The 166,871-nt window shown below is 50.1% G+C and carries 138 protein-coding genes (1 of these 138 running past the window's edge); 65 read left to right on the forward strand and 73 right to left on the reverse strand.

Annotated elements, in window-relative coordinates; genetic code table 11:
* The 4 genes from ACYVBJ_RS21125 to ACYVBJ_RS21140 all read right to left on the reverse strand — a co-directional run.
* Positions 1-466, reverse strand: the 5' portion of a protein-coding gene (locus tag ACYVBJ_RS21125; RefSeq protein ID WP_460984289.1) for an alpha/beta hydrolase. 410 nt of this gene lie to the left of the window's left edge; only the first 466 of its 876 coding nucleotides appear in the window; it begins with the start codon at positions 464-466; the stop codon falls past the left edge of the window.
* A gap of 176 nt (positions 467-642) precedes the next feature.
* Positions 643-1,848, reverse strand: coding sequence for an MFS transporter (locus ACYVBJ_RS21130; RefSeq protein ID WP_460984290.1), 1,206 nt, complete (start codon positions 1,846-1,848; stop codon positions 643-645).
* Positions 1,849-1,948: 100 nt separating this feature from the next.
* Positions 1,949-2,692: a DNA alkylation repair protein gene (locus ACYVBJ_RS21135; protein ID WP_460984291.1), complete on the reverse strand. Its 744-nt coding sequence runs from the start codon at positions 2,690-2,692 to the stop codon at positions 1,949-1,951.
* A 149-nt stretch (positions 2,693-2,841) separates the two neighbouring features.
* A complete protein-coding gene (locus ACYVBJ_RS21140) occupies positions 2,842-3,189 on the reverse strand; it encodes a DoxX family protein (RefSeq protein WP_460984292.1) in 348 nt (115 codons plus the stop codon).
* A gap of 141 nt (positions 3,190-3,330) precedes the next feature.
* On the opposite strand from ACYVBJ_RS21140, the gene ACYVBJ_RS21145 reads away from it, so the two are divergent.
* Complete coding sequence (locus ACYVBJ_RS21145; RefSeq protein WP_460984293.1) at positions 3,331-3,627, forward strand: hypothetical protein; 297 nt, start codon at positions 3,331-3,333, stop codon at positions 3,625-3,627.
* Between the two features lie 67 nt (positions 3,628-3,694).
* On the opposite strand, the gene ACYVBJ_RS21150 is transcribed toward ACYVBJ_RS21145, so the two are convergent.
* On the reverse strand, positions 3,695-4,867 hold the full coding sequence (locus tag ACYVBJ_RS21150; protein ID WP_460984294.1) for a glutathionylspermidine synthase family protein: 1,173 nt from the start codon (positions 4,865-4,867) through the stop codon (positions 3,695-3,697).
* Positions 4,868-4,924: 57 nt separating this feature from the next.
* Here ACYVBJ_RS21150 and ACYVBJ_RS21155 point away from each other — a divergent pair, with 57 nt between their 5' ends.
* Complete coding sequence (locus ACYVBJ_RS21155) at positions 4,925-5,929, forward strand: nucleoside hydrolase (RefSeq protein ID WP_460984295.1); 1,005 nt, start codon at positions 4,925-4,927, stop codon at positions 5,927-5,929.
* A gap of 36 nt (positions 5,930-5,965) precedes the next feature.
* Complete coding sequence (locus tag ACYVBJ_RS21160; protein WP_460984296.1) at positions 5,966-6,376, forward strand: thiol-disulfide oxidoreductase DCC family protein; 411 nt, start codon at positions 5,966-5,968, stop codon at positions 6,374-6,376.
* Here the strand turns inward: ACYVBJ_RS21160 and ACYVBJ_RS21165 are convergent, their stop codons facing one another.
* The 5 genes from ACYVBJ_RS21165 to treS all read right to left on the reverse strand — a co-directional run bounded on the left by ACYVBJ_RS21165 (position 6,377) and on the right by treS (position 14,830).
* Entirely contained in the window at positions 6,377-8,032 is a 1,656-nt protein-coding gene (locus tag ACYVBJ_RS21165; protein WP_460984297.1) for a glycerol-3-phosphate dehydrogenase/oxidase, read from the reverse strand.
* Between the two features lie 125 nt (positions 8,033-8,157).
* Positions 8,158-8,772, reverse strand: a complete 615-nt coding sequence (locus ACYVBJ_RS21170) for a hypothetical protein (RefSeq protein WP_460984298.1) — start codon at positions 8,770-8,772, stop codon at positions 8,158-8,160.
* A 97-nt stretch (positions 8,773-8,869) separates the two neighbouring features.
* Positions 8,870-9,622 carry a hypothetical protein gene (locus ACYVBJ_RS21175; protein WP_460984299.1) on the reverse strand — a complete coding sequence of 251 codons (753 nt, stop codon included), beginning with the start codon at positions 9,620-9,622 and terminating at the stop codon, positions 8,870-8,872.
* A 222-nt stretch (positions 9,623-9,844) separates the two neighbouring features.
* Positions 9,845-11,380 (reverse strand): alpha,alpha-trehalase TreF, encoded by a 1,536-nt coding sequence (gene treF / locus ACYVBJ_RS21180; RefSeq protein WP_460984300.1) that lies wholly within the window; start codon positions 11,378-11,380, stop codon positions 9,845-9,847.
* A gap of 126 nt (positions 11,381-11,506) precedes the next feature.
* The gene (gene treS / locus ACYVBJ_RS21185; RefSeq protein WP_460984301.1) at positions 11,507-14,830 is read right to left on the reverse strand and encodes a maltose alpha-D-glucosyltransferase; all 3,324 of its coding nucleotides are present in this window, start codon (positions 14,828-14,830) and stop codon (positions 11,507-11,509) included.
* A 268-nt stretch (positions 14,831-15,098) separates the two neighbouring features.
* On the opposite strand from treS, the gene ACYVBJ_RS21190 reads away from it, so the two are divergent.
* Positions 15,099-17,327: a bifunctional alpha,alpha-trehalose-phosphate synthase (UDP-forming)/trehalose-phosphatase gene (locus ACYVBJ_RS21190; protein ID WP_460984302.1), complete on the forward strand. Its 2,229-nt coding sequence runs from the start codon at positions 15,099-15,101 to the stop codon at positions 17,325-17,327.
* A 23-nt stretch (positions 17,328-17,350) separates the two neighbouring features.
* Here the strand turns inward: ACYVBJ_RS21190 and ACYVBJ_RS21195 are convergent, their stop codons facing one another.
* Positions 17,351-18,958 carry an N-acyl-D-amino-acid deacylase family protein gene (locus ACYVBJ_RS21195; RefSeq protein ID WP_460984303.1) on the reverse strand — a complete coding sequence of 536 codons (1,608 nt, stop codon included), beginning with the start codon at positions 18,956-18,958 and terminating at the stop codon, positions 17,351-17,353.
* Positions 18,959-19,144: 186 nt separating this feature from the next.
* On the opposite strand from ACYVBJ_RS21195, the gene ACYVBJ_RS21200 reads away from it, so the two are divergent.
* The 3 genes from ACYVBJ_RS21200 (at position 19,145) to ACYVBJ_RS21210 (ending at position 23,362) form a co-directional block, all read left to right on the forward strand.
* Positions 19,145-21,085 (forward strand): M1 family metallopeptidase, encoded by a 1,941-nt coding sequence (locus tag ACYVBJ_RS21200; protein WP_460984304.1) that lies wholly within the window; start codon positions 19,145-19,147, stop codon positions 21,083-21,085.
* A gap of 29 nt (positions 21,086-21,114) precedes the next feature.
* Complete coding sequence (locus ACYVBJ_RS21205; protein ID WP_460984305.1) at positions 21,115-21,621, forward strand: NADH-quinone oxidoreductase subunit C; 507 nt, start codon at positions 21,115-21,117, stop codon at positions 21,619-21,621.
* A 73-nt stretch (positions 21,622-21,694) separates the two neighbouring features.
* Positions 21,695-23,362: a hypothetical protein gene (locus ACYVBJ_RS21210; RefSeq protein ID WP_460984306.1), complete on the forward strand. Its 1,668-nt coding sequence runs from the start codon at positions 21,695-21,697 to the stop codon at positions 23,360-23,362.
* Here ACYVBJ_RS21210 and ACYVBJ_RS21215 read toward each other — a convergent pair whose 3' ends face one another.
* The 3 genes from ACYVBJ_RS21215 to lpdA all read right to left on the reverse strand — a co-directional run bounded on the left by ACYVBJ_RS21215 (position 23,363) and on the right by lpdA (position 27,315).
* Complete coding sequence (locus ACYVBJ_RS21215; RefSeq protein WP_460984307.1) at positions 23,363-24,727, reverse strand: M28 family peptidase; 1,365 nt, start codon at positions 24,725-24,727, stop codon at positions 23,363-23,365.
* A gap of 67 nt (positions 24,728-24,794) precedes the next feature.
* Positions 24,795-25,742 (reverse strand): carbon-nitrogen hydrolase family protein, encoded by a 948-nt coding sequence (locus ACYVBJ_RS21220; RefSeq protein WP_460984308.1) that lies wholly within the window; start codon positions 25,740-25,742, stop codon positions 24,795-24,797.
* Between the two features lie 157 nt (positions 25,743-25,899).
* A complete protein-coding gene (gene lpdA / locus ACYVBJ_RS21225) occupies positions 25,900-27,315 on the reverse strand; it encodes a dihydrolipoyl dehydrogenase (protein WP_460984309.1) in 1,416 nt (471 codons plus the stop codon).
* A gap of 224 nt (positions 27,316-27,539) precedes the next feature.
* Between lpdA and ACYVBJ_RS21230 the strand changes: the two genes are divergently transcribed.
* Positions 27,540-28,109, forward strand: a complete 570-nt coding sequence (locus tag ACYVBJ_RS21230) for a hypothetical protein (RefSeq protein WP_460984310.1) — start codon at positions 27,540-27,542, stop codon at positions 28,107-28,109.
* A 4-nt stretch (positions 28,110-28,113) separates the two neighbouring features.
* Here ACYVBJ_RS21230 and ACYVBJ_RS21235 read toward each other — a convergent pair whose 3' ends face one another.
* Positions 28,114-30,294, reverse strand: a complete 2,181-nt coding sequence (locus ACYVBJ_RS21235; RefSeq protein ID WP_460984311.1) for a tetratricopeptide repeat-containing sensor histidine kinase — start codon at positions 30,292-30,294, stop codon at positions 28,114-28,116.
* Positions 30,295-30,822: 528 nt separating this feature from the next.
* Here ACYVBJ_RS21235 and ACYVBJ_RS21240 point away from each other — a divergent pair.
* The 3 genes from ACYVBJ_RS21240 (at position 30,823) to nth (ending at position 32,389) form a co-directional block, all read left to right on the forward strand.
* Positions 30,823-31,422 (forward strand): RNA polymerase sigma factor, encoded by a 600-nt coding sequence (locus ACYVBJ_RS21240; RefSeq protein ID WP_460977362.1) that lies wholly within the window; start codon positions 30,823-30,825, stop codon positions 31,420-31,422.
* The gene (locus ACYVBJ_RS21245; RefSeq protein WP_460984312.1) at positions 31,397-31,648 is read left to right on the forward strand and encodes a hypothetical protein; all 252 of its coding nucleotides are present in this window, start codon (positions 31,397-31,399) and stop codon (positions 31,646-31,648) included. The genes ACYVBJ_RS21240 and ACYVBJ_RS21245 overlap by 26 nt, the downstream gene beginning before the upstream one ends.
* A gap of 81 nt (positions 31,649-31,729) precedes the next feature.
* A complete protein-coding gene (gene nth, locus ACYVBJ_RS21250) occupies positions 31,730-32,389 on the forward strand; it encodes an endonuclease III (protein WP_460984313.1) in 660 nt (219 codons plus the stop codon).
* A 39-nt stretch (positions 32,390-32,428) separates the two neighbouring features.
* Here the strand turns inward: nth and ACYVBJ_RS21255 are convergent, their stop codons facing one another.
* A complete protein-coding gene (locus ACYVBJ_RS21255) occupies positions 32,429-32,848 on the reverse strand; it encodes a nucleoside-diphosphate kinase (protein WP_460984314.1) in 420 nt (139 codons plus the stop codon).
* Positions 32,849-33,000: 152 nt separating this feature from the next.
* Between ACYVBJ_RS21255 and ACYVBJ_RS21260 the strand changes: the two genes are divergently transcribed.
* The 4 genes from ACYVBJ_RS21260 (at position 33,001) to rdgB (ending at position 36,850) form a co-directional block, all read left to right on the forward strand.
* Positions 33,001-34,032: a DHH family phosphoesterase gene (locus tag ACYVBJ_RS21260; RefSeq protein ID WP_460984315.1), complete on the forward strand. Its 1,032-nt coding sequence runs from the start codon at positions 33,001-33,003 to the stop codon at positions 34,030-34,032.
* A 115-nt stretch (positions 34,033-34,147) separates the two neighbouring features.
* Positions 34,148-35,059 (forward strand): FKBP-type peptidyl-prolyl cis-trans isomerase, encoded by a 912-nt coding sequence (locus tag ACYVBJ_RS21265; RefSeq protein WP_460977357.1) that lies wholly within the window; start codon positions 34,148-34,150, stop codon positions 35,057-35,059.
* 244 nt (positions 35,060-35,303) lie between these two features.
* On the forward strand, positions 35,304-36,212 hold the full coding sequence (locus ACYVBJ_RS21270; RefSeq protein WP_460984316.1) for an FKBP-type peptidyl-prolyl cis-trans isomerase: 909 nt from the start codon (positions 35,304-35,306) through the stop codon (positions 36,210-36,212).
* A 59-nt stretch (positions 36,213-36,271) separates the two neighbouring features.
* Positions 36,272-36,850, forward strand: coding sequence for an RdgB/HAM1 family non-canonical purine NTP pyrophosphatase (rdgB, locus tag ACYVBJ_RS21275; protein WP_460984317.1), 579 nt, complete (start codon positions 36,272-36,274; stop codon positions 36,848-36,850).
* 76 nt (positions 36,851-36,926) lie between these two features.
* Here rdgB and ACYVBJ_RS21280 read toward each other — a convergent pair whose 3' ends face one another.
* The 4 genes from ACYVBJ_RS21280 to ACYVBJ_RS21295 form a co-directional block, all read right to left on the reverse strand.
* A complete protein-coding gene (locus ACYVBJ_RS21280) occupies positions 36,927-39,047 on the reverse strand; it encodes a peptidylprolyl isomerase (protein WP_460984318.1) in 2,121 nt (706 codons plus the stop codon).
* A gap of 97 nt (positions 39,048-39,144) precedes the next feature.
* Entirely contained in the window at positions 39,145-39,864 is a 720-nt protein-coding gene (locus tag ACYVBJ_RS21285; RefSeq protein WP_460984319.1) for a DUF3291 domain-containing protein, read from the reverse strand.
* Positions 39,865-40,200: 336 nt separating this feature from the next.
* The gene (locus tag ACYVBJ_RS21290) at positions 40,201-40,758 is read right to left on the reverse strand and encodes a sll1863 family stress response protein (protein ID WP_460984420.1); all 558 of its coding nucleotides are present in this window, start codon (positions 40,756-40,758) and stop codon (positions 40,201-40,203) included.
* Positions 40,759-40,857: 99 nt separating this feature from the next.
* Entirely contained in the window at positions 40,858-41,481 is a 624-nt protein-coding gene (locus ACYVBJ_RS21295) for a thioredoxin family protein (protein ID WP_460984320.1), read from the reverse strand.
* A 213-nt stretch (positions 41,482-41,694) separates the two neighbouring features.
* Between ACYVBJ_RS21295 and ACYVBJ_RS21300 the strand changes: the two genes are divergently transcribed.
* The 4 genes from ACYVBJ_RS21300 to ACYVBJ_RS21315 are packed head-to-tail and all read left to right on the forward strand — an operon-like array spanning position 41,695 to position 47,938.
* Complete coding sequence (locus ACYVBJ_RS21300; RefSeq protein WP_460984321.1) at positions 41,695-42,306, forward strand: TetR/AcrR family transcriptional regulator; 612 nt, start codon at positions 41,695-41,697, stop codon at positions 42,304-42,306.
* Between the two features lie 42 nt (positions 42,307-42,348).
* Complete coding sequence (locus tag ACYVBJ_RS21305) at positions 42,349-43,734, forward strand: TolC family protein (RefSeq protein ID WP_460984322.1); 1,386 nt, start codon at positions 42,349-42,351, stop codon at positions 43,732-43,734.
* 31 nt (positions 43,735-43,765) lie between these two features.
* Positions 43,766-44,821, forward strand: coding sequence for an efflux RND transporter periplasmic adaptor subunit (locus ACYVBJ_RS21310; protein WP_460984323.1), 1,056 nt, complete (start codon positions 43,766-43,768; stop codon positions 44,819-44,821).
* A gap of 36 nt (positions 44,822-44,857) precedes the next feature.
* Positions 44,858-47,938, forward strand: a complete 3,081-nt coding sequence (locus ACYVBJ_RS21315; RefSeq protein ID WP_460984324.1) for an efflux RND transporter permease subunit — start codon at positions 44,858-44,860, stop codon at positions 47,936-47,938.
* A gap of 54 nt (positions 47,939-47,992) precedes the next feature.
* On the opposite strand, the gene ACYVBJ_RS21320 is transcribed toward ACYVBJ_RS21315, so the two are convergent.
* The 3 genes from ACYVBJ_RS21320 to ACYVBJ_RS21330 form a co-directional block, all read right to left on the reverse strand.
* Entirely contained in the window at positions 47,993-49,273 is a 1,281-nt protein-coding gene (locus ACYVBJ_RS21320; protein ID WP_460984325.1) for a T9SS type A sorting domain-containing protein, read from the reverse strand.
* A 71-nt stretch (positions 49,274-49,344) separates the two neighbouring features.
* A complete protein-coding gene (locus ACYVBJ_RS21325; RefSeq protein WP_460984326.1) occupies positions 49,345-50,505 on the reverse strand; it encodes an AIR synthase related protein in 1,161 nt (386 codons plus the stop codon).
* Positions 50,506-50,625: 120 nt separating this feature from the next.
* Positions 50,626-51,591: a Gfo/Idh/MocA family protein gene (locus ACYVBJ_RS21330; protein ID WP_460984327.1), complete on the reverse strand. Its 966-nt coding sequence runs from the start codon at positions 51,589-51,591 to the stop codon at positions 50,626-50,628.
* A gap of 146 nt (positions 51,592-51,737) precedes the next feature.
* Here ACYVBJ_RS21330 and ACYVBJ_RS21335 point away from each other — a divergent pair, with 146 nt between their 5' ends.
* A complete protein-coding gene (locus ACYVBJ_RS21335; protein WP_460984328.1) occupies positions 51,738-52,544 on the forward strand; it encodes a DUF481 domain-containing protein in 807 nt (268 codons plus the stop codon).
* A 65-nt stretch (positions 52,545-52,609) separates the two neighbouring features.
* Here ACYVBJ_RS21335 and ACYVBJ_RS21340 read toward each other — a convergent pair whose 3' ends face one another.
* From ACYVBJ_RS21340 to ACYVBJ_RS21355, 4 genes are all read right to left on the reverse strand, one after another.
* Complete coding sequence (locus ACYVBJ_RS21340) at positions 52,610-53,455, reverse strand: LysM peptidoglycan-binding domain-containing protein (RefSeq protein ID WP_460984329.1); 846 nt, start codon at positions 53,453-53,455, stop codon at positions 52,610-52,612.
* 14 nt (positions 53,456-53,469) lie between these two features.
* Complete coding sequence (gene purE, locus ACYVBJ_RS21345; protein ID WP_460984330.1) at positions 53,470-53,952, reverse strand: 5-(carboxyamino)imidazole ribonucleotide mutase; 483 nt, start codon at positions 53,950-53,952, stop codon at positions 53,470-53,472.
* A 140-nt stretch (positions 53,953-54,092) separates the two neighbouring features.
* On the reverse strand, positions 54,093-55,295 hold the full coding sequence (locus ACYVBJ_RS21350; RefSeq protein ID WP_460984331.1) for a DUF1501 domain-containing protein: 1,203 nt from the start codon (positions 55,293-55,295) through the stop codon (positions 54,093-54,095).
* A gap of 81 nt (positions 55,296-55,376) precedes the next feature.
* Positions 55,377-56,840 (reverse strand): DUF1800 domain-containing protein, encoded by a 1,464-nt coding sequence (locus ACYVBJ_RS21355; protein WP_460984332.1) that lies wholly within the window; start codon positions 56,838-56,840, stop codon positions 55,377-55,379.
* A 177-nt stretch (positions 56,841-57,017) separates the two neighbouring features.
* On the opposite strand from ACYVBJ_RS21355, the gene ACYVBJ_RS21360 reads away from it, so the two are divergent.
* Positions 57,018-61,091 carry a S8 family serine peptidase gene (locus ACYVBJ_RS21360; protein ID WP_460984333.1) on the forward strand — a complete coding sequence of 1,358 codons (4,074 nt, stop codon included), beginning with the start codon at positions 57,018-57,020 and terminating at the stop codon, positions 61,089-61,091.
* 34 nt (positions 61,092-61,125) lie between these two features.
* Positions 61,126-63,939 (forward strand): S8 family serine peptidase, encoded by a 2,814-nt coding sequence (locus ACYVBJ_RS21365; RefSeq protein WP_460984334.1) that lies wholly within the window; start codon positions 61,126-61,128, stop codon positions 63,937-63,939.
* A gap of 55 nt (positions 63,940-63,994) precedes the next feature.
* Here the strand turns inward: ACYVBJ_RS21365 and ACYVBJ_RS21370 are convergent, their stop codons facing one another.
* The gene (locus ACYVBJ_RS21370) at positions 63,995-65,617 is read right to left on the reverse strand and encodes a S8 family peptidase (protein WP_460984335.1); all 1,623 of its coding nucleotides are present in this window, start codon (positions 65,615-65,617) and stop codon (positions 63,995-63,997) included.
* Positions 65,618-65,715: 98 nt separating this feature from the next.
* Entirely contained in the window at positions 65,716-66,852 is a 1,137-nt protein-coding gene (locus tag ACYVBJ_RS21375; protein WP_460984336.1) for a DUF3500 domain-containing protein, read from the reverse strand.
* A gap of 188 nt (positions 66,853-67,040) precedes the next feature.
* On the opposite strand from ACYVBJ_RS21375, the gene ACYVBJ_RS21380 reads away from it, so the two are divergent.
* On the forward strand, positions 67,041-68,150 hold the full coding sequence (locus ACYVBJ_RS21380) for an LBF_2804 family protein (protein ID WP_460984337.1): 1,110 nt from the start codon (positions 67,041-67,043) through the stop codon (positions 68,148-68,150).
* 42 nt (positions 68,151-68,192) lie between these two features.
* Here ACYVBJ_RS21380 and ACYVBJ_RS21385 read toward each other — a convergent pair whose 3' ends face one another.
* From ACYVBJ_RS21385 to mutY, 4 genes are all read right to left on the reverse strand, one after another.
* Positions 68,193-69,227 (reverse strand): phytanoyl-CoA dioxygenase family protein, encoded by a 1,035-nt coding sequence (locus tag ACYVBJ_RS21385; protein WP_460984338.1) that lies wholly within the window; start codon positions 69,225-69,227, stop codon positions 68,193-68,195.
* A gap of 83 nt (positions 69,228-69,310) precedes the next feature.
* The gene (gldE, locus tag ACYVBJ_RS21390; RefSeq protein ID WP_460984339.1) at positions 69,311-70,663 is read right to left on the reverse strand and encodes a gliding motility-associated protein GldE; all 1,353 of its coding nucleotides are present in this window, start codon (positions 70,661-70,663) and stop codon (positions 69,311-69,313) included.
* Positions 70,664-70,702: 39 nt separating this feature from the next.
* A complete protein-coding gene (locus ACYVBJ_RS21395) occupies positions 70,703-71,251 on the reverse strand; it encodes a single-stranded DNA-binding protein (protein ID WP_460984340.1) in 549 nt (182 codons plus the stop codon).
* Between the two features lie 74 nt (positions 71,252-71,325).
* Positions 71,326-72,417, reverse strand: coding sequence for an A/G-specific adenine glycosylase (mutY, locus tag ACYVBJ_RS21400; RefSeq protein WP_460984341.1), 1,092 nt, complete (start codon positions 72,415-72,417; stop codon positions 71,326-71,328).
* Between the two features lie 140 nt (positions 72,418-72,557).
* Here mutY and ACYVBJ_RS21405 point away from each other — a divergent pair, with 140 nt between their 5' ends.
* From ACYVBJ_RS21405 to ACYVBJ_RS21415, 3 genes are all read left to right on the forward strand, one after another.
* The gene (locus ACYVBJ_RS21405; protein WP_080237187.1) at positions 72,558-72,860 is read left to right on the forward strand and encodes an HU family DNA-binding protein; all 303 of its coding nucleotides are present in this window, start codon (positions 72,558-72,560) and stop codon (positions 72,858-72,860) included.
* 45 nt (positions 72,861-72,905) lie between these two features.
* Positions 72,906-73,745 (forward strand): tetratricopeptide repeat protein, encoded by an 840-nt coding sequence (locus ACYVBJ_RS21410; protein ID WP_460984342.1) that lies wholly within the window; start codon positions 72,906-72,908, stop codon positions 73,743-73,745.
* Between the two features lie 386 nt (positions 73,746-74,131).
* Positions 74,132-75,694: an Rne/Rng family ribonuclease gene (locus ACYVBJ_RS21415; RefSeq protein ID WP_460984343.1), complete on the forward strand. Its 1,563-nt coding sequence runs from the start codon at positions 74,132-74,134 to the stop codon at positions 75,692-75,694.
* Positions 75,695-75,775: 81 nt separating this feature from the next.
* On the opposite strand, the gene ACYVBJ_RS21420 is transcribed toward ACYVBJ_RS21415, so the two are convergent.
* Together ACYVBJ_RS21420 and ACYVBJ_RS21425 are read right to left on the reverse strand one after the other, a co-directional pair.
* Entirely contained in the window at positions 75,776-76,726 is a 951-nt protein-coding gene (locus ACYVBJ_RS21420) for a lysophospholipid acyltransferase family protein (protein WP_460984344.1), read from the reverse strand.
* A 179-nt stretch (positions 76,727-76,905) separates the two neighbouring features.
* Complete coding sequence (locus ACYVBJ_RS21425; RefSeq protein ID WP_460977325.1) at positions 76,906-77,076, reverse strand: hypothetical protein; 171 nt, start codon at positions 77,074-77,076, stop codon at positions 76,906-76,908.
* Positions 77,077-77,292: 216 nt separating this feature from the next.
* Between ACYVBJ_RS21425 and ACYVBJ_RS21430 the strand changes: the two genes are divergently transcribed.
* Positions 77,293-78,270, forward strand: coding sequence for a LytTR family DNA-binding domain-containing protein (locus tag ACYVBJ_RS21430; protein WP_460984345.1), 978 nt, complete (start codon positions 77,293-77,295; stop codon positions 78,268-78,270).
* Positions 78,271-78,276: 6 nt separating this feature from the next.
* Here the strand turns inward: ACYVBJ_RS21430 and ACYVBJ_RS21435 are convergent, their stop codons facing one another.
* Positions 78,277-78,972 carry a LuxR C-terminal-related transcriptional regulator gene (locus tag ACYVBJ_RS21435; RefSeq protein ID WP_460984346.1) on the reverse strand — a complete coding sequence of 232 codons (696 nt, stop codon included), beginning with the start codon at positions 78,970-78,972 and terminating at the stop codon, positions 78,277-78,279.
* A gap of 229 nt (positions 78,973-79,201) precedes the next feature.
* Here ACYVBJ_RS21435 and ACYVBJ_RS21440 point away from each other — a divergent pair, with 229 nt between their 5' ends.
* Positions 79,202-79,585, forward strand: a complete 384-nt coding sequence (locus ACYVBJ_RS21440) for a hypothetical protein (RefSeq protein WP_460984347.1) — start codon at positions 79,202-79,204, stop codon at positions 79,583-79,585.
* A 69-nt stretch (positions 79,586-79,654) separates the two neighbouring features.
* Here ACYVBJ_RS21440 and dnaG read toward each other — a convergent pair whose 3' ends face one another.
* Positions 79,655-81,709 (reverse strand): DNA primase, encoded by a 2,055-nt coding sequence (gene dnaG, locus ACYVBJ_RS21445; RefSeq protein WP_460984348.1) that lies wholly within the window; start codon positions 81,707-81,709, stop codon positions 79,655-79,657.
* 296 nt (positions 81,710-82,005) lie between these two features.
* On the opposite strand from dnaG, the gene ACYVBJ_RS21450 reads away from it, so the two are divergent.
* Positions 82,006-83,307 carry a vanadium-dependent haloperoxidase gene (locus ACYVBJ_RS21450; RefSeq protein WP_460984349.1) on the forward strand — a complete coding sequence of 434 codons (1,302 nt, stop codon included), beginning with the start codon at positions 82,006-82,008 and terminating at the stop codon, positions 83,305-83,307.
* Between the two features lie 68 nt (positions 83,308-83,375).
* Here ACYVBJ_RS21450 and ACYVBJ_RS21455 read toward each other — a convergent pair whose 3' ends face one another.
* From ACYVBJ_RS21455 to ACYVBJ_RS21465, 3 genes are all read right to left on the reverse strand, one after another.
* The gene (locus ACYVBJ_RS21455) at positions 83,376-85,268 is read right to left on the reverse strand and encodes an amidophosphoribosyltransferase (RefSeq protein WP_460984350.1); all 1,893 of its coding nucleotides are present in this window, start codon (positions 85,266-85,268) and stop codon (positions 83,376-83,378) included.
* 102 nt (positions 85,269-85,370) lie between these two features.
* On the reverse strand, positions 85,371-86,012 hold the full coding sequence (locus ACYVBJ_RS21460) for a phosphatase PAP2 family protein (protein WP_460984351.1): 642 nt from the start codon (positions 86,010-86,012) through the stop codon (positions 85,371-85,373).
* A 6-nt stretch (positions 86,013-86,018) separates the two neighbouring features.
* Positions 86,019-86,495, reverse strand: coding sequence for a gliding motility lipoprotein GldH (locus ACYVBJ_RS21465; protein WP_460984352.1), 477 nt, complete (start codon positions 86,493-86,495; stop codon positions 86,019-86,021).
* Positions 86,496-86,603: 108 nt separating this feature from the next.
* Between ACYVBJ_RS21465 and ACYVBJ_RS21470 the strand changes: the two genes are divergently transcribed.
* Positions 86,604-86,963, forward strand: coding sequence for a BlaI/MecI/CopY family transcriptional regulator (locus ACYVBJ_RS21470; RefSeq protein WP_460984353.1), 360 nt, complete (start codon positions 86,604-86,606; stop codon positions 86,961-86,963).
* Between the two features lie 46 nt (positions 86,964-87,009).
* Entirely contained in the window at positions 87,010-88,740 is a 1,731-nt protein-coding gene (locus ACYVBJ_RS21475; protein ID WP_460984354.1) for a M56 family metallopeptidase, read from the forward strand.
* A gap of 78 nt (positions 88,741-88,818) precedes the next feature.
* Here the strand turns inward: ACYVBJ_RS21475 and ACYVBJ_RS21480 are convergent, their stop codons facing one another.
* Positions 88,819-88,962, reverse strand: coding sequence for a hypothetical protein (locus ACYVBJ_RS21480; protein ID WP_460984355.1), 144 nt, complete (start codon positions 88,960-88,962; stop codon positions 88,819-88,821).
* A 4-nt stretch (positions 88,963-88,966) separates the two neighbouring features.
* Between ACYVBJ_RS21480 and ACYVBJ_RS21485 the strand changes: the two genes are divergently transcribed.
* Complete coding sequence (locus ACYVBJ_RS21485) at positions 88,967-89,254, forward strand: hypothetical protein (protein WP_460984356.1); 288 nt, start codon at positions 88,967-88,969, stop codon at positions 89,252-89,254.
* Positions 89,255-89,296: 42 nt separating this feature from the next.
* On the opposite strand, the gene ACYVBJ_RS21490 is transcribed toward ACYVBJ_RS21485, so the two are convergent.
* The 3 genes from ACYVBJ_RS21490 to recQ all read right to left on the reverse strand — a co-directional run bounded on the left by ACYVBJ_RS21490 (position 89,297) and on the right by recQ (position 94,186).
* Positions 89,297-90,517 (reverse strand): PSP1 domain-containing protein, encoded by a 1,221-nt coding sequence (locus ACYVBJ_RS21490; protein ID WP_460984357.1) that lies wholly within the window; start codon positions 90,515-90,517, stop codon positions 89,297-89,299.
* Between the two features lie 95 nt (positions 90,518-90,612).
* Positions 90,613-91,899: a phosphoribosylamine--glycine ligase gene (gene purD / locus ACYVBJ_RS21495; protein ID WP_460984358.1), complete on the reverse strand. Its 1,287-nt coding sequence runs from the start codon at positions 91,897-91,899 to the stop codon at positions 90,613-90,615.
* A gap of 79 nt (positions 91,900-91,978) precedes the next feature.
* Entirely contained in the window at positions 91,979-94,186 is a 2,208-nt protein-coding gene (recQ, locus tag ACYVBJ_RS21500) for a DNA helicase RecQ (RefSeq protein ID WP_460984359.1), read from the reverse strand.
* 107 nt (positions 94,187-94,293) lie between these two features.
* On the opposite strand from recQ, the gene ACYVBJ_RS21505 reads away from it, so the two are divergent.
* From ACYVBJ_RS21505 to proC, 7 genes are all read left to right on the forward strand, one after another.
* Positions 94,294-95,262 carry a KpsF/GutQ family sugar-phosphate isomerase gene (locus ACYVBJ_RS21505; protein WP_460984360.1) on the forward strand — a complete coding sequence of 323 codons (969 nt, stop codon included), beginning with the start codon at positions 94,294-94,296 and terminating at the stop codon, positions 95,260-95,262.
* Between the two features lie 373 nt (positions 95,263-95,635).
* Positions 95,636-96,151 (forward strand): RNA polymerase sigma factor, encoded by a 516-nt coding sequence (locus ACYVBJ_RS21510; protein ID WP_077919373.1) that lies wholly within the window; start codon positions 95,636-95,638, stop codon positions 96,149-96,151.
* Between the two features lie 215 nt (positions 96,152-96,366).
* On the forward strand, positions 96,367-97,839 hold the full coding sequence (locus ACYVBJ_RS21515; RefSeq protein WP_460984361.1) for a phytoene desaturase family protein: 1,473 nt from the start codon (positions 96,367-96,369) through the stop codon (positions 97,837-97,839).
* A 33-nt stretch (positions 97,840-97,872) separates the two neighbouring features.
* Positions 97,873-98,709: a phytoene/squalene synthase family protein gene (locus ACYVBJ_RS21520; protein WP_460984362.1), complete on the forward strand. Its 837-nt coding sequence runs from the start codon at positions 97,873-97,875 to the stop codon at positions 98,707-98,709.
* A 56-nt stretch (positions 98,710-98,765) separates the two neighbouring features.
* A complete protein-coding gene (gene gatB, locus ACYVBJ_RS21525) occupies positions 98,766-100,256 on the forward strand; it encodes an Asp-tRNA(Asn)/Glu-tRNA(Gln) amidotransferase subunit GatB (protein ID WP_460984363.1) in 1,491 nt (496 codons plus the stop codon).
* Positions 100,253-101,389 carry a redoxin domain-containing protein gene (locus tag ACYVBJ_RS21530; protein ID WP_460984364.1) on the forward strand — a complete coding sequence of 379 codons (1,137 nt, stop codon included), beginning with the start codon at positions 100,253-100,255 and terminating at the stop codon, positions 101,387-101,389. Before gatB ends, ACYVBJ_RS21530 begins: the two co-directional genes overlap by 4 nt.
* A gap of 133 nt (positions 101,390-101,522) precedes the next feature.
* Positions 101,523-102,326, forward strand: coding sequence for a pyrroline-5-carboxylate reductase (gene proC, locus ACYVBJ_RS21535; protein WP_460984365.1), 804 nt, complete (start codon positions 101,523-101,525; stop codon positions 102,324-102,326).
* Positions 102,327-102,416: 90 nt separating this feature from the next.
* Here proC and purB read toward each other — a convergent pair whose 3' ends face one another.
* Complete coding sequence (gene purB / locus ACYVBJ_RS21540; RefSeq protein WP_460984366.1) at positions 102,417-103,757, reverse strand: adenylosuccinate lyase; 1,341 nt, start codon at positions 103,755-103,757, stop codon at positions 102,417-102,419.
* A 156-nt stretch (positions 103,758-103,913) separates the two neighbouring features.
* Here purB and ACYVBJ_RS21545 point away from each other — a divergent pair, with 156 nt between their 5' ends.
* Positions 103,914-104,930 (forward strand): zinc-binding alcohol dehydrogenase family protein, encoded by a 1,017-nt coding sequence (locus ACYVBJ_RS21545; protein ID WP_460984367.1) that lies wholly within the window; start codon positions 103,914-103,916, stop codon positions 104,928-104,930.
* Here the strand turns inward: ACYVBJ_RS21545 and ACYVBJ_RS21550 are convergent.
* The 17 genes from ACYVBJ_RS21550 to ACYVBJ_RS21630 all read right to left on the reverse strand — a co-directional run bounded on the left by ACYVBJ_RS21550 (position 104,927) and on the right by ACYVBJ_RS21630 (position 125,364).
* Positions 104,927-106,321, reverse strand: a complete 1,395-nt coding sequence (locus ACYVBJ_RS21550; RefSeq protein ID WP_460984368.1) for a DUF1207 domain-containing protein — start codon at positions 106,319-106,321, stop codon at positions 104,927-104,929. The two genes, ACYVBJ_RS21545 and ACYVBJ_RS21550, sit on opposite strands and share 4 nt — an antisense overlap.
* 48 nt (positions 106,322-106,369) lie before the next feature.
* Positions 106,370-107,731 (reverse strand): dipeptidase, encoded by a 1,362-nt coding sequence (locus ACYVBJ_RS21555; RefSeq protein WP_460984369.1) that lies wholly within the window; start codon positions 107,729-107,731, stop codon positions 106,370-106,372.
* Between the two features lie 127 nt (positions 107,732-107,858).
* Positions 107,859-108,515, reverse strand: a complete 657-nt coding sequence (gene plsY, locus ACYVBJ_RS21560; RefSeq protein ID WP_460984370.1) for a glycerol-3-phosphate 1-O-acyltransferase PlsY — start codon at positions 108,513-108,515, stop codon at positions 107,859-107,861.
* 162 nt (positions 108,516-108,677) lie between these two features.
* Positions 108,678-109,958, reverse strand: coding sequence for a M16 family metallopeptidase (locus ACYVBJ_RS21565; protein ID WP_460984371.1), 1,281 nt, complete (start codon positions 109,956-109,958; stop codon positions 108,678-108,680).
* Between the two features lie 99 nt (positions 109,959-110,057).
* On the reverse strand, positions 110,058-111,266 hold the full coding sequence (gene porV, locus ACYVBJ_RS21570) for a type IX secretion system outer membrane channel protein PorV (RefSeq protein ID WP_460984372.1): 1,209 nt from the start codon (positions 111,264-111,266) through the stop codon (positions 110,058-110,060).
* A 114-nt stretch (positions 111,267-111,380) separates the two neighbouring features.
* Positions 111,381-114,851 (reverse strand): type IX secretion system sortase PorU, encoded by a 3,471-nt coding sequence (gene porU / locus ACYVBJ_RS21575; RefSeq protein ID WP_460984373.1) that lies wholly within the window; start codon positions 114,849-114,851, stop codon positions 111,381-111,383.
* Positions 114,829-115,437 (reverse strand): sprT domain-containing protein, encoded by a 609-nt coding sequence (locus ACYVBJ_RS21580; RefSeq protein ID WP_460984374.1) that lies wholly within the window; start codon positions 115,435-115,437, stop codon positions 114,829-114,831. The genes porU and ACYVBJ_RS21580 overlap by 23 nt, the downstream gene beginning before the upstream one ends.
* A 64-nt stretch (positions 115,438-115,501) precedes the next feature.
* Positions 115,502-115,699: a hypothetical protein gene (locus tag ACYVBJ_RS21585; RefSeq protein ID WP_460984375.1), complete on the reverse strand. Its 198-nt coding sequence runs from the start codon at positions 115,697-115,699 to the stop codon at positions 115,502-115,504.
* Between the two features lie 130 nt (positions 115,700-115,829).
* Positions 115,830-116,342, reverse strand: coding sequence for a GtrA family protein (locus ACYVBJ_RS21590; protein ID WP_460984376.1), 513 nt, complete (start codon positions 116,340-116,342; stop codon positions 115,830-115,832).
* A 117-nt stretch (positions 116,343-116,459) separates the two neighbouring features.
* Positions 116,460-117,866 carry an NADH-quinone oxidoreductase subunit N gene (locus ACYVBJ_RS21595; RefSeq protein WP_460984377.1) on the reverse strand — a complete coding sequence of 469 codons (1,407 nt, stop codon included), beginning with the start codon at positions 117,864-117,866 and terminating at the stop codon, positions 116,460-116,462.
* 89 nt (positions 117,867-117,955) lie between these two features.
* Complete coding sequence (locus ACYVBJ_RS21600; protein ID WP_460984378.1) at positions 117,956-119,434, reverse strand: complex I subunit 4 family protein; 1,479 nt, start codon at positions 119,432-119,434, stop codon at positions 117,956-117,958.
* Positions 119,435-119,458: 24 nt separating this feature from the next.
* Complete coding sequence (gene nuoL / locus ACYVBJ_RS21605) at positions 119,459-121,387, reverse strand: NADH-quinone oxidoreductase subunit L (protein WP_460984379.1); 1,929 nt, start codon at positions 121,385-121,387, stop codon at positions 119,459-119,461.
* 81 nt (positions 121,388-121,468) lie between these two features.
* Positions 121,469-121,813: an NADH-quinone oxidoreductase subunit NuoK gene (gene nuoK, locus ACYVBJ_RS21610; protein ID WP_460984380.1), complete on the reverse strand. Its 345-nt coding sequence runs from the start codon at positions 121,811-121,813 to the stop codon at positions 121,469-121,471.
* Positions 121,814-121,956: 143 nt separating this feature from the next.
* On the reverse strand, positions 121,957-122,778 hold the full coding sequence (locus tag ACYVBJ_RS21615) for an exonuclease domain-containing protein (RefSeq protein ID WP_460984381.1): 822 nt from the start codon (positions 122,776-122,778) through the stop codon (positions 121,957-121,959).
* Between the two features lie 303 nt (positions 122,779-123,081).
* The gene (locus ACYVBJ_RS21620) at positions 123,082-123,474 is read right to left on the reverse strand and encodes an ExbD/TolR family protein (protein ID WP_460984382.1); all 393 of its coding nucleotides are present in this window, start codon (positions 123,472-123,474) and stop codon (positions 123,082-123,084) included.
* Between the two features lie 66 nt (positions 123,475-123,540).
* Positions 123,541-124,254 carry a MotA/TolQ/ExbB proton channel family protein gene (locus tag ACYVBJ_RS21625; protein ID WP_460984383.1) on the reverse strand — a complete coding sequence of 238 codons (714 nt, stop codon included), beginning with the start codon at positions 124,252-124,254 and terminating at the stop codon, positions 123,541-123,543.
* Positions 124,255-124,392: 138 nt separating this feature from the next.
* Positions 124,393-125,364, reverse strand: a complete 972-nt coding sequence (locus ACYVBJ_RS21630; protein ID WP_460984384.1) for a zinc-dependent alcohol dehydrogenase family protein — start codon at positions 125,362-125,364, stop codon at positions 124,393-124,395.
* 159 nt (positions 125,365-125,523) lie between these two features.
* On the opposite strand from ACYVBJ_RS21630, the gene ACYVBJ_RS21635 reads away from it, so the two are divergent.
* Positions 125,524-126,249: an MIP/aquaporin family protein gene (locus ACYVBJ_RS21635; RefSeq protein WP_460984385.1), complete on the forward strand. Its 726-nt coding sequence runs from the start codon at positions 125,524-125,526 to the stop codon at positions 126,247-126,249.
* A gap of 48 nt (positions 126,250-126,297) precedes the next feature.
* On the forward strand, positions 126,298-127,800 hold the full coding sequence (gene glpK / locus ACYVBJ_RS21640) for a glycerol kinase GlpK (protein ID WP_460984386.1): 1,503 nt from the start codon (positions 126,298-126,300) through the stop codon (positions 127,798-127,800).
* Between the two features lie 72 nt (positions 127,801-127,872).
* Here the strand turns inward: glpK and ACYVBJ_RS21645 are convergent, their stop codons facing one another.
* The 9 genes from ACYVBJ_RS21645 to ACYVBJ_RS21685 all read right to left on the reverse strand — a co-directional run bounded on the left by ACYVBJ_RS21645 (position 127,873) and on the right by ACYVBJ_RS21685 (position 139,937).
* Positions 127,873-128,994, reverse strand: coding sequence for a mechanosensitive ion channel family protein (locus tag ACYVBJ_RS21645; protein ID WP_460984387.1), 1,122 nt, complete (start codon positions 128,992-128,994; stop codon positions 127,873-127,875).
* A gap of 119 nt (positions 128,995-129,113) precedes the next feature.
* On the reverse strand, positions 129,114-130,562 hold the full coding sequence (locus ACYVBJ_RS21650; RefSeq protein ID WP_460984388.1) for a DUF1501 domain-containing protein: 1,449 nt from the start codon (positions 130,560-130,562) through the stop codon (positions 129,114-129,116).
* 64 nt (positions 130,563-130,626) lie between these two features.
* On the reverse strand, positions 130,627-134,064 hold the full coding sequence (locus ACYVBJ_RS21655) for a DUF1553 domain-containing protein (protein WP_460984389.1): 3,438 nt from the start codon (positions 134,062-134,064) through the stop codon (positions 130,627-130,629).
* A gap of 188 nt (positions 134,065-134,252) precedes the next feature.
* Positions 134,253-135,779, reverse strand: coding sequence for a c-type cytochrome domain-containing protein (locus ACYVBJ_RS21660; RefSeq protein WP_460984390.1), 1,527 nt, complete (start codon positions 135,777-135,779; stop codon positions 134,253-134,255).
* 14 nt (positions 135,780-135,793) lie between these two features.
* Positions 135,794-136,864 (reverse strand): NHL repeat-containing protein, encoded by a 1,071-nt coding sequence (locus tag ACYVBJ_RS21665; RefSeq protein ID WP_460984391.1) that lies wholly within the window; start codon positions 136,862-136,864, stop codon positions 135,794-135,796.
* A 60-nt stretch (positions 136,865-136,924) separates the two neighbouring features.
* On the reverse strand, positions 136,925-137,410 hold the full coding sequence (locus ACYVBJ_RS21670) for a GAF domain-containing protein (RefSeq protein WP_460984392.1): 486 nt from the start codon (positions 137,408-137,410) through the stop codon (positions 136,925-136,927).
* A 1-nt stretch (position 137,411) separates the two neighbouring features.
* A complete protein-coding gene (locus ACYVBJ_RS21675) occupies positions 137,412-137,918 on the reverse strand; it encodes a hypothetical protein (protein WP_460984393.1) in 507 nt (168 codons plus the stop codon).
* Between the two features lie 69 nt (positions 137,919-137,987).
* Positions 137,988-138,824, reverse strand: coding sequence for a rod shape-determining protein MreC (mreC, locus tag ACYVBJ_RS21680; protein ID WP_460984394.1), 837 nt, complete (start codon positions 138,822-138,824; stop codon positions 137,988-137,990).
* Between the two features lie 87 nt (positions 138,825-138,911).
* Complete coding sequence (locus ACYVBJ_RS21685) at positions 138,912-139,937, reverse strand: rod shape-determining protein (RefSeq protein ID WP_012930377.1); 1,026 nt, start codon at positions 139,935-139,937, stop codon at positions 138,912-138,914.
* A 231-nt stretch (positions 139,938-140,168) separates the two neighbouring features.
* Here ACYVBJ_RS21685 and ACYVBJ_RS21690 point away from each other — a divergent pair, with 231 nt between their 5' ends.
* From ACYVBJ_RS21690 to ACYVBJ_RS21725, 8 genes are all read left to right on the forward strand, one after another.
* Positions 140,169-141,671, forward strand: a complete 1,503-nt coding sequence (locus ACYVBJ_RS21690; RefSeq protein ID WP_460984395.1) for a GH3 auxin-responsive promoter family protein — start codon at positions 140,169-140,171, stop codon at positions 141,669-141,671.
* 3 nt (positions 141,672-141,674) lie between these two features.
* Positions 141,675-141,836: a nucleotidyltransferase family protein gene (locus tag ACYVBJ_RS21695; protein WP_460984396.1), complete on the forward strand. Its 162-nt coding sequence runs from the start codon at positions 141,675-141,677 to the stop codon at positions 141,834-141,836.
* A gap of 181 nt (positions 141,837-142,017) precedes the next feature.
* Positions 142,018-142,413: a HepT-like ribonuclease domain-containing protein gene (locus ACYVBJ_RS21700; RefSeq protein ID WP_460984397.1), complete on the forward strand. Its 396-nt coding sequence runs from the start codon at positions 142,018-142,020 to the stop codon at positions 142,411-142,413.
* Entirely contained in the window at positions 142,406-143,575 is a 1,170-nt protein-coding gene (locus ACYVBJ_RS21705; protein WP_460984398.1) for a 1-deoxy-D-xylulose-5-phosphate reductoisomerase, read from the forward strand. The genes ACYVBJ_RS21700 and ACYVBJ_RS21705 overlap by 8 nt, the downstream gene beginning before the upstream one ends.
* A gap of 172 nt (positions 143,576-143,747) precedes the next feature.
* Positions 143,748-145,067 carry an RIP metalloprotease RseP gene (gene rseP / locus ACYVBJ_RS21710; RefSeq protein WP_460984399.1) on the forward strand — a complete coding sequence of 440 codons (1,320 nt, stop codon included), beginning with the start codon at positions 143,748-143,750 and terminating at the stop codon, positions 145,065-145,067.
* Positions 145,068-145,070: 3 nt separating this feature from the next.
* Entirely contained in the window at positions 145,071-145,601 is a 531-nt protein-coding gene (locus ACYVBJ_RS21715) for a DUF6702 family protein (RefSeq protein ID WP_460984400.1), read from the forward strand.
* A gap of 182 nt (positions 145,602-145,783) precedes the next feature.
* Positions 145,784-148,288, forward strand: coding sequence for an endopeptidase La (lon, locus tag ACYVBJ_RS21720; protein WP_460984401.1), 2,505 nt, complete (start codon positions 145,784-145,786; stop codon positions 148,286-148,288).
* Positions 148,289-148,358: 70 nt separating this feature from the next.
* The gene (locus ACYVBJ_RS21725; RefSeq protein ID WP_460984402.1) at positions 148,359-149,561 is read left to right on the forward strand and encodes an AGE family epimerase/isomerase; all 1,203 of its coding nucleotides are present in this window, start codon (positions 148,359-148,361) and stop codon (positions 149,559-149,561) included.
* A 14-nt stretch (positions 149,562-149,575) separates the two neighbouring features.
* Here ACYVBJ_RS21725 and ACYVBJ_RS21730 read toward each other — a convergent pair whose 3' ends face one another.
* Positions 149,576-150,145, reverse strand: a complete 570-nt coding sequence (locus tag ACYVBJ_RS21730; protein WP_460984403.1) for a hypothetical protein — start codon at positions 150,143-150,145, stop codon at positions 149,576-149,578.
* 60 nt (positions 150,146-150,205) lie between these two features.
* Positions 150,206-151,015: an N-acetylmuramic acid 6-phosphate etherase gene (gene murQ, locus ACYVBJ_RS21735; protein WP_460984404.1), complete on the reverse strand. Its 810-nt coding sequence runs from the start codon at positions 151,013-151,015 to the stop codon at positions 150,206-150,208.
* Positions 151,016-151,140: 125 nt separating this feature from the next.
* Between murQ and ilvD the strand changes: the two genes are divergently transcribed.
* From ilvD to ACYVBJ_RS21810, 15 genes are all read left to right on the forward strand, one after another.
* Positions 151,141-152,841, forward strand: a complete 1,701-nt coding sequence (gene ilvD / locus ACYVBJ_RS21740; RefSeq protein WP_460984405.1) for a dihydroxy-acid dehydratase — start codon at positions 151,141-151,143, stop codon at positions 152,839-152,841.
* Between the two features lie 52 nt (positions 152,842-152,893).
* On the forward strand, positions 152,894-154,639 hold the full coding sequence (ilvB, locus tag ACYVBJ_RS21745) for a biosynthetic-type acetolactate synthase large subunit (RefSeq protein WP_460984406.1): 1,746 nt from the start codon (positions 152,894-152,896) through the stop codon (positions 154,637-154,639).
* Positions 154,640-154,725: 86 nt separating this feature from the next.
* Positions 154,726-155,259, forward strand: a complete 534-nt coding sequence (gene ilvN, locus ACYVBJ_RS21750; RefSeq protein ID WP_460984407.1) for an acetolactate synthase small subunit — start codon at positions 154,726-154,728, stop codon at positions 155,257-155,259.
* A gap of 40 nt (positions 155,260-155,299) precedes the next feature.
* Positions 155,300-156,343 (forward strand): ketol-acid reductoisomerase, encoded by a 1,044-nt coding sequence (ilvC, locus tag ACYVBJ_RS21755; RefSeq protein ID WP_460984408.1) that lies wholly within the window; start codon positions 155,300-155,302, stop codon positions 156,341-156,343.
* A 63-nt stretch (positions 156,344-156,406) separates the two neighbouring features.
* Positions 156,407-156,982, forward strand: coding sequence for an O-methyltransferase (locus tag ACYVBJ_RS21760; RefSeq protein WP_460984409.1), 576 nt, complete (start codon positions 156,407-156,409; stop codon positions 156,980-156,982).
* Between the two features lie 41 nt (positions 156,983-157,023).
* Positions 157,024-158,298: a threonine ammonia-lyase IlvA gene (gene ilvA / locus ACYVBJ_RS21765; RefSeq protein ID WP_460984410.1), complete on the forward strand. Its 1,275-nt coding sequence runs from the start codon at positions 157,024-157,026 to the stop codon at positions 158,296-158,298.
* A 10-nt stretch (positions 158,299-158,308) separates the two neighbouring features.
* Complete coding sequence (locus tag ACYVBJ_RS21770) at positions 158,309-158,527, forward strand: nucleotidyltransferase family protein (RefSeq protein ID WP_460984411.1); 219 nt, start codon at positions 158,309-158,311, stop codon at positions 158,525-158,527.
* A gap of 78 nt (positions 158,528-158,605) precedes the next feature.
* A complete protein-coding gene (locus ACYVBJ_RS21775) occupies positions 158,606-158,956 on the forward strand; it encodes a HepT-like ribonuclease domain-containing protein (RefSeq protein WP_460984412.1) in 351 nt (116 codons plus the stop codon).
* 7 nt (positions 158,957-158,963) lie between these two features.
* Positions 158,964-159,824, forward strand: coding sequence for a helix-turn-helix transcriptional regulator (locus ACYVBJ_RS21780; protein WP_460984413.1), 861 nt, complete (start codon positions 158,964-158,966; stop codon positions 159,822-159,824).
* 129 nt (positions 159,825-159,953) lie between these two features.
* Complete coding sequence (gene leuC / locus ACYVBJ_RS21785) at positions 159,954-161,357, forward strand: 3-isopropylmalate dehydratase large subunit (protein ID WP_460984414.1); 1,404 nt, start codon at positions 159,954-159,956, stop codon at positions 161,355-161,357.
* Between the two features lie 119 nt (positions 161,358-161,476).
* Positions 161,477-162,073: a 3-isopropylmalate dehydratase small subunit gene (gene leuD, locus ACYVBJ_RS21790; RefSeq protein WP_460984415.1), complete on the forward strand. Its 597-nt coding sequence runs from the start codon at positions 161,477-161,479 to the stop codon at positions 162,071-162,073.
* Between the two features lie 65 nt (positions 162,074-162,138).
* Positions 162,139-163,659, forward strand: coding sequence for an alpha-isopropylmalate synthase regulatory domain-containing protein (locus ACYVBJ_RS21795; protein ID WP_460984416.1), 1,521 nt, complete (start codon positions 162,139-162,141; stop codon positions 163,657-163,659).
* A 1-nt stretch (position 163,660) separates the two neighbouring features.
* The gene (gene leuB, locus ACYVBJ_RS21800; RefSeq protein ID WP_460984417.1) at positions 163,661-164,740 is read left to right on the forward strand and encodes a 3-isopropylmalate dehydrogenase; all 1,080 of its coding nucleotides are present in this window, start codon (positions 163,661-163,663) and stop codon (positions 164,738-164,740) included.
* A gap of 249 nt (positions 164,741-164,989) precedes the next feature.
* Positions 164,990-166,129: a 2-isopropylmalate synthase gene (locus ACYVBJ_RS21805; protein WP_460984418.1), complete on the forward strand. Its 1,140-nt coding sequence runs from the start codon at positions 164,990-164,992 to the stop codon at positions 166,127-166,129.
* Between the two features lie 116 nt (positions 166,130-166,245).
* Positions 166,246-166,713: a hypothetical protein gene (locus ACYVBJ_RS21810; RefSeq protein WP_460984419.1), complete on the forward strand. Its 468-nt coding sequence runs from the start codon at positions 166,246-166,248 to the stop codon at positions 166,711-166,713.
* Positions 166,714-166,871 lie beyond the last annotated feature (158 nt).

The following is a 166,871-nucleotide window of genomic DNA, read 5'->3' on the forward strand; positions in this document are numbered from 1 at the left end:
AGGGTATTACTTCTTGCTCTATAAATTGCAGGAATTTAGGCCCACCGCCACCGCCACTTGACCCCCACTTAGTTGTAAATGCGGTTGGCGTATAATCGCGATCACGTTTGTTTCCCGGCTTGCCAATCATTGCTCCATCAGAAATGCCAATCAATATGGGTTCCTGATAGTTTTTTTCGCACTCTCCATGCAAAATACCTAAACAACTAATAGCCATAGGAAAAGCATCAAGCCCATCCAGGACATACAAGACATCGTATCGTTTAGTGGTATCATATTGATCCGGAAAGTGAACGAGTAACTGATACGTTTCTCCGTTGAGGACACGGGAGCGAACTGTTTGTATCTCGGTGTCGGGTAATGATACAGGCTGGTTAACTTGTGCTCTGACCGTTTCATTAGTACCTACCCAAGTCGTTACTAGGATAATTAAATTGAAAATTGATTTAGCAGATATGTTTCTCATAGACTTGAAGAGCTTTTGAAATCAACGTTGAGCTCCATCAAGCGTAATCAATATGTATACCACAAAAATAACAAATTCATTATCAATACTTTAACTTTAAAGCTCAACTTATAATGTCCATTTGCGGACTAATCTTGTCCGGACGCGCCCCTACAGATATGGGTACGAGCTTGACGTCAAGCTTGAAGCGCTTTTCCTTTCATTCCATATGCCAGCGCGACGAACACCAGCAGTAAGCTTACAGCGACGAAAGCCATGGATAGCGAGAAATGGTAAGCGATAAAGCCCAGCAAAGCCGGGCCGGTCAGTAGTCCCGTATAGCCAATTGTCGTAATAGCGGGGATACTCACCGTAGGGGATACACCGGGTAGTCTGCCCGCTTCGCTGAAAAATACGGGCACTACATTAGCCGCCCCCAGGCCCAGCAGCACAAAGCCTATTAGTACGCCAACTACCCCTGGACTTAAGACCGAAAGGGTCAATCCGGCGGCACCGATCAGGCTTCCACCAACGACCACCGTTTTCTCATTCAGGCGAGCGATTAGTTTGTCACCAGCTAATCGCATCGTCGCCATCGCAATTGAAAAGGCGGCATAGCCTACTCCGGCAAATTCAGGAGCGGCTCCTTTTGTCTCCCGCAGAAAGATAGCACTCCAGTCCAGGATCGCTCCTTCGGCCAGAAAAATAGCAAAGCACATTAAGCCCAGGAATAAGACACGGCCATTCAGCCAGCTCAACCGCTGATTGGCACTAGCTGGCTTTTGGTCCGTCGCCGAGAATTTGGCGATGGCCTGTTCTTCTATTTCCAACGGAAACAAATTTCTGTACTGGGTTAGGGTGATGAGAACCATCAAAGCGGCAATGCTGACAATGGCATAGACCGGGTTAAGCCCCAACTTTATCAGGAAGCCTAATCCCAGGGAGCCGAACAGGCACCCTACGCTAAACAGGCCGTGTAAGGACGACATAATAGGCCTTCCGTACAGATTCTGCACCTGTACCCCATGCGCATTCATAGCCACATCGATTGTACCAATGCAGGAACCGAACAGAAAGAGTGCTACAGCCATAGTTACGGTGGAAGAAAGAACAAGCAGAAGTGGCAGCACAAGCGCCATCAGCAGTGCTGCGCCAGCCATGACTATGCGGCTACCATAGCGACCCACCAGCCAACCTGAGGCTGGCATCATCAGCATGGACCCGCCACCCAATAAGAGCAGTAAGAGACCCAGATCGGCATCGTTCAAGGCCAGACGGTCTTTAGCCAGGGGAATCATCGGTGCCCAGCTCGACATGCCCAAACCACAAACCAGAAAAATCAATTGAGTGGCGGTGCGCGCTTTTATTACCTGCCCGGCTGCCATTGGTACTGCTAGATTCATATAGGAACGTATTAACTTTCAAGCCTGTCAGCGCAAGTTAGCCTTACCTGGCTGTCTTGTCGGCAAGTTACGGCTTGTCCATAAATGAGTTAATATCTATCTACAATTCCAAATAATACCGCTTCTTGGCCGGGGTCAGACTGTAAATGGCGTTACGTAGTGCTGGGCGGGGTAGCTGTCGGATGTGGTCATGCAGAAATTCTTCTAAGGCATCAAGATTGCGCTTGCCGACCTCCCGAAGCATCCAGCCCACAGCTTTGTCCACAAGGTCGTGCCGTTTGCGCTGCATAAACTGCTCGGCCAAGGCAAAGGTGTCGCCGAACTGTCTTTCGCGAATAAACGCCAGCGTAGCCACCATCGCCATGCGCTGTGTCCAGAAGTGGTCTTCTTCAGCTAATTCGTAAAGTATCGAGCGGTCGGTGTGCAGCAGATGCTCCCCTAAAATAGCCGGGCTGGACGAGTCCACAAGATCCCAGTTGTTAACGTAGCGCCGGTTGGCTACGTACCGGTCGGCCAGTTCCGCCCGACCAGGATTGGTGCGAATCGTCACGCCAGACCGGGTCACGCCAGACCGGGTCACGCCAGACCGGGCCTGATACACCCAGATTAACAGGCCTGTCATGCGACATTCGTGGTATGGGTCACGGACTAACTGCTCGGTTTCCTCAGGTGGCAGGTAGAGATATTGTTTGGCAACGGCATGCTGCTGCGGCATGGATAGGCCCAAGAACTGGTCGCCTTCCCCGTAATGACCGGGTTTAACCTGAAAAAAACGGGCTGCAAACGATGCCCGTTCGGGTTGCTCCAGCGAGAGCAACAGGTTCTTTACGTCGAGATAGGTCACGATATTTGTTCTACATGCATTGGGGGCGGTATGGGCCGTTCGGGCATAACACGTAACGTAAACTCATACGTAGGGAAACCATCGCCCAGTTTATGGTACGTGGCGCTGGGGTCAGTTCAAACGCAACCCGCTTTTGGTGAGCTTTGCTTTTACGTAAATTGATACGCCCACCAGATCAGTACGCCCTGCAAGGGTAACCGGGCCCAGCGCAACCAGACCGGAAATTTTCGAAACCGGCTGGACGTAGCCATGTACAAATTGGCCGGAAAAACGGCAATCAGTAACAAAATCAACCCCCAGGCCGATAATGAACGCGTGGCTGGAAACAGCAATCCAATTCCCAATGCAACCTCAGCGATACCACTTAACGTCACCATCAGGCTGTGCGCCGGTACATAGGGCGGCATAATTGCCAGGTACATTTTAGGGTTCAGAAAATGATTAATTCCGGCAGCCATGTAAACAATGGCTTGCAGATAAAGGCTCAGATTAGTCATAACCAGCGTTTGGTTGGCTACCTGTATCTGGCATAATCACTCGCTGCACAGATAGGCTACATGAATGAACCAAAAACGTATGTACATTGATTAAACCTTTGCTCTCTTCCGGTATCCAACAGCCATAAATTGATAAACCCTATGAGAGCGAACCGGGTGCTGATGGTCGTCATGACCTTATTTATATCCGCTGGGGCGTATGCCCAAACGCAGGGACCTGCCGGGAGACCCAAACCAACGCCAGAGCAACGCGAAGCACGCAAAGCCGAACGTCAGGCTAGACTGGCGCAGATGACACCCGCCGAACGGAAAGCGTTTAAACAATCCCACCGCGAACGGCTACAGGCCCGTCTGAACGGTATGACGCCCGAACAACGTACGCAGTTCATGGAGCGCAAACGGCAGCGGAAAGCGCTGAAGTCACAAGAAGGAAACTAAGTTAGTTGCGTTTGCCATTATCCTGCCGTAGCTACCCTGTGGCCTACAAAGTTGTAGGCCACTTTTTTTATTGAATTATGTGCCCAACAAACCCGGCTCCATTATCGAGGATGAGGCCACCCCGCCGAAATCCAAGTCCGCACCCGTCACCGGCGTAGAACACACCCGCCTGATACGTATTGCCTGCCGAATCCTGAAGGAACTCAACGTATTCCTGGTAAATTTTGGGGTACGCGCTGTATTCACCATCCACGGCCTGCCGCTCGCTGCCGTCAGCGTTCAGGATACGGACGTTGGCCCCTTCCCGACCGAACAGCACTTTCTCTACGCACGGCTTTCCGGCCAGCGGCTGTAAAGCCGTTTCGAGCAGAAGCGGATGATTTGGGTACAGTTCCCACAGGATTTTCAGGATATACTTCGACTGAAAAAGCAACGTGTAAGCCGGATTAAGCACAACGGCTAACCGCTTCCGTACGATTTCGGCCAGTATCTGCGTGAGTTCCGGTTCGTCTTCGGCGATCGACTCCCAGGGAACCAGCTTAAACCAGAAATCAAGTTTCTCGAACTGACCATTTTTGGAATTCTGCCAGAAAATACCCTCTTCCGCTGAAAACTCTACGTTATCAATAAAATCAAATTCTACCTCAAAACCAGCTTCCCGCGCGGCTTCGCCCAGTAATGCTACGTTCGCATCGTCCTCCGGGAAGTCGCGTATGGCCGATAAGAGTAAGGTCGGCTGCAAATCCGGGTTTACGGCCAGCAGTTCCTCAAACTGACTCGTCAGTGTTTCAAAGACGGCGTTAAACTGGTGACCTTCATCCAGCCCATTTGCCCGCAGGTGCGCGTACTGTACTACGGCGGTTTCGGGCAGGCAGGTTGCCGTATCGGCATTAAATTCGATCAATTTTATCGGTTTGCCGTTCAAGCCGCCTGCCAGATCGAATCGCCCGTATAGGTGAATGTGCCGGTCGTCGTCCCACGATTGCTTGATCAGTTCGACCAGATTGGTGGGTATGCCCAGTTCGGCAAAGCGATTTTGGTCGATCACGTGCTGCCCGGCGGCTACCAGCATTTCGTACAACTCGTTGGCCGCTTCGTAATATGCATCGGCTTCGGCCGGGCTGACGATCACCACTTCATTAGCCAGATAAGGCAGGGTATCCTGACCGAGCATCCAATCCCAGCCGAGATTCCGAAGTTGGGTATCAGGTGAGGTTGTAAGGGTTTTGAGCGAAATCATGTGGAAAAGAAAGTAGAGAGCGAGCGTTCGTATTCTTTTTGCAAAACAACTCTGCTTATGACCCGTATCACGTCTGTTTTGTTTGGACTGCTGTTTCTGCTGATAGCCGGTAAAACCGAGGCCCAATCGGCTCGCAATACCGCGCCTGTCCCTGTAATTTTTGATACGGACATGGGTCCCGACTACGATGATGTAGGAGCCATTACGTTGCTGCACGCCTTTGCCGACAGCGGGCGGGCGCAGATCCTGGCGACCATCGCCAGCACAAACTACCCGAACGTAACGCCGGTCCTGAGCGTGCTGAATACGTATTTTGGGCGGCCAAACTTACCCATCGGCGTACCAAAAGGCCCGGCCGTTTCCGACAAAGATGTGCAGCACTGGTCCGATACACTCGTAGCGCGGTATCCGCACAAGATTAAAGCGAACGATGACGTACCCGATGCCGTTGCCCTATACCGCCAGATTCTGGCCAGACAGCCCGATCGCAGCGTAACAGTCATAACGGTCGGGTTTATGACCAACCTGGCGAATCTGCTGGCATCTAAGCCCGATCAATATTCGAAGCTGTCGGGCAGAGACCTGGTCCGGCAGAAAGTAAAAAATCTGGTCAGCATGGCCGGAAAATTCCCGAATGGTCGGGAATATAACGTCTTCAAAGACACGCCTGCTTCCAAAGTTGTTTTCGCCGAATGGCCAACGCCGGTTGTCCTCAGCGGCTTCGAAATCGGCGAGAAGATTCACAGCGGTTTGCCTCTGACGCGAAATGCATCCATTCAGAACAGCCCGGTTAAGGATGTGTTTCGCATCTGCCTGCCCATGGCTGACGAAGATAAAGAGGGACGCATGAGCTGGGATCAAACGGCGGTACTCGTTGGCGTGAAAGGCTACGCACCGTATTATACGGTTAAATCGGGTCGGTTAACGCTGAACGCCGATGGCTCGAACGGTTGGGACGATGCGGGTAAAGGGCACCAGCATCTGGTGGTGAAGATGCCCATCACTCACGTTGAGCAGGAGATTAACGAGTTGATGCAGCACCAGCCCACAAAGCGAAAGTAGCACGTATTGCCCTTGTTTTGTGTTACGTAGGCAACCATGTCTACGCAACCGACCCAGCCCCTGATTTTATTCGACGGTGTCTGTAACCTCTGCAATGCTGCGGTTACGTTTGTTATTGAACGCGACCCAACGGCGTATTTTCGGTTCGCTTCCCTGCAATCGGACTTAGGTCAGGACGTATTACGTGGGCTCGGCCGATCAACCGGTGAGTTTGCTTCCTTTGTCGTCTGGGAAAATGGCCGCTTCTACGAGCAATCGACGGCTGCGTTACGGGTGGCCCGCCACTTGTCAGGAGCCTGGCCTTTTCTCTATGGATTTATCGTTATTCCCAAACCCATTCGGGACGCTTTATACAGCTTTATTGCCCATAACCGCTACCGCTGGTTCGGTAAACGCGATGCCTGCATGCTACCCACGCCAGAGTTGAAGACCCGTTTTCTGGCTTAATCAGACCGTAGCCATTTCCGGCTGGCCAGGCGCTAAACCGGCTTGCTTTACAAACGATGCCAGCAGCGCCTGATACGACGCGACCTGTTCCTGACTATACGAATCGGTCCAGCCCAGTTCGTTGGCCATCAACTCGACGACCTGGGGAGCGACCTGCGCCGTTAATCGCCAGTCAGCCAGTTCGAGCCGCCAGCGCCGGGCCAGTACGTCGCGAAGCATAACGGCCATCTCTTCGCGCACCTGATAGACGACTTCTGCGTTCAGAAATGGTTGATCAGCCGTTAGCCGCTGCGCCAATGCGGGTTGTTTCTGCGTTAGTTGCGCGACTCGCTCGGCACGACTGCCGTAGGTTCGCATGAGGTGCTGACAAACATCAGTGGGTAAGCCATAGCGATTTTGCAGCAGTAGCCAATCGTCAAACCGATACCCTTCGCCCCCAACCAGGTAGTGCTGTTCCGTGGAGCTTGGTACGTCGGTATCGAGTAAGTCCCCAGCCTGGTCAATTGCATCCTGGGCCATCAGTCGGTACGTTGTCCATTTACCGCCCAGTAAACTCAGCAAGCCGGAGGAAGGGTCATGTTCAACCTCATGGTCACGTAACAGCGTTTTGGTATTGGCCCGGCTACTCACAATTAACGGCCGAATGCCCCCAAAACCAGCCTGAATTTCGGTCCGAGTTGGCATTTTGGCCAGATAAGGCTGTAGGGTTTCGAGCAGATAATCGACCTCAGTGGGTTCCAGCATAGGTTCGCGTTTTAGATCGGCATAGTCGTCGTCGGTTGTTCCCACGAATACGTTATCCTCGAATGGGATGGCGAATACAACTCGTCCATCGGCGGTTTTCGGGATCAGTATGGCGCAGTCACTTTTCAGCGTTTCGCGCGGCAATACAATGTGAACGCCTTTGCTGGGCCGGATACGTCGCTCAAGTGTCGGGTTAGCCAGTAGTCGAATGTCATCCGCAAATGGTCCCGTACAGTTCAGAAACAGCTTGGCCCCAATGGAAAATGTCTCACCCGTAAGTTGATCCGCTGCGATGGCCCTTGTAAGCTTACCATTTGTCTGCTCAAATCCTTTTACGGTCAAATAGTTAACCACCGCAGTTCCGGCTTCATCGGCCGAATGAGCCAAAGCCAGGGCGTAACGAGCGTCGTTGAACTGACCATCGTAATATAGCACGGCACTGTGCATGCGGGTAGTCAGCGTCGGCATTTTGGCGAGGGCCTGCGCTTTACTGAGCCAGCGCCCCTTCGGAAATGCATCCTGACCCGCGAAGAATCCGTATAAGGTCAGGCCGATAGACATGTATAGGCCCTCAAAAGCGCTGAATACGGGGGTCAGTAGGGCCAGCGGATGCGCTAAGTGGGGAGCATTACGAATCACCGTCCGGCGCTCGGCCAGCCCGTGGCGTACCTGCCGAAGCTGAGCCAGATCCAGCTTTTTAATCGCCTGTTCGAGGTACCGCACCCCGCCGTGAATCAGCTTCGTTGATCGGGAAGACGTTTCTCCGGCGATATCACCCCGGTCAATCAGCGCCACCCGATACCCACGTAAGGTTGCATCTAAAGCCGCTCCGGCACCGCTCGCTCCGGCGCCTATTACACAAATGTCGAATTCCTCCTGCCGCAGCCGCTCCTGATTTTTTTCACGATTCATACACGAAGTTAAAGGTATTTTTTGTGCGGCACACACGGCAATATAACAGGGCCATCTCAATCGTACTGATTTGTGGATCAGGCCGGTTGACCTACCGCCCAGCTTAACGGTACGTATCGACCAACTTAGCCCGAGAAGCTGCGGCTACGGCCACCGAAGAACCCGCTTCGTCCGCTCGACGGACGAACGGTACGGGTTACGCGGGAAGACCGGACATTTTCCCGAACCTGGCTCGACCGCTCGTACAGACCTGAGTTTGCGTAAACGCCCGATCCATACCGGCGCTCGTAATCACGATACTGTGGAGCTGTCGACCGACCGATCATATAGCCCAGTCCACCCCACAGTAACGCATTAGCCAATCCGTTGTGATGATGAGAGCCGTACGCAGCCGGATTATCGAGATAGGTCCGGGTCGATTGGTCCGTCTCAACGAGTCGTTTGGCGGCTTCAACACTCAACGTATCCCGGTGGCCATCAAAGTAGCTAACAATCGCCCCCGCCTTATCAGGCTCGGCCTCGACTTCATCGGTAATCTTGAAATTGCCGGGCGCGGTTTCGGTGATATAAGTCCGAACACCCCGCTTGAACTGCGTTTCGGTCTGTTCGGCTTCCTCCCCGGAGTTGTTACTGCAACTCTGAAGTATAGCCGCGCCGTTAAGCAAAGCCAGGCTTAAGGTAGTACTGAGCGTAATGTCTTTAACGCGTCGGAGGACGGCGTGTCGGCGAAGCGGTGTCATAGTCTGAATCAACGATAGTTAACTACTAAACTACGCGGTTGCCGGAAGGGTTGCAAACAGAAGCGGATGAGTTGTCGCCCGAGCCAGTGAGCGGTTGCTAGAATGGACGGTTACCGTTACCGAATAAAATGGATACGCCCGCCGACACACCGAGAACGCTAACAATGCGGTCGCTGCTGTACTGCGAACTTTCGGAACGCCCGTTGCTGCTCCAAGCCGTAGAGGTCAAGTTACTGAACTGAAATTGCGAACGGGTATAATCGCTGTTCAGATGCAGGGAGAAACTCCGGCCCAATCGGTAGCGAACAGCCAGCCCCCCCCCGAACGCCGTCGCCGTACTTTGCGATCCGGTGGTTTTAACCCCCATCTCAACCCGACCAAAATTACCGTTCATCGCCGTATTTGGCAGCACCGCCGTAGCCTGACCAGCCAGTAGGCGGGCATCGACCGTAAACCGGCCAAAGGGCAGGCTCATATACGGCCCGCCCATAAATGTAGTAACCGACCAGTTATCCGCTTTCGCCGTCCAGACATCCGTCTCGCTTCGGTATAGGTTATCTACCATACGCTGGGTTTGCACCGTATTCTGATGCTGCTCGGCCCTGACCATCAAGCCTACCGGCCCCACGAGCCGGTAACCGGCTGCCAGACTCAGAACGATACCCCGGCCAGCCATACCCGCCTGCTCGTCCGTTGGTGAAGAACTCGCAAATCGGCCAACCGGTACACTAGCTCCAGCCGAAACGGCAAAGAATCCTTTTTTATCCTGATGGGACAAAATGAATGTCTTTTGGCAATACGAAGCGGTCGTCATACCAGCCGCCAGCACGGTTACGAGGAGCTTTTTCATGGCGTACTTGATTGTTGCTTAACGCGAATAAGGTTACAGCCCTACGCAATCAAATACGATGCCATGATTACTTTTAATGAGCAGATTTACGAAAAAGTAAATTAGTGATTAACATATACAAGCATATCAAACCCCGTTTTCGTGGACAAACTCGTAAGAGTAGTTAATCGTTAATAACCTAATCACCAACTACTTAGATCACGTAATGATGGTTCTTGAAACTCACTCTTTCGCTCTTTGCCCATCCAACGCCAGATAAACGCCGTTGGTCCATCCGAAGCCATCCTGATTGGTGTAACTGCCCCCACCGGCTTTCAGCGACGCGTCGACAACGTTATATTTCTCAGTCATTTTACCGGTAGCCTTAAACACTTTATCGTTCAGCGCCAGCCAGCGATCACGGCCTTCATGGGCGGTTTCGACAAAACCATAGCTCATCAGGCCTTTGTAAACGATCCATTGCAAAGGCGCCCAGCCATTCGGCCAGTCCCACTGCTGTCCTGAGTCAACCAGCGTCGTGACCCACCCGCCCGTTTGCAAAAAATCGGCCTTAAGTCGGTCGTGAACGCGGCTGGCCTGCTCGGGCGTAGCCAGTTGGAAGAACAGCGGAAACACGCCCGCCAGCGTTACATTGTCGGTTTGTCGTTTCGCGATGGCATCGTAATCATGAAAGAAACCGGTCTCTTCATTCCAGAAGGTCTTTTGAATACGTTCTTTTCGGACTTCAGCGGCTGTAGCAAACAGACCATTACGTTCCTCAGACTCTGCGGTAATCTGGTATATATCCCGGAGCGTTGTTTCCAGTGAATACAGCACACAATTCAAATCGACCGGGATAATGTCGGCGGTATGCGTAGATACCATGGCGGGCGAGTGATTGAGCCACCACCGGCTGCTAAAATCCCAGCCCGATTCGCAGGCAGCCCGAAGGTGGTGATGTAAGGCTTCGGTATCTATTTCCTGTTCAACAGCCTTTAGGGCCAGTTTATATTCGGCCCGGAAAGCCTCCGGCCGGGGTGTTATCCGGTCGTCCCAGTAGCGGTTCAGCACGCTTTCGTCGGGCAGCAGGGCGACTCGTCTGGCTATTGACTGAACGGGAGTTAGTTCCTCCTGCCCCGCCATCCAGAAGTCATATTCCCGTTGTAGCTGCGGCAGGTAAGTCGTCAAGGTATCAGGCCCCTCTATATCGGCGAGCAGTTTCACCATCAGCGCAAAAAAAGGTGGTTGCGACCGGCTCAAGAAATAGGTTCGGTTGCCATTCGGGATAAAGCCATATTCGTCGATCAGGTACGCAAAATTGTCGATCATGTTGCGGATCAGGTTTACCCGCCCAGCTTCTTTCAGACCAAGCATGGTAAAGTAGCTATCCCAGTAGAAGATCTCGCGGAAGCGACCGCCCGGCACAATGTACGGATGCGGCAGGGACAGGCGGGAACTGCCCGCTACGTGTGGATCGGCGGGTCGGGTAAGTTGATCCCAAAGCCCGTTGATATGCGCCTGGGTACTTACAGTGGTGTCACTGACGTAGTCACCCGCGGGTTGGCTGGGCAACATAAAATACTTGTCGACAAAGGCCTTGAGGCTGAAATCAGGCTTTGTTTTTTCCGAGTTATACAGGGCGACAATGTCGGCTGGTGCCAGCTTCGGAATGCAATCGACGAAGGTTTTGGAATCTGGAAAAACGTTGCCCAGTTGAACATCCTGGAACAGTTCGCCAAAGAGTTCGTCGGGCGATTGTATAGGCGTGTAGTCTACCAAAATGCACGGGTTTGAAGGCCTTTGACTGTCAAGTCAAGTATGTATTTTAATAACTTACTTATCATTCCTACGTACCGATGTTCGTTTTAAAATGAACATCGGTACGTAGGAATGATAAAAACATGTTTACTGATTAATTACAGATTTGATCAACTGCAAAGGCACCCGTACCCAGTTGGGCCGATGGCTAAGCTCATAGCTTAAGTCGGCTACTGCCCGTTCGAGCAGGTAAGTTTCGATCATCATCTGCAAATCTTTGGATTGATTTGGGATAAATGAGCTGTTTTCGACCGCCGTGAGGTAGGCTTTCAGGAAGAATCCGCTCATAGAGTGCGCCCAGAAATCAGCGAACGGCAGAAGCTGAACGGTATCTTCGGGCGGTACGTGCGCATTGTTCAGAAAGCCTTCGTATGCTACGTAGTAAAACGAACGGATTAAGGTGGCTACATCCCGCAATGGCGAGCGTTTCAGCCGTCGTTCGCTGTAACTCCGGCTCGGATCACCCCCAAAATCCTGAATGGCTACATCTTTACCCGTCAACAGGATGTTTTCGAGTTGCAGATTACCGTGAATGCGGATTTTGGTGGCTTCCAGCTTTTTGGCGTAGATTCGTTTCAGCACCCGCAGCACTTCTTCTTTCCGACCCAGAATGGCCTGCACTTCCGGCTGAATATCGTCGGGTATACGTTTCAGATTACGTTGCTGAGCCTGGTAACTTTCGCGTACCAATGACTGCATTCCGGAGAAAAGAGAACGCTGATAGTGCAGCGAGAAGGCTTCGGGCGAAAACTCCTTGAGGCTGGTACCCGCAGCCAGGGCCAGGTGCATCTCCCCTACCCGCTTACCCATGAGCCGGGCCTGTTCGGATGCATGTTCACCCAGCAGTTCGCGTACGTCCGCCGGCAGCTCGTCCATCGCCACGGGTTCGGCAAATGTTCCCCGCTGGTTCAGCGGGGCCATTTCACTACGTTCCCGGGCCAGGATCCGCTCGATGAAGTTGTTAATCCGTTCCAGCATAAAGCTGTGGCCATCGCCGTGGTTGGCAACCATCACCTCCATCATACCCAGCATCACCGGCTCACGCTCACCTTCGTCGCGCAGTTCGATGGTTCCCGAGAAAGCAGGGACGTATTCAAAACCCGCCGTTTCGGACAGATAGCTGTTTATCTCAGCATCCGGATTAACTGATCCATCGATCTTCCGGTACATCTTCAGCAAATAGCAGTTGTCGTAGCTGATGGCTGTATAGTTTGGCCCACTGGTCACGAGCTTGCTTTTAATGTCGGTCCGCTCGCCAGCGAAGGAATTTAAAGCACCCGTGCTGTGGAAGACAATGTTATGATCAGTACCCGTATTAGGCTGATTATTTACCATTTGGGCGATGAGTGCCTGCTGCAACTCGGAGGTGTATAGCCCGTCGCACAGCACGCCTTTCTCTTCGCCTATCTGTACGTTGGCCAGCACTGCCTGCGGACAGTTAGCGGTGATGTTGTCAGCCCGGTCATCGCCCACAAAACTCAGCGCCAGCTGATAGGTTTCGGGTAATCCCCGCTCATACGTCACTTCAATCATGACGATGTACGATCGGGTGTCGTCGTGGTAAATCCGTCCGTAATTCGTAATGGTCAGGCCATATAATTTCTGGCCTTTTCCATTGAACCAATCCATTCGGTCCAGATAGGCGGGCAAGACGCGGGTTTCCAGCAGTTCGCGGGTACGCTTATTGGTTAAATCGTTGATTGTTTTAACCGTAATCGTTGGCAATGCGGCCCGTTCGAGCGCATCCGGACGTACTTTCTCCAGCACAAACCACTGGTAATCGTGCGGAGCCAGGGTAAAGAAGTACGTCCCCGTCTCTGAAATGACCGGGAATTGGTTACGGCTGAATGCTTCGACCGGTGTAAATCCTTTGTAGTCGATCAGGTCAATTTCGGCGGGCTGCGAATATTTCGACAGGTTGACCACAATCAGCAGCGTCTCATCTTCGTAGGTACGGGTAAAGGCCAGCACCTTCGGGTTCTCGACATTCACGAATTTCAGGTCGCCCCGCCCGAACGCCTTGTACTTTTTGCGCAGGTTGATCATCCGTTTGGTGAACCAGAACAGCGACGACGTATTCCGGCGCTGGGTTTCCACATTGACGGATTCGTAGTGGTATTCAGGATCGAGAATGGTAGGCAGATACAGCTTCTGCGGATTCGTATTCGAGAAGCCCGCGTTCCGGTCAGGTGACCATTGCATGGGTGTTCGCACACCGTCGCGGTCGCCCAGATATACGTTATCCCCCATACCTATCTCGTCGCCGTAGTACAAAACGGGCGTTCCTGGCAGAGAGAACAGAAGGCTGTTGAGCAGCTCGATTCGCTTGCGGTTGTTGCCCATCAGCGGAGCCAGCCGGTGCCGGATGCCGAGGTTAATCTTAGCCTTGGGGTCTTTGGCGTACGTCTTGTACATGTAATCCCGCTCTTCGTCGGTCACCATTTCGAGGGTAAGCTCGTCGTGGTTGCGCAGGAAAATGGCCCATTGGCAGGTAGCAGGGATATCGGGGGTCTGGTCGAAAATGTCGGTAATCGGGTACCGGTCTTCCATCTGCAACGCCATGAACATGCGCGGCATGACCGGAAAATGGTAGTTCATGTGACACTCGTCGCCATCACCGAAATACGACGCGGAGTCTTCGGGCCACATATTCGCTTCGGCCAGAAACACGACGCCCGGAAAATGATCGTCGATGTGTTTGCGCAGTTTTTTGAGGAACGCGTGGGTTTCGGGCAGATTTTCGCCGTTGGTCCCTTCCCGCTCGAACAGGTACGGAACGGCATCGAGCCGGAAACCGTCAACGCCCATGTCGCACCAGTAATCGATCATCCGGAACACCTCTTCCTGCACCAGCGGGTTGTCGTAGTTCAGGTCGGGCTGATGATGAAAAAAGCGGTGCCAGTAATACTGCTGAGCCTCATGGTCCCAGGTCCAGTTGGACGCTTCAAAATCCTGGAAAATAATCCGGACATCTTTGTACTGCGTAGGATCGTCGGTCCAGACGTAGTAGTCGCGTTCGGGTGAGCCTTTGGGTGCTTTGCGGGCGCGCTGAAACCAGGGGTGCTGATCCGATGAGTGGTTGATTACCAGTTCCGTAATCACTTTCAGGTTCCGCTGGTGGGCTTCGTCCAGAAACTGTTTGAACTGCTGAATGGTGCCGTAGGACGGGTTAATGTTGTAGTAATCGGCAATGTCGTAGCCGTCGTCACGCAGGGGCGACGGATAGAACGGCAGGACCCAGATGGCCGTTACGCCCAGTTCCTGCAGGTAATCGAGTTTTTCGAGCAGGCCCTGAAAATCGCCGATCCCATCGCCATTGCCATCCCGAAAGGCTTTGATGTGTAACTCATATATGATTGCATCCTTGTACCAATGCAGGTTGTCGTCTAATTGGGTGCTGCTCTCTGCCATAATCTCGTGCTTAGTGCGTTTGCCTCACTATTACTGATGCTCTATCTAACTATGAGACTACCCCGGTAGTTTATGGAAACAACAGAAGCAGACTAAACGGGCACAGAGAATACCAGAAAGCGCAGGCCAGCAAACGGTGCTGAACATACGACAACACGACCAGCCAGGTATCGTTCTAAGGGCTTTCTAAGATTTGTTTAAGTCCCGTCTAAGTTGTGAGAACGAACTTTACATCCAGCCTTATTGCGTTATGGAAGGTTTATCCGATATGAGTGTTTCAAAACATAGCTACAATCGTTTAGTCATCGTTGCCTATCGTTTACCGTTTACTATCAAGCAGACTTTCGGTGGAATTGAATTGGTTCAGAACGCCGGTGGCCTGGTCTCGGCGGTACTGTCCATGGCTGAGCAGATGGGCCAGTCGCCCGACGGGACAACGCCCAAGATCCACTGGGTCGGTCAGGCAGACCCGTCTTTGAAAGAGGTTGATCGGTCATTGTTCGAGAACGAAAGCTTCGTAGCCCACCCGGTTTTCATCGACGAAGCCATCAACAAGGGGTTTTACGAAGGTTTTTCCAATGACCTTATCTGGCCTCTGTTTCATTACTTTCCGACCTACGCGTCGTTTCGAGACAGCGATTATGATTGCTACCAGCAGGCCAACACGCAGTTTCTGCAAGAGATTACGGCGGCACTCGAACCGGGCGATCTGGTCTGGATTCACGACTTTCAACTAATGCTGTTGCCCGATATGCTCCGTCAGGCCGTTCCTGACGCAACCATCGGCTACTTTTTTCATATTCCGTTTCCGACCTACGAGATTATCAAGCTGCTTCCCCGAACCTGGCGGCAGGCGCTCATCAGTGGCGTATTGGGGGCCGATGTTGTCGGCTTTCACACGGCCGACTATGCGCAGCATTTTATCAATAGCGTTTCGGAAGTGCTGGCCCTGCCTACCATAAACCAACGGGTGGTTCTACCCGATCGCTCCGTAACGGTTAAGGCGTTTCCGATCAGCGTTGACTTTAATAAGTTCAACGAAGGCGCTCAGACCAGCGAAGTTATTGACATCCGAAATCGGTATCAGGATTTGCTTCGGCAGAACCGGATCATTTTCTCTGTGGACCGGCTCGATTACACGAAAGGTATTATCTACCGACTACAGGGCTACGAACGCTTTCTGATCGAAAATCCAGAATGGCACAACCGCGTTACGTTTGTTATCACGGTGGTACCATCTCGGGATAAGATTGGCCATTATCAGGAACTGAAACGCGAGATTGACGAAACCATCGGACGTATTAACGGCTTGTTCGGCAGCATCGGCTGGCGGCCCATCGTTTATTCGTACATGTCCCTGCCGTTTCCCGAACTGCTGGCCCTGTATACAGCCTGCGACGTAGCGTTGATTACGCCCATCCGGGACGGTATGAACCTGGTTTGTAAAGAGTTTATCGCCAGCCGACAGGACAACCGGGGCGTATTGATTCTTAGCGAACTGGCGGGAGCTGCCCAGGAGCTAACCGACTCACTCATCATCAACCCAACGGACAGCCAGGAAGTATCCTCGGCGATCCGGCAGGCGCTGGACATGAGTCCGGCCGAGCAGGAACGACGGATGAAAATCATGCGGGAGTACCTGCAAAACCATAACGTATTCCGGTGGAGCCACGACTTCCTGAGCGCCGTTGATGCTACGCTGAACAACCAGCGCCAGGTAGAAACGGACCTTCCCCTGCCCTCATTCACGACTGAATTTGAGAACGCCCAACAGCGCCTGCTCTTATTCGATTTCGACGGTACGCTGGCCCCTATTGTCAATGACCCCGCCGAAGCTCGTCTCTCAGAAACCACCCGGCAGTCGCTGCTCCGGCTCGCCGAAAGCAGCGACATCGTGGTCATCAGCGGTCGGAACCGGGTGTTTCTGGAGCAAACCTTTGTCAACATTCCCATCCAGTTAGTCGCCGAACATGGTGCCTTTCTGAAAAGGCCGGATCAGGACTGGCAGCGGCTCGACCTATCGACCGATGACTGGGTCGAATCAGTACGTTCGCTGTTTAACCAGTACGTCGACCGTTTCCCCGACTCGTTTGTCGAAGCGAAGGAAACGGCGATTGCCTGGCACTACCGCCGGGTTCAAAGCGACGACGTTGAGGGGCAGTCCATTGAATTAGCCAATCAGTTGCGGGCTCTGTCTTCATCAACGCCCCTGACCGTTATTCAGGGCAGCAAAGTCATTGAAGTGAAGCCCGCCCTGCACAGCAAAGGCACCGTTACCAGCAGCCTCTACGAACAGGCCACGTACGATTTTATCGTCAGTATTGGCGACGATACCACCGACGAAGACATGTTCCGGCAGCTGCCGAACTCAGCCTACACGATCAAAGTGGGTCCCGGTACGTCGTTCGCGCGCTATCGACTTGCCCGCCAGCGCGACGTAGAAATTCTTTTGCAGCGCTTAAGCGAAGCGCTGGTCGAATCACCACGTATTGGATAACGCAGTTCAGCCCCAGTCGCCTGTTATTTGTTGCCAGCCAGGCTGGCAACGTAGCCCGGTCCCATCAGTAACTGGCCGGGACGCTGACCCGTGTGTTTGCCTTCTTCAATAACCGGTGTTCCGTTAACGAGCACCCACGAAATACCCGTTGTGTAGGCATGAGGCTGTTCGTAGGTCGCTTTGTCCGCAACGGTTTTTTCGTCGAAGAGGACAAGATCAGCCGCATAGCCCGGACGTAACAGCCCGCGGTCGGTCAGGTGAAATCGCTGAGCGGGTAGTGAAGTCATGCGCCGGATGGCCTCCTCCAGCGGAATTACCTTTCGCTCCCGAACGTAACGACCCAGCACCCTGGCGTTGGTACCATACGCACGCGGATGCGGCATACCCGACCCAAATTTGGCCACCCCCGCATCCGAAGCAATCATTGTATTCGGATACCGCAGGATGTTTTCAACGTCGGTTTCGGACATGGTATGGTACACCATCTGGATGCGTTTCATGTCGGCCCGCTCCATGAGTTCCATTACCAGATCAGCTTCGGCAGTTGCGGTATTTTTCCGGCCTAGTTTCTGGTTGATCTGCGTAATGCTCAACCCATTGAACGTAGTATCGGCCCGGTAGCTGGCCACCACCGCGTAGTCGTAGTTTTTGCGCAGATTTTTCTTGAGGCTTTCCAGCATCTCCGTCCGAATTTTGGTCCGCGTAGCCGGGTCACGAAAACGGGCCAGCACCGCCGAATCGCCATCGGCCAGCGCCCACGACGGAAGGATGCTGGCCAGCGACGTACTGGATGCCGTGTATGGGTACTGGTCTACCGTTACGTCCAGTCCTTCGCGCCGGGCCGCTTCGACCAACTCGATCGTCTCCGTACTGTTCCCCCATAAAAGCTTGCTGGCCACTTTGAAGTGAGAAATCTCGACTGGAATGTTGGCTTCGCGACTGATCTGAATGGCTTCTTCAATGGCCTGTTTCACTTCCTGTCCTTCGTTCCGAATGTGCGATGCATAAACACCCCCGTACCGGGACGCCACTTTCGCCAGATTCACAATCTCGGGCGTGCGGGCATACGTACCGGGCGTATAAATCAGCCCCGTCGACAATCCAACCGCTCCGTCCTGCATAGCCTGCTGTACGATCGTTTCCATGTCGGCCTGCTCACGGGCCGTTGGCTCACGAAATGCCGTTTTCATCACCTTCAGCCGCACCGAATTATGCCCGATCAGCGACCCTAGATTAATCGATATACCCTGGGCGCGTAACGTATCGAAATAGCGCCTAAAGTTGGTGCCCGAGCTGCCGCAATTACCGGTGATTAGGGTCGTTACGCCGTCGTGGGTAAAGTTAGGCGCACCCGGCTGCGTTTCCAGATCCCCCTCAACGTGCGCATGTACGTCGATGAAGCCGGGGGCCACAATCAATCCGTTGGCATCAATAATCCGCGTCGCGTCGGCCGAGCGCAGTTTTCCTATCTGAACGATACGTCCATTACGAATGGCGACGTCGGCCCGTACCCAGGGATTTCCAGTGCCATCTACTACACGCCCGTTCTTAATTATCAGGTCGTAAGGCTGGGCAGTTGCCAGAGCGGGCAAAAGTGAGCAAAAGAGCAGCAAACGGAGAGACTGTTTCATGATGTTCAGGTTGTCGAATAATAGGTAAATACCTGATCAATATGCCTGTTTTTCCGGTTAGAACAAAACGCCCGGCAGGAAGAGCGGTACCTGGCCCCTACGTTCAATCAGACCGGAGTGCGTGACCGAATAAGGTGTATCTTTGACTGACTGGCTGGCCAGCGGCCGGTTTCCGGGAAACTTACGATGAGACAACCACTGCTTTTTTTACTGTTCTTTAGTTTTGCCGTAAGGGGGCTTAGCCAGGCTCCAAAGTCGATCTTTCCGCAGCCACTTAGCCCCCGGCTGGCGAATTACCGGATAGACGTAACGCTCGACCCGATCACGAAAAAACTCACGGGCAAAGAGACGCTCACCTGGCGGAACCCCTCGAACGACGTAATTCAGGAGCTACAGTTTCACTTGTACCTCAACGCCTTCCGCGATGAGAAATCGACGTTTATGCGCGAATCGGGCGGGCAGCTCCGGGGTACCGAAATCGACCGTACTGCAAAAGACAATCCGTATGGCTCCATTGATGTTGTCTCCATGAAACAACGCAACGGCCAGGCGCTGGCGTACCAGTTTATCCAACCCGACGACGGCAATAAAAAAGATCGGACGGTGATCCGCGTACCGCTCGACAAGCCCGTCGGGCCGGGAGAGACCATTGTGCTCGACATTACGTTTCAGGCCAAACTGCCCAAGATTTTTGCCCGTACTGGCTTCAGCCGCGATTACTTTCTGGTCGGTCAGTGGTTTCCCAAGATTGGCGTGTATGAACCGGCCGGTACGCGGTACGCGAAAACCGGGCAGTGGAATTGTCATCAGTTTCACGCGCACTCCGAATTTTACGCTGACTACGGCGTATATGACGTAAATATCACCGCCCCAAAGGAATACTGGGTAAGCGCTACGGGCTTGTTCCAGTCGGAGAAGCTGCACGCGAACGGCACCAAAACGATTCTCTACCACGCCGAAGATGTCGTCGATTTCGCCTGGACAGCCTCACCTCATTTTCAGGTTGTTGACGACAACTGGAAACGCCCAGCAGGCGGGACAGTCAGCATCGAGCTTCTGATGCAGCCCGAACATCTGCACCAGGCCCAGCGTCACCTCGACGCGGCCAAAGCGGCTTTAACGTATTTTGATAAACACCTCGGCACGTACCCTTTCCCCAACCTGACCATCGTGGACCCACCGTTTCACGCGGACGGCTCAGCCGGCATGGAATACCCAACGTTCATCACCGCCGGAACCGTTTCGTTTTTGCCCGAAGGCGCTCGCTTTCCGGAGCAGGTAACGGTTCATGAATTTGGGCACCAGTATTTCATGCAGCTACTAGCCTCGAATGAATTTGAAGAAGCCTGGCTCGACGAAGGATTTAACCAGTATTACGAAGGCCGGATCATGGACGAAACCTACGGCGCTCGCTCGTCGCAGATCGACTTGTTTGGCTACCGAATGGGCGATCTGGAAAGCTCCCGCGATAGCTACGTTCATCAGGACAATCCCGCAATCGGTACGTCGTTCGGCAATACGTGGCAGCTCGCACCTGGCCAGTATGGGGTCTTGACCTACTCGAAAACTGCCACCTGGATGCGGACGCTGGAAGGGCTGGTCGGTCGGCGGGTAATGGACGAGATCATGCAGACCTACTTCATCCGCTGGCGGTTCAGGCACCCAAACGGTGAAAACTTTATCGCTATCGTCAACGAAATTGTGCCAAAGCGGCTCGGCGCTAAGTACGGCCCGAACATGAACTGGTTTTTCGACCAGGTGCTTTACGGCGATCAGGTTATCGATTACGCGTTAACATCTGTTCGCAATCGATCCGATCAAACGACGGTTACGGTGGAGCGCAGGGGCAACGGACAGATGCCGGTAGACGTGGTCGTACGTTTCGAGAATGGCAGCGAACAGACCCTGCACTGGGACGGGAAATCGCGGCAGCAAATGTTTACTATCAAAACGAAAGCCAAAGCCGTTTGGGCGCAGGTCGATCCGAAGCAGAAAATCTACATGGACGTTAACTTTAACAACAATAGCCTGACGTTACGTCCATCCTCGGTTCCAGCGGCTAAATTTGCGACGAAGTTTTTGTTCTGGGTCCAAACCTGGATGCAGTGGCTGGCCTGGTTAGCGTAAACTGCGGCTTACTATACCCGATAATTCAAATGACTTTTACCGAACTCCATACCGTACTCAACAATGAATTCGCGGTAGAGCTGCCAGCCAATACGCAGAATCCACAGCCGTACCTGACTGTTCCCACCGAGCACCTGGTCGCGATTTGCCAGTTCTTACGCGACGACGAACGGTTATTTTTTGATTTATTGGCGTGCGTTACAGCTATTGACAATGGCCCCAGCGGAGATTCGCCGAAAGCCAACACGATGGAGGTCGTCTATAACCTCACCTCAATTCCTTACGAGCACAACCTGATGATGAAAGTTGTGGTGTCCCGGAACACGGGAAGCGCTTCGCTCCCATCGGTTCCGAGCGTAGCCCACATCTGGCGAACAGCCGACTGGCATGAGCGCGAAGCCTTCGATTTAGTCGGCATTCAGTTCGAGGGGCACCCTGACCTTCGCCGGATTCTGCTGCCAACCGACTGGGTAGGGCATCCGTTACGTACCGATTATAAAGAGGAAGACCAATACCACGGCATCAAAACCAAGTAAGCCCCGCGCAGTTTGCCGTTAGCCGTTTTGTTGTTTCATTTGTTATGGCTTCAAGACCAACTGCCGCCTTTTCATGCACTGTCTGTTACGTACCTGTCTAATTTTATCCGTCCAACTCAGCCTGCTCACGGCTACGTATGCTCAAACTGACTCGGTTGTCGTTACGGGCCGAATCCGAAACCTGTCGGCCCGACTGTACCGCGAGTCACCGACGGTACTTATCAGCCGGAATAATATCCTGCAAGCCAGCCGCGAATTAGTACGTCCGGCCCCGTTAAACGTAGACGGTACGTTTCGGGTCGCTTTACCCTTGATTTATGCGCAGGAAGAAATGTATTTTAATTACGGGCGTATCTCAACGGCGTTTCTGGCCGCGCCGGGTACACTATGTATCGATCTGAACGCTGATTCGCTCTTTACGGCAGCTGTTCCTTTTCAGTTTAGCGGGGTCAATGCCCAGGTAAACCAGCAGTTTGCGCGTTACAAAGCATTCGAAGCTTCCTTTAAAGACAACCCCGACGGCAAAAAACTGACAAGCCTGGTTGAAGGCCGGAACAACGTGGATGCTTATCGGCTGTTGCTGACTGCCTATCAGAAACCGTTTCGGGCCTTTGCCGGTGTAGAGAAACCGTTTCCGCTGGTAACACGCTGGGTAGGCTCTACCAATCAATACGGAGCGGCTGCTTTTCTCTACGAAAAAGCGCTCTACGAAGACCAGAAATTACCTACTTCGCTCAACGATTCACTACGTCCGCCCAACGACCAGCTTCTGACCGCAGCGCGCGCTTCGGCCATGAACCAGTTTGCCAATTACGCTATCCAGTACAAATCCAGCACCCAGCAAAACTCGTCGAACGAAGGGGTGGCCGTGGACCGACTGGCGGCCTTACTGTTACGTTACGGCCGGAATCTGACGAGTACGGACCGGGCTCGACTAGAAGGGTTTGTCGAATCTAATAGCGCGAAAGGCTCCGATCTGCGGTTTTTTGAGGGACTAATACGGCGCTCGAACGATACGCTTCAGCGGCTGGTCAACTACGAAAATATCATTCGGCGCACCCGAACCAACTTTGGATCTGCCGCTACCCCTTACCTTACCGCCTATGTGTTAGCGAATACGTTACCCGGCTTAACGCTCGACTTTGCCAAGTTGCTGTACAACTACGCCCGACCCCAGGTGACCGACCCGGCCCTGGCTCAATCGTTGAATGAGCTGTACCGGCTGGAAGTAAAGGACAGTACACGTATCCGGGCAGCTACCGAAACGCTTAGAAAAGCAGGCAATACAGCATCAGCTCTGGAAATTTCGCCGGGTGTGTTTGTCACCCGCGACAATACGGACAGTGGGTCTGACCTGATCGATCAGGTCATTAATGCGAACCGGGGCAAAGTAATCTATCTGCTAATGACGCTACCGACGGAGGAAGGTGGCCGACAGGCGGCTCTTGATGCCCAACGACTACGCAACGCCTATAGCCCCCGTAATTTCGCGCTGGTGTATCTGCCCATGCCCGACACCGACAAGCTGTTATGGCCCGAAATCGCTACTCGTTACAATCTCTCAGGCGACCATCTGTTACTAACTACGGACCAGTTAAGCGATGCCATTCAACGATTACGTCCTGATACCGAAGTATCAGCCACCGTGGTCAACCGGGTTGGTAAGATTGTAAAACGAAACGCGCCCTTGCCGAGCGCGTTCGATGATGCAAAAAAGCTGATTGATAAAAATCTGTACTGATTACAACCCGTACTGATCTAACAGATACACCAACGCGGCCATAGAGGCTGCGCCCAGCTCAAGCTCACGCTGACTGACAGCCTCGAACCGATCAACAGCCGTGTGGTGATAATCGAAGTATCGTTGTGAGTCAGGTTTAAAGCCAAACAGAACCGTACCTAACGCAGCAAGTGGCCCGATGTCTGCGCCACCGCTGCCCGCGCCGATGTCAGTAAGTCCGTACGGAGCGAGCAGGGGCTTCCACGGCTCGACCTTCGACCGTTGAGCGGCTGTTCCCACGATGCCAAAACCACGGGGCGTAAACCCGCCTTCATCCGATTCAACCGCGGCAATGTGCTTTTCTCCGTTTGCCTTCGCCAGATCGGCATACTTTACACCACCCCGCAGGCCGTTCTCTTCATTCATGAACATCACGACCCGAATGGTACGCTTCGGCTTAATGCCTAACGTTTTCATGATACGTAATACTTCAATCGACTGAACGCAGCCTGAGCCATCGTCGTGCGCGCCCTCTGCCAAATCCCAGGAGTCTAAGTGTCCGCCAACGACAATGATTTCATCGGGTTTTTCACTACCCTTAATCTCGCCCACTACGTTATGGGATTTGGCATCGGGCAGGGTTTCGCAGTTCTGTTTGAAAAAGAAAGTCAGGTTTGGGTTCTCCTGCAACGACTTGCTGAGCAAATCAGCGCCGTTCGTACTGATAGCTGCTGCCGGAATCAGCGGAACGCCCGTTCCGTAGCGCATACCACCTGTGTGTGGATTGTCGTCGTGTACGTTCGTCATCGAGCGGACAATTACGCCAACCGCTCCGAGCTTAGCAGCCTCCGTTGCTCCATTGGCCCGCTGGTCTACGGCCCCACCGTACGCTTCGAACGTATTAAGCTTAGTCGGGTCCATCGGCCGGTTGAAAAAAACGATCTTACCCTTCACTTTCTCCGCACCCAGCGCCCGGAGTTCAGGGAAGTTTTTCACCTCGATCACGTCCGCTTCCACACCTTTCGCACTCGTCGCTACTGACCCACCCAGGGCGGCTATCGGCACCGTCATCTTTTGCTTGCCAACCCGAATAAACGCTTCTTCTTTAGCGCCCCGTACCCAATGCGGTACCATCACCTCCTGCAGAAATACGCGGTCAAACCCTTGCTGCTCCATCACCTGCTTAGTCCAGTCAACGGCTTTTTGCGCCCCCGTAGAGCCACTCAGTCGCGGCCCGATCTGCTTAGTGAGATAACGAAGCCATTCGTACGATTTGCCGTTGGCCAGCGCTTCGTTGTAAATTTTACGGATGGTGACTGAATCGGTATTCTGGGCGTAACTATAGCCTACGATCAGGCTAAAGAGAAAGGTAATTGTTTTCTTCATGATTGGCGGTTGTAGGCGTTAAGTGAGCAAGATAACCAAAATGTATTCCTGCGCTTACGTACACCGGTTAACCCCCACTTTTACCCAAAACTTTTTGAAGCGGTGGTTGCTTCGTTACGTTCAACTGGAATACGTCAGGTCGGGCGTAGTGTCCCACGGAATCGAAGTCCAGCTTACTTTTCGCCAATACGGCAAAATCCAACTCGGCGGTGAGCAAGCCCTCCTGACCCCAAAGGGGGCCAGCCAGGATTTCACCCATGGGCGATAGGATGACACTACCACCCCGACTCATAATTTCTGGCTCATCGGCCAGCTCAGCCTGATACCGCTCGGGATAATCGGATCTGCGAACAAACTGATTACTAGCCAGTACGTAACAGCGGCCCTCCAACGCAATATGCTGCATGGTGGCCTGCCAGGACTCTCTGGCATCGGCGGTAGGCGCCAGATAGATCTCAATGCCCTGCTGATACATCGCCGTTCGGGCTAAAGGCATGTAATTTTCCCAACAGATCAGGCCACCAATTTTACCTAAGTCCGAATCAAAGCTGAGCAACGTACTGCCATCACTTTCGCCCCAGATGAAGCGCTCTAATCCAGTTGGTTTCAGCTTCCGATGCTGACCTAAAAACCGTCCGTCAGGCGCAAAATAGAATAGTGAGCAGTAAAGCGTACCGCCAACGGGTTCCCGTTCGGTCACGCCTAGTGCAACGAACATGCGGGCCGCCCGAACCGCTTCGCTGATCCGTTCCGTATGAGCCGAATTGGCCTCGATACTATTCGCCCAATAATCCAGCCAGGTGTTACGTCCCCGTTCGGTACGACGCCCAACCACGGCATCAAAGCTTAACCCGCGAGGATAACACGGGATAAACGATTCTGGAAATAGAAGCAGCTGGCAGCCTTCGTTAGCCGCTTTCCGAATCCACTGGATGACCAGGTCAACACTTTTATCGATATCAAACAGCACTGGCGTTGCCTGCACCACGCCAACCTTACCTTTTTTGAACTCCATACGTTAAACGACCTTACGGGTAGAATTGCGACCGCGTGGCGGAGCTTAGCGGCAACAAAGCGCTGGCTAATATCAGCAATAAATGACTCCCAATAAACAAAAACCCGGCTACTGTTGAGTAGCCGGGACTATCATTCACTGTACGTTACGTTTTTTCCTACATATTAATCGCCCGATTGTCGGTAGCGGCTAAGCAGGCTTCTTTGAACGCTTCGGTATAAGTCGGGTGCGCATGCGACATCCGCGATACGTCTTCCGCCGACGCCCGGAACTCCATCGCCACAACGGCTTCGGCAATCATATCGGCCGCCCGTGGACCAATGATGTGAACACCCAGGATTTCGTCGGTTTCCTTGTGAGCCAACACCTTCACTAAACCATCAATGTCCATGCTGGCGCGGGCCCGTCCAAGTGCTTTGAAGGGGAACGAACCGGTCTTGTACGGAATGCCTTCCTGTTTCACTTCCTCTTCGGTATAACCCACAGCCGCAACTTCAGGCCAGGTGTACACAACGTTTGGAATGAGCCGGTAATGGATGTGTGGCTTTTGGCCCGCGATGGTTTCGGCAATGAACGTGCCTTCCTCTTCGGCTTTGTGCGCTAACATCGCCCCGCGGATTACGTCGCCTAATGCGTAGATGTGCGGAACGCTTGTACGCAGGTGGTTATCGACCTCAACCTTCCCGCGGTTGTCGGTTTTCAGGCCAGCCGCTTCCAGATTTAGCCCGTCAGTATACGGCCGACGCCCAACTGATACCAGGCAATAGTCACCGGTTAAGGTAATTTGTTTCGGTCCGTCGCCACGGCCATCGGGCGTATCGACGCTTACCTCTACCTCCTCGCCTTTGTTCTCAACTTTCGTGACTTTGTGGTTGAAGTAAAAATCAGCGCCTAGCTTTTTCACCGCCCGCTGAAGCTCTTTCCCCATCGTTTTATCCATGGTCGGAATCATCGAATCCGCAAACTCAACGAACGACACTTTGGCACCAAGACGAGCATAAACCGAACCCAGCTCAGCGCCGATAACACCAGCGCCGATAATGATCAGGTGTTTGGGTACCTCTTCGAGCTTAAGCGCTTCTGTAGACGTAATGACCCGCTTTTTATCAATCGGCATTGACGGAAACGATAGCGGCTTCGACCCAGTCGCAATGATGATATTCTTGCCGGTAATCGTTTGTTCAGAACCGTCGTCCTTTGCGATTTTGATCGTATGTGGGTCAACAAACGAACCGAACCCGTAGAACGTATCAATTTTGTTTTTCTTCATCAGAAACGCAATACCCTTTGTCGTCTGATCGACTACGTCCTGCTTCCGGGCAATCATCTGATGTAGATCAACCTGTAGGTCGTTGAGCCTGATGCCGTGTTGAGCGAAGGTGTGAGCTGCGTTGTAAAAATGCTCTGAGGAGTCGAGCAGCGCCTTTGAGGGAATACAGCCTACATTCAGACAGGTGCCGCCCAGCGCAGGGTATTTTTCAATAATTGCCGTTTTTAGTCCGAGTTGAGCACAGCGAATTGCGCCGGTATAGCCCCCTGGCCCCGAACCGATCATAATAACATCGTATTCCATTGCGTATGTTGGTTTTAGCCATGCAGGGTCATTAACGAATCATTAGTTGTCGCTTTACGCAATAAATGACAATCAATGACCACATACTGACCACTCAATGACTAGATGAATAGCGTTTCGGGTACAAATTTGGTTCAGAATTTGATTGACAAAACCGATTTCCAAAAATTCGTGTTGGTGGTTCAGAAAAGCTTCAGGTACAGGGAGCTGATTCACCTTACTTTATGCGCGCAATTTTTCCTCTTGGCCTTCTGATTACATGGGTTCTTATGGGTTGTGATAACCCCGTTCAGCAGAATCAGCCAAATGTTTATTATGACGTCGCTGGCTTTGTGAAAAAGCAAATTGCCGAGCTATCTGCCCAGAAACCCTTGGTTTCTAAAAGCGTTCTGATTAATGCGGAACAGAATCGGCAGGCGACCCGGGATGTGAACTGGAGCCGCGAACTGGAACTGTTTACCCAGGCGGATATCAACAAACCGGCTTTGCGCACGAGTTACCAGATTACGCGGCCCGACTCGCTAACCTATCAATATTTGTTGAAGAAGTCGGAAGAACGGCTAACGGTACGTTCCCTACGTGTCCAGTTAGACTCAGCCACTCGTCAGCCGCGCCGAATCGAAGCTGTTTTGCAAACAAAAAATCCGCTGTATTCGTCCGAACGGCATTTATTACTTGAGAGCGGACCCACCCAAGGGCAGCAATGGCGCATAGCACACTACAAGCTGTCCGGTTTCCAGCAGTTGCCTTATTTCGCCAAAAATGAGTTTATGGTAGAAGGCCGGGTTCAGTAATACGTCAGGCGGTCGCCAAATCTGACGATGTGGGCAGAATAAAAATAAACGTAGTGCCTTCGCCGACTTCGGAGTGAACTTCGTAACGCCCTTTGATGAGATCCATGCGGGCCTGAATATTACGTAGTCCCATGCCGGTAGCATCGGCGGGATTCATGCCACAGCCATTATCCTTTACGATCATATTCAGCTCACTGCCAAACCGCCGGAACAGAATGTCGGCCTCCGTCGCTTCGGAATGCCGCAGAATATTGCTGCATAACTCGATACAGATTGAATACAAATTGAACTCGGTTGTTTTATCCAGACGGGGCAATTCCTCGTTGTCAAGCCGGAATATGGTTTTTTGGGACAGGTTGAGCTTGTACACCAATCGGGTCAAAGCCTCCGACAACCCCTGTTTCTCCAGTTCATCGGGCTGTAAATTATGCGACAGGTAACGTACCTCCGCAAAGGCTTCCTTCGTCATACCGAGCAGATTCTGGTAAATCAGCTGCTCGCGCTCGGATAGACGGGCTGGATTCAAGGCCGATAAACTGGTTTTAATAGCCGCCAGCAAACCGCCGAGACTATCGTGCAGGTCAGCCGCCATTCGTTTCCGTTCGAGCGTCTGACCACGTAACAAAGCCTCTTCGATTTCCCGATTTTTCGCCCGTAACTGATCGTTCGCCAGCTTCAGCTCCGCTGTTCGGGCGATAACTTTATCTTCCAGCCCCCGGTTAAACGCTTCGATCTCCCGTTTTTGCCGGTAAATCAACTGACTCTTACGAAAATACACCGTAGCGAAAACCAGTAGCATCGCCAGTCCGCCAACCAGAAACGTCCGCATCAGGGCCTGTTGTTCGATATCGTGACTGAGTGTGTTTATACGGGCTCGGTGCTCCAGCTGGCTCTTTTGGGAATCAGCCCGTAACCGTTCGGTTTCGATCCGCTGCTGAAGCTGGCTCATCCGGGCCTCACCAGCTAGTTGCTCCCGCTCCGCCCGCGATCGGATACGCGCCAGTTCAGCCTGCCTGCGCATATCCAGTAACTGCTGCTGTTGAATCAACCGCTCTTTTTCTGCCTGAACTTTTACCTGACCTATATCATATTTCTTCTGCAAGGCCGATAACTCCTGAACCCGCTTCAACGCATTCAGACTATCACGTATCTGAATATGTTCTTCGTACATACTCAGCGCCTGACCTGGTTGATTGGCCAGCCGATACGCTTTATAGAGGGATTGCGTCACCATCTGGCGGATGCGAAGGAATCCTGACTGGCGGGCAATGGTTATGGCTTTTTCCCCATAGTCGATAGCCAGTTTTGGCTGATTCAACAGCGCATAACATTCTGACAGGCGCGCCCAGACCGAGGCCTGACCAACGCGGTCGTTGAGCTGCGTCCAGACAGCTAACCCTTCCTGAAAAAATTTGATGGCCTGATCCGGGTGGCCGCGATTGATCAAAAAGTCACCCAGCCGGTCATCGGCATAGGCCACATTCATTTGCGAGCGAGCATCCAGAGCGATTAGTCGACTTGCTTCGTACTGCTGGCGCGCCAAATCATATTTCCCCTGTATTTCATACACTTCGCCCATCTGGGCTGTAGCCTGCCCCGTCAGCAGTTTCCTGTGTTTAGGCGTTAGCGACGTATTGAAGCCGAGAAATGTTAACGAATTTCGGTAACTCGATAAAGCGTTATCATACTCCTTCATCAGCATGTATATGTCGCCCATATTCATCTGCACCTGCCACCGCGGAGAACTTTCACGGGGTAAACGGGCGCACATTTCCGAAGCTTGCTGGTTGATGCGGAGTGCTTCAGGATATTCGCCTTTCACAGTACGCAGGTAATGCTCCTGAAGCATCATGGCCCGTACAGCGTACAGGACATTGTGGTAGAGCACCGCCCGCTCTTTTAAAACACCCGCGTAGAAGTAACTGCTGTCACGGCTTTGCCCCCGCATTTGCTTGAACACAAGCGACATGAAGCGTAGTCCTTCCAAACGTAACGTATCATTGTGGGCAGTCCGGGGGAGCCGTTCGATGCTTTGGCGATACGTACGTCCAAGCGTCAGTAGGCTATCCATATAGGCGGCATCCGTTCGGCGATCGAAATTCAACTCTGGTAACGTAGGATACGCTTGCCCCCAGCAGGCAACGCCCCACATAAGCATAGCAAATCCAAGCCAAAACGATCTCATAGCTCAACTCCCGTCACCAAGTGCGAATACAAGGCTCTAAAGTAATCATTATATACAGACAATCAAGAGCTTACCCGAGAATTTATAAATTTAGCGGTCGTTTTCCGCATCATAACTCCAACGAAATCAGCCTATCCGGTTATTCCGCTACCAATACAATAACCTGATGGTAGCGTACAGAAATACATAATGGGTATACTTGCTGAAAGATTTTGCGAAAAATTTGTGTGTCATTTAAACGCTTGGCTCAAAAAGAGAATCCAAGCTATACTGTCAAACGTAAGTACAATAATTTCCAAGAATAAGCTAGAATTAAGGAAGTTTTTATTACTTTCGTTGTCCTAAAATAATTCAGCTATAATTGTATAAAAATATTAGCATTTTGGCAGATTTTTTGTGGCAACAGTTGCATATATGTAAATAATATTCTTATTTTTAAGGCTTAATTACCAAAAGTTACAAAAAACTTAATCCCCCGCACACACTATCGGAACACAGCTCTACGTTACCTAATTGTCTTACTGAAAAATGGAAAAAGCCCAGGTAAACGACAGTGAGCTGATTTCCCTGTATATCCGTGGTAATGAGAAGGCCTTTGCAAAATTAGTGCAACGGCATAAGTCGAAGATTTACACCACCATTTACTTAATTGTAAAAGACCAGTATGTGGCGGAGGATTTGATGCAAGATACGTTCATAAAGGCCGTAGACACGCTCAAATCTGGTAAATACAACGAGGAAGGCAAATTCTTACCTTGGATTATTCGGATCGCTCACAACTTGGCCATTGACTATTTCCGAAAAGATAAACGCTACCCCAGTGTGGTGTTTGAGGACGGAAGCAGTGTGTTCAACACGCTTGAGTTTGCGGAGGATTCGATAGAATCACTTCAGATCCGGCAGGAAACACACGAGCATTTGCGCGAATTGATTCAGCGGTTGCCGGAACAACAGCGTCAGGTGCTTATCATGCGGCACTACGAGGAAATGAGTTTCCAAGAGATTGCCGATGCGACCGGCGTCAGTATTAACACGGCTTTGGGACGTATGCGTTATGCGCTGATTAATCTGCGCAAACAACTGAGCAAACGTTCGCCAAGTTATGATAAAAACATTTACCCAAGATGATGTAATCCGGTACGTCTACGAAGAGACTTCCGCTGAGGAAAATCTGCTCATTGAAGACGCCATGATGTTTGAACCGGAACTGATGACCTTCTTTCTGGAAGCGCTCGAACTACGCGCTTTGATGAACAGGATTGAACGTCAGCCTCGTGAAAATACAGTTCAGACTATCCTTAATTACTCCAAACACCATCCGGCCAATCCACCCAAGCGATTACGACATACGTAACGGATGGGTGGATTAATGTTGCCTACTGTAGCACAGCAATTAAGCTTGACAGCCTGATTGCTGTGCTGCACCAGATTTGCCATGCAAAAGAAAGAGCGTTTTCGGCGTTTTATCGAGTATTTCACTCAACATTACCCGGAACCGAAAACCGAACTCCATTTCAGTAATCCGTATGAGTTACTGGTTGCGGTGATTTTGTCAGCGCAGTGTACCGACAAGCGGATCAATCAAATCTCCCCCGCCCTATTTGCCCGTTTCCCTGAACCTGAGTCATTAGCCGCAGCTTCGGTAGACGAAGTGTTTTCGTACATCCGCAGCGTTTCCTATCCGAACAATAAAGCGAAGCACCTGGTCGGCATGGCCAGAGCGTTGATGGAGCGATTTGGCGGAGAGATACCGGCAAGCGTCGAGGAGCTACAAACCTTACCGGGAGTTGGGCGCAAGACAGCGCATGTCATTTTGTCGATTGTGTACAACGAGCCGACAATGGCTGTGGACACGCACGTTTTCAGGGTATCTCACCGGCTGGGACTGGCCCCGTTGACAGCTACTACGCCATTGGCCGTTGAAAAAGCCTTAATGGCGCATGTACCCAAAGAGCACGTACCAAAGGCGCACCACTGGCTTATTCTGCACGGCCGTTACGTATGTATAGCCCGATCGCCTAAATGCGAGATTTGCGCCCTGAAAGAATTTTGTAAATATTACGAGAAGACAGGTCTTCGGGTAGTGATGCAGTGAGCAGCATAAGAAATGTTACGCTGCTCACTGTACTACGTTCTAGTACTGCTCGGTTGCTGCGAAGAAGAAATTGCCTTCTATATCAGCGTTCTCATCGGAGTCTGAACCGTGGATGGCGTTTGCTTCGATAGACTTGGCGTATAATTTCCGAATGGTGCCTTCTTCCGCCTGCGCCGGATTGGTTGCACCAATCAGCTTACGGAAATCGGCCACGGCGTTTTCTTTCTCAAGAATCATCGGCACAATAGCACCCGACGACATGTAGGTACGCAGATCATTATAGAATGGTCGTTCGCGGTGAACCGCGTAGAACTGACCAGCCCGTTCGGGGGTCAGCTGCGTTTTTTTGATTGCTACGATCCGGAAGCCCGCTTCCTCAATCTGTTTGATAATTGCTCCGGTATGGCCCGCTTCTACAGCATCGGGCTTAATCATGGTGAACGTTCGGTTCGTTGCCATTATAGGTTGTTGAATCCAAATTTTAATTGCCTACTCCAGGGCGGGCGCAAAGGTAAGGACTTTCGCCCGAAATGCCAGCCGGGTTTAAAAGCCTGCTGATATCCAAATTATTCGTACTTTTGAATTTCGTTTGTGGCTTCGGCCGTTTGTGTATGCAAGACATTGATGCAATTGGTCTGGTTATCGGGCAGCCCCTTAGCGGCCCCGCGCAAACCATACTGATTACAACTCACCAAAACCCCGATGCGGATGCCATGGGCTCATCGCTGGGTTTGGCGGGTTACCTCCGAAAAAAAGGTCATCACGTAACCGTTGTGACACCAACTGAGTATTCGCAAAACCTTCACTGGATGTCAGGTAACGAAGATGTGGTTGTGTTCGACGAAAAAGTACGCGTTACCGTTGCTCAGTTATTCGAAGCCGCCAATGTCATTTTCTGCCTTGATTTTTCGAGTCTTGACCGGATTCGTGAACTGGCACCTATGGTACGCCAGTCACGCGCGCGTAAGATTTTGATTGATCATCATCTGGAGCCGGAATCATTCGCAGACCTGGCCTTATGGGATCCCAGTGCTGCGGCTACTGCCGAACTCGTGTATCGACTGATTGTGGATCTGGGCGATAAAGACCAAATCGACAAGCCTATTGCCGAGTGTCTATATTCGGGGTTGATGACGGACACCGGATCATTTCGTCATTCGAACACGACAGGTAACGTTCATCGTATGGCCGCTGATCTGGTCGATCTCAAGATTGACATCAGCAGTATACACCGACGAATCTTTGATAACGTATCAATCGACAAATTCCGGTTGCTGGGCTACGTATTAAACGAAAAACTGAACGTTTTACCTGAGTTCAAATTTGCGTACATCACACTGACGGACGCTGAACTAAAGCGCTTTCGTTCTAAAACCGGCGACACAGAAGGCATGGTAAACTATGCATTAGCTGTGGAAGGCGTGGTGATGGCCGCAATTTTAATTGACCGGAATGAAGAAATCCGCCTGTCGTTCCGTTCTATTGGTGACTTCTCCGTGCGGGAGCTTGCCAGTACGCATTTTGGCGGAGGAGGGCATCGAAATGCAGCGGGGGGGCGCAGTAAGCTTTCCCTGGCAGAAACCGAGCAGAAATTGCTCGCCATATTACCCCAGTATCAGCAAGTATTGCTGGAAACAGTATAAATCGAGTTGTTTGCCTGGTGCGTTCACTTTATTACCTTAACCGATGCATCCACTGAACGTACTGCCACGAGCAACAACTGAAAACTTTATTCGTGTAAAAACTAGTTAACTTTTTATGTTCCTTAAAAATTTCGGGAAAGCCGCCTTGATCGTCGCTGTAGTAGCGGCTTGCGGTAAAAACCGCGTAGAGGTGACGCAGAACGGCCTGAAGTACCAAATCCATGAACAAACGGAAGGTGCCCGTAAAGGAAAGGTGGGCGATATTCTTACCCTGCACTTAACGCTGCTCAATAACAAAGATTCTGTGCTGCGCGATACGCACAAAGAAGGCGCTCCCTTCCAGATGCTGTTGCAGGTGCCACCGTTCAAAGGCTCGTACGAAGAGGGGCTGACGATGCTGGGCAAAGGCGATAGCGCTACCTTTTACGTAAATGCCGATTCGCTGTTCACCCGGGCGATGCAGCCATTACCTCCCGGCGTTCAGAAAGGAACTGATATTGGTATCGCCGTGAAAGTCCTGAACGTACAGACTGAGGATGAATACAAGAAAACGCAGGCGGCTGATTTTGAGAAGCAAAAAGGCGTTGATGCGAAGGTAATTGAGGGTTACGTTGCTAAAAACGGCTTAGCGGGTAAAGCGCAAAAGACGGAGTCGGGCGTTTACTACGTAGTAACGCAGGCGGGTAATGGCCCTACGCCTAACCGTGGCGATATGGTGCAGGTCCACTATACGGGTAAGTTGCTGGACGGTAAGGTCTTCGACAGCTCACGCTCTAATCCGCAGGCGGGTGGCAAACCCGTTCAGTTCCCGATTGGAGTTGGCCAGGTTATTCCTGGTTGGGAAGAGGGCGTTATGAAAATGCACAAAGGCGAGAAAGCAACGCTGATTATTCCTTCTGTATTGGCATACGGTCCTCGCGGCAATCAGGGCATTCCCCCAAATTCGGTATTGCTGTTCGACATTGAATTAGTCGATATTCAGAAGGGCCAGCCTGGCGGAATGGGTATGCCTCAGCCCGGACGCTAAGCTGTATACAGGCAACCGAAGTTCATGATCCGTATGAACCTGGTTGTTGATCATTGAACGGATTCTTTTGTAAGTCCCGTAGTAACGTCATCGAACAAGTGACGTTACTACGGGACTACCAGTAAAAGCGGTAAACACTTTGACAAACGCATTACTGTTTTTGAAGGCCGTAACGAACATAGACGACAACGTTTTACGTTCTATTACTAAACCGGCCTGCCTACTGGCCCGATTAGAACTAACTATGAAACTAAAAAGTACCCTTTCGCTTTGGGCATTTAGCCTGCTGGCTGCCGGTAGTTTATTATCAGCCTGTCAGGAACCTGGCGAAGCGTTGACCGATCGGAAGCGACGTGAAAACGAAGCGGAGATCGAGCAGTACATTAAACAGAATAACCTGGTAGCAACTAAGACGGACGAAGGTATTTATTTCGTTCAGACCAAGTCAGTGCCAACAGGCCAGGCACCTGTAGTAGGGGATGAGGTACGCTATCATTTTGTTGCCCAGCGTTTAGATGGTACGATTGTCGACAGCACGAATATGGCAGCTGATAATCCCGCTACGGTCGTTCTAGCTGGCAATCAAACCACCGGTATTACCCTCGGCAAGTACGCTGGTATACTTAAACTCCGGGCCGGTGAGGAAGGCTCCGTTTTAGTACCAGCGCAACTGGATGGCGGCCGGATTGGGTCACTGCTCCTACCCCAGTATTCACCGGTGCGCTACGACCTGCGCATTGTGAGCGTTAGAAATGAGAAGCAGCAAATTGACGATTACATTAGAACGAATAAGCTGACGGTAACGACGCTAACCACTGACAGTATACGGGTCATCAAAACGCTGGTACAACCCTCTGACTCAGTCGCGATCACGGCAGGAAAGAGCGTAACGGTAAATTATAAAGGTCGGCGTGCCAGCAATGGTAATTTGTTTGACTCCGGAACTGGCTATAAGGTTACCATTGGCGAGAAACGGAACGTACCCGGTTTCGAAAACGGACTCTCGAATCTGAGAGCTGGGGAAAAAGCAATTTTAATTTTCCCCTCAGCTTTGGGATATGGAGTTCAGGGAAGCCCGAGCCAAGATCCGGTTCGAAATATTCTTCCGTACGCACCTTTGGTATTTGAGATAGAAGTAACGAAAGTCGAATAACTTTTTATACCCTTATTGAGCCGTTTGTAGTTATCTCTGCAAACGGCTTTTTTATATCCATGGAACTTTGCTTTGCCACGAACAACGCCCACAAGCTGGAAGAAGTAGCCGCCAGGCTCGGTACTACGTTCACCATTAAAACACTCGGCGAGATTGGCTGTCTGGATGAACTGCCCGAAACATCGGGCACTATTCCCGGAAACTCGCGGCAGAAAGCCGATTACGTCTGGACGCACTACGGTATTTCCTGCTTTGCGGATGACTCCGGTCTTGAGGTAGAAGCCTTAAACGGCGAACCTGGCGTGGATTCAGCGTTTTATTCAGGAAGCCGCGATTTCGACAAAAACATACAGAAGCTGCTATCTAATTTAAACGAGCACACGAACCGAAAAGCGCGGTTCATAACGGTGTTCACGCTTATTCTGCACGGCGTTGAACACCAGTTTGAAGGAGTTGTCGGGGGACAGATTCTTAATGAGCCGCGTGGCACGGGTGGTTTTGGCTATGACCCGCTGTTTGTTCCGGACGGACATGACCGTACGTTTGCCGAAATGACTATTGAAGAGAAAGGCGCAATCAGTCATCGCTCACGCGCCTTGGCCAAGATGATCGAGTATTTAGAAAAACAGATCGTGTAATCACCGAATACTATCCATAAACCGAAAAGCCGCTACCAACAATTGGTAGCGGCTTTTCGGTTTATTTATCAGGCGATTAATAGAACTTCGCCCGGCGGTCTTCAACTTTAGCAGCCTCTTTGATAGCCTCGTTAATATAGAAACCCGTTCTGGACGAGTTGTTCTGCTGAATCTGAGTTTTATAAAGTGCGTAATCGGCAACAGCTGGGGCTGGCGTTAATTTAGTCGTTTCCATAACTAACACACCACCTTCACCAGCGAATGGCTTCGACCGTTTGCCGGGCTTCAGACCAAACGCTTTGCCTAGTGCAACCGGATCAACTCCAGCGCTACGCAGGAATCCGGTAGCCAGATTAATATCCTGAGCGGTTTCAACCAACGCACCGGCACCATATTTCTGTGCAATCGTTTCGAGCGATCCGCTAACATTATCGAGCTTACTAATGATCTGCTGGGCTTTCAGCTCATTACGAACTTTAGCGGTTAGTTCGCTGCGATAATCCTCTACTTTTACGTCGTCTTTGTCAGTCTTGTTTGTCAGTACAGCGATTACGTATTGATCACCGATCTCGAAAGGCTCCGATACGGCACCAATGTCGGTCTTATCGTCAAATGCCCACCGAACGATCTGGCGAACTTCTGTTCCATTCAGGGCATTGATCTGATTAGCTCCTTCAGGAACGCGTTCAGCCGTAGCTACCACCAGCGATTTATCCTCTTTTACCTTGGCATCAAACGCTTCTTTCGTGTTTACGTCCGAGGCAAACTGATCGGCTTTACGTAACGCTTCGTCGCGGGTCGTCTGACTCGGGGTGATCGTTTTGCCAATACCCGCTACGCGGTACAGAATGTTTGTTTTGGGCTCAGTTACTTTGATGATATGGTAGCCAAATTCCGTTTCAACCAGACGGGGAATCAGACCAGCCGACGTAGCAGCAAACACAGCCGTTTCAAATGGCTTCACCATTTGACCGTTGTTCTTGAAATAGCCTAAATCACCACCAACCGAGCGCGAACCATCATCGCTGTTGGTTTGGGCCAGGGCTTCGAAGCTAGCACCACCCTGAATCTGGTTCAGGATCGCTTCGGCACGACGACGAGCGTCGGCTTTAGCCGAATCCGTTTGCGCGGTTGCACGTATCAGGATATGGCTTGCGCGAGCCGTAAAACTTGTATCTCGCTTAGAGCCGCCGTATTTGTAAATGAAATACGTATTACCCTCGCGGAATGGACCGTAAATACCACCCGGAGAGAACGTCGGGATAGCTGCCCGAAGCTGTTCAGGCATTTCGCCAGCGGTCAGGTACAAGGGCACACGCACGTCGCTGTTCTGCTGAGCGAAAGTCGAATCATTCTGGGCCGCTCCTAATCCACGGGCGAGCGATTTGATTTCGTTGTACAACGTAGCACTATCATCTTTAGACGGAGCGACCGAGAACGTTACGTACTGAATCGACCGGCTGTTTGAGCCAGGGTATTCGTCCTTGTGCTTATTGAGGTAGTCCTGCAATTGCGAATCCGTTACCTTAACCGTTGTATCGTTGATGCTATAGTACGGTATAAACAGGAACTTAACATCCGCTTTCGAATTCTGCGCCTGATATTCTTTTTGCGCTTCGGCCGTTGTTGCAAATACAGACAGGCGCATGAGCCCTTCGTATTTTTCGCGAAGCCGGTCAGAACTCAGGTTTTTCTCGAAGTTCGCCCACGCAACCTGCTGCTGGGGCGGCAGATTTTTCAGGCCTTTGAGGTAATTAACGATGGCACTTTTGTCAAAAACGCCCGTCTGGGGATTTGTAAATGCCTGACGAACGGCGGGGCTGATGTTATTTCCCTGCACCATGTCAACGAGTTCCTCGGGCGATACTTTCAGGCCAAGTTTGTCGAACTCTTTCTGGTAGGCAATTTCGAATAAAAGCTGGTTCCAGGCCTGCTCACGAAGCTGAGCTAAATCCTGATCGGCCGGGGCACGACCGGTTTGCTGCTCAAACTGCGCCCGGAGTTCATCGACTTTGGCATTGAATTCCGGGTAGTCGATTGACTGACCTGCAATTTCTCCAACTTCCTGTTGGTTTCCGCCGAACAGCGTACTACGGCCGCCGAGCAAATCCCCCCCCACAATGAACAGAATCAAGCTGACGGCAATAATACCTACGGCCAGCCCTGAACGTTCCCTGATCTTGTTAATGACAGACATTTCGCTTTATACGTACAATTTAGCCCGCAAAATAACAATTTTCCCTAGTGGAATCCAAGTAACAACGGTGATGGACAGTCCGAAAACTTATGTTTTTTTATTGAGATTCAGTTACCGAAGTCAACAGTCGGGCAACTTTACCGAATAAATCGCCTTCTGCTTTGCAGACGCGAAAACGCGCAAACAGTTCTTCGGTATACCATCGTCGTTGCCGGGTCAGCCGAACCACTTCCTTGTGCCCGGTTTGCCGATAGGCATACTGATCAACGGCGGCTGGATCGCGCCATACACTGATTGTACATTGCTGAGCGAGCGGAACCTCGCCTACCCCAATGCCAAACAGCAGGCTATCCCCCTGCTCGGTAAGCCGCTGCCGGGCCTTGGGTACATGCCGCCAGAAGTCGGGAAGAGCACGGGGTCTGATGGTGGCGCGGGTGAGCACCGCAACAGGATGCGTAGTTATGGAGTGGGCTGGCTCTGGTTCGCCGTCAAAGGGATTCTGGCCATCCCATAACCCGTGGGAACGCTGGGGTTTGAGATACAGAGTGCTTATTTGCTCGGATCCTTTTTGCAATTGCTGGTAAACAGGTGTGGCGGAAAACGTGCTGGCGCTTGTTTCGTTTTGCCAGACACCCAGATGGACATACGTACTGAAATCAGGAACCAGGCCAAAATTACGCCCACTTCCCATAAGCTTGCTGAATTGCAGGTCCGGCACCTGCATGGGCTGTAGTAGAAAACGACCCATGTTCGCAAAAGCCTGAAAACGAGCGTAAGGTTGGTAGCGAAAAACAGTTACGGTTACAATAGACGACATACTGACTATAAACCGACGTTTACCCGCGTTGTTTACAGAACCGTTACGTTGCAGAACAGCCAATTTCTGAATCAGAATCAGGTTACAGAAATGTCGGATGATCAGCTCTTACTGTCTATAATTGGGCCATGCTTGACCAGATAGGATCAGTACTAAATAAGCCTAAGTACATTTTTAAGAATAATAGATCCGCACGTATCGTTCAGTTATTTGAGTAATTATAGAAAGCCGCTGTTCTCAACAAACTTGTAGCGTTTTTTCTACAACATGTATTAATAAACAATGCCGAATCTGCGTGCAGATCCGGCATTATAGTTTAGCTGCAACGGTTTACAATTAGTCGTCTTTTCCATCCGGATCGACTTTGTCCTCAGCTTTATCGAAGGCATTGCCTATGTTTTTACCGGCTTTTTTGAAACCTGCTTTTATGTCTTTCCAAGCCGCAGCTGTCGCGTTTTGGGCCTTGTCTATATCGTTACCCAGCTCTTTACGGTCTGCTTCAAGCTCGGCCAGCTCTTCTTTCGATTCGGCTTTTGCCTTTGCGCCTTTGCGCTTAATGTCGGCACGCAATTCATCGATTTTCGCGTCCAGTTTATCTTTTTGGACGTTCATTTTAGCCACAGCCTCTTTGCGTTCGCGCTCAAAGTCTTCGCCAGCCGCATCGGCTTTAGCGTCAATTTTGTCGCCCGCTTCGTCTAAATCTTCACGGGCTTCAGCCGTTGCATCTTTTGTATCGGCCTTTATAGCATCACCGGTTTGCTCTAGTGCGTCTTCAGTGCGCGATTCATTTTTGTTATCTGAACCACAGGCCTGTAATAGAGCGAGTGAGGCTACCAGCATGGTAGTACCAATAACTCGTTTTAGCTGAGATCCCATTAATACGACCTTTTTCATAACGTTCGTGTAGTTTGATTTAGCAACCCCTGTGACAAACGCTGTGCCAAACAATGGAGATGTCTCTGATATGTTACGTCGCTACGGTCTGCCGCGCTATCAATTCTTCCACTTAATAGCGCAGCCAATCGGTTTCGAGATAGGCGACGAAACCGGGCGACCAGCCAGCAGACTGCTCACCGCATCATCGACATACCGGCGCTTTACACTAGCCGCATCCTGCGGACTGTCGTCAATACTACCTACGTATTCCAGGACGAACTGATTACTCGTTTGTTTCAATACGTAAACCTGGGGAGTTCGCGAAGCACCAAAGGCACGGGCCACCGCCTGCGTTTCATCCAGCGCATAGGCGTACGAGTAACCCTTTTCGCGAGCCTGCACTTTCATGTTTTCAAACGAATCGTCCCTGTAAGCGGTAGGATCATTGGACATGATTGCCAGAACGGGATAGCCCTGAGGAGCAAACTTGCGGTCAATGGCCAGCAGCCGATCTTCGTAAGCTTTCGAGAACGGACAATGGTTGCTGGTGAACACAACAATAAGTCCCTTTTGCGATCGGTAGTCAGCCAGGCTAAGCACGCGGTCATCGACGTTCTTCACCCGGAAGTCAGCCACTACGTCGCCAAGCGTATATCCTTTCGAAGGCTGCGCCTGCGTTATCAGCACCTGGCCAAGCAACAAACTGGTTAGCCACAGGAGCCTATTGAGTGATTTTTTCATTCACATTAATTTGTTTGAACGTTAGACAACAAACGTACCCAAACGATTAATAGTAGAGTTGATGCTTCGTTAGTACCGCCTGGCCTGATACGACTTAGCGTTAAACTGCTGGCTTGCCTTGAATAACCGTTTACTCAATTCTAAACAGATTTTTTAACGTATACTTGTCTACTAAACAACGTTAAGTAAGTTTGCATCGTTAAGTACACCAAGATGGGAATAGCAGAGCGGAAAGAACGGGAACGAGAAGAGATGCGTAAGCTCATACTGGATGCTGCGCAAAAGCTATTCATTGCGAACGGTTTCGAGAAAGTCAGTATTCGTACCATTGCTGATGCAATCGAATATAGTCCGGCAACAATCTATCTGTATTATAAAGACAAGAACGAACTGCTTTACGCCTTACACCAGCGCGGTTTTGCCAAGATGGTAGATGAATTTCGGCCCTTGCTTGTTTTAGCCGATCCGTTCGAGAAATTAGTGCAGATGGGCAGGTCTTACATTCGGTTTGCCGTTCAGAACCCCGAATTATTCGATTTGATGTTCATCATGACGGCTCCGATGGACAAATTGGATAAGGAAGACTGGGTAGAAGGCGATCAGGCATTTGGCTTGTTAATGCAAGTTGTCCAGGAATGCATGGACGCGGGCATTTTCCGGCCGCAGAGCGTAAACGTAGTAGCTATGATGATCTGGAGTGGCATTCATGGCTACACGGCCCTATTCTTACGCAAGCGGCTCGGTATGTTCGATGAATGCGACCGCCAACCCATCATGGATGATGCGTTCAATTTGTTTTGCGAAACGTTGAAACGAGGCCTCTAAAATTTTTTGCCTTATTACTAAACACTGTTCATTAAATGATAATTGGTTATGATGTTCATTGTCAGATTTATCTCAGTAGCGGCTCTTGCTTTGCCGATCTTATCCTCTGCGCAGTCTCCCCTGGTCGGATCATCAACCGTTCTGGAAAAATACATACACGAAGGAATTGCCAATAATCTGGCTCTTAAGCAGGAGTCTCTCGAAATCAGTCGGGTCACGGAATCGCTGAACCAGGCACGGTCGTTGTTCTATCCCAGAATCGCCTTCAATCCCACGTACTCGGTGGCGGCTGGTGGACGGCGGCTGGAGTTTCCCGTTGGCGATTTACTGAATCCCGCTTATCGAACGCTTAACCAGCTCACTGGTATAGATCGCTTCCCAACCAACATCGAGAATGTCAATCAGTTATTAGCGCCGAATAATTTTCATGACACGAAGCTAACTGTTCAGTATAGTCTTTTTAACACCGATGTTCAATACAACTATCTTATTCAGAAAGAGTTAGTTTCTGCGCAGGAAGCGCGCAAGCGGGTTATTGAAAATGAACTACGCTACACCATTGCAACGGCTTATTACCAGTACCTGCAAACGCTGGACGCCATACAGATCTACGAGAACGCGCGCAGGGTATTACTAGAACTGACGCGATTGAACGAGAAACTGGTCAGTAATAACGTAGCTACTCGGGAGGTCGTTACGTCGGCACGTTACGAAATCAGTAAGGTTGACCAGCAACTGGCTACAGCCGGGAAAAACCGTGAAACCGCCCGAGCCTATTTCAATTTTCTGCTCAATCGTGACTTAACGGCCCCGGTTAATGTCGATTCATCGTTGACGAAGATTCTTCCTGAAACCAGTGAAAACCTAGCTGATTTACAGCAGACGGCTTTACGGGGACGCCAGGAACTCACGCAATTGAACGGGTCACTACGAGCGGCCCAAACCGCTGTGCGCCTGAACGAAGCAAATGCTAAAATCCCGAATGTGTACGTAGGCAGCAGCACTGGCTTTCAGGGCTTTGGCTATACATTTCGTCATCAGGCCTACGTAGTGGCGCAACTTGGTTTGCAGTGGGACTTGTTCCGGGGGTACGAAAAACGCTCGAAAATTCAACAGGCCCGGATTCAGACGGACGCTTTAAACATTCGGCTGACAGAGGTTCAGCGGCAGATTCAATTGCAGGTCCTACAGGCCTACTACGACCTGAACGCGGCCACCGGGAGCCTGGCCGCTACACAGAGCGGCATGGTCAATGCCGATCAGACGTTTCGCGTGATCGACAGCAAATACCGAAACGGACAAGCACTACTGATTGAGTTCTTGCGGTATCAAAACGACCGCCTTACGGCTCAGTATCAGCACTCGCTCGCCCGCATGGACGTACTGGTAAAGCGGGCCGCCCTTGACCGGGCTATAGCCGTTCAATAGCTCATCTTACTTCAATCTTTCTCTTATAACTATGAAACCTTTGCACTTTATTACTTCTCTCCTACTGGCCATAGCGCTTTGGGCGTGCGGCAGCAAAGCGGAGCAGGCTCCGGCCGAAAAAACATTGGTTGACGAAGCCGTTGTTCCAGTTAAGCTAACATCGGTTAATAGGGTAGTCCGTGCCGAGCCAATCATCGCATCGGGGCTGGTTTCCTCCGCCGAAGAAGCACGGCTATCGTTCAAGGTTGGCGGTATTATTGATCGTATGTTCGTTGAAGAAGGGCAGACTGTCCGCAAAGGTCAGTTGCTGGCAACCCTAGACCTCACGGAAATCAACGCGCAGGTCAGCCAGGCTCAACTGGCTTCCGAAAAAGCCGAACGTGATCTTGGCCGGGTCAAGAGCCTTTACGCCGATACGGCAGCAACGCTCGAACAACTCCAGAACGCGACAACCGGCACCAACGTAGCGAAGCAAAACCTGACGATAGCTCAGTTTAATAAGAACTATGCCCAGATCCGGTCGACGGTCGATGGTACGGTTACCCGAAAAGCAACAAACGCGGGGGAATACGTAGCGCCGGGTGGTTCAGTCTATTTTATCTCGTCGAACCGTCCCAGCGACTGGGTCGTACGGGTTGGCGTATCGGATAAAGACTGGGCTCGTCTTCGGCTTGGCAATCGGGCTACAATCTCCCTGGACGCTTATCCCGACCGAACGTTTACGGGTACCATCAGTGAGTTGGCACAGGCGGCTGACCCTGTCAATAAGCTGTATGAGGTTGACGTACGTATCAATCCGGGTTCGGCCCGATTAGCGCCCGGCCTTTTTGCGAAGGTGACGCTTATGCCCGCGCAGAGCCGCAGTTACGCCCTGGTTCCGGTCGAGTCGATCGTTGAAGGAAACGGTAAAGATGGCTTTGTCTACGTACTGGCCGACGATCACAAACGAGTTAAAAAACTGCCTGTACAGATTGGCTTCCTGGAAGGTGACAAGGTATTGTTGACCAATGGCCTGTCCAACGTTAAAGACGTAGTAACAGCTGGATCAGCCTTCCTGACAGAGGAATCAACAGTAGTGGTAAAATGATTTATTGAACCGTACAGGAACAGCTATATCTGGGCTATGAAACTATCCGAATTTTCCGTTAAAAACTGGCAGTTTATGCTGGTGTTGTTTCTCGGCGTAGCTGCGCTCGGCATCAACTCGCTGCTGAACATGCCTCGGGGCGAAGACCCTGAATTTACCGCTCCTCAATTCGCTGTGGTCGTTGTGTATCCCGGTACCGACGCCCTCGATATGGAAGAACTGGTTGTCGACCCCGCCGAAAAGCGCTTCAACGAACTGGACAATATCAAACACGTAGTGACCAGCGTAGACGATGGCCTGGCCGTGTTCCGGGTCGAATACGAATACAGTCAGAATGCGGACGAAAAGTACCAGGAGATTGTCAGGGAGGTGAATGCGCTGCGCTCTGAACTGCCCTCCGATGTGTTTGCGATCAATATCAATAAATTCTCGCCTTCTGATGTAAATATCGTCCAGGTGGCGCTACAGTCCGAAGTGGCCTCGGATAAAGAGTTGGGTAACTACGCCGATGCTCTGAAAAAACGGCTCGAAAAAATAACCAGCCTCAAAAACGTAGAAGACTGGGGCTACCCGGCGGGCATCGTACGGGTGTCGCTGAATATCGAGAAGATGGCCCAGGAGGGTATTCCGACCAATCGCGTAGTTGGCGCATTGCAAGCCGAAAACGCGAACATTCCCGGAGGAAGCGTTCAGGTTGGCATCCGGAAATTCAACGTAAAAACCACCGGCGACTATCAATCACTGGATGAAATCAAGAACACGATTGTATCCAGCAACGGCCAAAAGGTGATTCGGCTCGGCGACATCGCAGACGTAGCGTATAATCTGGAAGATGAAACCCACATCACCCGACTCGACGGCCACCGCGCGGTACTGGTCACGGCAAGTCAGAAGATCGGCGAAAACATCGACAAGGTGGGCAAACAGATTAACCCAGTTATTGAGGATTTCACGAAAACCTTACCTCCTCACATCGAGCTGGTCAAGAACTTCGATCAGGCTGCTAGTGTGGGGAAGCGGCTATCGCGCTTTTCAACCGATTTTGCGATTGCTATTCTCCTTGTTTCGTTAACGCTGCTACCTCTGGGGTTTCGGGCGGCTGTGGTCGTTATGATCTCGATTCCGCTTTCGCTCGCCATCGGCTTAAGCTTATTGAACGCCTTTGGCTACAGCATTAATCAGCTCAGTATCGTAGGCTTGATTGTCGCCCTGGGGATTTTGGTTGATGATAGCATCGTGGTCGTCGAGAACATTGAGCGGTATCTGCGGGAAGGTTACTCGAAGCGGGAAGCGGCCATTAAAGCGACGAGTCAGATTACGTTAGCGGTCATTGGCTGTACTGTAACGCTGATTCTGGCTTTTCTGCCTTTGTTGTTCCTGCCCGAAGGTTCCGGCGATTTCATCCGGTCGCTACCAATGGCCGTTGTTACGACAGTGCTGGCTTCGCTCGTTGTTTCATTGACTATTGTGCCGTTTTTGGCGAGCCGCCTGCTGAAAGAAGAGCATAATCCAGAAGGTAACATTTTTCTGCGGGCGCTGAAAAAGCTCATCAGTGGTTCATACAGTCGCTTGTTAGATGCCGCCCTTCGTCGGCCAGTCATTACGTTGCTGGTGGCCCTGGCTATTTTTGGCGGTGCCTTGTCGTTATCCGGTAAAGTAGGGTTTGGCTTATTTCCGGCTTCGGAGAAACCGCAGTTTCTGATCAATATCGAAACACCCGAAGGCAGCAGCCTAAGCGAAACCAACCGTGTTGCCCGCTACGTTGAAGGTCAGCTTAAAGGCGATCGGGCCATTCGACACTTCACGACGAACGTTGGCAAAGGCAATCCACGTATCTATTACAACATCATCCAACGTAACGAAGCGGCTAACTTCTCGCAGTTTTTTGTGCAACTGCACGAGATTGAACCGGCCGAGAAACGGGTCCTGATCGACAAGTACCGGGAGCAGTTTGCGCTGTATCCGAACGCCAAAATCGAAGTAAAGGATTTTGAACAGGGTCCCGCGCAGGAGGCTCCGGTAGCCATTCGGGTGTTCGGCGAAAATCTGGATACGTTACGTACGGTAGCCGCCCGGGTTGAACACGTATTGAAACAAACCTCAGGAACGATCTACGTGAATAATCCGGTGGCTAACCGGAAAACTGATCTGCGCATTAAGATCAATAAAGAAAAAGCGGGTTTATTGGGCCTGTCCATTGCTGACATCAACCGCACAATCCGATTGGCCGTCGCTGGTCTGAACGTCGGCACGTTTAAAGCACCAAATGATAACGACGACTATACGATCAACGTAACGTTGCCGAAAGGCCGCGTAACGGACCAAACGGTTCTGAATAATCTGTACGTGAACACGGTTACGGGTGGTTCGGTCCCGTTGCGCCAGATTGCCGATATTCAGTTCGAAACCGGCACAAGTCTTATCCGTCACTACGACAAAGACCGCTTTGTGACAGTAACCGCCTTTGTTAAAACCGGTTTTCTGGTGGATAATGTCTATACCGATGTATTGAAGAAGCTGGATCAGATGCAGTTTCCGAGCGGATTCCGATACGTTGCGGCCGGTGAGTTGGAAAGCCGCGAACAGTCGTTTGGAGGACTGGGCACGATTATCCTGATCACTATTTTTGGTTTTCTGGCCGTGTTGATCCTGGAGTTTGGTACCATTAAAAGTACCCTTATCGTACTTTCGGTCATCCCATTGGGTATCATTGGGGCCATTGCCGCCCTGCTGTTGACGGGTAACCCGTTCTCGTTCGTAGCGATCATCGGCCTTATTGCCTTGATTGGTATCGAGGTCAAAAATTCTATTCTGCTGGTTGATTTCACCAATCAACTACGTGAACAGGGCATGCCTCTGGTTGAAGCAATCAAAGAAGCGGGTGAAGTTCGGTTTGTTCCGATTGTGTTAACGTCGCTAACCGCCATTGGCGGCTTGATGCCCTTAGCCCTCGAAGGCAACCCGCTTTATTCTCCGCTGGCCTGGGTCTTGATCGGCGGCCTGATTTCCAGCACCTTGCTTTCGCGCATTGTTACACCCGTACTGTATAAACTGCTGCCCCCACGCATTGACGTGCGGAAGACTGTAAACCGGGAGCAGGAACTAGCACTAGCATAGCGTATCTGAACGTTTGGCGGTGTGCTGTTCGAGTCAACAGCACACCGCCAAACGTTAACGAACCAATACTTTGGCCGTTTGTATTTGTTCCCCGGTTTGCACCTGGAGCCAGTATAAACCGGTGGTTAAAGGCGCAGATGGTATTAGGTAAGCCTCCCCTGTCCCCTGCTCTACGGTACTTTCGATGACTTGCCCCGTAGACGTTAACAGGCGGATCACCGAATCGGTAGCGTTCCAGAGCCGCAGGTGAATACGTTCCGCTTCGGCCGGATTTGGATAGACAGCCACTACTGGCTGACTGGACTCAATGATTGCAGCTACTGGTTTATAAACATGCGTTGTTCCGTCAAGGTCAATCTGTTTCAGTCGGTAATAATTAACACCCGGTAGCGGATTCATGTCGGTTAACCCGTAATCCTGTCGCTGATCGGTAGTACCCTTCGCGGCTATCTCGCCAACGGAGACAAATTCTTTTAGATCAGCGCTACGCTCTACCACAAACCGATCGGCATCCCGTTCGGAAGTAGTCGTCCACGCCAGTTGCACCCGGTCACCTTCGGGTTTGGCGGTAAACGAAAGCAGCGAAACCGGTAAAGAGCCGCTAATATCCCGCATGAGAATGTTGCTAATCTGCATTACGCCGACACCGTCGGCCAGCCTGAACTTAAAATTATTGATCGCCTGAGTAGGCGTCAGTACAGCCTGATCGTTGAATAGTTTAGTTGTCCCGACCCAGATGTCATACGTATCGTTGGCTAATGACTCCGTAGAGCCCGTAGGCGACAGATACGTCATAGTACCGCCCGAATTATTCATCGCAAACGTAATTGTCTGCCGACCGGAGAAGGAACTGCTGGTGCCACCGCCACCGCCCGCCGGAATGGTACGTACCTGAAACTGACCTGACCCTGCTGCCGACAACCCTATGCCAAACCGGGCATACACATCAGCATTAGGCGGATTCTGCGGCCCGGAATTAAATCCACTACCTACGTAAAAAATAAGGGCACTTGTGCCGGTTACCGATACGTCGTTTGAAATCACCTCAAAACTGAATTGAACGTGCAGCGACGTTGGCGGCCCATCAAAATTTGTTGACCGGGAGATGTAGCCCGTGCCGCTGTCGGTTGGGCGCGAAAACTGAACGGCACTATTGGTTATGGTGGCGCTCAATCCGGAGAGACCGTTGACCTGTGCATTGTTCGGGCTAGTACTTACATACGTAGCAGGGGTTCCGCCAGCCGAAAAATTCTGTTGAAAATACGTGGTCTGGGCATTTGATGATCGGTTCGCCAACAGTACGCCAGCCAGGCATACTAAATAAATCGTTTTCAAGATTGGATGTGAACTAAGTTTATGACAAGTTACATTCGCAATCTATCTAATGTATTTTAATTGGCAATAGTTTAATAAGTAAAAGTACCTAATTCACTTTCTATGGTTACTCGCTTACCCTGGTAGGCTTCGACGCGCCCAACGACCTGTGCATCAATGCTGAACGAACGAGCTATATCAATAACCTGCTGAGCATATTCTTCGGCCAGGTAGATCTCCAGCCGATGCCCCATGTTGAATACTTTATACATTTCCTGCCAGCTGGTACCACTTTCCTGCTGAATCAACTGAAACAAAGGCGGTGTGGGGAACAGGTTATCTTTAACGACGTGAAGATTGTCGATAAAGTGCAAAACCTTTGTTTGTGCTCCGCCTGAGCAATGTACCATGCCATGAATATGGGGGCGAAGCTCATCGAGCAGCACGCGGGCCACGGGCGCGTACGTCCGGGTGGGCGACAGAATCAGTTGCCCAATGGTCGGACCCGCTTCTGATACGTCGGTCAACTGTTTAGAGCCGCTGTAGATGAGCGATTGATCAACAGCTGGGTCAAAACTCTCGGGGTATTTGTCGGCGAGATAATGAGCCAGCACATCATGGCGAGCGGAGGTTAGACCATTACTGCCCATACCGCCATTGTATTGCGTTTCATAAGTCGCCTGACCAAAGGAAGCCAAGCCGACAATCACATCCCCTGCCTGAATCCGATCGTTGCTGATCACCTGAGCGCGTCGCATGCGGGCAATAACGGTGCTATCCACAATTACGGTTCTGACCAGATCACCCACATCGGCCGTTTCGCCCCCGGTGCTGTAAATCTCGATGCCGTGCTCACGCAGCATTTGCAGCACCTCTTCTGTACCGTTGATAAGTTCGGCAATAACCTCGCCGGGAATCAGATTTTTGTTACGTCCAATTGTCGACGAGAGCAGCATAGGCCCCGTAGCACCTACGCAAATCAGATCGTCGGTATTCATCACGACCGCATCCTGCGCAATGCCTCGCCAAACGCTCAGATCACCGGTTTCGCGCCAGTACAGATACGCCAGCGATGATTTAGTACCCGCTCCGTCAGCGTGCATAATGGTACAAAAATCCGGGTCACCGGCTAATGTATCCGGGACAATTTTGCAAAACGCTTTAGGAAACAAGCCTTTGTCGAGCTGTGCAATGGCGTTGTGAACGTCTTCTTTACTAGCGGAAACTCCGCGCTGGGCGTAACGATCTGTCATGCCGCAAAGGTAGGGAAGAAAGGGAGGAATGGGAACAAAAGGAGGAGCGGGAGGAAGGGACAAGACGGAAACTTCTCCTTACCCCCTGCCTTCCCGCTCCTCTCTTTCTTCCTTCTCTTCCTAATAAACAATTCCCGTTTCGGCACGAACCGCATCCAGCAGCTGCATCAGATGGATGCTATCATCAAGCGACCAGAGCGGGCTTTCGGTACGTCCTTCGGTCAGGCATTGCATTACGTGCTGGGCTTCGTAGTCATACCCAAACGTAGTTCGCTCCACCGAAATCTGTTCAGGCTCGTGCCCGTTTCGGTCGAGTATCAATTGCTGACTTTCGTGCCAGCGCGAACTCAGCCGTATCAGCCCTTCTGTTCCGTATACGAAGGCTTCGCAAGGGGTTCGGGCACGTAACGTACTATCCAAAACGGCCAACTCACCATTAGGGTATGTCAGCACCATGCCGCACTGTTCATCCACACCAGTCTCACCAAAGATGGCCGAAGCCTTGATGGAGTCCGGCATACCCAGCATAAAATAGGACCAGAACAGGGGATAGATACCAATATCGAGTAAGGCTCCGCCCCCAAGCGCCTTGTCGAATAACCGACCATCAGGCGCAAATGGCGCAGCAAACCCAAAATCGGCCCGTACGCCCGTGACACGACCAATTGCGCCGTCGTCGACAAGTTGCTTCGCCTTTTGCAGAACCGGTATAAAGCGGCTCCAGAGCGCTTCCATCAGGAATACTGACTTTGATCGGGCGGTCTGAACCATTTCCTGAACCTGGGCGCTGTTCATGGCAAAGGGCTTTTCGCCCAGCACCGCTACCCCCCCGTTGAGCAGCATCAGCGTATTTTCGTGGTGTTTAACGTGCGGGGTGGCCACGTACACAACATCCAGTTCCGGAAGCGTCAGCAGACCGTCGTAGCTCCCAAACGCATGAGGGATACCATACTGCTGCGCGAACGCATCGGCCCGCTGCTGATCAGACGAAGCCACCGCATACAGTTGCGCATTGGGCAGCGTTAACAGATCCTGAACAAATTTATGAGCGATGCGCCCTGGTCCTAAGATTCCCCAGCGAGTCATGATTTATAGAGTCTAAAATTGGGCTATTGGATAAGATGCGCCGGCCGGCCATCCATCAAATCTAGAGTTTTTTCTAAGTTGCGGCTTCTCCAGTGTAGTATCCTGTGAAAAAAGTTTGTGTCCTCCTCGTGTGTTTTTGTTCTTTTTTGCTCAATTACAGCGCCTTCGCCCAGATTGTTGAGCAGCCCGACCCATTGCGTCCGTCAACGCCCGACAGCACCCGCAGCAAAGCTACTACTGACTCAGCCAGTGTTGTCAAGAACGATTCAATGGTGGCTAAGCCAGCCCCTCCTGTAACGCCAACGTTTCGCTACCGCTTCGGCGCAGATGGTACCGTGACCAGCGGGAACGTTAACCGAACACTCCTGCAATTAACCGGCTCGGTAGATTATCAATTGAGCAATTATTTCAAATTGTCGTCGAGCCCGTCGTTTGTATATGGCCGACAAAACAACCTGTTGGCGGAGCGGGAATGGTTCGGAGATTTCCGGACTACGTATCGGCACGAAAAACGTTTGTATTATTTAGCTTTTGGCTCATTTGAGCGAAGTAATCTCCGCCAGATCAACCGACGCTGGACGGTGGCGGGAGGCCTGGGCTACAAAGTCGTAAATCAAAAACGGGCTTATCTGTCGATTACGAACGTAGTGTTACAGGAGTTTACCGACTTCATGGAACTAAGCGACATCAACATCTTTCGGAATTCAACGAGACTGTTCGGGGAGTACTCGTTTGGTGGCGATCGGTTTACGGTAACGCACACCGCCTTTTACCAGCCCGCCATTGGGCAGTATAACATCCGCTGGAATGCGAGCCTGAGCGTTCAGGTGAAGCTAACCTCAGCCACCAGCCTCCGATCCACGCTGGCCAATGCCTACGAAAGTCTGGTTGTGCCGGGTCGAAAGAACAATGACCTGCGCTTTACCGTTGGGCTGGTGTATGAAAAGAAATAAGTCTGGAACAGGGGCAAAAGCAAGATGCTTTTGCCCCTGTTCCAGACTTATTCAATCCCACCCTTCTACTGCTTATCAGGATAAGGAATAATCAACTTCTCGCCCCGGGTGGCGATGTCTTTTGATTTATGGTTAGCGCGCATGAGCGCTTCTTTGCTCACACCGTATTTCTGAGCAACCACACGCAACACATCGCCTGGTCCGACGGTATGTACGGCCATTGCTTTCACATTGAGCTTGGTCACACCGGCTTTCACATCAGACTCCGACACGCCGGGGTTAAGCTCTTTTAAGGTGCTGATTTTCATATTATATCGACTGGCGACGCCGTAGAGCGTTTCGCCAGCTCCTACCGTATATGTACTGGTAACCCCGCCGGGGTTGACTTTCGGCTTTTCAATCGCCACTTCTTCTTTGGGCTTCTCTACCTTGGGTTTCTCTTCTTTAGCCTTTTCGACTTTAGGTTTCTCTTCCTTCGGTTTTTCCTCTTTTGGCTTTTCTTCCTTTTTCTCAACCTTAGGCTTCACCTCAGCTGGTTTTTCGTTGGGCGAAGGCTTACCGGCCGTGGTTTCGCGGTTAGCGACGGCTACTTCTTCCGCCTGCGCGTCGGCAACGGGAGCGTCGGCGGGTGGTTCAGCCTGGGAGAGATCGACAGGAGCAGGCTGCGACGACGTGTCCACCTCTTCGGGAGCCATCAGCATCTGCGGGTCATTCTGCGCCAGCGGCTGCTGCGAAGTCGTATCCAGAGCTACATTCGTTAACTCGTCGGAGCCGTTGGTGTCATCCGTAATGTAGTCGTAACCGACGTAGAGCAGCGCGGCTATGATCCCCACCAGAACAGTAAGCGTAATTGCCGGCAAACTGGTATTTTCAGTTGGTCGCGGGTTAGATGCGTGATTATCGGCTTCCATGGGTATATGTAGGGTTAAGGCGTAGTTAATTGCCGATTCATATCGACCACTTTTTCTTTCAGATCCTCTTTGTAGTGTAGCAAGTTTTGGGCCACAGTCTGGTCGAACGTACCAACGATCTGGGCGGCCAGAATCCCGGCGTTACGTGCCCCATCGAGCGCCATAGTCGCCACCGGAACACCAGCGGGCATTTGCAGGATCGACAGCACCGAATCCCAGCCATCAATCGAATTACTGGACTTAACTGGTACGCCGATGACAGGCAGCGTAGTGAGTGAGGCCACCATACCCGGCAAGTGGGCGGCTCCACCCGCCCCGGCAACGATAACCTTTAGTCCACGGTCGCGGGCGGTCTTTGCATAGTCGACCATTTTTTCCGGTGTTCGGTGCGCCGACACAATATCCATTTCCCAGGAAACACCCAACGAGGTCAGGATGTCGGCGGCCTCCTGCATGACCTTACGGTCGGAGAGGCTGCCCATAATAATACCTACCATTCAGCGAAATACGAATTGACTTTCTGCGAAATAACGCAGTTTAAGGCACAGTTTACGCGTGCAACTCTTAATTTTTATTCTAGAAATGCCCTAATCAGCAGATGGCTCCCGGACCAGGATGAATATTCACTACGTTAGCACTAGACAATCTTGAGCAGATCGAACTTCCGGCCCAGAATAGCGACATCGTCGGCACCGAGGTACGTGCGCAGCAACGTAGCGTAAATCTGCCGGAAGTCTACGGAGTACGTCAAATCGCCGTCGGTTAAGTTCGTCAGGTTAGGTGCTTCGTTCAATACTCGCTGTGCAGGCAAGCCCCCTCCGATCAGGAATACATTATTGGCCGTTCCGTGATCCGTTCCATTGCTGGCATTCTGCTTTACGCGTCGGCCAAATTCCGAAAACGTCATCAACAGCACTTCGTCCTGCCGACCGGCGGTTTTCAGATCCGTCATGAACGCGCCAACGGCCTCAGCGTACTGACGCAGCAATCGTTCCTGCTGGCCGGGTTGGTTTATGTGCGTATCAAACCCGCTAACCGACACGTAATACACGCTCGTAGCCACTCCCGACTGAATCAGCTGCGACACGGTTTTTAGTCGGTTTCCCAGCTCATGATCCGGGTACGCAGCGGTAGTCGTGTGAATTTTAGCTTTGTCGTACACGTACTGGGCCGACGAAACCGTTTCGGCCAGGGTTTTATATAAATAACCTACCGTTTCCGGTTCATTGTGATGCGCCTGGCTGATACCTGATACCAGGCCGTTACGTGTCTGGTTATACAGCTTTTTCGGGTCCAGCAGGGCAAGTCCGTTCAACTCATCGCCCTTCAGGGCCAGGCTTAACGTATCATCGACCTCAATCGTGCGAAACGGTTGCTGGGCTTTACCCGCACAGGCCGCATCCAGGTAGCGCCCGACCCATCCGGTACGTAAATACGTATCTGAATCGCTCGCCGTTTGCCAGATGTCCATCGACCGAAAGTGCGACCGGTCGGGATTGGGATACCCAACGTTATTGATCACCGTCAGCAAGCCGCCGTCGTACAGTGCTTTGAGCGATTCCATTGCCGGGTGCAGACCAATCTCGTCGTTCAGGGGAAGAACGGCATCTTGTTTTATTGCTATGGTCGGCCGTTCGCGGTAATAAATGTCATTTCGATAGGGTACAACCGTGTTCAGTCCATCATTACCGCCCGACAACTGAACGATAACCAGTATTTTGCCGGATGGTGCCAGCGGTTGACCCATCGCGGAAGCTTCATACGCCTTCAGAAAATGCGGAATCAGCATGGTTCCCGCCGTCGTAAGAGCCGATTGCTTTATAAAATCGCGTCGGAGCATGGTTAAAGAGTGAATGAGCGAAAGAGTGAATGAGTGATTTTTTAGAGCGTTTATTCACTCTTTCGTTCACTCTTTCACTCTTTAAGTTAGTTGATATTCGGGTAGGCTCAATAGGGCCAGCGTTACGGCCTGGATGCGCTCCAGCCGGGTTTGCGCAGGTTTAATCTGCTGATCAACCCGTGTCCGTTGCCCGGCCGTTAACGGTAAGGGCAGTAACGTAATCGCAAGGGCAGCGGCTAAGTCGGCATCCGCTGTTTTGGCGAACGCCTTTTCAAAACCGGTCCAATCTACTGTAGTCTGAAACTGCCGCCCACCTTTGCGCGCCAGCACCTGCGTATTCACGTCGCCATCCTCTTTGGGCCGGACGTTAACGTCAGTGGCTTTCAGGACGTAACTGGGTAACTGCAGGCGAAACAGCAGACTCGACGAGTCAATCCAGTTTTTTCCGCCCGGCCAGCCCGCTACGTTTGGCGGATAAAAAAGAACCTGCCCCAGCGTTCGCTGCACAAAAAGCTGAGCTTGGGGCTGTTCAAACTGAATCGTAATCGTGTGCCGTAGACCCGCCAGCAACTCGACCGGAGATTTAATATGAGCTCCCCTATTTTTCGGATCATAGAACCAGTCAGCCAGGAATATGGCCTCCATCAGCCCGGCAATGTCATAACCGCTTTTGTAAAACTGGTCCGCCAGCTCATTGACCCGATTTGCATCTTCTGTTTCATTCACAAACGCGCGGTACAGCTTACTGACCACGAAGCGAGCCGTCTGCCTGTTTTCGAGCAGCATCGCGATCACATCTTCACCGACAAACGGACCCGTTTTACCAAAAATCGTTTTCTGGCCTTCATCGTGAACCTGTTGCCGAAACACGAACTGTCCTTCGGGCGTAAACTGCCACCCCGTAAACGCTCTGGCGGCTTCTTTGATATCACGCTCGGCGTAGTGGGCACGGCCGGACGACGAATGGCCTAAGGTAAACAGCTCCATCACTTCACGCGCAAAATTCTCGTTCGGCGCATTCTTCCGGTTCTGCTGATTATTGAGAAACTGGAGCATGGCGGGCTCCTTCGATACGGCCATGAGCAGATCGCCGAACCGGCCCAGGGCATGCTGGCGGATCGTGTTCGCGTATTGCTGCATGAACAGGGGGTTTCGTCCTACTGTCCGGCACGCGAAGTGCCCATGCCAGAACAACGCCATCTTTTCACGGAATGCCCCTTTACCGGAGGCCATTCGATCGAGCCATTGCAAGTTCAGATCACGGACTTTCTCAGCGTTCATCCGAATTTGCGCCTTCAGCATGTCCTTATCGAGCTGCCCCTTTTGAAGCATCCCTTTCAACGCCCGCTTTGGTACGTGCTCGTCCGGGTCAACAACCCGAAGCAGTTCTACCGACTCAGTGGTTGTTAGGAACTCGCGTATTACTTTTCGGAACGGGCGATGCAGGGCGTCTTCCAGTTCGGCGGGAGTAGCGCCAAACCCGGCCCGGCTGAACAACTGCAGCAGTCGTCGTATATCGTTCGCCTGGTTTAAGAACGTATCCATAAGAAAGGTAAAGTCGACGCCTATAGGATTTACGTAACCAGCAAAGGTTTAAACCCAATTCATTAAATTTACCTGAATTGTCCATAAAAACAGGCAGTTAGGCAACGCTGAGCGCTTATCTTTCGTACGTACTGTGTACATTCGTCATTCAGCCTTGACCCGGCATATCTCACGTTTATGACAAAACCTGTATGGCTCCGGCTACGAAGAGTATATCCAGTAATTAGCTTCATGCTGTTAACGCTGGCTTCGCCCTCGGCAGCCCAACCGTTACCTCAATACAGCGCCCGGCAGCGGGCTCAGCAGCTCAGTCTGCAAAAGTCCATCAATCAGCAGCAAACCGCCAATTACCAGAAAGCGCTAACCGAAGCGCGTCGGCTGAACCGCCCCATTGAGCAGCGTCATCTGAACGGGCGAATCGTTATACTACGTGGTATTGACAGTCGGGGCGAACTCCTGTACGACGCTACGGACAACACAACCCTGGCCGGGCAGAGTACGCGTACGTCGGCGCTTTATGCCGGCGGCAGCCTTGGCGTGTCGTTATCGGGTCAGACGTTGCGGGACAAACTGGCGGTCTGGGATGGTGGCAAGGTACGCGATACCCACGTTGAGTTTCGGAATGGGGCTGCGGACAGCCGGGTTGTTCAGGTCGACAACGCCAGTGCGCTTAGTTCGCATTCAACCCATGTGGCCGGTATTTTGATGGGTGCTGGGGTAAATCAGCAGGTACGTGGCATGGCTTACGCGACTAACCTGCGGGCCTATTCGTTCAATAACGATAGCAATGAAATGAGCACGGCCGCGCCGGATCTGCTGATCTCGAACCATTCGTACGGCTCAAACGCGGGCTGGATTTTTAACGATTCCCGATCCACAACAACGCAATGGGAATGGTGGGGCGACACGACCGTCAGCAAAACCGAAGACTACAAGTTCGGTATCTATACCGATCAAACCCGCACCTGGGATCAAATCGCTCAGAATGCACCGTATTACCTCATCGTCAAATCGGCGGGTAATAACCACGGCTCGAATGGACCCGGCGCTGGCCAGCCTTACTTCCTGGGTACCAGCAACGCCATCAGCCGGGCACCCCGCAATAATCAGAATGGTTACGACCAGGTCAGCACTTACGGAACCGCGAAAAATATTTTGTCGGTTGGGGCCGTCAGTAATCTCAGTTACGGCTACAACCAGGCCCAGGACGTAGCAATCAGCAGTTTCAGTAGTTGGGGACCCACCGACGACGGACGCATTAAGCCGGATCTTGTCGGCGTTGGCGTCAGCGTATTGTCGTCCAGTTCGGAAACCGACAGCGCCTATGCCTCATTGAGTGGTACGTCGATGGCAGCACCCAACGTAGCGGGATCACTGCTGCTTTTGCAGGAGTTGTTCGCCCAACGGAACAACGGCCGTTTCTTACGGGCATCGACGCTGAAAGGCCTGGCGATCCACACCGCCGACGAAGCCGGAAACGCACCCGGTCCCGATTACCAGAACGGCTGGGGGCTGCTCAACGACGAACGAGCCGGGCGAGCCATCATCAACGCCGATCAGAACTACCTCATCGACGAGCGAACCCTGAACCAGCGTGATACGTATTCCATTCCGGTCATAGCCTCGGGTCGTGGCCCACTGGTCGTAACCATCTGCTGGACTGACCCCGCCGGAACAGCTACCCTCCCCTCGGCTGCTATGCTGAACGACCGAACGCCTAAACTGGTCAATGATTTGGACATTCGGGTTACCGATGGCAGTCAGACAATTCAGCCCTGGGTACTCGACCCCGATACCCCCGCTAATCCCGCCACGCGGGGCGATAACGTCCGCGACAACGTAGAACAGGTGTTCATCAGCAATCCCATTCCGGGAAAATCATATACCCTGACCGTAACGCACAAAGGAACGCTTACCGGCGAAAAACAGGATTACGCCCTGCTGATCAGCGGAATTGGTGGCAAAGCCTACTGTGCTTCCGCAGCTACGTCGGATGCCGACAGTAAGATAACCCGCGTTCAGTTTGGCAATCTTGATCGGCCCGGCTCAAACGGGTGCACCACCTATTCCGATTTTTCGCAGACGGCAACACCCATCCAGGGCGGACAGCAGATTCCGCTGGTCGTATCGCTCGGTACATGCGGAGCCACAAAAAACGTGGTTGTCAAAACGTTTGTGGACTGGAACCAGAACGGCAGCTTCGACGATGCTGGCGAAACCGTGGCGACATCGGCTGTGTTGCCGAATTCAGGGCAATTTTCAGCGACTATATCGGTGCCGGAAGGCCTTCAAACCGGGCAGATTCTGCGAATGCGCTTGGTCGCCACCGAGACGGACAACGCATCGAACGTAGCATCGTGCGGCAATTATCCGAACGGCGAAACGCAGGATTATCTTCTCAATGTCGTACAAACAACGAACGACGTAGGTATAACAGCCCTGGTGTCACCCGAATCAAACTTTTGCAGTCAAACCAGTTCGGAGCTGGCCGTTGCCGTGCGGATACGAAACTATGGGAACACCAACCAGCTTAATGTGCCCGTACGCGTTAACGTATTAGACGCCAATAATAACGAGCTTACCACCCTTACCGGCAGCGTGGCAACGCTCCAAGCTTTTCGGGAAGCCATCGTGACGTTCAAAGCGCCCAAAACCGTGGCCCTAGCTAGTGGCCAGACGTATCGATTTGTCATTACAACAGGCACCAACACCGATCAGAACGTAACGAATAATACGTTGACCGAAACCCGAACCGTGGGCGGTGCATCTGCAAATGGCCTGTTCACCGCCCTTAGCTGCGGCAGCGACACAGCCATATCATTACGTAACGCCGGTGCCGGAACGGCCGTGTGGTATGACGCCCCAACGGGTGGCAATCTGTTAGCCGTTGGCAATCGAACCGTTTTGAAAGCCGTACCCACGAGCAGGCAGTTTTACGCCGTGCTCAACGATTTTGCCGCAACTGTCGGCCCGGTCGATAAGCGCGTGTTTGGGGGTGGGTCGTATGCCGGTAATTTTGGCCCGGCCCCCCTGATTACGACGCGGGTGCCGTTGTTGATTGAAACCGCCCGGCTGTACATTGGCAATGCCGGTAAGTTAACATTTACTGTTCGGAAGTTAGACGATACACCGATTTCGAGCGTTACGCTCGACGTATCGCCCACGCGAGACCAAAGCCTCACCACAACCAATGGCAGTGGCCAGCTAGTTGATGATCCGGATGATCAGGGAATGGAGTACCCACTCAATCTGCGTATTCCGCAGGCGGGCGACTACAAGATTACGATTGACTATACCGCTGGGGCGTCTATTTTCCGCAGCAATTCAGCCGTCACTGGTTTTCCGTATCAGGTAACGGCCCAGAATGGTACACCCATCCTGATCATGAAAGGAGCGTTGTTTGCAAACGGTGGCGCGGCTGATACGTTGAAAAATGCCTGGTATTATTTCTACAACCTGAATATCAGGTCGCTCGACTGCCCCAGTGCTCAGCGGGTTGCGGTACCAATCGCTACGGGTTCGGCGATTACGGCGATCGTTACGGCGAATGGCTCAACCAGCATTTGCCAGGGTGCCAGCGTCGCATTACAGGCCAACACCGAGCCGGGTCTTACGTACCAGTGGCTGCTGAACGGCCGACCCATCAGCGGAGCCACCAACAGTTTGCTGCTCGCCAGTCGGGCCGGCGATTATACGGTTCAGGTAGCCAATGCCTGTCTGCCCGCTACCTCGTCGGTTATACCTGTCACGGTCCGAACGGCTCAGGTTCCGGTTGTAACGGCCAATGGACCGTTGCTCTCATCGAACGTAATCAGCAATGCGCAGTGGCTGCTCGACGGCGTTCCCATCGCGGGCGCAACAGGAGTCAACTACACGGCGGTGAAAACGGGGCGATACTCCGTTCGGGGCAATGTCAACGGCTGTGGCGAAGCGGTTTCGGCTGATGTGTACGTCGCAATTCTAGCCAATGAGCCTACAACGGACGACGATCTATTAACGGTTTACCCAAACCCAACGACTCGCCAATTAACGATTTCGGTACCAGTCAGTTCATTAATTACGGGTGCTACACCGACGATACGGTTAACTGATCTGCGGGGCTTACCGATACGAACGGCTCTCTTACAACGCGAGGGCCAAACGTATTCGACGGTGATGGATGTCGCTGATTTGCCGGGCGGTACGTTTTTTGTGGTTATTGAAGACGACCGATCGCAAACCGTTCGGGTGAAACGCATTCGTAAACATTAACTGTTCAACCCACCTGATTTACTGTCGCTGGTTTGTGAAAACCGCCCGGAATAACGTAATGCATCCCGTTTGGGCTAGCCCAACGGTTGTGCTATGCCTGGTCTGGCTTTGCTCCAACGGACTGACAACGCAGGCGTGGGCACAGGTTGCGGATTCCGGGAAGGCATCAAGCTGGCAAAAAGAGATCTTAAACCGATATACGAACCTTCATCGCCAGACACTTCGGTTAGCGAAACAGCGGGCCTGGCCCATCCACAAAAAATATTCCAGTACACGCACCATTCAGCTACAGGACGTAGACGCCTTTGGCCAGCCGGTTTACTACGTTCTGCATAATATGGAAGCTGCCGAGGGAACACGAACGGTATCTATACAGGGTAACGGGTCGTTACCCGTTGCGTTATCGGGTAACTCTCCACGGATGACAGGCAAACTTGGCCTCTGGGATGGCGGCCGGGTACTGGCTACCCACCAGGAACTGGGTACTTCCCGCATTACCCAAACAGATAACACCGCCAGCCTGAACGATCACACCACCCACCTCGCCGGAACGCTTATCGGCAAAGGCGTTAACGCAAAAGCGAGAGGAATGGCCTACGGAGCCCAACTGGCCGTCTGGGACTATACGAACGACATTGCCGAACTCGTTAAGGCAGCCCCTAACCTGTTGCTGTCGAATCATGCCTATGGGCCAGTAGTTGGCTGGGTTTATAATCCGTCGCGGCCGGGTACAGATCCGAAATTAAAATGGGAGTGGTGGGGCAATACAACCGTGAGCGCTACAGAAGATTATCAGTTCGGGTTTTACACCGAGAAAGCGCAGGACCTGGATCGAACTGCGTACAACAATCCATTCCTGTTGATGGTCCGATCGGCGGATAACAAACGCGCCGATACCGGCCCGCCCGATGGTACGCCTTACTATTTAAAGAATACGACAACGAAAAGTACGGCCGCCCGGCGTCGCAATGATAGTTACGATGTTATACCGGCGGAGGCAACCGCCAAAAACGTTCTAACCGTTGGCGCGGCCGATGTGACTTTTGACAAGCAAAACCGGCCTGTTTCGCTGAACTCAACCTCGTTCAGCGGTTGGGGTCCAACAGACGACGGACGTATCAAACCTGACTTACTCGGTATCGGCACGGATGTATTTTCCACCCTGGCGGGCAGTAATACGGCTTATGGTCTGCTGAGTGGTACGTCCATGGCGTCGGCGAACGTATCGGGTTCCTTGTTTTTACTACAGGAATTATACGCCCGGCAGCAGGCAGCGCAGGGTAATACAGCGAGCCAGTTTATGCGGGCCGCTACGTTACGTGGGCTGGCGCTGCATACGGCCGACCGTATTAATCCGGCCGCTGGACCCGATTACCGTCAGGGTTGGGGCCTGCTGAATACGGAAGCAGCCGCTCGCGTGCTCCTCAACGAAGAGCTGGCCCATCAGATGCTGGAGCAGAGCCTGAAATCAGGAAGTACATTTACGCACAAAATCGTCGCTCAGGGCAACGAACCGCTAATTATTACGCTTTCCTGGACTGACCCGGCGGGCACAGCAACACCGGTTAGCGCGGCTTCGTTGAACAAACGAACGCCTAAGCTGATCAACGATCTCGACCTTCGTCTGAGCGATGGCACGTTCACTAGTTTTCCTTTTGTGCTTGATCCAGATCAACCTAATCGGGCCGCTATTACCAACGATAATTTCCGCGACAATGTCGAGCAGATTTACCTTGCCAGACCCGTAGCCGGGCAGACGTATTCAGTAACCGTTTCGCACAAGAGCAAGCTGACGTACACGACCCAGCCGTTTTCCTTAATTGTGAGCGGACTCCGCCGGGTACGCTGCGATCTGACGGCCGGTATTGCGCCACCCGCCACCGCTACCCTCTGCGCGGGCTCTATGTTATCACTGCGCTCGTCGACGCAGGCAACGGGGGTAACCTACCAGTGGCTGCGGGATGGCTTGCCTGTTTCGGGTGCTGCTACTACGTCCCTACAACTCAGTCAGCCAGGTGCGTACGTTCTTAAAGTAACCGACGCCAATGGTTGTCAGGCCACTTCTCCGCCCGTGCAGATTCAGGAACGTACGCCCGTGAGCACCCTAAGTCCAACTGGCGATCAATGGGTATGCAGTAGTCAGAAACCCATTGTTTTGAAAGCGATGAGCGACTCCGATACATCTTATGAATGGTTCGGGGACGGTATACGGATTACCGGTGCCAGTTCATCTTCGCTTTCCGTAAATCAGCCAGGCAGTTATCAGGTACAGGTTACGCAGGCGGGTTGCAAGGCGCTGTCGTCGGCCACAACCGTACGGTTGACCACGGTCAACACCATTGACTTACAGCCGTCGGAATCCGAACTGATACTTCCGCAAGGGGCAGCAGTCACTCTCACAGCTCCTGTTGATGCGACGTACAGCTATCAATGGCTTCGGGATACCATCGCGTTACAGAAGGCCACTACATACCGGCTGTCAGTCACACAGCCGGGCGTTTATAAGGTCAGGATCACGCAGCAAAATTGCGTAGGCTGGTCGCCAGCGCGGATCATTCGAACAGCCATTCTGACTGGTACGTCGCTGGGGCCAGACAACCGGTTTAGGCTCTACCCGAATCCGGCGGAAAGTCTACTGACGGTCGATTACGTACCTGCAACTACGCAGCGCGTGCAGGTGAGCGTGTATAATTTGCACGGTGTTCTGGTGTATAATTCTCTGCCGCTACGAACCGCTAACGGCCTACTGCGGACGGTTGTGCCGGTCAGTCATCTGATGCCGGGTCAGTATATCTTACAGCTTACTGATGGATTGACAACGCGAGTCGGTCGCTTTACTAAACAATAAGCCCAAAGCTGCTTTAGCTCTAGGCTTATTGTTGGTTTGTCAGTTATGGTTAGGGCTATTTCCCTTTCGCAGAGTTGCCTTCCTGAGCAATCGCTAGCTTGACGGCCTCGTACAGGTTCACGACACCACCTGTTTTCGATAGTGTAGCAAACTCAACGGTGCTGCCGGGTCCAGCTCCTTCACCTGATTCGGGTCGACGTACCTTGGTTTTGTACGGAGTTGCCGACTGAACAATAATTCGCTTGATGTCGGCGTAGGTCAACTTCGGAAAATACGATTTCAGAACAGCCGCAACTCCAGCTACTACGGGTGAGGCCATACTGGTACCGCTGTTGTTTTCGTACTTACTGCCCGGAACGGTCGAGTAAATGTCCTTACCCGGCGCAAACACGTCGACAGTTTGCTTGCCATAATTCGAGAAGCTGGCCACTAACTCGCTGTTGTTACGTTCCGCACTGGCCCCAACTGTAATTACATTGGGAATCTCTTTCCCATCCATAAAGCGGGGAGCGGGATAGTTGGCTGCCGTATCGATGTCCTTGCCATCGTTACCAGCTGCGTGAACCAGCAGTACGCCCTTCGAGAGTGCATACCGTTCGGCGTCTTCAACGGCTTTGCGCTGGGGTGAATAATCTTTACCGAAGCTCATGTTAATAATCTGAGCCCCATTGTCGACGGCGTACCGAATGGCATTGGCTACGTCTTTGTCACGTTCGTCACCATCGGGTACCGCCCGAACGCCCATGATCTGTACCGCATCCGCTACGCCCAGTATGCCCAGGTTATTGGTACGGTCAGCACCAATGATACCCGCTACGTGCGTGCCGTGTTCAGCGCGAGGGCCGGCGATGTCCGCATTACCGTAATCACGCTGATTCAAATCGTCAGGGCGATCACCTACGATAGCGCGGGAATCAAATTCTGGATTATAGTTGTATTCAGCGCGGGCTTTGAGTTGTTCATTCGCTTTTTCCAGTTCTTTCGTTACGTCCTCAGCGTCGGCGGCCCCCTGCTGACGCAGCAGACGCAGCACGCCCGTGATTGGCCGTTTCAACGCAGCATCGGTAACCGTTTCGCTGGCATTGCGTAACGTCGCGGTATCGAGCTTGGTGACATTAAGCGCTTTCTTAATGGCGTCAACAGCGGCTGTGTATTGTTCAGCAAACTGGCTTATTCCCTGATATTGGGCTTTATACTGCGCCTGATTTTTCTCGACCTCAGCCTTCGTTTTTACGTAGAGGTCATATTCTTTCTGCTCGTCGGGTTTCAGCGCGGCCCGGCTTTTGCCTTCGTACTTCGGCTTCAGTTGTACGTACAGGCGGGTCACTTCGGCGGTTTCGTAGCTAACGTTACGTCCGTCCTTACCACCGATGAAGTTCCAGCCGTGAACATCATCCACGTAGCCGTTTTTGTCGTCGTCGAGGCCATTGCCCGCAATTTCTTTGGGATTCACCCATAAGACCCGCCGGAGGTCTTCGTGCGTCGTATCGATACCACCGTCGATTACGGCCACGATAACGGGGGTTGGTTTGCGATTTTTCAGGAGTTCGCGGTAGGTGCGTTCAACACTTATGCCCGCGGTGCTGTCTGTTTTATCGGTTAGATACCACTGAGTTTGCTGAGCCGATGCGGCTGTAGACAGCAAACCCACTGACGCAAAAATCAGGAGTTTCTTCATGAATTATAAACGTTGTACGAATGCTATAAGCTGTACAAGTTACGAAGAAACCAACTTATTAGCAGCTTAAAAATTGTTAAACGGTCTGCTCATCGGATTCATTGTTTACCGTGCTTACTGTTTTCGTAATGCAGCTTGAGCAGATCTTCGCCAAAATCGTTCGTCAGGTCGCGGACAACTGTATGAACGTGGTTCGCGTTAGTCTGGGTGTTGTCGTATTCGATCAGAACCGTTGGCCCATGAATGCGGTAATACCAGCCTTTCCCTTCGCCTAATTCTGGCGTCAGATCGCCCGCCCAGGCAAACCGAAGGTTATCCAGTCCCGCTTTTTCTAACTTATCCATCTGCTGCTTAGCCAGCGTAACGCGGTAATTGGTCAGATATACCCGAAGCAGACTCAGGAAAAGTTTGCGCTGCTCGGCTGTCATGTCAGCATAGGTCAACCCGTCCATCCGTTCCAGCGAGGCTAATCGTTTGTTACTGGTAACAATTTCCGGGTAGGCCACGGCGGCTACAATGGCCTGTTTACGCTGGTCTTCATTCAACGTTTTGAGCAACGCAAAAGCCTGTTCGGCTTCCTGTTTCAGAATCTGCCGTCCTTTCTGCGGTAATGAATTGATTCGTGGATCGGCCATGCGTTTGTCGGCCATTTTAGGATCATACTCTAAAATGGCGGGATTGCTCCCGAAAAACGTCGGCGTAGGTGCCAGTACCCGCGCCGAGCCCATACCACTTACAGTAGACAGAAAATGAAGCGATAAGTGGTGCCCTTCTATACGCCAGCTCCACGGGTTCTGACCCGATGGATCACCGAAAACAGTAAACGAATAGTTCTCCGGGTCGCGGTACGTATCGTTGGGTGGCCGGTTATCAATGACACGTAACACGTTTTCCATGTCAATAATGGACGTTGCCTTCTCATACCCCTGCTCGCTAAGTCCTGTTTTCAGCAACACCATAGCAGCCTGACGCTGCTCAGGCGTCATTTGTTTCAGGGGTAAGCCCTTACGTTCGCGGGGAACGAAATGCCAGTTGAATCGCTCCGGATCATCGAACGGATACGTCGCCTGCTTCCGCTGGTCGGCCGAAAGACTCGCCAAGAAACGCTGCGAAGCCTCAACCATCTCGTCTTTTACGCGCTGTTGGGCAGTTTTAGACTTAGCTGGTGCTACGCTTTGCGCAACCGTTTGTCCGACAATTGCACAGCCTAATAGGATACGTATGATCACTGACATAAGGACAATTTTTATTGGTAAAGGGCAGGATCGTTTCTTTTTACTGACAGGAGGTAGGGTCTTAATCATTCTTTAACCTGCTGCTTTTGACCGATTACTAAAGCTGCTTTCAGGAAAAGCGCCGATTCCGCTAACAACCCCGCCGGTTCTGTAGTTGTAGAAATAAATCCACTGTCACGTTACTCAACATGTCAACCCGGCCACCGAACAACAGCACTGGTCCACTCGACCACCTGGCTTTACGCTATCTGCGGCAGGCACTTGATACATCGCACCCTACGGACGAACCGTATGTGCTGAATTCGCTGGAAAGCCGGGTAATACGTCGGACAAAGACGGTTACGTTAACAATGGCCGCTTTGCTGGGTGTATTAGGCGTTCTGCTGATGTATATTCCTCAGTATATCTGGCCCGATTTATTCGTGGATACATCCGTGGTATTTTTGGGAACTCCGTACAAATTTCCCCTGCTCACAACTGTATACGGAATCCTGCTGATTTATCTGGAAATCAACCTGCTGATTGCGCTGAACCTACGGGGTGTGAAAACGATCATGCAGGTGTGCCAGTTTCCACGGGCTCATGACGCGCAGTATGATCGCCACTTGCGTTCGTTAGCCGAAGCCGCTATCCAGAAAGCCAATCGTGGGCTAGTGCGCTTTGGAGTTGATCCATACCTGAATCTGCCGCGTTGGGGATTACTCTTGTTTTTTCTGACAACTCTTGTCAAAGCCGGCTTAAGCAATTTAATGCTCAGGTTTGTTGTACGTCGGTCGGCGGGTAGTTACGTCTTGCAGCAGGTTACAGACCTGGCTGGTATGCCGGTCTATGCCTTCTGGAACGCCTGGGCCTCCTGGCAGGTATTACACGAAGCGCAGGTTCGGATTATGGCCCCCATGACGATTCGGGAGTTCGTCAATGAACTCTATGACGAATGGGGCAATAACGACCAGTTTCGGCCCTTGATTCTGGAAGCTTTGCAATACGCGGGTATCCTGAAGCGTCAATACAACTACGCCCATTTTCTCTTAAGCGAGACATTAAGTGATCGGTTTGAGCTTCGTCTGGACGCTACGTTGACAGGCCATTTCATCGAACGGGCCAGCCAGGCACCGATTGAAGTACGCCGAAGCCTTGAACGGCTTATTGTATTTGGTGCGCTGGTTGATGGGAAACTATCCTGGCTCGAGAGACGCCGTCTTCGCCAGCTTCGCAAAAAAAGCTTTTTAACGTACTCAACCGAGGATATTCAGCGCATTGGCGACGATTATAACCACGGCCGGGGGCTATGGGTCTAACAAAAACGGCGGGCTCATCTGGTGAGCCCGCCGTTTTTGTTTCTACATGGTTTTACCCGTGTCAAAAATATCTTCCTGGTCGGGCATGTGCGGATTAGCGAATACATCGGCTCCGTTGATGGTCCGTCGTATAGGTTCAACCGTTGGATGCTGCCGATGGTGTTTATACGCTTTATCGGACGAGTAGTGACACACAAACGACTTACGGGTTAAAGCTTTGTTGCGAATTTCGTCGCCACCATGTGCCAGCGCTGCGTGCCAGAGCAGTACGTCCCCTTTCTTAATCAAAAGCGTTTTCTTTTCCAGCCCCACTTTCTGGCAGGCTTCATCGAGGTACCTGGCAAAATCGGTAGGGTCATGGGTAGACTGGCCGTTAAAGAAAATACCATTCCCAAAGTTGAACTTGCCAACTGTGTGTGATCCAGGGTAATAGAATAGGGGTCCTGAATCGATGTGCACATCTTCCAGGGCAATCCAGGCCGCGGCCAGATGGCTGGGAATTTCCGACACGACGTACGCGAAATCCTGGTGGGTTGCCTGTTGGCTGCCATATTTGAACAGCAGGCTCTGCATACCAATGACCTTATCGCCAAAGACCGCTTCCAGAAACGTAATGATGTTTTCATGGAGCATGACCTTCTTGCCAATAACCGAATTGTCGTGGAAATCCATGAATTTGATGTACGGACCATTCAGTACGTCTTTCGGAACCTCATTAACGGGTAATACAGGCTTGGCCGCGTATTCGGGCAAATCAACACGTACTAAGGTCTTGTACTTGTCATGATGTTCGATCAATTCTTCGACCTCACTCCACAGCTGATCGAGCCAGGTGGTCTGAAGAGCCTGCTCCAGAATGACGTAGCCGTTATCGCGCCAGAAGTGCATCTTTTCGGCCAGATCGTACGGCAGCTCTTTACCTCGCTTATAGCGTTTCAGGAAGGCCTCAATATCGGCATCTTTTTTATCGATCCAGGGTAACGTAGCGTAATCAAACTCCGTAACGGGTGTGGCTGGACGCTCCGGCTTGAGCGTCCGTTTGGCGACTGACTTCAGTTTATCAATAAGGCTCGTCATAGTATACTGATCTGATTGACTATAAAAGTATCAATTATCAGCCACCTGACGATATTTGAAGGCTTCGTTTACGTTAACGGTAGTTATCGACTCACTTCAGCCGATTCAGTCGGGATATTTTTGATTACCCGTACCTCATTGATCCGTTTGTCGTCGGCAGAGAGAACATGGAAGGTAAACCCAGCGTAAGCCGTTTCATCACCAGGTTTGGGCAACCGGCTGAACAGTTCTAACAGCAGCCCTCCCAATGATTCACTGCCTCCCTGAACGGCTTCGAACGTAGTAGCCTCTACGTTTAACACCCTACACACATCCGTCAAGGGCACTTTTCCTTCAAACACGACGGTGCGATCATCTTCACGACGATAACCAGCCGGGGTTTCATCATCAAATTCGTCGTTAATCTCTCCGAATATTTCCTCGATAATGTCTTCCAGTGTCACCAGCCCACGAGTGCCGCCGTATTCATCAACGACAATAGCCATGTGTACCCGCCGTTTCTGAAAATCCTGCAAAAGGTCGTCGACTTTCTTGTTCTCGGGAATGAAAAAAGCCGGACGTACCAGCGATTGCCACTGAAACGAATCGTCCTGATGAATATGGGGCAGTAAGTCTTTGATATAAAGTATACCTTCAATCTGATCCAGCGATTCATGGTAGACAGGGACCCGCGAGTAGCCTGATGCGTTGATCTGGGCCATCAGCTCGGAGAAGGTCAGTTCATTATCAACGGCCGATATATCTAACCGTGCCCGCATGACCTGACGGGCCGTTAGATTACTGAAGTTCACGATGCCTTTCAGAATTTCTTTTTCTTCCGTTGTAGCATCGTTGCCCGTCAGTTCAACGGCCTGACTCAGTTCCTCTACAGACAACTTATAACCGCGTCGTTGAATACGCTTATCGACCTGATTGCTTAGGTTAACCAGCAACATAGCCAATGGCCGGAACACGGCCAACCCAATCTGTGCGAGTAGGGCCGTTCGGCGGGCCACGGTGAGATTGTTCTGGCTAGCGTACACTTTGGGTACAATCTCACCAAATAAGACAATAGCAATGGTAGTCGCTAAAGTTACTCCAGACAGAACCCAGCCTGATGCGTGAGAAGCCTGAGAAAACTCCCAAGTGATATAAGTGACAATGACGACGATAGCAATATTCAGGAGATTATTGAATATAACCAATGAGGCTAGCAGGCGTTTGGGGCGGTCGAGCAACAGAGCGATACGCCGATCCTGTGCCTTGTCACTATCACGACAATGCGCCCGGTCGTCGGGCGAAAGAGAAAAGAATGCTGCTTCGGATGCCGACACTAAGCCGGCAAGCACAATTAGCAGCAATATCAGAGCCGCATAGGGGCTGTATAAATCAAAATAGGTGCCCCAGCCAGAATCGGCTGGGAACACCTGTCGAGGAAGCGGATCACTAGGGTCCATGTATATTAAATCTCGTTCAACAATCGAGCTTGAAGCGGTTTAGAACGGCAGATCGTCGTCACCACTGGTGCTCTCAAAAGGCACTGGATCGGGCTCCCGTCGACGCTCGGGCTGTTGGCGGGGTGCAGCAGGAGCAGGCTGACGACGGTCCGGGGTTCCGGCCGGTTGTGGAGCGGGAGCCGCCTGCTGACGCGGAGCCGGTTGTGCGGGTGCTGCCACAGCGGGTACGTCATACCCGTTATTGTCCTGACGCTCGTTCGGTCCACCCAGGAATTGGAACGTAGAGGCCCGTACGCCGAGCGAGAACCGCTCCTTGCCTTCACGGTCGGTATAGGTTTCTGTACGTAAGCGCCCTTCAACGTATATCTGACTGCCCTTTTTTAGGTACTTCTCAATAATTTTTGCCTGCTCGTTCCAAACCTCCACGCGGAACCACTCGGTTGATTCAACTTGTTCGCCGGTACGGGTTGTATAACGCTCATTGGTAGCAACGCTGAACTTGGCAACAACCGAGCCGCCATCCAGATAACGGATCTCAGGATCGTTGCCCACATTGCCAATCAAAATCACCTTATTTAAGCTTGCCATGCTTGTAGTTTATTGGTTTTGTATGAATAAAAGTTTAAGGCTTAAGAGTATTAAAGATACTGAAATAAACCAATTTATCCAAACACCTTCGCTAAATAGTTTGTAATCAAAACAGGCTTTGCGAGCCCTCCTATTTCGTGTATTGTATACCACTGAAAGCCCATAGGCAAGCGGCTTTCCAGCCCATCGGGCAACTCAACCTGATGGAAAATAGCCCGAATCCGCTGGTGCGATAAAAGCTGAACCGCTTCTTCCGCCGGATTTCTCCAGCGCCCCACTCTGACTAGTTCAGCAACCGCTTCATCGGTTAACGGCAAATCCTTCAACGCAGGTGTGGGCTCATCGGTTTCCACTAGATAGAAGTCATGCAAATTCTGCCAGATGTCACGCGACGTTCGCTCACGCATGGCCAACCGGTCCCCCTGCTGAAAGACTAAATAGTTGAAGTAGCGTTCGCGTACGGGCGCTTTTTTTGCTTTAACTGGCAAGCGGTTCTGCTGACCAGTCTGATAGGCTACGCACTGCGCCTGGAGCGGACACAACAGGCACTCTGGTCCTACCGGTTTGCACTGAATAGCCCCGAACTCCATAACGGCCTGATTATACGTTGCCGGATCACCAGCCGACTGGATTAACTCCATTGCCAACGTAGCAAAATGCTTCTTGGCGTTCGTGGTAGTGATGTCCTCATCAATACCGAACAATCTGGCCAAAACTCGGTACACGTTTCCGTCAACAACCGGCACACGCTCACCGAAGGCAAACGACGCCACAGCCGCTGCTGTATAAGCACCTATGCCCTTCATTTTCAGGAGATCATTATACGTAACGGGAAACTTTCCGTCTAGTTGGTCCGTTACGTAACGAGCGGTCTGATGCAGGTTACGGGCCCGTGAGTAATAGCCTAGCCCTTGCCAAAGCCGAAGTAATTCACGCTCATCAGCACGGGCCATATCGATCACAGTTGGGTAAGCTTTGACAAAGCGTTCATAATACGGTTTGCCCTGTGCTACGCGGGTTTGCTGGAGAATTATTTCTGACAGCCAGATGCGATAGGCGTCACGCGTGTGACGCCACGGCAGGTCGCGTTTATGGTAGTCGTACCAACGCTCAAGCGTCGGTGCAACGTTACGTTTGGTGACGTTAATGTCTGATTGCCAATTCAAAATAAAAATAAAAAAAGCATTGTTCAGAGGAAAAACGGAAGTGATAGGTTTTATAATTTACTGGAAACCCCTACCTTTGTGCTCCCATTTTTGACACCCGAATTTTCAACAATACAGTAAACGTTAAAGTTTAAGAAGTCGTGACGAAAGCAGACGTAATTGCAGAGATCGCCGATAAGACCGGAATCGATAAGGCCGAGGTTACCAATACTCTTGAGACCTTCTTTTCGGTAGTAAAGGACTCATTGGCCGAGGGAGAGAACATTTATGTGAGAGGGTTCGGCAGTTTCATCAACAAGAAAAGAGCCAAAAAAGTAGCCCGGAACATTTCGAAGAACACTGCAATGGTGATCGACGAGCATTTCATCCCGAGCTTCAAACCCGCCAAGGTGTTTGTTGAGCAGGTGAAAACCAGCGACAAAGCGAAGGTAGCGGCTGAGTAATTTGAAAAGCGTGTATGGCGTTTGCGTTTGTTACGAGATCCTGTTATGAATAAATATATTCTGCTTGTTGTTGTTCTGGCTACAGCCCTGACGGCGGGTTTATATACCCTGCCCAAGGTGGTGGTGCGCGATGAAAACAAGCAACTGGGAGCTCGGGCCACGCAAACGCCAACGGCTGAATCCTCGCATGTGGGCGGATCAGCTCCCGCAACGATTCACGAGAAGCCTGTAACTCCAGAGCAGCAAAAACAGCTGGCTTCCTTGCAGGCCGATTTTACAACAACCGATCCGGCCAGGAAAGAAGCAGCAGGCGAAAAGCTGATCAGTTTCTTTCGGGACATTACCCGCTACGACAGCGCAGCGCATTACGCAGACCTGCTAGCGACAGCAGAGCCTTCGGAGCGTAATCTGCTACGGGCGGGCGACCAATATTTTGAAGCGTATACATTTTCCGTTGACGAAAAAAAGACTACGTTACTAGGACAAAAAACCCGCGACTATTATCAGAAAGCGCTTGCTAAAAATCCTAACTTACTGGCGGCCAAAGCTAATATGGCAATGACCTATGTAAATACGGATAACCCTATGCAGGGAATTATGATGCTGCGTGAGGTGTTGCAGCAAGAGCCAACGAACGAGTTAGCCTTATTCAACCTCGGCTTGCTGTCCATGCGGTCGAATCAGTATGATAAGGCCATCGAGCGGTTCCGGCAAATTCTGGTAAACAATCCTGGCAGCCGGAAAGCACAATTTTACTTAGGTGTTAGTCTGGCCGAGGCCGGTCAGAATGCCGAAGCCAAACAAGTGCTCGCTCAGGTAAAACAGCAAGAGAAAGATCCTCAGATATTGGCCGCCATTCAGGAGTATGAGGAACGGTTGAAGTGATGAATGCACAGTGAATGATGATACGTTCTGCTGAACCACATTATTCGAACTAGAGTACGTATTGGGCTCCATGCGGAATAAATAGCCCACAGACATTTTTAACTATTTAAACTGTTTAAAGACTATGCCTTGCGGTAAGAAACGGAAACGGCACAAGATTGCAACTCACAAGCGGAAGAAACGGCTCAGAAAAAACCGGCATAAGAAAAAGTAGTTTTCACCGGGCCGCCGGGCGTTTTTAGGCTATAATTATCTTGTGATTAGTTAAAGCTAAAAACACTGCACTCAAATTTGAAAACACTTCTTGTAGAAGCCCGTGCCGGTCTGTGAAGCCCGAACGTGGCTTCTTTCTTTTTATACAGCCATTCTAACCGTAAATTCATCTTGTGAGTAATGAATTAGTAATCAGTTCGACTCAGAAAGGTGATCGGATTGCACTCTTGCATAACAAGAGATTGCTGGAGTATCACGAAGAAGAGTTAGACAGCAGCTTTACTGTTGGCGATCTTTACTTAGGAACAGTCAAAAAACTTTCGTCGGGCCTTAATGCCGCTTTCGTGGACGTAGGCCACGATAAGGACGGGTTTTTGCACTATCAGGACTTAGGACCGAATATCAATTCGCTCAATAAGTTTGTTAAAGACGTAATCGCCAAGCGCGTCACCACCGGTCGGATCAGTAACATGAAACTGGAGCCGGCTATCGAGAAAATTGGGAAAATCGATAAGGTACTGACGAAAAATGCCCCCATATTGGTTCAGGTAGTTAAAGAACCGATTTCAACCAAAGGTCCACGCCTTTCCTGCGACATTTCAATTGCCGGTCGCTACCTGGTACTTGTGCCGTTTTCAGACGGTGTAAATCTCTCGAAGAAGATTACTGACCGTGCCGAACGGTCACGGTTGCTACGACTAATGTCGTCGTTGAAGCCCCAGAACTTCGGCGTCATTGTACGTACCGTTGCGCAGGATAAAGACGTTGAAGAGCTTGATCGTGATCTGCAGAACTCGTTAGCGAAATGGGAACAAGCCGTTAAAACGCTTTCCGACGCTAAACCCCGTGATCGGGTTCTGGGCGAGATGAACCGGGCTTCATCTATCCTTCGCGATATGCTCAATGAATCCTTTGAGAGCATTACGGTCGACACGAAAGAGTCGTTTGATGAGATTCGGAATTTCATCCACACTATCGCACCCGAAAAGGAGAAGATCGTTAAACTCCACAACGGGAAAACAAAGGTTTTCGAAGCGCTTGGCTTAGAGAAGCAGCTAAAGTCTCTGTTTGGACGGTCAGTTAGCTTACCGGGTGGTGGTTACCTGATCATTGAACACACTGAGGCCCTGCACGTAATCGACGTTAATAGCGGCAACAAATCTAATTCTGAAGAAGACCAGGAAGCCACCGCAATTAGTGTTAACCGGGAAGCGGCTAAAGAGATTGCGCGCCAGTTACGTCTGCGCGATATGGGTGGTATTATTGTCGTGGATTTCATTGACATGAAAAAAGCAGAAAATAAAAAACTGCTACAAGATATCATGCGCGATGAAATGAAGACAGATCGGTCGAAATACACGATTCTGCCCTTAACAAAATTTGGCCTGATGCAGATAACGCGTCAACGCGTCCGGCCGGAGATGAATATAGTAACTCGCGAGGTTTGCCCGACCTGTGGTGGCACAGGCACAATTCAGGCGAGTGTGCTGGTAACGGATGTGATCGAGAGTAATCTGGATTATATGCTGACCAAGCAGAACGAGCGAGGAATTTCTGTTTCGATGCACCCATTTTTGTACGCTTATTACACAAAAGGGTTATATTCGAAGCAGGTACAGTGGTTTTTCAAATACAAGACCTGGGTGAAGCTGGTAAAAGATAGCTCGCTGGGTATTGTGAACTTCAAGTTTTTCAACAAGTCCGGAGAAGAAATTGAAGTAGGTGCTAATCTGTAGTAATTTTTTACTACGTACATGATAAAACGCGAAATGCTTAGAACAGATCTAAGCATTTCGCGTTTTAAGGGAGTATGCTATTTAACAGAGAACTTCCATCTCCATTAGTTCACTATACATATCCTGCCCTAGTAGTTCCTCCACAGAGTCGACCGTATTGAGATTCAGAAGTAAATCCCGCAGGTCCTCCGTGATCTCATATGTCTGATAGAGTTTGCGATCAAATAAAACCGGAGCTTCTTCAAGATCGCACAACGAATAACGCTCCTGGTTGAATGCGGGCCGGGCAGGTTTAATGCCAAAGACCCCATTTTTAAGTTTTTCAGGCATCAGAAACGAATGAATGTAATTCCATCCTTCCCATTGCCCCGGATACTTGGCCAGGTAAGGCCAGAATCCGTCGTAAAGCTGTTGCATGGCCTCCTGGCAGTACATCTCACGATCACTATGACTGATCGGCCGGATGGGCTTGAGACAGTGTAATACACTTGTCAGATCAGGCTCGCGGTAGCTAACTACCGGCACGATAGGCACACCAGCAGCATGTGATAAGTAACCAACCCCTTTGCGGGTCAACACACGTCGTTGACCAAATCGCACGGAAAGAAATTTGTCTTCATCTCCTCGTTCAGGGGCAGTTTCGGGGCTTCCGTCGACATAAACAATCAGCGATCGGCCGGCCTTTAATTCGCGTAGTACTGTCAAGCCAGCTGCTGGACTTCCCGCTTCCACTACGCGAAATACGTTTGTTAAACCGTGTTTTTGCCGCAGGGCTTCGATATGCTCTGTCATATCTCCTCCCTGACTACGGTTCATGTTAGAACCTACCATCAGCACGCAGTCAACCCCACGCCGGAACAAGACACTTGTGAGCAATCGATACGAACCCAGGTGATACGTACAGTATATCTTTGGTCCATTCGTCTGCTTAAGCAGGTCCTTCATCCCACGCACCTTTACTAGATCGCCAGCCGTTAGGCACTTCTGATCGAACGTAGTGAAGATTTGTTGCAGTAACAGTTCACGAAACATCGTCTCGTGCTCGCTACGAGGAACAGAGGGTAATATGTTCTGGACGTTTGCAGAAAACGTTGTGAACTTCATTAAGTACCCTCTCTCCTTCTGTAGGTCGACCCGCTCGAAGTGTTCTCGGCAGCGAGTTAGTTCCTGGTTATAGAGTTGCCGCGCAGTTGGCATGATCTATCTAAAGATTAAAGAGAAAACACTGGCTTCGAAAGACCGCTGAAATCATAGCCAACAGATTCGCAGCACTTACCGCCTTCTTTCTGCAACATAAGGATGTTAGCTGATTCCGACTTAGCAATTTGTTTTGCTACTTTTTTCAACATTTGAGCTGGTTGGATGGCGAATTGTTTTTTCATGGTGATTTGATTGTTTATAGTTGCTTTGTTTTTTGGTGCGCTTTATTGCGCCGTTTTGTTGATACAAAGCTACTGCATGCCCCAGGGGCCAACAATCACGAAAAAGTCACAAACAGCAGTTGGAAATAGTTAAATTTTACCACTATCTTAGTCGAAGATTTGAATAAGGACAGCATGAAGGAGATTCGACTTACGCGACATTTTTTGAGCAAGCCGATGAACAGCGTAGTAATACTGCTGTGCCTTTTTCTGTTTATCGAACTCATTTCTTGGTCTATAGCCTACCGCATCAAATTAGAGAAGTTGACCGAAGCCGGAGGCTTCTTCAAATACGTAGGACTTATTGTCCGAGTAATGGTTATTCCGGAGTTGGTAACAACATTTATAACGGTGTTTCTCATCAATCGGATTCATAGCTGGTTCAAGATTAATACTGTTGAAAACAGCTTACGGGCAATTAGCTTATACGAGTTACAATTCTTTCCTTTTTTCGCGGTTTCGTTCATAGTATTTAACCCGGTAACCCAAACGATTCGGTATCTATCCGAGCAGTACCCGAGTTACTCGTTAAGTGGATACCTGAATGGCTATATCATCGACACCTACACATGGTACACTTACTTTAAATACTTATTTCCCATAGTGATCATTGGATATGTTGCTTTAAACGTATCCCTCTTATATGATTATCTGCAACAACGGCGGGAAGCTCAGGAAGCAGCGGAAGCACAAGCCGCAGAAGCTTCTCAGAAAGCCTTAGCTTTATCGGCTACGTTTACACCCAGACCTACCCCTACGGCTCCTTCACCTCATCTGGCTCACTTAAAAGGAAAGAATACCCACGGCGAGTTGGACTTCCCAGTTAACGACGTCTATTATTTTACTATTGAAGAGCGTTTTTATTACGCTATCCTCGACAAAGGCCGCTATCTGGTAACTAAGACATTAAATGAGCTGGAAGCCGAGCTAGACCCTTCTTTATTTTATCGCATTAAACGTGATTATATAGTCAACCGGCAGGCCGTATTGAATTACGCCTACTGGGAGAATGGTAAGTACATAGTTCGGCTTAACACTCCTGATCGTTACGAGATAGTGGTTCCCCGGGCAAGAATGCAAGTATTTAGGGAGTGGCTGCAAGGAAGCCAACAACTTTATGCCGATTCAGACGCAGATCCAGTCAAACTTCCCTAGACTACTTCACAGGTAATTTTTTACGGCTATTCCGTACCGAGGCAGTTGTCGGCAGCTGCTCAAGTCAAGTTTTTTGGCTATATGTGCTTTATGGTTGATTGCGGTTCGGTAGCTAATGCCAAGTGTATCAGCGATTTCATTAGCCGTATGGCCGTTTGCAATCATCTTCAAAACTTCACGTTCTCGATCGGTTAACCTATTTAGCTGATCACGAGTATCTTCGGCTAACACTTCGACTCCATAGTTTTTAAGCAGATTCATGAAGCCGGTACTGTAATAACACCCCCCGTTACTTACCGTTTGAAAACAACGATACAGCTCATCCAGCCCATCACTCGAATATAAAAAGCCGAAAAAGCCCATCTGCATAGCGGCTGCCACCATACGCAGGTCAGGTTTACTAGTATATAGGATAAATTTCGGCTGAAAGTTTGACTGCTGCATTTGCTCTACAATGTCAAAGCTTCTCCGGCCAGAAATCTCTGATTCCAGGATTACACATTGCGGACGCTTCACCCGAATTTGTTGCAAAGTATCCTCCATTTCAACGGCACGGCCCACTACATTGTACCCTTGTTCTTTAAGGAGCTGGCTAAGCACTTCACAATTAAACACTTCCGACTGGGCTACAAGAATCGAAAAATCGCGCCGACGAAGTGCAAAATTTTTAGTGGCTTCTGAGCCGGTAGCTGTTTGATCCATGGTGTATACTGCTTATGGGTGGTTGAATGTAACTCCTAATTTGTTAACCTAACAATTGGTACGGGATGAAATCACCATTTCTCCGGACGAAATCACTAATATTTGACGCATGAATTGGGTGATTTCATCCGGAGAAATGGTGATTTCATACAAACGGGCTTGTTTAGAGCTATAATACAGGGCTACATTTGATCAATCAGTTGCGAGACATGTATTTCAGAATTGTGCGATGAATCAAGAAGAAACAAAGGTACCGTCCGGTTACGAAGCGTCCTCGGCGGAGATACAAAGCGTGATTATAGAGTGGGTAGAAGCGACTGAAGCATTCCATCGTCGGTATGCAAAATTAACTGAAGTAATTAATACATTACAGGTAGCTGCTCGTCGGCAACCTAAAGCAGATCGGTCACGTCTTCGTCGGCTCATTGCGCTTCGCAAGCAAATGAGTGACGTACTGATGACTTTGCTGCTGGACATGACCGGCCAAAAGTCAGGTCGTTCAGCTCTTCCTTCCAAGCCAGGCCAACTCCGTTCTCATGCCAGTCTTCTGGGCGAATTGAACCGGGAAATTGATGCCGAGCTATTAGGCGCTACCACCGTAGCTCAAGCGTAGTGTTCACCCTCCCCTGTTGATAAAGGTAGAGCCTCAATTATGCAATTGAGGCTTTTACATGTTTAAGGGTCACCCAGATATCACAGTACCAAGCAGGTTCGATATCTCCATATCGATTCGCTTGAAATGCATAAACTCCAGCAACAGCTGATCAGCTTCTTCAGGCGTTTTACTCATCGATTCCCGAAGTTGCTGTTGCAGTACCGCCATCCGCTGTTCAGCAAGCATTTTTTTGACACGTAAAATATTACGGTAAGCGGCATCGGCTAAGATGCCGATTTCTTCTTCTGAAGGCACGTGGATCTCATGCTTTAGCCAGCCTTCACTTATTTCATATCGGGGCGTAGTTAGGTTAATAGCCTCCTGTTGAATGGCGTTGTCTTCACTTGCCCGGCGGCTCAGAAAATCAGTAGCCGTCAGTGTTTCACCCCTGCTGTAAGCTTCTCTGAACAATGTCAAAATTAAGTCAAACGGAGCAGTCTGGAAGTTGATCTCGTGAAGCTCATCGAGTACGTATTGGCATAACGTAATACCAGGTTCCAGTTCCCGTGTTCCGTAGTTTATCAGCAACCGAACACACTCTTCCTCCTGAAAGGATATAGGTGTTCGTACGGCCTTTACAGACTCCGATGCAAGCGGTTTTCCAAAAGGCACCGCCACGACTTCAGGCTCATCGACACGGTCGATACTTAATCCTTGTAGCAGCGCGTTAATGTCATCGATTGACTGTTCGCCTACGCTTGGTTTAGCGGGATCAGTCTGCTGCCGTTGTTGACGATCCTGCTGCCGATCGTATTCTTTCTTGTTCTGATCCTGTTGCTTACGAATCAACCGGTTTATTTCGGAGATAACCGATTGTTCGCTGACGTGAAAAACCTGTGCAACCCGCTGCGAAAGAGTCTGACGCTTAAGCGGGTCGGGGATTTTGGTTATCGTAGCGCAAACATCCGATATACCTTCCGCCCGTTTCAATGGGTTATCACCGGCTTCGGACAGCCACCGGCTGGCTTTAAAGTCGATAAAGTCCTGTGAATTTTGCTGGATGTAGGTTTTGAACGTTTCGGCCCCAACTTTATGCACGTAACTGTCGGGGTCTTCTCCGTCGGGCAATAGTAAGAGTTTTAAGTTTAAGCCCTCTTCCAGCACCATGTCCAGGCCCCGGAGAGCCGCCTTTATGCCAGCAGCATCGCCATCGTATAAGATGGTAACGTTTGGCGTGAAGCGGGCAATCAGTCGAATCTGCTCGGTGGTCAACGAGGTTCCCGACGAAGCTACTACGTTCTTAATACCCGCCTGGTGTAAGGAAATTACGTCGGTATAGCCCTCGGTCAGATAGCATACATCTTCCTGGCGTATGGTTTGCTTTGCCTGGTAGATACCATACAGGACCTGACTTTTATGATACACCGCCGTCTCCGGCGAGTTTAAGTATTTGGGCTGGTTCTTATCCGTTTTTAAGATCCGTGCGCCAAAGGCAATCACACGACCCGATACGTTGTGAATCGGAAACATGACCCGTCCCCGAAACCGATCAAACACCTTGCCGCCTTCTTTGGTTAGGATCAAACCTGCCTTTTCAAGTAAGTCCTGACTGTATCCCTTGCGTAACCCTTCTTTTAAGAGTGCGTCCCACTGATCGAATGTATAGCCTAACTCAAACGCTTCGATAGTCGGGTTCGACAAGCCGCGCTCCCGAAAATAACTCAATCCAATACTTTTACCTTCGTCGGTATTGTGAAGCGTTTCCTGAAAGAACGTTTTTGCAAAGTTGAGTACAATCAGCAAACTCTCCCGTTCATTCTGACGTAACAGATCTTCGGGCGTTTGCTCCTGTTCTTCAATCTCAATATTATATTTTTTGGCTAAATACCGGAGCGCTTCACCATAACCGATATTCTCAATATCCATGATGAACCGTACCGCATCTCCCGCCTTTCCGCACCCAAAGCATTTATAAATTTGACGCGTTGGATTTACGTTAAACGACGGTGTTTTTTCATTATGGAACGGGCAGCAGGCAATGTAATTGCTACCTCGCTTCTTTAGCGAAACAAAGTCGTTTATAACCTCCAGGATGTCGGCAGATTGACGAATTCGATCAACGGTTTCTTCGGGTATTCGCATTCAGTCTATAGGATTAACTTGAACAATCAAAGTTACACCGAAACTCGGCTCAGCGGTACGTTTTACAGCGGATGGCCAGTAGCTAGATACGCAGTCTGGCAGCGTTTTTGCTAATTGGTAGGTGTGACAATCAGCTACTTGGTTGATCGGCTGATCTTCATTGTCCGTACATTATTATGAAACAACGTATACACACTACGTATAGTGCTCCACTCAACCTTAGCAGTAGGGACAGACGGAACTGCTTTTTGCTTTCGGCGAAATTTTTGCTTCTTGTTTTCCTGCAGTCATGTCAAATGCAGCCTTCTGACCAGGTTGCGCCATCACCAACTATAAGCGGAAAAGCAGCGAGTCAGTACGATGCCGAAGTTGCTGCCAAATGGGCTGCCCTCCAGCTAAAGTTAACCAAAACAACACCTGGCTTTACGCCACCGGTAGCCGCCCGGGCTTATGGTTATGCTGGCGTAACTCTATACGAAGCCATTGTTCCTGGAACGACTACCTATAAATCGCTGGCAGGCCAATTACAGGGCCTTACTGCATTGCCACAGCCCGAATCGGGAAAAACCTACAACTGGGCATTAAGTGCCAACGCAGCTCAGGCTTCCATTCTACGGAGCCTTTATCCAACCACGAACGCAGCCAATAAAGCAGCTATTGATTCGCTCGAAACAGCCTTACTGACTCAACTTAAAGAGGCTGATGAGCCCGTTAATCAGATCTCTATTGACTTCGGAAAGAAAATAGCCGACGCGATCTTCGAATGGTCCAAATCGGATGGCGGACACGAAGGGTACACTCGGAATTTCCCCGCCAGTTATACTGTACCAGCGGGTCCAGGTCTGTGGCTACCCACCGAAAATGGTCAGAAAATTCCAATGCAACCGTACTGGGGCCAGGTACGTACCTTTCTAAAAACCAACAACGACCTGCCAATGCCTAAGCCGCTACCATATTCAACGGATACAAAGTCGGCCTTTTTCGGGCAATACCTGGATGTCTACGCAAAATCTAAGAACCTGACACAAACGGAGAAGGAGATTGCCGTATGGTGGGCTGATAATCCCGGCGAAACCTTTACCCCCCCCGGCCACTCGTACAATATAGCTCGTATTGCCATACTGACCGCTAAAGCTGATCTGGCCAAAGCCGCCGAGACCTTGGCCCGTACAGGCATATCGGTAGCCGATGCTTTTATCTTATGCTGGCGGTGCAAATTCGTCTACAATAACATAAGGCCATATTCTTATGTTCGGATAGCTATTGACCCTAAATGGCTTCCGTTCTGGCCAGCACCGCCATTTCCGGGTTACCCATCTGGTCATGCTACTCAATCATCATCGGCGGCAACGGTCTTAACGGCTTTATATGGGGATAATTTTTCCTTCACCGACGACTCGCACATTGGACGGACAAGAGATGCTCAACGTAACGTCGATTTCAAGCCTCGAACATTTACGTCGTTTATACAAGCGGCACAAGAGTCGGCCGACTCGCGTTTCTATGGCAACATTCATACCAAGCAGGATAACGAAACAGGACTTACCGAAGGCCAGAAAATTGGCGCAAACATCAATGCGCTGGTTTGGAGAAAATAACTCAGTACGTCTAACATGAAAAAAGCTAACTGGTGGCCAGTTAGCTTTTTCGTTCGGTAATATGTCCTTTAATAAGCGCGTACTAATTTTCCTTCCATAAAGTTTACGAAGGCTTTATTGACGACGTTGTTTCCGCCAGGCGTCGGATAATTACCCGTGAAATACCAGTCACCGGAGTGATTTGGGCAGGCTTTGTGCAGATTGTCCACCGTCTGATAAACAACAGCAACCTCAGCGTTCAGGCCAGCGGGCGTTACGATCCGAGCAACCTTATCCGACAGTTCCTCGTGGGTAAACGGCTCGAACAGGGCTTTTACATAATTCTGGTTCGTGGCATTCCCCGATTCAATGGCAGCAACGCATTGGGCATAAATCTCATCCATCAATTCTTCCTGACCGCGTTCGCGAAGAAGCTCAAGAGCCGCCCGGAAGGCAACAAACTCTTTAACCTTCGACATATCGATGCCGTAACAGTCCGGAAAACGAATCTGAGGAGCTGACGATACAATAATTATCTTCTTGGGGCCTAGCCGATCCAGCATCTTAAGGATACTCTTTTCGAGCGTAGTTCCCCGTACAATTGAATCGTCGACAACAACGACGTTATCCTTACCCTTTTTGATTACTTCAAACGTAGTGTCGTACACGTGCGACACCATATCATCGCGCTGGGCATCATCTGTAATGAATGTCCGTAACTTAACGTCTTTAGACACCAGCTTTTCGACCCGGGGTCGGAATGAAAGAACGCGGTCCAGATCCTGTTCGAACAGGATGCCTTCCATAATTGCTTTCTTCCGTTGCTTGTAGAGATACTCTTCCAGGCCTTCGACCATGCCAAAAAAGGCGGTTTCGGCGGTGTTTGGGATATACGAGAAAACCGTATTCTCTAAATCGTAATCAATTTCCTCAAGGATCTGCGGAACCAGCAGCTTACCTAAGGTTTTGCGCTCGTTGTAGATATCCGGGTCCGTGGCCCGCGAGAAGTAAATCCGCTCGAAACTGCACGACCGCTTTTCGGTGGGCTTCACAAACTGCTGTTCAGCGTATTCACCGTATTTATCGATAATCAACGCATGACCGGGCTTTACCTCCTGGATTGCGCTGTAGTCGACGTTGAAGGCTGTTTTAATCGCTGGCTTTTCCGAAGCCACAACTACAACTTCATCGTCAGCGTAATAATAAGCGGGGCGGATACCGGCCGGGTCACGCGCTACAAAGGCAGCTCCGTATCCCGTCATACCAACCATGGCGTAGCCTCCGTCGAAATCACGGCAGGAACGGTGCAGTACGCGTTGAAGATCAAGATTATCCTCAATTATATCCGACAGAACCGGGTTTTCGTAGATGCCCTTGAAGCGGTCGAATACCCGCTGATTCTCTTCGTCGAGAAAGTGGCCGATTTTCTCCATCACCGTCACGGTGTCCACTTTTTCTTTAGGGTGCTGACCCAGCGAAACGAGTTTATCGAACAACTCATCTACGTTAGTCATGTTGAAGTTACCCGCCATGACCAGGTTGCGGCTGCGCCAGTTACTCTGCCGAAGCATGGGGTGACAATTCTCAATTTCGTTGGCACCGTGGGTTCCGTAACGCAGGTGACCCATCCAGACTTCACCCGTAAAGGCTACGTTCTCCTGGAGCCATTGCGCGTTCTTGGCCTTGTCTTTATTGCCTTTTACCGCTTTCCGAAACTTCTTGTTGAGCTTTTCGAAGATGTCCGTTACAGGACGCTGGTCAACCGAACGATAGCGACTAATATAACGGTGGCCAGGCGGCACTTCGAGCTTTATATTAGCAACTCCGGCTCCGTCCTGGCCCCGGTTTACCTGCTTTTCCATTAGCAGGTAAAGTTTATTAGCTCCGTAGAGAGCCGTCCCGTATTTATCAATGTAGTATTGATACGGTTTGCGGAGCCTGATTAGGGCAATGCCGCACTCATGTTTGATGGCGTCGCTCATGAGGTGTCGCCGAAGCGATTTAGTTTTTTAGTATGTATCGAAGTAACGGCTCCTCCTCGGCAATGGTTCGATCGGGAGCAAAACAAAGGTAGGAAAACCCGGCTAATCGTTGGTTAAATTTTGGGCCGTCAGCCAACGTTGCAGCGTTAAATAAATGATCATTGACGAGATCGTTCCGACAAGCGAACCAACGTATGCATCTTCAACGAAGTGTTGAAATAAGTAAACCCGCGAGTAGCCCGTCAAAATGCCTAACGCCAGGAATAGCCATCCTCTGCTCTTATTCGTGTCAAGAAAAGCCAGTAAGCTGAAAATCGCAAAAGCAGACGTAGTATGGCCAGAGGGAAAACTGTTGTAACTGTAAATATCCAGGCCCTCGATCATGTGATATTCATAGGTCGAGTGCTCAAAAAACTTCAACGGTCTCGGCGAACCGGGAAACACAATGGTCTTGAGAAACAGCGACGTAAGTGATGACAAGGCGAAACTACAGAAGGCTATGAAACCGATACGTCGGTTATAGATCACTAATGCGACACAAACCAGAACGAAGAATGCGCCATCGCCGAGATACGTAGTATACGTAAAAAAAAGATCGGCAACCGGGTGATTACGGACGTTTACCCATTGCATCAATTGCTCCTGAGTGTACAGCACTTGCAGGATACCCACAACAGCCAACGCGAATGCATACGGCAAAAAGAAAAAACGGTTCTTACGCAGCAGTTGAAGCAACATCAGCATACTGATTTATTTGGCAGAAGTCACCTTTTCGACTGTAATACCCACACTTAAAATGTTGAGCAGTGGGTCCTGGCGCATGTACTGGCGAATCTGCATGGTGTATTTACCGGGCTTAGGAAAGCGGTAGTTGCGCTTCATCAGAAATTTATGGTCAAAGATGTCGCCGAGCCCATCGCCATTGGGCTTCCCGGTTTTTGGGTCCATCAACAGCAGTTCATCCAACCGCGATTCGATCTCCTTTCCGCTTCCATCCCGCAGGTAGCGCGTTAAATACAGGTTGTAATAGCCGTACGAAAGGCTGTTCCGCAGGTTGTAATAAATATTATACGGTATAGACGCATCTTCGATCTCAAACGTGAATGAGGGGGCATTCTTCACAAACCACTTTCCGTCTTCGATGTCCGTATATTCCTTGTAGACTGCATTTGTGTCACAGCTGAGAGCCAGCCAGGCAATGACAAGCACTAGTCCGAATTGTTTCATACCTCTGTTGAATAGATTACAAAGCTACGACCCGGCTGCTGGCTTGCCAAACGCTAAAAAACTATGTCGATAGTTTGTAAACGAAATGAATAGTTCTAGGTTTGTCTTATGGAAAAATTGACCGCTAAAGAAGAAGAAGTGATGCAGGTGCTATGGAAGATGGACCAGGCCTACGTAAAGGATATGGTTCCTCACTTTTCGAACCCGCCCCTGCACTACAATACCGTATCGACTATCGTCCGTAATCTGGAAGAAAAAGGCCACGTGGGTCACCGGGCTTACGGGAATACGCATGAGTACTACCCCATCATTACGAAGGAAGATTACCAGAATCGCTTCGTACTGAAGAAGGTCGTGGGCGATTACTTCGATAACTCCTATAAGAATCTGGTTAGCTACTTTGCTCAGCACGAGAAAATATCGGCGGAAGAACTGCGCGAGATTCTGGCAATGATTGAAAAAAAGTAATTCCTATCCAGTCAATTATGCACAGTAGCAAGTAACGATAGAGATTATGGAGGCCCTGCGTTACGTCGTGTTGGTTAATAGCCTGTTGGCCGTCGTCAGCATTGCCTTTTATTGTTTGCTTCGTCGGGAAACATGTTTTGGTGCCAACCGACTAGCGCTGTGGGTCGGCCTGGCCGGAGCGGTTTTACTGCCCTTACTGGAACTACCAGACTGGCGTCCACAACCCGTCCGAACGGTTATGGAGCAGACAGCGCAGGTTATCGTGCCCAGGATACTGCCAGCCTCGCCCGCTCCGCCAGACGTATTGATTACGTTTCCAAACGGCCAAACGTATCCCGCTCTACGAACTGCACCAAGTCCGACTTTTGACTGGAACTGGCAGAATGTGTTACGTATCATCTACGCATCAGGGTTCCTGATACTATTGGTCCGGCTAATGGTACAACTTGTGGCACTTTTCCGCCTGATCAACCGATCGGATCAGGAAGCCTACGACCAGTTTACGCTAGTAAAAAGTGAGCATGTAGCATCACCGTTTTCGTTCTTTAGCTGGGTTGTCCTTAACCCGAGTCAGCATACAACTCATGAATTCGAGCAGATTTTACGGCACGAGCGAGTTCACGTTCGGAAATGGCATAGCCTGGATATGGTAGTCGTTGAAATCGTATCTATTGTCTTCTGGTTCAACCCGGCCGCATTCCTCTTCAAAAGCTTACTGCTGCAAACGCTGGAATTTAGTGCCGACCGAACCGTTTTGGCCGAGGGTGTCGATAGCAAAGCTTACCAGTATAATCTACTCAAAGTCAGCCAATTAACACGACAACCCGGCCTGGCGGTAAATTTCGGCCGCTCGAACTTACGCCAGCGGATCAGCATGATGAACCGTCGGCGGTCGCACGGGTGGGCATACGCTCGCTATGGGTTATGGGCTGTAGTCATAGGACTTATGGTGCTGGCATGTCGGCACACCGACAATAATCTGCGGCTTGTGGATCAGGTTCCTAAACCAAACGCATTGCCTGCTACAACACCGACCCGCGCCCTGGTTGTTGGCTTGGAAGACAAAGGAGCCTGGTATTGCCAGATGGCTTTGTTCGAAATAAAGCATCAGGTACACATTATCCAGTATAAACCGATTCTCTTACACGTAAAAGGCGATCGGCTGATTGTGCCTGACGACTACACGTATTCGGTTGCCGTTTACATAAATGGTAAGAAAGCGTCGCCGGAATCGTTAACTCTATTATCCCCGGAATTTGTCAAAGAGCTGTTCGTCATGCACCAGTGGGAGCACGAGTCAACCATTGATACGCAGGCAAAGCCGTATCAGATTTTTATTCAGACCAACCCCAAAGCCATTACGTTCGACCCAAGGCGCAGGCAATTCTTTACGTTGTTGCAGGCAGCGGCCATCTCGCGGCATCCGTTCGGGGAGACGAGTTCATTCAACATGAACCAGCTACTGGAGGCTACTTTTTTCCACAATCCGGATGCATTGGTAGAGCGAACGAAAAACGAGCACCTGAAGGTGTATGATGAGTTCAGTAAAGACACTGATATTTTTATCAATAATTTACCCGCCACACCAGCGGACGTATTAACCGTTCATGTGCGGGAAGTCGCTCACTTATACACTCGGGAACGGCCGTACACCGATTGGTTCAGGGCCGATCATCCGCTACGTCGGTTTGAGCTACACATCCAAACAGCCCCTAAGCGGGCTAAGCGCGACAGCAGTTATTACGTATTTAGCCCATTCTACACAGGCGATTTCTGATGTACTACTAAATAACAGACGAAGACTTCTTAAACGAACCGGTGCCTTTTCCATCTAATAATTGTTCAACAGAACAAACTACATGAAAACGCACTGGATGTTCCTATACACTTTGTTTCTCCTGGCTACGTATCCAGGATTTTGTGAATCGCCCAGCCAGGCCGATACGTTACCCAACAGGTCGACCAGCTCATCACGGTCGAGGTTAGCTCCATCTGCCATGACAATGCCAGGCACCCGGCTCGATACAAATTATCGTCTGTTACCTCCTCAAAGTACTGCCGTGGCAAGAGCGGCCCCGGCATGGCTAAATGCGAAGTTGAACGTAACAACGGCCTATTATATACTGGATGGCAAAGCTGCCACAGCCGCTCAGCTGAAACAACTTAAACGGCAGGAGGTAGCTTCAGTTAGTTTTTTAGAAGGGAAAAAAGCCACAGCTTTATATGGTAAGAACGTCAAAAATGGAATGGTCATAATCACGACAAAAGCAGGACGCTCTAGACAAGATTAAACAGATAAGCCCGATAACTTCACTATCGGGCTTATTGTATGATCAGGCTTTATCACCAGAGGCAGGTCTTGTTGGATTACCTCCTCCTTTAGCCTTCTTCTTTTTCTTCTTTGCAGGCCGGGTTGCGTATTTGGCGTCCAGCTTCTGCAAATCACTGTTGAGAGCTGCGGCCGTTACCGGCTCTTTCTCACCAATGGGCGTTAAGACGTCGAACGACTCGGGTATAATGCCCCGTTTGTTCAACTCCGCTATTTCGAGCACGCGACTGATGGGCAGGGGGTGCCAGGTGCTTTCCGATCCATAGCCAAACCACATCAGCTTACGGAAAATATCCGTTTTCTGTAGATAAGCACGGCCTTTCTGCGTTTCGAGCGGTTTCTCGACCGTCGGAATATCGCGCAGGGCGTCCATGTACGTATCCAGCTCATAGTTCAGACAGCATTTCAGCCGACCGCACTGGCCTGATAACTTTGCCGGATTTAGCGATAGGTTCTGATATCGGGCCGCAGAGGTAGCGATGTTTTTAAAATCTGTCAACCAGGTTGAACAGCATAATTCCCGTCCACATGAGCCAATTCCGCCCAGCCGACCGGCCTCCTGACGCAGGCTGATCTGGCGCATTTCTATGCGGGCTTTGAACTCACTGGCCAGCATTTTAATGAGCTCCCGGAAGTCGACGCGTTCCTCCGACGAATAATAGAATGTTGCTTTCGTGTTATCCGACTGAAACTCTACGTCGGACAGTTTCATGTTCAGCTTAAGCTCACGAATAATTTCGCGGGAACGATACAGAGCGGGCAGATCACGTAACACGGCCTGTTCGTGGCGCTCCATATCTTTAGGAGTAGCAACGCGGTGAATAACTTTGGTATCGTCGGTAATCTTGACGTTCCGTTTTTTCACCTGTAGACGTACTAATTCGCCTTGCAGCGAAACAGCGCCAATGTGGTATCCAGACTGCATTTCGACGACCACGTAGTCGCCCGTTATCAGATTAAGCTGATGAACATTTCGGTAATATTCTTTACGTCCACCCTTAAATTTAACCTCAACAACGTCGTATCGTTTCATGTCCGGCATAGCAATATCGCTCAGCCAGTCGAATGAATTCAATTTATTGCAACCCGCAGAGGATCCTGCTCCGGTACTGCACCCTCCGCTTCCGCAACCTGTTGTGGTCGTTTTCTGCGGTTCCCCGCCGGGACCATCAGATGCTCCGCGTTGGGTTCCACACCCGCCGGTTGCACAGGATTTACAAGACATATATCTATCGTTATGAAGCTATAAGGGTGTAGAGTCGCGAAGTTTGTGTCCGTCAGGACTAGTAAACTTGGCAGCGCTACAACGTTATACCTCGGTTAATCAGAGTACCGGATCAGGTCGAGCCCAATATCTTTCCGGTACTGCTTTCCATCAAATTGCACCGTTCGGGCCGCTTCCTGCGACTTGCGAACGGCGTTTTCTAACGAGTTTGCCTGAGCCGTAAGGGCCAGTACTCGTCCACCGTTGGTCAATACGTGACCATTCTGGGCCATCGTCCCCGCATGGAACGCCATCACATCTTCTAAACGCTCAAGGTCCGTAATGATTTTACCTTTTACGTATTCGTCAGGGTAACCTCCCGATACAACAACCGTTGTTACGGCTGTTTGGGGGGATATCTGAACAGCAATTTTATCTAAATCACCATCGGCAGTGGCCACCATCAATTCAACGAAATCGTTTTGAATCCGGGGTAAAACGACTTCCGTCTCTGGATCGCCCATTCGGGCATTGTATTCAATGACAAACGGTTCGCCGTTTACTTTCATCAAGCCGATAAAAATAAACCCCTGATAGCGAATCCCTTCCTGTTTTAAGCCAGCTAACGTAGGTTTGACTACTTTCTCGTTAACCTTCTGTAGAAACGACTCATTCGCAAAAACCACCGGAGAAACAGCGCCCATGCCTCCCGTATTAGGCCCAGTATCCTGCTCCCCTATACGCTTGTAATCTTTTGCTTCGGGCAGAATTTTGTAGTTCTCACCGTCACTCAAGACAAATACTGACAGTTCGATCCCACGCAAAAACTGCTCCACAACCACCTTGCTGCCTGCTTCACCAAACTTTTGTCCGTCGAGCATATCGCGTATGGCCGATTGCGCTTCAGCGAGTGTTTCGGCAATAATCACGCCCTTTCCGGCGGCAAGGCCGTCAGCCTTGATCACAACAGGCAATGAGTGTACCTCCAGATAAGCTAGCCCTTCTGCCAGCGTTGACGCAGTAAAGGTTTGCGAGGCAGCCGTAGGAATGCCATTGCGCACCATAAACTGCTTCGAGAAATCTTTACTTCCTTCCAGTTGCGCGCCCTGTGCATCAGGACCAACAATCCGTAAGCTGCTCAGATCAGGCTGCTGGCGCAAAAAATCCACAATTCCCTTCACCAGAGGCTCTTCAGGACCAACAATTACCAACTCGATTTTGTGCTCACGCACGGCCTCCAGGATACTGGTAAAATCGTTATAACTTATTGGTAGGTTGGTTGCCACTTGTGCTGTTCCGGCATTACCCGGCGCAACAAACAGGGCATCACATAACGGACTTTGTGATAACTTCCATGCAAAGGCATGTTCACGACCGCCCGAACCTAGTAGTAGTATATTCATGTTTAATGTACGAACGCACGGGCAATTCCGTTGCGATGGATGATTCACGGACGATGGGTTGGCCCTGAATCATAAGCTCTTAGTTTGCTACTTCCGATAAGAATTTGATACGCATCAAGCGCAGGTCTTGTTCGGTGAAATCATCCCCCCCAAACTCGCGCATAGCCGTGGCAATGTTATCGGTTTCAGCCTGCATGAAATAGTCAAAAATTTCGTCCTGCCGATCCGGGTCCATTACTTGGTTGATGTAGTAATCGAGGTTTAAGCGCGTACCTGAATAACAGATGTGCTCGATTTCCTCCATTAACTCCTCCATTGAAAGCGACTTTGCCTCGGCAATTTCATCCAGATCAACTTTGCGGTCGATTTGCTGAATGATAAAGATCTTAACCTTCGACTTGTTGACCGTCGATTTGATGACAACGTCTTTAGCGGTCTCAATCTCGTTGTCTTCGACGTACTTTGTAATCAGGTCAATAAAGGGCCTTCCGAACTTCTGCACCTTACCCATACCGACGCCGTTAATCTGCGCCATTTCCTCGCGGGTGGTGGGGTACGTAGTAGCCATCTCTTCCATAGACGGATCCTGGAAGATAACGTAGGGAGGCAGGTTTTTTTCCTTCGCTATTTTCTTACGAAGTGCTTTGAGCAGCCCAAGCAGTTCTTCATCGTAGGCCGCCCCCCCCGACGACGGTGCGGTATCCTTGTCGTCGTCATCCTTATCGGCTACCTGCTGGTCGTAGTCGTGATCTTTGGAAAGCGTAATCGGATACGGGTCCTCGATGTAGTTTAAACCGCGTTGTGTCAGCTTAAGAATACCGTAATTATCAACGTCTTTCTCGATGTATCCATAAATCGTGATCTGCTTGATCAACGAGCACCAAAATTCGGCGGTTTCATTGAATTCCCGACCTTTGCCATATACATCTAGCCGGTCGTGTTCGTAACTCGTTACGTATTGATTGGACGTAGCGGTTAATACGTCGGCCAGGTGGCTGGCGTCGAAACGCTGATCAGTTTGCAACACGGTCTGTAAGGCCAGGACAACCTCATGCTGCACTTTATACTTCTCGCCCGGCTTGAGACAGTTGTCACAGAATCCGCAATCTTTTTCGAGAAACTCACCAAAGTAGCCCAGCAACTGTCGACGACGACAAACGCCCAGATTGGCGTATGACACCATTTCGGACAGCAGGTGCTTGGCATTATCCCGCTCGGTAACCGGCTTGTCCTTATTGAATTTTTCGAGTTTAACAATGTCATCGTAACTGTAGAACATGACACAGTTGCCCTCCAGACCGTCGCGGCCAGACCGGCCCGTTTCCTGATAATACCCTTCGAGCGATTTTGGCGCGTCATAATGGATCACAAATCGGACGTCGGGCTTATCGATGCCCATTCCGAAGGCTATGGTAGCGCAGATTACATCCACATCTTCATTCAGGAACGCATCCTGATTAGCCATCCGTGTTTGCGGATCGAGTCCGGCATGATACGGTAACGCTTTTACATCGTTAACATTTAAAAGTTCAGCAATCTCTTCAACCGTTTTGCGGCTAAGGCAATATACAATGCCCGACTTCCCTTTATTCTGCTTAACATACTTGATCAGCTGCTTTTTAGCGTCGACTTTCGGCTTGATTTCGTAGTACAGATTCTTGCGGTTGAACGACGTCTTATACAGGTCAGCTTCTTCCATCTGCAAGTTTTTCTGAATATCCTGCTGGACTTTAGGCGTAGCCGTGGCGGTTAACGCAATGACGGGGAGATTACCAATGTTGTCGACGATACCACGAATTTTCCGGTATTCCGGCCGGAAATCATGGCCCCATTCCGATATACAGTGAGCTTCATCGATTGCGACAAAGGAAATGTTGGCTTTCTTTAAAAAGTCCAAATTTTCCTCTTTCGTTAAAGATTCAGGGGCAATATAAAGTAGCTTTAGCGAACCGTCGAGTGTATCTTTCTTAACCTTGTTCATCTCCGCTTTTGACAGCGTCGAATTCAGGAACTGGGCGTTTATGCCGAAGGCGTTCAGCTGATCAACCTGATTTTTCATTAAGGCAATCAGCGGTGAAATCACAATAGCAGTGCCCTCACTGACGATAGCGGGCAGTTGGTAGCACAACGACTTGCCTGCTCCGGTAGGCATAATAACAAATGTATTACGTCCCGCCAGGATACTGTGAATAATGGCTTCCTGATCGCCCCGGAACTGACTGAACCCAAAAATTTCTTTTAGCCGCTCTTTGAGGGTCGTATAGACCGTCTGATCAACCTGCATCATTCTACAAATCGTACAAAAGTTACTTTACTCTATTTGCTTGCCGTATCTTTGCTTAATAAAGTTAGCGAATATACGCACCAAAGTGTTCTTCATCGCCAAATCCGCCCTTGAAAGTCCAAAAAAATACCAGAACTATCGCTCGCTCCGTGCTGCAGGCTGAAGCCGATGCCATCCGCGATGCAATCGATCTTCTCGACGAGCAATTTGACCAGGCTGTTGAAACGGTGTTAGCCTCCAGCGGTCGGCTTGTGGTAACGGGTGTGGGAAAAAGCGCTCTGATTGGCCAAAAAATCGTGGCTACCCTAAACTCGACCGGTACTCCTGCTTTATTCATGCATGCAGCGGATGCTATTCACGGCGACTTAGGAATGATCCAGGCCGACGACGTAGCATTAATAATCTCCAAGAGCGGGAACACGGCTGAAATAAAAGTCATACTCCCTTTATTAAAACGAACGGGCGTACAGTTGATCGCTCTGGTCTCCGATCGGGATTCCTATCTGGCCCGGCACGCCAACTACGTTTTGCACGCGTATGCGAGCTGCGAAGCCGACCCCATGAACCTGGCTCCTACAACCAGTACCACAGTTGCCCTTGCATTAGGTGATGCGCTGGCGGTAAGTTTATTGGAAGCCCGCGGATTTACCCGGCAGGATTTTGCCCGTTATCATCCGGGCGGTTCGCTCGGCAAAAAACTGTACTTAAAAGTTGCTGATATTTTCCCACATAATCATTGCCCAATCGTTCTGCCAGAGACTGCTATCAAAGACGTCATCTTTACCATTTCGGCCAATCGGCTGGGCGCTACGGCCGTTGTCAATGAAACCGGCAAACTAGTTGGTATTGTCACAGACGGCGATATCCGCCGTATGGCCTATGAGCATACAGCGTTCTGGGAGCTATCGGCTACCGAAGTGATGACAACTGACCCGGTGTGCGTGCCTCCCGACGAGTATGCGGTGTCGGCCTTACAACTTATGCAGGAACGTAATATATCGCAGGTTATCGTTACTGAGAATGACCAGGTAAGGGGATTTGTGCACCTGCATGACCTTTTGAAAGAAGGCTTAGTGTAAGCTAGTTTACGATCCTTTATAACAAAGCGATCAATTTCTGGACTCAGATCACCTGTAACCTATATAATCAGGTATACTTGGTCATTTTATCGCCATACGTGGGTAACGACACAAATTCGTGTTTAAGTAAATTGGGGAAACGCTCAACAACATCCACACCCCACATTCCACAATCTGGGGGGGAAATTCCACAGTTAGATAGTGGCCTACACATTGGGCAGGACTTGGCATGGATTTTTTCAAAATTTTAAATCGCTGATTTTATGCTAGTTACGCAGGATGAGCCTGTAAAAGTTTAGGCGAGCAAAAAGGTGGTTGTTTTTTTGTTTAATAGCTGTGTAGATTTGATTCAACAAGAAAAACTTAAACAACCATGACCGCGCTCGAATTCACTCATCATATTGGAAAAGTATCCAAATCGCTGCGCCCCTTCGCACTGCGGCTGACTAAAGATGTAGAAGATGCCAATGACTTATTACAGGACACGCTGCTGAAAGCGTTTACCAATCGTGATAAGTATACGGATGGCACGAACCTGAAGGCATGGTTATATACGATCATGAAAAACACGTTCATTACTAACTATCAACGTATGGTTCGTAAGAATACCTTCATCGATACAACCGACAATCTGCATTACATAAACTCTATGGAAAGCAGTACCGATAACCTGGCTTATTCTTCATTTGCGCAGGATGACATCAACCGCGCTGTTAACAGCCTTGACGATACGTATCGGACGCCGTTCATGATGCACTTCAGAGGATTCAAGTACCATGAGATCGCTGCTAAACTCGATATCCCGATTGGTACAGTAAAAAACCGGATTCACATTGCTCGTAAAGAGCTGAAAGATCAGTTGAAGGTGTATGCACATTTCAACGCATAAGCGAGAACACACAGACATATCATCGTCTTATAGATATATTGATTGAGTAGTTTTTGGTTAAAAAAGAGGAAGGTTCGAAAAAGTTGGATGGTTTCCGTCCAACTTTTTTATTTATGTAGCTAATCAAGTGCGGGCCGAAGCGCTATTTTTGGAAAATGGACTAACCAATTCGCTGATCAAAGGGTTACCTTCTCAACTAATATACCCACCTATCAATGCCCCAACGTGTTTTGGTGATCGGGGCCGGATTTGCCGGGCTGGCCGCAGCAACCAGCCTTGCCGATAAAGGCTACGACGTAACGATTCTCGAAAAAAACAGTATGCCCGGCGGCCGGGCGCGCGTTTTCGAAGCCGAAGGGTTTACGTTCGATATGGGGCCTAGCTGGTACTGGATGCCCGACGTATTTGAAACCTATTTTGCCCGATTCGGCAAGAAACCTTCTGATTACTACAACCTGGTTCGTCTCGACCCTTCTTATAACGTCATCTTTGGCCCCGACGAAACGATCAGTTTACCGGCTGGCCTGGACAATCTCGAAACGTTATTCGAACAACTCGAACCGGGCAGTGGTCCTAAGTTGCGCGAGTTTCTAAAGCAGGCGTCGTACAAATACGAGGTTGGCATGAATAAGTTTGTCTGGAAACCCAGTCGCTCGGTTACCGAGTTTCTAAGCCTTAAACTGCTGTACGACGTAACGCGCCTGGATATTTTCCAGTCATTCGCATCCCACGTCCGCAAATTTTTTAAAAATCCGCGCCTGCTCGAGATCGTAGAATTTCCGGTATTGTTTCTGGGCGCCACACCTGAAAACACACCAGCTATGTATAGCCTTATGAACTACGCCGAAATGGCGATGGGAACCTGGTACCCCATGGGTGGTATGCACGAGATAGTTAAGGCGATGGTCAGTCTGGCAGAGGAGAAAGGGGTTAAAATTCTGCTGAATCAGTCTGTACAAAAAATTGACATATTTAAAAGTAAGGCCCAACGCGTAGTAACGACGGAGGGAATTTTTGAGACCGACGTTGTGGTAGCTGGTGCTGATTACAACCACGTTGAAACCAGCTTGCTCGACAATGGGCATCGGAATTACGATGATACGTACTGGCAGAAGCGTGTCATGGCACCCTCTTCGTTGCTCTTTTATCTGGGAATCAATAAACGGATTCCCCGTTTGCAGCACCACAATTTGTTCTTCGACGAAGATTTCAAGGTCCACGCCAAAGAGATATACGATACTCCTCAGTGGCCTTCTAAACCACTTTTTTATGTCTCTGCTCCGTCAAAAACCGATTCAAGTGTTGCACCAGCCGGCTGCGAAAACCTTTTTCTGTTAATTCCAGTCGCTCCGGATTTAACCGACACAGAAGAAATTCGCAAACGCTATTTTGACCTGATTATGGATCGACTCGAAGCGTACGTTGGCGAAGACATTCGTAACTACATCGTTTACAAGAAGAGTTATGCTCATAATAACTTCAAAAGCGACTATAATGCTTTTCAGGGCAACGCCTATGGTCTTGCAAACACCCTTAAGCAAACTGCAATTTTAAAGCCATCTCTTAAGAACAAAAGGGTGAACAACCTGTTCTACACGGGTCAACTGACGGTACCAGGCCCCGGCGTCCCCCCCTCGCTGATTTCGGGATTAGTCGTTGCCGACGAGGTTGCTAGAGAATTTATTTAACTTACAAACCCTAACCCTCCTTTGTATCCAGCTATGATGGCGTTGTTCAACAAAACGGCACTGGAATGCAGTAAGCTGATTACTGAGCAGTACAGTACGTCCTTTACCTTAGGCATAAAGACCCTCGATCGAAAGTTTCATATGCCTATCTACGCCATCTACGGATTTGTTCGCTACGCCGATGAAATAGTTGACACCTTCCACGATCACGATAAAAAAACCCTTCTTGAACGCTTTCGGCGTGACACTTTTCTCGCCATTGAGGAAGGAATCAGTCTGAATCCAATACTTCAATCGTTTCAACTAGTCGTCCGCGAGTACAGAATAGAACACGAATTGATCGAGGCTTTTCTAAAAAGCATGGAAATGGACCTCTATTACCAGGATTACAGCCTTGATGGGTATAACGAATACATCTATGGCTCAGCCGAAGTGGTTGGACTGATGTGCCTGCGCGTGTTCTGCGAGGGAAACTGTGATGAATTTGATCGCCTGCGCGCTCCAGCCCGTAAACTCGGCGCGGCCTTCCAGAAGGTTAATTTTCTGCGCGACCTTAAAAGTGACTTCGTTGACCGGGGCCGCACTTATTTTCCCGACGTAGACTTCAGTGAGTTTGGGCGGGACGCCAAGCAACGCATTGAACAGGATATTCAGCGGGACTTCGATGAGGCTTACATTGGCATCATGAATTTGCCGCGTGGGGCACGCATGGGTGTTTATCTGGCGTATACGTACTATCAGACTCTGTTCAACAAAATCAAGCAACTATCGGCATCAACCATACAGAATGAGCGGATTCGGGTACCCAACCCGCAGAAGATTGCCTTGCTCGCTCAGACCTATCTGAAATATCGGCTGAATGTGATTTAAACTACCCCTTCGCGCCTTTTCGCTATCTTTGCTAGAAACCAGATAATATTCTGTAAATGGTAGCCGAAGCGACCCTTTCGCCGGAAGTGTTTGCCCGTTACGAAGCCGTTGTTGGGCTGGAGGTGCACTGCCAATTGCTGACACAAAGTAAAATTTTTGCTGCTGACGCCAATACGTTTGGAGCGGAGCCGAATACCAACATCAGCGTTATTACGTTGGGACACCCAGGCACTTTGCCTAAGCTAAATCGGAAGGCGGTAGAGTACGCCATTCGGATGGGGCTGGCTTGCGGGAGCACAATTACCCGTCATAATATCTTCGCGCGTAAAAATTACTTTTATCCTGACCTGCCAAAAGGTTACCAGCTATCGCAAGATAAAGGACCCATTTGTGTAGGCGGTGGCATACTGGTTCACGTAAAAGATCCTGAAACGGGTCAGCCTTACCAGACAACCATTCAAATCCATCATATTCATCTGGAAGAAGACGCCGGAAAATCGATCCATGACGGCAGCGACTGGGCCACTCAGCTCGATTATAACCGGGCCGGTACTCCGCTCATCGAAATGGTAACTGACCCCTGCATCCGCACGGCCGAAGAGGCTGGTCAGTACCTCACCGAGGTTCGCCGGTTGGTACGTTACCTGGATATATGCGACGGCAACATGGAGGAAGGCTCGCTACGTTGTGACGTAAATGTTTCCATTCGCCCTAAAGGGTCGACTAATTTAGGCACGAAGGTTGAGGTAAAGAATCTGAATTCTATTCGGAACGTAATGCGGGCTGTGGACAGCGAGTTTCGGAGACAAGTAGAAACGAAGGAGACCGGCGGACTCATTATTCAGGAAACCCGAACCTTCGACGCAGCCACGGGCCGTAGTTTTGCCATGCGCGAAAAGGAGACAATGAACGATTACCGCTATTTTCCGGACCCTGACCTGACGCCGGTGATCGTTTCGGACGGCTGGCTGGCTGATATTCAGGCTCAAATGCCGATGCTACCGGCTGCGCTGTTCGAAAAGCTTACGACGCAGTATGGTCTGCCCGAGTATGATGCGGCTCTGTTGACCGATGCGAAAGAGCTTGCCGACTATTACGAAGCGGTTTGCGTGTATACAACGAATTACAAAGCGGCCTCCAACTGGATTATGGGTCCGGTGAAGGGGCATTTAAATGAAAAGTTAATACGTGATCGGCAGTTTCCGGTTACGGCTAAACAATTGGCGGAACTGATCGGACTAATTGATACCAACGTAATCAGTCAGACGGCGGCCCAGCAGGTTTTTGGCTTGATGGTCGATCAGCCTGAGGCTTCACCTGCTGACCTGGCCAACGCTCATGGTTTGGTACAGAATCGCAATACTGACGCGCTCCAAACGTTGGTAGAAGAGGTGCTGTCGGCCTGGCCCGATAAGGTTGACCAATACCACAAAGGCAAGAAAAATCTATTAGGATTGTTCGTCGGAGAAGTGATGAAAAAATCAAAAGGCTCGGCTGATCCTAAGTTGGTGAATGAGTTATTAGCGAAGACACTACAGGCAAAATGAAGAAATTAATTTCTGGCCTAACCAGCTTACTGGCCCTCAGTTCATTGGCCAACGCCCAAACAGCAAAGCAGTTTACCGTTACAGGTAAAATTAAGAATGCAACCCCAGGCAGCTACGTGTATCTGGAAGCAAACACTCAGCCTACGCGTAAACTCGATTCCGTTAAAGTAGCCGCCGGTAATACGTTCACGATGACCAGCAACGTTGCGAATGGTGGTGAAGTGCTGGTGTTGAATGTAGGTGGTGGACAGAAACTGGCTCTGTTGGTTGAAGGCGGAGAGACGCTGACCGTTAACGCGGATGGCTACCGGATGGATGCCAAAACCGGACAGATGGGAAAAGCAACCGTAACGGGTTCGAAGAACATGGAGTATTATGATAAACTCATGGCGCTCCGGACCGATATGGAAACGCGGGTAGCGAACTGGAACAAACAGGTTGCCGCGGCCACAGAAAAGAAAGACACCAAACGGGTTACGCAGATCGAGCAGGAATACCAGGTTGCCGAGCAGGAAGTCATTAACAAAGTAAAGGCAATGCTGCCCGATATGGGCACATCACTGGTCTCATTGTTTGCGCTGAACTTTATCGATATCAACAACGACTTTGCTACGTATGATGCATTGGCACAACGCTTTGAAAAGGAAAACCCGACGAGCCCACACGCGAAATCGCTGATCGGACGGGTAGCCCGCATCAAAGGTGTAATGGTCGGGGCTCAGGCTCCGGAGATAGCATTGACTGATACAACTGGTACACCGGTCCCACTCTCATCGCTCCGGGGCAAATACGTACTACTCGACTTTTGGGCATCCTGGTGCGGTCCCTGCCGAATGGAGAACCCGAACGTAGTACGGATGTACAACAAGTTCAAAGACAAAGGTTTTACGATCTATAGCGTCTCTCTGGACAAAGGCAAAGCGGAGTGGCTACGCGCCATTAGGACCGACAATCTGCCCTGGACGCACGTATCTGATCTAAAGTATTGGCAATCAGAGGCCGCCCAGCAGTATGGTGTTCAGGCTATTCCCGCCACGTTCCTGCTTGACAAAGAAGGCAAGATTATTGCCAAGAACTTACGTGGCCAGGCTTTAGAGCAAAAACTGGAAGAAGTGCTGAAAGGTGGTCAATGAGTTAAGTATTAGTCGTTAGTTTTGTGGGGTCAGGTTTATAGCCTGACCTTTTCATTTGTACTACGTTTCACTTCATCGGCGACGAGCAATCTGTTCATGTATTAATTTTTAGTTTATTGATCTGTTTGAAACCATGAAAATTGCAATCGTAGGCTGCGGAAATATGGGGATGGCTTTCGCTAAGTCGTTTTTACAATATGACCTGGTGAAGAAGGACGATCTGCTGCTGATCGAAAAGAGTCGGGATCGGTCCGAAGCCCTGAAACACGAAAAGGCCGGCGTTGTCGTGGATACGATCGGGCCCCGGGTTGGCGAAACAGATTTGATTATTCTGTCGGTGAAGCCGCAGGATTTTAACGGCGTTCACGAAGCGTTACGTGAGGTAGTGCAGCCTGATCAGATTATCCTGTCGATTATGGCAGGGATTCCCATCGCGCAAATCCAGGAGAAGCTAAGCCATCCGCTCGTCGTACGCGCCATGCCCAATACACCAGCGATGCTGGGTATGGGAATTACCGGGTTTACTGCCGCTAAAGAGGTGGATTTAACCAACCTACGCCGTGTAGAAAACCTGATCAACGCTACAGGACGCTCGATATTTCTCGACGACGAAGCTATGCTCGACGCGGTTACGGCTTTAAGTGGCAGTGGTCCGGCTTACTTTTACTACGTTGTCAAAGCCATGATTGATGCGGGTAAACAAATGGGCTTCAATGATGCCGTGTCGGCATTACTGGTAAAGCAAACGATGCTTGGCGCTTATCACCTGATCAATACTGCCGACAAATCGCTGGATGAACTCATCAAAGCCGTAGCTTCTAAAGGCGGCACCACCGAAGCAGCCTTACGGGCGTTTGAAAACGGTGCCTTATCAGATACCTTAATCGCGGGCATCAAAGCAGCGCAGGTACGAGCCACGGAGCTATCCAAAGCCTGACCTCAGACCTTAAGAGCGCAAAACGCTCAAGAGCCAGACGTACTAATTAGTTTACTCCGCTAGTTAGTATGTCTGGCTCTGTTTCGTATGCTACAATCCTGTGTATGTAAATGGCGTAATGGCCGTTAGTTCGGCTTTGACGGCGTCCGATACGTTCAGGTCACTGATAAATTGCCTGATCGTATCGGCGGTGATCTTTTGGTTCGTTCGGGTGAGCGCTTTTAATGCCTCGTACGGCTGTGGATAGCCTTCCCGCCGAAGTACGGTCTGAATACCTTCGGCAACAACGGCCCAGTTCTCTTCCAGATCTGCGTTCAGAGCCGCCTGGTTTAACTCAAGCTTATCTAAGCCTTTTAGAAGCGATTTTAACGCAATAACTGAATGGGCAAACGGCACACCAATGCTACGTAACACGGTAGAATCGGTTAAATCGCGCTGAAGCCGGGAGATCGGCAGCTTGCTGGAAAGATGCTCGAAGATGGCGTTGGCAATACCCAGATTCCCTTCTGAATTCTCAAAATCAATTGGATTGACTTTATGGGGCATGGCCGATGAGCCGACCTCGCCTTCTTTCAGCTTTTGCTTAAAATAATTCATGGACACGTAGGTCCAGACGTCACGATCGAGATCAATCAGAATCGTATTCAACCGCTTAAATGCATCAAGCGTAGCCGCCAGCATATCGTAGTGCTCAATCTGGGTAGTAAACTGGCTTCGAACCATGCCCAAACTTTCCACGAACGAATCGCCGAACTGTTTCCAGTCTTTATCCGGATAGGCAACGGCATGTGCATTGAAATTGCCGGTGGCACCACCGAACTTTGCCGCCGTTGGAATGTCCGATAACAGGTGAAGCTGCTTTTCAATACGTTCAACAAATACGTTCAGTTCTTTCCCCAGGCGCGTTGGCGAGGCTGGTTGCCCGTGCGTACGAGCCAGCATAGCGACATCTTTCCACTGTTCAGCCAGTTGCTGCAGCCGCATGAATACCTGCCGATACAGCGGTAAAATTTCGGTATCAAGCGCTTCGTCCAGCAATAACGGAATAGCCGTGTTGTTAACATCCTGCGAGGTCAGGCCGAAGTGCACGAACTCAAGAAATGGCTCGACGGATGAACCTTTGAGCTTTTCTTTAATGAAATACTCGACTGCTTTTACGTCGTGATTCGTCGTTTTCTCGATTTCCTTGATTCGTAATGCATCGGCTTCCGAGAAGTTTTCGAACAAGGATCGCAGCGCCGGAAACTGCGAAGCGTCGACGCCTGTCAGTTGAGGAAGTTGCCATTCGCAGAGCGCAATAAAATACTCGATTTCAATCCGAATGCGGTAGCGAATCAACCCATATTCAGAAAAGTAAGGGGCTAGTGCCTCAACTTGTTTACGGTACCGACCATCGACGGGCGATATCGCCGTAAGTGCAGATAAATTCATACGTGCTTGTAAAATGCAAATGTACGGTAAAGGGAATTAGTTGTGGTTAGGCCGATTTAGTTTGTACCATTACATTTGGCTTTTGATTAAACGAGAATGCGCAGCAGACACTTTAGTTGTTACGTACTCGGGTTATGAATGACCCCTTAAGCATCTATGAATACTCTAGTTCTCCAGTCACCCGGCCAGTTAACGCTCACCACCACAACTCCGCCCCCACAACCCAAACCCGGTGAAGCGCTCGTTCGGGTACATTGTATCGGTGTATGTGGTACCGACCTGCACGCCTATCGGGGTAAGCAGCCCTTTTTCAATTACCCTCGAATCCTGGGGCACGAACTGGGAGTTGAGGTTGTAGCTTTAGGTGAACCCTCTGAGCGAGTACACGTTGGTGACCGCTGTGCGCTGGAGCCGTATTTAAACTGCGGTCAGTGTGCGGCCTGTCGTCGGGGAAAGTCGAATTGCTGCGAGAACCTGCGGGTGCTGGGCGTTCATATTGACGGCGGAATGCGGGAATTATTAGTTGTACCTGTTGAGAAACTGCATCCCTCCTCTCAATTAACATTCGACCAACTGGCATTGATTGAAACGCTGGCCATTGGCGCTCATGCCGTTGAACGAGCCAATCCTAAAGCCGCCGACATGGTTTTAGTCATTGGTGCCGGTCCAATTGGCCTTGCCGTACTGGAGAGCGTCCGACCGATTGGCTGCTCAATCGTAGTCGCCGACCGAGAGCCAAAGCGCCTTTCGTTTGTCCGACAGCATTTTCCGGATGTAGCTACTGTTTCAGCCGTGGAACCGTTTTCGGACCAGCTCCGTCAGGCGTTTGCGGGTGACCTGCCGACTATCGTGTTCGATGCGACGGGGAATCCAGCCTCCATGATGCAGGCATTCGAGTACGTTGGGCTAGGCGGTTCGTTGGTTTACGTCGGCTTATTTCAGGGAGACGTTACGTTCGCGGACCCTATGTTTCATCGTAAGGAGGTTACCCTGCTGGCTAGCCGCAATGCACTTCCCAGTACGTTCGCTCACCTCATTCGGCGCGTTGAGCAGGGCGACTTGGACACAACGCCGTGGGTTACGCACCGGTCTGCCCTGCTGGATGTACCTCTTCAGTTTGCGGATTGGCTCGACCCGGCCAATGGCGTTGTTAAGGCAATTATTGAGGTTTAAAACGGATTTAAATACAACCCAAAGCCTATCCAGGATGTCTGCTGACTTTCGAATTGACTGTAGGGCCGGAAGCCCGAATAGCCCTCAAGCAAAAAGGTAAGGTTATTCTGCGTACGGCCAAGCTCAAAGCCGATTCCACCGTGAATCCCCGGTTTAAAGTCGGTTTGCTGCCAGAACTTTACGTCTACTCCGCCGACTAAACGCGCGGCTTTTTCGGATGGCTTTTTGTAGAACGCGCCAAATTGGGCGCTCAACGGCTTACGCTCTTCCGATTTGCGTAGCACAAGGCCAAGACCACCGTATAACCGCCAGTTTGTAACCATTCGGCTGTACGTAACATCGAGCAGTTCATAGTTGACAGCATTGGGCGAAGGAGCCGTGATCTGGTTTCGATAAATGTAGTCGTCTCCCAAATGCGATGAGAGGTGATAGACCCTGAACCGCCACGTAGCAGCTTCCCGCCGAACGTTGTAAATGATACTGATTTTGTAATCATTGTTCATGATCTGCCGACGGGCCTTGTTCAGCTTGTCGTCGTGAAACGCTTCAAATTGCGTAAACGAAGCTAAATCCAGTACCCATTCCTCCGAATGACCCGGTTCCGTGGTCCGTCGGTAGAAAGGCTTGGCAAACCCAAACGCAAACGGTACAATACTCCCGGGGTACTTTTTACCCTCCGTATAATAGAACGGCAGTACGCTTCCGTACGTCTGTGCTTCGAGCGGGTCGAGCAGAATCGGCTCGAATAAGTGCCCTTTTGGCAAAAATTCCTTCTTCGGCCGAATCAGAGTCGGCTCGGTTGACGCTGAACCTGCCGATACAGAATCTACCCGTTCAGCGTCCGTTTTTTTAACCCGTTTTGGCCGCTCGGGTTTGGTAGCTTTAGGGGCTACGCTAACCGGCTCTGGAGCTGGAGTCGTTACCTCCGGTGTGGTTGGCACAACCGGCGCAGGTTCAGCAACGGTCTCTTTCTTCGCTTTTTCACGTCGCTGCTTTCGCGTTGGTTCGGCTGCTGGCGGAGTCGAGGGCTCACTTGGCTGATTCGCGGGAGCTAGTACTGGTGCGTTAACGGACGGAGTAGCCGCTGGCGTTGACTTTACCGCTTCCCGTTCTTGCTGTCCGCGCTCTTTTTCAGCCTTCCTGGCCTGCCGCTGCCGTTCTTTTTCGGCCTGCTTTGCTTCGTACTCACGTTGCTTCTGCGCCCATTCGGCCCGAATCTGCCGCTCCCGCTGGATTTCCCGATCTAGTTTTTCTTTTTGCCGCTGTTCAGCAGGCGTAAGTGTACGAGCAGCCGGAGCCGTAGTTTTCGGAGCAGTCGCTGGCGTTTGCTGAGCCGAAGCTACTGTTGCCGCCAAACAACTCAGCAAAAGAACCAACAGCGTTTTCTTCATAAGACAAGGGCAGGTTAAGGGCGAAGCGTTTAGGAGTGCTCCTATTTACTATTGTTTAAGGGCTGCGTAGTGTTTATAAAAATAAGGTATGGTCTCAATTCCCTTATAAAAGTTGAATAAACCATAGCTTTCATTCGGCGAATGCAGGGCATCGGTATCTAAACCGAATCCCATCAGGATCGACTTAAGACCGAGCTCTTTTTCAAATAACGCCATAATTGGAATACTTCCGCCCCCGCGGGTCGGAATTGGCTTCTTGCCCCAGGCTTCTTCAAACGCCTTGCTGGCTGCTTCAAACTCGATGGAATCAACAGGCGTTACGTAGGGCATTCCGCCGTGGTGCGGTGTTACCGTAACGGTTACGCCCGCCGGGGCTATATTCGTAAAGTGCTGTGTAAACAGTTCCGTGATTTCATCGGGCGTCTGATCAGGCACCAGGCGCATACTGATCTTTGCTGAAGCTTTCGAGGGCAATACGGTTTTAGCGCCTTCGCCGGTGTACCCACCCCAAATACCGTTTACGTCCAGCGTCGGCCGAATCGACGTCCGCTCGTTGGTCGAGTAGCTCGCTTCGCCTTTTACGTCGTTGATTCCTAATTCGCGTTTATACTCCTCTAAATCAAACGGAGCCTTAGCCAGTTCAGCCCGTTCGCCTTTGCTTAGCTCTACTACGTTATCGTAAAAGCCGGGAATGGTGATCTTACCCGTTTCGTCGTGCAGCGAGGCAATCATTTCGCACAAAGCGTTGATTGGATTCGCTACGCCACCACCGTAGACGCCAGAGTGCAGATCGCGGTTAGGACCGGTTACTTCTACTTCAACGTAAGACAAACCACGCAGCCCGGTTTCCAGCGATGGGGTTTCATTGGAGATAATACTCGTATCCGAAACCAGAATAACGTCGGCTTTAAGCATATCCCGATGCTCAGCCACAAACGTACCCAGGTGATCGGAGCCAACTTCCTCTTCGCCTTCAATCATAACTTTTACGTTACAGGGCAGGCCATCTGTTGCTACCATGGCCTCGATGGCTTTGATGTGCATATAAAACTGGCCTTTATCGTCACAAGCGCCCCTGGCATAGATCCGCTCATCCCGAATCGTCGGTTCAAAAGGCGGGGAATTCCAAAGTTCATAGGGATCGGCGGGCTGTACGTCGTAGTGCCCGTAGACAAGTACGGTCGGCTTGGCCGGGTCAACTATCTTTTCGGCGTATACTACCGGATGGCCGGGCGTTTCAAACAGTTGAGCTTTGTCTAAACCGGCCGCGGCTAATTTGTCTTTAACAAACTCGGCGGCCCGACGTACATCGCCCTTAAATTTAGAATCTGCAGAAACGGATGGAATCCGCAGAAGATCGAGCAGTTCGTCCAGAAACCGCTGCTTATTGCTTTCGAGATAGGTGTTCATGAAGAGAGATGTTTTATGCGAATGGATGGCCCGTTCGGCGGGTGCTCCCGCACTAATAAATTCGCCCCGAAGTTACGCAGTTTAACGTAACGACGGGGCGTCGAGCTCGTATTCAAAACCAGGTTTCTTATTCTTCGCGCTTCTTACGTAGTCGGATCAGTACCGTGCGATTTTCCTGACCGCGAAGCAGACGACCAATATTTTTCTGGTGGGTAAGCACAACCATCAAAAAGATAACGAAGCCGAAAACAATCAGTAATGGGCTTTCTTTCTGACCAAACACCTGCAACAGCAGCAACACAGGAAAGGCTAAAGCGGCCATGATCGATCCCAGTGATACGTACTGCGACGCAATAACAACCAGCAGAAAAATGCCGATACAAAGCGCGGCCATCTCCGGGTGAATTGCCAGAATCATGCCCAGCAGCGAAGCAACCCCTTTGCCGCCTTTGAACTTGGCAAAAACGGGATATAAATGCCCAATTACGGCTACCAGGCCAAAAATGATCTTGAACGTTAAAATCTCATTGATCGTGATCACATCGGCATACCACAGCAGCGACGACAAAATAGCGGCCGTATAGCCTTTCAGCACATCAACCAGCATCACAACTGTGCCGGCTCGTTTGCCTAACACCCGAAATGTGTTGGTAGCTCCGGCGTTGCCACTGCCGTAATTACGAATATCTATACCAAAAAAACCTTGACCATACCAAACTGCCGTAGGGATAGAGCCCAGCAAGTAAGCCGCTATCAGAGTAATGCTAATCAGAAGGATATTCATCAATAGAGATTAACTAATCGGTTTTGGATAAAGAAGGATACCAGCTAGTATTTACCCGGTATGTGAAGCCAATGTGAACTCAAAGTTAGCTTTTTGTCCTGAATAAGCCAATTTTCATATTCTATCAAACAAATTGACTAATAAATAAATTTCAAAATGGTCCTATTTTCCTCCAACAACGACTTCCTGTAAACGATCCGGCGCAAGGTATTGCGTAGCGGTTTCCAGTACGTCATCCGCCGTGACCGCCCGTAATTTCTGTATGTACGTAGCGAGGAAATTAGCTGGCAATCCATCGAATAGAATCACCTTATAACGATCTGCAATTTCGAATGGCGTATTCAGTGAACCCACAAATTCGCCCGCCATGTAGTTTTTAACCGTTTGCAGTTCATCGTCCGATACCAGTTCGGTTTGGAGTAGGCGGATTTCTTTGTAAATCTCGTCGAGCGTTTGCTGCGTGTTCTCTTTGTTAACATCGGTTCCAATCAGAAAGTAGCCATCCCGCCGGAACGAGGGAATGTTTGACGAAATGCCGTAGGTAAATCCTTTCTCTTCCCGAATGTTCTTCATTAATCGGGAGCCGAAATAGCCACCCAGCACCTCATTTGTCACGAGCATTCTGAAGAAGTCAGGGTGAGCGCGGGTGAACAGTCTCCGCCCCAGACGAATAGACGATTGTATACTGTTGGCTTTCTCAGCCAATACCGGTGTGTGGTCACTTACGATATCAACCGATTCGGAAACCGGCAACTGGTCAGTACGTAGTGCGAGCTTTCCCAGTTCACCGTTGATGAGGGCGATTTCAGTCTCGCCAGCCTCACCCGCCAGGATCAGTTGGAAAGGCCGGTTACGGATGACCGATTCGTAGAAGTGGACAACATCAGCACGAGTCAGCTGCTCAATGGCTTCGGGCCGCTGACTTCGGCCGTAGGGGTGTTTGCTTCCGAACAATTTTTCGCGAAACAGAACACCGGCCAGATAGGCATTTTTTTCGTAGTTGACCCGCAGGTTCTGAAGGGTGATGTTTCGTAGATCGTCTAATTCTTTTTGGGGAAAGGTCGGTTCGGTCAGAAGTTCGCCTAAAACCGGTAACACCTCCGGAAGAAACTTGGTCAGGCAGTACACGACCAGGCTAGCCCGATCAGGCCCGCTGCTCAACTCCAGAAACGCCCCGTACCGATCGAAATATTCGCTGATCTGCGCCGAAGTGCGCTTATTCGTACCTTCAGCCAGCATCTTGATAGCGAAGAAAGCGCTGTTGGGTTTCTGTTCATGCCATGTTCCGGCTTCGAACACGCACTCAAGCCGTAGCACGGGCTGCTGCGCAACTGCAATCAGATGCAGTGGAATACCATTGGTTAACTGATGCGTCTGAACCGCCGGAAGCCGTACTTCCTGAATTGCCTGAAATGTTGGAGACTGGGTTCTATCGAGTGTCATTGAAAACAGGGACGTGTATGTAACAAACTAGCGGTTGGAAGGCCAAAAAACCTTAACAGGCCCTTTAACCTCCCAACCGCTAGTTTGTCGGGTCAATATCTAGTTAGAATCGTCGTTACTCAGCGCTTCTTCATCACCGAAGACCTGACTGCCTTTGTTGAAATTGATCAGTAAGGAAATACGGAAGGTATTTGCCAGCGGGTTGCCTTGTTTTATCGGCACCAGGTACGAAAAGTCAACGCCAAAGCGCTGTTGCAAGCGCAAACCAAGCCCCGTAGTAACGTATTTACGACCACCCTTGTCGTTCGCTTCGTTGAAGTAGCCAACGCGGGCAGCGAACTGGTCGTTATACCAGTACTCAATACCGGTGGAAACCGTAAATTCTTTCAACTCTTCGCTAAAACCACCGGGTGCATCAGCAAATGAGCCAAAAACGGCGTTGAAATAATCTTTATTAGCATTCACGTTCGTTGGCTTTCCGTTTACCATCTGAATGTCCGGCGTCGGCACCATCAGCTTGTTCACATCTACCACGAAGTTGATTTTGTTATACTGGTCCGTAAAGAAGGTCAAATTCGTTCCTAAACGCAGGTTTGTTGGAATGTAATACCGCTCAAGGCCGCCGTAATTGATTCGTCCACCCAGATTGGAGAGCATCCCACCAAAAGCAAGACCAAAGCCCTTACCCGTTGCGTTGTCACGCGTTTCGTTGCGGTAATAAGCACTGATATCAGCGGCCGCTGTTGCTCCCGGTTTCAACGCAGGGTTCGGGCTACCAGCCGCCAGGTTAGAGTTCAGGTATTTTAAATCAACACCGAGTGAGAAATTCTGCGATAGGCGCTGCACAAACGAAGCCGTGATGGCATACTCACGGGAGTTAAACGTACCGGCAGCGACCCCCGTTGCCGTTGTGAAGTCGACCGTTCCCAGATCAAAGTAGAGCAGAGAACCACCAATAACCGAGTTTTTACCAACCTTCGAATAGCCGCTCAGATACGTATAGTACATATCCCCGATCAGATCCCGCAGCCAGGGCGTGTACGAGATTGCCGCTCCTTTGTCCTGCTTGGCAAAGACAAGTTTCGATGGGTTCCAGAATATAGCGTTTGCATCGGCATCACCCAGCGCTACCCCAGCCTCACCTAAGGCTCCGGAACGAGCGTCGGGGGTGAAGTTTAAAAAGGGAACAGACGAAGTGGGAACCCGTAACACCTGCCCATTAAGAGCCGTAAGTGAATTTTGAGCGGAAACGACGAGGGGAAGAAAACTAATTACGCCGAGAAGAACACGGAAAAAATTGCGCTTCATACAAAGAGTGTTGGTGACGACAGCAACAAGTTGAGGTGGAAAGAGCGGTCGTGTGTGGTCAAAATTACGATGAATCGTTGGATTAGAAAAAATAGGTTAATTAAACCTGATAAATCATTTCGTTAAGACGATCCGTCCGCTCCCGTTTGCCACAGACCCATCAATGGTGGAGCGTACCAGAATTGTCATAATGTATAATCCGTTTGGTAGCGGTTGCCCAGCATCCGAAACGCCTTCCCAGGTTCCGACGTTTAGCGTTGACGGGCAATCTGAGCACTGCCCGACCCGCTGACTATACCGCCTGCCGCTGAGATCATAGATGTTCACAGTCCAGTCGAGAGGCTCTCCGGAACGATTCAGCTCAGCGGTCAGGGTAGCCTCGGCCTGTATTGGATTCGGGCTACTTTTCAGCGTCCGTACCGTCAGGGCAGGTCGTTCAGAAACTCTTATGGTCAACGCCCCTTCGGTTGAATTATTGTTAATGTCCCAGGCTTTGACCCGAATCTGGTAGGTTCCCGGTGCTACGTCCCGGAACGTATAAACGACATTTCCCTGACGCCCATCCACTCCGTCAGCTACGTACATTTCATTCAGGACTATAGATTGCTGGTCATTTAATTGGACCGTCAGTTCATGGCCCAGTCCCGAGCGGGCAATATTTATGCCTTTGTTATCACTCAATCTCACTTGCAGGGTTACGTCCGGCCCCGAAACGCGCACAGTCTCGTTTTCCCGAACTCCGTCTTTTACGGAAAGCGCGAGGACAGGAGGCTGGTTGTCAATACTATCAGCAAAAACACTGCCACCAATTAGCAGGCTATCGTAGCTACCCGCGGCTTCCAGTAAACTATCGGCCCTTACAGCATACGTATAGAGTTTGCCACGACCAACCGAGTAGTCAATATCTTTGGGAACCGTGAACCGGATGGAAAAATGGCCCTGCTGTACAGACGCCTGGCCAATGAAAATTGGACTGGTATAAGACTGGTAGTTCATTTTGGGGCTACTCGTTTCAGAACCTAACGTAGTCTGTACCGCTGCTTTGTCGTATAGAACAAGCCGGATGGTGCCCGTAAAATCAGCCAGGCGTTGCTGCTCCTGTTGAATCTCACCGCGGAGTTCAACCGTTTGTAAAGCACGTAACGTATCGGTACGGTCGGCTGAAACCGCGCGGCCATTTACGTGAGTTAACCTTGCCTCGGCCTGTGGATACGCTAACCGCATGGATGGATCACCCAGCAGCGCAAAGTTGCGGTTCACTGGCCCACTTAAACTGTTGTTTTTGGTGATTCGCATTACATCACCCAGCCTCGGCATTTGGCCGTTGATGGGGGTGAATACCGCCTTGTAAAATGCTTCGTTCAACAGCAAATTCGTGTTGGCGTACACAGGGCGCGTGGTAGTCAGTAAGCCAATTGCTCCGCCCGTTCGGCTTAACAGTGCCAACTCCGCTCCTGAACTTACGGTTGGGTCGTCATATCGTCCAAACTGGCACGTAGCCGTTACAAATAGGGGTAGCCGCCGGTTTTTCCAGGATAGAATGTCCTGCAACGTAACAACCTGCTCATCGGCCAGATCCAGAATACCTCCATGACCACTGTAATTAATAATCAGCCGTCCCTCAGCGAAGGCCCGATTGATGGTTTGGTTGACAAGCGGTGCTTTCTGACCGTTAGAGGTATTTTCCTGAACATAACTATCTATAAATATGCGCTCCGGCCTGTAGGCAGGCGATTGAGTCTCAATGGCGGTGGCGAGTTGATCCGCGTCGCGTTGGTGAATGTTATAATCGCCATCATCGGCCACGAGCATAACCCGCGTCTGCCAGTCGCCCGACAGGCTCCGGTCAGAACTGTACCGAATCAATTTGTCAACTACCGTACGAGCCTCGTCAACGGATTTAACCGGCAAACGCCCGACGCCAATATCCATCCGTTGGTCACCCGTTGCCGTTTCTATCCACTCGCCTTCGGCCTCGTCCATAAAACCAAAGTAATCATCCGATGAGTAGCTTAACACCGGATGAAGCGACTCCCGACTTTCGTATACCGGAACCATATTCGCCTGTTGGGCTGCGGTGATCAACTTTGCTATGTTTCGGTAATCGAACGTAGCATCGCCGAACAGTAATAGATATTTGAGCTTTCCCGCTTGCTGTTGATAAAAGTAGCGGGCCGCATCACGAATGGCCGTTGGATCAGGCTGACCTGAGCTAAACTCATTATAAATCTGCTGCGTCGTAGCCACCAACACGGAGAGTTTGTCTGACTCGCGTCGAAAGGCGGCCAGTCGCTCCGCCTGATCCTGCCAGGCAGCAGGCGTTATGATTAACAAATCGGGAACTGACTGACCGCGCACATTCTGATTAGTTATCGGCACGGCGGATGCCGGATTCAACACCTGCGTATCAGTAAACAAAAAATAATCGCCGGATTTGCCCGATGCCCAACCCATTTCCTGACTGGCCAAGCGCACATACGCCTGGTTTACGGGTGTCAGCGGATTTGTTACGTCCCAGATACGCAGATCTGCGGTTGACTGCTGAATCGCATATTGGCCGGGGATTAACCTTCGTACCCAGGTCGGCTGGTTATACTGGCGAAGTTCGCGCCGTGCCTGAATACCCAGAAAATTCAGGTACCCCTGCGCCGAGAACTGCCCATTTTTTTGAAATGACAACTGTAGTCGGACAGGGCTCGTTATTACCGTCGGCACGATAGAAAACGTATCCTGGCGAGCAAGGCCCTGGTAATCGTATTCGTAACCTGATACCGACGACATGGCCATTATGCCGACCACCTGGTCGTTCAGCCGTAGCCGAAACTGCGTCGGCACCGTTGCGCCTGCTACTACCGATGCAGTCAGTCGAACCGGAGAGCCAGCCCGCAGCCCCGGCATGTCAAGGGGAATGGTCAGTGTTGTATCCGTTGTCAGATATTCGCCTAACCACTCCCGGCCCGAACGCATACTGGGCAACTTTAGCTGATCCTGCTCGTGAAACTGGTAGTCGTCAAACGACGTAACGGTCGGCGTACTTGCTAAGGCACCAGTCGCCCGATCGGCAATGCGTAGTCCAGGCGACGTACCGATTGTTAAAAAGTAATACGTAGTATCCGAATAGGGGTTGATCTGATGCGTAAACCGCCGGTTGAGCGAATCGTAGCGAATGGTATGTGGACTTTGTCCGAAAAAAAGCAACGCATCCCCCGAATCAAAGCGACCATCAGCTTCACCACTTACCTGAATCGCATTTTCGGTAAGATCAACAGGACGCTGTATTGCATTCAATTGTGGCAAAACCGCTCCTCCGTTACCATACAAACGCAATCGACGCGGATCAGCCGTGGCAAACGCTGGGTGCAGACGGGTAAGCTGCGCCCAATTGAGTCGGTAAACGCCCGAAGTCGTAACACCGATTTTAACCCAGATGCCTTCTTTCAGCACAGATTGTGCGTTGAGTGGACTATGAATCAGAAATGCGTTACTGATCAGAATTAATAACCAGTGAAGTGATAGTTTACGCCCGCTCGCTACAATCCATTGCTGCTGGTGTACTCTCGGTTTATTGTTGTTCCACCCAGGCATGAGCTAAAATTGCGTATGACTTACCCGACGATACTTCTTTACAAACGACACGAGTCCGGCGTAACGTACCGCGCACATACGTCTTTTTATCAAATTTGAAGGAATTACCTTCGGGTACATCTCGTAACAACACACGGGTGGTTTCATCAGGCTGCGGGACATGTGGATCGGCTCTTCTCAACGCCATCATCAGTGCCGGATTCGCGTAGGTTGTCGCTGCGGGATCAGCCATGTAGTTCACCAGCGGCAGGAGAATGTTAGCAGGAAATACGGCCGTGGTCAGCAGGGGCTGCATCAGCCGTTGAAATGCGGTTTTCCAGGCTCGCCCGTGCGGCTGTATCCGTCGCTGGCTCCGCCGATTGACGTCCGCATGGGCGACTTCATGGACATACGTAATGAGAAACGCGTATGGATTCAAATCGGCGTTAACGGTGATTTGCGTCAAGCCACCAGGTAAAGCGCGGAAATCACCCAGCCGGGTCCGACGCGGCTTTACTACCCGAAAATTGAATAAATAGTGTTGCCAGAGCTGCCGACAGTATGCTGCCGAGGCCTCAGGAACATGTTGCGCAAAAATGTCAACCAAGGTTATAAAACAAAAAAGCCTTATAAAAATAAGGCTTTTTTGTAATTCTATAGTGAAGCTGAGCTTACTTGGCGCTGTCGGTAGCCATAGTAGCGGCTGTATCGGTCGACATCATAGCGGCCGAATCTGTTGCCATCATGGTGGTGTCTGTCATCATGGTAGCCGTCGAATCCGTGCCTGCTTCTTCTGTTTTAGGCTTGGTCTGGCAAGCTGCGAACGTCAGCATACTGCCAACGAACAATAAAGCGAATACTTTTTTCATTACCCTACAGTGGTGTTTTAGGTTTGCTCTGCAAATATACCCTTTTCCGGAAAAATGCAAAAAAGAACGCCTAAGGTATTGGCTAACGTATTGTGTCTCTCTGAAAATTACTAAACAGGATTATTCAGTTCTAGAGCTGTTCTTCGCTTTGTTTAGAGGAGCGAGATCGAATCTTGTCGTATACGCCGGTGCTGCGGAACGTCAGTAATTTATGCCCGAAGTAGTTAGCCATGAAGCTGGCTCCCATGCCGACTACGTGAGACCCTTTTTCACGCCACAGCTGCTTAACTGATGGGAATATAGGATTGGCAACCCACTCCAGTGTGTATTTGGCTACGTAGACCTGGACAAGTAAAGCCACTAAGGCGATACCCAAAAACTTAACGGCCTCACGACCCGTGTTTCCTGTTTTTCCAGCCGAAAACGCGTACCGCTTCGTTGGAATAAATGTTAAAACAGTAGCGGTTAGGTAGCCGCAGAAAACACTCGTATCAAAGTCAAGGTCGATGGATTGGCGATAGAAGATTTGACTAACAAAGTTGATTGAAGCCCCCAACAACGCTGTTAAGAAGAACGAGAAGAAGTCCTTAAATTCTTTCTGTTTCGGTTGTTGAATACTGCTCACGTCCACTCTCTCACTCAAATAATATTGTTGACTACTTGCTTTGTTGGCAACTATTAAAAAACAAAAGTACAAAGCCGCATTTAAATACGCCGTATTGCGTGACCTTAACTGATAAAACGGGCAACCGGACAGTCCTTAAAAAAGCCCTTGTAACAGTCCAGGCGCGATACCAAGCCCTAACGTCAGAATAGTTGCGGCTACTAATACGTACCGATAAAAGGGGGCCACCTGAATAGGCTCAGTAGCGCCATCGCGGAAATACATAGCGATAATGACCCGGAAATAATAATAAATCCCCACGGCTGACATCAATACAGCAATCACCAGCAACCAAATTTGCCCCCGCTCAACTGCGGTTGAGAACATGTAAAACTTACCCCAGAAGCCAGCGGTTAATGGAATGCCTGCCAGCGACAGCATAGAAACGGCCATGGCAAAACTCAGCAGTGGATTCTGGCGCGCCAGTCCATTAAAGGCATCAAAGCTCTCGGCGGTTGTACCGCTGCTCGATAAGGTTTGTGTGTTACGTTGCTGAGCAACGAGCAATAGAACTCCAAAGGCGGAGATCGTAGCCACCGAATAAGCCAGCGAATAAAAAACGATTGCCTGTTTGGTTTGGGTACCTAACGCAGCCAGACCGATTAACAGATAACCCGCATGAGAAATGCTGGAGTACGCCATCATGCGCTTAAAGCTATTCTGATAAACGGCGGTAATGTTACCCGCTACGAGCGTAATGGCAGTGATAATTGCCAGGATTGTCCACCAGAATGTGTATACTCCTCCAAACGATATTGACAACAGGCGGAAAAGAGCTGCGAAGCCAGCCGTTTTGACAACAGTGGACATGAAAGCGGTAAAGATCGTCGGTGCACCATCGTACACATCCGGCGTCCAGAAGTGAAAAGGCGCTGCGGATACTTTAAAGAGTAAACCGATCAGAAGCAGCAACAAGCCTACGTACAGCAATAACGATAATCCCGCCTGTGGATTAACGGCGTATGAAGCAATCCCGGCGAGCGTAAACGAACCGGTTATTCCGTACAACAGGGCCATACCAAAGAGCATAATACCCGTTGTAAACGAACCCATCAGGAAGTACTTCAGGGCTGCTTCGTTCGAACGCAGGTTACGCTTGTCGCTCCCTGTTAATACGTACATGGCAACGGACAGAATCTCAACACCGACGAACAGCATGATCAGGTTCTCGTACCCCACCATCATGACCGCACCAACCAGCGAGAACATCATAAGACCGTAATACTCGGCAGGCTGCGCAGCATCGTCCTCAATAAACGTATTCGATAAGGCAACAACCATAAACGCAGATCCCAGGATGATAGCGGTGAATACCATTGCCAGGTTATCGGTCCGCAGCATACCATTGAAATATAGGTACGTCTTGTTCCAATCCAGGAAATTAACGGCTAACGTAATTAAGAGGAATAGTAATGTTGCAGGCAGCAGTACAGCCTTTGACCTCATGAAGCCAAGGAACAGCAATACAATACCGAAAACCGATAACAGAACGATGGGAAGCATGCTTTGTTTGTTTGTCTGTTTGGTTGTTTAATCCGCCCGGTTGGTTGTTGATGACGAATCCATCAACCCGGCAGCTAAACAGTCGAACTTTATTTCATAGACACCACCGTAGTTCCGACGTATTTCATCAGGTTAGCCACAGCGGGTTCGGTTACTTCAAGAAATGTACGCGGGTAAACACCCATCCAGAACACCATAATCACCAGCGGCACAAAGACCCAGCTTTCGGAGCTTGTTAAATCCGCGAACGTATCGGTACGTGATGAAGTTGGCCCGAACATGCTTTTCTGGAACATCCGGAGCATGTAGACAGCACCGAATATAATGGTGAATCCAGCCGCTAAGCCAAGGTAGTGGTTATAGGTAAAGACGCCGTGTAGCAGCAGAAACTCGCCTACGAACCCGTTCGTCAGCGGAAGAGCCACGCTGCCCAGCAGCATAATCATAAAATAAACGGTCAGTTTTGGCGTAGTACGGGTAATGCCGCCAAGCTGATCCAATTGCCGGGTGTTGGTCCGAGAGAAGATTATATCGGCTACAAAAAACATACCGACTACGTTGATTCCGTGCGCCAGCATCTGCACTAGTGCGCCCTGCATACCCGTTTCGGTCTGCGAAAACACACCGGCTGCCATTAGCCCAACGTGCGAGAACGACGAGTACGCAATCAGCCGCTTCATATCGCGCTGACGAATGGCAATGATTGAACCGTACACAATACCGATTACGGATAAAACAATGGCCGTATGACCCCAGGCTTCCACCCCTAATGGCACGATAGGCATAATGAACCGAATCAAGCCATATACGCCCATTTTGAGCATGATACCCGCCAGAAGCATCGTTGCTGGCGTTGGCGATTCAACGTACGTATCGGGTTGCCAGGTATGGAATGGAAACACCGGCATTTTGATCGCAAAGGCAATGAAGAACGCCCAGAAGACCCAGCCCTGCGCTTCGGGGGTTAGTTTTAGCTTGTAGAAATCGGCAATAGCTGCCGAATGAGGAGCCCCGGCAATAGCAGGTGTTTGGTAGTATAAATACACCAACGCCACCAGCATGAAGAGACTACCGAAAATTGTATAGACGAAAAACTTGAAGGTTACCGGAATGCGGTTCTCTCCACCCCACATAGCCGCCAAAAAATAAATGGGGATGAGCGCAGCTTCAAAGAATAAGTAAAACAGAAACCCATCCCGAGCGGTGAAGACGCCCATCAGAGCAGCCTGCATGAACAAGATCAAGGCATAGAACGTGCTGGGCCGTTCGTAGCTGCGGTTGAAGGTCGACAGCACAATGAAGGGGACGAGTAAGCCCGTCAGTAACACCAGCAGTAGACTAATACCGTCAATACCCGCGCTGAACCGAATACCCAGCGAACCGATCCAGGCGTAATCGAACCCAAACTGGGAGGTTGCATCGGGGGTAAATGTTACGAACGTATATACAGCAAGTGCCAGTTCAACTAAGGCGGCCCCGAAGGCTATTTGCTTTACGGTCTCGCCTTTGGTCACTAACAGCAACGTGGCAGCCAGGGCGGGAAAAAAGAGTAACGCTAGAGTAAGCATATTCGTAATTCAAATGCCGGTAGGTCAGAAACGAACAAAGAAACGTAATGCGAAAATGACCGCAATACTTAATACCATGGCGAAGACGTAGAAACCAATTGATCCGTTCTGAAGCAGTCGCAGTTGCGCGGAACTTTGGCGAACCAGCCAGGCAATCCCGTTTACAACACCATCAACGAGCCCTTCGCCAAAGCTGTACAGGGCATCGCCCAGGCCGCGAACAGGCCGAACGATGATTGTATCGTATAGCTCGTCGACGTAATATTTATTATAGATGACCTGCTCAGGCAATGACCGTTCGGCCGTTTCCGGCGCGGGTACTGCCCGACGGCTCACGTACATTACGTAGGCAAGGCCGAACGCCAGCAGGGCAACGCCCGCCGAAACAGCCATTAGAATGTATTCGGTGCTGTGTTCAATGGTCGATTCGGCAAACGCTTCTGGATTCACCTGACGAGAGCCTTCGAAAAGCGGAGTCATGAAATCACCTAACCAGCCTGAACCCGGCAGATTCAACGCACCACCGACGGCCGACAGAACCGCCAGGAACAAAAGGGGTGCGGTCATCGTCGCGGGTGACTCATGAAGATGATGCTTTTGCTCATCAGTGCCCCGAAACTCGCCAAAGAACGTCAGGAACAGTAATCGGAACATGTAGAAGGAAGTCAGTCCTGAACCCAGCACACCTAAAGCCCACAAGACTTTGCTGTGTGCAAACACATGCGCCAGAATTTCATCTTTTGAGAAGAAGCCAGCCAGCGGAGGAATCCCCGAAATTGCCCACGTACCGATCAGGAAGGTCCAGAATGTAACCGGCAGATATTTCCGCAGTCCGCCCATTTTCCGAATATCCTGTTCGTCGGACATGGCATGAATCACACTACCAGCGCCCAGGAACAACAACGCTTTGAAGAACGCGTGAGTGACAACGTGAAACATCCCGGCCGTATACGCCGTTGCGCTCAAACCGAGGAACATATATCCCAGCTGCGACACCGTCGAATACGCCAGTACCTTCTTGATATCGTTTTGCAACAAGCCGATCGAAGCGGCCAAAAGAGCCGTGGCAATGGCAATACCCCCAATAATCTCCAATGTTAACGGAGACAGCGTATATAGTACGTTCGAACGAACGACCATATAGATACCGGCTGTCACCATCGTTGCTGCGTGAATAAGAGCTGACACGGGCGTTGGACCAGCCATTGCATCGGGCAGCCAGGTGTAGAGCGGAATCTGCGCCGATTTACCCATTGCTCCTACGAACAAGAGCATCGTGATCAGGAACACTGTCTCGTCGCCCATTGTCAGACTGGTCGCCTGTTTGAAGATGTCTATGTATTCAACGGTGCCGAACGTATTGATCAGCATGAATATGCCGAGCAAAAAGCCTAAGTCCCCGATACGGTTCATGACGAAGGCTTTCCGAGCGGCATTGTTGTAATTGGTATTTGTATTCCAGAAGCCGATGAGCAGGTACGAGCACAGACCAACGCCCTCCCAGCCAATAAACATGATGACGTAGTTGGACCCCATCACCAGCAGCAACATAAAGAATACGAACAGATTCAGGAAAGCCATGAACTTACCGAATCCTTCGTCGTGGCTCATGTAGCCGATACTGTACAAATGAATTAGTGAGCCAACACCTGTAACAACCAACAACATAATCAGGCTAAGCTGATCAATCTGAAACGAAAAGTTGATGTGCAGATCACCGACGCTGATCCAGTCGAAAAGGGTGACGACGAGCGGAGCGGTACTGCTGGTCTGGTGTTGGTTGCCAATAAACGCTCCGAATAAGAAGGCCGATGTAAGAAACGAGGCCAGCACAGCTACTGTTGCAATGCCCCCAGCCAGCCCTTTCGGTACATGTCGGAAGCCAATACCGTTGATGAGAAAACCAATCAGCGGAAAAAGCGGAATTAACGCACAGAGTAATTCTGGTTGCATTGATACTGAGTGAATGAGTGAAAGGGCGAATGAGTGAATAGCACGGTTAACAGCACCGCATCGATACCACTCAACCGTACATTACCATTTTAATTTATTTAATAAGCTCACATCAATTGAGCGCGTGTTGCGATAGATCATCACAATAATGGCCAGCCCAACCGATACCTCGGCGGCAGCAACAGCCATGATAAAAAAGACAAATACCTGACCGGCAGAATCCGAGCGGTAGGAAGAAAAGGCAATTAGCAGCAGATTAACCGCATTGAGCATAAGCTCGATGGACATAAAGATGATAATTGCATTGCGCCGGGTTAGTACGCCAATAATGCCGATAACGAATAATGCGGTACTAAGAATCAGGTAGTACGTAAGCGGTATTTGTTGAATGACTTCCGGAATGAGGACGTCCTGCGTGGGTTGCATGGCTTGCCGGTTAATAGAAAGTGCCGCAAATGTACAGATTATTCGGTATTGGTGGAAAGAGTATGTTGCGAAGTGAGTCGATCAAGTGTAATACAGATTGGTAATGAACTCGTTACGTATACTCTACTAACTTCACAACTTTTTCACTTTCGCCCATTTGCGCTGGTCAGCATGCGCAGCCGAATTTCGGTCAGCCGGCGTTTTGTGTCGAGTGTAAATTCGCCCTTTTGTATCCAGTCGTAAAAAGAAGGTTCTTTTTTGAGTACATCCAATACCGGCAGTCCTTTGTGCTTACCAAAATTGAATACTTCCTCACCTTTATCATTGATGATCATTCGCCCGGCAAGGTCCACGTTTTTCGTGGCGGTCAGACTGTGGAGCATCTCGACGTCATTTTCGAACACTACGTCCTGCCCACTGTCGGTTTTGGCGATCCGACCCATATAACGCTGCACCTGGGCATTGAGCACTTCGAGACTAGCGATTGTGTCAGCTTCGGCTCCGTGGGCACCAATCAATTCTTTGTCGCAGTAAAACCGATAGGCAGCCGTGAGATTTCGCGGTTCCATGAGGTGAAAAATCCGTTGGGCATCAACCATGCGTCGATTCTTCAAGTCAAAATCGATGTTTGCCCGTAAAAATTCTTCAACCAACAGAGGTACGTCGAACCGATTAGAATTGAATCCCGCCAGATCGCAGCCTTCCAGAAACTGAGCCAGTGTTCGGGCAACCGATTTGAACGGAGGAGCATCCTTTACATCCTCATCGTATATGCCGTGAATCATACTCGATTCGAGCGGAATCGGCATGCCGGGGTGAACACGCTGCGTTTTGCTGACAACTTCACCGCCGGGCAGGGCCTTCACGATGCAGACGTCAATAATACGGTCTTTGGCAACATTAATACCGGTCGTTTCAAGATCGAAAAACGCCAGCGGCTTTTTGAGTACAAGTTGATGCGTCATAACCAAACCGGGTTTTCGCGCGGTAAGGCTACAAAGGTAAACAGGTTTCAGTGGTTTTATTATGGGGTACGTCACCCTGTTCGAACCCTAACCCAGAATTATTTTCGGTTGCTCACTTCTTCAACTCATCAATACGTACTTAATAGGTACATAAACTATCCAAAGCAGGTGCTTGGAGCTAATTGCCCGTTCGAACGCGAAGCAGGCAGTACGTCAGCAACAAACCGACAAAATTCACGTATTGACGCATAAAAAAATAGGCTCGTGATCACGAGCCTATTTTTCACGTTCAGTGCTTACGACTTACTTGGACGTAGCCATGACCATTTTAATATTTAGCTTGGCACCAGTCTGCAATACGTCGACCAGATCCTGTACCGTCAGTGATTTATCGAACCGCACCACAACCGTTGGCTCATCAATACCGGCCATTACCGTTTTTAACTCGGTTTCCAGATTCGCCGGATCGACTGGCTTTTTGTCAATATAATACTGCTTCTTGTCGTCTACCGATAAGGTTACCTGCTTCTTACTCAACTGTTGCGACGAAGCCGCTTTAGGAAGTAAAAGCTTGATTACGTTCGGATTCGCTACGGTTGAGATAATCAGGAAGAACAACAGCAGGAAAAACATGATGTCGTTCAGCGAAGACGTCGCTACCTCGGCCGCAAATTTATTTTTTCTTCTAAGCTTCATAGACCCCAGCCCTACCGGACGTTAGATAGGAATTTATATCAATAAGCGGTTCAGACTAGGTTAGCCTTACCGCATCCGTGCTGGTTCGTTTGTTGGCTTCTGAAGGATTTCGATAAACTCATACGCGTTTACTTCCAAGGCCAGCGTGAACCGCTCAATCATCATATTCAGCAGGTGGTAGCCTGTATAAGCGATTACCCCTACAATCAGACCAGAGCCCGACGTAATCATTTTTTCGTACAGACCACCAGCGATAATACCGACGCTGATATTATCCGACAGGGAAATGTCGTAAAATATGCGGATGATCCCCGAAATGGTACCGATGAAACCCAACATGGGGGCGATACCGGCTATAATGCCCAGATAACCCATATTCCGTTCGAGTCGGGACAGTTCAATCTGGCCAACCGTTTCCACGGTACTTTCAATCTCTTTGATAGGCGATCCGATACGACCAATTGCTTTCTCAAAAACGCGCCCCATGGCCGTACGCTGGTTCTTGGCGAAAGATTCGGCCGACTTGATATTACCCTGCGCTACCATATCGCGGATGTTATCAATGAAGTTCGCATCCGTTTTTGTCTGCGAACGGATCACGAAGAACCGCTCAAAAATCAGGTAAAGTGCCGAGAAGAATAAAAACGCGATGGGAATCATTACCCAACCGCCTTTAGCCACCAGATCAAACAATTGCAGACTTTGGGGCTGAGCAGCCGCTGAGGTGGCCGACAGCGATGCGGCCGTGGTATCGGTGGCCGGAACCTGAAGCAAGAGCATATAAACCAATGGGTAAGTAGATGACGGTATATCAGCGGTGTTTTGGAACAAACGTGCTGATTAAACCGGATATTGTTGTCAAAGATAAGGAAGCTGCCAGAAAACGAAAGAGAAACTTAGGCTATGTCTGCTGATCCATCAAGGCTTCACCAGAATCTTTCCCCGGCGTCCGGGCCGATCGGCGTGCTCAACAGCTTCTACAATCTCATCGAGAGAATATGTCGCTTCAACAGGTAACTGAATTTTTCCGGAAGCCAGTAGGCTGATCACATTCTGCGCTACTTCCTGACGCGTCTGACTGTCAACCCGGCGCATCCAGTCGGTTAACCAGAATCCTTTCACCGTCAGCTCCCGAAATATGAGCAAACCAGCGTTGATAGATGGATCCTGTAGGCTTAGCAATCCATAGATAAACATGGTTCCGCCCCGGCTAAGGCACTTAAGGGCTTCGGTGGCAGTGTGTCCTCCAACAGCATCGAGCACACACGTAACGCCATTGCCACCGGTAATCTGTTTGACTCGTACGCTTAAATTCTCGGTTTCCGTATTCACAACTTCCGTTAAACCCAACGCTTTCAACTCGTCGTTGAGGTCATCCCGACGTACCGTACCAATGGTGTTTATCCCTCGCATTTTGCACAGTTGAACAACCAGTTTGCCAAAGGCCGAACCCGCAGCCGTTACCAGAAGCCAGCCGCCTTCCTGTAGGCCTGACTCCTGCACCATCGCGTAGGCGGTGAAGGGATTCACGAATAGTTGAGCCGCCACCTCATCGGACAGGGCATCGGGCACAGGAATAAGGCTTCGCTGGTGCGCAATGGCATATTCCGACCACGTACCAACGCTCGTAAAACTGACCCGCATACCGGTACGCATCTGAACACCTTCGCCCAACGCATCGACAACCCCTACCCCTTCAAATCCGGCCCCCGACGGGAACTGAGGCCGGATGCCGTAGAGGTTTTGCACGAACATAATGTCGGATGGGTTGATCGGGCTGGCAATCACCTTCACGCGAACCTCATTCGGTCCCGGTTCAGGCGTAGGGAGCTCCTTGGCTTGCAGAATGGAAGCCGGTTTGCCTGCTTGTTCAAATACGATGCTTTTCATAACCAATGCGAATTGCGGTTGTACACATGTCAAAAATATGACTTAATTCGCACAAACTATTCCTAAACCCTGAACCGGGTAGATGCACGTGTGTTGGCAAATCTCTGTTAAGAACCAAGATTTACCAAGGATAATACGCTGTCTATCAAAATCTTACAAATGCAAACATCTTCTTTTCTCGGCGAGCTTATCGGTACGATGGTTCTGCTTTTACTAGGCAATGGCGTAGTAGCCAATGTCGTTCTCAAACAGACCAAAGGTGAATCGGCCGGGTGGATTGTCATTACCGCGGGTTGGGCGTTCGCCGTAACCATGGGAGTCTTCGTGGCGAAAGCGTTTGGTAGCACCGACGCCCACCTAAATCCGGCCGTTACGGTTGCGTTCGCCATAGCCACGAATGACTTCAGCCATATTTTCCCCTACATTGCCGCTCAACTGATCGGGGCTTTTCTGGGGGCAACGCTCGTGTGGCTGCATTATCTGCCGCATTGGGCAGCCACACCAGATCCTGGAGCTAAGCTAGCCTGTTTTGCAACCGGCCCTGCCATCCGCAATTCCGGCGCAAACTTCCTCAGCGAAACATTCGCAACCATCGTACTCATACTGGGCTTAGCGGGTATTTCGTCCAAAAATCTAGGCGAGCTCGCCATCGGCGTAGGTCCTTACTTGGTGGGCATTCTGGTGTGGAGCATCGGCCTATCGCTTGGCGGCACAACGGGTTACGCCATCAGTCCAGCCCGCGATTTTAGTCCTCGCTTAGCGCATGCCCTGCTTCCCATACCGAATAAAGGTTCATCCGATTGGGGATACGCCTGGATTCCGGTTGTAGGCCCACTTATCGGAGCCGCCATTGGTGGGTTTCTGATCCGGTGGTTTGCGTTATAATTTATCTTCTCTACTTAATTACACCCGTCACCTCCTACGAATATTCCTATGCCCACCTACGTAGCGGCCATTGATCAAGGTACCACCAGTACACGTTGCATTGTATTTGACCGGCAGGGTCAGATTGTTTCATTGGCTCAAAAAGAGCATAAACAGATTTATCCGCAGCCCGGCTGGGTTGAACACGATCCAGAAGAGATCTGGCGGAATACCCTCGAAGTAATTGCCCTGGCCCGGATCAAAGCCAAGCTGTCGGCGCAGGATGTTGCGGCTATCGGCATTACCAACCAACGCGAAACCACCGTGGTCTGGAATCGTCGGACGGGCAAATCGTATTACAACGCCATTGTCTGGCAGGATATGCGTACGGCAGATCTGGTTACGCAGTTTTCGGCCGGAGAGGGTGGTCAGGATCGGTTTCGCGAGCAAACCGGCTTACCGCTTGCTACGTATTTCAGCGGCTTAAAGCTGAAGTGGTTGCTGGACAACGTACCCGGTTTACGGGAAGATGCCGAGCGGGGTGACGCGCTCTTTGGGAATATGGACACGTTCGTGGTCTGGAACCTGACCGGGGGCGTGAACGGCGGCTTGCATCTGACCGACGTAACGAACGCGAGCCGTACCCAACTCATGAATCTGAAGACATTGAGCTGGGATGATTCACTGCTTGGCGACTTTACCGTACCTCGTGCGATGTTGCCGCAGATTCGGCCAAGCAGCGAAGTCTACGGTATGGTTTCGTCCGAAGTGTTACCCGGCGTTCCCATTGCGGGGATTTTAGGTGACCAGCAGGCTGCGCTGGTGGGTCAAACCTGCTATGAGCCAGGCCAGGCTAAAAATACGTATGGCACGGGATGCTTTCTGCTGATGAATACGGGGACGGAGCTACGTCCGTCTACCTGTGGTTTACTGACAACCGTAGCGTATCAGTTTCAGAACGAGCCGGTGCATTACGCGCTGGAAGGTAGTGTAGCCATCACGGGAGCGCTTGTGCAATGGCTGCGCGACAACCTTGGCATCATCAAGAAAAGTACCGACATTGAAGCGCTTGCCCGATCAGTCGACGATAATGGTGGCGCTTATTTTGTGCCAGCCTTCTCGGGGCTTTACGCTCCGCACTGGAAAGCCGACGCCCGGGGCATTATTGCGGGGTTAACGCGTTTTGTGAACAAAGGGCATCTGGCCCGCGCTGTATTGGAAGCCACTGCCTACCAGACCGTTGATGTTGTCCGGGCCATGGAACAGGATGCAGGCGTATCGCTTAAGTCGTTACGTGTCGATGGCGGTATGGTGGTAAACTCGCTGCTCATGCAGTTTCAGGCCGACGTACTAAACGGCCCCGTTATTTGCCCGCGCATGACGGAAACCACGGCACTGGGAGCCGCTTATGCCGCTGGTCTGGCCGTTGGCTACTGGCAAAACCTGGATGACTTACGTCAGAACTGGGGAATTGCTCATACGTATGAATCGAACATGGACGAAACTCAGCGGACCCGCCTGATGCGCGGCTGGCAAAAAGCCATTGAACGGTCGTTTGGCTGGGAAGATTAATCCCAATCACAGATAAAAAGCTGGCGCGTAGTCGAAGAGCTACTTGCCAGCTTTTTTTCAAAGCTTTCTCAATTACTCTACGCTTTTTACTTCACGAGGCCGCAGTTCTTCCGCGAGCATTAACCGGGTTTGGGGTAATCCTTGTGGGTATTCGTCCCGAATAAAGGCAATGAGCTGTTCGCGAAGGTGACACCGCAAATCAAAAGCTGACGGTGCATCCGGGGCCGATACTAACACCCGAACAACAATACACATAGGCTGCGTATCAGTTACTTGTACAGCAAATACCTGCCGATTCCACAATGGATCGGCTTCCGCTAATTCGCGGGCCTTCTCACGTACCTTGTCGACTGGAATTGTGTAATCCAGGTACAGAAAAACGGCTCCCGTTATCGACGCATCAGAACGGGTCCAGTTTTCGAAAGGGGTTTCGACGAAATACGTAATGGGCAAAATCAGCCGTCGCCGGTCCCACAAGCGGACAACCACATTAGTCAGGTTGATTTCTTCAATACGTCCCCATTCCTTTTCAACAACAACCGCATCATCAAGCCGAATTTGCTGATTAAAGGCAATCTGAATACCAGCCAGCAGGTTGGCCAGCGTTTTTTGAGCCGCAAAGCCAAGCACGACCGAAACGACCCCGGCCGATGTCAACACACTCAGTCCGACCTTACGGCTCCCCTGAAACGTAATGAGCAGAAGCGAGCCGCTGATGATAATCACCCCAAGCGCGATAATACGGCGGACAAACCGCACCTGCGTTACAAATTTGCGCTGCGACAAATTAACGTCCTGTGTTGTATCGTACTCTCGGATGAGCAGGAGTTCGCCAACCTTAAGCAACTTAACAATCAGCCAGGTGGTGATGATCAAAAAAAGAACTTCGGCGGCTTTATCGGCAACGGGATGACGACGCAAAAAACGCTCGGACTGTACGTTCGTAGCCAGGAGAAACAACGCCGAGGGAATGAACGCCCAGAACGCCCAACGGACATGAATTTTGAGCAAAGCTAAGGTTTGAAACGGCCGACGACGGACGATAAACCGAATTATCTGGGTAATAATTACGTCAACAATTAAGCCGAACAGCACAGCCGAAATCAGCAGAACCCAGCCCGATATGTCGCGGTTGGGTATATAACCTGCCCACCGAATCAGGCCCCGTATCCAGGTATCAAGTTGTTGTAGCATACCGGCAAAAATAAAGAAGCCACATTGTTTCAACGTGACTTCTTCAAAGATGTTTGCTCGCTACAATTCCGAACCAGACTGAAGTAGTGGGGCGCCTGAGTAAGTCAGCGCTTAAAAACTTAAGCCAGTAGCGGCTTCACAACTTTGCCGTGAACATCGGTTAAGCGGTAACGGCGACCCTGACTTTTGAAGGTCAGCTTCTCGTGATCGAGGCCAAGTAGATGCAAGACAGTAGCCTGAAAATCATGCACATGCACCGGATCACGGACGACGTTATACCCAAACTCATCCGTTTCGCCATGCACCACCCCTTTTCTGACGCCCGCCCCTGCCATCCAGACCGAGAACGCCCGAGGGTGATGGTCACGCCCGTAATTATCGCGGGTTAATTTGCCCTGTGAATAGCTACCCCGGCCAAATTCTCCACCCCAGATTACGAGTGTATCGTCCAGCAAACCACGCTGTTTCAGGTCCATAATCAACGCAGCCGAAGGCTGGTCTACGCTCTTTGCCTGGATCTTGATATCGTTAGGCAGGTTGCCGTGCTGGTCCCATCCCTGATGATACAACTGAATAAACTTGACATCTTTTTCAACGAGTTTTCGGGCCAGTAAGCAGTTAGCCGCAAATGTGCCAGGCTTCCGGCTATCGGGCCCGTACATATCAAAAATGTAATCGGGTTCTTTGGAGATGTCGAGCGTTTCGGGAACTGAGGTCTGCATCCGGTACGCCATTTCGTACTGTGCCATACGGTTGTTAATCTCGGGGTCCAGTACGTGTTTATACTGATCCTGATGCATCCTGGTCAGGTAATCGAGCATGCGCCGACGGCTGGTTTTATCAATACCGGGCGGATTGTTCAGGTAGTATACAGGATCGGGACCCGAACGAAACACAACGCCCTGGTGAACCGACGGTAGAAATCCATTACTCCATAACTTAGCATATAGCGGCTGATCTCCATCGCGGCCCTTGGAGAGCAAGACCACGAAAGCCGGTAAATTCTGGTTATCGCTCCCTAGGCCATAACTGATCCACGACCCGAACGAAGGTCGGCCCGCCTGCTGACTACCCGTCTGGAAGAACGTAACGGCCGGGTCATGGTTGATGGCTTCCGTATGCATCGACCGCACGAACGTCAGATCGTCGGCGATACGTGCCGTATAAGGCAGTAGCTCGCTGATCCACATGCGGCCGGGACCATATTGCGCAAACTTGTATTTTGAGGCAGCCAACGGAAAATGGCTCTGTCCGGCGGTCATACCCGTCAGTCGCTGCCCTTTTCGCACCGACTCCGGCAGTTCTTTACCCCACATGGCTTCGAGCTTCGGTTTATAATCAAACAGCTCTAACTGCGAAGGAGCCCCGCTTTGAAACAGGTAAATCACGCGCTTTACCTTTGGCGAAAAATGCGGTTTACCCACCGCCGGGTTTTCGCCCGGTGTTCTGCCAAACAGGTTGGTTGGATTCAATAAAGATGCCAGCGCGATAGTGCCTAAACCGGCGCTGGTTTGCCCCAGGAAAGTCCGGCGGCTAAGCTGATCATGAATCTGGTCCTGTATCTCCATAAAGCTGGCCAGTTAGTATGTTAGCTGAAAGGCAACCTTTGCTCATCAATTGACTAACAATACGTTATCGTTTAATAATCGCTTCGTCAAAGTTTAGAATTGTGCTCGCCACAACCGTCCAGGCAGCCAGCTCAGCCGGGTTAAGCTTCTTGTCAACCGGGTACTCGCCCACGGACAGCAGTTCCTTGGATCGTTTCGGATTTTTCCTGAAATCAGTCAACTCTTCCGTATAAAGCTGCTTCATGAGTTGAATCTCCTGCGGTCGGGCGGGTCGACTGACAATAGCTTTAAAGGCATTGTCGAGCAACTTGTCACCCTGCTCACCCCGAGCCATCGCCCGCTGGGCTAACACGCGGGCGGCTTCGACAAACTGCGGGTCGTTCAACGTAACAAGTGCCTGCAACGGCGTACTGGTTTTCTGTCGCTTAACAATGCAGGTATGCCGTTCAGCCGCATCGAAGTTCAGCATCATGGGTGGTGGCGACGAGCGTTTCCAGATGGTATACAACGACCGGCGATACAAGCTATCACCTTTACTCTGAACGTATTTAACCGCGTTACGTGTCGCTAACGCTTCCCAGATACCCGCTGGCTGATACGGGCGAACACTTGGTCCACCGACGTATCGACTCAACAGTCCACTCGCGGCTAACGCATTATCGCGCACTTGTTCGGCCGACATCCGATAGCTGGGTCCACGGGTCAGATACGTATTGTCGAGGTCAGCCTCGCGCGCTTTCTCCGTCGCACTCGATGACTGACGATACGTAGCTGACATAACGATCAGCTTGTGCATGGCTTTTACGTTCCAGCCTGACTGCCGAAATTTCACAGCCAGGTAATCCAACAGTTCGGGATGGCTGGGCAGAGCACCCTGATTTCCGAAGTCATCACTCGTTTTAGCTAATCCCTGCCCAAAATACTGTTGCCAGAACCGATTAACCATCACGCGACTAAATAGAGGATTCTCGGGCTGTACCAGCCACGTAGCCAGACCAAGTCGGTTTTTGGGTACGTTGTCAGGAATAGGCGGCAGACTATGGAGCACCGCCGGTACAACCGCTTCGCCAGGGGCATCGTAGGCACCGCGTTTGAGCAGATGCGTTGGCCGGTTGAATTTCCGTTCCCGCATCACCATTACATCAATTTGCTCATTCAATACACTTGTTTCTTCACCCAGTTGCTGCTCCCGAATCAGTCGTCGTTCCTGAACCGAACGATCTACATTGGTTACGTAATAATCAAAAAGAGCGGCTTGCTGGGCAGGAGTACGCGTTGAGGTACGTAGTGCGGTTTGCAGTTCATCACGTTGGGAAAACAAGCTTTGCACTTCGAGCGGGGTAAGTTTCCGGTTGTACACCCGAAGCTCATCTACCGCGTAGCCTTTGTAATTATAGTCGTGACGTTGGCCAATGCTGAAGTTAGGCGTCCCGGCTCCCCAATTCGTTTTGCTTTTCCCCCAGATGGTACTCTGAGTCAGATGGTCCGTGACAACACGCGTACGCGCCAGAAAACCGTTTGTATAGATATGCAGGCCACTGGCCTGGCTCGTACCGTCGTAGGTTATGGTTAGGTACGTCCATTTGTTCAGCGGCAGCTTGTCGAGGGTTTCCACATCGATGGCATCGTCGGGCCAGACATTGCTCAGGCGAAAGGCGAGCCGACCATTGTCAAGCCGGACGCACTCGTATCCCCGAAAGCCATTAAATGGCCCTAAGCTGCGGTTAAATAAAGGGCCTTTCAGCTTAGCGTCCTGGACGTTGACCCAAATACCCACAGTAAAAGGCTGATTTCGTTCGTACCACCCCGGCGGATAAGCGTTTGTTTTACTTTTCCCCATCCAGGCGTCAAACCCGCCAATGCTTTTTAGTTGCACAAAGCTCTCGCCAATAAGTCGGATACCAGCTCCGGCCGGACTTTTAATGAACGGAATCTTAGCGTCCAGATCGCCCTGCATTTCAAGCGGTAACGTATCATTTGCCATGTTCTGGTAAATACGACGCAGACGGGGGGCAGTCGGCGTTTTCGGCTCAGCAACCTTAACGACACTCTTCCTGTCCCCCTTTTTTGTTGGCTCATCCTTTTTCGGCTTCTCGGCCAATACCTCTTCGCTTCGATCAAAAGGAACGTAAATAGCTAGGTCCTGATCAGCAGGAAGTAAGGCTTTAGCCGGATCGCGTTGGGCCTGAGCCAGCCACGTAGCAAAGCGTTGCTTAACCACGTTCAAATCAGTGACCTGCTGTTGATCGATCCCCCGTATTTTCTCGCGAATAAATTTCAGCTTAGCTTCTGCTTCGGGCGTTGGCAAGGTAAGGTGCGGAGCAGGTTCACCGTTGTACGGAATCTGCCCATATTCATTATTCTGGGCGAAAAAGGCCCCTAAGGAATAATAGTCTTTCTGCGAGATTGGATCGTATTTGTGGTCGTGACAACGGGCACATTCAACCGTCAGACCCAGCATCGCTTTGCCGAACGTAGCGGTTCGATCAGCGATGTATTCGGCCTGATACTCCTCCGGCACAATTCCTCCCTCCTGACTTTGCTGGTGATTCCGGTTGAAAGCGGTTGCCAGAATCATGTCCTTACTGGGCTTTGGCAGCAGATCTCCGGCCAACTGCCACGTAACGAACCGATCGAATGACAAGTTGCGGTTGAACGCCCGAATCACCCAGTCCCGGTAGGGCCACATCGTACGCATGCCATCGTCCTGATACCCGTGCGTATCAGCGTATCGGGCTACGTCGAGCCATTCTACCGCTTGCCGCTCCCCGTAATGCGGGCTGTTCAGCAGGCGATGGACTACCTTTTCATACGCATTTGGTGATGTGTCGACCAGGAAGGCATCTATCTCATCAGGCGTGGGCGGCAGCCCCGTCAGGTCCAGACTAACGCGACGTAACAGCGTCGTTTTATCAGCCTCGGCTGCGTGGGTTAATTTTCTGGACTCCTGCTGAGCCAGCACAAAGCGGTCAATATCGTTTTTTACCCATTTCCCATTTTTCACCTTGGGAAGCTCAGGCAAAGTTGGCGTAATCAACGACCAGTGCTCCTTGTAAGCAGCGCCCTGCTCGACCCATCGGATCAACATCGCTTTTTCCTGAGCGTTTAAGTTCAAGTTCGACTCCGGCGTAGGCATCATTACGTCCGGATCGAGACTCAGGATTCGCCGGACCAGCTCACTGCCACCCAGGTCTCCGGGCACGATGGCCGTATGGCCACTTTTAGCCAAGGCTTCATAAGCCCCATCGGGCGTGTCGAGCCGCAAACCTGCCTGCTGTTTAGCCTGATCGGGTCCGTGACAGGCAAAACAACGGTCCGACAGGATGGGCTTGACGTGTAAATTATAATCAACCTTTTCGGGGAGATCAGCCTCAGCGGCTACTATATCCGGGGTTTTCTGAACCGATTTATGGCAGGCGGTTAGCCAGACTGAGGCTCCGAACAGGATTGCAGCCGAGCTAAGAAGAGCATACCCAAATCGTGTGTCAGACCAACTACGCATACAGACAGATTACCTTGATAATGAATCGAATTAACAAAAATACCAACTAAATCCCCCAAAAATGAGACAATCGTATCTTCTTTCTGTTCAAAATTGACCTGCCGATAATTCGACCATACAAAATACGTGTCAATACTAGTGGTATAACCATTATTATTGACACGTATCATTTCAGCACTGCATCGGGATTAGTTCTTTTTCGGTTCATCTGCTTTAGACTCAGCAGTTTTTGCGAACTCGGCAACGGCTTGCTCAGTAATTCCGCCAACAATCTCTAAGGAGGGCCTTGTCTTTTTCAAGAGAGCCAATCCTTGCTCCGTTACTTTTGTTTGCCACAAGTACACCGTCTTCAGGCTCTTCAATTGCACTAATTCGGCCAAACCCGCGTCTGAAATTGAGGTACCGTATAGATTCAGGTACTCTAGATTCGTCAGACCTTTTAATTGACTGAGCCCCGCGTCTGTCACATTCGTTTGCTCCAGATGCAGCTTCTGAAGATTCTTAAGTTTAGCAACCTGAGCTAGCGTTACGTCTGATATATCCGTATCGCCCAGCCGCAACCAAACAATCTGTTCGCTTAACTTAGGCAGTAAAACCGCCTGCGCATCGTTGAATGTCCGGGCGTTTACGGCGCTCACTTCGACTTGATTCTGTTCTTTTGAGAGAGGAAGTACCAGCAAGCCCGTTTTCCGTAACTCATCAACCGCCTTTACATCGGCTGCCGGAACCTTCATGGTCAGCACGGGAGACTGGGGGGCAGGACCCGACGCAACCGATGCTCCATCCGTTGCACTAGAACCACCTGTAGCTAATGAAGCCAATACAGGCCGAATGGCATCGGTAACTTTTACCTCCGACACCTTTTTGTCAAAAGGAGCACCCTGATCGATCCACCAGGTCAGTAATGCAATTTGCCCTTCAGTGAGTTGGTTCTTGCCTTTGGGCGGCATGTGATGATCGTCTTCCTCGGGCAGTAAGCAGCGTTTAATCAGTTCACTATCGGTTGCCTTACCAGCCACAAACATAGGACCATCTTCACCACCTTTTTTGATCATGTCGGGGGTATCGAACCGCAGATCCCCTTTCGATTTTTCGGCGTTATGGCACTGCACACAGCGACTTTGCAGAATCGGATTTACAATCTGTTCGTACACCAGCGCCTGGTTTACGTCTGTGATTGGTTTAATGGCGATCTCCTGCTTACGGGGTGCGATACCCGCTAAGGTCCGGAGAGGCTCGGGCGTGTATTGAGTCAGGTAATCTGACCCATGTGTAAGTGCCCCCCCGTGGTGACCAGCCGCAATCAGCAACACCAGCGCTAACCCTAATGCCGGTACGTACAGAGCGGACCCGGCCGGAATGCGGTGACCGAACGCGTCAGACTTGACAGCCCAGGCAATCCAGGCGAACGCGGCTACGCCAATGCCCTGCCACATGTGCTCGTCCAGAATCTCTTCTTCGTAGCCGCCCCCCAGCGATAGCAGATAGCCCAACGCACACGCTACCGTTGCGCTCACCGCCGACCAGAACAGTACGCTCGTAATTGCCGATTCGCTCACGTTCACTTTACCCAGTCTCCTGCCCAGTTCCAGAATGGCGGCTACTACCAGAAAGCCAATGGGCAAGTGGACGATTACCGGATGAAAGCGGCCAAAGAACAGGACCCAATCGGCTGGTTGCGACGAAACAGCTTGCAAAAAAAGTAAGGTGTTCATACGGATAGGTCTGGTCAGGCGACTCGCTCCAGCTTAATGGGATACGTTTTCTTGGAATTCCACTGCGCTACGTACACGTTCTCATCGTCGTCTACGAGCACATCGTGCGGATGTATGAACGTGGACATACTGCGGTCCTTACGCTGCTCAACCAGCTTATCACCCTGGTAAACAGGCTCCGAACCGCCGGGCGTCGATACAACCCGGTCGTTCTTATCCAATATCTGAATATAGCCCGAATCAGGATACGAGTCCGACGTACTCCGGAAAACAGCTCCGTAGATATTCTGGCCGTGAATCACCGGGCGGCAGATATATGACCCCGGTAAGGCGATCGTCGCCAGGTATTTCCCATCCAGCGAAAACCGCTTCAGGGCGTTACGTCGTCGGTCGGTAATTAAGAGAGTAGGGCTGCTGGCGTTACGTCGGTCAACGACAATGCCGTGGCAGCAGTCGAACGTATCAACGGCCTCACCTTTTCCGCCCCAGTAGCGAATTAGCTTACCGGTCCGATCATACTGCATTACGTAGTTCAGACCATAGCCATCCACTATGTAGATATCGCCATTGGCCGGATTGACGGCGGTTTCTGTTGGTTTGAACTGAGCAGGATACGCGTATTTTCCGGTTTCTTTCGGATAGTCCAGCTTCAGCAACTCCCGCCCTTTCAGATCTGTTTTGATGACCTGATTACGGTCTGTATCACAAATGAGCAGATACTGATCATTACCCTCACCCCCTATGCTCAGGCCATGACCGCCGGGGTACTCGTGTCCCCAGCTTTCGAGCAGTTTACCCGATTTGTCGTAAACGAGTACATTATTTTTTGTCTCGTTGGTAAGCATCAGAATGCGCCCATTGGCGTCCTGCACCATTTCGTGACAATCATTGACGGGATTCTTACCGGCGTCTAACAAGCCCCAGCCGGGCACCACCCGGTATCGGAAGCCGTTATGACCGATCACAACGGCTTCGGCGGTGTTTCGGCCAGACTTAGCCGTAAGAATTGTAGGAGCGGCAATAGCGGCCGCGGTTGCGAGTGACGCCTTCTGGACAAACGACCGACGCGAAAACGAAGAAGACATGGTATTGCAGGGTTTACAGAAAAAGACACCAGTCTGTAAACTTTACTGCCTGACCTTATCTCAGTAAAACGTTGAAATTAAGTTGGCTACCTGCTCAAGCCCCTCAGCGTCCACCTGGCTAAAATCATCGAGCTGGTCACTGTCAACATCCAGTACCATAACGACTTCGCCGGCCTGGTTAAAGACAGGAACAACCACCTCAGACTTTGACGCCGAACTACAGGCAATATGGCCAGGAAATTGCTCAACGTCCGGTACTAAAATCGTTTCCCGGCGGGTATAAGCTGCTCCGCAAACGCCCTTATCAAAGGCAATACGTGTGCAGGCGATTGGTCCCTGAAACGGACCCAGTACGAGCTGGTTATCTTTCTTTATATAAAAACCAACCCAGAAGAATCCGAATGCCGCTTTCAGAGCAGCCGTTATGTTCGCCAGGTTAGCGATCTGATCTGACTCACCTCCAACGAGAGCCGTGATCTGCGGCAGTAACGAATCGTAAACGGCTCGGCGGTCGGCGGTCTGAGGCAGAATGAGTGTTTCAGCCATGTTAGTTTCTTGTGAAGAATTGGATCAATAATACACTTACGCTGGTCAGCAACGTACTGGCCGCTACCCGAATCAGCGTAGGAATGAGTAACGCTACGCTACTGGCTTCAATAAAAAACAACGCCAAGTGGTGAATTAACGCCATTATAAACACGTACCGGAAAAAAGGCCCCGTACCGAGTTCCTGCAACGAGAATTCGATCCGGGATTCCATACCTGGAACATCAATCTGAGCTCGAACAACCAACGGTCGACAATAGGTCATCAATACCGTAGCGGCAGCGTGCATGCCCAGCGTGTTATAGAACGTATCGATGATGATACCCGTAGCAAATCCAATCAGCAGCAACCAGGTCATGCTCATTTCGTTGGGTAACAGCAGGATGCAGGCGATGTAAACAAAGCAGAACGCGTAATCGAATAACACAATATTTCGCGCAAGCAGAATCTGCAAGGTTAAATACAGCACGAAAAGTAAAGTAGTGGTAATTATTTCGCGCAGGGTCATGCTGTAATAAAACGGTCAATAGTGAATGGGGGAGTTAGTGGTTTTTAACACAACCGACTAACTGAAAACTTATTTTTCAGCTTCTACCTGTTTTTCTAATTGCTCCTGCTCACCTTGCAGGCTATTTTCCACAACGTACACAAACGCCAGACTACTAAAGTTGGTGGACAAGTCGAGCGTAATGTCATGAAAAACCTGGTTCGGCTGAACGCCAATGGTTCGGACACGGCCAACCAGGATACCGGGCGGGAACGTTGAATTACGCTCCGACGTCACCACCGAATCCCCTTTGCTGACAGGCTTGGTGAGCGAAATATCGTTTAGCTTAATCAGGTGCGGGTCTACACCATCCCAGCGTGCGGTTCCGATCTCTTCCGCTTTTGTCAACGCCGATGACACCAGGAAGCTGGAATGTAGAATTGAGGTAACTACTGAAAAATGCTGATTACACGTTTTCACACGGCCCACAACACCCGTCGGTGAGATAACACCCATACCGGGCCGGATCCCGTCGTCCGTACCCTTATCGATGGTAATGTAGTTGTTGGCAAACTGCGTGGTATTGTTGACCACTTTAGCCACTGTAAACCTGAACCGGTTAGCGAAGGCGGAGTCCGCCAGATATTCGTCGGGTGCCGCGGGCTTACTCTGAAGCAATTTGGTTAATCGATCGCGAAGACGTTGATTCTCCTGCGCCAAGTCGGCGTTTACCTGGCGCAGGCTGGCGTACTCATTGGCTGCGTTCGACCATGCCAGAACTTGAGCTGCGTAGCGATTCGACGTATTAAAATACGTAGCACTCCAGTAATTGCTCGTGTTAATAATGAAGTAAAAACAAAGGACTTCCAGCAACACAAACAAGATGAAGTTTCGACTTCGAAGGAAAAAGTCAACTAACTCTCCCATTAGATTAAAAACTATAGCCTGGAAATCAGTCCGAAAGCCTATTTCTTCAGCTATCCAGACTAATTTCCAGGCTACATGTCTGACTTCTTAGCTAATTAGTACCGACCGGTACATATCCAGGTTTTTAATCACTTCGCCCGTACCTTTCACAACTGCCTTGAGCGGATCATCGGCTACGTGAATCGGCAGTTTGGTTTTTGCGCCTAATCGTTTGTCCAGTCCGTGCAGGAGAGCACCGCCACCGGTCAGGTGAATACCATTAGTATAGATGTCGGCCGACAGCTCCGGGGGTGAAATTTCGAGAGCTTTCATGGTAGCCTCCTCAATTTTCGAGATGGATTTGTCGAGTGCGTATGCGATTTCGCTGTACGTAACCTTAATTTCCTTCGGAATACCCGTCATCAGGTCACGACCCCGGATTTCATAATCAGACGGTGGATTATCGAGTTCGGGCAGCGCCGAACCAACTTCCATCTTGATCTGCTCAGCCGATCGTTCACCGATGAGCAGGTTGTGCTCCCGGCGCATGTAATCAACAATATCGCGGGTGAATACGTCGCCTGCAATACGTATCGACTGTTCGCAAACAATCCCCGACAGAGCGATTACCGCAATTTCAGTCGTTCCGCCCCCAATATCGACAATCATTGTGCCGTTGGGCTGCGTAATGTCAATGCCAATACCAATAGCGGCTGCAATTGGCTCGTGCACCATGTATACTTCTTTGGCACCAGCGTGTTCGGCCGAGTCCTTAACGGCTCGCTTCTCAACTTCGGTAATGCCGGAAGGAATACAGATGACCATCCGGTGCGAAGGCGAAAACAGCTTACTACCGGTATCGATCATCTTAATCATGCCCCGAATCATCAGTTCGGCGGCTGTAAAATCGGCAATTACCCCGTCTTTTAGCGGACGAATGGTCTTGATATTTTCATTGGTCTTTTCATGCATCTGCATGGCCTTGTGGCCAATAGCCAGCACTTTACCGCTGACTTTGTCCATTGCTATAATCGAAGGCTCATCCACCACAATCCGATCCTTGTGAATAATCAAGGTATTCGCCGTGCCCAGGTCAATCGCAATGTCGCTGGTTAAAAAATTGAAAAGTCCCATTTCAGGTTGGCTATTAAGCCTTAATGCGCGTACAGTTTTTTGAAAGGTTTGCAAAAATATAGATTATTCAAGACAAACTACGCCCACCCCTTGAATAGAATACGCTATTTTTCAAATGACAATCAGACAAATGAGTAATGGGTTACCTAAAAACATCGGTATATGCCGTTCATTCAAGCACAACCCATTTTGCATTATTCATTGTCTATTATACATTACTTTTGCGAAATCATGGGAATTCGTTCGGTATTGAGTAAACCACTGGCCAAATGGGTCGTGGAACGGCAGCGCGACTGGATGTACCAGCCGACCGAAGTCCAGCAGCGCTGGTTCAGGCGGTTAGTGACGGAGGGACGTAATACGGTGTTTGGCCGCGATCATCGTTTTCATGACATTCAATCGGTTGCCGAGTTTCGGCAAGCCGTTCCCATTCGCGATTACGAAGAGTTAAAGCCCTATATCGAGCAAATTCTGGCCGGAGGCACCGATATACTCTGGAAAGGAAAGCCCTTATATTTTGCCAAAACGTCGGGAACGACCTCCGGCACCAAATATATTCCCATCACTCACGACTCGATTCCGAACCATATCGATTCGGCCCGCGATGCCCTGCTGAATTATATTCACGAAACTGGCAACGGCGCTTTTCTGGACAAGAAGCTGATCTTCCTCTCCGGTAGCCCTGAACTGGATCAGAAAGCAGGTATTAACATTGGGCGACTATCGGGTATTGCCAATCACCACGTACCGGCGTATCTACGTACCAATCAGCTGCCCAGCTACGAAACCAACATCATCGACGATTGGGAGACCAAGCTGGAACGGATCATTGATGAAACGTTAACGCAACCCATGTCGCTCATCTCGGGCATCCCACCCTGGGTGCAGATGTACTTCGACCGAATTCAGGAACGTACCGGTAAGCTGATCAAAGACGTATTTCCTGATTTTTCGGTATTTATATACGGTGGCGTCAATTTCGATCCGTATCGTGCCAAACTTTACGAAAGTATTGGCAAACGCATCGATTCGATCGAAACGTATCCGGCCTCCGAGGGTTTCATTGCCTTTCAGGACACGCAGACAGAGGAAGGCTTATTGATGCTGCTCGACAGCGGCATCTTTTTCGAGTTTATTGCCGCCGACGAGTACTTTACCGAAAACCCGCGTCGACTCACGATTGACGAGGTGGAGCTGGGTAAAAACTACGCCGTGATCATTAATAACAACGCGGGTTTGTGGGGCTACTCGATTGGCGACACCGTGAAGTTTGTATCTCGTGATCCGTATCGATTACTTGTAACGGGACGTATCAAGCATTTTATTTCGGCCTTCGGTGAGCACGTTATTGGCGAAGAAGTTGAAAAATCGTTGCAGTACGCCATGCAGCAACATCCCGAAACCGAGGTCGTTGAGTTTACAGTTGCCCCGATGGTTAGCCCAAAGGAAGGCCTCCCCTATCACGAATGGTTCGTAGAGTTTGCGACTCCGCCTAACGACGTTACTGCCTTCGCCCGCGATCTTGATAAGCACCTGATCAAACTTAATGTATATTACGACGACCTCATCACAGGTGCCATCTTACAACCGCTGAAGCTAACGAGTCTGCCACGCGGTGCTTTTCAACGGTACATGAAGTCGCAGGGCAGATTAGGTGGACAAAATAAAGTACCCCGCCTGGCAAACGACCGAAAAATCGCGGACGGGTTATTAGAAACAGAAAAAACGGCCTAGCCAATGAAATCAGCAACTGTTGATCGAGACTATATCTTAGAACCGCTGAGAGCAAATCGAGAAAGATTGCGCGAAGAGTTTGGCATTGAGCGAATAGGCATATATGGCAGCTTTGCGCGGAATGAACAAACCGAAAAGAGCGACATTGATCTCGTATACGATTAAAAGCCAAATGTTAAGTTAGCCTGAACACAGAAGGAACGGTTGTATAGGATTCTTCGCCGGAAACTCCACCGAAAAATGGACTTAGTTGGCAGCGAGCTGATGAACCCATATATCAAGCACAGCATGCGCAAAGACGTCATTTAGGTTTTGCAGTCGTAACCCAACGCATATATGCACGACCTTGGAATGCATCGAAAAAATATTCGTGTATACTAATGGCTTCTTCGATCCTGTAGAATTCACTTGGGCAAACGACCAATTGGATTTCAATGCTACGTGGAATATGTTACTTGTTATTAGTGAAGAATCTAAAAAATTTGACATCGGCTTAAAGAATGCTTATCAGGCTATTCCCTGCCAGCAGATAGCAGGAATGCGTAATTATTTAGCTTATGACTATAGAGGAGTAGATAAAGATTTAATATTCCAAACAAGCCGCGATAGCCTCGTCATTCTTAAAGATGTACTCATTGATATGATTGGTAACGTCGACTACGAAAACGGTGCTCTTGTTGAAGCCTTAAACTCTCCCTACTATCGGCATATCCAATACCTTCGTAGTAAATTACATGACTAATAAAAAACGCCATATCGCCATTCTCGGCTCGACGGGTTCCATTGGAACGCAGGCCGTAGAGGTAATAAAAGCTCATCCTGACCAGTTTCAGGCGGAGGTGCTGACGACCAATACCAATGCTGACTTACTTATCCAGCAGGCCATCGAGTTAAAGCCTAACGTAGTTGTCATCTGCAATGAAGATCGCTATGACCAGGTATTTTCAGCCCTCGACCCGCTGGGAATTAAAGTATATGCCGGACTCAAGGCTATTGCTTCGGTTGTTCAGATGGATACCGTTGATATGGTGCTTACCGCCATGGTCGGTTACGCAGGTCTGCTACCCACGATCAAAGCGATTGAAGCCGGTAAATCCATTGCGCTGGCCAATAAAGAAACGCTGGTAGTGGCTGGTGAACTGATTACGCAGCTAGCCGCCCAAAAAGGGGTGAACATCTACCCGGTCGACTCGGAGCACTCAGCAATTTTCCAGTGTCTGGTTGGTGAATTCCATAACCCGATCGAGAAAATAATTCTGACGGCTTCCGGCGGCCCCTTCCGGGGTAAATCACGCGAGTTTCTGGCAACAGTCACTAAAGCGCAGGCCCTGAAGCATCCGAACTGGACCATGGGCGCTAAGATTACCATCGATTCGGCTACCTTAATGAATAAAGGGCTGGAAGTCATCGAGGCCAAGTGGTTGTTTGGGCTCCGACCTGATCAGATCGACGTAGTGGTTCACCCGCAGAGCATTATTCATTCGCTGGTGCAGTTTGAAGATGGAAGCTTAAAAGCACAGATGGGCTTACCCGATATGCGCCTGCCGATCCAGTTTGCCCTGGGATACCCGAACCGTTTACGGTCGGATTTTTCGCGCTTTAACTTCCTGGATTATCCGTCCCTCACATTCGAACAGCCCGATATGGAAACGTTCTCTAACTTGCGGTTGGCGTTTGAGGCCCTGGAGCGGGGTGGTAATGCCCCTTGCATTATCAATGCCGCCAATGAGGTTGCCGTTGACGCTTTCCTGCACGATCAGATTGGCTTCCTGGAGATTTCGGAGATTATTGCGTCTTGTCTGTCCAAAGCGACCTTTGTTCAACAACCCGTGTACGATGATTATGTACGTAGCGACGACGAAGTTCGGCGATTAGCGGCTGAGCGAATCAAAACTTTGGTTTAGGTGTTTGTACAGTAAGTGTTATCCTCAACGTTTTCGAATAGATGGAATACTGGCTTTGGTTTGTTATTGGCATTGCGCTTGGCGTCTTCCTACTCAGAGCGCTTAAACGTCGTTCGAAGTAACCAGTCCAGTTTGCTCATTTGTAAATCTGTATTACCTCAGTTCTGAATAGATGGAAATTTTAGTGATGGCAGGGCAGCTCATTCTGGGCTTGTCCATTTTGGTAGGCTTACATGAATTAGGGCACTTGCTGGCAGCAAAGGCGTTCGGCATGCGCGTTGAGCAATACTTTATTGGTTTCCCACCCAAAATATGGAGCATCAAACGGGGCGAAACAGAATACGGAGTCGGAGCTATTCCGCTGGGCGGATTTGTCAAAATTACGGGCATGATTGATGAGTCGCTGGATACGGCTCATACATTGACGGAACCCCAGCCTTACGAGTTTCGTGCTAAACCAGCCTGGCAACGCCTTATCGTTATGCTCGGCGGTATTATCGTCAATGTAATCGTGGGTATTCTGATTTTTGTGGTTCTGTCGTACAAAAATGGGCATACGTATCTGGCAGCCAAAGACGCTAAATACGGTATAGTCGCTTACGATCTGGCCAAGAGCATCGGCTTACGTACTGGTGACAAAATTGTGAAGGTCAATGGCAAGGAGATTACCAATTTTGAAGAAGCGATTGACGTTTCCAATGTATTTCTTGGCACAAACAGTTCGTACACAGTTGAACGCAACGGTCAACTTATCGACATTGATATTCCCAATGATTTTGTCGATAAACTAGTAGACAGAAAAAAAGCGTTGCAGTTCATCGATCCTATTGAACCCTTCAAAGTTAAGGAAATAGCACCGGGACAGCCCGCCGAAAAAGCCGGTCTAAAAGCAGGTGACGTAATCACGAGCGTTAACGGTAGGCCAATTCGTTTCTACCATGAATTTACCGAGCTTGTTAAACCGCTTAAGCGTAAACCCATCACCTTAGGCGTTAATCGGAATGGACAGGACGTAGCGCTCAAGATGACTACTACGGAAGAAGGTACAATTGGATTTTACCCTGAATTCCTGCTCAAACTCACGACTCAGGAGTATACTTTCGGGGAAGCCATTTCAGTTGGTACGCAACGGGCCTTTCAGGTCGTTTACGACAACATAAAGGGATTTGGCAAGATATTCCGAGGTGAAGTTTCGGCGTCAAAAGCGCTCAGTGGTCCGATTGGTATTGCCCAGAATCTGTTTGGCGGTATCTGGGTATGGGATCGCTTCTGGACAGTTACCGGACTACTGTCGATGGCACTTGCGTTTATGAACGCGCTCCCCATTCCGGCTTTGGACGGCGGGCACGCAACGATTCTGAGTTATGAGATCATTTCGGGTCGTAAGCCTTCTGACCGCTTTCTGGAAGCAGCGCAACGGGTAGGCATGGTCATCTTACTGGGACTAATGGCCTTTGCTATCTTCAACGACGTATTTAAAGCTGTTTTCTAGATCTTGAAAGGGGTAAAATTTCGTTTTCTCATTCTGTTTATTGTGGCCGGTTGCCTATTTGGCGGCCGGCCCTTAACGCTTCATGACTTCCATGCCAGCGTTACGCAAATGCAGTATAATCAAAAAGACCGTGTCTTTGAAATCAGCATCCGGATTTTTACCGATGATTTTGAGAAAGCACTTTCAGAGGAACATAAAACTAAAGTTTACTTATCAAGTACACCTTCGGCAGACCGTTCAAGCGATAAAAACGATCCATTAATCGAAAAATACATCCGTTCTCACTTTGCCTACGTAAATGCCCAAAAACAACCCAAACCCTTTGAGTATGTGGGACATGAGGTCGAAGCTGATGCCAACTGGCTCTATCTCGAAATGCCTTATGCCGAACCTTTCAAGGGAGGTCTACTGAAGCAGAATGTATTGATGGAGACCTTTGACGATCAGGTCAACATGGTTAACATAAACTACGTCGGCCAGAAAAAAACGTTTGTTTTTCGCAAAAATCAGCCCATTCAGGACATTTCTTTCTGATTAATAAATTTATTAGGGCTATAGGTTGCTAGTTTAGTTATTTTGTGAGAGTAACGTCAGGTCCGCCGTCTCGTCATAAGAGAACGAACTGGCACAGGCCTTGCAAGTACTTTATCCCCTGACTTTTCTGCAAGTAACAGACACCTACATGTAATGAAAGCTGTCACATTGGCAGTGCACTTATGATTTCAAATAAAGAGTTAACTACCCGTTTGTTGCTGGCCGATTTCGACTCGGACAATCTGGAGATTGTTCCGCTAGGATCGCCGGAGGGTTTGGATGATGATTATGACCTTCCAGCGAACCTGCCCATTTTGCCGGTTCGGAATACTGTGTTGTTTCCAGGCATGGTGATTCCCGTTACGGTGGGACGCTCGAAATCGATACGGCTGGTCAAAAAAGCTTACAAAGGCAACCGAATAATCGGCGTGACCGCCCAACTGAATCAGCAGAAAGATGAACCTACTGTCGACGATTTGTATCGATTCGGCACAGTAGCTTATATTATCAAGATGATTACGCTGCCCGATGGTAATATCACCATTATCATCCAAGGTAAAAAGCGCTTCGAAATTCAGCAAATCACCCAGGAAGACCCGTACATGACGGCGAAGGTTCGCCAGATTGACGACGTATTTCCGAACGTGAACAAGAAAGAAGGAAAAGCACTGCTTCAGTCGCTGAAGGACGCGGCTTACAAAATGTTACGTCTCAATCCTGAAATTCCGCAAGAGGCCCGCATTGCGCTGGACAACATTGAGAGCCCAACCTTTTTGCTGCACTTTCTGTCGTCGAACATCAACGCCGACGTAGCGGATAAGCAGCGCCTGCTCGAAACCCTGGAAGGCAACCAACAGGCCAACCTCTTATTGGAGTATATGCTCCGGGAAGTGCAGCTGCTTGAGTTGAAGCGGGAAATTCAATCGAAAGCCTCGTCTGATCTCGACCAGCAACAGCGTGATTATTACCTACGCCAGCAAATGAAAGTTTTGCAGGACGAACTGGGCATGGATAATCCCGACCGCGACATTGATGAGCTACGCATAAAGGCCGACGCAAAAAAATGGCCGACTGAGGTTCGCGCTCACTTTGAGAAAGAGCTTAACAAATTGCAGCGTATCAACCCCATGGCTCCGGAATATCCGGTTACGATGAACTACATCGAGCTGATGGTTGATTTGCCCTGGAATGAATACACAAAGGACAACTTCGACCTGAAACGGGCGCAGAAAATTCTGGATACCGATCACTTCGGGCTCGAAAAAGTGAAAGAACGGATTATCGAATACCTCGCCGTTCTGAAGCTAAAAAATGATATGAAAGCCCCGATTCTGTGCCTATATGGCCCTCCTGGTGTTGGTAAAACATCGCTGGGTAAGTCGGTTGCAAAAGCGCTGGGGCGTAAGTATAGCCGTATGGCTCTCGGTGGAGTGCACGATGAGGCTGAAATTCGTGGGCACCGCAAAACATATATCGGTGCTATGCCGGGCAAGATTATCCAGAACATCCGCAAGTGCGGCACGGCCAATCCGGTGTTTATTCTGGATGAAATCGACAAGGTCAGTTCTGATTTTCGGGGTGACCCATCATCGGCTCTGCTGGAGGTACTCGATCCGGAACAGAACTCAACGTTCATGGACAACTACCTCGAAACAGAGTTCGATCTGTCGCGTGTCTTGTTCATAGCTACGGCGAATTCGCTGGACACCATCCACCCCGCGTTGCGTGATCGGATGGAAATCATTGATATCGCGGGGTATACCGTTGAAGAAAAGGTGCAGATCGCCAAAAAGTATCTTATTCCAAAACAACGTAAAGATCATGGTCTGAAACCCAAAGATCTGGTTATTGAAGATAAAGCCGTTCTACGTATCATCGAAGGCTACACGCGTGAGTCGGGGGTACGTAATCTGGAGCAGAAAATTGGCGCTTTAGTGCGGAAGGTAGCCAAATCGATCGCTATGGAAGAAGAGTATAACCATACGATCAAAGCGGCTGATATTCCAAAAATGCTTGGGGCCGAAATCTTTGATAAAGAGCTGTACGCTGACGACGACATTGCGGGTATTGTTACTGGGCTAGCCTGGACCCAGGTCGGTGGCGAAATCCTGTTGATTGAATCAAGCCTGAGCCGGGGCAAAGGCGTCTTGACCTTATCCGGACAGCTTGGTGAGGTCATGAAAGAATCGGCCATTACAGCCCTTTCTTACCTGAAAGCGCATGCCGATACGCTGGGAATCGATTACCGGATTTTTAGCAATTATGATCTGCACATCCATATTCCCGCTGGTGCTGTTCCGAAAGATGGTCCGTCAGCGGGCATTACGATGCTGACGTCGATGACATCTATCTACACTCAACGAAAGGTGCGCCCGTATCTGGCCATGACTGGCGAAATAACGTTGCGTGGCAAAGTTCTTCCGGTAGGTGGAATTAAAGAAAAGATTCTGGCTGCTAACCGGGCCGGCGTTAAAGAGATTATCTTGTGTTCGAAGAACCGAAAAGACATCGAAGAGATTAATCAGACATACATCAAAGAATTGAAATTCCACTACGTAGATACGGTTGATCAGGTGCTGGAGTTTGCTTTGCTACCTGAACAGGTTGGTAAACCGATGCAATTTATCTTACCCGACGACGATACCGCATCTCGAAAAGAGCAACGGGAGGTCGAGCGGATCTATTAAGACAGAGAAAACACGCGAAACGGGGTTGGACTGATGCATCAGTCCAACCCCGTTTTATATATTTACGGGTATGCTGAATTTTCAAAAGCTTTCCGCTGATTACCAACAGGCCTTATTACGTCAGGCTGTGCCCTTCTGGGTCAAGAACAGCTGCGACAAACAATGCGGAGGGTATTTTGACATGCTGTCGGCTGCTGGCGAACCTATTCAGGGGGATAAATTTGTGGCTTTGCAGGCTCAGCAGGCCTGGGCTTTCTCCTGGCTATACAACTCGTTTGATGGACAGCCGAACTGGCTGGCGCACGCCCGGCACGGAATTGACTTTCTGAGCCAGTTTGCCCACGATGATATGTTAAATTGCTATACGCAGCTCGACCGCCGTGGCCGTCCTGTAGCTCCACATACGAGTATTGTTCCGGATAGCTTCGTGGTGATGGCCTATGCTCAGTTTTACCAGGCAACCGGTGAAGATGAGTGGGCGTTGCTGGCTAAGCAAACATTCACTACGTTATCTACCCGCTGGGATTCGATACGGCTTGAGCAAACGCAGAACATAGGTGATTTCAGGAACGTATGGCACCTTAGTGAACCGACAACGGCACTTAAGGCCCTGCTTGAGTCAAAGGCCCTGTTTGATGAGGAGGTTTGGAAAGAAACGGTAGAGATTATTCTGCAACGACTGTTACGTGAATTTCTGGACCGACGTACCGACGCCCTGCGGGAACATATTTTACCCGAAGGCGGATTTATGAATACGCCCGAAGGTCGGCGGCTGAATGTTGGGCTGATCTTCCAGACGGTGGGTTTTCTGCTCGATTTATGCGCAGAGAGTGGTAACCGAAAATTAGCCATTCAGGTAACGGCCTGGTGCCTTAAACTTTGTGAACAGGCGTGGGACGAAGCAGCCAGTGGACTGAACGAGTTTATCGACGCCAAAGGTGAGCCCCTAATTGTACCAGCCACTTCCATGAAATGGGCCTGGGTACAACTGGAAGCCATCACGTCTTTACTAAAAGGGTACTTTCATACGCACCACCCCGACTGCCCCAAATGGTTTAAACGTATTCACGACTACACATTTGAAACCTTTCCCGATTCTAAACAGACAGGCTGGCACCTGGCGGTCGATACGCATAAACAACCGTTGCTCAACGCAAAAGCGATTCCAACCATAGGCTGTTTCTCCCTTATTCGGTGCCTTGCCGAAAGCGCCCAGTTATTAACGAAGTGCGGGCAACTGCAACCCGTAGGCAGACATGTCCGTGTCGTTTGACTAAAATTCACCCGTTAACGTAACGAAAGAACAGTAAACTCATCCTCATCTGCGGTCACAAACAAGAAACTCGCAATTGTGTCTTCCAGGAGCGTTCGACTAACGTCAAACTGATGGTTTCCAGCTTCAATATAACGGGTAAATAACGTAGATTGACTGGTTGTGTGAATCGCGTTAAGCTGGTACAAATCGACTGTTAACCGACAGGCTTGCCGGACAACTATGTATAGCTGAATCGTTTCCGATTGCTCACAGTTCACGCTAACCAGCCGATTAGTCTCAATAGGTTTGGCGGCCAGCGTTGTCGTAATCTGTCTTACGAGTAATGGAACGATAGGGGCAAGTCCGTCAACGAAATGCACACCTGGATGCTGGCCTTTAAAGTTTCTTTTCAGGCCCGCTCTCGTATCTTCATCGACGCCCCGCCCAAACGCAATCAGATCAAAATCGGCCGCATTAAAATCCTGATCAGCTTGTTCGACAAGACGGGTCGTTTCTACAAGCATCTTTTCGTTGATCAATGCCTCAGCGAGTGCCGACAGCACCGCTGGATTACGGCCAATCAACAATACCTTTTTATTCATGCTCTTTAGTTCACTACAAAAAGGCAGTCGTTATTCAGACCAAAATATTGCAGGAGCGGCTTACGAATTATTCTGTTTAAAGTTATCAATGGCCCCTCGCACGTTGCCGTACTTTTCTAGTAAGGATTCGGCTTCCTCCCGACTGACACCGATTTCGCTCATAACCATTTTAGCGGCCCGATCCTGTAATTTAACATTTGTCAGTTGCATGTCGACCATTTTATTACCTTTCACCCGGCCTAACTGAATCATAACTGACGTAGAAATCATGTTCAACACCAGTTTCTGTGCAGTCCCCGCCTTCATGCGCGTACTACCCGTAACGAATTCCGGACCAACCACTACTTCAACCGGAAACTCAGCTGCCTGAGCAACAGCCGAACCTGTATTACATACAATACAGCCCGTCAACAGTCCGTTGGCCCTGGCTTGCTGTAGTCCGCCGATAACATAGGGAGTTCGCCCAGAAGCCGCAATTCCAATCACGGTATCGGTTGGGCTAGGTTCGTAAGGCGCAATATCTTTCCAGGCTTGCTCGGCATCGTCTTCGGCGAATTCTACGGCTTTCCGAATAGCTCCATCGCCACCAGCCATAATCCCAATTACCAGATCAAACGGCACACCATAGGTCGGTGGACATTCGGAGGCATCAACGACGCCCAACCGTCCACTGGTACCGGCCCCGATATAAATTAAGCGCCCACCTGCTTTCATGCGCTTAACAATTTCAGTAACAAGTGCCTCAATCTGCGGTACTGCCTTTTCTACAGCATCCGGTACTGTTTTGTCTTCCTCATTAATATTCACGAGTAGGTCGTGAACAGGCATCTGTTCCAGATGATCGTAATGCGATGTGGTTTCTGTTGTCATAGCCCAAAAATACAGGGTTCGACCTTTAACTAATAAATAATACCTGAACTATTGCCTTTTAAATAAACATGAATTTTATTTACAGCGTTATTACACCAGTAGCGAAATTTCGCTAGACGCAAGTTATGATTCCAGAAACCTCAGCCACCGAACTAAACCGCTTTAGCAAAACACTTACTCAGGATATAAGTAACCCTGCTGCCCAGGCCATGCTTTATGGTGTTGGGCTAACCGAAGAGGATATGCAAAAACCTCAGATCGGTATAGCTAGTACAGGTTACGAAGGCAACACCTGCAACATGCACCTGAACGGATTATCCGTGTATGTGAAACAGGGGATTCAGGCGAATGGGCTGGTTGGTTTAATTTTTAATACAATCGGTGTATCGGATGGAATGACAAACGGGAATGACGGCATGCGCTACTCACTACCCAGCCGCGACTTAATCGCTGATTCAATTGAATCAGTGGTGGCGGCTCAGTGGTACGATGGTGTTGTAACCGTAGTTGGCTGCGACAAAAATATGCCAGGGGCCATAATGGCCATGGCTCGTCTCGATCGACCTGGTATTATGGTATATGGCGGCACGATACGTTCGGGTCATTACAAAGGGCAAAAATTAGATATCGTTTCGGCCTTTGAAGCGTTGGGTAAACGTTACGCCGGAAACATATCAGATGAAGACTTCAAGGGCGTGGTTCAGAATGCCATTCCCGGAGCAGGTGCCTGTGGTGGTATGTATACGGCAAACACCATGGCAAGTAGCATTGAAGCTATGGGACTTAGTTTGCCATTCAGCAGTAGCTACCCGGCTACGCACGAAGGTAAGCAGGAAGAATGCAAGAAAATAGGAGCCGCTATGCGGTTGCTTCTGGAACGTAATATTACGCCGAGGGATATTATCACGCGCAAGTCGCTCGAAAATGCGTTCACCGTAGTGATGGCACTTGGCGGCTCTACCAATGCCGTGTTGCATTACTTGGCAATTGCCCGGGCGGTCGATATTCCGTTGACACTCGATGAGATTCAGGCCATGAGTGACCGGGTTCCGCTGATAGCTGACTTGAAGCCAAGCGGCAAGTACTACATGGAAGACGTACTGGCCATCGGTGGTGTACCGGCGATTATGAAATACTTGCATCAGGAAGGTATGATTCATGGCGATTGCATGACGGTTACGGGCAAAACGGTTGCCGAGAACCTGACCGAAGCGCCTGATCTCGATTTCAATACGCAAAAAATTGTTTTTCCGTTAGCACAAGCGATCAAGAAAACCGGACACATCCAGATCCTTCGCGGTAACCTGGCCCCTACCGGATCAGTTGCCAAGATCACGGGTAAAGAAGGCGAGCGATTCGAAGGCGTTGCCAAGGTATGCGAGCACGAAGGCGAAGTGATTGGCGCTTTGCAGAAAGGAGAGATTTTACCGGGCCAGGTAATTGTAATCCGTAACGCAGGGCCCAAAGGCGGCCCGGGCATGAGCGAGATGCTGAAACCAACCTCGGCTATTATGGGCGCTGGCTTAGGCGACAAAGTTGCGTTGATAACCGACGGACGTTTTTCGGGGGGTACCCACGGCTTCGTAGTCGGCCACATTACGCCTGAAGCCTACGAGGGCGGTCCTATTGCTCTTGTTCAGGATGGTGATCTTATTACAATTGATGCTATCAATCGTCAGATAACCCTTCATATATCCGACGAGGAGATGGACCAGCGTCGGAGCCAATGGAGCCAACCTGCCCCACGTTTTACGAAAGGTACTCTCGGAAAATACATCCGAAACGTGAAGTCAGCCAGCGAGGGCTGCGTAACGGATGAAGAATAAATAAAATACTTCGCCAGAAACAACAAACTGAACAATATAAACGACTAGCGTCATGGAAGCAGTTGCCAGTGTAATGCCGCAAATTCAGGAGCCAGAAACGGCCCCTACTTATGTAAACGGCTCAGAAGCCTTAATGAAATCGTTGGTAGCCGAAGGGGTAGAAACCATCTTTGGTTATCCGGGCGGAGCCATCATGCCGGTCTATGACGCCCTATACGACTTCCAGGACCGTATTAACCATATATTGGTACGTCATGAGCAGGGAGCGGCTCATGCCGCCGAAGGATTCGCCAGGGTTACTGGCAGAGCCGGTGTATGCCTCGTTACGTCCGGTCCCGGCGCAACAAACCTCGTTACGGGCATTGCTGATGCCCTGATCGACTCAACGCCTATGGTCTGCATTGTAGGTCAGGTGGCTAAAAAATTGCTGGGTACCGATGCGTTTCAGGAAGCCGACGTAATGGGCGTCACTATGCCCATCACCAAATGGAATTATCAGATTACGAGCGCCGACGAAGTCCCCGATGTCATCTCGAAAGCGTTCTATATAGCCCAGTCGGGTCGCCCCGGTCCGGTACTGATCGATATTACGAAGAGTGCGCAACTTGAGCTGATGACTAAACCGTTCGTGTACGAACGTTGCCAGTCGATTGTCAGTTATCGCCCTCGCCTGGTTCCCAAGCAGGACCAGGTGGAGGCAGCCGCTCAGTTGATTAATGCAGCCAAACGGCCTTACATCTTTGTTGGCCACGGTGTGCAGATCGCCAAGGCTGAAGAGGAACTGCTGGCGTTTGCCGAGAAGACCGGTATTCCGGTTGCCACAACACTGCTCGGGCAATCTACGATTTCTACCGCTCACCCTCTCTACGTAGGCTGGTTAGGTATGCATGGTAATTACGGTCCAAATGTAATGACCGATCAGGCCGATTTGATTATTGCTATCGGTATGCGCTTCGACGACCGCGTAACGGGTGATACCAGTAAATTCATCAAACAGGCGAAAGTCATTCACATCGAAATTGACCCGGCTGAAATTGACAAAATCATTAAAGCGGATGCGCCGGTTGTTGGCGATGCCAAAGAAACGCTGAAAGCCTTACTGCCGCTCGTACATCCTAACGATCATACAATCTGGCGGAATGAGTTTCGCAAATATGACGCAGTAGAAGACGAAGCCATTACAACACCGGAGTTAGCCGGTACCGCCGACAAGATTAAAATGGCAGAAGTCATCGATCTGCTGTCCAAAAAAACGAATGGTGAAGCGATTCTGGTTACCGATGTTGGGCAGCATCAAATGAAGGCATCCCGTTACTACCAGTTCCGTCGGCCAAACAGCTTGGTTACGTCGGGGGGGATGGGTACGATGGGTTTTGCCTTACCCGCTGCGTTTGGTGCGCAGGTCGGCGCACCTGACCGCCAGGTTGTGGCCGTTATTGGTGACGGTTGCTTTCAGATGACCTTACAGGAGTTAGGCACCATTGTCCAGAATAAGCAGCCGGTAAAAGCGATCATCCTCAATAACAACTTTTTAGGCATGGTCAGGCAGTGGCAGCAATTGTTTCACCAACGGCGCTACTCGTTTGTGGAACTCCAAAATCCCGACTTCATCACCATTGCCAAAGGGTTCGGTATGGATGGTCATACCTGCGACGAACGCGAGAACCTATCAGCTTCCCTCGATACGATGCTGGCTCACGATGGCCCGTACCTGCTCGAAGTAGTTGTGGAGAAAGAAGAGAATGTCTTCCCGATGGTACCAGCCGGGACAAGCGTATCGCAAATTAGATTGAAATAGTCGTTCGCTACGTGTCATAAATGGTCATCAGCTCATTTCGTAACAACAGGACCAATAATGCTGAATGACACCTTACCAACCACAACATGACGACCTACACTATCTGCATATTCACGGAAAACACGATCGGGCTGCTCAACCGGATCACGATCATTTTCACGCGCCGTCGTATCAATATTGAAAGCCTGACCGTATCAGAAACCGAACGGAAAGGCATCTCCCGGTTTACGATCGTCATCAAGCACGAATCGCGTGAGGACGTAGAGAAACTGGTCCGGCAAATACGTAAAATTGTCGAAGTACTGGCAGTGTTTGGCTATCTCAACGATGAGATTGTCTATAACGAGATTGCCCTGTTCAAAATTTCGACCCCACTGGGTGGTAAATCGCTCGATGTAGAAACCATCAACAAGCGGTATAAAGCCTGGGTCGTGTACTGGGGGCTGGACTACGTAGTGATAGAAAAGACGGGTAATGACACAGACATTTTTGATTTCTTCGCTTACCTCAAACAGTACGAAATTCTGGAGTTTGTGCGGTCCGGCCGGGTCGCGGTAGGTAAAACCGAAAAAGGGCTGGTCGAATACTTACCTGAGGCCGAATGGGCTTATTATCTGTAACTAATTAACCTGAATACACGAGTACAAAAATCAATTAAATATGGCAACGATTAATTTCGGAGGAGTTGAAGAGCAAGTTGTTACACGGGAAGAATTCCCACTGGAGAAAGCCCGTGAGGTGCTGGCCAATGAAGTAATTGCCGTTATCGGCTATGGCGTACAAGGCCCCGGTCAATCGCTCAACATGCGTGACAATGGCTTTAACGTTATTGTTGGTCAACGGAAAGGTAAAACGTACGACAAAGCGGTTGCCGACGGTTGGGTACCGGGCGAAACCCTGTTTGAGATTGAAGAAGCCCTCGAGCGCGGCACCATCATCTGTTTTTTACTCTCCGACGCTGCCCAGATTGAACTCTGGCCTACGGTAAAAGCCGCACTTAAGCCTGGCAAATCATTGTATTTCTCGCATGGCTTCGGTGTTACGTATAAAGATCAAACGGGCATCGTTCCTCCTACTGATGTTGATGTATTCTTAGTGGCACCGAAAGGTTCTGGTACATCGCTACGCCGGTTATTCGTAGAAGGCAAAGGCCTCAATTCCAGCTTTGCCGTTTATCAGGATGCATCGGGTCACGCTCGTGAAAAATGCATCGCTATGGGCATCGGCGTTGGTTCGGGCTACCTGTTTGAAACTGATTTCTACAAAGAAGTAACCTCTGATCTGACCGGTGAGCGCGGTACGTTGATGGGGGCGATCCAGGGCATTTTTGCGGCTCAGTACGAAGTATTACGCTCCAATGGCCACAGCCCTTCGGAAGCCTTCAATGAAACCGTTGAAGAGCTAACCCAGTCGCTTATGCCACTCGTCGCCGAAAACGGTATGGACTGGATGTACGCCAACTGCTCGACTACGGCACAACGTGGTGCCCTCGACTGGTGGAAACCTTTCCGTGATGCCACCAAGCCCGTGTTCGAGCAGCTGTACAACTCCGTGAAAGCGGGCGAACAGGCCAACATCTCCATTACCCGTAACTCACAACCTGATTACCGCGAGAAACTTGAGGGCGAATTAGCTGAGCTGCGCGAATCAGAAATGTGGCAGGCCGGTAGCGCCGTTCGCGGTCTGCGTCCGGAGCGCAGCTAATAATCTATTGTTCTATTTGTTGTCGGGGCAGTGGGCCTCGACAACATCCTTTTCTAAAAGTCTATGTTTGGCCACATCGCCGAGGTTGTTGCCCCCCATCATGAGATTGTATCCGCTTCGGCAGAGTTAGGATTTTCCATGAACGTGGATTTGCTGGCAGCCTCTCTATTGCGTACGCTGGCTCGATCGAAGCCGGGTGGCAACTTCCTGGAGTTAGGTACGGGAACAGGCTTATCGACCGCCTGGCTCCTCGACGGCATGGATGAGGGTTCAACGCTGGTGTCGGTCGATAATGATCCGGCTTGTTTAGCCATTGCGGAGCAATTTCTGGGTGCGGATAACCGATTACAATTGATCTGTCAGGACGGTGAGGAATGGCTTAACGCCAATACAGAATCATTCGATTTTATCTTCGCCGATACTTGGGCCGGAAAGTATCTACAACTTGATAAAGCGCTGTCAATACTAAAGTCTAATGGCATTTATTTGATTGATGACATGTTGCCACAGCCTAACTGGCCAGAAGGCCATCAGGCTAAAGCAGATCGATTAGTAGCCCAACTGGAATCAAGAGACGATTTGATACTGACAAAGTTGGCCTGGTCTACCGGCTTAGTGATTGCGACAAAGAAGGGCTGACGAAGTTTTCGTATTTTTGTTAAATACGGAACACGCAACGAATGAGCACTGGAACCGACGTCGACAAGCTAATTACCTTCCCCGACCTTGACAACATATACCTCGCGGCTGATCGGCTCAGGGGCGTGGCAACGCATACTCCTTTACAGGAAAACATCAACCTGTCAGACCGGTATGGCGCTACTATTTTTTTAAAGCGGGAAGATCTGCAGGTTGTCCGCTCCTACAAGATTCGGGGAGCTTACAACAAAATGGCCAGTCTGCCAGCCGAAGCCCTGGCAAAAGGGGTAGTATGCGCTAGTGCCGGTAATCATGCCCAGGGCCTGGCCTACGCCTGCCGCAAAATGGGAGTGCACGGCCGCATATTCATGCCCACCACAACGCCTAATCAGAAAGTAAAACAGGTAAAGTTGTTCGGGAAAGAATTCGTAGAAGTAGTGCTGACCGGCGACACCTACGACGATGCGTACCATGCAGCCATTGACTACGTAAACACCCACGACAGCACCTTCGTCCATCCCTTCGACGACTTACAGGTTATGGAAGGCCAGGGCACAGTTGGCTTAGAGATTTTTAAAGACTCGAACTTCAAAATTGATTACCTCCTGATGGCCATCGGTGGAGGTGGGCTGGCATCAGGCGTATCGACCGTGTTTAATCAGCTAAGCCCGAAGACCAAGCTGATTGGAGTTGAGCCGTTGGGTTCACCCTCCATGAAGGTAGCCATAGATGAAGGGCACGTAGTGACGCTCAATCAGATTGACAAGTTTGTCGATGGAGCCGCTGTGAAGCGCGTTGGTGAAACAACGTTTGAAATCTGCCGCAGATACCTCGACCGGGTCATCCTGGTACCCGAGGGAAAAGTGTGTACAACAATTCTACAGCTCTATAACGAAGAAGCCATTGTGGCTGAGCCAGCTGGCGCGTTGGCCATTGCAGCTTTAGATTTCCTGAAAGACGAAATTCGAGGTAAGAACGTAGTGTGTCTGGTCGGTGGCGGCAATAACGACATTACCCGAACAGAAGAGATAAAAGAGCGCTCTTTGCTGTACGAAGGACTCAAGCATTATTTCATCATCCGCTTCCCTCAGCGGGCCGGTGCATTCCGTGACTTTCTGAACGTATTAGGCCCTAGCGATGACATTAGCCGCTTTGAGTACGTCAAGAAAACAAACCGGGAAACCGGTCCCGCCGTAGTAGGCATCGAACTTAAACACCGCGAAGATTTCGAACCGCTCATCCAGCGGATGCAGGAGCAAAACATCGCTTTCGAGTACCTGAACGATCAACCTGATCTATTTCAGTTTCTGGTATAATTCAACAATCATGGCAGTTGCAGTTCAAACAAAAGACCAGATTTTTGAACGTGTGCGTTCGCACCAATCCGCACTGAAACAATTTGGGGCGGCTCGGCTTGGGTTGTTTGGCTCATTTGTGCGAGGTGAGCAGACTGAAAAAAGTGATGTAGATTTTGTTGTAGAGTTTCAGGAAGGAAAAAAACATTCCGCAACTTTATTAACATGGTCTATTATCTTGGAAAAGTAATGGGGCGACAAGTGGAGTTATTAACCTGGGATGGTATGGCTTCTTTTGTAAAACGGGAGGCAGAGAAAGAGATCGAATATGTGCCCATTACAGATTAATTTTCTACAGCACATACAAGCTGAACTTAATTTCATCGTACAACAGTCAGTCGATGTTTCCTATGAAGATTTCCTAAACCACCCATTGCTGTCAAAAGCATTTATCAGAAGCTTCGAGATAATCGGCGAGGCCTGTAAAAATGTTTCTGATCAGTTTCGCTCTAATAATCCTGAATTCGACTGGCGGGGCTTTACTGGCATGCATGATAAGCTAATTCATAACTATTGGGGTATCGATTACCAACTTATGTGGGATGCTATTCGGAATGAAGTTCCTGCTAATAAAGAGTGGATTGATATTATTATCAAACAGGAGTTGAATAAACCCTGATTGGATTATGCTCCGCGTTCCTTCATCTATTCAGCCCGATCAGTTTCAGTCCTTGAGCATCCGTCGATCCGACGCGTCGGAAATGACGTTTGTGGCGTATCGTAGCGACGTATACCCTGAACGGAACGAAGTTTTTTTTGAGGAGCATGCCGTTATTGTCGTACTGGAAGGCGCAAAAAAATTCAGTTCACCTACTCAGGAATTACACGTCCGCAAAGGACAGATTCTGTTTTTCCAACGAGGGTGCTATTCGATGAACGAATCTATTGATTCGAGCTATCGGAGCCTTGTCTTCTTCGTCAATGAGAAACTCTTAAAAGAATTCGTTGGGCAACATTTGACCTTGTTTCAATCGGTACCCTCCCCGCTACCGTCCGACTCAATTCTTTCGCTGACGTCATCACCTACGTTCGCCACCTTTATTGATTCGCTACTGCCTTATTTCGGCGCGAAAACTCCTTTCTTGAACGAGCTATTACGTCTGAAATTTCAGGAATTGCTGTTGCATCTGCTTGAACTGGACACCTCTGGCCAGCTAAGAGCGGTACTCTTGCATATTTATCAGGGCCAGAAGCCGGACCTCGATTACCTCATGCATACGTATCTTTTAAAGCCATTGTCTATGAACGAGTTATCAAGGCTTTCCGGGCGTAGTCTGTCTGCCTTTAAACGTGATTTTGAAGAACATTTTCACACCTCACCTGGGCAATGGATTCGTCAAAAACGTCTTGAACACGCTCATTTTTTGCTCCGTAATACAGATAAGAACGTATCAGAGGTTAGTATGGAGATTGGCTACGAAAGTGTATCCCATTTCATTAAAGCGTATAAACAGCAATACGGTTTTACTCCCAAACACAACGCCTGAGCTAAAATCGCTATTTACTGGACGAATGTCGTGATTAACGATTCAATAAGATCTGGCAATTTTGTAGCTAGGCTTCTCGGCCACATTAATTACAGAAATTTATCACAAGAAATAGTATCCTCTACAGCTATGAGTACCCCAAAAACCTTATTCGATAAAGTATGGGATGCGCACGTGGTTCGGCAGATTGAAGATGGCCCCGATGTGCTGTTTATCGACCGTCATTTCATTCACGAAGTAACAAGCCCGGTTGCCTTTCTGGGCCTGGAGGGCCGGGGCGCATCAGTGTTGTTCTCAGGACGTACATTTGCGACTGCTGACCACAATACCCCTACCCTCAATCAACACTTACCCGTTGCTGATCCCTTATCGGCTAACCAGTTAGCTGCCCTCGAACGTAACGCCACCAATCATAGTATCTCCTACTGGGGCTTGGGGCATGAGAAAAACGGGATCGTGCACGTAGTGGGTCCCGAAAATGGCATTACCTTACCCGGTATGACCATTGTTTGTGGCGACTCACATACGTCGACCCACGGTGCATTTGGTGCCATTGCGTTTGGTATTGGTACGTCGGAGGTTGAAATGGTGCTGGCATCTCAGTGCATCATGCAGCCGAAACCGAAGAAAATGCGGATAAGCGTCAATGGCACAGTAGGCAAAGGCGTGTTACCGAAAGATGTTATCCTTTATATCATTTCGCAAATTTCGGCGAGCGGAGCTACCGGCTACTTTGTTGAGTACGCCGGCGATGTATTCGAGAACATGAGCATGGAAGGCCGTATGACGGTTTGTAACATGAGCATCGAGATGGGCGCCCGCGGTGGTATGATCGCTCCTGATCAGAAAACGCTCGATTACTTAAACGGCCGTGAACTAGCTCCCAAAGGCGAACAGTGGGAAAAACTGATTCCTTACTGGCAGACGCTTAAAACCGAAGAAGGCGCTACGTTCGATGTTGACCTCACCTTCGATGCAGCCGATATTGAACCACAGATTACGTACGGAACAAATCCTGGTTTAGGCACGGGTGTAACGCGGCAGATTCCAGTAGCTGAAGCCGTAAAAGATGGCATTGCGAGCTACAAAAAATCGTTGCAGTACATGGGCTTCGCCGAAAACGAATCAATGATTGGTAAGCCCGTCGATTTTGTATTCCTCGGAAGCTGTACCAACGGCCGTATTGAAGATTTCCGGGCCTTTGCTTCGATCGTAAAAGGCCGTCAGAAAGCGAATAACGTAACGGCCTGGCTGGTTCCAGGGTCGCACATTGTTGAAAAGCAGATTCAGGACGAGGGCATTCTCGATATTTTAAAACAGGCTGGCTTTGAACTACGTCAGCCGGGCTGTTCCGCTTGTCTGGCGATGAACGAAGATAAGATTCCAGCGGGGAAATATGCCGTTTCAACTTCCAACCGCAACTTCGAAGGCCGCCAGGGACCAGGAGCTCGCACCTTGCTGGCCAGCCCACTAGTAGCGGCCGCAGCGGCCGTAACCGGCGTAGTAACTGATCCCCGTCAACTTATTCAATAACAGTCATTCGTTACGCGTCATGAGGTGGTCATTTGCAGGCATTATTCGTAGAACGACGGGTGGCCACCAATGACAACCAATGACTGCGTAGCAATAATGACCATGAACGCCCTACAATCATGGCTTACGATAAATTCACTGTACTCCGCAGCACCGCCGTTCCGATGCCAATCGAGAACGTAGACACTGATCAGATCATCCCGGCTCGCTTCCTGAAGGCTACCGAGCGCAAAGGGTTTGGCGATAACCTCTTCCGGGACTGGCGTTACAACAACGACGATACGCCTAAAGCCGACTTTGTCCTGAACAATCCTACTTATTTCGGAAAGATCCTGGTTGGCGGTAAAAACTTTGGTAGCGGTTCAAGCCGCGAACACGCGGCCTGGGCCATCTACGATTATGGATTTCGTTGCGTAGTCTCGAGTTTCTTCGCCGACATCTTCCGGAATAATTCGCTAAACATCGGCATTCTGCCCGTACAGGTTAGTCCCGAATTCTTAGAGAAAATCTTCGCAGCTACTGACGCTGATCCTAACACAGAGCTTGAAGTAAATCTGCCGGAGCAAACAATCACCCTTCTGGCGACCGGCGAAAGCGAAACGTTTGACATCAACGGTTACAAAAAGCACAATCTAATCAATGGCTACGACGACATCGATTACCTGTTATCGATGAAGAACGAAATTGCCACCTTCGCCGAAACGCGACCATTTTAAAGAGTGAAAGCGTGAAAGAGCAGATTGCTGCATCTTCTTTCACACTTTCATTCATTCTTTAAATTATGACACGTCGCTACATCGAAGTTATGGATACGACGCTCCGTGATGGTGAACAGACCAGCGGAGTGTCGTTTTCAGCGTCGGAAAAGTTGGCTCTGGCCCAGTTACTGCTCACTGAAGTCAAAGTAGACCGGGTTGAAGTAGCCTCCGCTCGGGTATCAGCCGGAGAGCTGGAAGCCGTTCAGCAGATTACCCAATGGGCGGCTAAAGCTGGTTTACTTGACAAAGTTGAGGTTTTAACGTTCGTTGACGGGCAGGCTTCGCTCGACTGGATGCAGGCGTCTGGAGCGAAGGTTATGAATCTGCTTACTAAAGGCTCGCTGAATCACTTAACCCATCAGCTGAAAAAATCTCCGCAAGAACATTTCGCCGATATTCAGGATGTTATCCAACAGGCACAAGAGCAAGGAATAGATGTCAACGTATATCTCGAAGACTGGAGTAATGGCATGCGCAACTCGCCTGAGTACGTAGCGCAGTACCTGGACTTCCTGCAGACGCAACCGGTCAAACGAGTCCTTCTGCCTGACACCTTGGGCGTACTTATTCCATCAGAGGCTTATCGATTCGTCCAGCAGTTAGTAAGCCGTTACCCGGTACTGCATTTTGACTTCCACGCTCATAATGATTATGATCTGAGCGTCGCTAACGTTATGGAGGCCATCCGGGCAGGAGCGCATGGCATTCATCTAACGGTTAATGGCCTGGGCGAACGAGCTGGCAACGCCCCCATGGCGAGCGCCATAGCCGTACTGCGCGATTTTATGCCGGAAGTGAAAATGGGCGTCGTTGAAAAATCGCTGTATCAGGTCAGTAAAATTGTCGAGACCTTCTCGGGGCTTCGCATTCCCGATAATAAGCCAGTAGTCGGCGACAATGTATTTACTCAAACAGCCGGTATTCACGCGGATGGGGACAAGAAGAACAACCTGTACTTCAATGCACTACTTCCTGAGCGCTTTGGCCGCAAACGGAGCTATGCTTTAGGCAAAACATCGGGCAAAGCCAATATTGAGAACAACCTTCGCGAGTTAGGCATTCAGCTGTCAGACACTGATCTTAAGAAAGTAACGCAGCGGGTTATCGAACTTGGCGATCAGAAAGAGGTGGTCACCCGTGAGGATCTGCCGTACGTCATCTCCGACGTATTGAATACCAATGCAATTGCCTCCCGGGTAGAGATCCTCAATTACGTCCTGACGCACTCCAAAGACCTTAAACCGTCGGCAACGCTACGAATGCGTATTGCAGAAGAGCAATTCGAGGAGAATGCCCAGGGGGATGGCCAGTATGATGCGTTCATGAATGCGTTAAAGAAGATCTATGCCCGAATGAAACTCAAACTTCCTGAACTGACAGATTACGCAGTACGTATTCCAACGGGTGGACGTACTGATGCCCTCTGCGAGACGATCATTACCTGGAAACATAACAATCGTGAATTTAAAACACGGGGCCTCGATTCTGACCAAACCGTTTCGGCGATCAAGGCAACCCAAAAAATGCTGAATACACTCGATTAACATGGCAAAAAAACACATTCTTGTTGTCCCCGGCGATGGCATTGGGGCTGAAGTAACCACCGTTGGTAAGCAAGTATTAGAAGTAATCGCACAAAAGTTCGGGCATGAGTTCACCTACGATGAAGCGCTGATTGGCCACGTTGCTATCGAAGCTACGGGATCTCCGCTACCTGATGAAACATTAAGAAAAATGCGGGCTTCCGACGCTGTTTTGTTCGGCGCCGTAGGCCATCCCAAATACGATAACGACCCTTCGGCAAAGGTCCGTCCTGAACAGGGACTGCTGAAGATGCGTAAAGAACTTGGCTTGTATGCTAACCTGCGGCCAATCAAACTATTTGATGAACTGCTCGACGCTTCCAGTATTAAGCCAGAGATTTTACGCGGAGCCGACATTCTGTTCTTCCGCGAATTGACGGGTGACGTGTATTTTGGTAAACGGGAACGTATTGACGAAGGTAATACGGCCTATGATACCATGATCTATAGCAAATACGAGGTCGAGCGTATCACGCGCAAAGCCTTCGAAGCAGCCCGTACCCGCAACAAAAGGTTATGTTCGGTTGATAAAGCTAATGTATTAGAAAGCAGCCGTCTGTGGCGTGAAGTCGTTCAAGCCATTGCGCCTGAGTACCCCGACGTCACAGTTGAACATCAGTTTATTGATGCAGCTGCCATGTTGTTAATCAAAGATCCCAAACGCTTTGACGTAGTAGTTACGGGCAATCTTTTCGGCGATATTTTAACAGACGAAGCTAGCCAGATCGCCGGTTCGATGGGTATGCTTGCTTCAGCTTCTGTTGGTGATAATACAGGAGTTTATGAGCCTATTCATGGATCTGCGCATGATATTACAGGCAAAGGCGTAGCTAATCCATTAGCTTCTGTATTGTCTGTTGCATTGATGCTTGATATTTCATTTGGCCTTAAATTAGAAGCAGAAACCGTTGTTAATGCAGTGGATAAAGTCCTGAAGAGTGGTTATCGGACTCGTGATATAGCAAATTCTACTACTGCTTCCGATAAAATACTGGGAACTGAAGCTATGGGAAATCAAATATTGAGTGAACTAAGTGCTTAATTTACAGAAATAGCAACCTTTCAAAAAAATGTGTTTTTACTTGCATAATTTTTTGAAAGTGATACTTTTGTAGCGTATTTACGCACTCAGCGAATTTTCGCAAATATATGCTATCAATTCTTTCTAATCAGCTACAACGACTGCATGTCTTATTGTAAGAGAGAAGGAGACTTTATATGCTTTTTAAGCCCTCTCTCTTAAGATAGGGCTTTTTTTATATAAACTAACCACCTGTAATCAATCAACCTAATGAGCCAACAAGTATTCATATTTGACACCACTCTGCGAGACGGGGAGCAAGTGCCAGGATGCCAGCTAACCACTGAAGAAAAAATTGTGGTGGCTAAAGAACTTGAACGTCTCGGTGTTGATGTTATTGAAGCAGGTTTCCCAATCTCAAGTCCAGGCGACTTCAAGTCAGTAGTAGAAATTTCTAAAGCCGTTACTGAGCCCACTGTATGTGCACTTAGTAGAGCCGTTAAAGGCGATATCGATGCAGCTGGCGAAGCGTTGAAGTGGGCGAAGCGAGGACGTATTCACACAGGTATAGGCTCTTCGGACATCCATATTCAGAATAAATTTGGCAGTACTCGGGAAAAAATTCTTGAACAAGCCGTAGCAGCCGTTAAACATGCCAAGACTTACGTAGAAGACGTAGAGTTTTATGCTGAAGATGCAGGCCGTGCCAATTTAGAATTTTTGGCAAAGTTAACGGAAGCCGTTATCGCTGCCGGAGCCACAGTTGTAAACATTCCAGATACAACTGGCTATTGTTTACCCGATGAATACGGTAAGAAGATAGCTTACATCTATGAACATGTGCCCAATGTACATCAAGCCACAATTTCAATTCATTGCCACAACGATCTTGGCTTGGCTACTGCCAATACGTTAGCTGGAGTTATGAACGGCGCACGTCAGGTTGAGGTAACTATGAACGGTATTGGCGAACGCGCTGGCAACACATCCCTCGAAGAAGTAGTGATGGCCTTAAAAGTGCGTAAAGAGCTTGGCTTTTATACAAATGTTGATTCAACTCGGCTTTTTCCTGTAAGCAACCTCGTAGCTGAAATGATGCACATGCCTGTTCAGGCTAACAAGGCTATTGTTGGCCGAAATGCGTTTGCTCATTCGTCAGGTATTCATCAGGATGGCTTCCTGAAACATTCTGAGAATTATGAAATCATGAATCCTCAAGATGTAGGTATTGATAAGTCATTAATCGTATTAACAGCTCGTAGTGGACGTCATGCATTAAAGCACCGGCTTGAGTTATTAGGGTTTCGTTATGATAAGCCCACATTAGACGGCATATACACGCGATTCCTCGACATGGCTGACGTACGCAAAGAGGTAAATGACAAAGATCTAATGGAGCTAGTCCGTTAACAAAGAAGGCCCTCCAGGGAGGGCCTTCTTTGTTAACGGACTAAGCGAACAAATTGAGTAAACGCCCTGTTCGGCTAGTATAATTAACGATTTGTCAATCTAACACAAACCTAGTTATGGCACGACCAACTCCTGAGCTAATTAATGCTCTCCGTCGTACAGCGCGCAATCTGCAAAATGGGGCGCCTTATCAATGGGGCCACATGGGAGGCTGCAACTGTGGTAACCTCGCCCAAGAACTAACTAAGCTTAATAAGGACCAGATTCATAAGTACGCTAGGCAGCGATACGGCGATTGGAACGAACAGTTAGAAGATTATTGCCCGATTAGTCAGATGCCGATCGACCTGGTTATCAATGAAATGCTCAACGCGGGCTTAATGCTGGAGGATCTCAAACACCTTGAGAAACTGAATGATCGACAAGTATTAACTCGTTTTCCAATTGAGAAGCGCTTTCTTAGGCACAATGTCCGTAATGACGTAGTAGCCTATATGAATGAGTGGGCTAATCTTTTAGAAGAACAATTGTTAGCTAAGATTACCTTGCCTGACTTCCAAGCGCATAACATCGCTGCTTTTTAAAGTTGTATAATTTTATTAATTAGCTAAACTAGAACGACTTCAGTCTTCTTCATAAAACCCTATAAACGGCGATAGCCCACCCCTTCCGGGATGGGCTATCGCCTTTACAATGACACCAGGTGGCACCTTCCTACTCTCCCGCTTGTGACAGCAGTACC

Source organism: Spirosoma fluminis (assembly GCF_054778895.1).

Coding starts and splice junctions, on each gene's coding strand:
- ACYVBJ_RS21130 (WP_460984290.1), bottom strand. CDS start 1,848: ATGAATCTAGCAGTACCAATGGCAGCCGGGCAGGTAATAAAAGCGCGC.
- ACYVBJ_RS21140 (WP_460984292.1), bottom strand. CDS start 3,189: ATGACTAATCTGAGCCTTTATCTGCAAGCCATTGTTTACATGGCTGCC.
- ACYVBJ_RS21145 (WP_460984293.1), top strand. CDS start 3,331: ATGAGAGCGAACCGGGTGCTGATGGTCGTCATGACCTTATTTATATCC.
- ACYVBJ_RS21150 (WP_460984294.1), bottom strand. CDS start 4,867: ATGATTTCGCTCAAAACCCTTACAACCTCACCTGATACCCAACTTCGG.
- ACYVBJ_RS21155 (WP_460984295.1), top strand. CDS start 4,925: ATGACCCGTATCACGTCTGTTTTGTTTGGACTGCTGTTTCTGCTGATA.
- ACYVBJ_RS21160 (WP_460984296.1), top strand. CDS start 5,966: ATGTCTACGCAACCGACCCAGCCCCTGATTTTATTCGACGGTGTCTGT.
- ACYVBJ_RS21165 (WP_460984297.1), bottom strand. CDS start 8,032: ATGAATCGTGAAAAAAATCAGGAGCGGCTGCGGCAGGAGGAATTCGAC.
- ACYVBJ_RS21170 (WP_460984298.1), bottom strand. CDS start 8,772: ATGACACCGCTTCGCCGACACGCCGTCCTCCGACGCGTTAAAGACATT.
- ACYVBJ_RS21175 (WP_460984299.1), bottom strand. CDS start 9,622: ATGAAAAAGCTCCTCGTAACCGTGCTGGCGGCTGGTATGACGACCGCT.
- treS (WP_460984301.1), bottom strand. CDS start 14,830: ATGGCAGAGAGCAGCACCCAATTAGACGACAACCTGCATTGGTACAAG.
- ACYVBJ_RS21190 (WP_460984302.1), top strand. CDS start 15,099: ATGAGTGTTTCAAAACATAGCTACAATCGTTTAGTCATCGTTGCCTAT.
- ACYVBJ_RS21195 (WP_460984303.1), bottom strand. CDS start 18,958: ATGAAACAGTCTCTCCGTTTGCTGCTCTTTTGCTCACTTTTGCCCGCT.
- ACYVBJ_RS21200 (WP_460984304.1), top strand. CDS start 19,145: ATGAGACAACCACTGCTTTTTTTACTGTTCTTTAGTTTTGCCGTAAGG.
- ACYVBJ_RS21205 (WP_460984305.1), top strand. CDS start 21,115: ATGACTTTTACCGAACTCCATACCGTACTCAACAATGAATTCGCGGTA.
- ACYVBJ_RS21210 (WP_460984306.1), top strand. CDS start 21,695: ATGCACTGTCTGTTACGTACCTGTCTAATTTTATCCGTCCAACTCAGC.
- ACYVBJ_RS21215 (WP_460984307.1), bottom strand. CDS start 24,727: ATGAAGAAAACAATTACCTTTCTCTTTAGCCTGATCGTAGGCTATAGT.
- ACYVBJ_RS21220 (WP_460984308.1), bottom strand. CDS start 25,742: ATGGAGTTCAAAAAAGGTAAGGTTGGCGTGGTGCAGGCAACGCCAGTG.
- lpdA (WP_460984309.1), bottom strand. CDS start 27,315: ATGGAATACGATGTTATTATGATCGGTTCGGGGCCAGGGGGCTATACC.
- ACYVBJ_RS21230 (WP_460984310.1), top strand. CDS start 27,540: ATGCGCGCAATTTTTCCTCTTGGCCTTCTGATTACATGGGTTCTTATG.
- ACYVBJ_RS21235 (WP_460984311.1), bottom strand. CDS start 30,294: ATGAGATCGTTTTGGCTTGGATTTGCTATGCTTATGTGGGGCGTTGCC.
- ACYVBJ_RS21240 (WP_460977362.1), top strand. CDS start 30,823: ATGGAAAAAGCCCAGGTAAACGACAGTGAGCTGATTTCCCTGTATATC.
- ACYVBJ_RS21245 (WP_460984312.1), top strand. CDS start 31,397: ATGATAAAAACATTTACCCAAGATGATGTAATCCGGTACGTCTACGAA.
- nth (WP_460984313.1), top strand. CDS start 31,730: ATGCAAAAGAAAGAGCGTTTTCGGCGTTTTATCGAGTATTTCACTCAA.
- ACYVBJ_RS21255 (WP_460984314.1), bottom strand. CDS start 32,848: ATGGCAACGAACCGAACGTTCACCATGATTAAGCCCGATGCTGTAGAA.
- ACYVBJ_RS21260 (WP_460984315.1), top strand. CDS start 33,001: ATGCAAGACATTGATGCAATTGGTCTGGTTATCGGGCAGCCCCTTAGC.
- ACYVBJ_RS21265 (WP_460977357.1), top strand. CDS start 34,148: ATGTTCCTTAAAAATTTCGGGAAAGCCGCCTTGATCGTCGCTGTAGTA.
- ACYVBJ_RS21270 (WP_460984316.1), top strand. CDS start 35,304: ATGAAACTAAAAAGTACCCTTTCGCTTTGGGCATTTAGCCTGCTGGCT.
- rdgB (WP_460984317.1), top strand. CDS start 36,272: ATGGAACTTTGCTTTGCCACGAACAACGCCCACAAGCTGGAAGAAGTA.
- ACYVBJ_RS21280 (WP_460984318.1), bottom strand. CDS start 39,047: ATGTCTGTCATTAACAAGATCAGGGAACGTTCAGGGCTGGCCGTAGGT.
- ACYVBJ_RS21285 (WP_460984319.1), bottom strand. CDS start 39,864: ATGTCGTCTATTGTAACCGTAACTGTTTTTCGCTACCAACCTTACGCT.
- ACYVBJ_RS21290 (WP_460984420.1), bottom strand. CDS start 40,758: ATGAAAAAGGTCGTATTAATGGGATCTCAGCTAAAACGAGTTATTGGT.
- ACYVBJ_RS21295 (WP_460984320.1), bottom strand. CDS start 41,481: ATGAAAAAATCACTCAATAGGCTCCTGTGGCTAACCAGTTTGTTGCTT.
- ACYVBJ_RS21300 (WP_460984321.1), top strand. CDS start 41,695: ATGGGAATAGCAGAGCGGAAAGAACGGGAACGAGAAGAGATGCGTAAG.
- ACYVBJ_RS21310 (WP_460984323.1), top strand. CDS start 43,766: ATGAAACCTTTGCACTTTATTACTTCTCTCCTACTGGCCATAGCGCTT.
- ACYVBJ_RS21315 (WP_460984324.1), top strand. CDS start 44,858: ATGAAACTATCCGAATTTTCCGTTAAAAACTGGCAGTTTATGCTGGTG.
- ACYVBJ_RS21325 (WP_460984326.1), bottom strand. CDS start 50,505: ATGACAGATCGTTACGCCCAGCGCGGAGTTTCCGCTAGTAAAGAAGAC.
- ACYVBJ_RS21330 (WP_460984327.1), bottom strand. CDS start 51,591: ATGACTCGCTGGGGAATCTTAGGACCAGGGCGCATCGCTCATAAATTT.
- ACYVBJ_RS21340 (WP_460984329.1), bottom strand. CDS start 53,455: ATGGAAGCCGATAATCACGCATCTAACCCGCGACCAACTGAAAATACC.
- purE (WP_460984330.1), bottom strand. CDS start 53,952: ATGGTAGGTATTATTATGGGCAGCCTCTCCGACCGTAAGGTCATGCAG.
- ACYVBJ_RS21350 (WP_460984331.1), bottom strand. CDS start 55,295: ATGCTCCGACGCGATTTTATAAAGCAATCGGCTCTTACGACGGCGGGA.
- ACYVBJ_RS21355 (WP_460984332.1), bottom strand. CDS start 56,840: ATGGATACGTTCTTAAACCAGGCGAACGATATACGACGACTGCTGCAG.
- ACYVBJ_RS21360 (WP_460984333.1), top strand. CDS start 57,018: ATGACAAAACCTGTATGGCTCCGGCTACGAAGAGTATATCCAGTAATT.
- ACYVBJ_RS21370 (WP_460984335.1), bottom strand. CDS start 65,617: ATGAAGAAACTCCTGATTTTTGCGTCAGTGGGTTTGCTGTCTACAGCC.
- ACYVBJ_RS21375 (WP_460984336.1), bottom strand. CDS start 66,852: ATGTCAGTGATCATACGTATCCTATTAGGCTGTGCAATTGTCGGACAA.
- ACYVBJ_RS21380 (WP_460984337.1), top strand. CDS start 67,041: ATGTCAACCCGGCCACCGAACAACAGCACTGGTCCACTCGACCACCTG.
- ACYVBJ_RS21385 (WP_460984338.1), bottom strand. CDS start 69,227: ATGACGAGCCTTATTGATAAACTGAAGTCAGTCGCCAAACGGACGCTC.
- gldE (WP_460984339.1), bottom strand. CDS start 70,663: ATGGACCCTAGTGATCCGCTTCCTCGACAGGTGTTCCCAGCCGATTCT.
- ACYVBJ_RS21395 (WP_460984340.1), bottom strand. CDS start 71,251: ATGGCAAGCTTAAATAAGGTGATTTTGATTGGCAATGTGGGCAACGAT.
- ACYVBJ_RS21410 (WP_460984342.1), top strand. CDS start 72,906: ATGAATAAATATATTCTGCTTGTTGTTGTTCTGGCTACAGCCCTGACG.
- ACYVBJ_RS21420 (WP_460984344.1), bottom strand. CDS start 76,726: ATGTTTCGTGAACTGTTACTGCAACAAATCTTCACTACGTTCGATCAG.
- ACYVBJ_RS21425 (WP_460977325.1), bottom strand. CDS start 77,076: ATGAAAAAACAATTCGCCATCCAACCAGCTCAAATGTTGAAAAAAGTA.
- ACYVBJ_RS21430 (WP_460984345.1), top strand. CDS start 77,293: ATGAACAGCGTAGTAATACTGCTGTGCCTTTTTCTGTTTATCGAACTC.
- ACYVBJ_RS21435 (WP_460984346.1), bottom strand. CDS start 78,972: ATGGATCAAACAGCTACCGGCTCAGAAGCCACTAAAAATTTTGCACTT.
- ACYVBJ_RS21440 (WP_460984347.1), top strand. CDS start 79,202: ATGAATCAAGAAGAAACAAAGGTACCGTCCGGTTACGAAGCGTCCTCG.
- dnaG (WP_460984348.1), bottom strand. CDS start 81,709: ATGCGAATACCCGAAGAAACCGTTGATCGAATTCGTCAATCTGCCGAC.
- ACYVBJ_RS21450 (WP_460984349.1), top strand. CDS start 82,006: ATGCAGCCTTCTGACCAGGTTGCGCCATCACCAACTATAAGCGGAAAA.
- ACYVBJ_RS21455 (WP_460984350.1), bottom strand. CDS start 85,268: ATGAGCGACGCCATCAAACATGAGTGCGGCATTGCCCTAATCAGGCTC.
- ACYVBJ_RS21460 (WP_460984351.1), bottom strand. CDS start 86,012: ATGCTGATGTTGCTTCAACTGCTGCGTAAGAACCGTTTTTTCTTTTTG.
- ACYVBJ_RS21465 (WP_460984352.1), bottom strand. CDS start 86,495: ATGAAACAATTCGGACTAGTGCTTGTCATTGCCTGGCTGGCTCTCAGC.
- ACYVBJ_RS21470 (WP_460984353.1), top strand. CDS start 86,604: ATGGAAAAATTGACCGCTAAAGAAGAAGAAGTGATGCAGGTGCTATGG.
- ACYVBJ_RS21475 (WP_460984354.1), top strand. CDS start 87,010: ATGGAGGCCCTGCGTTACGTCGTGTTGGTTAATAGCCTGTTGGCCGTC.
- ACYVBJ_RS21480 (WP_460984355.1), bottom strand. CDS start 88,962: ATGGCAGATGGAGCTAACCTCGACCGTGATGAGCTGGTCGACCTGTTG.
- ACYVBJ_RS21485 (WP_460984356.1), top strand. CDS start 88,967: ATGCCAGGCACCCGGCTCGATACAAATTATCGTCTGTTACCTCCTCAA.
- ACYVBJ_RS21490 (WP_460984357.1), bottom strand. CDS start 90,517: ATGTCTTGTAAATCCTGTGCAACCGGCGGGTGTGGAACCCAACGCGGA.
- purD (WP_460984358.1), bottom strand. CDS start 91,899: ATGAATATACTACTACTAGGTTCGGGCGGTCGTGAACATGCCTTTGCA.
- recQ (WP_460984359.1), bottom strand. CDS start 94,186: ATGATGCAGGTTGATCAGACGGTCTATACGACCCTCAAAGAGCGGCTA.
- ACYVBJ_RS21510 (WP_077919373.1), top strand. CDS start 95,636: ATGACCGCGCTCGAATTCACTCATCATATTGGAAAAGTATCCAAATCG.
- ACYVBJ_RS21515 (WP_460984361.1), top strand. CDS start 96,367: ATGCCCCAACGTGTTTTGGTGATCGGGGCCGGATTTGCCGGGCTGGCC.
- ACYVBJ_RS21520 (WP_460984362.1), top strand. CDS start 97,873: ATGATGGCGTTGTTCAACAAAACGGCACTGGAATGCAGTAAGCTGATT.
- gatB (WP_460984363.1), top strand. CDS start 98,766: ATGGTAGCCGAAGCGACCCTTTCGCCGGAAGTGTTTGCCCGTTACGAA.
- ACYVBJ_RS21530 (WP_460984364.1), top strand. CDS start 100,253: ATGAAGAAATTAATTTCTGGCCTAACCAGCTTACTGGCCCTCAGTTCA.
- proC (WP_460984365.1), top strand. CDS start 101,523: ATGAAAATTGCAATCGTAGGCTGCGGAAATATGGGGATGGCTTTCGCT.
- purB (WP_460984366.1), bottom strand. CDS start 103,757: ATGAATTTATCTGCACTTACGGCGATATCGCCCGTCGATGGTCGGTAC.
- ACYVBJ_RS21545 (WP_460984367.1), top strand. CDS start 103,914: ATGAATACTCTAGTTCTCCAGTCACCCGGCCAGTTAACGCTCACCACC.
- ACYVBJ_RS21550 (WP_460984368.1), bottom strand. CDS start 106,321: ATGAAGAAAACGCTGTTGGTTCTTTTGCTGAGTTGTTTGGCGGCAACA.
- ACYVBJ_RS21555 (WP_460984369.1), bottom strand. CDS start 107,731: ATGAACACCTATCTCGAAAGCAATAAGCAGCGGTTTCTGGACGAACTG.
- plsY (WP_460984370.1), bottom strand. CDS start 108,515: ATGAATATCCTTCTGATTAGCATTACTCTGATAGCGGCTTACTTGCTG.
- ACYVBJ_RS21565 (WP_460984371.1), bottom strand. CDS start 109,958: ATGACACTCGATAGAACCCAGTCTCCAACATTTCAGGCAATTCAGGAA.
- porV (WP_460984372.1), bottom strand. CDS start 111,266: ATGAAGCGCAATTTTTTCCGTGTTCTTCTCGGCGTAATTAGTTTTCTT.
- porU (WP_460984373.1), bottom strand. CDS start 114,851: ATGCCTGGGTGGAACAACAATAAACCGAGAGTACACCAGCAGCAATGG.
- ACYVBJ_RS21585 (WP_460984375.1), bottom strand. CDS start 115,699: ATGAAAAAAGTATTCGCTTTATTGTTCGTTGGCAGTATGCTGACGTTC.
- ACYVBJ_RS21595 (WP_460984377.1), bottom strand. CDS start 117,866: ATGCTTCCCATCGTTCTGTTATCGGTTTTCGGTATTGTATTGCTGTTC.
- ACYVBJ_RS21600 (WP_460984378.1), bottom strand. CDS start 119,434: ATGCTTACTCTAGCGTTACTCTTTTTTCCCGCCCTGGCTGCCACGTTG.
- nuoL (WP_460984379.1), bottom strand. CDS start 121,387: ATGCAACCAGAATTACTCTGTGCGTTAATTCCGCTTTTTCCGCTGATT.
- nuoK (WP_460984380.1), bottom strand. CDS start 121,813: ATGCAACCCACGCAGGACGTCCTCATTCCGGAAGTCATTCAACAAATA.
- ACYVBJ_RS21615 (WP_460984381.1), bottom strand. CDS start 122,778: ATGACGCATCAACTTGTACTCAAAAAGCCGCTGGCGTTTTTCGATCTT.
- ACYVBJ_RS21620 (WP_460984382.1), bottom strand. CDS start 123,474: ATGAAGCTTAGAAGAAAAAATAAATTTGCGGCCGAGGTAGCGACGTCT.
- ACYVBJ_RS21625 (WP_460984383.1), bottom strand. CDS start 124,254: ATGCTCTTGCTTCAGGTTCCGGCCACCGATACCACGGCCGCATCGCTG.
- ACYVBJ_RS21630 (WP_460984384.1), bottom strand. CDS start 125,364: ATGAAAAGCATCGTATTTGAACAAGCAGGCAAACCGGCTTCCATTCTG.
- ACYVBJ_RS21635 (WP_460984385.1), top strand. CDS start 125,524: ATGCAAACATCTTCTTTTCTCGGCGAGCTTATCGGTACGATGGTTCTG.
- glpK (WP_460984386.1), top strand. CDS start 126,298: ATGCCCACCTACGTAGCGGCCATTGATCAAGGTACCACCAGTACACGT.
- ACYVBJ_RS21645 (WP_460984387.1), bottom strand. CDS start 128,994: ATGCTACAACAACTTGATACCTGGATACGGGGCCTGATTCGGTGGGCA.
- ACYVBJ_RS21650 (WP_460984388.1), bottom strand. CDS start 130,562: ATGGAGATACAGGACCAGATTCATGATCAGCTTAGCCGCCGGACTTTC.
- ACYVBJ_RS21655 (WP_460984389.1), bottom strand. CDS start 134,064: ATGCGTAGTTGGTCTGACACACGATTTGGGTATGCTCTTCTTAGCTCG.
- ACYVBJ_RS21660 (WP_460984390.1), bottom strand. CDS start 135,779: ATGAACACCTTACTTTTTTTGCAAGCTGTTTCGTCGCAACCAGCCGAT.
- ACYVBJ_RS21665 (WP_460984391.1), bottom strand. CDS start 136,864: ATGTCTTCTTCGTTTTCGCGTCGGTCGTTTGTCCAGAAGGCGTCACTC.
- ACYVBJ_RS21670 (WP_460984392.1), bottom strand. CDS start 137,410: ATGGCTGAAACACTCATTCTGCCTCAGACCGCCGACCGCCGAGCCGTT.
- ACYVBJ_RS21675 (WP_460984393.1), bottom strand. CDS start 137,918: ATGACCCTGCGCGAAATAATTACCACTACTTTACTTTTCGTGCTGTAT.
- mreC (WP_460984394.1), bottom strand. CDS start 138,824: ATGGGAGAGTTAGTTGACTTTTTCCTTCGAAGTCGAAACTTCATCTTG.
- ACYVBJ_RS21685 (WP_012930377.1), bottom strand. CDS start 139,937: ATGGGACTTTTCAATTTTTTAACCAGCGACATTGCGATTGACCTGGGC.
- ACYVBJ_RS21690 (WP_460984395.1), top strand. CDS start 140,169: ATGGGAATTCGTTCGGTATTGAGTAAACCACTGGCCAAATGGGTCGTG.
- ACYVBJ_RS21695 (WP_460984396.1), top strand. CDS start 141,675: ATGAAATCAGCAACTGTTGATCGAGACTATATCTTAGAACCGCTGAGA.
- ACYVBJ_RS21705 (WP_460984398.1), top strand. CDS start 142,406: ATGACTAATAAAAAACGCCATATCGCCATTCTCGGCTCGACGGGTTCC.
- rseP (WP_460984399.1), top strand. CDS start 143,748: ATGGAAATTTTAGTGATGGCAGGGCAGCTCATTCTGGGCTTGTCCATT.
- lon (WP_460984401.1), top strand. CDS start 145,784: ATGATTTCAAATAAAGAGTTAACTACCCGTTTGTTGCTGGCCGATTTC.
- ACYVBJ_RS21725 (WP_460984402.1), top strand. CDS start 148,359: ATGCTGAATTTTCAAAAGCTTTCCGCTGATTACCAACAGGCCTTATTA.
- ACYVBJ_RS21730 (WP_460984403.1), bottom strand. CDS start 150,145: ATGAATAAAAAGGTATTGTTGATTGGCCGTAATCCAGCGGTGCTGTCG.
- murQ (WP_460984404.1), bottom strand. CDS start 151,015: ATGACAACAGAAACCACATCGCATTACGATCATCTGGAACAGATGCCT.
- ilvD (WP_460984405.1), top strand. CDS start 151,141: ATGATTCCAGAAACCTCAGCCACCGAACTAAACCGCTTTAGCAAAACA.
- ilvB (WP_460984406.1), top strand. CDS start 152,894: ATGGAAGCAGTTGCCAGTGTAATGCCGCAAATTCAGGAGCCAGAAACG.
- ilvN (WP_460984407.1), top strand. CDS start 154,726: ATGACGACCTACACTATCTGCATATTCACGGAAAACACGATCGGGCTG.
- ilvC (WP_460984408.1), top strand. CDS start 155,300: ATGGCAACGATTAATTTCGGAGGAGTTGAAGAGCAAGTTGTTACACGG.
- ACYVBJ_RS21760 (WP_460984409.1), top strand. CDS start 156,407: ATGTTTGGCCACATCGCCGAGGTTGTTGCCCCCCATCATGAGATTGTA.
- ilvA (WP_460984410.1), top strand. CDS start 157,024: ATGAGCACTGGAACCGACGTCGACAAGCTAATTACCTTCCCCGACCTT.
- ACYVBJ_RS21770 (WP_460984411.1), top strand. CDS start 158,309: ATGGCAGTTGCAGTTCAAACAAAAGACCAGATTTTTGAACGTGTGCGT.
- ACYVBJ_RS21775 (WP_460984412.1), top strand. CDS start 158,606: ATGTGCCCATTACAGATTAATTTTCTACAGCACATACAAGCTGAACTT.
- ACYVBJ_RS21780 (WP_460984413.1), top strand. CDS start 158,964: ATGCTCCGCGTTCCTTCATCTATTCAGCCCGATCAGTTTCAGTCCTTG.
- leuC (WP_460984414.1), top strand. CDS start 159,954: ATGAGTACCCCAAAAACCTTATTCGATAAAGTATGGGATGCGCACGTG.
- leuD (WP_460984415.1), top strand. CDS start 161,477: ATGGCTTACGATAAATTCACTGTACTCCGCAGCACCGCCGTTCCGATG.
- ACYVBJ_RS21795 (WP_460984416.1), top strand. CDS start 162,139: ATGACACGTCGCTACATCGAAGTTATGGATACGACGCTCCGTGATGGT.
- leuB (WP_460984417.1), top strand. CDS start 163,661: ATGGCAAAAAAACACATTCTTGTTGTCCCCGGCGATGGCATTGGGGCT.
- ACYVBJ_RS21805 (WP_460984418.1), top strand. CDS start 164,990: ATGAGCCAACAAGTATTCATATTTGACACCACTCTGCGAGACGGGGAG.
- ACYVBJ_RS21810 (WP_460984419.1), top strand. CDS start 166,246: ATGGCACGACCAACTCCTGAGCTAATTAATGCTCTCCGTCGTACAGCG.